At 67.6% G+C, this 230,686-nt stretch carries 219 protein-coding genes (1 of these 219 cut by a window edge); 103 read left to right on the top strand and 116 right to left on the bottom strand.

All coding sequences use genetic code 11. The features are described from left to right. Positions 1-1,058 carry the 5' portion of an acetyl-CoA C-acetyltransferase gene (locus tag AU072_RS11405; protein WP_064413880.1) on the bottom strand. It extends 241 nt beyond the left edge of the window, so 1,058 of the gene's 1,299 nt are visible here — the first part of the coding sequence; its start codon is at positions 1,056-1,058; the stop codon falls past the left edge of the window. A 46-nt stretch (positions 1,059-1,104) separates the two neighbouring features. Between AU072_RS11405 and AU072_RS11400 the strand changes: the two genes are divergently transcribed. The 7 genes from AU072_RS11400 to AU072_RS11375 all read left to right on the top strand — a co-directional run bounded on the left by AU072_RS11400 (position 1,105) and on the right by AU072_RS11375 (position 6,863). Beyond that, a complete protein-coding gene (locus AU072_RS11400; protein WP_064413879.1) occupies positions 1,105-2,457 on the top strand; it encodes a 3-oxoacyl-ACP reductase in 1,353 nt (450 codons plus the stop codon). Between the two features lie 22 nt (positions 2,458-2,479). Further along, entirely contained in the window at positions 2,480-3,301 is an 822-nt protein-coding gene (locus tag AU072_RS11395; RefSeq protein ID WP_064414031.1) for a MaoC/PaaZ C-terminal domain-containing protein, read from the top strand. 137 nt (positions 3,302-3,438) lie between these two features. Beyond that, on the top strand, positions 3,439-4,638 hold the full coding sequence (locus tag AU072_RS11390) for a recombinase family protein (protein ID WP_235629824.1): 1,200 nt from the start codon (positions 3,439-3,441) through the stop codon (positions 4,636-4,638). After that, complete coding sequence (locus tag AU072_RS28570) at positions 4,635-5,048, top strand: hypothetical protein (RefSeq protein ID WP_235629825.1); 414 nt, start codon at positions 4,635-4,637, stop codon at positions 5,046-5,048. Before AU072_RS11390 ends, AU072_RS28570 begins: the two co-directional genes overlap by 4 nt. A 58-nt stretch (positions 5,049-5,106) precedes the next feature. Further along, positions 5,107-5,346 carry a hypothetical protein gene (locus AU072_RS11385; protein WP_064413878.1) on the top strand — a complete coding sequence of 80 codons (240 nt, stop codon included), beginning with the start codon at positions 5,107-5,109 and terminating at the stop codon, positions 5,344-5,346. Between the two features lie 40 nt (positions 5,347-5,386). Continuing rightward, a complete protein-coding gene (locus AU072_RS11380; protein ID WP_133147281.1) occupies positions 5,387-5,644 on the top strand; it encodes a hypothetical protein in 258 nt (85 codons plus the stop codon). Positions 5,645-6,188: 544 nt separating this feature from the next. Continuing rightward, positions 6,189-6,863: a hypothetical protein gene (locus tag AU072_RS11375; protein ID WP_064413876.1), complete on the top strand. Its 675-nt coding sequence runs from the start codon at positions 6,189-6,191 to the stop codon at positions 6,861-6,863. Between the two features lie 684 nt (positions 6,864-7,547). On the opposite strand, the gene AU072_RS11370 is transcribed toward AU072_RS11375, so the two are convergent. The 3 genes from AU072_RS11370 to AU072_RS11360 form a co-directional block, all read right to left on the bottom strand. Continuing rightward, a complete protein-coding gene (locus AU072_RS11370; RefSeq protein WP_064413875.1) occupies positions 7,548-7,739 on the bottom strand; it encodes a hypothetical protein in 192 nt (63 codons plus the stop codon). Between the two features lie 1,200 nt (positions 7,740-8,939). Then, a complete protein-coding gene (locus AU072_RS11365) occupies positions 8,940-9,569 on the bottom strand; it encodes a TetR/AcrR family transcriptional regulator (protein WP_064413874.1) in 630 nt (209 codons plus the stop codon). Between the two features lie 57 nt (positions 9,570-9,626). After that, a complete protein-coding gene (locus AU072_RS11360) occupies positions 9,627-10,799 on the bottom strand; it encodes a glycoside hydrolase family 3 N-terminal domain-containing protein (RefSeq protein WP_165595644.1) in 1,173 nt (390 codons plus the stop codon). A gap of 108 nt (positions 10,800-10,907) precedes the next feature. Here AU072_RS11360 and AU072_RS27585 point away from each other — a divergent pair, with 108 nt between their 5' ends. Beyond that, positions 10,908-11,081 carry a DUF2613 domain-containing protein gene (locus AU072_RS27585; RefSeq protein WP_066810839.1) on the top strand — a complete coding sequence of 58 codons (174 nt, stop codon included), beginning with the start codon at positions 10,908-10,910 and terminating at the stop codon, positions 11,079-11,081. Positions 11,082-11,130: 49 nt separating this feature from the next. Further along, positions 11,131-15,276 (top strand): alpha-(1->3)-arabinofuranosyltransferase, encoded by a 4,146-nt coding sequence (locus AU072_RS11355; protein WP_064413872.1) that lies wholly within the window; start codon positions 11,131-11,133, stop codon positions 15,274-15,276. Here the strand turns inward: AU072_RS11355 and AU072_RS11350 are convergent. Beyond that, positions 15,269-16,864 (bottom strand): MFS transporter, encoded by a 1,596-nt coding sequence (locus AU072_RS11350; RefSeq protein WP_064413871.1) that lies wholly within the window; start codon positions 16,862-16,864, stop codon positions 15,269-15,271. The two genes, AU072_RS11355 and AU072_RS11350, sit on opposite strands and share 8 nt — an antisense overlap. A 75-nt stretch (positions 16,865-16,939) precedes the next feature. Between AU072_RS11350 and AU072_RS11345 the strand changes: the two genes are divergently transcribed. Both AU072_RS11345 and AU072_RS11340 read left to right on the top strand, forming a co-directional pair. Beyond that, positions 16,940-17,911, top strand: a complete 972-nt coding sequence (locus tag AU072_RS11345; RefSeq protein ID WP_064413870.1) for a phosphotriesterase family protein — start codon at positions 16,940-16,942, stop codon at positions 17,909-17,911. A gap of 1 nt (position 17,912) precedes the next feature. Next, positions 17,913-19,379 carry an AMP-binding protein gene (locus tag AU072_RS11340; protein ID WP_064413869.1) on the top strand — a complete coding sequence of 489 codons (1,467 nt, stop codon included), beginning with the start codon at positions 17,913-17,915 and terminating at the stop codon, positions 19,377-19,379. Here the strand turns inward: AU072_RS11340 and AU072_RS11335 are convergent. Further along, positions 19,348-20,460, bottom strand: a complete 1,113-nt coding sequence (locus tag AU072_RS11335) for an acyltransferase family protein (RefSeq protein WP_064414030.1) — start codon at positions 20,458-20,460, stop codon at positions 19,348-19,350. The genes AU072_RS11340 and AU072_RS11335 overlap by 32 nt on opposite strands. Before the next feature lie 214 nt (positions 20,461-20,674). Here AU072_RS11335 and AU072_RS11330 point away from each other — a divergent pair, with 214 nt between their 5' ends. After that, the gene (locus AU072_RS11330; protein ID WP_064413868.1) at positions 20,675-21,871 is read left to right on the top strand and encodes a cell envelope lipid trafficking protein PgfA; all 1,197 of its coding nucleotides are present in this window, start codon (positions 20,675-20,677) and stop codon (positions 21,869-21,871) included. 35 nt (positions 21,872-21,906) lie between these two features. After that, entirely contained in the window at positions 21,907-23,547 is a 1,641-nt protein-coding gene (locus tag AU072_RS11325) for an MmpA family trehalose lipid delivery protein (RefSeq protein WP_082680735.1), read from the top strand. On the opposite strand, the gene AU072_RS11320 is transcribed toward AU072_RS11325, so the two are convergent. Continuing rightward, positions 23,531-24,691 (bottom strand): glycosyltransferase family 4 protein, encoded by a 1,161-nt coding sequence (locus tag AU072_RS11320; RefSeq protein WP_064413867.1) that lies wholly within the window; start codon positions 24,689-24,691, stop codon positions 23,531-23,533. The genes AU072_RS11325 and AU072_RS11320 overlap by 17 nt on opposite strands. A gap of 46 nt (positions 24,692-24,737) precedes the next feature. On the opposite strand from AU072_RS11320, the gene AU072_RS11315 reads away from it, so the two are divergent. Both AU072_RS11315 and AU072_RS11310 read left to right on the top strand, forming a co-directional pair. After that, complete coding sequence (locus tag AU072_RS11315; protein ID WP_064413866.1) at positions 24,738-25,529, top strand: class I SAM-dependent methyltransferase; 792 nt, start codon at positions 24,738-24,740, stop codon at positions 25,527-25,529. Between the two features lie 14 nt (positions 25,530-25,543). Further along, positions 25,544-27,019: an aldehyde dehydrogenase gene (locus AU072_RS11310; protein ID WP_064413865.1), complete on the top strand. Its 1,476-nt coding sequence runs from the start codon at positions 25,544-25,546 to the stop codon at positions 27,017-27,019. On the opposite strand, the gene AU072_RS11305 is transcribed toward AU072_RS11310, so the two are convergent. Continuing rightward, on the bottom strand, positions 27,016-28,851 hold the full coding sequence (locus tag AU072_RS11305; protein ID WP_064413864.1) for an acyl-CoA dehydrogenase: 1,836 nt from the start codon (positions 28,849-28,851) through the stop codon (positions 27,016-27,018). The genes AU072_RS11310 and AU072_RS11305 overlap by 4 nt on opposite strands. A 461-nt stretch (positions 28,852-29,312) precedes the next feature. Between AU072_RS11305 and AU072_RS11300 the strand changes: the two genes are divergently transcribed. Beyond that, the gene (locus AU072_RS11300) at positions 29,313-29,885 is read left to right on the top strand and encodes a TetR/AcrR family transcriptional regulator (protein ID WP_064414028.1); all 573 of its coding nucleotides are present in this window, start codon (positions 29,313-29,315) and stop codon (positions 29,883-29,885) included. Here the strand turns inward: AU072_RS11300 and AU072_RS11295 are convergent. The 8 genes from AU072_RS11295 to AU072_RS11260 all read right to left on the bottom strand — a co-directional run bounded on the left by AU072_RS11295 (position 29,861) and on the right by AU072_RS11260 (position 36,491). Further along, positions 29,861-30,403: a dihydrofolate reductase family protein gene (locus AU072_RS11295; protein WP_064413863.1), complete on the bottom strand. Its 543-nt coding sequence runs from the start codon at positions 30,401-30,403 to the stop codon at positions 29,861-29,863. The genes AU072_RS11300 and AU072_RS11295 overlap by 25 nt on opposite strands. A 1-nt stretch (position 30,404) precedes the next feature. Further along, the gene (locus AU072_RS11290; protein WP_235629826.1) at positions 30,405-31,328 is read right to left on the bottom strand and encodes a helix-turn-helix domain-containing protein; all 924 of its coding nucleotides are present in this window, start codon (positions 31,326-31,328) and stop codon (positions 30,405-30,407) included. 49 nt (positions 31,329-31,377) lie between these two features. Continuing rightward, on the bottom strand, positions 31,378-32,223 hold the full coding sequence (locus AU072_RS11285; RefSeq protein ID WP_064413862.1) for an arylamine N-acetyltransferase family protein: 846 nt from the start codon (positions 32,221-32,223) through the stop codon (positions 31,378-31,380). Positions 32,224-32,301: 78 nt separating this feature from the next. Further along, positions 32,302-32,637 (bottom strand): DUF8129 domain-containing protein, encoded by a 336-nt coding sequence (locus AU072_RS11280; protein WP_064413861.1) that lies wholly within the window; start codon positions 32,635-32,637, stop codon positions 32,302-32,304. Between the two features lie 11 nt (positions 32,638-32,648). Beyond that, positions 32,649-32,846, bottom strand: a complete 198-nt coding sequence (locus AU072_RS11275) for a hypothetical protein (protein WP_133147280.1) — start codon at positions 32,844-32,846, stop codon at positions 32,649-32,651. A 46-nt stretch (positions 32,847-32,892) separates the two neighbouring features. Further along, complete coding sequence (locus AU072_RS11270) at positions 32,893-33,675, bottom strand: crotonase/enoyl-CoA hydratase family protein (RefSeq protein WP_064413859.1); 783 nt, start codon at positions 33,673-33,675, stop codon at positions 32,893-32,895. Positions 33,676-33,696: 21 nt separating this feature from the next. After that, complete coding sequence (locus tag AU072_RS11265; protein ID WP_133147279.1) at positions 33,697-35,175, bottom strand: protein kinase family protein; 1,479 nt, start codon at positions 35,173-35,175, stop codon at positions 33,697-33,699. A gap of 113 nt (positions 35,176-35,288) precedes the next feature. Further along, positions 35,289-36,491 carry a serine/threonine-protein kinase gene (locus AU072_RS11260; protein ID WP_064413857.1) on the bottom strand — a complete coding sequence of 401 codons (1,203 nt, stop codon included), beginning with the start codon at positions 36,489-36,491 and terminating at the stop codon, positions 35,289-35,291. 109 nt (positions 36,492-36,600) lie between these two features. Between AU072_RS11260 and AU072_RS11255 the strand changes: the two genes are divergently transcribed. After that, the gene (locus AU072_RS11255; protein ID WP_064413856.1) at positions 36,601-37,410 is read left to right on the top strand and encodes a lysophospholipid acyltransferase family protein; all 810 of its coding nucleotides are present in this window, start codon (positions 36,601-36,603) and stop codon (positions 37,408-37,410) included. 42 nt (positions 37,411-37,452) lie between these two features. Continuing rightward, a complete protein-coding gene (locus AU072_RS11250; protein WP_064413855.1) occupies positions 37,453-38,733 on the top strand; it encodes an alpha/beta hydrolase in 1,281 nt (426 codons plus the stop codon). A 20-nt stretch (positions 38,734-38,753) separates the two neighbouring features. On the opposite strand, the gene AU072_RS11245 is transcribed toward AU072_RS11250, so the two are convergent. Together AU072_RS11245 and AU072_RS11240 are read right to left on the bottom strand one after the other, a co-directional pair. Next, on the bottom strand, positions 38,754-40,172 hold the full coding sequence (locus tag AU072_RS11245; protein ID WP_064413854.1) for a WS/DGAT/MGAT family O-acyltransferase: 1,419 nt from the start codon (positions 40,170-40,172) through the stop codon (positions 38,754-38,756). Between the two features lie 26 nt (positions 40,173-40,198). Then, positions 40,199-41,422: an alpha/beta hydrolase gene (locus tag AU072_RS11240; protein ID WP_064413853.1), complete on the bottom strand. Its 1,224-nt coding sequence runs from the start codon at positions 41,420-41,422 to the stop codon at positions 40,199-40,201. Between the two features lie 151 nt (positions 41,423-41,573). Between AU072_RS11240 and AU072_RS11235 the strand changes: the two genes are divergently transcribed. After that, a complete protein-coding gene (locus tag AU072_RS11235; RefSeq protein WP_064413852.1) occupies positions 41,574-43,742 on the top strand; it encodes an acyl-CoA dehydrogenase family protein in 2,169 nt (722 codons plus the stop codon). Here the strand turns inward: AU072_RS11235 and AU072_RS11230 are convergent, their stop codons facing one another. Genes AU072_RS11230 through AU072_RS11215 form a run of 4 tightly spaced genes read right to left on the bottom strand, consistent with a single transcriptional unit; the run spans position 43,743 to position 45,579 of the window. Continuing rightward, positions 43,743-44,177, bottom strand: coding sequence for a hypothetical protein (locus AU072_RS11230; RefSeq protein WP_064413851.1), 435 nt, complete (start codon positions 44,175-44,177; stop codon positions 43,743-43,745). It abuts the gene before it with no gap. Next, positions 44,174-44,812 (bottom strand): helix-turn-helix transcriptional regulator, encoded by a 639-nt coding sequence (locus tag AU072_RS11225; protein WP_064413850.1) that lies wholly within the window; start codon positions 44,810-44,812, stop codon positions 44,174-44,176. Before AU072_RS11225 ends, AU072_RS11230 begins: the two co-directional genes overlap by 4 nt. 44 nt (positions 44,813-44,856) lie before the next feature. Continuing rightward, the gene (locus AU072_RS11220) at positions 44,857-45,048 is read right to left on the bottom strand and encodes a ferredoxin (protein ID WP_064413849.1); all 192 of its coding nucleotides are present in this window, start codon (positions 45,046-45,048) and stop codon (positions 44,857-44,859) included. A 42-nt stretch (positions 45,049-45,090) separates the two neighbouring features. Further along, complete coding sequence (locus AU072_RS11215) at positions 45,091-45,579, bottom strand: hemerythrin domain-containing protein (RefSeq protein WP_064414026.1); 489 nt, start codon at positions 45,577-45,579, stop codon at positions 45,091-45,093. 99 nt (positions 45,580-45,678) lie between these two features. On the opposite strand from AU072_RS11215, the gene AU072_RS11210 reads away from it, so the two are divergent. Then, a complete protein-coding gene (locus AU072_RS11210) occupies positions 45,679-46,581 on the top strand; it encodes an alpha/beta hydrolase (RefSeq protein WP_064413848.1) in 903 nt (300 codons plus the stop codon). Between the two features lies 1 nt (position 46,582). Here the strand turns inward: AU072_RS11210 and AU072_RS11205 are convergent, their stop codons facing one another. The 3 genes from AU072_RS11205 to AU072_RS11195 all read right to left on the bottom strand — a co-directional run bounded on the left by AU072_RS11205 (position 46,583) and on the right by AU072_RS11195 (position 50,045). Beyond that, the gene (locus AU072_RS11205; protein ID WP_064413847.1) at positions 46,583-47,887 is read right to left on the bottom strand and encodes an amidohydrolase family protein; all 1,305 of its coding nucleotides are present in this window, start codon (positions 47,885-47,887) and stop codon (positions 46,583-46,585) included. Continuing rightward, positions 47,881-48,987, bottom strand: a complete 1,107-nt coding sequence (locus AU072_RS11200; protein WP_064413846.1) for a CoA transferase — start codon at positions 48,985-48,987, stop codon at positions 47,881-47,883. Before AU072_RS11200 ends, AU072_RS11205 begins: the two co-directional genes overlap by 7 nt. A gap of 65 nt (positions 48,988-49,052) precedes the next feature. Beyond that, complete coding sequence (locus AU072_RS11195) at positions 49,053-50,045, bottom strand: MaoC family dehydratase (protein ID WP_174523721.1); 993 nt, start codon at positions 50,043-50,045, stop codon at positions 49,053-49,055. Between the two features lie 31 nt (positions 50,046-50,076). Here AU072_RS11195 and AU072_RS11190 point away from each other — a divergent pair, with 31 nt between their 5' ends. Then, a complete protein-coding gene (locus AU072_RS11190; RefSeq protein ID WP_064413844.1) occupies positions 50,077-51,225 on the top strand; it encodes an acyl-CoA dehydrogenase family protein in 1,149 nt (382 codons plus the stop codon). A 3-nt stretch (positions 51,226-51,228) separates the two neighbouring features. Next, entirely contained in the window at positions 51,229-51,966 is a 738-nt protein-coding gene (locus tag AU072_RS11185; protein WP_064413843.1) for a GntR family transcriptional regulator, read from the top strand. A gap of 50 nt (positions 51,967-52,016) precedes the next feature. Here the strand turns inward: AU072_RS11185 and AU072_RS11180 are convergent, their stop codons facing one another. From AU072_RS11180 to AU072_RS11160, 5 genes are all read right to left on the bottom strand, one after another. Next, entirely contained in the window at positions 52,017-52,901 is an 885-nt protein-coding gene (locus AU072_RS11180; RefSeq protein ID WP_064413842.1) for an enoyl-CoA hydratase/isomerase family protein, read from the bottom strand. Beyond that, positions 52,898-54,424 (bottom strand): fatty-acid--CoA ligase FadD4, encoded by a 1,527-nt coding sequence (fadD4, locus tag AU072_RS11175; RefSeq protein ID WP_064413841.1) that lies wholly within the window; start codon positions 54,422-54,424, stop codon positions 52,898-52,900. Before fadD4 ends, AU072_RS11180 begins: the two co-directional genes overlap by 4 nt. 214 nt (positions 54,425-54,638) lie before the next feature. Next, positions 54,639-56,462 carry a phosphoenolpyruvate carboxykinase (GTP) gene (locus AU072_RS11170; RefSeq protein ID WP_064413840.1) on the bottom strand — a complete coding sequence of 608 codons (1,824 nt, stop codon included), beginning with the start codon at positions 56,460-56,462 and terminating at the stop codon, positions 54,639-54,641. Between the two features lie 209 nt (positions 56,463-56,671). After that, positions 56,672-58,177: a hypothetical protein gene (locus tag AU072_RS11165; RefSeq protein ID WP_064413839.1), complete on the bottom strand. Its 1,506-nt coding sequence runs from the start codon at positions 58,175-58,177 to the stop codon at positions 56,672-56,674. Continuing rightward, positions 58,174-59,121 (bottom strand): hypothetical protein, encoded by a 948-nt coding sequence (locus AU072_RS11160; RefSeq protein ID WP_407937600.1) that lies wholly within the window; start codon positions 59,119-59,121, stop codon positions 58,174-58,176. The genes AU072_RS11165 and AU072_RS11160 overlap by 4 nt, the downstream gene beginning before the upstream one ends. A 201-nt stretch (positions 59,122-59,322) precedes the next feature. Here AU072_RS11160 and trmB point away from each other — a divergent pair, with 201 nt between their 5' ends. The 3 genes from trmB to AU072_RS11145 are packed head-to-tail and all read left to right on the top strand — an operon-like array spanning position 59,323 to position 64,255. After that, positions 59,323-60,105: a tRNA (guanosine(46)-N7)-methyltransferase TrmB gene (trmB, locus tag AU072_RS11155; RefSeq protein WP_064414024.1), complete on the top strand. Its 783-nt coding sequence runs from the start codon at positions 59,323-59,325 to the stop codon at positions 60,103-60,105. Next, a complete protein-coding gene (locus AU072_RS11150; RefSeq protein ID WP_064413838.1) occupies positions 60,102-60,812 on the top strand; it encodes an NYN domain-containing protein in 711 nt (236 codons plus the stop codon). Before trmB ends, AU072_RS11150 begins: the two co-directional genes overlap by 4 nt. 50 nt (positions 60,813-60,862) lie before the next feature. Further along, complete coding sequence (locus tag AU072_RS11145; RefSeq protein WP_064413837.1) at positions 60,863-64,255, top strand: MMPL family transporter; 3,393 nt, start codon at positions 60,863-60,865, stop codon at positions 64,253-64,255. 18 nt (positions 64,256-64,273) lie between these two features. Here AU072_RS11145 and AU072_RS11140 read toward each other — a convergent pair whose 3' ends face one another. Further along, positions 64,274-65,407, bottom strand: coding sequence for an AI-2E family transporter (locus tag AU072_RS11140; protein WP_064413836.1), 1,134 nt, complete (start codon positions 65,405-65,407; stop codon positions 64,274-64,276). A 75-nt stretch (positions 65,408-65,482) separates the two neighbouring features. On the opposite strand from AU072_RS11140, the gene AU072_RS11135 reads away from it, so the two are divergent. The 3 genes from AU072_RS11135 to AU072_RS11125 are packed head-to-tail and all read left to right on the top strand — an operon-like array spanning position 65,483 to position 68,143. Beyond that, positions 65,483-66,544, top strand: a complete 1,062-nt coding sequence (locus AU072_RS11135; RefSeq protein ID WP_064413835.1) for a lysylphosphatidylglycerol synthase transmembrane domain-containing protein — start codon at positions 65,483-65,485, stop codon at positions 66,542-66,544. Further along, positions 66,529-67,779: a M23 family metallopeptidase gene (locus AU072_RS11130; protein ID WP_064413834.1), complete on the top strand. Its 1,251-nt coding sequence runs from the start codon at positions 66,529-66,531 to the stop codon at positions 67,777-67,779. Before AU072_RS11135 ends, AU072_RS11130 begins: the two co-directional genes overlap by 16 nt. Further along, positions 67,766-68,143 carry a DUF3054 domain-containing protein gene (locus AU072_RS11125; protein ID WP_064413833.1) on the top strand — a complete coding sequence of 126 codons (378 nt, stop codon included), beginning with the start codon at positions 67,766-67,768 and terminating at the stop codon, positions 68,141-68,143. The genes AU072_RS11130 and AU072_RS11125 overlap by 14 nt, the downstream gene beginning before the upstream one ends. Here AU072_RS11125 and AU072_RS11120 read toward each other — a convergent pair. The 4 genes from AU072_RS11120 to AU072_RS11105 all read right to left on the bottom strand — a co-directional run bounded on the left by AU072_RS11120 (position 68,099) and on the right by AU072_RS11105 (position 71,409). Next, a complete protein-coding gene (locus tag AU072_RS11120; RefSeq protein WP_064414023.1) occupies positions 68,099-69,451 on the bottom strand; it encodes a sensor histidine kinase in 1,353 nt (450 codons plus the stop codon). The two genes, AU072_RS11125 and AU072_RS11120, sit on opposite strands and share 45 nt — an antisense overlap. Before the next feature lie 84 nt (positions 69,452-69,535). Then, positions 69,536-70,204: a response regulator transcription factor gene (locus AU072_RS11115; RefSeq protein ID WP_174523724.1), complete on the bottom strand. Its 669-nt coding sequence runs from the start codon at positions 70,202-70,204 to the stop codon at positions 69,536-69,538. Positions 70,205-70,267: 63 nt separating this feature from the next. Further along, positions 70,268-70,642 carry a heme-binding protein gene (locus AU072_RS11110; protein WP_064413831.1) on the bottom strand — a complete coding sequence of 125 codons (375 nt, stop codon included), beginning with the start codon at positions 70,640-70,642 and terminating at the stop codon, positions 70,268-70,270. A 191-nt stretch (positions 70,643-70,833) separates the two neighbouring features. Then, entirely contained in the window at positions 70,834-71,409 is a 576-nt protein-coding gene (locus AU072_RS11105; protein ID WP_064413830.1) for a hemophore, read from the bottom strand. 348 nt (positions 71,410-71,757) lie between these two features. Here AU072_RS11105 and AU072_RS11100 point away from each other — a divergent pair, with 348 nt between their 5' ends. Genes AU072_RS11100 through AU072_RS11090 form a run of 3 tightly spaced genes read left to right on the top strand, consistent with a single transcriptional unit; the run spans position 71,758 to position 75,595 of the window. Next, positions 71,758-74,658, top strand: coding sequence for an MMPL family transporter (locus AU072_RS11100; protein WP_064413829.1), 2,901 nt, complete (start codon positions 71,758-71,760; stop codon positions 74,656-74,658). Then, complete coding sequence (locus AU072_RS11095) at positions 74,655-75,176, top strand: hypothetical protein (protein WP_064413828.1); 522 nt, start codon at positions 74,655-74,657, stop codon at positions 75,174-75,176. Before AU072_RS11100 ends, AU072_RS11095 begins: the two co-directional genes overlap by 4 nt. Positions 75,177-75,199: 23 nt before the next feature. Beyond that, positions 75,200-75,595, top strand: coding sequence for a CoA-binding protein (locus tag AU072_RS11090; protein ID WP_064413827.1), 396 nt, complete (start codon positions 75,200-75,202; stop codon positions 75,593-75,595). Positions 75,596-75,604: 9 nt separating this feature from the next. On the opposite strand, the gene AU072_RS11085 is transcribed toward AU072_RS11090, so the two are convergent. Both AU072_RS11085 and AU072_RS11080 read right to left on the bottom strand, forming a co-directional pair. Next, a complete protein-coding gene (locus AU072_RS11085) occupies positions 75,605-76,294 on the bottom strand; it encodes a hypothetical protein (protein ID WP_064413826.1) in 690 nt (229 codons plus the stop codon). After that, a complete protein-coding gene (locus AU072_RS11080) occupies positions 76,291-76,881 on the bottom strand; it encodes an Rv1363c family protein (protein ID WP_064413825.1) in 591 nt (196 codons plus the stop codon). Before AU072_RS11080 ends, AU072_RS11085 begins: the two co-directional genes overlap by 4 nt. Positions 76,882-77,002: 121 nt before the next feature. Here AU072_RS11080 and AU072_RS11075 point away from each other — a divergent pair, with 121 nt between their 5' ends. Together AU072_RS11075 and AU072_RS11070 are read left to right on the top strand one after the other, a co-directional pair. Continuing rightward, the gene (locus AU072_RS11075; RefSeq protein WP_064413824.1) at positions 77,003-78,316 is read left to right on the top strand and encodes a glycosyltransferase; all 1,314 of its coding nucleotides are present in this window, start codon (positions 77,003-77,005) and stop codon (positions 78,314-78,316) included. Next, positions 78,313-80,292: a M13 family metallopeptidase gene (locus AU072_RS11070; RefSeq protein WP_064413823.1), complete on the top strand. Its 1,980-nt coding sequence runs from the start codon at positions 78,313-78,315 to the stop codon at positions 80,290-80,292. The genes AU072_RS11075 and AU072_RS11070 overlap by 4 nt, the downstream gene beginning before the upstream one ends. Positions 80,293-80,376: 84 nt before the next feature. On the opposite strand, the gene AU072_RS11065 is transcribed toward AU072_RS11070, so the two are convergent. Continuing rightward, on the bottom strand, positions 80,377-81,441 hold the full coding sequence (locus AU072_RS11065) for a L,D-transpeptidase (RefSeq protein ID WP_064413822.1): 1,065 nt from the start codon (positions 81,439-81,441) through the stop codon (positions 80,377-80,379). Between the two features lie 188 nt (positions 81,442-81,629). Here AU072_RS11065 and AU072_RS11060 point away from each other — a divergent pair, with 188 nt between their 5' ends. Beyond that, entirely contained in the window at positions 81,630-81,923 is a 294-nt protein-coding gene (locus AU072_RS11060) for an MTH1187 family thiamine-binding protein (protein WP_064413821.1), read from the top strand. On the opposite strand, the gene ricR is transcribed toward AU072_RS11060, so the two are convergent. Together ricR and AU072_RS11050 are read right to left on the bottom strand one after the other, a co-directional pair. Next, complete coding sequence (gene ricR, locus AU072_RS11055; protein WP_064413820.1) at positions 81,920-82,210, bottom strand: copper-sensing transcriptional repressor RicR; 291 nt, start codon at positions 82,208-82,210, stop codon at positions 81,920-81,922. The two genes, AU072_RS11060 and ricR, sit on opposite strands and share 4 nt — an antisense overlap. Before the next feature lie 2 nt (positions 82,211-82,212). Further along, entirely contained in the window at positions 82,213-82,827 is a 615-nt protein-coding gene (locus AU072_RS11050) for a DUF305 domain-containing protein (protein ID WP_064413819.1), read from the bottom strand. 80 nt (positions 82,828-82,907) lie between these two features. Here AU072_RS11050 and ilvD point away from each other — a divergent pair, with 80 nt between their 5' ends. Beyond that, entirely contained in the window at positions 82,908-84,638 is a 1,731-nt protein-coding gene (ilvD, locus tag AU072_RS11045; protein ID WP_064413818.1) for a dihydroxy-acid dehydratase, read from the top strand. Between the two features lie 27 nt (positions 84,639-84,665). Here the strand turns inward: ilvD and AU072_RS11040 are convergent, their stop codons facing one another. The 5 genes from AU072_RS11040 to AU072_RS11020 form a co-directional block, all read right to left on the bottom strand. Beyond that, positions 84,666-85,187 carry an MBOE_33420 family protein gene (locus AU072_RS11040; protein WP_456237907.1) on the bottom strand — a complete coding sequence of 174 codons (522 nt, stop codon included), beginning with the start codon at positions 85,185-85,187 and terminating at the stop codon, positions 84,666-84,668. Between the two features lie 84 nt (positions 85,188-85,271). Then, on the bottom strand, positions 85,272-85,679 hold the full coding sequence (locus AU072_RS11035; RefSeq protein ID WP_064413817.1) for an SRPBCC family protein: 408 nt from the start codon (positions 85,677-85,679) through the stop codon (positions 85,272-85,274). A gap of 40 nt (positions 85,680-85,719) precedes the next feature. Next, complete coding sequence (locus AU072_RS11030; protein WP_064413816.1) at positions 85,720-86,235, bottom strand: MBOE_33420 family protein; 516 nt, start codon at positions 86,233-86,235, stop codon at positions 85,720-85,722. A gap of 25 nt (positions 86,236-86,260) precedes the next feature. Further along, positions 86,261-87,034, bottom strand: coding sequence for a DAPG hydrolase family protein (locus tag AU072_RS11025; protein WP_064413815.1), 774 nt, complete (start codon positions 87,032-87,034; stop codon positions 86,261-86,263). A 1-nt stretch (position 87,035) separates the two neighbouring features. Then, positions 87,036-88,373, bottom strand: a complete 1,338-nt coding sequence (locus tag AU072_RS11020) for an FAD-binding oxidoreductase (RefSeq protein WP_064413814.1) — start codon at positions 88,371-88,373, stop codon at positions 87,036-87,038. Positions 88,374-88,439: 66 nt separating this feature from the next. Between AU072_RS11020 and AU072_RS11015 the strand changes: the two genes are divergently transcribed. After that, positions 88,440-89,111, top strand: a complete 672-nt coding sequence (locus AU072_RS11015; RefSeq protein ID WP_064413813.1) for an IclR family transcriptional regulator — start codon at positions 88,440-88,442, stop codon at positions 89,109-89,111. On the opposite strand, the gene AU072_RS11010 is transcribed toward AU072_RS11015, so the two are convergent. After that, entirely contained in the window at positions 89,112-89,777 is a 666-nt protein-coding gene (locus tag AU072_RS11010; RefSeq protein ID WP_064413812.1) for an O-methyltransferase, read from the bottom strand. Positions 89,778-90,084: 307 nt separating this feature from the next. Here AU072_RS11010 and AU072_RS11005 point away from each other — a divergent pair, with 307 nt between their 5' ends. The 9 genes from AU072_RS11005 (at position 90,085) to AU072_RS10970 (ending at position 99,501) form a co-directional block, all read left to right on the top strand. Further along, positions 90,085-90,420: a type VII secretion target gene (locus tag AU072_RS11005; RefSeq protein ID WP_082680739.1), complete on the top strand. Its 336-nt coding sequence runs from the start codon at positions 90,085-90,087 to the stop codon at positions 90,418-90,420. A 185-nt stretch (positions 90,421-90,605) separates the two neighbouring features. Next, complete coding sequence (locus tag AU072_RS11000) at positions 90,606-91,526, top strand: ESX-1 system-associated protein (protein WP_235629827.1); 921 nt, start codon at positions 90,606-90,608, stop codon at positions 91,524-91,526. Positions 91,527-92,734: 1,208 nt separating this feature from the next. After that, positions 92,735-93,706, top strand: a complete 972-nt coding sequence (locus tag AU072_RS10995; RefSeq protein ID WP_235629828.1) for an EspK C-terminal domain-containing protein — start codon at positions 92,735-92,737, stop codon at positions 93,704-93,706. Between the two features lie 83 nt (positions 93,707-93,789). Then, positions 93,790-94,968, top strand: a complete 1,179-nt coding sequence (locus AU072_RS10990) for a zinc-dependent alcohol dehydrogenase (RefSeq protein ID WP_064414020.1) — start codon at positions 93,790-93,792, stop codon at positions 94,966-94,968. A gap of 205 nt (positions 94,969-95,173) precedes the next feature. After that, positions 95,174-97,024, top strand: coding sequence for a hypothetical protein (locus AU072_RS10985; RefSeq protein ID WP_064413809.1), 1,851 nt, complete (start codon positions 95,174-95,176; stop codon positions 97,022-97,024). Then, on the top strand, positions 97,021-97,188 hold the full coding sequence (locus tag AU072_RS28295) for a hypothetical protein (RefSeq protein ID WP_165595643.1): 168 nt from the start codon (positions 97,021-97,023) through the stop codon (positions 97,186-97,188). The genes AU072_RS10985 and AU072_RS28295 overlap by 4 nt, the downstream gene beginning before the upstream one ends. Continuing rightward, positions 97,185-97,610: a hypothetical protein gene (locus AU072_RS10980; RefSeq protein WP_064413808.1), complete on the top strand. Its 426-nt coding sequence runs from the start codon at positions 97,185-97,187 to the stop codon at positions 97,608-97,610. Before AU072_RS28295 ends, AU072_RS10980 begins: the two co-directional genes overlap by 4 nt. Continuing rightward, positions 97,610-98,938, top strand: coding sequence for a hypothetical protein (locus tag AU072_RS10975; RefSeq protein WP_064413807.1), 1,329 nt, complete (start codon positions 97,610-97,612; stop codon positions 98,936-98,938). Before AU072_RS10980 ends, AU072_RS10975 begins: the two co-directional genes overlap by 1 nt. An 11-nt stretch (positions 98,939-98,949) precedes the next feature. Beyond that, positions 98,950-99,501: a nicotinamidase gene (locus tag AU072_RS10970; RefSeq protein WP_064413806.1), complete on the top strand. Its 552-nt coding sequence runs from the start codon at positions 98,950-98,952 to the stop codon at positions 99,499-99,501. On the opposite strand, the gene AU072_RS10965 is transcribed toward AU072_RS10970, so the two are convergent. Beyond that, positions 99,498-100,319, bottom strand: a complete 822-nt coding sequence (locus AU072_RS10965) for an enoyl-CoA hydratase/isomerase family protein (RefSeq protein WP_082680733.1) — start codon at positions 100,317-100,319, stop codon at positions 99,498-99,500. The genes AU072_RS10970 and AU072_RS10965 overlap by 4 nt on opposite strands. A 109-nt stretch (positions 100,320-100,428) precedes the next feature. On the opposite strand from AU072_RS10965, the gene glgX reads away from it, so the two are divergent. Continuing rightward, complete coding sequence (gene glgX, locus AU072_RS10960) at positions 100,429-102,576, top strand: glycogen debranching protein GlgX (protein ID WP_064413805.1); 2,148 nt, start codon at positions 100,429-100,431, stop codon at positions 102,574-102,576. On the opposite strand, the gene AU072_RS10955 is transcribed toward glgX, so the two are convergent. After that, positions 102,577-102,957, bottom strand: a complete 381-nt coding sequence (locus tag AU072_RS10955; RefSeq protein WP_064413804.1) for a hypothetical protein — start codon at positions 102,955-102,957, stop codon at positions 102,577-102,579. A gap of 392 nt (positions 102,958-103,349) precedes the next feature. On the opposite strand from AU072_RS10955, the gene AU072_RS10950 reads away from it, so the two are divergent. Further along, positions 103,350-103,910 (top strand): TetR/AcrR family transcriptional regulator, encoded by a 561-nt coding sequence (locus AU072_RS10950; RefSeq protein WP_082680740.1) that lies wholly within the window; start codon positions 103,350-103,352, stop codon positions 103,908-103,910. A 6-nt stretch (positions 103,911-103,916) separates the two neighbouring features. On the opposite strand, the gene AU072_RS10945 is transcribed toward AU072_RS10950, so the two are convergent. Together AU072_RS10945 and treS are read right to left on the bottom strand one after the other, a co-directional pair. After that, positions 103,917-105,251: a maltokinase N-terminal cap-like domain-containing protein gene (locus AU072_RS10945; protein ID WP_064413802.1), complete on the bottom strand. Its 1,335-nt coding sequence runs from the start codon at positions 105,249-105,251 to the stop codon at positions 103,917-103,919. After that, positions 105,248-107,065 carry a maltose alpha-D-glucosyltransferase gene (gene treS / locus AU072_RS10940; protein WP_064413801.1) on the bottom strand — a complete coding sequence of 606 codons (1,818 nt, stop codon included), beginning with the start codon at positions 107,063-107,065 and terminating at the stop codon, positions 105,248-105,250. The genes AU072_RS10945 and treS overlap by 4 nt, the downstream gene beginning before the upstream one ends. Positions 107,066-107,144: 79 nt before the next feature. On the opposite strand from treS, the gene AU072_RS10935 reads away from it, so the two are divergent. Together AU072_RS10935 and pyrE are read left to right on the top strand one after the other, a co-directional pair. Then, entirely contained in the window at positions 107,145-107,945 is an 801-nt protein-coding gene (locus tag AU072_RS10935; protein ID WP_064413800.1) for a HugZ family pyridoxamine 5'-phosphate oxidase, read from the top strand. Between the two features lie 14 nt (positions 107,946-107,959). After that, complete coding sequence (gene pyrE / locus AU072_RS10930) at positions 107,960-108,544, top strand: orotate phosphoribosyltransferase (protein ID WP_064349141.1); 585 nt, start codon at positions 107,960-107,962, stop codon at positions 108,542-108,544. A 75-nt stretch (positions 108,545-108,619) separates the two neighbouring features. On the opposite strand, the gene AU072_RS10925 is transcribed toward pyrE, so the two are convergent. The 4 genes from AU072_RS10925 to AU072_RS10910 are packed head-to-tail and all read right to left on the bottom strand — an operon-like array spanning position 108,620 to position 112,443. After that, positions 108,620-109,660, bottom strand: a complete 1,041-nt coding sequence (locus AU072_RS10925) for an ABC transporter ATP-binding protein (protein WP_064413799.1) — start codon at positions 109,658-109,660, stop codon at positions 108,620-108,622. Further along, positions 109,657-110,439 carry an ABC transporter permease gene (locus AU072_RS10920; protein ID WP_064413798.1) on the bottom strand — a complete coding sequence of 261 codons (783 nt, stop codon included), beginning with the start codon at positions 110,437-110,439 and terminating at the stop codon, positions 109,657-109,659. The genes AU072_RS10925 and AU072_RS10920 overlap by 4 nt, the downstream gene beginning before the upstream one ends. Beyond that, positions 110,436-111,281: an ABC transporter permease gene (locus tag AU072_RS10915; protein ID WP_064413797.1), complete on the bottom strand. Its 846-nt coding sequence runs from the start codon at positions 111,279-111,281 to the stop codon at positions 110,436-110,438. The genes AU072_RS10920 and AU072_RS10915 overlap by 4 nt, the downstream gene beginning before the upstream one ends. Before the next feature lie 31 nt (positions 111,282-111,312). Beyond that, the gene (locus AU072_RS10910) at positions 111,313-112,443 is read right to left on the bottom strand and encodes an ABC transporter substrate-binding protein (RefSeq protein WP_064413796.1); all 1,131 of its coding nucleotides are present in this window, start codon (positions 112,441-112,443) and stop codon (positions 111,313-111,315) included. Between the two features lie 190 nt (positions 112,444-112,633). Here AU072_RS10910 and AU072_RS10905 point away from each other — a divergent pair, with 190 nt between their 5' ends. The 3 genes from AU072_RS10905 (at position 112,634) to AU072_RS10895 (ending at position 115,881) form a co-directional block, all read left to right on the top strand. Continuing rightward, complete coding sequence (locus AU072_RS10905; RefSeq protein ID WP_064413795.1) at positions 112,634-113,206, top strand: hypothetical protein; 573 nt, start codon at positions 112,634-112,636, stop codon at positions 113,204-113,206. After that, positions 113,206-113,613, top strand: coding sequence for a TIGR03668 family PPOX class F420-dependent oxidoreductase (locus AU072_RS10900; RefSeq protein WP_064413794.1), 408 nt, complete (start codon positions 113,206-113,208; stop codon positions 113,611-113,613). The genes AU072_RS10905 and AU072_RS10900 overlap by 1 nt, the downstream gene beginning before the upstream one ends. Before the next feature lie 99 nt (positions 113,614-113,712). After that, positions 113,713-115,881 (top strand): elongation factor G-like protein EF-G2, encoded by a 2,169-nt coding sequence (locus tag AU072_RS10895; protein WP_064413793.1) that lies wholly within the window; start codon positions 113,713-113,715, stop codon positions 115,879-115,881. 5 nt (positions 115,882-115,886) lie between these two features. Here the strand turns inward: AU072_RS10895 and AU072_RS10890 are convergent, their stop codons facing one another. From AU072_RS10890 to AU072_RS10870, 5 genes are all read right to left on the bottom strand, one after another. Beyond that, complete coding sequence (locus tag AU072_RS10890; protein WP_064413792.1) at positions 115,887-116,615, bottom strand: hypothetical protein; 729 nt, start codon at positions 116,613-116,615, stop codon at positions 115,887-115,889. Beyond that, positions 116,612-117,805: a hypothetical protein gene (locus AU072_RS10885; RefSeq protein ID WP_064413791.1), complete on the bottom strand. Its 1,194-nt coding sequence runs from the start codon at positions 117,803-117,805 to the stop codon at positions 116,612-116,614. The genes AU072_RS10890 and AU072_RS10885 overlap by 4 nt, the downstream gene beginning before the upstream one ends. Then, complete coding sequence (locus AU072_RS10880; protein WP_064413790.1) at positions 117,802-119,388, bottom strand: S53 family peptidase; 1,587 nt, start codon at positions 119,386-119,388, stop codon at positions 117,802-117,804. The genes AU072_RS10885 and AU072_RS10880 overlap by 4 nt, the downstream gene beginning before the upstream one ends. A gap of 24 nt (positions 119,389-119,412) precedes the next feature. Continuing rightward, the gene (locus AU072_RS10875; RefSeq protein ID WP_064413789.1) at positions 119,413-119,682 is read right to left on the bottom strand and encodes a hypothetical protein; all 270 of its coding nucleotides are present in this window, start codon (positions 119,680-119,682) and stop codon (positions 119,413-119,415) included. A gap of 125 nt (positions 119,683-119,807) precedes the next feature. After that, on the bottom strand, positions 119,808-120,167 hold the full coding sequence (locus tag AU072_RS10870; protein ID WP_165595642.1) for an STAS domain-containing protein: 360 nt from the start codon (positions 120,165-120,167) through the stop codon (positions 119,808-119,810). Between the two features lie 182 nt (positions 120,168-120,349). Between AU072_RS10870 and AU072_RS10865 the strand changes: the two genes are divergently transcribed. From AU072_RS10865 to AU072_RS10855, 3 genes are all read left to right on the top strand, one after another. Next, complete coding sequence (locus AU072_RS10865; protein ID WP_064413788.1) at positions 120,350-122,317, top strand: SpoIIE family protein phosphatase; 1,968 nt, start codon at positions 120,350-120,352, stop codon at positions 122,315-122,317. A gap of 194 nt (positions 122,318-122,511) precedes the next feature. Further along, the gene (locus tag AU072_RS10860) at positions 122,512-122,823 is read left to right on the top strand and encodes an STAS domain-containing protein (protein WP_064413787.1); all 312 of its coding nucleotides are present in this window, start codon (positions 122,512-122,514) and stop codon (positions 122,821-122,823) included. A gap of 10 nt (positions 122,824-122,833) precedes the next feature. Further along, positions 122,834-123,643, top strand: a complete 810-nt coding sequence (locus AU072_RS10855) for an ANTAR domain-containing protein (protein ID WP_064413786.1) — start codon at positions 122,834-122,836, stop codon at positions 123,641-123,643. Between the two features lie 8 nt (positions 123,644-123,651). On the opposite strand, the gene AU072_RS10850 is transcribed toward AU072_RS10855, so the two are convergent. Beyond that, on the bottom strand, positions 123,652-124,566 hold the full coding sequence (locus AU072_RS10850) for a DMT family transporter (protein ID WP_174523722.1): 915 nt from the start codon (positions 124,564-124,566) through the stop codon (positions 123,652-123,654). Positions 124,567-124,716: 150 nt separating this feature from the next. Between AU072_RS10850 and AU072_RS10845 the strand changes: the two genes are divergently transcribed. Further along, positions 124,717-125,067: a hypothetical protein gene (locus AU072_RS10845; RefSeq protein WP_064413785.1), complete on the top strand. Its 351-nt coding sequence runs from the start codon at positions 124,717-124,719 to the stop codon at positions 125,065-125,067. A gap of 19 nt (positions 125,068-125,086) precedes the next feature. Here the strand turns inward: AU072_RS10845 and AU072_RS10840 are convergent, their stop codons facing one another. The 8 genes from AU072_RS10840 to AU072_RS10805 form a co-directional block, all read right to left on the bottom strand. Then, entirely contained in the window at positions 125,087-125,362 is a 276-nt protein-coding gene (locus AU072_RS10840) for a hypothetical protein (protein ID WP_064413784.1), read from the bottom strand. After that, positions 125,359-126,663 (bottom strand): MFS transporter, encoded by a 1,305-nt coding sequence (locus tag AU072_RS10835; protein WP_064413783.1) that lies wholly within the window; start codon positions 126,661-126,663, stop codon positions 125,359-125,361. Before AU072_RS10835 ends, AU072_RS10840 begins: the two co-directional genes overlap by 4 nt. A 164-nt stretch (positions 126,664-126,827) precedes the next feature. Beyond that, the gene (locus tag AU072_RS10830; RefSeq protein ID WP_165595641.1) at positions 126,828-128,540 is read right to left on the bottom strand and encodes an HNH endonuclease signature motif containing protein; all 1,713 of its coding nucleotides are present in this window, start codon (positions 128,538-128,540) and stop codon (positions 126,828-126,830) included. Between the two features lie 188 nt (positions 128,541-128,728). Beyond that, positions 128,729-129,115, bottom strand: a complete 387-nt coding sequence (locus AU072_RS10825) for a hypothetical protein (RefSeq protein WP_064414017.1) — start codon at positions 129,113-129,115, stop codon at positions 128,729-128,731. 32 nt (positions 129,116-129,147) lie between these two features. Beyond that, a complete protein-coding gene (locus AU072_RS10820) occupies positions 129,148-130,398 on the bottom strand; it encodes a DUF58 domain-containing protein (protein ID WP_064413782.1) in 1,251 nt (416 codons plus the stop codon). Beyond that, a complete protein-coding gene (locus AU072_RS10815; RefSeq protein WP_064413781.1) occupies positions 130,395-131,360 on the bottom strand; it encodes an AAA family ATPase in 966 nt (321 codons plus the stop codon). The genes AU072_RS10820 and AU072_RS10815 overlap by 4 nt, the downstream gene beginning before the upstream one ends. After that, complete coding sequence (locus tag AU072_RS10810; RefSeq protein WP_064413780.1) at positions 131,357-131,842, bottom strand: hypothetical protein; 486 nt, start codon at positions 131,840-131,842, stop codon at positions 131,357-131,359. Before AU072_RS10810 ends, AU072_RS10815 begins: the two co-directional genes overlap by 4 nt. Further along, positions 131,839-132,804, bottom strand: a complete 966-nt coding sequence (locus tag AU072_RS10805; RefSeq protein WP_064413779.1) for a DUF4129 domain-containing protein — start codon at positions 132,802-132,804, stop codon at positions 131,839-131,841. The genes AU072_RS10810 and AU072_RS10805 overlap by 4 nt, the downstream gene beginning before the upstream one ends. A gap of 54 nt (positions 132,805-132,858) precedes the next feature. On the opposite strand from AU072_RS10805, the gene AU072_RS10800 reads away from it, so the two are divergent. Then, a complete protein-coding gene (locus AU072_RS10800; protein WP_064413778.1) occupies positions 132,859-133,518 on the top strand; it encodes an O-methyltransferase in 660 nt (219 codons plus the stop codon). Here AU072_RS10800 and AU072_RS10795 read toward each other — a convergent pair. Then, positions 133,511-134,341, bottom strand: coding sequence for a hypothetical protein (locus AU072_RS10795; RefSeq protein WP_064414016.1), 831 nt, complete (start codon positions 134,339-134,341; stop codon positions 133,511-133,513). The genes AU072_RS10800 and AU072_RS10795 overlap by 8 nt on opposite strands. Before the next feature lie 87 nt (positions 134,342-134,428). Between AU072_RS10795 and AU072_RS10790 the strand changes: the two genes are divergently transcribed. Next, on the top strand, positions 134,429-136,339 hold the full coding sequence (locus AU072_RS10790; RefSeq protein WP_064413777.1) for a potassium transporter Kup: 1,911 nt from the start codon (positions 134,429-134,431) through the stop codon (positions 136,337-136,339). A 5-nt stretch (positions 136,340-136,344) separates the two neighbouring features. Here the strand turns inward: AU072_RS10790 and AU072_RS10785 are convergent, their stop codons facing one another. Together AU072_RS10785 and AU072_RS10780 are read right to left on the bottom strand one after the other, a co-directional pair. Then, entirely contained in the window at positions 136,345-137,211 is an 867-nt protein-coding gene (locus AU072_RS10785; RefSeq protein ID WP_407937597.1) for a rhomboid family intramembrane serine protease, read from the bottom strand. Then, positions 137,208-137,627, bottom strand: coding sequence for a VOC family protein (locus AU072_RS10780; RefSeq protein WP_064413776.1), 420 nt, complete (start codon positions 137,625-137,627; stop codon positions 137,208-137,210). The genes AU072_RS10785 and AU072_RS10780 overlap by 4 nt, the downstream gene beginning before the upstream one ends. A 294-nt stretch (positions 137,628-137,921) precedes the next feature. Between AU072_RS10780 and AU072_RS10775 the strand changes: the two genes are divergently transcribed. From AU072_RS10775 to lipE, 4 genes are all read left to right on the top strand, one after another. Beyond that, positions 137,922-138,320 carry a heme-binding protein gene (locus AU072_RS10775; protein WP_064413775.1) on the top strand — a complete coding sequence of 133 codons (399 nt, stop codon included), beginning with the start codon at positions 137,922-137,924 and terminating at the stop codon, positions 138,318-138,320. 101 nt (positions 138,321-138,421) lie between these two features. After that, positions 138,422-138,910: an Rv1352/Rv1906c domain-containing protein gene (locus AU072_RS10770; protein WP_082680830.1), complete on the top strand. Its 489-nt coding sequence runs from the start codon at positions 138,422-138,424 to the stop codon at positions 138,908-138,910. Between the two features lie 9 nt (positions 138,911-138,919). Next, positions 138,920-139,402: a peroxynitrite isomerase gene (locus AU072_RS10765; RefSeq protein ID WP_064413774.1), complete on the top strand. Its 483-nt coding sequence runs from the start codon at positions 138,920-138,922 to the stop codon at positions 139,400-139,402. Then, positions 139,399-140,637, top strand: a complete 1,239-nt coding sequence (lipE, locus tag AU072_RS10760) for a lipase LipE (RefSeq protein WP_064413773.1) — start codon at positions 139,399-139,401, stop codon at positions 140,635-140,637. The genes AU072_RS10765 and lipE overlap by 4 nt, the downstream gene beginning before the upstream one ends. Positions 140,638-140,675: 38 nt before the next feature. On the opposite strand, the gene AU072_RS10755 is transcribed toward lipE, so the two are convergent. Genes AU072_RS10755 through AU072_RS10735 form a run of 5 tightly spaced genes read right to left on the bottom strand, consistent with a single transcriptional unit; the run spans position 140,676 to position 148,551 of the window. Further along, positions 140,676-141,803 (bottom strand): FAD-dependent oxidoreductase, encoded by a 1,128-nt coding sequence (locus tag AU072_RS10755; protein ID WP_064413772.1) that lies wholly within the window; start codon positions 141,801-141,803, stop codon positions 140,676-140,678. Between the two features lie 35 nt (positions 141,804-141,838). Continuing rightward, a complete protein-coding gene (locus AU072_RS10750; protein WP_064413771.1) occupies positions 141,839-142,840 on the bottom strand; it encodes a tocopherol cyclase family protein in 1,002 nt (333 codons plus the stop codon). Positions 142,841-142,877: 37 nt separating this feature from the next. Continuing rightward, positions 142,878-143,684, bottom strand: a complete 807-nt coding sequence (locus AU072_RS10745) for a glutaminyl-peptide cyclotransferase (RefSeq protein WP_064413770.1) — start codon at positions 143,682-143,684, stop codon at positions 142,878-142,880. A gap of 48 nt (positions 143,685-143,732) precedes the next feature. After that, entirely contained in the window at positions 143,733-147,647 is a 3,915-nt protein-coding gene (gene hrpA, locus AU072_RS10740; RefSeq protein ID WP_064413769.1) for an ATP-dependent RNA helicase HrpA, read from the bottom strand. A 22-nt stretch (positions 147,648-147,669) separates the two neighbouring features. Further along, entirely contained in the window at positions 147,670-148,551 is an 882-nt protein-coding gene (locus AU072_RS10735) for a helix-turn-helix transcriptional regulator (RefSeq protein WP_064413768.1), read from the bottom strand. A 177-nt stretch (positions 148,552-148,728) separates the two neighbouring features. Here AU072_RS10735 and AU072_RS10730 point away from each other — a divergent pair, with 177 nt between their 5' ends. Next, positions 148,729-149,502 (top strand): SDR family oxidoreductase, encoded by a 774-nt coding sequence (locus AU072_RS10730; protein ID WP_064414013.1) that lies wholly within the window; start codon positions 148,729-148,731, stop codon positions 149,500-149,502. A 23-nt stretch (positions 149,503-149,525) separates the two neighbouring features. On the opposite strand, the gene AU072_RS10725 is transcribed toward AU072_RS10730, so the two are convergent. After that, positions 149,526-150,683 (bottom strand): FUSC family protein, encoded by a 1,158-nt coding sequence (locus AU072_RS10725; RefSeq protein ID WP_064413767.1) that lies wholly within the window; start codon positions 150,681-150,683, stop codon positions 149,526-149,528. Positions 150,684-150,720: 37 nt separating this feature from the next. Next, positions 150,721-151,614 carry a mycobacterial-type methylenetetrahydrofolate reductase gene (locus AU072_RS10720; RefSeq protein WP_064413766.1) on the bottom strand — a complete coding sequence of 298 codons (894 nt, stop codon included), beginning with the start codon at positions 151,612-151,614 and terminating at the stop codon, positions 150,721-150,723. Positions 151,615-151,808: 194 nt separating this feature from the next. Here AU072_RS10720 and AU072_RS10715 point away from each other — a divergent pair, with 194 nt between their 5' ends. The 4 genes from AU072_RS10715 to AU072_RS10705 are packed head-to-tail and all read left to right on the top strand — an operon-like array spanning position 151,809 to position 154,930. Beyond that, the gene (locus tag AU072_RS10715; protein ID WP_064413765.1) at positions 151,809-152,063 is read left to right on the top strand and encodes an ANTAR domain-containing protein; all 255 of its coding nucleotides are present in this window, start codon (positions 151,809-151,811) and stop codon (positions 152,061-152,063) included. A gap of 30 nt (positions 152,064-152,093) precedes the next feature. After that, a complete protein-coding gene (locus tag AU072_RS10710) occupies positions 152,094-153,551 on the top strand; it encodes a protein adenylyltransferase SelO (protein WP_064413764.1) in 1,458 nt (485 codons plus the stop codon). Between the two features lie 22 nt (positions 153,552-153,573). Continuing rightward, positions 153,574-153,801, top strand: a complete 228-nt coding sequence (locus tag AU072_RS27580) for a hypothetical protein (RefSeq protein ID WP_082680829.1) — start codon at positions 153,574-153,576, stop codon at positions 153,799-153,801. A gap of 58 nt (positions 153,802-153,859) precedes the next feature. After that, a complete protein-coding gene (locus AU072_RS10705; protein ID WP_064413763.1) occupies positions 153,860-154,930 on the top strand; it encodes a M42 family metallopeptidase in 1,071 nt (356 codons plus the stop codon). Positions 154,931-154,943: 13 nt separating this feature from the next. Here the strand turns inward: AU072_RS10705 and AU072_RS10700 are convergent, their stop codons facing one another. The 4 genes from AU072_RS10700 to AU072_RS10685 form a co-directional block, all read right to left on the bottom strand. Beyond that, on the bottom strand, positions 154,944-155,600 hold the full coding sequence (locus tag AU072_RS10700; protein ID WP_064413762.1) for a hypothetical protein: 657 nt from the start codon (positions 155,598-155,600) through the stop codon (positions 154,944-154,946). 174 nt (positions 155,601-155,774) lie between these two features. Further along, positions 155,775-156,470: a DUF899 domain-containing protein gene (locus AU072_RS10695; protein WP_064413761.1), complete on the bottom strand. Its 696-nt coding sequence runs from the start codon at positions 156,468-156,470 to the stop codon at positions 155,775-155,777. A 68-nt stretch (positions 156,471-156,538) separates the two neighbouring features. Then, positions 156,539-156,694, bottom strand: coding sequence for a DUF7218 family protein (locus AU072_RS28290; protein ID WP_165595640.1), 156 nt, complete (start codon positions 156,692-156,694; stop codon positions 156,539-156,541). Positions 156,695-156,818: 124 nt separating this feature from the next. Beyond that, entirely contained in the window at positions 156,819-157,685 is an 867-nt protein-coding gene (locus AU072_RS10685; RefSeq protein ID WP_064413759.1) for an SDR family NAD(P)-dependent oxidoreductase, read from the bottom strand. A 92-nt stretch (positions 157,686-157,777) separates the two neighbouring features. On the opposite strand from AU072_RS10685, the gene AU072_RS10680 reads away from it, so the two are divergent. Beyond that, complete coding sequence (locus AU072_RS10680) at positions 157,778-159,379, top strand: GMC family oxidoreductase (protein WP_064413758.1); 1,602 nt, start codon at positions 157,778-157,780, stop codon at positions 159,377-159,379. On the opposite strand, the gene AU072_RS10675 is transcribed toward AU072_RS10680, so the two are convergent. Next, the gene (locus tag AU072_RS10675; protein WP_064413757.1) at positions 159,366-160,559 is read right to left on the bottom strand and encodes a cytochrome P450; all 1,194 of its coding nucleotides are present in this window, start codon (positions 160,557-160,559) and stop codon (positions 159,366-159,368) included. The two genes, AU072_RS10680 and AU072_RS10675, sit on opposite strands and share 14 nt — an antisense overlap. A gap of 79 nt (positions 160,560-160,638) precedes the next feature. Between AU072_RS10675 and AU072_RS10670 the strand changes: the two genes are divergently transcribed. From AU072_RS10670 to AU072_RS10655, 4 genes are read left to right on the top strand one after another with little or no spacing between them, the layout of a single operon-like run. Then, a complete protein-coding gene (locus AU072_RS10670; protein ID WP_064413756.1) occupies positions 160,639-162,009 on the top strand; it encodes an LLM class flavin-dependent oxidoreductase in 1,371 nt (456 codons plus the stop codon). A 55-nt stretch (positions 162,010-162,064) separates the two neighbouring features. Next, positions 162,065-162,697: a TetR/AcrR family transcriptional regulator gene (locus tag AU072_RS10665; protein ID WP_064413755.1), complete on the top strand. Its 633-nt coding sequence runs from the start codon at positions 162,065-162,067 to the stop codon at positions 162,695-162,697. Positions 162,698-162,757: 60 nt separating this feature from the next. Next, a complete protein-coding gene (locus tag AU072_RS10660; RefSeq protein WP_407937596.1) occupies positions 162,758-163,510 on the top strand; it encodes an SDR family NAD(P)-dependent oxidoreductase in 753 nt (250 codons plus the stop codon). After that, positions 163,507-164,859, top strand: a complete 1,353-nt coding sequence (locus AU072_RS10655) for a cytochrome P450 (protein WP_064413754.1) — start codon at positions 163,507-163,509, stop codon at positions 164,857-164,859. The genes AU072_RS10660 and AU072_RS10655 overlap by 4 nt, the downstream gene beginning before the upstream one ends. Positions 164,860-164,864: 5 nt before the next feature. Here AU072_RS10655 and AU072_RS10650 read toward each other — a convergent pair whose 3' ends face one another. From AU072_RS10650 to AU072_RS10640, 3 genes are read right to left on the bottom strand one after another with little or no spacing between them, the layout of a single operon-like run. Then, entirely contained in the window at positions 164,865-165,296 is a 432-nt protein-coding gene (locus AU072_RS10650; protein WP_064413753.1) for a VOC family protein, read from the bottom strand. 1 nt (position 165,297) lies between these two features. Next, a complete protein-coding gene (locus tag AU072_RS10645; RefSeq protein ID WP_064349071.1) occupies positions 165,298-166,068 on the bottom strand; it encodes an SDR family NAD(P)-dependent oxidoreductase in 771 nt (256 codons plus the stop codon). Between the two features lie 38 nt (positions 166,069-166,106). Then, entirely contained in the window at positions 166,107-166,958 is an 852-nt protein-coding gene (locus tag AU072_RS10640) for a TIGR03619 family F420-dependent LLM class oxidoreductase (protein WP_064414011.1), read from the bottom strand. Between the two features lie 97 nt (positions 166,959-167,055). On the opposite strand from AU072_RS10640, the gene AU072_RS10635 reads away from it, so the two are divergent. Then, complete coding sequence (locus tag AU072_RS10635; RefSeq protein WP_235629875.1) at positions 167,056-168,255, top strand: cytochrome P450; 1,200 nt, start codon at positions 167,056-167,058, stop codon at positions 168,253-168,255. Between the two features lie 81 nt (positions 168,256-168,336). Here AU072_RS10635 and AU072_RS10630 read toward each other — a convergent pair whose 3' ends face one another. Beyond that, positions 168,337-169,125 (bottom strand): SDR family oxidoreductase, encoded by a 789-nt coding sequence (locus AU072_RS10630; RefSeq protein WP_064413752.1) that lies wholly within the window; start codon positions 169,123-169,125, stop codon positions 168,337-168,339. Positions 169,126-169,132: 7 nt separating this feature from the next. Further along, entirely contained in the window at positions 169,133-169,690 is a 558-nt protein-coding gene (locus tag AU072_RS10625) for a nuclear transport factor 2 family protein (protein ID WP_064413751.1), read from the bottom strand. 128 nt (positions 169,691-169,818) lie between these two features. On the opposite strand from AU072_RS10625, the gene AU072_RS10620 reads away from it, so the two are divergent. Next, entirely contained in the window at positions 169,819-170,484 is a 666-nt protein-coding gene (locus AU072_RS10620; protein ID WP_064413750.1) for a nitroreductase family protein, read from the top strand. 87 nt (positions 170,485-170,571) lie between these two features. On the opposite strand, the gene AU072_RS10615 is transcribed toward AU072_RS10620, so the two are convergent. The 11 genes from AU072_RS10615 to AU072_RS10565 all read right to left on the bottom strand — a co-directional run bounded on the left by AU072_RS10615 (position 170,572) and on the right by AU072_RS10565 (position 182,765). After that, positions 170,572-171,438, bottom strand: a complete 867-nt coding sequence (locus tag AU072_RS10615; protein WP_064413749.1) for a hypothetical protein — start codon at positions 171,436-171,438, stop codon at positions 170,572-170,574. Positions 171,439-171,444: 6 nt separating this feature from the next. Further along, a complete protein-coding gene (locus AU072_RS10610; RefSeq protein WP_064413748.1) occupies positions 171,445-171,870 on the bottom strand; it encodes a cupin domain-containing protein in 426 nt (141 codons plus the stop codon). A gap of 30 nt (positions 171,871-171,900) precedes the next feature. Next, entirely contained in the window at positions 171,901-172,623 is a 723-nt protein-coding gene (locus AU072_RS10605; protein ID WP_064413747.1) for an SDR family NAD(P)-dependent oxidoreductase, read from the bottom strand. A gap of 13 nt (positions 172,624-172,636) precedes the next feature. Beyond that, positions 172,637-173,245, bottom strand: coding sequence for a sigma-70 family RNA polymerase sigma factor (locus AU072_RS10600; RefSeq protein WP_064413746.1), 609 nt, complete (start codon positions 173,243-173,245; stop codon positions 172,637-172,639). Between the two features lie 105 nt (positions 173,246-173,350). Beyond that, entirely contained in the window at positions 173,351-174,016 is a 666-nt protein-coding gene (locus tag AU072_RS10595) for a nitroreductase (protein WP_064413745.1), read from the bottom strand. Positions 174,017-174,266: 250 nt separating this feature from the next. After that, the gene (locus AU072_RS10590; protein WP_064413744.1) at positions 174,267-177,062 is read right to left on the bottom strand and encodes an ATP-binding protein; all 2,796 of its coding nucleotides are present in this window, start codon (positions 177,060-177,062) and stop codon (positions 174,267-174,269) included. A 165-nt stretch (positions 177,063-177,227) separates the two neighbouring features. Further along, a complete protein-coding gene (locus tag AU072_RS10585) occupies positions 177,228-177,983 on the bottom strand; it encodes an SDR family oxidoreductase (RefSeq protein ID WP_064413743.1) in 756 nt (251 codons plus the stop codon). Between the two features lie 230 nt (positions 177,984-178,213). Then, complete coding sequence (locus tag AU072_RS10580) at positions 178,214-179,317, bottom strand: spore photoproduct lyase family protein (RefSeq protein WP_064413742.1); 1,104 nt, start codon at positions 179,315-179,317, stop codon at positions 178,214-178,216. Between the two features lie 2 nt (positions 179,318-179,319). Further along, a complete protein-coding gene (locus AU072_RS10575) occupies positions 179,320-180,528 on the bottom strand; it encodes a flavin-containing monooxygenase (protein ID WP_082680828.1) in 1,209 nt (402 codons plus the stop codon). Then, on the bottom strand, positions 180,529-181,605 hold the full coding sequence (locus AU072_RS10570; protein WP_064413741.1) for an NAD-dependent epimerase/dehydratase family protein: 1,077 nt from the start codon (positions 181,603-181,605) through the stop codon (positions 180,529-180,531). It lies immediately after the preceding gene. 38 nt (positions 181,606-181,643) lie between these two features. Further along, the gene (locus AU072_RS10565) at positions 181,644-182,765 is read right to left on the bottom strand and encodes an alpha/beta hydrolase (protein WP_082680827.1); all 1,122 of its coding nucleotides are present in this window, start codon (positions 182,763-182,765) and stop codon (positions 181,644-181,646) included. Between the two features lie 228 nt (positions 182,766-182,993). Between AU072_RS10565 and AU072_RS10560 the strand changes: the two genes are divergently transcribed. Beyond that, entirely contained in the window at positions 182,994-183,965 is a 972-nt protein-coding gene (locus AU072_RS10560) for an aldo/keto reductase (RefSeq protein WP_064414008.1), read from the top strand. On the opposite strand, the gene AU072_RS10555 is transcribed toward AU072_RS10560, so the two are convergent. From AU072_RS10555 to AU072_RS10535, 5 genes are all read right to left on the bottom strand, one after another. Beyond that, entirely contained in the window at positions 183,962-185,767 is a 1,806-nt protein-coding gene (locus AU072_RS10555) for a fatty acyl-AMP ligase (RefSeq protein ID WP_064414007.1), read from the bottom strand. The two genes, AU072_RS10560 and AU072_RS10555, sit on opposite strands and share 4 nt — an antisense overlap. Positions 185,768-185,823: 56 nt before the next feature. Further along, on the bottom strand, positions 185,824-186,981 hold the full coding sequence (locus AU072_RS10550; protein WP_064413740.1) for a metallophosphoesterase: 1,158 nt from the start codon (positions 186,979-186,981) through the stop codon (positions 185,824-185,826). Positions 186,982-187,124: 143 nt separating this feature from the next. After that, complete coding sequence (locus AU072_RS10545; protein ID WP_064413739.1) at positions 187,125-188,216, bottom strand: acyl-CoA dehydrogenase family protein; 1,092 nt, start codon at positions 188,214-188,216, stop codon at positions 187,125-187,127. A 7-nt stretch (positions 188,217-188,223) separates the two neighbouring features. Next, the gene (locus tag AU072_RS10540; protein WP_064413738.1) at positions 188,224-189,396 is read right to left on the bottom strand and encodes an acyl-CoA dehydrogenase family protein; all 1,173 of its coding nucleotides are present in this window, start codon (positions 189,394-189,396) and stop codon (positions 188,224-188,226) included. A gap of 94 nt (positions 189,397-189,490) precedes the next feature. Then, a complete protein-coding gene (locus tag AU072_RS10535; protein ID WP_064413737.1) occupies positions 189,491-190,210 on the bottom strand; it encodes an NUDIX hydrolase in 720 nt (239 codons plus the stop codon). Positions 190,211-190,293: 83 nt separating this feature from the next. On the opposite strand from AU072_RS10535, the gene AU072_RS10530 reads away from it, so the two are divergent. The 4 genes from AU072_RS10530 to AU072_RS10515 are packed head-to-tail and all read left to right on the top strand — an operon-like array spanning position 190,294 to position 193,197. Further along, positions 190,294-190,542 carry a hypothetical protein gene (locus AU072_RS10530; RefSeq protein WP_064401961.1) on the top strand — a complete coding sequence of 83 codons (249 nt, stop codon included), beginning with the start codon at positions 190,294-190,296 and terminating at the stop codon, positions 190,540-190,542. A gap of 13 nt (positions 190,543-190,555) precedes the next feature. After that, positions 190,556-191,800: a cupin domain-containing protein gene (locus AU072_RS10525; protein WP_064414006.1), complete on the top strand. Its 1,245-nt coding sequence runs from the start codon at positions 190,556-190,558 to the stop codon at positions 191,798-191,800. Further along, positions 191,797-192,699, top strand: a complete 903-nt coding sequence (locus AU072_RS10520) for a ferredoxin family protein (RefSeq protein WP_064413736.1) — start codon at positions 191,797-191,799, stop codon at positions 192,697-192,699. The genes AU072_RS10525 and AU072_RS10520 overlap by 4 nt, the downstream gene beginning before the upstream one ends. Before the next feature lie 12 nt (positions 192,700-192,711). After that, positions 192,712-193,197, top strand: coding sequence for a DinB family protein (locus AU072_RS10515; RefSeq protein ID WP_064413735.1), 486 nt, complete (start codon positions 192,712-192,714; stop codon positions 193,195-193,197). Positions 193,198-193,200: 3 nt separating this feature from the next. Here the strand turns inward: AU072_RS10515 and AU072_RS10510 are convergent, their stop codons facing one another. Together AU072_RS10510 and AU072_RS10505 are read right to left on the bottom strand one after the other, a co-directional pair. Then, the gene (locus AU072_RS10510; RefSeq protein WP_064413734.1) at positions 193,201-194,058 is read right to left on the bottom strand and encodes an acyl-CoA thioesterase; all 858 of its coding nucleotides are present in this window, start codon (positions 194,056-194,058) and stop codon (positions 193,201-193,203) included. 28 nt (positions 194,059-194,086) lie between these two features. Further along, entirely contained in the window at positions 194,087-195,151 is a 1,065-nt protein-coding gene (locus AU072_RS10505; RefSeq protein ID WP_064413733.1) for a threonine aldolase family protein, read from the bottom strand. 95 nt (positions 195,152-195,246) lie between these two features. Here AU072_RS10505 and AU072_RS10500 point away from each other — a divergent pair, with 95 nt between their 5' ends. Next, a complete protein-coding gene (locus AU072_RS10500) occupies positions 195,247-195,729 on the top strand; it encodes a MarR family winged helix-turn-helix transcriptional regulator (RefSeq protein WP_064413732.1) in 483 nt (160 codons plus the stop codon). Then, on the top strand, positions 195,726-196,976 hold the full coding sequence (locus AU072_RS10495; RefSeq protein WP_064413731.1) for an MFS transporter: 1,251 nt from the start codon (positions 195,726-195,728) through the stop codon (positions 196,974-196,976). Before AU072_RS10500 ends, AU072_RS10495 begins: the two co-directional genes overlap by 4 nt. 12 nt (positions 196,977-196,988) lie before the next feature. Here AU072_RS10495 and AU072_RS10490 read toward each other — a convergent pair whose 3' ends face one another. The 3 genes from AU072_RS10490 to AU072_RS10480 all read right to left on the bottom strand — a co-directional run bounded on the left by AU072_RS10490 (position 196,989) and on the right by AU072_RS10480 (position 200,963). Beyond that, positions 196,989-197,828 carry an SDR family oxidoreductase gene (locus AU072_RS10490; RefSeq protein ID WP_064413730.1) on the bottom strand — a complete coding sequence of 280 codons (840 nt, stop codon included), beginning with the start codon at positions 197,826-197,828 and terminating at the stop codon, positions 196,989-196,991. 54 nt (positions 197,829-197,882) lie between these two features. Then, positions 197,883-199,241, bottom strand: a complete 1,359-nt coding sequence (locus AU072_RS10485) for a WS/DGAT/MGAT family O-acyltransferase (RefSeq protein WP_064413729.1) — start codon at positions 199,239-199,241, stop codon at positions 197,883-197,885. Between the two features lie 144 nt (positions 199,242-199,385). Beyond that, the gene (locus AU072_RS10480; protein WP_064413728.1) at positions 199,386-200,963 is read right to left on the bottom strand and encodes an FMN-binding glutamate synthase family protein; all 1,578 of its coding nucleotides are present in this window, start codon (positions 200,961-200,963) and stop codon (positions 199,386-199,388) included. A 104-nt stretch (positions 200,964-201,067) separates the two neighbouring features. Here AU072_RS10480 and AU072_RS10475 point away from each other — a divergent pair, with 104 nt between their 5' ends. Then, a complete protein-coding gene (locus AU072_RS10475) occupies positions 201,068-201,799 on the top strand; it encodes a ZIP family metal transporter (protein ID WP_064414005.1) in 732 nt (243 codons plus the stop codon). A gap of 9 nt (positions 201,800-201,808) precedes the next feature. On the opposite strand, the gene AU072_RS10470 is transcribed toward AU072_RS10475, so the two are convergent. Beyond that, positions 201,809-202,411: a TetR family transcriptional regulator gene (locus tag AU072_RS10470; protein ID WP_064413727.1), complete on the bottom strand. Its 603-nt coding sequence runs from the start codon at positions 202,409-202,411 to the stop codon at positions 201,809-201,811. Positions 202,412-202,640: 229 nt separating this feature from the next. Between AU072_RS10470 and AU072_RS10465 the strand changes: the two genes are divergently transcribed. The 7 genes from AU072_RS10465 to AU072_RS10435 all read left to right on the top strand — a co-directional run bounded on the left by AU072_RS10465 (position 202,641) and on the right by AU072_RS10435 (position 208,109). Further along, positions 202,641-203,384, top strand: coding sequence for a hypothetical protein (locus tag AU072_RS10465; protein ID WP_064414004.1), 744 nt, complete (start codon positions 202,641-202,643; stop codon positions 203,382-203,384). Then, positions 203,381-204,145, top strand: coding sequence for a hypothetical protein (locus tag AU072_RS10460; protein ID WP_064413726.1), 765 nt, complete (start codon positions 203,381-203,383; stop codon positions 204,143-204,145). The genes AU072_RS10465 and AU072_RS10460 overlap by 4 nt, the downstream gene beginning before the upstream one ends. Before the next feature lie 95 nt (positions 204,146-204,240). After that, a complete protein-coding gene (locus AU072_RS10455; RefSeq protein WP_082680833.1) occupies positions 204,241-204,759 on the top strand; it encodes a cytochrome c oxidase subunit 3 in 519 nt (172 codons plus the stop codon). Positions 204,760-204,809: 50 nt separating this feature from the next. After that, the gene (locus AU072_RS10450; RefSeq protein ID WP_064414002.1) at positions 204,810-205,061 is read left to right on the top strand and encodes a cytochrome C oxidase subunit IV family protein; all 252 of its coding nucleotides are present in this window, start codon (positions 204,810-204,812) and stop codon (positions 205,059-205,061) included. Between the two features lie 32 nt (positions 205,062-205,093). Then, positions 205,094-205,933, top strand: a complete 840-nt coding sequence (locus tag AU072_RS10445) for a class I SAM-dependent methyltransferase (protein WP_407937595.1) — start codon at positions 205,094-205,096, stop codon at positions 205,931-205,933. Positions 205,934-206,120: 187 nt separating this feature from the next. Beyond that, positions 206,121-206,585 (top strand): hypothetical protein, encoded by a 465-nt coding sequence (locus AU072_RS10440; protein ID WP_064413725.1) that lies wholly within the window; start codon positions 206,121-206,123, stop codon positions 206,583-206,585. Positions 206,586-206,639: 54 nt separating this feature from the next. Further along, positions 206,640-208,109 (top strand): amidase, encoded by a 1,470-nt coding sequence (locus tag AU072_RS10435; protein WP_064413724.1) that lies wholly within the window; start codon positions 206,640-206,642, stop codon positions 208,107-208,109. Here the strand turns inward: AU072_RS10435 and AU072_RS10430 are convergent. Together AU072_RS10430 and AU072_RS10425 are read right to left on the bottom strand one after the other, a co-directional pair. Beyond that, a complete protein-coding gene (locus tag AU072_RS10430; RefSeq protein WP_082680832.1) occupies positions 208,106-209,254 on the bottom strand; it encodes an RNA polymerase sigma factor in 1,149 nt (382 codons plus the stop codon). The genes AU072_RS10435 and AU072_RS10430 overlap by 4 nt on opposite strands. 11 nt (positions 209,255-209,265) lie before the next feature. Next, positions 209,266-209,673 (bottom strand): YciI family protein, encoded by a 408-nt coding sequence (locus AU072_RS10425; protein WP_064413722.1) that lies wholly within the window; start codon positions 209,671-209,673, stop codon positions 209,266-209,268. Positions 209,674-209,795: 122 nt separating this feature from the next. Here AU072_RS10425 and AU072_RS10420 point away from each other — a divergent pair, with 122 nt between their 5' ends. After that, complete coding sequence (locus AU072_RS10420; protein WP_064413721.1) at positions 209,796-210,569, top strand: enoyl-CoA hydratase/isomerase family protein; 774 nt, start codon at positions 209,796-209,798, stop codon at positions 210,567-210,569. 3 nt (positions 210,570-210,572) lie between these two features. Here AU072_RS10420 and AU072_RS10415 read toward each other — a convergent pair whose 3' ends face one another. Then, a complete protein-coding gene (locus tag AU072_RS10415; RefSeq protein WP_064413720.1) occupies positions 210,573-211,388 on the bottom strand; it encodes a formate/nitrite transporter family protein in 816 nt (271 codons plus the stop codon). 193 nt (positions 211,389-211,581) lie between these two features. On the opposite strand from AU072_RS10415, the gene AU072_RS10410 reads away from it, so the two are divergent. The 8 genes from AU072_RS10410 to AU072_RS10380 all read left to right on the top strand — a co-directional run bounded on the left by AU072_RS10410 (position 211,582) and on the right by AU072_RS10380 (position 221,700). Further along, positions 211,582-212,010, top strand: coding sequence for a hypothetical protein (locus tag AU072_RS10410; RefSeq protein ID WP_235629873.1), 429 nt, complete (start codon positions 211,582-211,584; stop codon positions 212,008-212,010). A gap of 116 nt (positions 212,011-212,126) precedes the next feature. Then, positions 212,127-213,221, top strand: coding sequence for an acyl-CoA dehydrogenase family protein (locus AU072_RS10405; protein WP_064413719.1), 1,095 nt, complete (start codon positions 212,127-212,129; stop codon positions 213,219-213,221). A 1-nt stretch (position 213,222) separates the two neighbouring features. Continuing rightward, positions 213,223-214,413: an acyl-CoA dehydrogenase family protein gene (locus AU072_RS10400; protein ID WP_064413718.1), complete on the top strand. Its 1,191-nt coding sequence runs from the start codon at positions 213,223-213,225 to the stop codon at positions 214,411-214,413. 42 nt (positions 214,414-214,455) lie between these two features. Further along, entirely contained in the window at positions 214,456-216,759 is a 2,304-nt protein-coding gene (locus AU072_RS10395; protein ID WP_064413717.1) for a CaiB/BaiF CoA-transferase family protein, read from the top strand. 64 nt (positions 216,760-216,823) lie between these two features. Further along, on the top strand, positions 216,824-217,756 hold the full coding sequence (locus tag AU072_RS10390) for a LysR family transcriptional regulator (RefSeq protein WP_064413716.1): 933 nt from the start codon (positions 216,824-216,826) through the stop codon (positions 217,754-217,756). After that, positions 217,749-220,280, top strand: a complete 2,532-nt coding sequence (locus AU072_RS10385) for a DEAD/DEAH box helicase (protein ID WP_174523756.1) — start codon at positions 217,749-217,751, stop codon at positions 220,278-220,280. The genes AU072_RS10390 and AU072_RS10385 overlap by 8 nt, the downstream gene beginning before the upstream one ends. Before the next feature lie 131 nt (positions 220,281-220,411). Beyond that, the gene (locus tag AU072_RS28780; RefSeq protein WP_263987676.1) at positions 220,412-220,543 is read left to right on the top strand and encodes a hypothetical protein; all 132 of its coding nucleotides are present in this window, start codon (positions 220,412-220,414) and stop codon (positions 220,541-220,543) included. Between the two features lie 62 nt (positions 220,544-220,605). Then, on the top strand, positions 220,606-221,700 hold the full coding sequence (locus tag AU072_RS10380; protein ID WP_064413714.1) for an NADH:flavin oxidoreductase: 1,095 nt from the start codon (positions 220,606-220,608) through the stop codon (positions 221,698-221,700). Positions 221,701-221,760: 60 nt separating this feature from the next. On the opposite strand, the gene AU072_RS10375 is transcribed toward AU072_RS10380, so the two are convergent. Next, positions 221,761-222,030 carry a metal-sensitive transcriptional regulator gene (locus tag AU072_RS10375; protein WP_064413713.1) on the bottom strand — a complete coding sequence of 90 codons (270 nt, stop codon included), beginning with the start codon at positions 222,028-222,030 and terminating at the stop codon, positions 221,761-221,763. A gap of 133 nt (positions 222,031-222,163) precedes the next feature. Here AU072_RS10375 and AU072_RS10370 point away from each other — a divergent pair, with 133 nt between their 5' ends. The 4 genes from AU072_RS10370 to AU072_RS10355 all read left to right on the top strand — a co-directional run bounded on the left by AU072_RS10370 (position 222,164) and on the right by AU072_RS10355 (position 226,753). After that, positions 222,164-223,543 carry a rhodanese-like domain-containing protein gene (locus AU072_RS10370; RefSeq protein WP_064413712.1) on the top strand — a complete coding sequence of 460 codons (1,380 nt, stop codon included), beginning with the start codon at positions 222,164-222,166 and terminating at the stop codon, positions 223,541-223,543. A gap of 210 nt (positions 223,544-223,753) precedes the next feature. Then, positions 223,754-224,527 carry a sulfite exporter TauE/SafE family protein gene (locus tag AU072_RS10365; RefSeq protein WP_064413711.1) on the top strand — a complete coding sequence of 258 codons (774 nt, stop codon included), beginning with the start codon at positions 223,754-223,756 and terminating at the stop codon, positions 224,525-224,527. Positions 224,528-224,544: 17 nt separating this feature from the next. Next, positions 224,545-225,897, top strand: coding sequence for an MBL fold metallo-hydrolase (locus AU072_RS10360; RefSeq protein ID WP_064413710.1), 1,353 nt, complete (start codon positions 224,545-224,547; stop codon positions 225,895-225,897). 61 nt (positions 225,898-225,958) lie between these two features. Beyond that, on the top strand, positions 225,959-226,753 hold the full coding sequence (locus AU072_RS10355) for a TspO-related membrane protein (RefSeq protein ID WP_064413709.1): 795 nt from the start codon (positions 225,959-225,961) through the stop codon (positions 226,751-226,753). A 72-nt stretch (positions 226,754-226,825) separates the two neighbouring features. On the opposite strand, the gene AU072_RS10350 is transcribed toward AU072_RS10355, so the two are convergent. Then, entirely contained in the window at positions 226,826-228,319 is a 1,494-nt protein-coding gene (locus AU072_RS10350; protein WP_064413999.1) for a flavin-containing monooxygenase, read from the bottom strand. Positions 228,320-228,471: 152 nt separating this feature from the next. Here AU072_RS10350 and AU072_RS10345 point away from each other — a divergent pair, with 152 nt between their 5' ends. Further along, positions 228,472-229,731, top strand: coding sequence for an oxygenase MpaB family protein (locus AU072_RS10345; protein ID WP_064413708.1), 1,260 nt, complete (start codon positions 228,472-228,474; stop codon positions 229,729-229,731). Here the strand turns inward: AU072_RS10345 and AU072_RS10340 are convergent, their stop codons facing one another. Beyond that, positions 229,732-230,403, bottom strand: a complete 672-nt coding sequence (locus AU072_RS10340; RefSeq protein WP_064413707.1) for a L,D-transpeptidase family protein — start codon at positions 230,401-230,403, stop codon at positions 229,732-229,734. Positions 230,404-230,686: the final 283 nt, after the last annotated feature.

Raw genomic sequence — 230,686 nt, 5'->3', positions numbered from 1 at the left:
TCCTCGGACTCCCATGCCTGCAGGTGCGCGAGCACCACCGACGCGAACGCCTCGTGGATTTCGTAGAAATCGAAGTCCTGCAGGCTCAGGCCGTTCCGGGCCAGCAACCGCGGCACCGCATACGTCGGCGCCATCAGCAACCCGTCCTTGCCGTTGACGTAGTCCACTGCGGCGGTCTCCGCGTCGACGAAGTAGGCGAGCGGTTCGATGCCATGCGCCGTGGCCCACTCCTCGGTCGCCAGCAGGGACACCGAGGCGCCGTCGGTCAGTGGCGTGGAGTTACCCGCGGTCATCGTCGCGTCGCCGTTGCGGACCCCGAACACCGGCTTGAGCTTGGCGAGTTTCTCCGCGGACGAATCGGCGCGCAGGTTGTTGTCGCGGTACACGCCCAGGAACGGCGTGACGAGATCGTCGAAGAAGCCGCGGTCGTAGGCGGCGGTCATGTTGCGGTGGCTCGCGGCGGCCAGCTCGTCCTGGTCGACGCGCTTGATGCCCATCTCCTTGGCGGTGACGGCGGCGTGCTCACCCATCGACATGCCGGTGCGGGGCTCGCTGTTGACCGGGATCTGGATGCCCAGGGATGCGGGCAGCTTGCCGACGAGCTTGAGCCGGTCGACGTTCGACTTCGCGCGACGCAGCCCCAGCAGCGTGCGGCGAAGATCGTCGCCGAGCGCGATCGGCGCATCCGACGCGGTATCGACGCCGCCGGCCGCCGCGACCTCGTAGCGGCCCGCGGCGATGCCGTCGGCGGCGCTGATGGTCGCCTGCAGGCCGGTGCCGCATGCCTGCTGGATGTCGAACGCCGGCGTGTACGACGACAGCGCGCTGCCGAGCACGCATTCGCGGATCAGGTTGAAGTCGCGGCTGTGCTTGAGCACGGCGCCGCCGATCACCGCGCCGAGCGTCTCCCCCTCGAGGTTGAAACGCTCGACCAGGCCGCCCAGCGCGGCGGTGAACATGTCCTGGTTCGACGCGCTGGCGTAGGCGCCATCGGAGCGGGCGAAAGGAATTCGGTTGCCACCGATGATGGCGACGCGTCGGCGGGTATCACTAGGCATGCACCCATAGTACCCACCCTTCTTACTCTGGAGTAAGTTCGTCCTCATGGCATCCGATCTGTACTCGCAAATCGTCCACTCGGCGCCCGGATCGTTCCTCGCCAAGCAACTCGGCATCCCCCAGCCCGAGACGCTGCGCCGCTACAAGCCCGGTGATCCGCCGCTGGCGGGCACGCTGCTGATCGGCGGTGAGGGCCGACTCGTCGAACCGCTGCGCACCGCACTGGCCGAGGATTACGACGTCGTCTCCGACAACCTCGGCGGGCGCTGGGCCGACTCCTTTGGCGGGCTGGTTTACGACGCCACTGGCATCACCGAACCGACCGGGCTGAAGGGCCTCTACGAGTTCTTCACCCCGCTGCTGCGCAACCTCGGGCCCTCCGGTCGCGTCGTCGTCATCGGCACCACCCCCGAGCAGGCCGGCAGCGAACACGAGCGCATCGCGCAGCGCGCGCTCGAGGGCTTCACCCGCTCGCTGGGCAAGGAGATGCGCCGCGGCGCGACGGTGAACCTGGTTTATGTGTCGCCTGACGCGAAGCCCGCCGCGACGGGTCTGGAGTCGACGATGCGGTTCCTGCTGTCGGGCAAGTCGGCCTACGTCGACGGTCAGGTGTTCCGGATCGGCCCCGACGACGCGGCGCCGCCCGCCGACTGGGACCGCCCGCTGGAGGGCAAGGTCGCGATCGTCACCGGGGCCGCCCGCGGTATCGGCGCGACGATCGCCGAGGTGTTCTCCCGCGACGGGGCGAAGGTGATCTGCATCGACGTCGAGGGGGCGCAGGAAGCGCTCGGCGTGACCGCCACGAAGGTCGGCGGGACCGCGCTGGCCCTCGACGTGACCGCCGCCGACGCCGTCGACCGCATCACCGAGCATGTGCGAGACCACTATGACGGTCGCGTCGACATCCTGGTCAACAACGCCGGCATCACCCGCGACAAGCTGCTCGCCAACATGGACGAGGGGCGTTGGGATTCGGTCGTCGCGGTGAATCTGGTTGCGCCGCTTGCCCTTGCCGAAGGTCTGGTGAACAACGGAGTGCTGGGCGAGGGCGGTCGGATCGTCGGCCTGTCCTCGATGGCCGGCATCGCGGGCAACCGCGGGCAGACCAACTACGCCGCGACCAAGGCGGGCATGATCGGGCTGACCGACAGCCTGTCGGAGGCCTACGCCGACAAGGGCGTCACCGTCAACGCGGTCGCGCCAGGATTCATCGAAACGAAAATGACCGAGGCGATTCCGCTGGCCACCCGCGAGGTGGGCCGACGGCTCAATTCGCTGTACCAGGGCGGCCAACCGGTCGACGTCGCCGAGACCATCGCCTACTTCGCGAGTCCGGCGTCCAACGCCGTCACAGGTAACACGGTGCGGGTGTGCGGCCAGGCGTGGTTGGGGGCGTGACGTGTCGCAACCGTCCGGCTTGATGAACCTGGCACGCGCGGCGGCGGGTGCCCTCCCGTTCGTGCCGCGCGGCGAGACGCTGCCCGACCGCACGCTGACCGTCGAGGACCTGAAGATCGATCCCGAGAACGTGGCGGCCTACGCGGCGGTCACCGGACTGCAGTTCGGGGACACGGTGCCGCTGACGTATCCGTTCGCGCTGACGTTTCCGACACTGATGTCGTTGGTCACCGGCTTTGACTTTCCCTTTGCGGCAATGGGTTCGGTGCATATCGAGAACCACATCACCCAGTACCGCCCGATCGCGGTGACCGACTCCGTCTCGGTGAAGGTGCACGCGGAGAACCTGCGCGAGCATCGGCGCGGCCTGCTGGTCGACATCGTGACCGACGTCAACGTCGGCAACGAGCAGGCGTGGCACCAGATCACGACGTTCCTGCACCAGCAGCGCACGAGCCTGTCCGACGAGCCGAAGCCGCCGCCGCAGAAGCCGCCGAAACTCGGTCCGCCGAACGCGATGCTGCGCATCACGCCAGGACAGATCCGGCATTACGCGTCGGTGGGCGGCGACCACAACCCGATCCACACCAACTCCATCGCGGCCAAGCTGTTCGGTTTCCCGACCGTCATCGCGCACGGAATGTTCAGCGCGGCAGCGGTTCTGGCGAACATCGAGGGTCAGCTGCCGGATGCGGTCAAGTATTCGGTGAAGTTCGCCAAGCCCGTGGTGCTGCCCGCGAGCGCGGGCCTGTACGTCGACCGGGTGTCCGACGGCTGGGATCTGACGTTGCGCGACATGAAGAAGCGCGAGCCGCACCTGTTCGGGACGGTCCGCTCGCTGTAGTCGCGTGCGCACCGATCACGGCGTTAGGAACGGAAGACGTTCGCTGCCTTTTTCAAAGCTGTGACCAAATAGTGGTATGTGCACGATCGACTATTCGATGAATGAACTTTACACCCCTGTTTGCGTAGCATTCCTGTGTGAGAGCGCTGATTGTTGTCCGCCTATCACGCGTCACCGATGCGACGACCAGTCCCGAGCGTCAGATCGCCGCGTGCGAGGAGTTGTGCCGCCAACGAGGATATGAAGTCGTCGGCATAGCGCAGGACCTCGACATTTCCGCTGGAAAGACGACGCCGTTCGACCGCCCGCAGTTGGGCAAGTGGCCATCCAATCCGAGCCAATACGACGTCATCGTCTTCTTTCGCGTGGACCGAATCGTGCGCCGGTTGTTCGACCTTGCGGACCTCATCAGATGGTCACGTCAGCACGGCGTGACCGTCGTCTCTGCGACGCAATCGCACTTCGACCTGTCGACCGACTTCGGCGACATCATCGCGCTGCTCGTCGCCAGGGTCGCGGAAATGGAACTGGAACCAATCAGCGAGCGCAACGCGTCGGCGTTCCGACACAACTACTCGCGTGGCAAGTACAGCGGCGGTATTCCTCCCTGGGGCTACCTACCCGAGCGCGACGACAACGGCGAGTGGCGACTCGTCCAGGACGCCGAACAAGTAGCCGTGATTCACGACGTAGTGGAGCACGTGTTGAAGGGCGAGCCGCTGCGTGCGATCGCGCACGACCTCACCAAACGAGGCGTACTCACACCGAAAGATCGCTTTGCTCAAGTGCGTGGTCGCGAAGTGTTGGGGTACGAGTGGCATTCCGGCCCTCTGAAGCGAGCGCTGACGTCGCCAACGTTGCTCGATCGCGTTGTCACACGCGAGCAATTGTTGGACGCGCAGGGACGACCTCAGCGCGATGCCAAGGGCCGCAAAGTGTTCGGTGACGACGTGCTCGTCGCCGGTGATGACGGTTCGCCTATCGCTCGTGCGGAACCGATCCTGTCGCGCGATATGTTCGACCGCGTCGGTGTCGAACTGTCGGGACGCGAGAACCGCAAGGAACCGACGAAGCGAAGCAGTGGCCTTCTACTGCGCATCATCTACTGCGGCGTGTGTGGTCGTCCCGGTTACCACCGGAAAGGTGGTGCTGGCCGAAAGCCTCGCTACCGTTGTGCAAGTGCGCAATACACCGAGCCATGCGCGAATCGTACGATCTCGCTCGAATGGGCCGAGGAAGAACTTGAGCGTCGAATCCTCGCGAACCTCGGACCGATGGAGCGCAGGCAAAGAGTGTGGTTCGCCGCAATGACCACACGACCGAACTCGACGAGGTGAACGAAGCACTTGCCGACCTCACCGAACAACTCGGCACACGCGTGTTCAAGCGCGGCACTCCGCAGCGCGCCAAACTCGATCAGCGCATCGCGGCACTGAGTGAGCGACAAGCCGAATTAGCCGCCATGCCAAACGAACCCGCTGGATGGCGTTTTGAGCCGACGGGCGAACTGTTCTCCGACTGGTGGGAAGCACCGGACACCGAGGCGCGCAACGTACGGCTGCGACAGATGGGCTTTCGCGTCGTGTGGACATCGCACACTGAGGGCAGCCGTACGGTGTTTGACGACTTCAGGCTCGACGGGGACCTGACGATGAACCTCGACGCCGACCAGCTGTTCGGCCCGCTCCGCGATGTCATCAAGATGCTCTCGCGGGACGACGAGAGTCTTACCGCTGGTAGGAGTTAGATTCGCGCACCAACCCTCTTACGATTAATCGTTAGTCCATCTAATCAAAGAGGATCCCATGACCGCACCCACCGACAACACGCTCACTACCAAGGCCGTCGCCGAGAAGTTGGGCACCGACCCGAAGACGCTGCGCGTGTTCCTGCGCGCCACCGAGCAAGGCGTCGGGCCGGGGTCGCGCTACGCGTTCACCGCCAAGGACGTCGCACCGCTCAAGGCGAAGTTCACGAAGTGGGCGGCTGATCGTGAGGCCGCCAGGAAGGACAAGAAGGCGAAGCCGGCCGTCGTCGAGGATTGACCCCGGTCAGCCCCTGCACCTTCGGGTGTGGGGTTTTCTGGTGGCGCAGGTGCTGTTCAATCTCGCTTGGGTCAAGCGCAAGCCGTTCGCGTGCGAGATTCACAAAATGGCTGCGTTGTCCAACGACTTTCAGCCAAGCCTGTTGCGCGGCCTCGACCGAGGGTCGGCGCCCACCTACAGCGACGCCAGACGCTTCCGCCATGGCGCTGTTGATGGCACTGATCTGCTTGTTCAATTCGTGAAGAGGCTGATCGAGGGAGGTGCCTTTCATGAGTGTCAGTGCTCTGAACAAGGGTAGTGCCGATTTCAGAACCCCACTGGTTCATGAAGTCAATGGATCTCAACTGGATTGCTCGACCTGATTTTTCATCGGTGATCATCCCGCCTTCCAGTTCATGGTCACTCAACGGAACCTCGGGGTCGAACGTGTGAGGGAGAAATTCAAGAAACCCTGAGTACATCAGTAGGGGCGCACTCATTCGGTCTATACCTGCCCACAGTTCAGATAGCGCGCTTATCGCCTCGCGTCGCCGCGATAACTCATGGTCGACCAATCTGGCTCGGTCCGCTCTAAAGGCCTCGCGCAACGCAACGACCACGGCGGCGAACGTGACCGCACTACCTACGGATTGTCCGTAACTGCCCCATTGCGCGGCACCCCAATGTTCAAGCAAGCCGTACACCAGAAACCCGAGAGACGTGACGACCGTGACCGACACCAAGAGGTGTAGCCAACGCTGCATCACTTTCTTAAACATGAGTCGAGTGAAGCACGGACATACGACAGCGCCGCCTCAGCGACGCGTGTGCCGCCCAGCGTTTTGAGTGTGAGGATGCTTCGTATGGAACGTATGGTGCTCAAATTGTTCGCGCGATGGACCGAGCTCCAGTCCTTGATGAAGGACTACACGCTATTGGCGCTCGAGGGCGAGGCTGCGCAGGAGTACGCGGACAAGGGCAAGTACGCCGACGATTACATCCTCAAGGAATACAAGAAAGTCGTTCGCCGGGTCTGGGGTGTCGCTTTCCCGCAAGTCTTCTCGGTGATTTACAAAGAGGCCAAAGCCGTCCGCGACAAGCTCGCGCACATGATCGACGTTCCCTCAATCGAGGGCCAGCAGCCGCATCGAGTCATGACCATCGTCCGCAGTAGAGGGTTCGAGAAGTACGAGGACGGAATCTGGCTGCAGCATCGGTACAAGGAAGAGATTCGCGAAGAGGATCTGGTTACGGCACTCCGCGATGTCGATCAGGCGCGCAAGATGCTGCACATCATCTTCAACCTTGGTGCGCGGTTCAAGGAACTTCAGCCCGCCGACGATGACATCTGGGACTTTCATTGGATTCCATGGTGGGACGGTCGATGGGGCCAACCTCCTACCCATCCGACGAAGGGATATCGCTTCCCGGTCGGACGTTATCGCCATCATGCCGATCCGAATGTCGAGCAATCGTACTGGGAACCGGACGAAAGCAAGTGGTATCGCTATCAGCCCGACGAAGATGACGACGACTAAGGAAGTTCGCCGGCTTATTCGCGGGCGTCAGCGCCCTCACTTTCCTTGACCAGTTGCTTGAGCACCGGATAGGGCACGTTCTTCAGGAAGGATGGCGAAAGAACATGCTGGGCCGATACCGAAAGTCGGGATCTTGCTTGCACTCCCACAAGATTCGACGTGCGCGTTTCATGCAATGCTCAGGCACAGGCCTTGTGTGGTAACGGACTTGTCCATCTGTGTCGATGGTGAACTTCGTGGGGCCTGCTACTTCGCACGGGCGGGGTAGGGAGTTGACGAACACGCGATGTCCCCAGTTTCCAAATTGGCCGAAGTCGATGACTCGCGGCTCAGCCCTCCTTGCCATGTCGTCTCTCCCATTCCTCGGCCTCGCGCCGCTCCTTCTGCGCAGCCCAGCGTTCACGTGATCGAGTCATGTATTCGGGATCGCTTCGGCGTTTGCGTCGTCTCGCGTTGTATGCGTCTTTATATGCCTGGTAATTCGGGTCATCCGCTGCAGGCCAAGCTATTTCGACTCCCCTTATCCGGTGCCGATTCATCATAAGACGGCAGAACTCCCCGCCAGTCATGATGCGGTGTGACGTGGTGGAATGCGAAATACGTTGGCAGTTCGAACAAAGAAAAGGACCCGCCCCACACCACGCAGATGGACAAGCATGGGGCCGGGCCTTGCCTTGTGCGGCGCTACATTGCGCGTGCGGGGTTGCCCAGCATCGGACGGGCGTACTCCAACCACAGCTCGAAGTGGACGTCACACATGTAGTCGAGCGTATCGCCGTTTTCGCAGACCTCGAAAGCAGCAGCGTCGCCGCACGTCTCGTCAGACATGAGGCCTTCGCAACGACGCAATGGCTTGAAGGTGTAGGTGTCGGTCATCGCATTCGTCCAGATATGAGAAAAGCCCCCACCGGATCATCCGGATGAGGCACAAAAGGCCACGAGGTATGCCTCGCAGCCAGAGCCAGCAGAGCACGCCCGACGTCACAGGAGTAACAAACCGCTGGTCGTCGGGGCTACACTAAATTGGCGAAACATTCCGTAGATTTTGACGATCGCGTTCATATACTCATGCGATGGCTATAGAGGGGGAAGCCACACAGGAGGATGGGGCCTCGACGGATACGCCAAAAGACGAGTCCTCAGCGTCGCAGGTTTCATCGACGGAGCAACTTGCGGGGGAAGAACCACTACCCGAGGCTTCGACCGAGCAGAATCCTGGCGCGCGCCCGCGTAAGGAAGCGCCGCGCGCCCCGGAGCCTGGAGATAACAAGAAGTCGGAGTACCCGGGGTCGATAATTGCTGCGTGTATTACTGCCGGAGCGACCCTCATAGCGGCGCTCATCGGTGGAGCTTTCCTCATGTATTCGCGAGACGACAACTCCCCACCGCCGTCTACGACAACGACCCCGCTGTCCACGACGATCACCGGAAGTAGCAGCACAACTGTTGGCGTCACATCGCCCTCTACGCCTCCTGCTGTAGTACCACCTCTGTCACCCGCGAGCACCGTGTCGGTGCCGCCACCAGAGCCAGCTGGCGTTTCCCCGGCGTGGGGACCTTCAGGACAGGAATCAGCAAGCAAGTCACCGTCGATTCAAGAACCTTCGGCCGCCGCTGATCCGTCGTACAAGGTTTCAACACTCGATGACGCTCGAGGTCTTTTAATTTCGGCGGGACACGCGCGCGTTGGCGCCAAATTCGTTTATGTGCTGGTAGGTCCGCGAAAGGACGCTCAAAGTCAGTTCTGGGCCGCAGGTGCACCTGTGGCACCCGACGGCTCTTGGAGTGTCACCGTACTTACACCGCCGGCGCTGTCTTTGCCGTTCACCGTGGATGCATACTTCCAGGACTTCGATTTTGAGCACATCCCAAATTTCGCAGACCCGTCGAGCGCCGCGGCAGCGGCGCCGTTCCCCCCCGTCGACAGCTTTGCAGGAGCCGTCTTATGCGGACAGGTCATCGGCCCGGCGTGTTACACGGGTCTTGGACCGCCGATCCGGTACACGAGCGACGGTCAGTAGGGAAGTAAAACTCAACAGCCGCGTACACGACGGTCGACATACCGCTGGCTTCGGTCTAGTTCGGTGACTTGACCGCAGTCTCGACGGGGTGGTCGGACGGGGTGCCCTTCAAGCCGCGCCAGAACAGGTTGATCATCAGCTCGGCGGCCTCATCGACGCCGGCATCGCCGGTGCTGACCCGCGATGCCACCGCCTCACCGGCGCCGACCAGGGCGACGGCCATCATGTCGAAGTCGGTGTCGGGCTCGGGGTTTCGGGTGCCCGAGCGCAGCAGCCTGCCCACCAGGTCGATGATGCGTTCGCGGCCCTCACGCACGGTGTGCGCGAACGCCTGCGAGCTGGTGGCCTGGCTGTAGAGCACCATCCACGAGGCCCGGTTCGCGTCGATGTAGTTCAGGAAGGCCAGAACCGCGGTGCGCAACAGGTCTTTCGGGCTCTGCTTGAAGTCGATCTGGCTGCGGACCTCGTCGACGAACCGCGCCAGCTCACGGTCCAGGCACGCAGCGAACAACTCTTCTTTCGAGCCGTAGTACAGGTACAGCATCGGCTTGGAGATCTGCGCCTCGGCGGCGATCGCATCCATCGACGTCTCGTGATAGCCGTTGACCGAGAAGATCTGCACGGCGGCGTCCAGCATCTGCTGTTCGCGCACCGCGCGCGGCAACCGCTTGGTACCTCCGGCCATCCCACCAGGGTAAGCAATGCGCGCCACCAGGGCGTCAGCAGCGGGCGTGGGCGGGAATCAGCAGCGCGGGTTGGGGCCCTTCATCCCAGCGATCCGCAGCACCGAGGCGTCGACGCTGGACATCGACAGCTCGCCGGCATCCAACGCCTTCTCCAGCCGGTCGAGCACGGCGGGCACCTCACCGGTACTCAGCCACAGCGCGACGTCGGCGCCCGCTTGCAGGCTCCGCAGCGCCGCCTCGGCGACCCCGAACCGGTCGGTGATGGCCCGCATACCGGACAGGTCATCGGTGAACACCGGGCCGTTGAACGGCTGGCCGCCGTAATTGCCCGACCGCAGCAGCGCGTAGGCCGCCGGGCTCAGGCTCGCCGGATCGCTGCCGGTCAGCCCGGGCACCTGTAGGTGCCCGACCATCACTCCGACCGGCGCCTGACTGGTCAGTGTCCGGTACGGCACCAGATCGGTGGTCTGCAGATCGCTGAGCGGTGGCGTCGTGACACCGCCCGTGTGCGAGTCGCCCGAGGCGCGCCCATGGCCGGGGAAGTGTTTGAGCACCGGCATCACACCGCCGTCGCGCAGGCCACGGGCATACGCGCCGGCGAAATCGGTGACGACGGCCGGATCGGAGCCGAACGACCGGTCACCGATCGCGCCGCCCCCGTCGACGTCGACGACCGGCGCGAAGTCGATCGTGATGCCGAGCCCGCGCATGGCCTGGCCCCGCTTCAGCGCGATGTTGTACACCTCGTCGGGCGTGCTGCTGGCCGCCAGCGAGGCGGGCGACGGTTGGCTACCGATCAGCCCGGCCAACCGCGACACCTGGCCGCCCTCCTCGTCGACGCTGACCGCGAGTGGTAGCGGGGCCGCCGATGCAGCGATGCCTGCCAGTGAGCCGTCGGACAGCATCGACAGGTCGGTCCAGCTGCCGACGAAGATGCCGCCGACGTGGTGGGTGTCCACGACCGCGCGCGCGTCACCCGCGTTCGAGACCCCGACCATCAACAGCTGGGCGAGCTTGTCGCGGGTCGACATGGCCGACAGCAGCGACTCGCCGGCGCCACACGCAGGCGCGGCGGGGGCACCCGGCGCGGGAGCCGCGGGCACGGCGGTCGCCGCCTTGGTGATGGGCGCGGACGTCGGTGAGGGTGCGGCTTCCTGCGCGGCAGGCGAGCACGCCATCAGCAATACGGGAGCGGCGGCGAGGGCACACAATGCGCGGGGCAAGGCCATGGGCCTCGACACTAACGGCTGTAGTGGCTCAGTTCTATCTCGTGGTCGGCGTGTGCGGCGAGAACATGCCTTCAGCTGCGCACATGGACCGCATGCTACTTTTGCCGCATGGATCGGTTCCTCGTGCCCGCCGCCGCCAGCATCGTGGTCGGTCTGCTGTTGGGTGCGGCAGCCGTGTTCGGTGTGACGCTGATGGTGCAGCAGGACAACAAGCCTCCTCTGCAAGCGGGCGATCCGGCGTCTTCGGTGCTCAACAGGGTCGAGTACGGCGACCGCAGCTGACTCCCGGGCCGCCTCCGAGACGGCCCCGCTCTCCCGGCGCTGGTTGTGGGTGGCCGCTGCGGCGGCGCTGGTCCTGACGTTCGCCCAGTCACCCGGACAGATCTCGCCCGACACCAAGCTCGACCTGACCGCCAATCCGCTGCGGTTCCTCTCGCGCGCGTTCAACCTGTGGAACAGCGAACTGCCCTTCGGGCAGGCCCAGAACCAGGCCTACGGGTATCTGTTCCCGCACGGCACCTTCTTCCTGATCGGCGACATCGTCGGACTGCCCGGCTGGGTCACCCAGCGGCTGTGGTGGGCGCTGCTGCTGGTGGTCGGCTTCTGGGGTGTACTGCGGGTGGCCGAGGCGCTCGGCATCGGCAGCCCGACGTCACGGGTGATCGCCGCGGTCGCCTACGCACTGTCGCCGCGCGCGCTGACCACCCTCGGTGCGATCTCGTCGGAGACGCTCCCGATGATGCTGGCCCCGTGGGTGCTGCTGCCGGTGATACTCGTGTTGAAGGGGGATCCCCGCGTCCGGGTGCTGGCGATGCGCTCCGCGGTGGCGATCGCGTTGATGGGTGCGGTCAACGCGGTGGCCACGCTCACCGGCTGCCTGTGCGCGGCCATCTGGCTGGCGTGCCATCGGCCCACCAAGCTGTGGTGGCGGTTCACGGCGTGGTGGGCGCTCGGCATCACGCTGGCGGTGCTGTGGTGGGCGGTCGCGCTGGTGATGCTGGGCCGGGTCAGCCCACCGTTTCTCGACTTCATCGAGTCCTCCGGCGTCACCACGCGGTGGATGTCGCTGACCGAGATGCTGCGCGGCACCGACGCCTGGACACCGTTCGTCGCGCCCAACGCGACCGCCGGAGCGTCCCTGGTGACCGGTTCGGTCGCGGTGCTGGCCACCACCCTGGTCGCCGCCGCAGGCCTGGCGGGGCTGGCCTTGAAGTCGATGCCCGCCCGCGGTCGCCTGATCGTCATCCTGCTGACCGGTGTCACGCTGCTCGCCGTCGGCTACTCCGGCGGGCTGGGCTCGCCGATCGCGCTGCAGGTTCAGGCGTTTCTCGACGCGTCGGGGACGCCGCTGCGCAACCTGCACAAGCTCGAACCCCTGTTGCGGCTGCCCCTGGCGTTGGGGTTGGCGCATCTGCTCGGCCGCATTCCGCTGCCGGGTAGCGCGCCGCGGGCGCAGTGGACGAGCGCGTGGGCGCACCCCGAGCGGGACAAACGCGTCGCGGTGGGGATGGTGGTGCTGGTCGCACTGGCAGCGGGCACGTCGCTGGCATGGACCGGGCGGCTCACTCCGCCAGGCGCTTTCGACGCGATCCCGCAGTACTGGCACGACACCGCCGACTGGCTCGACGAGCACAACACCGGCGGCCGCGTCCTGGTGGCGCCCGGCGCTCCGTTCGCCACCCAGGTGTGGGGCAACAGCCACGACGAACCGCTGCAGGTACTCGGCGAAAGCGCCTGGGGTGTACGCGATTCGATCCCGCTGACCCCGCCGCAGACCATCCGCGCGCTGGACTCCGTGCAGCGGCTGTTCGCCGCCGGCCGCCCATCTGCGGGTCTCGCGGACACCCTTGCTCGCCAGGGCATTTCGTATGTGGTGGTGCGCAACGACCTGGATCCGGAGTCGTCGCGGTCGGCGCGACCGCTGCTGGTGCACCGCGCGATCGACGGCTCGCCGGGCCTGGAGAAGGTCGCCGAGTTCGGCGATCCGGTCGGCGCGGGCACCCTGGCCGGGTTCGTCTCCGACAGCGGTCTGCGGCCGCGCTACCCCGCCGTCGAGATCTACCGGGTACACGCCGAAACCCCGGTGACGCCGTACCTCGTCGACACTGACCGCATGGCGCGCGTCGACGGCGCACCCGAGGCGCTGCTGCGGCTCGACGAGCGGCGCCGACTCCTCGAACACCCGCCGCTGGGCCCCATGCTCCTGACCGCCGACGCCGAACGCGCGGGCGTGCCGGCACCGCTGGTCACCGTCACCGACACCCCACTCGCGCGCGAAACCGATTACGGCCGCGTCGACGACCACTCGTCGGCGATCCGCACCCCCGACGATCCACGGCACACCCACAACCGGGTCATCGACTATCCCTCTCCCGGAACCGATCTCGTCTACGGGCAGTGGAATGGCGGCCGGGTGTCGGTGTCGAGTTCGGCGGCCGATTCCACCGCGCTTCCCAACGTCGCGCCCGCGGCCGGCCCGGCCGCGGCGGTCGACGCCGACCCGTCGACCAGTTGGGTGTCCAACTCGCTGCAGTCGGCGATCGGCCAGTGGATGCAGGTGGACTTCGATCACCCCGTCACCAACGCGACCATCACGGTCACGCCCAGCGCCACCGCGGTCGGCGCACAGATCCGCCGCATCGAGATCTCGACGGTCAACGGCACCAGCACCCTTCGGTTCGACGAGGCAGGCAAGCCGCTCACCGCCGCACTGCCCTACGGTGAGTCACCGTGGGTGCGGCTCACCGCGGTGGCCACCGACGACGGCTCCCCCGGCGTGCAGTTCGGGATCACCGACCTCGCGGTCACCCAGTACGACGCGAACGGCTTCGCCCACCCCGTCAGCCTGCGCCACACCGTGGCCGTTCCCGGTCCTCCGCCGGATTCGGTTGTGGCGCAATGGGACCTGGGCTCGGAGTTGCTGGGACGATCCGGTTGCGCGCAGAGCCCGACGGGCTACCGGTGCGCGGCGTTGATGGCGCTCTCGGCCGAGGAGCCGGTGAACCTCAGCCGGACACTGACGGTTCCGGCACCGATCGCGGTGACGCCGACCGTGTGGGTGCGTGCCCGCCAGGGCCCGCAGCTGGCCGACCTGATCAGCGCGCCCGGCACCACTCGCGCAGTGGGCGAGGCCGATCCGATCGACGTGCTCGGCTCGGCCTACGCCGCCGCAGATGGTGACCCGGACACCGCGTGGACCGCCCCGCAGCGGGTCGTGCAGCAGGGGACACCGCCGACCCTGACACTGAAACTGCCGAGGCGGAGCGAGGTCGCCGGGCTGCGGGTGACGCCGAGTTCGTCTGAGCTGCCGGCACGCCCGACGCTGCTGGCCGTCGACCTCGGTGACGGTCCGCAGATTCGGCCCGTGGCCGGCGATGCGGGTGCGCAGACGCTGGATCTCAAACCCAGGGTCACCGACACGGTGACGGTCTCGATTCTCGACTGGGACGACATCATCGACCGCACGGCGCTCGGCTTCGACCAACTCAAACCGCCCGGACTGGCCGAGGTGACGGCTCTCGACACCCGCGGCGAACCGATCGCGGCCGCCGACGCCGCGGTCAACCGGAACCGCACCATCGAGATGCCCTGCGGGAAGGGACCGGTCATCGGTGTTGCCGGCGAGTTCGTGCAGACCTCGCTCACCACCACCGTCGGCGCACTGCTCGACGGCGAGCCCGTGGCCGCACGTCCATGCCGGGCCGAGCCGATCCTGCTGCCCGAGGGCCAACAGGAGTTGGTGATCAGCCCCGGCGCCGCATTCATTGTCGACGGAGCTCAACTCGCCGGGCCGCGGGCCGGTGAAATACGCCCGGCGCCAACCGTTCCCGTGCAGATCGGACAGTGGAGCGCAGACCGTCGCGAGGTGACGGTCGCACCGTCGTTGGCGTCCCGGGTGCTCGTTGTACCCGAAAGCGTCAACCCCGGCTGGGTCGCCCACGACAGCGCCGGGTCACGGCTGACGCCGATCACCGTGAACGGATGGCAGCAGGGCTGGGTGCTGCCGCCTGGCACTGCGGGCCCGGTCACGCTGAGCTTCCCGACGAACATGCCCTACCGTGTCGGCCTGATCGTCGGGTTGGCCCTGCTGCCGGTGCTCGCGATCCTCGCTTTTCTGCCGATGCGCAGGCGCCCGGCACCGGCCGATCCGGTACCGGTGTGGCAACCGCACCCCGTCGCCGTCGGCGCCGCGACGCTGGCTGTCGGTGCGGCGATCTCGGGAGTCGCGGGCGTCGCGGTGGTCGGGCTGGCGGTCGGTGTCCGTTGGCTGCTGCGTAATCGCGAAAAGCTCTGCGAGGCAGTCACCGTCGGTGCCGCGGCCGGCGGGTTGATCCCGGCCGGTGCGGTGCTGAGCCAAAACCCGTGGCGCTCGGTCGACGGCTACGTCGGGCATTCGTGGGGTGTGCAGCTGCTGGCGTTGATCTCGGTGGCCGCGGTCGCGGCATCGACCGTGCGGCCGGAGAAACGTCTCAGCTGACCGCGATCAGATGCTCGAGCTTGGGTTCGCCGATGACGTACTTGTCGACCTCCCGCTCGGCGATCAGGTCCTGGTTCGTCTGCCGGACGACGTGCTGGTGCAGATGCTCGTACCACGACCGCACGACGAACGCCTCGACGAACGTGTTGGGGAATTCGCCGCTGCGGAACAACCGCCACTGCACGGCCCCGGTGCGCTGGCGTGACCGCTTCACCCGATCCATCGCCGCGACGAACGCCGCCTCGTTCTCCGATGCGACCCGGTAGGTCTTGAGCACGACGACCGGGCCGTCGGGCGGAGCGGGTTCGAACACCAGCGCCGGCTCCGGCCAGTGCCCCGACGGTTCGACGTCGAGGTTGCCGGTGCCCGGGTGCAGCGGCCACCACAGCAGCGACACCGCACAGGCGGCGAGCAGCCCGGCCGCGATCAGCAGCGCCGTCACGCTGTTGGTCGCGCCGGCCACCAGACCCCAGACCAGCGAGCCGATGGCCTGCCCGCCCATGAACACCAGCTGGTAGACCGACAGGCCGCGCGCCCGCACCCAGGCCGGAAGGCTCAGCTGCATGGACGCATTCAGCGTCGACAAGGTGAGCAACCACGACAGTCCGCCGACGATCATCGCGACGATGACCACCGTGAGCACCGGGACGAGGGCCAACACCGCGGTGGCGACCGCGAAACCGACCGCGCCCACGGTCAACAGTGCGTTGCGCCCGAACCGGATCTGCAGCCGGGACAGCACGGCCGCGCCGCACACCGCGCCGACACCGAGCGCACCCAGCAGCACGCCGTAGCCCGCGGACGACAGGTGTAGTTGTCGATCGGCGATGACCGCGAGCAACCCCCACAGCGCGCTGCCGGGAGCGATGAACAGCAGCGCCCGCAGCAGGATGCGCCGCACCACCGGTGAGCTGCGGATGTAGCGCCCGCCCGCGGTCAACGCCGACAACGGCCGTTCGGTCGGCAGCAGCCGTTCCTCCGTCGGCCGGCGCCAGGTGAACAGCACCACCACGATGCCGACGAACGAGACTGCGTTCAGCGCGAACACCATCGTCGGCCCCGACAGGGACACCAGCACACCCGCGATCGCGGGCCCGATCGCCCGCGCGGTGTTCATGGCCAGGCTGGTCAGCGCTGCTGCAGCGGGAATCTGGTCGCGCGGAACGAGTTCGGGCTGGATGGCCTGCCATGCCGGGGCCGTCAACGCCTGCCCGCAGCCGATCAGGAACAGCAGGATCAGCAGCACCGCCGGCGTCGTCAATCCGACCCCGGTCAAGATCGCCAGGACCGAAACACCGGCCGCCATCGCCGACTGTGTGGCGATCAGCAGGCGCCGCCGGTCGATCAGATCGGCGACCACGCCGGAGGGTAGCGCCAACAGCATCACCGGCAGCGTCGTCGCGGTCTGCACCAAGGGCACCAGCACCGCGGCGCCGGGATCGGCGACCAGCATCCACTGCGCGCCGACCGTCTGCATCCAGGTCCCGAGGTTCGACACGAGCTGCGCGATCCACAACGCCCGGTACATCGGCGACCGCAGCGGCGCCCACGCAGACGGCGCGGCGCGGACGCTGGATGATGCCGCCATACGGTTCTGGCCTTTCGCTATGAATCGAGTTTCAAGTACCCGATTGATCGGCCGCTATCTCGTAGCATCGGCCGCGTGCCGGAACTGAACACCGCCCGCGGACCGATCGACACCGCAGACCTGGGTGTCACGCTCATGCACGAACACGTCTTCATCCAGTCCCTCGACATCACCACCAACTATCCGGAGGTCTGGGGCGACGAGGCCCAACGAGAGGCCGACGCCGTCGTCCGCCTCAACGAGCTCAAATCGCGCGGAGTCGACAGCATCGTCGATCTCACGGTGATCGGCATGGGGCGCTACGTTCCGCGCATCGAGCGTATCGCCGCGCAGACCGGCATCAACATCATCGTGGCGACCGGCGTCTACACCTACAACGACGTCCCGATGTTCTTCCACTTCAGCGGGCCGGAAACCCCGCTCGGCGAGCCGATGGTCGACATGTTCGTCCGCGACATCACCACCGGTATCGCCGGCACCGGCGTCAAGGCGGCGATCCTGAAATGCGCGACCGACGAGCCCGGCCTGACACCGGGCGTCGAACGGGTTTTGCGCGCGGTGGCCCAGGCGCACCGGGAAACCGGCGTTCCGATCTCGACGCACACCCACGCCGCGACCAAGCGAGGCCTGGATCAGCAGCGGGTGTTCAGCGAGGAGGGGGTGAACCTCTCGCGCGTCGTCATCGGACATTCCGGTGACAGCACCGATCTGGACTACCTGGAACAGCTGATCGACGCCGGGTCCTACATCGGGATGGACCGGTTCGGCGTGGACGTGTTCCTCGGCTTCGAGGAACGGGTGGACACGGTGGCGCGGATGTGCGAGCGCGGCCACGCCGACAAGATGGTGCTGTCGCACGACGCGTCCTGCCACATGGACTGGTTGCCGGAAGGGCTGGCCGAGCAGACCATGCCCAACTGGCACTACCTGCACATCCACAACGACGTGATCCCGGCCCTCAAGCAGCGGGGGGTCACCGACGAGCAGCTCACGACGATGCTCGTCGACAACCCGCGCCGGATCTTCGAGACGCGCGGCGGTTACTGACATGCCGGAGCCGACCCCGCCGATCAGCACGCAGGTGTCGCGGCCGGCAGCGGCTGAACCGGACGCGCCCGCGGTCACCTGCGACGGACTCACCCTCACCCGTGGTGAGCTCGATGCGGCGACCAATCGGCTGGCCCGCGCCTACGCCGAACTCGGTGTGGGAGAAGGTGATTACGTCTCGGTGGTATTACCGAACTCCATCGAGTGGGTGCAGGCGGTGCTGGCGATCTGGAAGCTGGGTGCGGTCCCGCAGCCGCTCTCACCGCGACTGCCCGACGCCGAACTGAGCGGGCTGCTCGAACTGCGGCCCCGCGCCCTGGTGGTCGGCCGCGCCGACCCCACCGGCCGAATAGCAAGTGTGCCAGCGGGTTTCAGTCCGGATCGGGGATTGTCGGACGCACCGCTGCCCGAAAAAGTATCGCCGGTGTTCAAGGCGATGGCATCCGGCGGCAGCACCGGCAGGCCCAAACTGATCGAGGCCGGCAACGACAGCCGCTTCCCCCCGCTGGTGGGTTATCCGCTTGGGGCGCAGGAGGGTGACGTCAACCTGATCTCGGTGCCGACGAGCCACAACACCGGCTTCACCACGTTCGCGATCGGACTCGTGCAGGGCCATCACCTGGTGTTGATGCCGCGATTCGAACCGCACGAGTTCCTGCGCCTGGTGACCGAGCACCGGGTGACGTGGCTGACGACGGTGCCCACGATCATGCAGCGCCTGCTGCCCGTGTACCGGGCCGACCCCGATGCCTACGACCTGTCGTCGATCCGGCGGTTCTGGCATGTCGGCGCACCGTGTCCACCCGCGGTCAAGCGAGCCTGGATCGAGATACTGCAGCCGGACACCTTGTGGGAACTCTACGGCGGCACCGAATTACAGGCATTGACGTTCATCTCGGGTAGCCAGTGGTTGGCCCACCCGGGCTCGGTGGGTGTCGTGGTCACCGGGGAGATGAAGGTGCTCGACGACGACGGCAACGAGTGCCCGCCCGGGGTGGTCGGCGAGATCTACATGCGGCCGTCGCCGGGCAGCGCCCCCACCTACCGCTACGTCGGCGCGACGGCGAAGTCCCGCGACGGCTGGGACTCGCTGGGCGATCTCGGCTACTTCGATGACGACGGCTTCCTCTACCTCAACGACCGCCGGGTGGACATGTTCACCGTCGGCGGCAAAAACGTCTATCCCGCCGAGATCGAGTCCGCGCTGTCCGAGCATCCCGCGGTGCTCTCGTGTCTGGTGGTCGGCGTCCCCGACGACGACCTCGGCCAGGTGCCGTATGCGCTCGTGCAGGCCGACGGTCTCGACGAGGCGGGCGTCGTCGCGTTCCTGTCCGAGCGGCTCGAGCGCCACAAGGTGCCGCGCACGGTCGAATTCACCGAGGCGCCGTTGCGCGACGACGCCGGCAAAGCGCGCCGTTCGGCGCTGCGCGACGAGGTCATCTCGCGACGGGCTCAGGCACGCTGCTGACCGACGAGTCCAATGGCGGCACCGGCCGGGTGTGGCGATACTCCCAGCGCCGCAACGCCGTTCGGCACGGCGACTCCACCAGCGCGTAGCTGACCGCGGCGATCGCAAATCCGAACACGACCGTCAGAACCAGCACCACCGGCATGTGCCCGTTGAACGCGAACTCGCCGATGACCGGAAACACCATCGCCAGCGCGGCGAGGTGCCAGATGAACAGTCCGTAGGACCATCGTCCCAACGTCACCATCGTCGTGCTGCCCAGCAGCCGATGCGGGGTGTCGGGGCGGTCGAGAACCAGCGGGGCGAGCAGTGCACCCGCGACCACGGCGCCCATCGCGATCTTGACGACGAACTGGCTGACGGTGCCCGGCGTGAGGCCCTCGGGGCCGGCGACCGGCGAGGCGGCGACCAAAAAGGCCGCGACCGCGATGACCGCCATCAGGACCCGCCGCCGGGCCAGTCGGTGCGGCCATCCGACGGGTGTGACGGTCAACTCGGCGAGCAGCATGCCCGCGGCGAACCAGGAGAAGAAGGCGGGCGGCCAGTTCAGGTGGTTGACGCCGGCCGATGTGGCGATCGGCAGCACCGCCCACCCGAGGCTGGCCAGTCCCGCGGCGGCGATGACGGGAATGCGGGCCCGCACCGGGACGCGTCGCACCAGCAACGCCAGCAGCGGCAGCGCCATGTAGAACGCGACCTCGACCGACAGGCTCCACATCTGGGTCAGGCCCGCGGTGAGCGTCAGCGGCACATAGATCTGGGTCAGGGTGAGATTGGCCAACCACACGGTCAGGTCCGCTTTGGCCTCGGGCAGCAGCGACAGGATCACCACGACCGCGACGAGGTATCCGGGCATGATGCGCACGATCCGTGAGCGCAGGTAGTGGCCGGTCGGCGGGATCGGCCGCAGCCCGCGCGCCGCCGAGGCGTGCCCACGCCACAACAGGAAACCCGAGAGAGCGAAGAACAGGGCCACCGCGAGATCGAACCTGCCGAACAGCCGTCCGCTGACCCCGCCGGTGTGGCCGGTCTGGAACGCGACGTGGGTGACGACGACGCCGACCGCGGCGCAGGCGCGCATGCCCTCCACCGCAGGCAGGAATCCGCGGGTTCCGCCCACCTGCTCGTCGCGAGTCTCGCCGGCCACCAAAACTGCCACTGAATCAGTGTGCCCGGTGGAGCCGACCACGGTGACCACGGGTCGGCGGATGCCTCTGGACCGACGACGACCTTAAATTGTGCTGTTAGGGTCAAACGGGTTTCTGCGGGCATACCGCAGTTGAAGGAGGCACGGTTTGAACCGCGCAGTGGCGCTGCGGATTGCGGCTTGCGGGATCTTGGGGCTGGGTGCTGCCCTGTTGATCGCCGCGCTGTTGCTGTCCACCTACACCCACAGCAAGATCGCCAAGATCCCGCTGGACCTCGATGCCACGCTGATCAGCGACGGCAGCGGTACGGCCTTCGACCCCGCGTCGCTGAACGCCGAGCGGTTCGTCGTCGACCGGGACGTGCCGATGGTCCAACAGGAGCAGCTCACGGTGGAGTCGCCGTCGAACGCCGACGTGGTGACGATGCAGGTGGGCTCCACGCTGCGCCGCACCGACAAACAGCAGGACGCGGGCCTGCTGTTGGCGCTGGTCGACACCGTGACCGTCAACCGCAGCACCGCCGAAGCGGTGTCCAGCGAGAGCAATCCGGGCGGCGCGGTGCAAAAACCGCGCGCCATGGAGGACGACAAGCCGCCGACCAACATCGCGCTGCCACACGAGGGCCTGGCCTTCCGGTTCCCCTTCGACACCGAGAAGAAGACCTACTCCGTCTTCGATCCGATCGCGCAGAAGGCGTTCGACGCCAACTACGACGGCGAAGAAGACGTCAACGGGTTGACCACCTACCGGTTCACCCAGAACGTCGGCTACGACTCCGACGGCAAGCTCGTGGAGCCGGTGAAGTACGCGTCGCTCTACGAGGACGACGCCGACAGCGAGGTCACCGCCCGCGCGGCGATGTGGGGTGTGCCCGGTGAGCCCGACGAGCCGATCACGATGTCGCGGTACTACGCCGCGCAGCGCACCTTCTGGGTCGACCCGGTATCGGGGACGATCGTCAAGAAGGACGAGCACGGCTACCACTACTACGCCCGCGAGCCGCTCAAGCCCGAGGTCACGTTCGTCGACTTCAAGGTGACGTTCAACGAGGAGACCGTCGAGTCCCAGGTCGCCAGCGCCGGCGACGAGCGGGACCGGGTGGCGCTGTGGGGCCGCATCCTGCCGATCACCTTCACCGCGATGGGGCTGGTGCTGCTGGTCGGCGGCGCGCTGCTCGGCTCGTTCAGCCTGCGCGCGGAGTCCGCGCTGATCGACCCCGGTCTCGACGAGGCCGACCACGGATTCTTCGACACCCAGGGGATCAAGGTCCCGGGCGCCGAAGCCAAGACCGAGAAGATCCCGACATCTCGACCGACCGACCTGCCCCCGGACAGACCGGTCTGATCGGGCGGTCGGTCGTCGGACCGGCCTACGCGTTGGTGCTCGCCCTGGTGGTGACGGCGCCGCTGCTCGCACCCGGGTATCTGCTGTTGCGTGACGCGGTGTCCACACCGCGCTCGTATCTGTCCGACGCCGCGCTCGGACTGTCCGAGGCCGCACCGCGGGCCCTTCCGCAGGACTTCTTCATGGCCGTCGTGTCGTCGGTGGTCGACGGCGGGGTGGTGGCCAAGGCGCTGCTGGTCGCGGGCCTGTGGCTGGCCGGCTGGGGTGCGGCGCGGTTGGCCGCCGCGCTGGTGCCCGAGTCGGGGCTCGCCGGTCAATGCGTGGCGACGACGGTTGCGGTGTGGAACCCGTATGTCGCCGAGCGGCTACTGCAGGGGCACTGGAGCCTGCTCGTCGGCTACGGGTGCCTGCCGTGGGTCGCGACGGCCGTGCTGCAGATGCGGGAGTCGGCGCGGTGGGCTCCGGTGTGGGCGTTGGCGTTCTGGATGGCGCTGGCCGGGCTGACGCCCACGGGGCTGATGCTGGCGGCGACCGTCGCGCTCGTGTGTGTTTTCGCGCCCGGCGACGGGTGGGCGCGGTGGCGGTGTGCGGGCCTGGCGACGGCGATGACGGTCGTGGCGGCGCTGCCGTGGCTGGTCGCGGCGACGGTGTCGCAGTCGTTGGAGTCGTCGCAGGCCGACGGCGTCGTCGCGTTCGCCGCGCGCGCCGAACCGGGCCTGGCAACGCTGTTCAGCCTGGCCGGGTTGGGCGGCATCTGGAACGCCGACGCGGTACCACCCTCGCGCACAACGCTTTTCGCGATCGTTGGCACCGCGGTGTTGCTCGGTGTGGTCGCCCTCGGCTTACCGGTTGTGCTGCGTCGACCGGCGGCCGTTCCGCTGATGGTCCTGGCCGGGGCCGCGGTCGTGGTGCCCGCGCTGATGGCCACCGGGCCCGGGCTCATCCTGGTCGAGGCGGCGGTTCGCGCCCTGCCCGGCCTAGGGGTGGTCCGCGACGGGCAGAAGTGGGTGGCGTTGGCGATGCCCGGCTATGCGGTGGCCGGGGCGGCGGCGGTGGTCTTCGCGCGACGCTGGTTGCCGGCGGCGGCGACCGCGGCGCTGTGCTGCGTCGTGCTGATCGCGACGCTGCCGGACCTGGCGTGGGGGGTCGGCGGCCGGGTCGCGGCCGTGCAGTACCCGCCGGGATGGGCGAAGGTGGCCGCTCTGATCAACGAAGACCCGCGAACGGTCGCGGTGATGCCGATGGGCAGCATGCGCCGATTCGAGTGGGCGGGCGAGGCTCCGGTGCTCGATCCGCTGCCCCGCTGGGTGCGCGCCGACGTGTTGACCACCGGCGATCTGCAGATCGGCGAGCGGACCGTGTACGGGGAAGGTCAGCGGGCGCGCGATGTGCAGGAGATTCTCGTCGAGAGCGCCGACCGCCAACTGCTCGCCGACGCGGGCGTCGGATGGGTCGTGGTTGAATCCAGCGGCGTCGAATCCGGCGGTCCGACAGTGCGTTTGCCCTTGCCCGTGGCCTACACCGATGAGGACCTCACGCTGTATCGCGTCGGTGGATCATCGCCGCCGGCCGACGGCCGGGCCGTCGTGATGGCCGCACACGGGGCGTGGCTGGCGATGCTTCTCGCCGGCGCGGGCCTGTCGCTGTTCGCGGCGATGGCTAGACGACGCCGCTGACGTACTGGCCGCGGTGCACCGATTCCAGCACGGTGCGCATCGCCTCGGCGCTCTGCTGCCAGGAGAACTCACCGCAGCGGACGTGTGCCTTGGCTCCGAGTTGCTCGCGCAACACGTGATCGGACAGCAGTTCAGCCAAACCGCCGACCAGGCCGTCGAAGTCGTCGACCAACACGCCGGTCACACCGTCGACGATGGAATCGGTCAGCCCACCGGACGACCGGTAGCCGATCGTGGGCACCGAATGCTGACCGGCCTCGATGACCGCCAGCGCCCAGCCCTCTTTGCGCGACGGCAGCACGTGCACCCAAGCCTCTTGCAGCACACGGTGTTTCGCCAGGTCGTCGATGTGGCCGTGAAACGTCACCGCATCGGAGATGCCGAGCAGTGCGGCATGTTCGACAAGGCGCTGCTCCCACCAGCCGCCACCCACGACGTCGAGCGTCAGCCCCGGGAAGCGCGCCCGCAGCGCGGCGACAGCCTCGAGCGCGTCCTCGATCTGCTTGTGCGGCACCAGACGTGACAGCACCACGACCCGCGGGGCCGGCGCGCGCCGCGCGGACAACGTCGCGGCCGGGGCCTCGTCGAGCCCGTTGCGCACCACCGCGATCTGTCCATGCCGCACCCCCAGCGCGGCCAGATCGCGCGACGACGGCAGCGACACCGTGACGTACTGGTTGCGCCGGTGCGCGCGCGGCGAGAGCCTCGATTCGACGAACCAGCCGATTCGGCCCTTCACCGGCCCGGCCACCGGCCACTGCTCGCGGTGGCAGTGGTGCACGAGTACGGCGACGCGCCGACCGTAGGCCAGTCGCGCCATGAACGGGATGCCGTTCTGGGTGTCGATCACCACGTCGGGCCGCACACGGCGCAGCGGTCCGAGCCCGATGCGCGCCAACACCATCGCCAGCCCCGCCCAGATGTAGACCGTGTGGCGCCCACCGCCGCGACTGATCCGGACCCCGTCGACCATCTCGCGACGCGCGGCGCCCGGGTAGCGCGCGGTGCGCAGCGTGACCTCGACACCTGAAGCGGCCAATTGCGCGCCGATGCGCTGCAGGTAGGCCTCGCTGCCGCCACCCTGAGGGTGGCCGGTGTCGCGCCAGCACAGCAGCAGCACCGATCGAAGCGGACGGTCAGACATCGCCAACAGCGTAGTCCGGTCGCGTCGCTGCGTAGTCTTCGGTTCCATGCCAGTTCCGGACCGCTTCGCCGAGCGGGCGACGCTGTCCCGGTCGCTGCGCCTGCTCGCGGAGTTTCGCTTCGAGCAACCCGACCCCGCACGGTTCTACGGCGCGCTCGGCGAGGACACCGCCGAGATGGTCGCCGATCTGTGGCTCGATGCGGACGGATCGACGCCGGCCGGCCGGATCGTGCTCGACGTCGGCGGTGGCCCGGGCTATTTCGCGGAAGCCTTTTCCGACAGGGGTTTTCGCTATATCGGCGTCGAGCCGGATCCGGCCGAGATGCATGCCGCGCCCGGAACGGCGACCGCGGCCACCTCTGTGCGGGCCTCGGGGATGGCATTGCCGTTCGCCGACGACAGCGTCGACATCTGCCTGTCGTCGAACGTCGCCGAGCATGTGCGGCACCCGTGGCGGATGGGCGCCGAGATGCTGCGGGTGACCAGGCCCGGCGGGTTGGTGGTGCTGTCCTACACGGTGTGGCTGGGCCCGTTCGGCGGGCACGAGACCGGGCTGTGGCATTACCTCGGCGGCGCCCGCGCCGCGCGACGGTACACCCGCAGGCACGGCCATCGGCCGAAGAACAACTACGGCTCGTCACTGTTCGCGGTGTCGGCCGCCGACGGGCTCGACTGGGCGGAAAGCACGGGCGCGCTCGTCGCCGCTTTTCCCCGCTACCACCCGCGATGGGCCTGGCCGCTGACCCGGGTACCGGTGCTGCGGGAGTTCCTGGTCAGCAATCTGGTGCTGGTCCTGAGCCCCCCGACTGCAACAGGTTCTCGTTTTGACCCGAGGTAGGTAATGTGACGGCCATGACACAGAGCACCGCGTTCAAGACCGAATGGGACAAGCTGTTCATCGGCGGTAAGTGGGTCGAACCGGCCACCTCCGATGTGATCGAGGTGCACTCCCCGGCGACCGGTGAACTGGTCGGCAAGGTGCCGCTGGCGTCGGCCGCCGACGTCGACGCGGCCTGCGCCGCCGCCCGCAAGGCGTTCGACGAGGGTCCCTGGCCGCACAAGTCGCCGCAGGAGCGTGCCGCGGTGCTGGCGGCGGCGGTGAAGCTGATGGAGGAGCGCGGCGACGAGCTGAAGTTCCTGCTGGCCGCCGAGACCGGCCAGCCGCAGACCATCGTCGACATGATGCAGTACGGCGCGGCGATGTCGTCGTTCCAGTACTACGCGGGTGCGGCCGACAAGTTCTCCTGGAAGGAGATTCGCGACGGCATCTACGGCCAGACGATGGTCGTGCGGGAACCGATCGGCGTGGTCGGTGCCGTCACCGCGTGGAACGTGCCGTTCTTCCTGGCCGCCAACAAGCTCGGTCCGGCGCTGCTGGCCGGCTGCACCGTGGTGCTCAAGCCCGCCGCCGAGACACCGCTGTCGGTGTTCGCGATGGCCGAGATGTTCGCCGAGGCCGGCCTGCCCGAAGGGGTGCTGTCGATCGTCCCGGGCGGCCCCGAGACCGGTCGCGCGCTGACCGCCAGCGACCAGATCGACAAGTACACGTTCACCGGCAGCTCCGCGGTCGGCAAGGAGATCGCCAAGATCGCCGCCGAGAAGCTCAAGCCGTGCACGCTCGAGCTGGGCGGTAAGTCCGCCGCGATCATCCTCGAGGACGCCGATCTGGACTCGACCCTGCCGATGCTCGGGTTCTCGGGTGTGATGAACAGCGGGCAGGCCTGCGTCGCGCAGACGCGCATCCTCGCGCCCCGGTCCCGCTACGAGGAGGTCGTCGAGAAGGTCGCCAACTTCATCGGCGCCATGCCGGTCGGCCTGCCCGACGATCCCAACGCGGCGATCGGCCCGCTGATCTCCGAGAAACAGCGCGACCGCGTCGAGTCCTACATCAAGAAGGGTGTGGAAGAGGGCGCCCGCCTCGTCACCGGCGGCGGACGGCCCGAGGGTCTGGACAACGGCTGGTTCGTTGAGCCGACCGTCTTCGCCGACGTCGACAACTCGATGACGATCGCCCAGGAGGAGATCTTCGGACCCGTGCTGGCGGTCATTCCGTATGAGACCGAAGAGGACGCGATCCGTATCGCCAACGATTCGGTGTACGGGCTGGCGGGCTCGGTGTGGACCACCGACAACAAGAAGGCGCTCGAGGTCGCATCGAAGATCCGCACCGGCACGTACGCGGTCAACATGTACGCGTTCGATCCCGGTGCTCCGTTCGGCGGTTACAAGAACTCCGGCATCGGCCGCGAGAACGGCCCCGAGGGCATCGAGGCCTACGTCGAGCACAAGAGCGTGCTGCTCCCGTTCGGCTACACCCCCGAGGACTAGAACGCGTCTTCCGGCACATCCATGGCGTCCAGACCGATGGTCTCGATGATCCCTCGCGCAGCGGTCAACAGCGGCAACATGTGCTCGGCGAAGAAGTTCGCCGCCGCGACCTTGCCGGTGTAGAACGCCCGGTCGCTGTCGGAGACGTCGCCGTCGAGGGCCGCGAGCGCGATCTCTGCCTGGTGCAACAACAGCCAGCCGATCACCAGGTCGCCGACGGCGAGCAGGAACGGCACCGACCCCAGGCCGATGCGGTACAGCTCGCGGGGGTTCTCCTGCGCCGACACCAGGTATCCGGTCAGGGCCGCGACCATCGCCTGCACATCCTGCAGCGCGGTGGCCAACCGGGCGCGGCCGCCGGCGAGTTCTGCACGCGCGATGTCACTGCGGACGAACTCCTGGATCTGACCGGCCAGGTGCGCCAGCGCGGCACCCTGGTCGCGGGCGATCTTGCGGAAGAAGAAGTCCTGCGCCTGGATCGCGGTGGTGCCCTCGTAGAGGGAGTCGATCTTGGCGTCGCGGATGTACTGCTCGATGGGATAGTCCTGCAGGAAGCCCGAACCGCCGAACGTCTGTAGGGATTCGGTCAGGCACTGGTATGCCCGTTCCGACCCCACACCCTTGACGATCGGCAGCAGCAGATCGTTGACGCGCCCGGCCATCTCGGCGTCGGCCCCGGAGACGATCTGCGCGACGGCGGGGTCCTGGTGGGCGGCGGTGTACAGGTAGAGCGCCCGCAGGCCCTCGGCATAGGACTTCTGTGTCAGCAGCGCGCGGCGCACATCCGGGTGGTGCAGGATGGTCACCCGCGGCGCGGTCTTGTCGGTCATCTGGGTCATGTCCGCGCCCTGCACGCGGGTCTTGGCGTAGTCCAGCGCGTTGAGATAACCCGTCGACAACGTGGCAATCGCCTTGGTGCCCACCATCATCCGGGCGTACTCGATGACCTTGAACATCTGGGCGATGCCGTTGTGGGAGTCGTTGACCAGCCATCCGACGGCGGGCACACCGTGTTGACCGAAGGTCAGCTCGCACGTCGCCGACACCTTCAGCCCCATCTTGTGCTCGACGTTGGTGACGAAGACGCCGTTGCGCTCACCCAGCTCGCCGGTCTCGGGGTCGAAGTGGAACTTCGGCACGATGAACAGGCTCAGGCCCTTGGTGCCCGGTCCCGCGCCCTCGGGGCGGGCCAGCACGAGATGCACGATGTTCTCGAACAGGTCGCCGGCGTCGCCGTTGGTGATGAACCTCTTCACCCCGTCGAGATGCCATGTGCCGTCGGGCTGTTGGACGGCCTTGGTGCGGCCGGCTCCCACGTCGGAACCGGCGTCGGGTTCGGTCAGGACCATCGTCGCGCACCAGTCGCGTTCCACCATCAGCGCGGCCCAGTGTCGCTGTAGTTCGTTGCCGATGCCGTAAAGGATGTCGGCCATCTTCGATCCGGCCTGATAGATGAAGACCGCCGGATTGCCGCCGAGGACGAACTCGTTGATCGCCCACTCCACGGCGGCCGGCGCCGCCACGCCGCCGATGTCCTCGGCCATCCCGACGCGGAACCACTCCCCTTGCTGCCAGGCCCGAAATGACTTCTTGAACGGCTCGGGCAGGGGCACCTCATGGGTGGCGGTATCGAACGTGGGCGGGTGTCGGTCGGATTCGGCGAACGACTCGGCGAGCGGCCCCTCGGCCTGCCGGGCCGCTTCGTCGAGCATCTGCCGCACCGAATCGCCGTCGAGTTCGCCGAACTCGCCGGTCGCGAGCGCTTTGTCGAGACCCAGTACCTCGAAGAGATTGAATACGAGATCCCGCACATTGCTTCTGTAGTGGCCCATGACGAGCGCCTTTCGTTCGCGTGGGGCCGAGCGTAGCCGTCCGATCCAGCCGCGACCTGCACTTCAGCTCAGGTCACCGTGCCAGTCCAAATTATGGTCCTCTACATAATCGACGGTCGCGGCGACGTGCGGGCGGCCGACGCCGGTACCGGCATCTAGCTGGGCCTATCAAGGTGCGTGTTGTGATGTGGAATACATTTGTTGCTCCTGTGTGTTGCGGGTTTTATGCTCGACGTCATAGCAGGGAGGCACCCGATGTGGGTCATTGAAGTCAACGTCGCCGGATACCGGTTCACCCATCGCGTGCACGATCGTCGGATCTTTCGACTCAGCCCCCGTACGCTCGGTTGGCGCCCGGCGCACCTGCGTCGCACGCCCGCAGCTTGACCGCGCCATTGGAGGTTGACCTGTCTTCCGTCGTGACCAAAACCGTGAACAAACGCGGTTCGACGCGCACCAAGATGTTGGTCGCCGCCGCCGAAGTGCTGCGGGAGCGCGGCGCGGCAGGCGTCACGATCGACGAAGTACTCGCCCGCAGCGGCGCGCCACGCGGGTCGGTGTACTACCACTTCCCCGGGGGCCGCAACCAGATCCTGCGCGAGGCGCTGTGCTATGCCGGTGACGCGATCACCAAGGAGATCGACGACGCGGCAGCCAAGGGCGGGATGCATCTGGTCCGCAACTTCGTGACGTTCTGGGAAGAACTGCTCGTCGAAAGCGACTTCGCGGCCGGCTGCCCGGTGGTGGCGGCGGCGATCGGGTCAACCGCCGAGGAACCGCAGCTGACCACCGTGGCGGGCAGCATCTTCGGCCACTGGCGCGACGCGCTCACCCGCGCGTTCGTCTCCGACGGTTTCGACGAATCCGACGCGGCCTCCCTTGCGATCACCTGCATCGCGGCACTCGAGGGGGCGGTGGTGCTGTGCCGCTCGACGCGCTCGGTCGACCCGCTCCACGACGTCGCCGCGCAGGTCGAATTCCTGATCAGGTCAAGGGATTTCATTTGCCGCTACGGTGTGCCCGACCGCAACTGAGCGCAGCGCCACCGCGCGCAGACGAAGTCCCGGTTCACCGCCGCCTCGACGAGCCGCCACTCCGAGCGGACCGGTAGCACCGGTGAACCCGCACCGAGCGAGCACGGCGCGTAGCTGACGATCATCTCGTCGATGAGTCCCGCCTCGACGAACTGTCGGGCGGCATCGCCTCCACCGACCACCCACACGTTCTTGTCCGCCGCGGCGGCGAGCAACTCCGGATGGAGGTCGGCGACGTCGCCGGCGAACGTATGCACGTCGTGTCCGCGCTCGACGATGTGCGGACGCCGCGTCAGCACCCACGACGGCTGCTCGTACATCCAGTCACCGGGCTCGTTGCGCACGATCCATTCGTAGGTCGCCGAACCCATCACCACGGCGCCGACCGTGGCGATGAACTCGTCGTAATGGAACGGTCCGTTCCGGTCGATGTCGCGTGATGTCAGCCAGTCCAGGCTGTCGTGCTCGTCGACGATGAAACCGTCCAGGCTGGACGCCGTGTAGTAGACCGTCGCCAAATCAGTTGCCCCTCATCCATTCCAACGGATCTCCGCGGTGAGTGTCGAATCCGTGGCGGGCCAGCATCGTTCGGGCCAGCCCGCGCCGGTGCGCCGCGTACTGCAGAACATGGGCGACGATGCCGTACAACTGAAACGACTCGGGCGGATCACACAGCGCGTCGATGACGGTGTCCCCCATCCGACCGTCGGCGGTGTACTCGGAAACCGTTGCCGTCCAGCGCTTTGCGATGTCGTCGTGATGCCGGGCCAACTGCGCGGCCGTGGTGGTCTCGGGTCGGGTGGCCGAGCGGTCCGGGAAATCGCGGCCTTCGATCGTGGCCAACCACACCTGCTTGGTCCACACGACCGCACCGAGCACAGCTCCGACGCTGGGTTCGGGACCGTCCCAGTCGAGAACCACCTGTCCGGGCGAGAGTTCTTCTCGCCATTGGTCTTCGGTCAAGGCGCTCGCGCGGTCCAGGAGATACGCGGTGTCGGCGACGTCGTGCGCCACCATCAGCACAGAGATGTCGGGCTCCTTGGCGTCCCCCGCGTTGTCGAGCCACAGCGAATGCGGCGGGTGGAAGTGAAGACCGTTGGGTGCGGTGACCCTGAACTCGACGTCGGTGGCCCTCGACGGCGGCACACCGAAGGTGCGCCGGAAGGCGCGCGAGAACACCTCGACCGACGACCATCCCTCGTCGGCCGCGACGGCAGACACGCGCTCACCCTGTTGCAACCGCCATGCCGCACGTTCGAGCATGATGCGGCGGCGCATGGCCGCGGGCGACTCGCCGGTCAGGCGGCGCACTTCCCGCGAGAAGTGGAATTCGGAGGCGTGGGTGCTGCGGGCCATGCTGTCCACCCCGCTGTTGGGTGTGGCGACGACCGCGTCGAGCAGTTCCCGTAGGCGGTCGCGGCGCGGTCCGGTGGTCACGAACACCGAGTATGGTCGCGCCGCCAGCGAAAGAACATGACGATTCCTGCTGCGTTCAGCTGTCGAGCACCTCGTGAACCCGGGCCTCGATATCACGGTGATCGCCCAGATCGGTCAGGTCGATACCGAAGCGGCCGGTCAGTTCGGCGAGGACGTCGGCGGCCGTGTCGAGGCGCACTCGTTCGGTCCCTCCCCCGCTGTGCACGGCCAGGTTGCGGCCGCGCAGATTCCACCTGGCGTCGTCGGTGACCAGCGCCACCGACAGGCCGGTGACAAAGCCCGACTCGGGAAACGTTGACACGTACCAACTTCCGACCTGCAGATCGATCTGTGGCCGCGGTCGGGTCTCGAACGTGTACAGCGGCTGCCACTCCCCGCGGATCTCGGCCTCCAACAGAAAACCGTCGTCGTGCTCGCGCAACCGGTAGGGCTCGTGACGCGTCGCCTGCACGGGACCGGCTTCGAGCCGGATCGGCGACGTCAGCGTCTGTCCGCCGAACCCGACGTCGACCAACCATGGTCCGTCCTCTGCCGGGACGCGCACCGACAGCACCTGATGCGTCTGCGCGGGCAGCGCACCCGACTGGTTCATCCACACCACCCGGCCCGCGAGCCGCTGCACGCTGTAGCCCAAGGCCTCGAGCACGTACCCCATCAAGCCGTTCTGCTCGTAGCAGTATCCGCCGCGGCGACGGCGCACCAGTTTGCGGGACAGCGCGCCCGCGCTCAGATCGACGACCGGGATACCCAGGAGCGGATCGAGGTTCTCGAACGGAATCGACCGGTTGTGCGCCGCCACCAGGGCTCGCAGGGTGGACAGCGTCGGCTCCGTCGAGCCGGTGTAGCCGACCCGGTCCAGGTAGGCCGCCACGTCGAGCGCAGCCGTCACGTCGGTTGCCATGCCCACATCTTGCGGCCTCAACCGCCGTTCAGGTCAATGGTTGCCGCGAGATGGCGCGCCGAGCGCGCGCAAGGGGGCTTATGGCTTGCCGCGGGCCGGCGTCTGGTTCGCGACGCCGTGCCGAAGCGGCGTGTTGGCCTGCGCGGCCGTCGACTCCTGCACGGGCGAACCGCCCGCCGTACCGCTCACCTCGGGCGCATTGGCCGGGTCACCGGACGACGGCTCGGCGCCATGCGTCAGCTCCTTGAGCCGCGCATGCAGCACCTCGAGAACCGGGATGCGGTTACCGTGCTCGGTCTCGTGGTCGAACACCGCCCGCAACTGGGGTTCGTCGAGCGCACGGATGCGGTGCCGCAACTCGGTCAGCGGCAGCTGGTCGTAGTCGGTGATCGGCAGGTCGTCGCTCGGCGCCATGCGCTGTCTCCTTAGAGGTGAGGTAGGCCGTCGGTCGGCGAGGGGATCGCTGTCCCCGGCCCGTCGGCGCGTCCGCGATACCGGACGATCACCGCGGCGACCGCTCCGATTCCTGCGAGCGCCAGCGTCGGCCACATCACGGCCTGCATCAACCACAACCGTCGCTGCACCTTGAAGATGCGCTTCTGCGCGGACCGCGCTCGGGACAACGTTTCCACGTCTAACGGTTGCCCCGGGCGGCGGTTATGAAACCCGTTAGGTTCCCGTCCACTTCGGCGCCCGCTTCTCGGCGAACGCGATCGCACCTTCCTTGGCGTCGTTGGACATGAAGACGGGCCCGAAGATCTCGACCTGCTTCTTCCACATCTCCTGGGAGTTCCAGTCGCGCGACTCGACGATGATCCGCTTGGTCGCCGCCACCGCGAGCGGACCGTTGGCGGTGATCTTCTCGGCGAAGGCGACGGCCGCCTCCAACGCCTGACCCGGTTCGGCGAGCACGTTGACCATCCCGAGGTCGTGGGCGCGCTGTGCGGACAGGCTCTCACCGGTCAGCGCCAGTTCCATCGCGAGGCCGTAGGGAAGACGCTGCGGCAACCGCAGCAGCCCGCCGCCGCCGGCGACCAGCCCGCGCTTGACCTCGGGAATGCCGAAGGCGGATTCCTTCGACGCCACGATCAGGTCGGTGGCCAGCGCCAGCTCGCAGCCACCCGCGAGGCAGTAGCCCTCCACCGCCGCGATGAGCGGCTTGGCGGGCGGGCGCTCGGTGAAGCCCAGGCCGCGGCCCTCGATCGCCACGTTCTCGCCGCGCGCGAACGCCTTGAGGTCCATGCCCGCGCTGAACGAGCCGCCGGCTCCGGTCAGGATGCCCACCGACAGGCCGGCATCGCCGTCGAGTCGGTCCATGGCGTCGGCGAGGCCGCGGCTGACGTCGGCGTTCACCGCGTTCTTGGCCTGCGGACGGTTGATGGTGATGATCAGGATGCGGTCGCGCTGTTCGACAAGCACGACTGGTTCGGTGTTGTCACTCACGCGGCTGATCGTAACGGCCCGCGGACCCGGTCATGCGGGCGCAGCGGCCGCGTGCACGCCGATCTCGGCGATGGCGGCCCGGTTCTGCCCGTCGGCGGTGCCCAACTTGGTAATCCACACCACCACGCGTGAGGCCGGCCGCGGGTCCGTCACGGGGATCCTCGTCACGCCCGGCTGCACGGGTGTGGCGGGTGTGAGCTCGAAGGTGTCGGCCAGCGCCTTGGGTTCTCCGGGGACGTCGGTGCCGCGCACCTGAATCATCGAGCCGGCGCTGTTCTGGTCGACGGTGACCGCGGTGATCGGCGTCGGCTCACGCAATGAGATGAGCAGACCCACGCCGGGTTTGAACTTCGGGAACGGGTCAGCGTCGTAGTAGCGGTCGGTCGACCAGGCCGTGTCGGGTTTGGCGTCGATCGCCAAACCGGCATCGTCGGGACTGTCCGGAGATCCGTCGGGGGCGAAGACCGTCGCCGCCTCCAACGGGATGCGATCCCCGGGAGCCAGCCCGCGCACGGTCTCGGTCCGTTCGGGAGGTTGGGGCGCCGCGGTCGTCGGTACCAGCCCGAGTTTGTCCGCGTCCATCGCGACGTCGTCGTCGTTGGTTTCCAGCAGACCGTTGAGTGACGAGGCCAGCGCCAGGATCGCCACCGCAACGATGGCGGCGGCGGCACCGAGTCCCGTGCGGAGGATGGTGCGACGGGCCACCTCCTTTTGTTCCTCGGGTCCGAAGTTACGGAATTCGGCGTATCGTCCGGGCTTCGGCGTCGGCAGGGGCGGCATCACTCGGTGAGTCGACTCGACGTCGGGTGCCGCGGCCTGCTCCAGCAAGGTGAGCAGCGTTGCGGCGCTTCCGATTCCGCCGTTGTCCCGCAGGAGCGCCGAGGTCGTTGTGGAGATCAGGAAGGGGATTCGCGGGTCGACTTCGGCCGGCTCCTCGGGTTGGGCTTCGGTCGGCCAGTGGCCGACGAGCAGCGCGTAGAGGGCGCAGCCGATTCCACGCAGATCCGTCTGCGGGGTGGTGTCGGGCAGGACGGCCGGAAATGCCAGCGCCACGTGCCCGTCGGCGCCCACCCGCAACCGTGCGGGATCGTCGACCGACAACACGAGACCCGCGCGGTGCGCCGCCTCGGCGGCCGCGGCCAGCGCTCGTGTCATGGCGGCCACGGAGTCGGGCGCCTGCCCCTCGTCGGCGACCTCGCGGAGGCTCGCTCCGGGAAGCCAGTCGGACACCACGACCCCGAAGGCGCCCGTGTGCAGCACATCGAGCACCGGCGCGATGCCTGCTGTGTCGAGACCTCGGAGCCGGATGGTGCGCGCGAGGATCTCGTGGACGAACTCGTCGGGCAATTCGTTCGCAACGTCGACGACGGTCAGCGCGACGTGCTGGCCGGACGCAGTGTCGAGCGCCTGCCAGAATTCCAGCAGCGCGCGGCCGCCGTGCGGGGCGATCAGCCGGTATCGGCCCCCGATCGCCATGCCCGGGATCAGTCGTTGGTGACGTGTCGCCATCGCTCCGAACTTGCTCGACGGTCGCGGTCCACCCGTCCGCTGCGGTGCGGAGGGGACGCGAGCCGGCCCGATTGTCGACGGTGGATAGCCGCGGGGTGCGGCGCCTAAACGCCTCAGTCGCCCTTCTTGCCGTTGCCGTTGCCGCGCCCGTTGCCGTTGCCCTTCTTGGGCGGCTTGGGCGGTTTGGGTTGCTCGACGATCGGGGCCGCGCTCGGCGGTGGCGGCGCGGCGGTGGTCGGCGGCGGAGGTGGCGGCTGTGCCGGCGTGCTGGTGGACACCTGTTGCGGCGGCGGTGTGCTCGACGACGGGTCGAGCGCCAACGCGAGGCCGGCCACGACGACCGCGACAAGCCCCGCGGCGGCCAACAGCAGCTTGCGCTCGCGGCTCATCGGCCGCCGCCGCGGCGCCGGAGCGACGAAGTAGTTGGCCGAGGGCGCGAGCGGTTCGGCGAGGATCTTGGTTGCGGGTCGTGGCGCCGCTGCGGGTGCCGATGTCGGCAGCGCGGAGGGCGCGCCCATCAGCGCTGCGCGCATGTGCTCGGCGCTGGTGAACCGCTGGTTCGCGTCCCGGGCCATGGCCCCGTCAATCGTCGCTGCCAACGCCGGGTCGACGTCGGGTCGCACCGCGCTGATCGGAGGAGGCGGTGCATCGAGGATGGCGTGCAGCAGGGCGGCGGGATTCTCCTGCGGGAACGGCCGCTGTCCCGTCAACGCCTCATAGCCCATCACGCCGACGGCGTAGAGGTCGTCGACCACCGAGGCCGGTGCGCCCGCGACGCGCTCCGGGCTCATGTAGGCCATCGTGCCGACGATCTGGCCGGTGGCGGTGAGCGCGGAACCCGCGGTCTTGGCGATGCCGAAGTCGGCGACTTTCATCGCACCGCTGTTCGGGTTGATCAGCACATTGCCCGGTTTGATGTCGCGGTGGACGATGCCCGCCGCATGCGCGCAGGCCAGCGCGCCGAGCACGTCGTCAAGCACCTTGCGAACACGCGGTGGCGGCATCGGCCCCATCGCGATCTCGTCCTGAAGCGTCTGTCCCGGCAGGCGCTCCATGACGATGAAGGGGCTGCCGGCATGCTCACCGGAGTCGTGCACCGCCACGATGTTGGGGTGGTTCAGTGCCGCGGCGGCACGGGCCTCCTCCTCGAACCGTCGCGTCATGCCCGGGTCGGTGGCGAAGGCGGGATACAGCAGCTTGATCGCCACCGGCCGATGCAGACGGGTGTCCCATCCGTCGTGGACCTCGGCCATCCCGCCGCGACCGAGTACACCTCGCAATTCGTAGCGGTCCGCAAGTAGGGCGCGGCCGTCCATGCCGTTAAGGTAGCCGAAGCCAGTTGTGGGCAAACGCCCGCTGTTTGTGCTGGACAGGGCCGCTCCGCTAAACTAGAACACGTTTCAGTTTTCGATCAGAGGGGGTCCGGTGGCCACCGCCGACACCGAGCCGTCGCAGCTCACCAAGTGGGACCCGGGTCTGACCGAACGGTTCTTCGCCGTCACCCGTCCTTTCCTCAAGCGCTACTTCCGTTCTGAGGTGCGGGGGCTCGAGAACATTCCGGCGGGCGGCGCCCTGCTGGTGTCCAACCACTCCGGGGGCATGCTTCCGATGGACGTGCCGATCCTGGCCGCGGACTTCTACGAGCATCACGGTTACGACCGGCCCATCTACACGCTGAGCCACGACATGCTGATGGTCGGGCCGACCGGCGAGTTCTTCCGCAAGATCGGCTACATCAGCGCCAACCACGAGAATGCCGACCGTGCGCTGCGCTCCGGCGGTCTGGTCGTGGTGTTCCCCGGCGGCGACTACGACGTGTACCGGCCCACGTTCACGGAGAACGTCATCGACTTCGGCGGGCGGACCGGCTATGTGAAGGCCGCGCTCAACGCCGGTGTGCCGATCGTTCCGACGGTCGGTATCGGCGGCCAGGAGACCCAGATCTTCCTGTCGCGTGGCACCTGGCTGGCAGAGCGCCTCGGGCCGATCGCGCGCCTGGCCCGCACGAAGATCCTGCCGGTCTCCTTCGGGTTCCCGTTCGGCCTGTCGCTGGTCGTGCCGCCCAACATCCCGTTGCCGTCCAAGATCGTCATGCAGGTGCTGCCGCCGATCGACATCGTGGCTGAGTTCGGCGAGGACCCCGACATCGACGAGGTCGACGCTCATGTGCGCCGGGTGATGCAACGGGCACTCGACGAGCTGGCCACCGAGCGCCGCCTCCCGATCCTGGGCTGAGACTTGTTTCGGACAGGCATCAGAGGGCTATGACGGACCTCGATGACTAGACGCCGTTTTCCGCTGCTGCGCGCGGCGGCCGAACTCGCCAATGCCGCCAACGGTGTGCAACCGCTCGGTCGCGAGGGCTACATCACCCTGCCGGTGTTCGCGTTCGGCTGGCCGACGTCGGAGGCGGCGCCGCTGTATCTGGCCGGGTCGGTGCTCGACGCCGGTCGACGCGGCCTGCGGGGCGACTTCCGCGGCGCGAAGGGCCGTATCGCGTTGGCGCTCACCGCGATCGCATGGGCGTTGCTCGGTCTGATCATGTACCGCAACGTGACGTCGAAGCGGTATTTCGAGGAACCGCTGCGCGAGGCGCTCGGCGACGACTACGAGCAGGTGGCCTCGTCGTCGCAGCCCGCACGGCGGAGCCGACTCGCCGGCGTCGGCATCCCGCCGAATGAATTGGTGCGCCGCCGCTACGTCGAGCGAGCCAACACCGTCCAGTACGGGCCCCACGGCCGGGTCAACCGCGCCGACATCTGGCGGCGCGCCGACCTGCCGCGCGACGGCAAGGCGCCGGTGCTGCTGCAGGTGCCCGGCGGTGCGTGGGCCATCGGTATGCGCAGACCTCAGGCCTATCCCCTGCTCAGCTACATGGCCGAGCGGGGCTGGGTGTGCGTGTCGATCGACTACCGGGTGAGCCCGCGGAACACCTGGCCCGCACACATCATCGATGTCAAACGCGCCCTGGCGTGGATCAAGGAGAACATCGCCGACTACGGCGGGGACCCCGACTTCGTCGCGATCACGGGTGGCTCGGCGGGCGGCCACCTGTCCTCGCTGGCCGCGCTCACGCCGGATGATCCGCAGTGGCAGCCGGGATTCGAGGACGCCGACACATCCGTGGCGGCCGCGGTGCCGATCTACGGCCGCTACGACTGGGTGTCGGCGCGGGGTTCGGGCCGCAAGGAGTTCATCGCCTTCCTGCAGAAGTTCGTCGTGAAGAAGCCCATCACCGAGCACAAGCAGACGTACGTCGACGCCTCGTCGATCATGCGCGTACGTCCCGACGCCCCACCGTTTTTCGTGCTCCACGGCCAGGACGACTCGATCATTCCGGTGCAGGAGGGCCGCGAGTTCGTCGAGGCGCTGCGCAAGGTGTCGACGTCTACCGTCGCTTATGCCGAAATCCCGCACGCTCAGCACGCGTTCGACTTCTACGGCTCACCGCGTGCGCACTACACCGCTGCCGCGGTCGAGCGGTTTCTGTCGTGGGTGCACGCGCAGCGGCAACGATCGAGCGGCCAGTTGCCGCAGGCGAAATCGGCCGGCGCGTAGCCGTCTGAGCGCAAGCCGTCCTATTGCGCCATCGCGGACTCGACCACCGTCAGCTCATCGGAAAGCCCTGCCGCCCGGCGAATTTCGATGAACGCGGCGACCATCGCGCCGGTCAGCTCGTGCGGGTCGTCGAGTGTCGCGCCGTCGGACAGCACCGAGATGTTGAGCTGGTCGACGTAGCTCCACACCGTGATGTTGAGGCCGCTGCCGGTGGTGAGCGGGCCGACGGAGTAGATCTCGGTGACCAACGCCCCGCCGACCCGGCCCGGTTGGCGGGGGCCGGGCACGTTGGAGATCGGTAGGTTCAACACCTTGTTCTGGCCGTCCTTTTCGGCCAGCCAGTGGAACAGCCGCTCGGCCGGCCGCGGCGGGAAGTACGCCGACCACCGGCTCACCAGTTCCGGACCCATCAGGTGATGGGTCTCCTTGGCCTCCACCGCGGCGTCGTGCGCCGCCTGCACCCGCTGCAGCGGATCCTCGAGCTGGATGGGCACGGTCATCATGACCCCGGAAAAGTAGTTGCCGGAGATCCGGTCGGGTGAAAAGTCGAAACTGACTGGGACGGAAGCCAACAGAGGATGATCGGCGTGCCCGTCATACTTCAGAGACAGCTCGCGCAACGCGCCCGCCGATATCGCGAGGACCATGTCGTTGACGGTGACGCCCAAATGCTTGGCCGTCTCCTTGATGTCGGCGAGCGACAGGGTGGCCGTGGCGAACTTGCGTTGCGCGTCGACGCGGTGGTTCATGAACGACGGTGGCGGGGTGAACGGCCGGGTGAGTTCGGGGGAGAGCTTCTTGGCGCTCTTGCGCACCCGTTGGATGCCCTGCGCCGTATAGCGCATGACACCCGGCAGCCGGCCGATCTGACGCAGGTGGTCGGTGAACGCGGTCCGCACCAACTCCGCCCTCCCCGGCGGCGGATCCGTTGCGTACGAGTCGCGCTCGGCCTGCGGTCCTTGCTGTAGATCCATACCGCGGGCCAACAGATTCGCCGAGGCGACGCCGTCGGCCAGGGCGTGGTGGATTTTGCCGAGCACCGCGATCCGCCCGTTGGCCAGGCCCTCGATGAAATACATCTCCCACAGCGGCCGGCTCCGGTCCAGCGGTGTGCTGGCGATCTGGCCAATCGCTTCGTCGAGCTGGCGGCGCCCGCCGGGGCTGTCCACCCGCCAGGGCCGCACGTGGTACTCGAGGTCGACCTCGCAGTTCTCCCGCCACATCGGGTGGTGGAACTTGAACGGGATGTCGACGAGCTCGTAGCGGAATGGGTCGAGTTTGTAGAGCCGCCGGTGGATGACGCGGCGGAACTCGTCGACGCCGAAGGGGCGATCACCCAGCTCGGAAAGGTCGATCACCGCCAGCTTGAGGGTGTGCATGTGCACCGCGGGGGTCTCGGAATACAGCAGGATCGCGTCCCAGCCGCTGAGCCTCTTCACGTCGCCACCCCTCCCTCCGGAGGAGCCTATATAACCTCTTTGGCCCCGACCAGCGCCCGATTTCGATGAATCTGGTTCAGGAACAATCCTATTGCCGTGGCGGCAGATCCGGTCCTGGCGCCGTCGGTCATATCGAACGCATGCCCGGCGCCGGGCAGTTCGATGTAACTCACCACGGACCGCGACACCGCCCGCAGCCGTTCGACGAACGCACGGGCCTGCGCCACCGGAATGACACTGTCGCCGGTGCCGTGCACGATCAGGAACGGCGGTGCGTCGGGATGCGCCTGCGCGATCGGGGACGCCTTGCGATAGACACCGGGATCTCGGGCCACCTTGTGTCCGACGACGACGCGTTCCAGGAAGTCGATGAACCGCACGCGTTCGACGGTCGAGCGATCCTCCCAGCAGTAGCGTCCGTAGATCGGGACCACCGCGTCGACGGACGTGTCCGAATCGTCGGGCAGATCGGCCTGCAGCTCGGGATCGTTGGGTGTCAGGCCCGCGAGCGCCGCCAGGTGCCCGCCCGCCGAGGTGCCCGCGATCGCCACGAAGTCGCGGTCGCCGCCGAACTTGTCGACGTTGGCGCGCGCCCACGCGATCGCGGTCTTCACGTCGTGGATATGCGCCGGCCACCGGTGGTGTGGCGCCACGCGGTAGTCGATGGACAGGCAGACCCAGCCCTTCTCGGCGAGGTGGGACATCAACGCGTAACCCTGCAGGATGCGCTTGCCGTGGACCCATGCGCCGCCCGGTACGAAGATCAGCACCGGAGCGGGCTCGGCGGGTAACTCCTTGGGCCGCCACACGTCGAGCAATTGCGAAGGCCGCGGCCCGTACTGCACCGACGTGCGATAGACGTTGCGCCGGTGCTCGCGCAGCTTCCACAACGGCGGCACCGACTCGGGCGCGGGCCACTCGATCGCGAGGTCCTTGGCGTTGACGACGCCGCGCAGCGCGGCTTGGGTGACGGCGTTGGTGCTGTTGCGCTCGGCCTCTTTTTGCTCGGCGTCGCCCGGGCTAAACCACGACTTCACCGTCGATCCCAGAAAGTCCGGCGCGTGGCGGGAGCCCCAGGCGGTCACCGCGGCCAGGGTGCCCAACGGCTCCAGGTGCTTTCCGATGACGGGCAGCGAAGCCGAGGCCACGCTCATCGCCAGCATGTAGTCGGAGGGGCCGGCGTTCAGCAACCACCGCGCGCGTGTCCAGAAGGTCGGACCTGGGTACCGGGCATCCGGTCGCACCGTCATTGCGCGACTGTACCTCGGCGGTCCGTACGGACAAGACAACTTCTTGAAGTGTCTACCGTTCACATTTCGGGATGTCGGAGGCCTATACCGTGACCTGCGCAGATGGTTTAGCGTGACTTGCCGACCGTCAAATTCGAAGAGGGACTCCCACGTGAGTAAGTCAGCGCTTGCCATCACCGAAGAGCACGTCGACCTCGCCGATGCGGCGTTCGGCCAGCTCAACCGTATCAACAGCCGGGCGGCAGCCCGCTCGACGCTGGAGGGCGGCTCGTCGCACCCCGCCGAGATCTGGTCGGCCGCGGCGGGCCTGGGATGGACCGGCCTTGCGGTCGCCGAGGAATACGGCGGGTCCGGTTTCGGGCTCGCGGAGCTGGCGGTGGTGCTCGAAGCACAGGGACGCGAACTGTGCCCCGGGCCGTTTCTGCCCACCGTGGCGGCTGCCGTCGTGATCGACCGGTGTGCATCCGATTCACTTCGCGCGCAACTGCTTCCAGGTCTGGCCGGCGGCAGCACCATCGGTGCGCTCGCGGTCTCGGGCAGCGTGACAATCGGATCCGATCTGGTCGTGACCGGTGAGAGCCCCGCGGTGCTGGGCGCTCCCGACGCGAACCTGCTGGTCGTGGTCGCGGGTGACGACGTCGTCGTCATCGATTCCGCGGCCGAGGGCGTCACGATCACCCCGCTCGAGTCGATGGACACCTCGCGCAGCCTCGGCAAGGTCACGCTGAGCGGTGTGACGGTCGCCGAGGAGCGTCTTCTTCGCGGCGCAGCCCGTAAGGCGCACACGGTCTTTCGTATCCTCGCGTCGGCCGAGGCCGTCGGCGTGAGCTGGGCCAGCATGGAGATGGCCGTCGAATACGCCAAGGTCCGTGAGCAGTTCGGCCGGACGATCGGGACATTTCAGGCCGTCAAGCACCACGCGGCCAACATGCTCGTCAACGCCGAGGTGACGACGGCCGCGACATGGGATGCCGCCCGCGCCGACGATCTGGACAGTGCGTCGTTCGCCGCCGCTGTCGCAGCGGCGCACGCCATCCGGACACAGATCTTCAACGCGCAGACCAACATTCAGTTACACGGCGGGATCGGCTTCACCTGGGAACATGACTCCCACCTGTATCTGCGACGCGCGAGAACGCTCGCGGCGCTGATGGCCGAGGCCGGCGATCCGCTGCTCGATGTCGTCGAAGCGCAGCGCAGTGGCCAGGCGCGTGGTGCGACGTTCACCCTGCCGCCGGAAGCCGAGCAGTTTCGCGAGCAGGCGCGCGAAGCGGTCGCGAAGCTGCGTTCCCTGCCCGCCGACCAACAACGCGACTTCCTCGTCGACTCCGGCTATCTGGTGCCGCACTGGCCCACACCGTGGGGGCGCGCCGCGGAGGTGCTCGAGCAGCTGGTCATCGAAGAGGAGTTCGCCGACGTCGAGCGGCCCGACCTGGGCATCACCGGCTGGGTCACGCTGACCATCGCCCAGGCGGGCACCGACGACCAGCGGGAGCGTTGGGTCGAACCCGTGCTGCGCGGCGAGGTGATGTGGTGTCAGCTGTTCTCCGAACCCGGCGCGGGTTCCGATGCCGCGGCCGTGCGCACATCGGCGAAGAAGGTCGACGGCGGCTGGCGCGTGACCGGCCAGAAGGTGTGGACCAGTCTGGCCCACCAGTGCCAGTGGGGTCTTGCCACCGTGCGCACCGACCCGGACGCACCCAAGCACGCGGGCGTGACGATGATGGCCATCGACATGAAAGCCCCTGGTGTGACGGTGAATCCGCTTCGCGGGCTGACCGGCCATGCGCACTTCAACGAGGTGTTCTTCGACGACGTCTTCGTCCCGGACGCCGATGTCGTCGGGGATGTGAACAAGGGTTGGCTGGTGGCCCGCGCGACGCTGGGCAATGAGCGCATCTCGATCGGCGGCGGTTCGGGTGGCACGACCGGGTTCACCGCGGCCGATCTGGTCAAGTTGCTCGACAACGCCTCGGCCGAGACCCGGGCGACGTACCTGCGGCGGGCCGGCGAGGTGATCGCCGAGACGCACACGTTGCGGTTGTTGAACCTGCGGCGGGTGACCCGCGCGATCGCGGGTTCGGAACCCGGGCCCGAGGGTAATGTCACCAAACTCCTGGTCGCCGAATCCGGGCAGCGGATGACCGAACTGGCGATGGAGTTGGCCGGTTCCGCGGCCGTCGTCGGACAGACCCCAACGTTGACGCTGGCCTATCTCGGTAACCGGGCGATGACGATCGCCGGCGGCACCTCCGAGATCACCCGCAACACGATCGCCGAGCGCATCCTCGGGCTGCCGCGCGACCCGTTGCTGAAATAGTCAGGCCAACAACGCGATTCCGCCGACGATCAGCGCGACCACCTTGACGAGCTCGAGCGCGACGTAACCGTAGTGGGCGCGTGACCGGCCCGTCGGTGCCTGTCCCGGCGGGGTGGCCAGCACGACGTCCGAGCGGCGGTTCAGCGCCGGACGGACCGCGACCAGTTGAGCGGCCAACGCCACGACGACGACACCGACCGCGATGACGGCAACCCCTGACGGCCGCGCAATCGCCACGGCGATGACCAGGACCACAGCCAGCGCGGCCTCGATGCTGTTGAGTGCGCGAAACACCAACCGGCCGATGCCGAGCCCGATCTGCAGGGACACCCCCGGGGCCCGAAACTTCAGCGGGGCCTCGATGAACGAGATGGCGAGCACCATGCCCAACCAGACAAAGGTGACCGCGATCGAGACGGCCTGTGCGACTGTCATTGAACTCGCCTCCTCGGCGCCATATGTGCGATACAGAGCCCTGGCTCTGCGAAGGGGGTCAACGCGTCCACGGTGATCGGCGCGTCCCAAGCGGTCAACGCGCCCTGCATGAGACCGAGATGCACGGGACAGATGATGTCGCGGCGGGTGTCCGCCAGCTCGAGAAACGGGCAATTGTGCAACCCGATCTCATCGAGATCATCGTTGCGCGAGCGCTCTTGCGGGGCGAATCCCATTGCGTCGAGGAGGTTCGTGAGGCGCTCGAAGGCCTGATCCCGGTCAATCGGCTGTTCGGCGCCGTCGGCCTCTTTCTTCGCCCAAGCGCGGCCGGCAGCGACCGCACGTCGTTGCGGGTCGCGCTGGCGCGCCAAGGCATCGGCGAGCACCCCGGCAAGCACCCGGTAGTCGCGGGGGCCGTCCGGGTCCATACCCGTTGTCGCACGGAACATCAGCGGGGGCCGACCCGGTTTCGTGCGGCTGGGCTTGATCATCTCGACCCGCCCGCGCTCGAGCAACGCCTCCAGATGAAAGCGCGCGGTGTTGGGATGGATCGACAACCGCTCGGCCACGTCGAGGACGCTCAAGGGCGTCCCCGCAGCCCTTAGCGCCGTCAGTACCTCATCGCGTCGTGTCATCGACCCTCCGAGTTCTCACAGACGTCCGAACATCGGCGCGAAGCCTAGTCCTGGCGGGTGATCGCCGCGCGCGGGCATTCGTCGACGGCCCTGGCCGCGTGCGCCTCGAACTCGGGCGGCACCGGGTCCGCGATCACCACCGCGTAGTCGTCGTCATCGAGTTCGAAAACCTCGGGCGCATACTTCACGCAGAACGCATTGCCCTCACACCGATCGCGGTCCACTACAACGCGCATGACGCCTCCTTGATTTGATCAGCGGTTCAGTTCTCATCGGCCTTACCGGGGAATCGCGCCCACACCACGGGCGTGCCTGCAGACCCATCCCTCCGGAACGAGGCCCGTCTCGGATAACCGAGACAATTCCGCGCGCGTATGCGCACTGAGATCAGTGTCGATGTGCGGGTAGACAATTGGTTCCTCTTTGGAATTGTGCTCGTGCAACTGATCGAGCAGCATGCAGCAGGCCGCCTCGATCCTGTCGGTGTCAGACGCTGCGAGCAGATCGTCCAATGTGTCCATGGCTCGCCAAATTTGGCCGTGTTCACGCATCATCACGAAGATCGGCATCACCATCCCGGCCTCACGGATCGGCGGGAACACGATGACCTCTTCGAGGTAGATGTGGCGGCGCAGCTTTTCGAGTGCCGGGGTGAGCGCTTCGGGTTCGAGGATGCCGGCGCGGAGCTTTTCCAGAAAGCCTTCCATTGCGCGGTCGATCTCGTGGTGTTCATGCTCCAGTGCGACATAGGCGGCTGATCTGTGCATCACGGGTTCTCCTACCACGAGCTGCCGTTAGTTTATACAAACCCGTTTGTATAAACAATATGGCACGCCGCTTGGCGCCGGTGACGTAATACTGGTCGGGTGCCGTTCACCGACTTCCATCCCGACCTGCGCCGCGCTGCCCGCCTCGCCCCCAAGCAGGTGATCACGCCCGCGACTCTGCCGATCGTGCGCATGGTCACCCGGCGCATGTGGCGCCGAGTCCCACGCGATGTCGATGCGCTGACCCTGCCGTCGGGAGTCGACGTCTGGCGGTACCGGCCGCCCGGAGGTACGGGAATTGGGCCCGCGCTGCTGTGGATTCACGGCGGGGGCTATCTCATCGGCCATCCCGGCCAGGACAACGAACTGTGCCGCCGGTTCGCGAGGCGCCTGGGCGTCACGGTGGCCTCCGTCGACTACCGGTTGGCGCCCGAACACGCGTACCCGGCCGCGCTGGAGGACTGCTATGCGGCGCTGAAGTGGTTGATGGCGTTGCCGTCCGTGGACTCAGGCCGTGTCGCAATCGGAGGCGCCAGCGCCGGAGGCGGATTGGCCGCCCAACTGGCGCTGCTGGCGCGCGACCGCGGCGAGGTCACGCCCTCAGCCCAACTGCTGGTCTACCCGATGCTCGACGACCGCACCGTCGATCGCCGCGAACTGGACAACCCCGGGCTTCGCCTGTGGAACAAGTCGAGTAACAAGTTCGGTTGGTCGGCCTATCTCGGCGACGCCGATCCCGCCGTGGCCGTGCCGGCTCGCCGCAACGACCTGGCGGGGTTGCCACCGGCCTGGATCGGGGTCGGAACGCTGGACCTCTTCCACGACGAGGATCTCGAGTACGCCGAACGGCTCAAGGCCGCAGGTGTGCCGTGCGACGTCGAGATCGTCGAGGGCGCGTTCCACGGCTTCGACGGCATCGTCCCGAAAGCCTCTGTTTCACAACGGTTCTTCGACAGCCAGTGCGCGATGCTGCAGCGAGCGTTGGCGCCGGCGGCCGCCTGAGTCACCCGCGCTCGAACACCACCTCGCCCGCGATCACGGTGGCGGCGACCATATCCGACGCCAGCGTCCCGAACACATCGCCGGGGGACGGCTCGAGCACCACCAGATCGCCCGGCTCCCCGGGCGCGACGGTCCGGCGCCGCACCGGATCATCCCCGGCACCGAAGAACATGCTCAGCGCTTCGGGCGCGGTGATGCGTTCGTCCGCACCGAGCACCGCGCCGCTGCCGGTCACCCGTCGCACCGCGGCACGCATCGTCGCCCACGGGTCACCCTCGCCGAACGGCATGTCGGTCGACAGCGCGACCGGCACGCCGGCGCGCAACAGCGAAGCGACGCGCCACAATTCATGGTGTTGGCCAGCGGGCACGTCATCGAGGTACTGATCGCCGCGCTCGACGACGAAGTTCGGCTGCGTCACCACGGTGACACCGCTCGCGGCGAGGGACGCGATGCCGTCGTCGGGAACGACGGAGGCATGCTCGATGCGGTCCCCCGGATGCGTTCCGGACGCCTGCAGCGCGGCGAGAGTGACGATGAGCTGCGCTGCGGTCACACAGTGCACGGCGACCGGTGCGCCCTCGTCGTGCCGTCCGGCGATCCACGAGGTGAGACCGTCGAGGTCGAGGTCGGTGTCGTGCAGGATTCGCTTACCGGGAGCTAGGACGAGCACGCGCTGCCGCAGCTCGCCGCGGCGATGGGTATCCAAAAGCCGGACCATGTCGTCGATTTCGAGGTCCGGGGTGGCGTCGGTGACGCCGGTGACGCCCAGACCGCTGAGCCGTTCGCTGACCTCACCCAGACCGGTTTCGTTGCGCTGCAGGGCATCCGACCACGAGGTGTCGGCGCTGAGCAAGCGCCCGTCGGGGTGCTCCGCCAGTCCCACGTGTGCCAGTCCCGCCGAGTTCAGTGTCCACAGCACACCGCTGCGGTGTTGCACTCGGACCGGAAGTGCGGGCGCCACCTCGTCGAGCACGGTGCGGTCGAGGTGGCCGGCCACCGCCTCGTGATAACCCACGGCCCGTACCCAGCCGTCGGGGCCGGGGTCCGCGTTCGCCAGCGCGCGGGCCAGCTGCGCCCGGTTGCGCACCTCGGCCGGGCCGACCCGCACCGACCGCAAAGCCGCTGCGGCGGAGCGCAGATGGACATGGTGATCGTGAAGTCCCGGTATGACGGTCCGACCGGCGGCGTCGTAGACCGGCTCGCCGTGAAGAGGCGTCAGCGTCGGCTCGACGGCGGTGATGTGTTCCGCGACCCGGATGTCGACGGCGGTGCCGTCGAGCAGGGTGGCCCGCTGGATCAGCAAGACGCGAGCCGTCGCTGCTCGATCAGCCGCTCCACTTCCTCGTTGTCCGCCCCCAGCGGCGACGCGGCGGCCGACAGATGCGGTGCAGCGGCACAGGGGGATTGGTCATCCCGCGGTAACTCCGCGTAGGTGGCGGCGACGGCGGCCATCGACATCTCGATCAGTTCGCCTCCCCCGCTGCGCAACGACTGCGCGACGGCCAGCGCCGCCTCGAGACCGGTCAGCGGGTCGGCGATCGCATCGCCGCAGAACTCCGGCTCGTCGGGCTCGCCCCCGACCAGGCCGCCCGACACGGCGGCGTCGTCGCCGAACGCAACCCAGTTCTCGCGGCCGCCGTCCGTACCGTGACCGGTGACCCGTAGCCACACCCGGCCGTCTCGCGGCGTCACGTCGGTCGGGGCGAGACCGCGGCGAACCAACGCCGCCGGCCGCGACGACTCGATCACGACGTCCGCGGCGGCCAGCAGCGCACGCAGACCGGAGGGCTCATCGAAATCGACGCTGTAGGACAGCTTTCCGGCATTCATCCAGTCGAAGAACGATTGCGGGCCGTGGCGGGCGCCGTCGGGCCGTGCGGCGCTCTCGACCTTGACGACGGTCGCGCCCGCCGACGCGAGCAACCGTCCACACAGCGGTCCTGCCCACAACGCCGACAGGTCCGCGACCAGGAGGCTCTCTGGACCCCGCGTCGCGGTGGCGGCGCCGAACGGGTACACCCGCGGGGCCTCAGCAGGGGTCTCGCCGAGGCCCGCGGCCGGCAGGCCGAGCAGCCGGGCGCGCTCCGTCATGTCGGCACAGTCGTTTTCGGCGACCCAGCCCTGCACGGCCGGCCACGGATCGTCGACCTCATCGGCCGAGATCAGCGCCGGAACCGCGGCGATGTCGTCGGGTCTCGCCAACGTGAGGGCACACCAGCCGTCACGGCTGCGCATCAGGCGTGTTGCGCCGCCCGCCGACACCTGACCGGCCGGCGAGCGGCCCAGCAGCGCGGCACGCCCGCCGATCAACTCGGCGGCGTCGACCCGCACGCCGGTGAAGGTTTCGAAGGCGTCAGCGACCCGCCCGGCCCGGTCGAGCACGGCGGTGGGGACAGTCAACATCGTCGACGTCACGCCCCCATTGTCGGCTTACTTCGCACGCGTGCGCCGCCCGGGGTGGGGGCGGCTCAGAATTGCAGCGCGGTGAAGCGCCAATCAAGCACGCTGCGGTCCTGCGCATCGACCGCGTACACCAGCGAGCGCACCGTCAGAACGCCGCCGCGACCGTCCGCAAGCGGCTCGGCCTTCTCGATGTGCACCTCGCTGTAGAGCGTGTCCCCTTCGTACACCGGCCCGGTGTGGTCGCAGGACTGCCAACCGAGGACGGTCACCAAGTTGGGCAACACCCGCGTCACCTGGGCCAGCGCCAGCCCGATGGTGTGGCCGCCGTAGACCAGCCGCCGGTTGTTGACCCGCCAGTCGTGGTGTGTCGCAGCGATGTTCAACGTCAACCGGGCCAGCTCGGGTGCGCTGCTCACCACGTCGGCGGTGCTGTGCAGCACCGTTCCCGCGAGTTCCGGGTCGAAGTGGGCCCCCGGCACCTTCGCGCGGTACGCCTCGGCGTCCCAGTCCGCGGTCGGATCGGGTACGGGCGGGGTCTCGGCGCCGATCGTCGACAGGTCGTCGGCGTGCCCGGTGTCACCGGCGCCGTCGCGCAGCGGCAGCATCGCGCAGCGGTGAAAGTCGAGCACCAGGCGGCCGAGGTCGTCGACGGTGGTCATCCGCAGTGCGGCCAATCCGGTCCGCGCCCTGCCGGGCTTGGTGGAGTTCTCCTTGAGCCCGACCACTTCGGTGCGGGTGAACAGGGTGTCGCCGATGACGGGGAACCGGTGAAACCCCAGGCCGCGGTAGAACAGGTTGGCCTTCACCCGCTGGGTGGCCAGGGTGGTCTGACCGATCGCCACGTCGCAGACCAGGGCCGGATGCGCCAACGGACCGGTCGCACCGGTGACCGCGGTCGCCAGCTCGCCGTCGAGTGCCAGCCGAAGACGATCGCCGACGATCGACTGGTGCACGGCGGCCGCACCCGAGGTCAACGTCATCGGCGGCGCGGTGTCGAAAACCTGCCCGACGCGCAGATCGTCGAAGTACGGGCCGCTCACGGGTGCCCACTCTGGCATTGGGCCGCACAAAGTGTCAATATAGCCGTACATGAACGAGGAAGAGACGATGCTGGTCGCCACCGTGCGGGCCTTCATCGACCGCGAGGTCAAACCGCGAGTACGCGACGTCGAACACGCCAACGAATATCCCGAGGCGTGGATCGAGCAGATGAAGCAGATCGGCATCTACGGTCTGGCGATCCCCGAGGAATACGGCGGTTCGCCGGTGTCGATGCCCTGCTACGTCGAGGTGACCCAGGAGCTGTCCCGAGGCTGGATGAGCCTGGCCGGGGCGATGGGCGGGCACACCGTCGTCGCCAAGCTCCTGGTGCTGTTCGGCACCGAGGAGCAGAAGCGCCGCTATCTGCCTGCGATGGCGACGGGCGAGATCCGCGCGACGATGGCGTTGACCGAACCCGGCGGTGGTTCGGATCTGCAGAACATGTCGACGACGGCGCTGCCGTCCGAAGGCGACGGCCTGACCATCAACGGGGCGAAGACCTGGATCTCGAATGCGCGGCGATCCGGACTGATCGCGCTGTTGTGCAAGACCGATCCGGCCGCGACTCCGCGCCACAAGGGAATCTCGGTGGTGCTCGTCGAACAGGGCATGACGGGGCTGTCGGTGTCGCGTGATCTGCCCAAGCTCGGGTACAAGGGCGTCGAATCGTGTGAGCTGATCTTCGAGGACTGCCGCGTGCCCGCGTCGGCGATCCTCGGCGGAGAACCGGGTAAGGGCTTCGCCCAGATGATGAAAGGCCTTGAGACGGGCCGTATCCAGGTCGCGTCGCGGGCGCTCGGCGTGGCGACGGCCGCGTTGGAGGATTCGCTTCGGTACGCGCAGGAGCGCGAGAGCTTCGGGCAGCCGATCTGGAAGCACCAGTCGATCGGCAACTACCTGGCCGACATGGCCACCAAGCTCACCGCCGCCCGCCAGTTGACGCGCTACGCCGCCGAGCGCTACGACAGCGGCGAGCGCTGCGACATGGAGGCCGGGATGGCGAAGTTGTTCGCCTCCGAGGTCGCGATGGAGATCGCGCTCAACGCGGTCCGCATTCACGGCGGGTACGGCTATTCCACGGAGTACGACGTCGAAAGATATTTCCGCGACGCGCCGTTGATGATCGTCGGCGAGGGCACCAACGAGATCCAGCGCAACGTGATCGCCTCGCAGTTGGTGTCACGAGGTGGCCTGTAGGCGATGAGGTCCGCGCCGGCGTACCAGACCCTGCGCGACCAGTTGCGCGAGCAGATCGCGGCCGGTTGCTACCGCGACGGGACCCGGCTGCCGACGGAATCGGAACTCGTTGCCGCGCATGGTCTGTCGCGCCAGACCGTGCGCCGGGCGTTTCAGGACCTGGTGGCCGAGGGTGTGGTGTACCGGGTGCCGGGCCGCGGTACGTACGCCAGCGGTTCGGGGCGACGCTATCTGCGCCAGTTCGGCTCGATCGACGACCTGATGAGCCTGTCCGACGACACCACGATGGAGGTGCTGCGCGGACTGCGGCGCCGGGTCGACGTCGAAGCCGCCAGCAGGCTGCGACTCGACGACGACATCGTGTACACGGTGGTGTTCCGGCGGTTGCACGGCACCGACCCCGGGGTGCCGTTCGTGCTGACCACGGTGCATCTGGCGCCGACGGTGGCAGCGGCGGTGGCGGACTCACCGGAGTTGACCGACGGGGCGGTCGGCACCCAGACCGTCATCGGACTGCTCGAGCCGCATCTGAGTGAACCGATTGTCGAGGCCGCACAATCGATCACGGTCGCTCCCGCCGACGGTGAGGTCGCGGACGCGGTGCGGTGCGAACCCGGTCATCCGATGCTGCGTGTCGACCGGTTGTACTCGGATGCAGAACGCCGGCCGGTCGAACTGTCGGTCAGCCATTTCCTGCCCGAGCAGTACACCTACCGGGTGACGTTGCGCCGCTCGGGTTGACGTGACTTCGGTGTCCTAACAGTCGCGCAGCGATCGTTTCAGCACCCAAATCACACGATGGCGTCGATCAGCCCCCACCGCAGCGCCGTCGGCGGATCGATGGTGCGGCCCGACAACACCAGATAGGCCGTGCGCCAGCGGCCGATCCGACGGGTGATGCTCACCGTGCCGCCGGCACCGGGGATCAGCCCGAGAGTCAGTTCCGGCAGCCCGAAGACGGCGTTCGGGCTCGACTCGATGTGCCCGCAGAACGCCGCCATCTCCAATCCGCTGCCGAGTACTTGACCGTGGACCCGCGCACGGCAGCGCTTGCCGAGGCGGTCAGTCAACTCGGCCAGCACCAGCGCGGGGCTGTAGCGGGTGCGGGCAAAATGTGCGCTTGCGGGATCGACGAAGCTACCGAACTCGGCGAGATCACCGCCGCTGCAGAACGACGGCCCGTTGCCGGACAGGATCACCTCGGTGACCGACGGGTCGACCCGCGCGACCTCCAGCGCCTCCAGAAGTGCGCCGCGGGCGTCGGTGGAGAACGCGTTGTGCCGCCGCACCCGGTTGAACCGCACATGGACGGTGTCGTCGATACGTTCGGCCACAACGGGATCGGGGATCTCGGGAACCTGCGAGGGTCCGCGCTCCTCGAGCCAGCGTGCGAACTCCGGCCCCGACTGCAGCGTGGAATACGCCAGCGATTCGGTGATGACGCCGGCGACGGTGGGGGCGGTGGGGTCGACGGCGCGAAGGACGTCGTCGCAGATGCCCGCGGCATGCGGCCACTGGGTGCACCGCTGCGTCACTTCGGCGAGGGCATCGGCCACAGACGCGACCGTGATGACCCGACGGTCGTCGGAGTCATGTTCGGACAGGGTGAATGTGGCTTCATCGGTGGGCGATTCGATCGCCACGATGATGCCCGAGGGCAATTCGACGTGGGTCACGAGTACTTCTTGACCAGCTCCTGCTTGAGCATCTTACCGGTCTCCGTACGGGGCAGTTGTGCCTCGAACGAGATCGACCGCGGACACTTGTAGTGGGCCAGGCGTTCCCGCAGCCACTCGAGCAGTTCCTCGGCGAACTCGTCGGTCGCGTCTGCGGGGTCGACGGTCTGCACCACACCCTTCACGCGCTGGCCCATCTCGTCGTCGTCCACTCCGAACACCGCCGCGTCCAACACCTTCGGATGGGTGATCAACAGGTTCTCGGCTTCCTGCGGATAGATGTTCACCCCACCGGAAATGATCATGTGGTGTTTGCGGTCCGTGAGGAACATGTAGCCGTCCTCGTCGAGATAGCCCACGTCGCCGACCGTTACCCACCCGTGCCTCTCACGCGACTCGGCCGTCTTCACCGGATCGTTGTGGTAGACGAAACTCATTGGGCCCATGTCGAAGTAGATCTGCCCGGGCTGTCCCGGCGGCAGTTCCTCGCCGTCCTCACCGAGCACATGCGCCTCACCCAGCAGCGGCTTGCCCACCGAGCCCGGGTGGTTGAGCCAGTCCTCGGCGGTGATGAAGGTGATGCCCGCACCCTCGGAGGACGAGTAGTACTCGTCGATGACCGGACCCCACCAGTCGATCATCTGCTTCTTGATGTCGACCGGACAGGGCGCGGCGGCATGCACGACTCGGCGGATCGACGAGAGGTCATACGATTCGCGGATATCAGCCGGGAGTTTGAGCATTCGGACGAACATCGCGGGCACGAACTGCCCGCTGGTGACCCCGTACTTCTGGATGGCTATCAGCGCCTCCTCGGGCTCGAACTTCCCCATGATCACCGTGGTGGCCCCCATGGCCTGCGCGGACATCGTCCACATACACGGCGCGGTGTGGTACAGCGGCGCCGGGCTGAGATACACCGAATCACTGTCCATTTGGATGGCCATCAGCAGGGCGGACAGCATGTTGCCGGCCTGCGCGGGGGAAACATGGGGCAACTCGCGGCGAATCCCTTTGGGGCGTCCGGTGGTTCCGGACGAGTACTGCAGTAGGTCACCCTCGATCTCGTCGGGGATGGGGGTTTCCGGATGATCCGCAACGCACTGCGGGTAACGCTGCCAGCCATCGAGGTCGTCGTCGGCGAGAAGCAGCAGATCGGGCAGTCCGTTGGGCAGGTGCTCCGCCAGCTCCTCGCAAACCTTACGCATCGCCTGTGATCCGATGATCGCCTTGGCGCCGCTGTTGTCGACGATGTAGGCCGCTTCGGCTGCGGTCAGGTGCGTGTTGATCACCGCGTAGTACAGGCCGCTGCGCCGGGCCGCCCACATCACGACGTGCAGGTGTTCGTTGTTCTCCATCAGGACGGCGACGGTGTCCCCTTCGACCAGTCCCGCCTGCCGGAAGTGGTGGGCCAACCGGTTGGCGCGCGCCTCGAGCTCGGCGAACGTCACCGTGATGCCACTGGGATGCATGATGACGGCGGGCTTGTCGGGCGTGGCCTCGGCATGTTCGCGGATCTGCATGGGGTGACTCTACGATGCGCCGAGTTGACAGGTGTCAAGTGGTGTCGGTTTCCGATGCCGGCGTGCTCGCGAGGTCCCGCATCACGGCGAGTGAACCGGGTTCCAACGGTCCGAGAGCCCCCGACGACACTTGAGCACGCTCACAGTGCGGTGAGCGTGCTCAAAGTGTCGTATTTGCGCGGCGTGTTGTGTGCAAACACGCACGCTCGCGGGGTTATTCGGCGTCGAGGCGGTGCTTGAGCGCGTCGAACTCGTCCTTGATACCGGTCGGCAGCTTCTCGCCGACGAACTCGAACCACTCCTCGATGAGCGGCAGCTCCTGGCGCCACTCGTCGACGTTCACCTCGAGCGCGGCGTTCACGTCGGCGGCATCGACATCCAACCCGTTCAGGTCGAGATCCTCGGCCGTGGGCACGGTGCCGATCGGTGTGGTGCGGCCGCCGGCCTTCTGCTCGATGCGGTCGATGATCCACTTCATCACGCGGCTGTTCTCACCGAAGCCCGGCCACAGGAAGCGGCCGTCGTCGCCGCGGCGGAACCAGTTAACAAAGAAGATCTTCGGCATCTTCGACTCGTCGGACTGCTTGCCGATGTCGATCCAGTGCGCGAAGTAGTCACCGACGTTGTAACCCAGGAACGGCAGCATGGCCATCGGGTCGCGGCGGACGGTGCCGACCTTGCCCTCGGCGGCCGCGGTCTGCTCGGAGCCCATCGTGGCACCGATGAACACGCCGTGCTGCCAATCGCGGGCCTGTGTCACCAGCGGCACCGTCGTCTTGCGGCGGGCGCCGAACAGGATCGCCGAAATCGGCACACCCTGCGGGTCGTCCCACTCGGGCGCGAGCGTGGGGCACTGCGACATCGGGGTGCAGTAGCGCGAGTTGGGATGCGCGGCCTTCTCCTCCGAGTCCGGTGTCCACTCGCGGCCCTTCCAGTCGGTGAGGTTCTGCGGCTCGCCCTCGAGGCCCTCCCACCACACGTCGTTGTCACTGGTCAGCGCGACGTTGGTGAACACCGTGTTGCCGGCCTCGATGGTCTTCATCGCGTTCGGGTTCGACGACCAGTTGGTGCCCGGCGCGACGCCGAAGAAGCCGAACTCGGGGTTGACGGCGTACAGGCGGCCGTCCTTGCCGAAGCGCATCCAGGCGATGTCGTCGCCGATGGTCTCGGCGCGCCAGCCCGGGATCGTGGGCTGCAGCATCGCGAGGTTGGTCTTACCGCACGCCGACGGGAACGCCGCGGCGACGAAGTAGGCCTTGTTCTCCGGGGAGATCAGCTTGAGGATCAGCATGTGCTCTGCGAGCCAGCCCTCGTCGTGAGCCATCGCCGAGGCGATGCGCAGCGAGTAGCACTTCTTGCCCAGCAGCGCGTTGCCGCCGTAACCGGAGCCGAAGCTCCAGATCTCGCGGGTCTCCGGGAAGTGGGTGATGTACTTCGTGTCGTTGCACGGCCAGGGCACGTCCTTCTGGCCGGGCTCCAGGGGCGCGCCGATCGAGTGCAGCGCCTTGACGAAGAAACCGTCGGTGCCCATCTTGTCGAGCGCGGCCTTGCCCATGCGGGTCATCGTCCGCATCGACACGACGACGTACTCGGAGTCGGTGATCTCGACGCCCAGCTTCGGGTCCTCGGCGCCCAGCGGGCCCATGCAGAAGGGAACGACGTACATGGTGCGGCCGCGCATACACCCGCGGTAGAGGTCCGTCATGATGCCGCGCATCTCCGACGGATCCATCCAGTTGTTGGTCGGGCCGGCGTCGATCTCTTTCTCGGTGCAGATGAAGGTGCGTGACTCCACACGGGCCACGTCGGACGGGTCGGACAGCGCGAGGTACGAGTTCGGCTTCTTCTTCTCGTCGAGCTTGGTGAAGGTGCCCGCCGCCACCAGCTGCTCGCACAGCCGGGCGTTCTCTTCGTCAGATCCGTCGGTGAAAACCACGCGGTCGGGCTGCGTCAGCTCGGCGACCTCTTGAACCCAAGCGAGCAGACCCTTGTGCTTCGTCGGTGCGGTGTCCAAACCCGGGATGGTCGCTGCGGTCATGAAAAATCTCCTGTGTCTGTTGCTGCCAGGACCCAAGGCTCCGTGTGCGCCACCCAGACAGGGACAGGCAGCGCTGCGGTCTCCTATACCGAGGTTATCGCGGGTGAGAAGCCCGCGGTGAATCGGGAGTGTGTCCGATCACTCACAGGAACGATTCAGATAGCTGTTTCACAGGTATTTTCCGATCGAACGCCGCGACTTGACGCGTGTCAACCCGGAAAGCGATCACCCTCGGTCGGCTGAGGGTCGTCAGCGGAGACCCTCGGCGAGTTCACCCGCCCGTACAACTCCGCGCGTACGGCGTCCAGCGCCCGCTGCAGCGACGGCAGCCTGCGGTCGCGTTCGGCGGCGGCTCGTGCGGTCTCGAGCGCGTGCTGGCGCAGTTCGGCATCGATCGCGGTGATCCGTTCCGCGGCGCTGGCGGCGTCCCGTTCATCCCGGGCGGCCAACTCCGACGCCAGCGCACTCTCGGCGGCCAGCACCCGCGTCGCCACACGTTCGTCGAGCGCGGCCTTGACCGCGGCGGTGACGTCGGTGAGCCAGCGGTCCAGCATCGCCCGGTCCTGCAGCACCCCACGAATGCCGACCACCCACACGGTCAACACCAGCCCCACCAGACCCCCGGCCACCAGACCGGCGACGGTCAGACCGGGCGCCAGTCCGGTGAACAAACGGGTGACGGCCAGCGCCACGCCCAGACCGAAGCCGGCGCCGAGGATCATCGTCAGCTGCCTCTCCAGCCGCCGCGACTTCAACCGCGGCGGGACGATCTCGGGGACCGTGGGCGCGTCGGACACTGTCGGAGCGGTCAATCCGACGTGAGCGGCCACCTCGGCCAAATGCGCGGTGACACCCTGGTCGACCTCCTCGACGACCTCGCCGAGTCGCCGGCGCACGCGCGACTCGAAGTCACCGAGGGCCCTGCGGCCCAGCGCCGACGCGTCCTCGGCGAGTTCGGCCCGCACCGCGGTGCAGCGGTTGCGCGCGAGATACCCCAACTGGACGCGGGCCTGTTGAATCTGGGTGCGCAGGGCGATGCTGCGTTCGGACTTCGACACCCGGCGAGTCCGCACGATGTCGTCACGACTCTCGTGCAACGCCGCCACGCGGGCGCGTCGATGGGCGCCGTCACCGTCGGCGCGGTACTGGCGTGCCATCGATTCGAGCCGAGTCTCCCACGCCCGCAGGCGGTTTCGTCGTTCCAGCTCAGGGTCGGCCAGCCGCTGCCGCAGCAGGCCCACGAGTTCGTCGACCCGCGGCTCCCCCAGATCCGGCGCGGCGGCCGCGCCCACCCACGGCACGCTGGCGTACCGGGGCGACCGGTCGGCCAGTGCGGCACGATCGGCGGCCAGCACCTCGCGCCAGTTGCGGTGGGTGTCGATTTTCGACACCACACCGACCACGAGGTCGGTATGTCGCGAGACCAAATCGACCAGCTCACAGTCGGATTCGGCCAGTGGTGACACCGCCGACACGACGAACACCACAGCTGCGGGGGCTTCGGCCTGCCCGAGATCCTCCGCCTCGACGAAGGTGTGCTCGGGCATCCGCTCCCGCAGCGCCGCCGCCACACTCGTCGTACCCGCCAGCCAGGGCCCCGTCACCAGCACGACATCCCGGGGGCACACCGCCGGCGGGGCCAACCCCGGTTCGACGGCCGCGACCACCGCATCGGCCGACGCGAGTTGATCGGCGCTCGTCACGTCGGCCGTCATCGGGACCGTCCCAACAGGCGAAGCGAACCCCGGCTGATGTCCGCGGCGCAGGCGCGGTGCAGCGCGTTGACCGGGCCGTTGCCGTATCGCCGCCACTGCACGGCCCGGCGCAGATGCGAATCCGCGTCGTCGCCCCGGTCGACGCTCGCCCCCGCGGCCTCGACGACATCGACTGCCGCCGTCATCACCGCGAGGACGGCATCATCGGTCACCAACAGGTCGGCCAGCCGCGAATCGTCGGATTGCGTTGCGAGCACGCGTAACTGGGTCACCGCGGTGCGCAGCCTCCGGTACCGCAGCGGCGCCCCCGCCGCATCGACGTACTCCACGACCCGGTCGACCTGGCTGAGCTTGCGCAGGTGGTTCGGCAACGATTCGAGGCTCGCGCCGCGGCCCAGCGCGAGCACCGCGTGCGCGATGCCGAACCGGTCCAGCGCAGCGAGCAACCGCTCGCGCACCTCCCGCGGCAGCCGGTGCGGCGCCTCCACGAACGCGTCGGTCGACGACAGGTCGGCGGGTTCGGTGAGCAGAGTCGCCAGCGCATCGAGCAGCTCGCCGGTCAGGTTCACGTCGGCGAGCAGCGCGACCATCGGCACCGTCGGCAGCCCGGTCAGGGCCCGACACCGGGCGGCTCGGTGATAGGCGTGCGCCATCGGCCCTGCCGCGCCGAAGCCAGCGAGGTCGGCCTTGTTCATGACGACGACGGCGAGTCCCCCTGGCTCCTCGAGAAGTGCCCGGTCCTCGGGTTTGAGCGCCTCGGCGATCACCAGCACGCCGACATCGGCGCCGTCGGATGACACGACCACGCCCGCGGCCGTCAACGCGGCGGCCACGGTCGCGCGGCCGACGCCCTCGCGGCCCCGCACCGCGACCCGCGTCGGCGCGCAGAGGCGCCTGGCGATCGCCGTCAGCCGCGGATCGCGGCGGTCTTCACAGATTTGCAGCAACGTGTCGACGAAAATCTGGTGACCTTCCCCTGTCGTGGGCGCGGGTGAACAGCACCCCCGGCCCGCCTTCGACGATCGTGACACCTCGGACGGCGTCGTGGGAGCGGCCGTGCTTGCACCTGGGGATAAGCCGCCGATACCAGTCGAAGGCAACTGTTGGGTATCAATCTGTACCACGATGCGGGTACTCCACTGTCGATGAGCGACCATGGACGAATGCATCTGCCCGGGCCCGACGTCGCCGAGGGGTCGACTTCGGGACCCGAGGCTTCCCGTCCACCGGCCGGCCCACAGCACCGCTATCCCCGCGTCACCAGCTTCCGCACGCGGCGTACCACGCTGTCGGCCGCACAGCAGGCGACATGGAATCGGCTGTGGCCCGAGATCGGCATGCAGGCGCGCGACGGTGATGTGCCCGCTCCGCTGGTCGACACCGACGCGTGGTTCGGGCGGTCGGCACCCGTGGTGGTGGAGATCGGCTGCGGGGCCGGCACCTCGACGCTCGCGATGGCCAAGGCCGAGCCGGATCTCGACGTCGTCGCGGTCGAGGTGTACCGCCGGGGGCTGGCCCAGCTGCTGTCCGGCATCGAACGCGAAGGGGTGCCCAACATCCGGCTGGTCCGCGGCGACGGCGTCGACGTGCTGCAGCACATGTTCGGACCCGGCTCGCTGACCGGTGTGCGGGTGTTCTTCCCCGACCCGTGGCCCAAGGCCCGCCACCACAAGCGCCGTCTGCTGCAGCCGGCCACCGTCGGGTTGATCGCCGACCGGCTGCGTCCCGGCGGTGTCTTCCACGCAGCGACCGACCACGCGGGGTACGCCGAGCAGATCGCCGAGGTCGGCGATGCGGAGCCGCGGCTGCGGCGGGTGAGCCCGTCGGACGCGCTTCCGATCTCCGTCGAACGGCCGGTCACCAAATACGAAGGCAAGGCGCAGCACGCCGGCAGCGCCGTCACCGAGTTGCTGTGGGAGAGGCTATGAGCCTCACCGAGGACATCGGGCACATGGAAGATGTGGCGCCTCCCGAGTCGCCGGCCCCGGCCGATGCGACGGCCCGGGTGCTGCTGGTCTGGGACGCGCCGAACCTCGACATGGGGCTCGGCTCGATCCTCGGCGGCAGGCCGACTGCCGCGCACCGGCCACGCTTCGACGCGTTGGGCCGCTGGCTGCTGACGCGCACGGCCGAGTTGTCTTCCCAACCCGAGGGAACTGCCTGTCCCGTCTCGCTCGAGCCGGAGGCCACCGTCTTCACCAACATCGCACCCGGCAGCGCCGACGTCGTCCGACCTTGGGTTGAGGCGCTGCGTAACGTGGGGTTCGCGGTCTTCGCCAAGCCGAAGATCGACGAGGACAGCGACGTCGACAGCGACATGCTGGACCACATCGCGCTGCGCCGCGGCGAGGGTCTGGCCGGGCTGGTGGTGGCTTCGGCCGACGGGCAGGCCTTCAAACAACCGTTGGAAGAGATCGCCCGCGACGGCATCCCCGTCCAGGTGCTCGGATTTCGCGAACATGCGAGCTGGGCGCTAGCGTCGGATACCTTGGAGTTCGTCGACCTGGAGGACATCCCCAATGTCTTCCGGGAGCCGTTACCGCGAATCGGCCTCGATTCGCTGCCCGAGCAGGGGGCATGGTTGCAGCCGTTCCGGCCGCTGTCCTCGCTATTGACCTCGCGGGTCAACAACTGAACCGCTCAGAGGTCGCCATCGACTTCGAGAGAATCGAGTAAGGAGCTTACGTGTTCGCCTGGTGGGGTCGAACGGTGTACCGGTATCGATACATCGTCATCGGCGTCATGGTCGCGCTCTGCCTCGGTGGCGGCATCTTCGGGATCAGCCTCGGCAACCACGTCACCCAGAGCGGCTTCTACGACGAAGGCAGCCAGTCGGTCCACGCATCGGTGGTGGCCGACGAGGCCTTCGGCCGCGACCGAACCAGCCATGTGGTGGCCATCCTCACTCCGCCCGACGGGCAGAAGGTCGACAACCCGCAATGGCAGAGCGACGTCGTCGGCGAGCTCGACAACTTCGTCAAGGATCATCCCGACCAGGTGGTGAGCTGGGTCGGCTGGCTGCGGGCGCCGGACGCCGCAAACGCGACCGTCCAGCAGATGAAGACCAGCGATCTGTCGAAGACGTTCGTGAGCATCCCCCTGCAGGGCAACACCGACGACGAGATCCTGAAGAACTACCAGGCCGTCGAATCGGACCTGCAACAGCTCAACGGCGGTCGCATCGAGTTGGCCGGCCTGAACCCGCTGGCCAGTGAACTGACCGGCAGCATCGGCGAGGACCAGCGGCGCGCCGAGGTCGCCGCCATCCCGCTGGTGTGTGTGGTGCTGTTCTTCGTCTTCGGTGGTGTCGTCGCCGCGGCGCTCCCCGGCCTCATCGGCGGTCTGACGATCGCCGGCGCGCTGGGCATCATGCGGCTGCTCGCGGAGTTCATGCCGGTGCACTTCTTCGCCCAGCCGGTGGTGACGCTGATGGGCTTGGGTATCGCGGTGGACTACGGCCTGTTCATGGTGAGCCGGTTCCGCGAGGAGATCGCCGAGGGTTACGACACCGAGGCGGCGGTCCGCCGCACCGTGATGACCTCGGGCCGCACGATCATGTTCTCCGCGGTCATCCTGGTGGCGTCGTCGGTGCCGCTGCTGCTGTTCCCGCAGGGCTTCCTGAAGTCCATCACCTACGCGATCATCGCCTCGGTCATGCTGGCCGCGATCCTGTCGGTGACGGTGCTAGCCGCGGCCCTGGCCCTGCTCGGCCCCCGCGTGGACGCGCTCGGTGTGCGCACCCTGCTGCGGTTCACCAAGCCCTATCCGGCCCCGTCACCCGCGGAGACCACCGACCGCACCAATCCGCTGGCGATCGCGTCGATCCCGCTCGGTGTGCTGGTGCCGTTCGCTGCGATCCCCGTCGGACACATCGCCAGAGCGCAGATCCGCCGGACCTACGACAAGGGCGCCAACTACGCCCTGCTGGGCCTGGTGCTCGGCTATATCGGCTCGTTCGCCTGGATCTTCGTCGGCCTGTTCGCCGCGAAGGACACCCTCGGAACGGGAATCTTCTATCTGCTGCTGGCCATCGCGATCTTCGTGGCGGGCACCATCCTGGTGCTCGCTGCCGCGAGCATGAGCCCGCTGGTTCGCAAGCCGACGGTGTGGTGGCTGAACTGGCTGGCCGAGAAGACCCAGAAGACCAAGACCCGCGCCGAGGTCGAGAAGGGCTTCTGGGGCAAGCTGGTCAACCGGGTGATGAAGCGGCCGATCGCTTTCGCCGCACCCATCGTCATCGTGATGATCCTCATGATCATCCCCCTCGGGCAGCTCTCGCTCGGCGGCATCAGCGAGAAGTACCTACCGCCGGACAACGCCGTGCGCCAGGCGCAGGAGGCCTTCGACAGGTCGTTCCCCGGTTTCCGCACCGAGCCCCTGACGCTGGTGATCGAGAACGACAACGGCGAACCCGTCACCGATCAGCAGGTCGCGGAGATCCGCAGCAAGGCGTTGACGATCCCCGGCTTCATCCAGCCCGAGGACGATCCGACCAAGATGTGGCAGCCCCGCCCCTACCAGGACGGCGGCTCGCAAGACCCCTCGGTTCGGGTGATCCAGAACGGCCTCGTGAACCGTAACGACGCGGCGAAGAAGGTCGAGGAGCTTCGCGACATCGTGCCGCCGCGCGGGTTGACGATCTCGGTCGGTGGAACCCCGGCGTTGGAGCAGGACAGCATTCACAGCCTGTTCGACAAGCTGCCGCTGATGGTGACCATCCTCATCGTCACGACGACGATCCTGATGTTCCTGGCGTTCGGATCGGTGGTGTTGCCGATCAAGGCCGCGGTGATGAGCGCGCTCACGTTGGGTTCGACGATGGGCGTGTTGACGTGGATGTTCGTCGTGGGGCACGGCTCCGGGCTGATGAACTACACACCGCAGCCGCTGATGGCGCCGATGATCGGGTTGATCATCGCGGTCATCTGGGGCCTGTCGACCGACTACGAGGTGTTCCTGGTGTCCCGCATGGTGGAGGCCCGCGAGCGCGGTCTGTCCACCGCCGAAGCCATCCGTGTCGGCACCGCGACCACGGGCCGGTTGATCACCGGTGCGGCGCTGGTTCTCGCGGTGGTTGCGGGCGCGTTCGTGTTCTCCGACCTGGTGATGATGAAGTATCTGGCGTTCGGGTTGCTGATCGCGCTGCTGCTCGACGCCACCATCGTCCGGATGTTCCTCGTGCCCGCCGTGATGAAGCTCCTCGGCGATGACTGCTGGTGGGCGCCGCGGTGGATGAAGCGCATCCAGGAGCGCATGGGCCTCGGTGAGACCGAGCTGCCCGACGAGCGCAAACGCCCCGCGGTGCGCGAGACCGTCGAGGACCCCGAGGCGCTGGTCGGTGCGGGCGCACCGGTACCGCCTCGGCCCCGCCCGCCGCACGATCCGACGCATCCGGTCTCGGGGTCGCGCCCCGGCGCCACCCGCGCCGCGGCGCCGCAGCGGGTCCCCTCGGCCTCCGGCACGACGCGCATCCCCAGCACGACCCCGCCACCCGCGGCACCGGCCGACGAACCGCAGACCACCCGGTTGTCGATCGCGAAGAACGCGGTGCGCAACGCGGTGAGCAATGCCGCGGCGACGGCACGCCAGGCCACCCGGCCACCGGCGCCGCCCGCCCCGCCCGCGTCGGCTCCGGCCCGTCCGGGCGGGGGTCGCCCGCCGCGGGAGGAGCGCGAGATCGAGTCGTGGCTGGGCGAACTGCGCGGCACCGGCACACCGCCCGCGCCACCGGCGCCCACCCCGCAACGGCCGTCGGCCGAACCCACCAGGGCGATGCCGACCGCGCCCGAAGGCAGGGAACGCCCGCGCGTTGCGCCTCCCGCGCCCGGCAACGAGCCGACCACCGCGATCCCGACACCGCGGTCGCGGCCGCCCGAGCCCGTGCGGGACCCCGCCGCGGCGCAGAATCCCGACGCGGCCGGAGATTCTGACAAGACCCAAGCCATCCCCACCCCGGGCAAGCAGGCCGACGACGCCGAGGCGGCGACCGAGAAGCTCAACACCCGCGAGGATGAGGAGCGTCAGCGCCGCGGCGGCGTCAGCGCACAGGACCTGCTGCGGCGCGAAGGCCGGCTGTAGCCGCTTTCGTCGCGAAGTTCAGTCGACGTCGTCGCTTTCGGCCTTGACCAGAGGACCCTCGTCGGCTTCGAGGGCTTCCTTCTCCGCGTCGGGATCCCGCGCCGTCAGCACGCGCACGGCGCTGTTGAGGAATGCCAACACCGGTACCGCCAGCAGCGCACCCACGATTCCCGCGAGGACCCCGCCGCCGGCGATCACCAACACGATCGCGAGCGGATGAATGGACACGGCGCGGCCCATCACCAACGGTTGCAGCACGTGGCCTTCCAGCTGCTGTACCGCGATGACCAATCCGAGCGTGATCAACGCGTAGATGAAACCTTTCGCGATCAACGCGACGACCACCGCGAGCGCGCCTGCCACCACGGCGCCGACCAGCGGAATGAATGCACCGAGGAACACCAGCGAGGCCAGCGGCAACGCCAGCGGAACCCCCATGATCGCCAGGCCGGTGCCGATGCCGACGGCGTCGACGAGCGCGACCAGGAAGGTGGCCCGCACGTATCCGATCAGCGAGTGAAAGCCCGCCCGGCCCGCCTCGCGCACCCGGTCACGGACGTGGACGGGAAAGATCTGGGTGACGAACGCGAAGATGTTGCGCCCGCCCTGCAGCAGGAAGATCAGCGTGAACAACACCAGCACGGCGCCGGTCACGATCTCGGTCACCGTGCCCGCCGTCGACAGCGCGCCGGTTGTCACCCTTTCCTGGTTGTTCTGGAGGGCCTCGATCGCGGCGTTACCCGCGTTGTCGATCTGATCCCGGCTCAGGTGTAGCGGGCCCTCGATCAGCCAGTTGCGCATGCCGTCGATGCTGCGGCTGACCTGCTGGGTCAGCTCCGGTGCACCCTCGATGAACTGGGTGACGACGAAGGACAGGATCCCGCCGACCACGGCGAATCCGCTGAGCAACATCAGCGCCACCGCCCCGGCCCGGGGCGCTCCCCGCCGGTCGAGGAAGTCGACCGCAGGCATCAGCAGGGCCGCCAGGATCGTCGCCAGCGCGACCGGTACGACGATGATCTCCAGTTGTTTGAACACCCACAGCAGGGCGACGAGGGCGGCGAGGATGACGAGTAGACGCCACGACCAGGCTGCCCCCTTGCGGACGAGAGGTGAGACGGACTCGTCATCAACAGATGGGCCCCCAGGCATCCCGATAGCGTAACGGCCTGGCAGTCGCCGCGACGGATCTCTTAAAAGCGCAGCACCACGCCTTACCCTTACTCCGTGGCACACGACGCGCCTGCGAGTGCGGCCCACAGCCAAGGGCGCTCTCTGCGCGGCAAGTACTGGTGGCTGCGGTGGGCCGTCCTCGCCGTCGCCGCCGTCGTGCTGAGCGTCGAACTCGGACTGGTGTGGGATCAGCTCGCCAAGGCGTGGCACAGCCTCTACACCGCGAAGTGGTGGTGGGTGCTGGCGGCGGTGGGCACCGCGCTGGCGTCGATGCACTTCTTCGGCGACATCCAACGCAAGCTGTTGCGGTCCGCGGGAGTTCCTGTGCGGCAATGGCGTTCGCAGGCCGCGTTCTACGCGGGCAATTCCCTGAGCACGACGCTTCCGGGCGGACCGGTGCTGTCGGCGACGTTCATCTACCGCCAGCAGCGGCTCTGGGGCGCCACCCCGGTCATCGCCTCCTGGCAGCTGGTGATGTCGGGTGCGCTGCAGGTGATCAGCCTGGCGTTGCTGGGTTTGGGCAGCGCGTTCTTCCTCGGCGCCAAGCACAACCCGTTCTCGCTGATATTCACGCTGGCCGGGTTCATCATGCTGATCGTGCTGGCGCAGGCGGTGGCCTCGCGACCGGATCTGCTCGACGGCATCGGGGTGCGGGTGCTGTCGTGGGTGAACTACGTCCGCGCGAAACCCGCCAACAACGGGCTGACCAAATGGCGTGAGACGCTGGCTCAGCTGGAGTCGGTGAAGCTGAGCAGGCGTCAGCTCGCGGTCGCGTCCACTTGGTCGATGTTCACGTTGGTGACCGGCGTGGGCACGCTGTTGTTCGCCTGTTACGCGGCCGGCGGGCGACCGTCGCTGCTCGGGGTCGTCGTGGCCTACGTCGCCGCCCGCGCGGTCGGCTCGATCCCCCTCATGCCCGGCGGGTTGCTGGTGGTGGAGGCGGTGCTGGTGCCCGGCCTGGTGTCAAGCGGAATGACGCTGGCCTCGGCGATCTCGGCGATGCTGATCTTCCGGTTGATCAGCTGGATTTTCATCGCCGCGATCGGATGGGTGGTGTTCTTCTTCATGTTCCGCACCGACACCGACGTCGACCCCGACGCATGCGACCGGCAGTAGCCGCTCTCGGCGCCGTCGCGCTGATCGCCGCGTGTTCACAGGGCGCCGACCGCCCCGCCGCGACATCGCCTGCCCCACCCTCGCCCGAGACCACGACGGCATCGGCGGCGCAGGGACCGAGGAGAGGCCCCGCCCCGTCGGTGGCCACGCCGATCATCGGAGAAGCCATCAGCCAGCCCGTGCCGGTGCGCGCCACCGACGGCAAGAAGCATCTGGTGTACGAGATCAGCCTGACCAACACGCTGCCGCACCCGTTGACCATGAAGTCGATCACCGTGCTGGACCGCGACGTCGCCCTGCTCGACCTCCAGGGTGACCAGTTGGCGCATTGGTCGCGGATCATCGGAATGCCCAGCCCCACAACGACACTCGGTCCTGCGCAAACGGCGATCGTGTTGTTCGATGTCAGCCTCGACGACGACGTGCAGACGCCGAGTCGGCTCACGCACGCCGTCGCACTGACCAATCCCGACCCCCAAGATCCACTCTTTCCCGCCGATCAGACCGTCGACATCGCCCCGGTCGAAGTGCAGCCCCGCGAACCCGTTGTCATCCGGCCCCCGTTGCGGGGGCCGAACTGGGTCGACGGCGGCGGATGCTGCGGCACCAGCGCCCACCGCACGGCGCTCAACCCGGTCAACGGCCGGCTGTGGGCCGCGGAACGATTCGCGATCGACTACGTCCAGCTCGACCCCGACGGTTGCCTGGTCACCGGCGACCCGTCGAAGCCCGAGAGTTTCGCCTACTTCGGCGCCGACATCCACGCCGCCGGTGACGGGCGGGTGATCTCCGTGCTCGACGGCCTGCCCGAGCAGGTGCCCGGCCGCGACCCGACCGGCTTACCGCTGAACCAGTACGCAGGCAACCACGTCGTCCAGGACCTCGGCGACGGGAACTACGCGCTGTATGCACATATCAAAACCGGCACCGTGGCCGTCAAACCCGGTGACCGACTGACCGCGGGGCAGGTGATCGGCAACGTCGGCAACACCGGCAATTCCACCGCACCACACCTGCACTTCCAGGTCATGAGCTCACCGGACCCGCTGGGCTCCAACGGGTTGCCGTTCGTATTCAACGACTTCCGGCTCGACGCGAGGCTCGCCGACGGCGATGACGCCATCGCCGCCCTCTTCGAGGGTGCCTCCGCACAGTTTCAGCCCGGAGTCGCCTCTCGTGACGAAAAGATCGCCATGCCACTGGAACTGGATGTGATGACCTATGCCGATCGATAGCTCAGGACAGGCCCGGCCCGCCCTGACCGCACTGGCCACCGACGTGGCCTGCCTGATCGTGTTCGCCACCGTCGGGCGGCGCAGCCACGACGAGGGCCTGGACCTGACCGGTATCGCCGAGACCGCGTGGCCGTTCGTGTCGGGCGCCCTTGCCGGCTGGGTGCTCTCACTCGGGTGGCGGCGCCCCTATTCCCTGATCCCGACCGGCCTCGCGGTGTGGGTGTGCACGGTCGTGCTGGGGATGCTGCTGCGCAAGCTGACGTCAGCCGGGGTGGCGCCGAGTTTCGTTGTGGTCGCCTCGGTTTCGACGGCGGTGCTGCTACTCGGCTGGCGCGTGGGGATCCACGTCATGACTCGCCGCTGACACCGTAAGGGTCGCGCGCAGGCCGCCCAGCGGTCCGTCGGAGAGCTCGATGCGACCCCCGTGCAGCGCCGCCTGCTGCGCCACGAGGGCAAGCCCCAGACCCGAGCCACCCGGCGCGGCGGTGCTGCCTCGGGAGAAGCGCCCGAGAACGGCCTTGTGCTCGTCGGCGGGAAGGCCACACCCGTTGTCGTCGACGACGATCGTCATCGTGCCGTTCATCCGGTGCGCGGAAAGAACGATGCGGCTCGCCCTGCCGTGGGTGATCGCGTTGCGCACCAGGTTGTCGACCGCCAGGCGCAGCCCGCCGGGCCAGCCCCAGATCGTGCCCAGATCGTCGTCGGCCTCGACCTCGATGTCGACGGCGCCGGCTGCGCGGGCGTTCTCGCGGGCCACCCGGTCCAACAGCTCTGCGACATCGATGGTTTCGCGGTCCTCGGCGCGTGCGAGCTGCCCCGAGGCCAACTGGCCGAGCGCGGTGATGATCGCCTCCACCCTGCGCTGGGCCCGGGAAAGGTCCTGCACCACCTCGGCGCGCTCGTCGGCGGGTAGGTCGTGGATGCGCAACGTGTCGAGGTCCGCGCGCATCGCGGTCAACGGGGTACGCAGTTCGTGTGCGGCGTTGGCGGCGAAATCCTGCGCCGCCTGGAGGGAGTTCGTGGTGGCCTGCCGCGCGGCCGCCAGCCGGCTGAGCATTTCGGCCATCGCCTCCGAGAGGTCCTCGGCCTCGCGCACTCCGCGCACCTGGAGCATACCGGCGGTGTCCTTGCCCAGCTTCTTGGTGTGCTCGGTGAGCCTGCGCAGCGGACGCACCGCCGGGCCCGCCAGTAACCAGCCCATCCCGGCGGCCACCAGAACCGCCAGGGCGCCGACGCCGGTGTAGAGCGGAATCCTGTTGGGGTTCAGCAGGATACTGTCGGCACGGATACCGATCGACATCAACACCCTGCCGTCCTGGTCCACCGGAATGGTGCGCACGCGGTATTCGAGACCGTTGACCTCGACGGTGTCGGTGCCCGGCGGCAGCGGCGGCAACTGGAAACCGCGCTGGAACACCACCTCTCCCGTCGATCGCGAGCGGCCGGTCGTCAAGACGCCGCGGCGCGGGTCTCCCCTGCCGTCTGGCGAAGTCCCCTGCTGCTGTTCGGACAATACGCTGGCGTCGATGATCGCGTCGAGCCGCCGATCGAGTTGTGCCTCATCGTTGCTCGCCAACACCACCGACGTGAGCACGAGGAACGCGGCGACGACCGCGGACGCCGCCGCTCCCGCGGCGACCGCCACCCGGGTGCGCAGCGACGCCGAACGCATGACCCGCGGCGCCTTCACGCGGCCGTGTTCGATCGTTCGGCTCGCAAGCTCGCCGCTTGATCGTTGTTCGCTCGCAAGCTCGCCTCAGGACTCTTCCCGTAACACGTAGCCGATGCCGCGCACGGTGTGGATCACCCGCGGCAGCCCCTCGCGTTCGAGCTTGCGCCGCAGGTAGGAGATGAACACATCGGCGACATTGGTCTCGACGTCGAAGTCGTAGCCCCACACCATCTCCAGGAGCCGCTGCCGGCTCAGCACCACACCGGCGTTTTCGACGAGCACCGCCAGCAGGTCGAACTCCCGCTTCGTCAGATCGACCCGTTCTCCCGCGACGAACACCAGGCGTCGCGCGGTGTCGATGGTCAACGGCCCGACCGTCATCGTGTCGGACTGGTGATCGGAGTGGCTGGCCCGGCGCAGCAACGCGTGCAGCCGGGCCACCAACTCGCCGAGGTCGAAGGGTTTGGTCAGGTAGTCGTCGGCGCCGGCTTCCATCCCGGCGATCCGGTCGTTGACCGTGTCGCGCGCCGAGAGCACACAGATCGGGATGTCGTTACCCAACGCCCGCAGCGCGGTGACCACCGCGACGCCGTCGAGTTCGGGCATCTGCACGTCGAGGACCAACGCGTCGTGCGACTCGTTGGACAGCAGACGCAGCGCTTCCTTACCGGTCGCGGCGACCCGCACGTCGAACCCCGAGTGGCGCAACCCGCGCGCAACCGAGGTCCTGACGTCCGGGTCGTCGTCGACCATCAGCACGGTGGGACCCGCACCCTCCTGCCGAGCGGACGGCCCAGGTGTCAAGCGAACGCAGGCCTAGCTGTCGGCGAGGCCGTCGCCGTCAGTGTCACCGCAGCGGTTCTTGATGTCGACCAGCGGCTGACGGATCCCCGTCAGGTCGGCCTTGACCGCAGGATTGGCGTTCAGGTAGTCCTGCACCTTGCCCCGGACCTCGTCACGCGGCAGGCCCTCGAGGCTGGTGAAGAACCAGTTGACGTCCGGATGTGTGAACAGGTACGCCGACGTCGACGCCGAGACGCCGGAGGCCACACCGGCGAGATCGGCCGCGGTGCAGTTCGGTGGCTCCGCGGCCGCGAGCGGCGTCGCGCCGAAGAACATCGCACCGGCGATCGCGCCGGTGCCGACCGCGCCAGCAACCGCACGACGCGCAGAACGGGCCGAGAGAAACATGGGTGAGCTCCTTCATCGGAAGTGGGGTGGCCGTAACCAGGGTGGTTAGCGACGTCTACCAACTGGGACCAACGAAGAAAAGCTAAGCAGAATGTCCGCAGACTTTCTTGCCTTGCGATCAACGAATCGCCGAAAACACGAAATCCGCAGCTGAAACCCGCCCGCGACGGATCGCTGTGCGTCGTTTCGGGTCAGGGCAGGCCGGCGATGGCCGACGACGGCGAATGCGAGTTGCCCTGCGAAACCGGTGACGCCCCATGCGGTTGGGCCGTCGCGCCCGGCGCGGTCAGCGCGGGGGTGCTCGCGGTCGGCGCCTGCGCCGGCAAATCCGCGGGAAGACCTGCGCCCTGCTGCTGAGCGGCCTGAATCAGCCCCATCACCTGGGGCAGCGTGAGCGGAAGTTTGCACCTGCCCGACAGGCTCGCCAGCGGCTGCTGCAGCTGCTGCAAGTCCTCGGCGACTTCCGGGTTGGCGTCGAAGTACGCCTTCAGCGCACCCAGCGACTGCGGCCCGGCCTGCTGTTTGGAGATCGTCGTCAACGCCTGGTTCGTCTGCGGGTGCGCGTCGAGATAGTCACCGGTCGAGGTGGCGACCTCTCCGATCGTCCTGGCAACTTCGCTGGCCGCGCACGGATCCTTTGCAGCGGTCGCCGACGGAGCAGACGAGAGGGACGGCAACACCAGCGCGGCCGCCACGGCCCCGCCCGCGGCAGAGGCAGCGACGACGCCGACGACGCTGCGACGTATCAGCCCGGCGGTCGTTTTCATGACAACTCCTAACGATTTGCGGACGATCTCCAACGGCCCGCAAATGCTCTCGCGATGGACGGCAATCAGTCCCCGACGCCGAAAACGGCCAAGCCACATCCTGCCACCGGTCGCGTCACCCCCGCCAATTCAGTGGGATGTGGGCCCGATGTGCGCCGGTGGGCGACGGTCGGCGGTAACGCCGTTCGGCTTGGTTGCGAGAACGAATCGGGACATCGTGAGGCGTTGCTGGCCGATCGTTCAGGCACCATGAGAGCAGACCGAAGGGACCGGCACCTTACCGCAGGTTGTTGTACGCTTCGGCTACGAAACGCCGGGGAGAAAGCGGGGGATCCAATCCAGCAATTCATGTTGCGCTTGAGTAGCAAACTGCGCAGATATCGCTGGGCGGTTTTCGCCGTTTGGGTGCTCCTGCTCGTCCCGTCGATCTGGCTGGCGCTCAACCAGTCGAGCCACCTCACCGGTGGCGGTTTCGAGGTCGACGGCTCCCAGTCGCTGCGCGTGCAGCACGAACTCGAAGAGCACTTCCCCGACCAGGGCGCCTCGCCGCTGGCGTTGGTCGCCGCACCGCGCGCCGATGCCTCGTATCAGGACATGAACGTCGCCGTGGCGCACCTCGAACGCCTGGCCGCCGAGGTGCCCAGCGTCAAGATCGTCCCGAACCCGCAACAGCCCCCGCCGCAGCCGGACCGGCCCTACGTGATCACGCTGCAGCTGGACTTCGACAACACCGGCGCCACGGACGTGGCCAAGAAGCTGCGCGAAAAGGTCGGCATCGACGGCGAGGATCCGGGGGAGATCGAGAACGGCAGGGTCAAGCTGTACGTCATCGGCCAGGGCGCGCTGGGCGCCGCGGCGTCCGGGGCCATCAAGACCGACATCGCCCAGGCAGAGCGGTGGAACCTGCCCATCGTCCTGATCGTTCTGCTCGCCGTGTTCGGGTCGCTGGCCGCGGCGGCCGTGCCGCTGGTGCTCGGCGTCTGCACCGTCGCGGTGACGATGGGGCTGGTCTACCTGCTCTCGATGTTCACCACGATGTCGGTGTTCGTGACCTCGACGGTGTCCATGTTCGGCATCGCGCTGGCGATCGACTACTCGCTGTTCATCCTCATGCGCTTCCGCGAGGAGCTGCGCGCCGGACGGGACCCCGACCAGGCCGCCGACGCCGCGATGGCCACTTCGGGTCTGGCCGTGGTGCTGTCCGGGCTGACCGTGATCGCCTCGGTGACCGGGATCTACCTCATTCAGACCCCGGTGCTGGAGTCGATGGCCACCGGCGCCATCCTCGCGGTCGCGGTCGCGGTGCTCACCTCCACGACGCTGACGCCGGCCGTGCTGGCGACGTTCGGGCGGGCGGCGGCGCGACGCTCGTCGTACCTGCACTGGTCGAGACGCCCCGAAGCCACCCAGTCCCGGTTCTGGACGCGTTGGACCGGTTGGGTGATGCGCAGGCCGTGGCTGTCGGCGACGGCCGCCGCCGCGCTGCTGATCGCGCTGGCCGCGCCCGCGTTCTCGATGATGCTCGGCAACAGCATGCAGCGTCAGTTCGAGCCGACACACGAGATTCGCGGCGGCGTCAACGCCGCGGCCGAGGCACTGGGCGCCGGTGCGCTCGGCCCGGTGCGGGTCCTGGTGACCTTCCCGGACGGAAACGCCGCTTCCGCTCCGGCGAAGGAGCCGCTGCTCGACGCGATTCGCCAACGAATGGCGCAGGGCCCGAACGTGGTGTCTGTCAGCCCGCCCTCGTTCGGTGAGGACTACCGGCACGCCCTGCTGTCGGCGGTGCTGTCGGTCGACCCCGAGGACATGGGGGCGCGCGAGACGGTCGACTGGATGCGCGCGGAGCTGCCCTCGACGCCCGGCACCGAGAACGTGCAGATCGACGTCGGCGGTCCGACCGCGCTGATCAAGGATTTCGACGACCGGGTCTCTGCCACTCAGCCCCTGGTGTTCCTGTTCGTGGCGTTGATCGCGTTCCTCATGCTGCTCGTCGCGATCCGCTCGGTGGTCCTGGCGCTCAAGGGCGTCCTGATGACCGTGCTGTCGGTGGCCGCTGCGTACGGCAGCCTGGTGGCGGTGTTCCAGTGGGGTTGGCTGGAAGACCTGGGCTTCGACCGGCTCTCGTCGCTGGACAGCACGATCCCGCCGCTGGTTCTGGCGATGACGTTCGGCCTGTCCATGGACTACGAGATCTTCCTGCTGACCCGCATCCGTGAGCGCTTCCTGCTGACCCGCAACACGCGCGACGCGGTGGCCTACGGCGTGAGCACCAGCGCGCGGACCATCACCAGCGCCGCGCTCATCATGATCGCGGTCTTCATCGGGTTCGCGTTCGCGGGCATGCCGCTGGTCGCTCAACTGGGTGTGGCCTGTGCGGTGGCGATCGCCGTGGACGCGACCGTCGTCCGGCTGGTCCTGGTGCCGGCCCTGATGGCGATGTTCGACGAGTGGAACTGGTGGCTACCGCACTGGCTGGCCCGCATCCTGCCGTCGGTGGACTTCGAGAAGCCCCTGCCCAAGGTGGACACCCCCAATCTGATCATCATCCCCGACGACCTCTCGTCGCTGGGACCGACCGGCTCCGAGCTGCGCACCGTCGTCAAATCGGCGGCTAAGTTGAAAACCCTTGTACCCCAGGCTGTCACGGTCGCCGATCCGCTGGCCTTCAGCGGCTGCAGTCCCGACGCGCCCACCACGAAGATGCGCAGCGTCGGGCGGCTCAACGCCGGGCACCGCGGCGGCGGTACCGCGTTGGCCACCGCCCCGCCGCCGGTCCATCCGGTGACGATGTGGCGGGGCCGGCTCGCGGTCGCCCTCGACGCGCTCGATACCGCTTCGGACTGCGAGCACGCCACGATGGAGCGGCGCCGTCCGATGGAAACCACCAACGTGCAACTGCCGACCGGCGACCGGCTGCAGATCCCGACGGGCGCGGAGACGCTGCGGCTCAAGGGCTACCTGATCATGTGCCGCAACACCACGCGCGACTACGCCGAGTTCGCCGACCTGGTCGAGTGCATGGACACGCGCACGGCGGCAGAAGTACTGAGCACAATGGACCGGTACTACTCTGGTTCACAGTCAAGAAAGCAGTGGGTGGCGACTCAGCTGGTGCGCCGACTGGCCGACCCTGCGCCTTCGGACGAGCACGACACCCGGATGTCCGGTCCGGAGGCGGAGGCGGAGTGGGCGAAAGTTCGAGAGCGCTGCCTTTCGGTGGCGGTCGCGATGCTGGAGGAGGCGAGGTGACGGTGACTCCCGACATTCGGGATACCCGCCGCCGCGAGGGTGTCTCCGCAGAGCAGAGCCCGAGAGCGCCCGCGACGCAGGGGGCTGACGAGCGCCCGGTCGAGTTCTGGGCGACCGCGGCCATCCGCGCGGCCCTGGAGACCGATGACCTCGCGGTCTGGCAGCGCATCGTCGCGGCGATCAAGCGGGACCCGTTCGGCCGTACCGCGCGTCAGGTCGAGGAGGTCCTCGAGACCGCGCGACCGTACGGCGTGTCCAAAGCGCTGGCCGAGGTGCTCACCCGGACCCGCGAACATCTGGAGGCCAACGAGCGCGAGGAGGTGGCCCGACACATCCGCGTGCTGTTGGAGCACTCCGGGCTGGGACACCAGGAGTTCGCATCGCGGATCGGCGTGCCCCCCGACGCGTTCGCATCGTTCCTCGACGGCCAGACCAGTCCGTCGGCGGCGTTGATGGTGCGGATGAAGCGGCTCTCGGAGCGGTTCGCGCGGATGCGTTCGAACCGGCCCAACGGCTGACGGCCACTGGGTATACGCCGGGAATGGACCTCGAACAGATTCTGCGGGAGACCCGCACGGTGGCGATCGTCGGTGCGTCGCCGAACCCCGACCGCGCCAGCCACGAGATCTGGACCTACCTCAAGGCGGCCGCCGACTACGACCTGTACCTGGTCAACCCGACCGTCAGCGACATCGAGGGCACCCCGGTCTACCCGTCGCTGGCCGATCTGCCGGTGGTGCCGGACCTCGTGGACGTGTTCCGCAGGCGCGAGCACCTGCCCGGGGTCCTGCAGGACAGCATCGCCATCGGAGCCAAGGTGCTGTGGCTGCAACTCGGCCTGTGGGACGAGCAGGTCGCCCGCGACGGCGAGGCGGCCGGACTCCAGGTCGTGATGGACCGCTGCATCAAGGTCGACCACGCCCGGCTGCTCCGCTAGCCGATCCCGTCACCGAGCGTGGATCGGCGACACGTTGTCGACCAACCACCGACCGTCGGTCTTGGACAACGTGACCCGCAACGCCAGCACCGCGGTGTCCGGCGGTTTCCCCGGCGAATTCTGCGTTGCGTGCAGGATCACCGCGACGCTCGCGGCGTCCGGGCCGATCGCCTCGACGCCCGCTGAGACGGTGCTCGCCTGGGCCGAAACGTTGCGGTTCGCCAAATCCTTTGCCACCGAGGCGAACTCGTTCTTGAACACGTCGGCGCGTTCCGGGGACATCATCGCCGCCGCACGGTCGATCGACGCGGTCGGACTCTGCGGGGTGAACGTGGCCGACGCTTCGGCCACACTGCTGGCGATGCCGACGACCTCGGTGCTGTCGTTGCGCAGCGCGCGGTCGGGCATCGTCCACTGCAGGTAGCCGACGAGCACTGCGGCCCCCACCGCCGCCGTCGCGACCGCGACCACTCCCAGCCGCAGGCCGGGGCCGTCGTCGTCGGTGCCGACCGTCACCGCATCGCGGCGCGCCAGCACCACGTTGACCACCACGCCCTGAACGATCAACAGGCACAGCACCGAACAGACGGACACCCACCACAGCGGCCACGCCAGCGCGATGCCGATGTACACCAGCGCCGCGATCGCGGCCACCGGAGGCGCCACGTCGAACGCCGCGACCCGCAGGACGTTCCTCATCGGATCGGCTCCAACCCCGAGATCATCAGCTTGCCGTCCACGTCGGACACGTCGAGCCGCAGATTCCAGCGCACCGTCCTGGGCTCATCCCCGCCCACGTTCTCACTGACCGAGGTCGCCACCACCATGACGGTGTCGGTGCGCGACGCGAACTCGGCGAGCTCGGGCTGAGGTCGCCGCGGCGGCGCCCCGCCCGGGCCCGGCGGCGGGTGATGGATCGACTCGACCGCGACCGAGTCGATCTGCCCGGTGGTCTGCGACTGCAGGGTCTGCACAAGCCTGCGGTAGGGCTCGACAGCCGCCTCGAAGTCCGCGTTGAGCTGGCCGACGGTGCCTTCGTGCAGCCGGATCATGTCGGCTTGCACGGTGTCCTTGTTCATGTTGATCAGCACGTTGGTCCAGTCGACCGCGGTCTGCATGACGCGGGCGCGGTAGCGCAACTCGTCGGTGTGGTCGTGGTGCTGAATCCAGATCAGGGCGGCCAGTGCCACCGCCACGACCGAGATCAGCCCCAGTACCGCCGATGCGACGCCGTACTTGGTGAAGACGGGACCGTCCTCGACTGCGGTGGGCGCGTCCTCGGGCATGCGCGTGAGGGTACCGGGCTGCGGGCCGAACGCCCGTGAGCGGTCAAAGTCACATCCACCCGGCACTGGAGAAACGACAAGACGGGTATGCAGGCTTGCGACCGGCGAAGGAAAGGGATGCGTGGCCAACTACCTGATTGCCGCCAGCCCGATCCCCGGGCATGTCATGCCGCTGCTGCACGTCGGCGCGGACCTGGTGCAGCGCGGTCACCGCGTCACCGTGCTGACGGACGCCGACCACAAAGACGCGGTGTCCGTACGGGGCCTCGCGGCCCTGGAGCTGCCCGACGCGGCTCGCCCCAAACGAGACGACAGCGGTCTGCGTGGCCTACCGTCGCTGCTCGACCGCTGGCATCGAGGGCGCACCGAGATGCGCTCGGTGTTCATCGAGCCAATGGCGGCGCAGTACTGGGCGTTGCGTAAGGCGCTTAGCCATGACCACTTCGACGCGGTGCTGTGCGATGTCGCCTTCACCGGCGCCCTGCCGCTGTTGACCGGTCACCGGCCCCGGCCGTGGATTCTGGTGTGCGGGGTGGGCCCGCTGACGTTGTCGAGCGCCGACGCACCGCCGTTCGGAACGGCGTGGGCCCCGCGGTCAGACGTCAACTACGAACCGATGACCTGGGTGACGCACCGGGTGCTGTTCGGCGACGTCCGCGCCGATCTGAACGCCGCGCTCGACGCCGTCGGCGCCCCACCGTCGCCGGTGTTCCTGACGGACTGGCCCGTGCTCGCCGACCGGCTTCTGCAGTTCACCGTGCCGTCGCTGGAGTATCCGCGCGGCGATCTGCCGGCGAACGTCGTTTACACCGGCCCGGTGATACCGAGGCCCGCCGCTCAGACGCGGGGACTGCCGTGGGATCCGGCCGGCGATCCGCGCACCGTGGTCCATGTCACCCAGGGCACGTGGGACAACGACGACCTCGGCGCGCTCGTCGTCCCCACGGTCGAGGCGCTCGCCGGCCGCGAAGACCTCCTGGTGGTCGCGACGACGGGACGCGAGGGCCGCACGACGATTCCGGGCCGGGTGCCCGCCAACGCCTACGTCACCGACTTTCTGCCCTATGCCGAACTGCTGCCGCATGTCGACGTGATGATCACCAACGGCGGATACGGCGGTGTGCACCAGGCGCTCTCGCACGGCATCCCTCTGATCGTCGCCGGCGGTTCGGCCGACAAACCGGAGGTCGCCGCCCGGGTCGCTTACGCGCGGGCAGGGATCAACCTGGGCACGTCCCGGCCCGGCCGCGCCCACATCGTCGGCGCGCTCGACGCGATCCTCGGCACCGGCGCCCACCGCGCCGCGGCCCGCCGATTGAGCCGCGAGATCCGCGCCGTGAACGCCTTCGACCGTATCGCCGAGACGCTGGCGGGTCTGGCGGTACCGCAGCGGCCAGGGAAGCCGGCCGTGCGTTCTGGCACCCTGGTGGGGTGACGGTAGAAGCAATCAGATCAGGCATCGACCTCAGCTACGTCGACGCCGACGCCCGCCCGCAGGACGACCTGTTCGGCCACGTGAACGGCCGCTGGCTGACCGAGTACCAGATGCCCGGCGACCGGGCGACCGACGGTGCGTTCCGATCGCTGTACGACCGCGCCGAGGAACACGTGCGCGACCTGATCACCGAGGCGGCGGCGGCCAACGCGGCAACGGGCACCGACGAACAGCGCATCGGCGATCTGTACGCCAGCTTCATGGACGAGCAGGCCGTCGCCGCGCGGGGTGTGGACCCACTGCTCGATGAGTTGGCGGCGATCGACGCAGCCGACTCGCCCGAGGCGCTGGCGCGGGTGCTCGGTGCGTTGCAGCGCACCGGAATCGGCGGCGGAACCGGCGTCTACGTCGACACCGACTCCAAGGACTCGACCCGCTACCTGTTGCACCTGACCCAGTCCGGCCTCGGCCTGCCCGACGAGTCCTACTACCGCGACGAGCAGCACGCCGAGATCCTCGCCGCCTATCCGCAACACATCGCGGCGATGTTCGAGTTGGTGTACGGCGCAGGCGATCACACCGAAACCGCCGCCCGCATCGTGGCGTTGGAAACCAAGCTGGCCGCTGCGCACTGGGACGTCGTCAAGCGGCGCGACGCCGACCTCACCTACAACCTGCGCGCCTTCGCCGACCTGCCGGCCGAAGCGCCGGGTTTCGACTGGTCCGGCTGGGTGTCCGAGCTGGGCGCCACGCCGGAAAATGCCGCAGAAGTCGTTGTGCGCCAGCCCGATTACCTCACCGCATTCGCCGCCGAGTGGTCCGGCGGGGATCTGCAGGACTGGAAGAGTTGGCTGCGCTGGCGCGTCATCCACGCGCGCGCCTTCCTGCTGACCGACGACCTGGTCGCCGAGGACTTCGCGTTCTACGGCCGAAGGCTCTCGGGCACCGAACAGATTCGCGACCGCTGGAAGCGTGCGGTGTCGGTGGTGGAGAGCCTGCTGGGCGACGCGGTCGGAAAGCTGTACGTGGAGCGGCATTTCCCGCCGCACGCCAAGGAACGGATGGACGAACTCGTCGCCAACATCCGCGAGGCCTACCGGGTGAGCATCAACTCGCTGGACTGGATGACGCCGCAGACGCGGGAAAAGGCGCTGGCCAAGCTCGACAAGTTCACACCCAAGATCGGGTATCCGCGCAAGTGGCGCGACTATTCGGGCTTGGTGATCGAGCGCGACGACCTCTACGGCAACTACCGCCGCGGTTATGCGTTCGAATACGAGCGCGAGCTGCGCAAGCTTGGCGGGCCCGTCGACCGCGACGAGTGGTTCATGACGCCGCAGACCGTCAACGCCTACTACAACCCGGGGATGAACGAGATCGTCTTCCCGGCGGCAATTCTGCAGCCGCCCTTCTTCGACGCCGACGCCGACGACGCCGCCAACTACGGCGGCATCGGCGCGGTCATCGGCCACGAGATCGGGCACGGCTTCGACGATCAAGGCGCCAAGTACGACGGCGACGGCAACCTGGTCGACTGGTGGACCGACGAGGACCGCACCGAGTTCGGCGCGCGGACAAAGAAGTTGATCGAGCAGTACGACGAGTACGTGCCCCGGCAGCTGAGCAACGGGCACCACGTGAACGGCGCCTTCACCGTCGGTGAGAACATCGGCGACCTCGGTGGGCTGTCGATCGCGCTGCTGGCCTACCGGCTGTCGCTGAAGGGCGAGCCCGCGCCGGTGATCGACGGGCTGACCGGTGAGCAGCGGGTCTTCTTCGGCTGGGCTCAGGTGTGGCGGACCAAATCGCGTGACGCCGAAGCCATCCGACGTCTGGCGATCGACCCGCACTCACCGCCGGAGTTTCGGTGCAACGGCGTCATCCGCAACATGGATGCGTTCTACGAGGCGTTCGACGTCACCGAGGACGACGCGCTCTACCTCGAACCCGAACGCCGCGTCCACATCTGGAACTAGCGGCCCCAGAACGCCGCGAGACTACGGTTTTTGACGGGGTCACTCGCGATTCCCATCAGAAACCGTAGTCTCGGCGAAACCGCCTCAGAACATCTGCCAATCGGATGCGCCGTCGGGCTGGTTGTAGATCCCGGTCGAGTTCTTGATGACCACGGCGTCACCGCTGCCGAAGTTGTCGAAGAACCACTTCGCGTTGGCCGGGCTCAGGTTGATACAGCCGTGGCTGACGTTGCTCTCGCCTTGGGACCCGACCGACCACGGGGCGCTGTGCACGAAGACACCACTGTTGTCGATGCGCACGGCGTCTTTCACCTTGAGCTTGTAGCCCTCGGGCGAGTCCACGGGCACGCCGTACGTCGACGAGTCCATCACGATGTCGGCGAACTTCTCCAACACGTAGTAGGTGCCGTTCTTGGTGTCGTGGCCCTTCTTGCCCATCGACACCGGGAACGTCTTCTCGAGCTCGCCGTTGCGGTGGACATACATCTGCAAGGAGTCATTGTCGATGGTGGCGACGAGCTGCTCGGGCACGGTGAAGCTGGACTTGGTGCCGGAGGCGTCGATGTTGACCACCGTGCCCGCGGGCCAGAAGTCCTGCGGACGCCACCGCACCTGGGTGTCACTGGTCCAGTAGAACCGGCCGGGAACGGGCGGGTTCGACGAGATGTGGATCGCGCTCTCGGCCATTTGACGGTTGGCGATCGGCCGCTGGAAGTTGATGTAGATCGGTTTGGCGGCGCCGACGATCGAACCGTTGGTCGGGTTGAAGGACGGCGGCGCGAACACCGGTGCGCCGACGTACGGCGTGGGGTTCTGCCCGGCCGGCGTGCCCTCCGGAATCGGCTGCTGCTGAGCCAGCGGATCTGGCGGCGCGAAGAACGGGTTCGACGGCGGCGGGGGCGGCGGAGCCTCGGCGGCCGGGGCCGGCGGAGCCGGCGGTGCTGGTGCGGCGAACGGATCCGCCGGTGGGGGCGGCGGGAGAACCGGAGCGGGTGGCGGCGCCGCGGCGACGGCCGGATCGACCGGCGCCGGCGGTGGCGGTGGCGGGACACCCGGCTGAGCGAGCGCTGACGGGCTCGCCAGCATCCCCCCGACGACGCTCGCCGCCGCCATCGCAGTGAGCAGCCGACTGCGCTTTACCCTGCGCATACACAACCTCCCAGTCGCAGAACTCCAACCAGTGTGGCATAACGCCCCGGGCCTCCCCGCCCGTCGGCGCGCCCCTCCAGCACGGCAAACGCTCGATCCACACTCGTGACCTGCACTGTTCATCGGTCACGGGCGCGAAGTGTTAGCAGCGCAGCTACCAAGCCGCCCGCCGGTGGCAGGCTTGTCGCATGATTGTGGCCTTCAGCGTGAGCCCGACGGGTGGCGACGACAGCGTGGGTGACGCGGTCGCCGAAGCGGTCAAAGTGGTCCGCGAGTCGGGGCTTCCGAACGAGACCAACGCGATGTTCACCAACATCGAGGGCGACTGGGACGAGGTGATGGACGTCGTCAAGCGGGCCGTCGACGCGGTGGCCGCAGCGTCTCCGCGGGTGAGCCTGGTGCTCAAGGCCGACATCCGACCCGACCACACCGACCAGCTGACGGCGAAGGTCAGGCGGATCGACGAGGCCCTGGGCGGCTAGGAGCGCACCAGCCGCGCGATGGCGGCCGAGGCCTCGGCCAGCTTCGTGTCGGCCCCCTCACCGCCTTCGACGACCGCCTGGGCCACGCAATGGCCCAGATGCTCGTCGAGCAGACCGAGCGCGACCGACTGCAGCGCGCTGTTGACGGCGCTGATCTGGGTGAGCACATCGATGCAGTACTTGTCGTCCTCGATCATCTTCGCGATGCCGCGAACCTGGCCCTCGATCCGACGCAACCTCTTGGCGTAGTTGTCCTTCTGCTGCGAATAGCCATGCACCGCAGTCATGTTCAGCCCCTCAACATCTGATTCATCTGGTCGATCTCGGCCTGCTGCGTGTCGACGATCGTCTGAGCCAACCGCTTGGCGTCGACGTTCTCGCCGTTGGCCAGTTCCGCGCGGGCCATCTCGATCGCACCCTGGTGGTGGGCGATCATCGACTGCAGCCACAGGGTGTCGAACTCGGGGCCCGACAGGGTCTGAAGCTTGGCCATGGTGGCGTCGTCGACCATGCCCTGCATCGCACCGCCGTGTCCCTCGTGCCCGCCGTGCCCGGTGTCAGCGTCGGGGTTCTCCTGCCACTGCACGAGCAGCACCTGCATGGTGCGGATCTCGGGCTCCTGGGCCTTCGAGATCTGTTCGGCGAGCGCCTGCAACTCCGGATTCGCGGAGCGGTCCGGAACCAGCGCCGACAGTTCGACGGCCTGCTCGTGATGCGGGATCATGTTCGTCGCGAACGCCACATCGTCGGCGTTGTAGCCAGCCGGTTGGCCGCTGATCACCGGTTGGTCGGGATGCTCGTGGTCGGTGTGTCCGTCAGAGGCGGGGCTGCTGCACGATGCGAGCAAAAGGGCGGTGGCGAGGGCGATCAGGACAGCGGCGAGGCGGGCGATCAGCGACGTCATGAACCCGATGGTACCGGATACCCCACCGGGGTATAGATAACGGTTTGGCCGGGGGAAAACACCGAAGGCATACTTATTTGATGCCCTCAGAAACTCCCGGCACCGAAGCCCGCCGTCGGACGGAACCCGACATCAAGCCCCGCAGCCGCGACGTCACCGACGGCCTGGAGAAGGCCGCCGCCCGCGGGATGCTGCGCGCGGTGGGTATGGAGGACGACGACTTCGCCAAACCGCAGATCGGCGTCGGTTCGTCGTGGAACGAGATCACCCCGTGCAACCTCTCGCTGGATCGGTTGGCCAAGGCCGTCAAAGACGGGGTGCACGCCGCGGGCGGATTCCCGATGGAGTTCGGCACCATCTCGGTGTCCGACGGCATCTCGATGGGCCACGAGGGCATGCACTTCTCGCTGGTCTCGCGTGAGGTGATCGCCGACAGCGTCGAGACGGTCATGCAGGCCGAACGCCTGGACGGTTCGGTGCTTCTGGCCGGATGCGACAAGTCGCTGCCCGGCATGTTGATGGCGGCCGCGCGCCTAGACCTGGCGAGCGTGTTCCTCTACGCCGGGTCGATTCTGCCCGGTAAGGCCAAGCTGTCGGACGGCACCGAACGCGAGGTGACGATCATCGACGCGTTCGAGGCGGTCGGCGCGTGTGCGCGCGGGCTGATGCCCCGCGAGGACGTCGACGCGATCGAGCGTGCGATCTGTCCCGGCGAAGGCGCCTGCGGCGGCATGTACACCGCGAACACGATGGCTTCGGCCGCCGAGGCGCTGGGCATGTCCCTGCCCGGCAGCGCGGCACCGCCGGCCACCGACCGCCGCCGGGACGGATTCGCCCGGCGCAGCGGTCAGGCCGTCGTCGATCTTCTGCGGCGCGGCATCACCGCCCGCGACATCCTCACCAAGGAGGCGTTCGAGAACGCGATCGCCGTGGTGATGGCGTTCGGCGGGTCCACCAACGCTGTGCTGCACCTGCTGGCGATCGCCCACGAGGCCAACGTCAAACTGACGCTCGAGGACTTCACCCGGGTGGGCGCCAAGGTGCCCCACCTCGCCGACGTCAAACCGTTCGGCAAGCACGTGATGTTCGACGTCGACCACATCGGCGGCGTACCCGTCGTCATGAAGGCGTTGCTGGATGCCGGTCTGCTGCATGGCGATTGCCTGACGGTCACCGGTCACACCATGGCCGAGAACCTCGCCCACATCGCACCACCGGATCCCGACGGCAAGGTGCTGCGCGCGCTCAGCGACCCGATCCATCCGACCGGCGGCATCACGATCCTGCACGGCTCGCTGGCCCCGGAGGGCGCGGTGGTCAAGTCGGCGGGCTTCGACTCGGACGTCTTCGAAGGCACCGCAAGGGTTTTCGAGCGCGAGCGCGCCGCATTGGACGCTCTCGAGGACGGCACCATCCAGGCCGGTGACGTCGTGGTCATCCGCTACGAGGGGCCCAAGGGTGGACCCGGGATGCGCGAGATGCTGGCGATCACCGGCGCCATCAAGGGTGCGGGCCTGGGTAAGGACGTGCTGTTGATGACCGACGGCCGGTTCTCCGGCGGGACCACCGGCCTGTGTGTCGGCCACGTCGCGCCCGAAGCCGTCGACGGCGGTCCGATCGCGTTCTTGCAGGACGGAGACCGCATCCGCCTCGACGTGGCCAACGGCACGCTCGATGTTCTCGTCGATCCCGCGGAGTTCGAGTCCCGCAAGGCCGGTTTCGAGCCGCTGCCACCGCGATACACCACCGGCGTGCTGGCCAAGTACACCAAGCTGGTCGGGTCGGCGGCGGTCGGCGCGGTCTGCGGATAGCGCAGGGCGCCGGCCACTCGACGACGGCTATCGAGGCGGCGGCGGATCGGTCGGCGTCAGCGCGATGGGCAACCAGTACGTGCCCGGCCCCTGGCCCGGGCATCCCGGTGCGGGCACCGTGAACATGCGCTCACCGGAGAAGCTGCCGTCGCCGTTGGGCTTGAGCCAGTCCGAACGCTGCGTCGTCACGGTGCCGCCGCTGCCGTCGGGATTGCAGTAGAAGGGGTACTCGCCGGCGGACTCCCAACGATCGCCGTTCCAGCGGTACTCGAATTGCGCTGGCGCGTTGGGGTCTTGGGAGATCTCCGTCTCCCTCAACCAGCGGGCGACGCAGCCGTTGACATCGCAGTGAGTGGTGAAGAGTCCGAGCTGGGTGGCCGGATGCGCGGACACCGGCGCACCGTTGAACGTCTGTTTCGCGTGATCGAGTAAAGCGTTGTAATAGCCGTAGATCGGCACGGGCTCGGGACGCTCGGCGGTGGCTATGGGTGCCAGCGCCACCACGGTGCAGCCGATGCCCACGGCCACGGACAGTGCTTGAGACCTCACCGGAGCTCCTTTTCGTCGGAGCCCTCCGCGGTCTGAGAACTCTGCGGCTCTGAATAACACAGCGCCACGTCGGATGTCGCCGAATCAGCGAGTTGTGCGCGCGGACGCCAGCCGGGCTATGCGCGGCAGCGCGATCGCACACACAGGCAGGTAGGCGGTCGCCCACCACGGCACGCCGAACACGATTCGGGATCCGCCGTTTTCAGCGATCACCTCATGGCGCGTGGCGCCGACGCCTGCGACCTTCCATGCCCAGCAGCGGCGGGGACGAAATTCTGTGATGGTGAACGGCAGCGCGACACCGACCGGCGTGAACACCCTGCCTTGCGATCCGAGGTGCAGCGTCCCGGCCTCGTCCAGCTCGGCACCCGACACGGTCGGCCCCCACTGAGGCCACGTGTCGAGGTCGGTGATGACGTCCCACACCGCTTCGGGAGCAGCGTCGCTGCCTAACTCAACCGTCGGCATCCCGCGCCGGAATCCGAAGTCCATCTCTGGCAGATGCCCCGGCAAGTGGCGCGTTAAACGACGACTAGGGAGGCGGGGGATCGATGGGAGTCAGAGAGAAGGGCAGCCAGTGGGTACCCGGTCCTTCTCCCGGACACCCCGCCCCGTCGATGACGAGGGTCCGCTCCCCGAAGAAGCTGCCGTCCGGGTTGGGAATCAGATAGTCCGAGCGGGTGGCCTGCACCGCGCTGCTCGGGTCGTGGCGATCGCACAAGTAGGGATACTGGCCGCTTGTCGCCCAACGGTCGCCGTTCCACCTGTACTCGTAGACCATCGGAGCGCCCGGATTGCGGGCATGGTCGTCCTCGTTGTTCCAGTGTGCGACACATCCGTTGACGTCACATTGAGTGGTCAACTCGACGGGCACGGTGATCGCGTTCATCGGCGTCGGACGGCCGTTGAACGTCTGCTTCGAGAAGTCGATGAAGACGTTGTAAAACCCGTACAGTGGCGGCGGTTCGGCGCGGTCCGCGTGCGCGGCGGGAGCCACGACCGCGGCTGCGGCGACGGCAAAGACAGCCACTGGCAACGATTTCGACATAGGCCTGGGTAACACACCGAGGCGATCAGTGCCCGGAGAATCGGTTGAAAAGTTCGGGCAGGAATCGGGCGAGATGGTTCATTTCCTGCGCACAGTGCACCATCAAATCCCGCGGATCCGGAAGCTGACGCGCCGCGACCGGACGAATGACCCTGTCAGTCAACCGATTTCCGTGTCGTACGGCGACATGGCTTCCTCCCATCCAGAACCGTGAACGCATCTCGGCGCCGTCAGCCGTCTCGCGGACCTGATGCACCAGCCAGCCGACATCGACCGGGATGTCGCTGGATCCGAGTCGCGCGCAGATCGCCACACCGTCCCCTAGGTCGCCGAGTCCCAACTCGGACGGCTGCACGAACCGGATCGCAGGTCGGGTGAACGCCGAACCGAGGTACTCCTGCACCAGAGACGTCCGGCCGACGTACCCGCCTTCGCCGCCGCCGTCGGCCCAACGGACGGACACGTGCGCGCGGGGATGCCACAGTTTGTAGCGGCGCGAGTCGCTGCCGTGCCACCCGAACCACCAGTCCCACATGGCCGGTGTGACGCCGGGCATGTCGGTGCGTACCGACACCTGAATACCGCCGTCGCGCAGGACCCCGTACCCGTTCTCGGTCTGCTGATATCCCTCGGCGCGCATCGCGGTGAGGTCGTCAAACGACGGAAGAGTCGGCTCGGCCTGGGGTCCGTGCTCCAACGCCTCGACGACATGGCCTGGAAGAGCCGCCATCTCGGGGGTGTAGAACTCCGCGAACTCGACGGAGAGGTCGTCGTCGCGGTAGCCGAGGTAGGACTTCATGTCACACCCTGCCCATCCAGCTGTAGAACCGCCCGTCGGGGTCGTACTGGGCACGCACGCGGTCGAGGCGGGTCATCGCGTCGTCGGTGGCGAACCGGGCCGGCCGCTGCCCGAGGTTCTCGTCGGCGAGTTGGATGCCCGTGGCCAGATGCGCCATCGCCGCCATGTTCGAGCAGGCCCAATCCGCATAGCGATCGTCGTCGGCGGCATCGTGCCAAACCGTGTACAACGCAAGATAAATGTCGTCCTCGAGGCTGTACGCCATGTCTTGGCGAGCCGGCGAGGGGCCCCAGTTCAACCACAGGAAGTGTGACGGGTGCGGGGGCAGAGTCTCGATGATGCGGCGAATCCCGGGTAGCAGTTCGTCTGCGGATGCCGACGTCCACATGTTGTCGGCGGCGTAGCGGTATCCGGTCGGATAGTTGCTCATGACCCCGTCGTACCAAGTCGCGAGATCCGCCGGTGCGTATGGGACCGCGACGACGGCCCGGTCGCGCACCGGACAGGTATCCAGAAGCGCCAACGCTTGTTTCGCGTCGTCCTCCGAATCCGCGAACACCGGCGACGCCATGACGATCCCCGGCTGCTCGACCCCCGCGCCGGGCACGCTCCTGGACGCGACGATCTGCAACTCGACCCGTCGGTCGACGTCGGCGCTGATCGCCCTGGCCCAGGTGAAGATCTCGTCGGCCAACTCGATGGGATACACGTAGAGGCTGCTGCCGCAGATGGCGGGGCGCCGATACAGCTTGAGATGGAACGCGGTCACCACACCGAAGAAGCCAGGTCCGGAACCTCTTGCCGCCCAGTACATATCGGGATGGCTGTCGGGGCTGCAGTGGATCCTCTCACCGTCGGCGGTCACCACATCGAGTCCGACCACACTTTCGCAGGCCGGCCCGAGAATGCGGCTGTTCCAGCCGTATCCGCCCTGGAGCAGATATCCGCCGATGCACACGCCCTTGCAATGTCCGGCCGGAAAGAACAGATTCTGCGCCTCCAGGTCCGCGGCCAGCAGGCTGCCGCCTTTTCCGGGCCCGACGACCGCGGTCATGCGCTCGGCATCGATCGTGCAGTCGTTCAGGCGGCTGACGTCCAGCAGCATGCCGCCGTCGCGTACGTGGTTACCCGCCCAGCTGTGACCGCCCGAGCGGACACCGACCTGGAGGCCGTGTGCGGCCGCATAGCGCAGCGCAGCGACGACGTCGTCGACGTCAGCGGCTTGCACTACCACTTCGGGATAGCGGTCAGGCGTGCGCGCGTTCCAGACGGTCGCGCGGCGAGCTGCCTCGTATCCGTCGTCGGAGCGGGTGAAGGAACGACCAGATGGGAGCGACATCCGGGACCTCCTTGGTCCGTATACCGAATCTTTGTGAACCGGTATGCGGATCAATATAGTGAGGGCGTGACTCGTCCGGACGGAAATGAACGAACTGATGCGGGGCGGGAAGACGGCATACAGGTGCTGCGCCGCGCCGCAGCGGCACTGGACGAGATCGCCGCGGCACCCGGTCGGCTGCGGCTGGTGGATCTGGGCGCTCAGCTCGGTCTGGCGAAGTCGACCGCGCGCCGCCTGCTGGTCGGATTGGTCGAGGTCGGCTTCGCGGCGGTCGACGACCAAGGCAGATTCTCGCTTGGGGATCGGCTGCTCGGCCTCGGAAGTGCCGATGTCGCAGGGTTGGCCGCGTTGTTCCGGCCGACGCTCGAGGAACTCGCGGCGACCACCGGGGAGACGGTCGATCTGTCGGTGTTGCGGGGCGGCGAGATGTTGTTCATCGAACAGTTGGAATCGGCGCATCGACTGCGCGCGGTATCGGCGGTCGGCATGCGCTTTCCGCTGGAGTCGACTGCCAACGGCAAGGCGGCGAGCGCGCTATTGAACGGGTCGACCGAGGTGGCGTTCGATCGGGACGAACACACGGTCGGGATTTCGGCCGCCGGGGTGGCGGGACGTACGACCGGCGGTCATGTCGTCGCTATCTCGGTGCCCGCGCCGACCGAACGGTTCGTGGCACATGAGGAGCGGATCGTCGCGGCATTGACGGCCGCGGCCGCGACGGCGCCCTGGTCGAGATGACTACTCGACGATGCGGGCGACGGCGAAGCCGTCCCAGCCTTTGAGCCCGACGGTCTGTATCGCGGCGGTTTCCAATTGCGGATGGTCGCCCATCATCTCGAGCATCTCGCGCACGGCGCGGGCCTGGGCATCGTCGGCCGCCGGCTCGAGTACGCGACCGAAACGAGCGATGTTGTCCACCACGATGATTGAGCCCGGCCTGCCCAGCTTGATAGCCCACTCGACGTAGGCGACGTTGTTCTCCTTGTCGGCGTCGATGAAGGCTAGATCGAACACGTCGCCGCGGTCGGCGAGCATCGGAAGTGTGTCGAGTGCCGCGCCGACGATGATCTCGATGCGGTCCTGCACGCCGGCGCGGGCGAAGTTCTCCTTGGCGATCTCGGCGTGCGTGGGGTCGTACTCCAAGGTGACGACGTGGCCGGCCGACCCGACGCCGCGCGCGAGGTTGATGGTGCTGTAACCGGCGAGGGTGCCGATCTCCAGGACGCGGGTGGCCGAGGACAACGACGCCAACAAGTAGAGAAGCTTGCCGTGCTGGCCGGACACCTCGATAGGTGGCATGCCTGCGGCGTTGCCGGACTCACGCGCGGCGCGCAGTGCGTCGTCTTCGGTGTGCAGGATGCGGTTGAAAAGCTCGTCGAGCGTCTTCGAGTCGGGGTCGGACATCTGCGGAACGATAGCGGAAGCGGTTCCCGGCGGCGACGCCCGCCAGCTGGCCCGACAGAGGTTTGCTGGCGTCAGTGGCTGTGGCCGGTTGTCCGGTGACGGTTCGGTCCAGACGCCGCGATGCTGAGTAACTCGTCGTCCGTGGCAGGGAGGTGTCGGACACGGGGATCTGCGTTGAATGTGGCGAGCCGCAGGGATGAAAATTAGCGCGTCGGCCGGTGTTGCGGGTCGGGTAGCATTTGCCGGGTGATGCGGGAGGGGGCATGCCAACCGATCGGTGCGACGCTGGTCGCTGCGCGGATTGACGATGACTGAGACGCTGCGAATCGATACCGACCTGGTGCTCGAGGCCGGCGGGCGGTTGCGTGCGGTCGCGGACGCCATCCCTGAGCCGCCAGCTTCGTTCAAACCGGCTGGTGGTGACGCTTTGTCGACGGCGATCGCTGCCAAAGTCGCTGAAGTGGTCGACCCGGCGATCGCTCAGCTGCCGGTCGTCAAGGCGGAGTTGGCGAAGTACGCGCAGAACGTGGTCAACGCCGCCAACACCTACGACGCGGTTGACCGTCAGATCGCCGAGGAGATACGGAAGCGGCTCGAAACGCTCAGCGATGTTGCCGGGGAGGGGCCGGGGGCCGCGCTGTGAGTTATCCGCCACCGCCTGGGGGTCCGCCGCCGGGCAATCCCGGCCCGCCACAGGGATATTCGGGACCCTACGGTCCGCCGCCGTGGCAGCAGCAGTGGCCGCCGGGCCCGCCGCCGAAGAAGCGCGGCAATGTCTGGAAGTGGCTGCTCGGCGGTGTGGCTCTGCTGGTTGTCATTGGAGTCACTGTGGCAGTGACGGTTTCGGTGACATCGGACAGCGGAGACGGTGACGATCCGGCGCCTTCAGGAGACACTTTCGGCCTAGCAAGCGCCGACGATAAGGGCCCGGCGAACATCATCACCGAAGACCCGAGTTGCGCGGCCTGGGGACCGATCAATGACACCTTCATCGATATTCAGCGCCGTGGTTGGAACGAGCGGGAACCAAGCATTCCCGCTGCAGATTGGACACCAGACGAGCGCCAGAAGTATGAAGAGGTCGGCCGAGCAGCCAGGGAGGCCGCCGGGCAAACCGTGGCGGTTGCTAAGGTCACTCCACATCGCGTAATGCGCGAGCTTTACGCACAGTTCATCGCATACGCGCGGGCTTACAGCGATGCGGTTCCAACCTATGAGCCCACCCACGAGCACCTTGCTGGTGTCTTCACAAACACAGCTTCTACGATCACGTGGGCGTGCTACGCCATCGCGTATGGATCGGCAGAATCGCGGGCACCCCTGATAACCCAACCGCCGCAACCGTCTCAAGTTGCGCCAGTGACAAATCCGGCATCAGCTGAGCGCTTCTTGGAGTCGACCGATCCGATTTGCTCGCGTTGGTATCGACTTGTAGATCGCGTCGATTCAGATACCAAACAGTGGCAGGAGATTGACCCGGCGGTGCCTGCGAGCGAGTGGTCTTCTGAGCAACGTGCGATAGCAGAGAATGCAATCCCAGTGATGCAGCGATTCGCTGATGACATCCAAGAGCTTGGTCTCGAGAGCGAGAATCCGCTGATCCAGGATCTAGCGACCTTTGTGGCTCAGTATCGACGGGCTTACGCCGCTGCACTCCCGACGTATACCAAGGCCGATTCGTACCTGTCGAGCACTTCCGCCCGAGCCGCTGCGATCGTCTATCAAGCCTGCAAGGCAGCCGAGAGCTGACTGTGGGCATTGACAAGCCATTAGATCCACACGGAATGGCGGCACCACCAGCTTGGCCGGAGGCCGATGAGGACGTGCTCGCGAGGTCCGCAATTGCATTCGACGATGCGTCTAGAAAGATCAGCAGCCAGGTTGATAGCTTGCACCGGGAGCGGTCCAAGCTTTTCGAGGGCGCCGACCTTTGGTCCGGCGGCGCAGCGGGAGCGGCCCTAGGGGCACTGAATGTCCGTATCTCCCAGCTTGAGTCGGTAAACAATCAACTCATCGCTTCTAAGCGGTTATTTGAGGGCAGCCGGGACGAAGTAAGGAACACGAAAGAAGCTATAACCACCCTCGTCGTGCGAGCGAACGACCTCATTGACCGCATAATCGGCAGCGCTGAAGGCTCACCTCAGGACAGGCAGGGCGCCATAGATCAGGTCATCCAAACAGTCCGCGGGCATAACCTAGGTCTCGTAACCATGGCTGGCGCTCGTATCTCCGGGGAAATCCCGTTTGAGCCCTCGAAGCCGGAGGCCGCTGAGGATCAGCTCCAATTGCTCAGCCAGCAGCCTGAGAAAGGGCGACCTGCGCTGCCCACCAGTTTCATGGGAGGAGGCTCCGAAGACGGCCCGACGGGTCCACCAATGCTATCGGAACCCTCTATTGCTGGCTCGCCTCCACAATCGTTGGTTCCAGCTTCGGTCGATGGACCGAAAAGCCCATCCGCCACTGCAGCGGATAGCCCGTCCGTGTCTGCTGGACCGAAGGATCTTGGCCCCGATTTGTCCGAATCTGCCAAAGGACCTGGGGTTCCCGTTGATAAGTCCAGTCCTGAACCCGTCATCCCCGGAATCCCCAGTGCGCCAAGCAGTCCCGCAGCTCCTGCGTCTCCACGCATCACCGCTCCGGCCAGTCCCTTATCGAGCGGCGGATCGTCTGCGCCGTCAGCCCCGTCGGCGCCGTCCACGCCGAGCGCACCAAGCACCGTGAACCCCGCAACTGCCACACCGGCTCAGGCGCAGATGGCCGACTTCCAACGGACGATGGCCGAGTCGGCATCCAAAACTGTTTCCCAGTCTCCGATTCCGCCGCCGCAGTCCGCTCCGATTGCCGCGTCGAGTATGCATCCGTCCGATCTTCCCCCGATCGCTGACGCGCCATCGCCCCTACCATCCAGCCAGACCACATCCCCGCCCGCGACAGTCCCAGCGACCGGCCAAGCCCCCGTGGCACCGCTTCCCACGCCCGGCGCTGCTCCCGCTTCACCCATACCCCTGGGTCCACCACCCACTCCGCCCCCGGCCGTTCCTGTCGCACCGGGCGCCAACGTCGGCCCCAGCGTTCTACCCGGCACGGCAGCACCCGGCGCCAACACAGTCGGAGCCCCTGCGCCCGTTCCGGTTTCGGCCGCACGCGCCCAGCGCGAGGCCATCGCGGCCGCCACCCTTCGGCGGCCCGGCAGCGATCCCGCTCAACTCGCACAGCGGATCGCGGCAGCCCTGAACGTCGGCATCACCGATATGGGTTTCTACTGGGTCACCGGCCTCGCGAAGGACGGAACCATCGTCGTCGCCAACAACTATGGCCTCGGCTACGTCCCCGATGATGTGAAACTGCCCGACCGCGTCAAGATGGCCACCGCCGACGAAGGTATCCCCGCTCATGTCCGCGGATCTTGGGCAACGTATCCCATTCTCGCACTTCATGGTTGGGCACAGCACCACAACACCGAGCTTCGCGCCGTAATCGCCACCGAGGATCAGTTCAAGGGCTTCGACCCCGGCGCACCCCGGATCATCCTGCATCCCGACGACATTCCCGATAGCGGCCAGATGGATGGTCGCCATCGCCTTCAGGTGATATCCCCCGACGCGGCAAGTAAATTGGCCGCCATCACCCCGACCGGGCTATCCGAGGTGCTGCCTCCACCACCCACTGACGCCACTCCCCCGGAGGACCGCCGCGCGCTGCTGTGGTTCGAAGTCTTCCGTCCATTGCTCAGCAACTCTCCCGACCGTGCCCCGGTCCAGTTGCAGTGCTTCATCACCTACGCCGACCACGCCCAGGAGCTTGCGCTGCACCGAGCGCACACCGCGACCGACGCCGCCGACCAGCGCGCCGCCATCGCCGACTGGATCTACTGGCAGCACCTGAGCGTGCTCATGCAGGACGCGATCGCGACCGACGCCACCGTCTGACCGCCGCATCACGTTCGAGCACCAGCCGAAGTTTGACGCTCAGCCGAATGGGCACGCCATCCTCAGACCACGAGGAGGCGCGCATGCGAGCAGTCACCTGGCAGGGTCGTCGGAAAGTGTCCGTCGACAACGTGCCCGATCCCGCGATCAAGGAACCCACCGACGCGATCATCCGGGTCACCAGCACCAACATCTGCGGTTCGGACCTCCACCTCTACGAGGTGCTCGGCGCGTTCATGAACCCCGGCGACATCTTGGGCCACGAAGCGATGGGAATCGTCGAAGAGATCGGCAGCCAGGTCGAAGGTCTGCAGCCAGGGGACCGCGTGGTGATCCCCTTCAACATCTCCTGCGGCCACTGCTTCATGTGTGATCACGGCCTTCAGAGCCAGTGCGAAACCACCCAGAACCGCGACCAAGGGACGGGCGCCGCCCTGTTCGGCTACTCGAAGCTCTACGGCGAAGTCGCCGGCGGGCAGGCTGAGTACCTGCGCGTCCCGCAGGCGCAGTACACCCACATCAAGGTTCCCAACGATGGACCCGACGACCGTTACGTCTATCTCTCCGACGTCCTGCCCACCGCATGGCAAGCCGTGGAGTATGCCGCGGTACCCGACGGCGGCACCCTGGCCGTCCTCGGTCTTGGTCCGATCGGCTCGATGGCCTGCCGTATCGCCGCGCACCGCAAGGGCTGCAAGGTCATCGGCATCGATCTTGTCGACGAGCGGCTCTCGCGCGCCCGCGCCTACTGCGATGAGGTCATCGACCTACGCACCGACGACGCCGACGAGGTCGTCAAAAGCCACACCGAGGGTCGGGGCGCCGATTCGGTCATCGACGCCGTCGGCATGGAGGCGCACGGCTCGCCCGTCGCCGAAACCATGCAGACCGCCAGCGGCTTCCTGCCCTCCGCCATCGGCCGCGTCTTGATGAAGAACGCCGGCGTCGACCGACTCGCCGCTTTGAACTCCGCGATCGCCCTCGTCCGCCGCGGCGGCACCATCTCCCTGTCCGGCGTCTACGGCGGCGCCGCCGACCCGATCAACATGATGACGTTGTTCGACAAGCAGATCCAGCTGCGGATGGGCCAGGCCAACGTCAAGAAGTGGGTGCCCGACATCATGCCGTTGTTGACCGCCGAGGACCCGCTGGGCGTCGAGCAGTTCGCCACCCACCGGCTACCGCTCGACGACGCTCCGGGCGCCTATGAAACCTTCCAGAAGAAGGAAGACGGCATGGTCAAGACCATTCTGAAGCCCTGATGCCGATGGATCAGTCTGAGGCTCCGCTACTCGACGCTCTCGTCGACTGCCGCCAACCAACCGCTACGGCCACCCGGCCGCGGCCGACACAACCCTTGAGACAATTCGTGTTGTCGCTACCCGATACCCCTGGTTTCGCAATCGGAAGTTCTGGCAACATTACCGACGAGTAAGGAGTTTCCTCCGACTTCCGGCAGGTGGGCATATGACGAGTACTTGGAAAGCCTCAGAGATTTCGGTAGTGGCCCAGAGCGAGGGCGGCGGCGCCGCCATCCACGAAATCATCGGTCTGTCGATCGCCGCCGCTGTGATCGCCGTGGTGCTGTTGTGGATCGGCTGGATGCACCGCACGCACAAGATCGAGTGGTTGGCCCGCCTCGGCGACTGGTCCGGACGCCGCTTCAAACGGCCGTCGTGGGTCGCCTTGCCCATTGCGCTTTTCATCGCGTCGATCATCTGCGCGCTGTTCGGATTCATCTGGGACGTCAGCCTGCACATCGGCAACGGACGCGACGACGGCGCACTCGCGAACCCCGCTCACTACTTCATCCTCATCGGCCTGTTCGGCATCTTCGTCGCCGGCTGCACCGCAATGGTGCTGCCCCGCGGCGAGGAAGAGCGTCCCGGTCCTGCCGCGGTGCGCATCACCGACCACTGGTATGCCCCCGTGGGCGGCATCGTCATGGCCGGGTGCGGTTTGTACGCGCTGCTCGGTTTCCCCCTCGACGACATGTGGCACCGCATTTTCGGCCAGGACGTCACGCTGTGGGGCCCCACCCACCTGATGATGATCGGTGGCGCGGGCTTTTCCACCCTGGCCGCTGCCTACCTCGAACTCGAAGGCAAACGGGTCCGGACGCCCGACACGCCGCCTGACGGTATCGGTCTGAAGTTCATCCAGTACCTGGCATTCGCCGGGGTGCTGATCGGCATGTCCGTCTACCAGATCGAGTTCGACTTCGGCGTCCCGCAGTTCCGCCAGGTCTTCCAGCCCATGTTGATCGCCGCGGCGGCCGCGCTCGCCCTGGTGGCCGCGCGCATCTTCCTCGGCCGTGGCGCGGCGATCATCGCGGCCGTCATCGCCATCGGCCTGCGCGGGATCGTGGCGTTCCTCGTCACCCCCGTGCTCGACGCACCGGTCAACTGGTTCCCCCTCTATCTCGGCGCCGCCGTCGTAGTCGAGCTCATCGCCCTGACGCCACTGATCAAGCGTCCGGTGCTCTTCGGCGCCGTGGCCGGCCTGGGCGTCGGCACCGTCGGCCTGTGGCTGGAGTCGCTGTGGATCAACGCCGTCTACCACCTGCCGTGGCCTAACAGCATCTGGCCCGAGGCGCTCGCGATGTCCGTACCGGTCGCCATCTTGGCCGGCGCGTGCGGCGCCATGATCGGCATGGTGTTGACCGAACAGCGACTTCCGCGCCGGGCGCTGAGCGTCGGCCTCGTCGTGTTGACGGTGCTTGCGATCGGCGGCGCCGCCGCCAACGGCCTGCGCTACAACGTTCCCGAGAACGCCAACGCCACCATCGTCTTGACCGAAGTCCCCGGTGATGACGACGCGCGGTTCGTCACTGCCGACGTGCAGATCACGCCCGCTAACCTGCTCAGCGAGGATCCGAACTGGGTGTCGGTGCTCGGCTGGCAGGGCGGCCTGCCCAACCAGCGAGGCATGTTCGTCGACAACCTCGAGCAGGTCGGGCCCGGCCACTACCGCTCCACCGAGCCGATGCCGGTCTCCGGCACGTGGAAGACGCTGCTGCGTGTCCACGACGGCCGGATGCTGACGGCGGTGCCGATCTACCTGGCCGGTGATCCCGGCATCGGCGCGGAGGAAGTGCCCGCCGAGCCGAACATGACGCGTCCGTTCGTTTCGGAGATCACGATCCTCCAGCGCGAACGCAGCCCGGATATCCCAGAGTCGTTGTGGCTCATCGGATGCCTGGTGGTGCTCCTGTGCTCGCTCGCCATGGTTGCCGGTGTCACCTGGGGCGGCGGCCGGATCAACCGCAGCGAGCCCAGCGGTAGTGAGGCCGAGCTACAACCCAGTGCGCAATCATGACGGGCGCGCCGAACAGCGCCGACGTCGTGGTCCTCGCCGACCATCCGATTTGGATAGCGGTGCCCGCCTTCGCCCCGGCGATCGTCGTCGCCGGGGTGGTGGTCTACATAGCAATGAAGAACCGTCGTAAACGAGAAGAATCCAACGGGGAAAGCACAACGTGAAACCGACACTCATCCGCTCCGGCGCGATCTGCTTCGCGGCGACACTTCTCGTCGCCGGCTGCGGAGGCTCGCGCGATACCGAACCGGAAGCGAGTAGTCCCGCGCAGTCGACTGTTGGCGCAGCGGACATGCCGGACCAGCAGCGTCCGCCCGATCGCTTGACCATCGACGTCACGATCGAGGGCGGCAACGTCGAACCGACGAACGCGCAGATACAGGGCAAGGTCGGCGAGCCCATCGTGCTGCGGGTCAACAGCGACGCGGCCGATGAACTGCATGTGCACTCGGTGCCCGAGCACACCTTCAAGGTGGACCCGACGCCTGGCCAGCAATTCCAGTTCACCGTCGATGTGCCCGGCAACGTCGAGATCGAACTGCATGACCTGAATCGCGTGATCGCCACCGTTCAAGTTCAGCAGTGATGTCGGGGCCGTCGGTCTCCGTACTGGCCCACGGCCTCGGCGGTTCGACGGATCTGCCGATTCCGTTCACCTACGCCGTGGTCGGGGCCGCATGGGCGTTGACGTTCACCTTCGCGGTGGTGGCGTTCGCGTGGAAGAAGCCGCGGTTCGATCCGGACAATTCGGTTCGCCCCCTTCCTCATTGGGTGACGGCGGTGATCGATGCGCCGGTGACCCGTTGGGTCCTCGCGCTTGCCGGGTTGGGTTTCGCGGTGTGGGTCGGTGTGGCTGCCGTCCTCGGTCCCCAAGACGCGAGGAACCCGCTCCCCGGTGTGTTCTACGTCCTGTTGTGGGTGGGCCTGGTGGCACTCTCGCTGATCATCGGGCCGGTGTGGCGGGCGATATCACCGGTGCGGGCGGTCCTTCGGCTGCTGGGCGGACGGTCGCTGCGCCTGACCTACCCCGGGTGGCTCGGATACTGGCCCGCGGCCTTCGGGCTGTTCGCGTTCGTCTGGTTGGAGCTGGCCAGCCCCGACCCGGGTTCCCTCGGCGCCATCCGTATTTGGCTGCTGATCTATCTTGTCGTCACACTGGCCGGGGCGCTGGTGTGTGGTGAGCGTTGGTGCACCCGGGCCGACCCTTTCGAGATGTACAGCGTGGTGGCCTCGCGGCTGTCGCCGTTTCGCCGAGACCCCGGCACGGGCCGCATCGCGATCGGCAACCCGTTCGACCATCTGCCGTCGTTACCGGTACGCCCGGGCCTCGTCGCCGTCATGGCCGTGCTTCTGGGATCGACCGCGTTCGACAGCTTTTCGGCCATGCCCGAATGGCGGAACTTCGTCGACGACCACTCCTCGTCGACGCTGAGCGCGACCCTCATCAAGACCGCCGGCTTGGCCACCTTTGCGGCCGTCGTCGCCGCCACGTTCTGGCTCGCCTCCATCGCCACCGGCGGTGTGGACCGCGACCGGCGCCGCCAACTGCCGGGGCTGATGGCGCACTCGCTCATCCCGATCGTCATCGGCTACGTGTTCGCCCACTACCTGACCTATCTGGTCGAGCGCGGTCAGCAGACGGTCATCCTGCTGGCCGACCCGCTGGCTCGCGGGTGGAACCTGTTCTGGCTGCAAGACGCGGAGGTCAGCTACTTCCTGTCTCAGCACCCCGCGGTGCTGGCGACGCTCAAGGTCGGCTTCGTTCTGGCCGGGCACGTCGCCGGTGTGGTCGCAGCGCACGACCGGGCCTTGCGCCTGCTGCCGTCGGCCCATCAGCTGACCGGGCAACTGGCGATGATGCTGGTGATGGTCGGCTACACCTTCACCGGTCTGTACCTGCTGTTCGGCGGGTAGCGTCGAAGGGTATGAAGGCGCTCATCATCGTCGACGTGCAGAACGACTTCTGCGAGGGCGGCTCGCTGGCCGTCAGCGGCGGCACCGACGTCGCCCGCAATATCAGCCAGTTGCTCGCCGACCAGACCGAGTACGCACATGTGGTGGCCACCAAGGACTTTCACATCGACCCCGGTGACCACTTCTCCGATGACCCCGACTTCGTGACGTCGTGGCCACGGCACTGCGTCGTCGGTACCCCCGGCGCCGACTTTCATCCGCAGTTGCGGCCCGACGCGGTCGAGGCCGTGTTCACCAAGGGCGAGTACTCGGCCGCCTACAGCGGCTTCGAGGGCAGTGACGAGACCGAAACGTCACTGGCCGACTGGTTGCGTCAACGCGGGGTCGACGAAGTCGACGTGGTCGGAATCGCCACGGACCACTGCGTGCGCGCGACGGCGGCCGACGCCGTAGCCCACGGGTTCACGACGCGCGTCCTGCTCGACCTGACCGCCGGGGTCGGCGTCGAGTCGACGGCCAAGGCCGTCGAAGACCTGCGCGCGGTCGGCGTCCAGATCGTCTAGTCCGCGGCCGTCGGGTCGACGGGCTTACCGGTCCACGACGGCGCTCGCCCCTCAAGGAACGCGCGCACGCCCGCCTTGGCATCGTCGTGTCCCATCAGACGCAGGTGAATCTCGGTCTCGCGGGCGCCGACCGCCGACCGGTCCAGATCGTAGGAGTCCCACAGCAGCCGCTTGCTGGCCGCCACCGACATCGGCGCGGTGTTGACGGCGATGTCGCGGGCAAGGTCCAGCGCGGTGGGCAGCACCTGCGGCGCGGGCAACACCCGGCTGCCGAGGCCGAGCTCGACCGCCCGCGCACCATCGAAAGTCGCCCCGGTCAACAGGATTTCGGCCGCGTTGGCCACGCCGACCAGGCGCGGAAGGATCCAGTGCGAGTAGGCGTCGCCGACCACTCCGCGTCGCACCTGCACGACGCCGTAGCGCCCCTCGGCTGCGAACAACCGGATGTCGCACTGCAGCGCGAGCGTCAGCCCCAACCCGATCGCATGCCCGTTGACCGCCGCGATGACCGGCTTGGGCAGCGTCCAGGCGGGCACATCGATACCGGCCGCGCTGAACCCTGCCCCCGGCGCGGCGAAGGTGTCCTCGCCGGCGGCCAGATCGGCTCCTGCGCAGAACGCGGGCGGGGTTCCGGTCAGCACAATGACCCGCACCTCGTCGTCGCGGCCCAGTCGCCGGTAGGCGTCCGCGAGTTCGGTGCGCATACCGTCGCCGATGGCGTTGCGCTGCCGCGGCCGGTTCAACGTGATGGTCGCGACCCCGTCGTCGAAACCGGTCAGCAGTGTGCGGTAACCGGGCAGGTCGGGGCGGGCAGGCACGCGTTTCTCCTGGCTAGTGTGATTTCGTGCGGAGTTGGTTGTGATGCTGCCGCATCGGGCACACCCGTATCGTCGCGTTGTCCATGTGTGTCGTCGTCTGGAGTGAGAATTGACCCAAGCCCCCGCCTCCCAAGCCGCGTCCCACGAGGTCTGGCCGGGTAAGGCCTATCCGCTCGGCGCGACCTATGACGGGACGGGCACCAATTTCGCGGTGTTCAGTGAGGCCGCCGAGAAGGTCGAGCTGTGCCTGTTCGACGCGGATGGCACCGAGACCCGCATCACGCTGCCTGAGAACGACGCGTTCGTGTGGCACGGCTTCATCCCGAACATCGAACCCGGCCAGCGGTATGGCTACCGCGTGCACGGCACGTACGACCCACCGTCGGGACAGCGCTGCAACGCCAACAAGCTGCTGCTCGACCCGTACTCGAAGGCCATCGACGGCAACTTCGACTGGAACCAGTCGCTGTTCAGCTACAACTTCGGCGATCCCGACAGCCGCAACGACGACGACTCCGCTGCGAGCATGCCCAAGTCGGTGGTCATCAACCCCTACTTCGACTGGGGCAACGACCGGCCGCCGGATTACGAGTACGCCGATTCGGTCATCTACGAGGCGCACGTCAAGGGCCTGACGCAGACGCACCCCGACATCCCGGAGAACATCCGCGGCACCTACTCGGCCGTGGCGCATCCGGTGATCATCGAGCACCTGCAGTCGCTCGGTGTGACGGCGATCGAGTTGCTGCCCGTGCACCACTTCGCCAACGACTCCACGCTGATCGACAAGGGCCTGTCCAACTACTGGGGCTACAACACGATCGGCTTTTTGGCACCCGACTCCAAATACAGCTCCAGCCCCAATCCCGGCGGGCAGGTGCAGGAGTTCAAGGCGATGGTCCGCGCGCTGCACGAGGCAGGCATCGAGGTCATCCTCGACGTGGTCTACAACCACACCGCCGAAGGCAACCACCTGGGCCCGACCCTGTCGATGCGGGGCATCGACAACGGCGCGTACTACCGGCTCGTCGAGGACGACAAGCGTTACTACATGGACTACACCGGTACCGGCAACAGCCTCAACGTCGGTCATCCGCATTCGCTTCAGCTGATCATGGATTCGTTGCGATACTGGGTGACCGAGATGCACGTCGACGGGTTCCGTTTTGATCTCGCTTCCACATTGGCCCGCGAGTTCTACGACGTCGACCGGCTGTCGACGTTCTTCGAACTCGTACAACAGGATCCGACGGTCAGCCAGGTCAAGTTGATCGCCGAACCGTGGGACGTCGGCCCCGGTGGTTACCAGGTGGGCAACTTCCCGCCCCAGTGGACGGAGTGGAACGGAAAGTACCGCGACACAGTCCGCGACTACTGGCGCGGTGAACCCGCCACGCTCGACGAATTGGCCTATCGCTTAACGGGTTCGGCCGACCTGTACGAGCAGACCGGTCGCCGGCCCGTCGCCTCCATCAACTTCGTCATCGCCCACGACGGCTTCACGCTGCGGGACTTGGTGTCCTACAACGAGAAACACAACGAGGCCAACGGCGAGGACAACAACGACGGCGAGAGCCACAACCGGTCCTGGAACTGCGGCGTGGAGGGACCGACCGACGATCCCGAGATCAATGCGCTGCGAGCGCGCCAGCAGCGCAATTTCCTTACCACACTGCTGCTTTCGCAGGGCGTCCCGATGATCGCCCACGGCGACGAGCTCGGCCGCACCCAGCAGGGCAACAACAACGTGTACTGCCAGGACAACGAACTGTCGTGGATCGACTGGTCCACCCCCGACACCGAGCTGATGGAGTTCACCCGCAAGGTGTCGGCGCTGCGCGCGGCGCACCCGGTGTTCCGTCGGCGCCGGTTCTTCTCCGGACGCCCGGTGCGCCAGCGCGGCGGCGACGGGCTGCCCGACATCGCCTGGTTCGCACCCGATGGGTCCGAGATGAGCGACGAGGACTGGGAAACGGGTTACGCCAAGTCAATCGCGGTGTATCTCAACGGTAACGGCATTCCCGACCGCGACGTGCGCGGGCAGCGCATCGTCGACGACTCGTTCGTGCTGTGCTTCAACGCCCACTACGAACCGATCGACTTCGTGGTGCCGGAGCGCAAGTTCGGCGACTCCTGGATCCCGGTGATCGACACGTCGGCCGACGATGAAGACGAGCCGACCCCGGTCGACGCCGGGCAGAAGGTCGAGGTCGCAGCGCGCTCAGTGATTGTGCTGCAGGCGGCCCCGGCAGAGTAGCTACTCGACCACCGGGAAGAACGAGTCGCCGTCCTCGGGGGTGCCGTCGATCTGGCCTTCGTCGCGGCCGTGCTGGTCTGGGTCGATGCGGTCGACCTCGTCGTCGGGGCGCAGCTCGGTGTCGCCGCTCGGCTCACCCACCGGCTGGTTCAGCTCGGGCTGCTCGGGCTCTTCGGCGGCCAGTTTCTCGTCGAGGCTCTCGTCGACCTCGCCGTCGGCGTTGATCTTGTCGGCTTCACGCCATCCCTCTGGCGGGTCGACGGTCTCGTCGCCGTCGGCGTTGCGCACGTCGTCGGAGTCCAACGCCTCCGTCGGGCGCAGCGTGTCGCCGACGCCACCGCCGTCGTTGGGTGAATAACCTGGGTCCGGGTTTGCGCTCACGGGTATTCGATTGCCCACCTGCCGGGTGGCTAAACGCCGCGTCGCCCGGCGGGCGGACCCATGCTGTTCGCCGGCTGGGCCGCGGAGCCCGCATCCGACTGGGTCGCGCCCGAAAACGACTGTGCGACAGGCTTCTTGACCGTCGAAATTCGGGACGGGGACCTGCTTTTGTGCTACGGTTTGCCTCACAGCAACCGTGGCCGTCGCGAATGACAGTCTGAGTTGTCACACGCCGGGCGGGGCGAGTAGGAGCCGATGAGCGGCGGCGCCTACCGGCGGCCACGGTTGCCGTCCTCCTTCTTCCACACGGCACGCACTCGGCCGTGACTCGCGCCGGCCAAAATTTTCGTGAGTGTCAGTATTGGTGGTGCGGCCACCGTATGCTGCCCTCCATGACCGCCCCCACCAGCGCCGGGCGTCGGGTCACCGCTCAAGACTGGATCCAGACCGGTTTCGCTGTGCTCGCCGAAGGTGGCCCTGGCGCGCTGCGGATCGGCCGCCTGTGTGAACGCCTCGACGTCACCAAGGGCAGCTTCTACTGGCACTTCACCGACATGCCGGCCTACCGCGACGCGCTGGCCCGGGCGTGGGCCAACCACCACGACGAGCAGCGGCGCCGGTTCGAGGACATGCGCGGCGTCGAACCCCGCGCGCGGCTGATAGCGATGATCCAGACACTGATGTGTCCCGACCAGTGGGCATTGGAGCGGGCGATGCGCGTGTGGTCGTTGACCGACCAGACGGTGCTGGCCAGCGTCCAGCAGAGCGATGTGCGCGTGCTGCGCGCGGTGCGCGACGCGCTGGTCGACTACGGCTTCGACGATGGCGAGGCGGATCTGCGTTCGGCTCTGTTGTTCGCCACCGGCATCGGCTTGCTGCACGAGGTCCGATCGGCGCCGCGCGAGCCCGCGGTATTGAGCGAGCGCGTGCTCGACCTCATGCTCCACCGATAGGTCAGCTCAGCCGATGATGCGCGCGATCGACTTCATCGGGATCGGCAACCAGCTCGGCCGGAAGCGCGCCTCGTACGCGGCCTCGTAAATCGCCTTGTCCAGTTCGTAGGCCGCCAACAGCTGGCCGTTGTCCCGAGGATCGGTACCCGAGATCTCGGCGTAGCCCTCACAGAACGATGCGGCGTTGCGGTCCACCCACTCGCGGGCCCGCGCCCCGAGCTGACGGTCGCGGTCCTCATCGGACGACTGTTCCATCAACCGTTGGTAGGCCGCATATTCGAACGAGCGCAACACTCCGGCCACGTCGCGCAGCGGGGAATCCGGCCGGCGCCGTTCCTCGAGCGGCTGACCGGGCTCACCCTCGAAGTCGATCAGCAGCCAGCCCTCGGGTATGCGCAACACCTGGCCGAGATGCAGATCGCCGTGGATGCGCTGAACGGTGATCGTCTCCTCCGACAGCTTGCGGTACCGCTCCTCGATCAGCGGTCCGTACTTCTCGAGATCGGGCACGGACTTGGTCGCCGCGGCCAGCCGCTCCAACGCGGTGTCGGCCGGGAACACGGTGGTCTCGGTGCCCAGTTCGTCGGCCAGCGTCGCGTGCACCGACGCGACCGCCTCACCGAGCCGATACGACTCGCCGGCGAAGTCACCGCCGACCTCGTCGGCGTACAGGTCCCCCTCGGCGAACAGGTCACGGGTGCTGGCGGTCGCCATATCCCAACCCTCGGCAGAGGTCGCCGCGAACTCGGCGACCATGCCGAGCGCGCACGGCTCACCGTCCTGGTGCCCGTCCCACGTCGTCTCAAAGGAGCCGAGCAGCTTCGCCACATGCGGGTTGCCGGCGCGCGCCAGCACGCGGTTCAACTCGATGTCCGGGTTCGTTCCCGGCGTGATGCGACGGAAGAGCTTGAGGATCGCCTCCTCCTCGAACACCACGCTGGTGTTGCTCTGTTCTGCTGCCGAGACCCGCGGCGCCGCATCCAGCGGCAACTCGACGTCGGGTTCCTTCACGAACCGCACGTCCCCGACCGTCGCCGAGGAATCGATGAGCGACAGCAGGAACTGCGCGGCTGCGGGGTCGTAGAGCGCGTCGTAGGCGGTGCGGTCACCGTCGGTGCCGATGGTGGCGACCTCCGCGTACTCCTCGATCGGTCCGGAGTTCCAGCGCAACAGCACTTGATAGCGCTCACTCGAGCCGTCGGTATAGGACACGTCGAGCAGCACGAGGTCCAGATCGTCGCGCAGCGCGGTGCAGGCCGCCTGGTGCACCGCGGCCAATTCGCGGCTGCGCCCGGCGTACCACCGTTGGTGTGGCAGCCACTCTTCGAACGGCAGCGTCATGACAGTTCTCCATGCTCCGGGCCGGGTGCCTTCAGCGAGAACCAGTAGAACCCGTGGCCGGGCAGGGTCAGGAGGTACGGCAACTGGCCGATGCGGGGGAACTCCACGTATCCGGTCATCTCGACCGGCGTGTATCCGTTGTAGGCCTGCAGATTCAGCTCGATCGGCTGCGGGAACCGGGAGAGGTTGTTGACGCAGAGCACGGTGTCCTTGTGCCCGTCGGCCTTTTCGACCTCGCGGACGTAGGTGAGCACCGACGGGTTCGAACCGCCCAACTCGTGGAAGCTGCCGATGGCGAACGCGTCGTGGCGGCCGCGCACCGCGAGCATCGTGCGGGTCCAGTTCAGCAGCGAGTTCGAGATGTCCCGCTGCGCTTCCACGTTGACGGCCTGAAAGCCGTAGATCGCATCCTGGTTCGGCGGCAGATACACCCGCCCGGGCGTCGCGGTCGAGAAGCCCGCGTTGCGGTCCGGTGTCCACTGCATCGGGGTACGCACCGCGTCGCGATCACCGAGCCAGATGATGTCGCCCATCCCGATCTCGTCGCCGTAGTACAGCACCGGCGACCCCGGCAGCGAGAGCAGCAGCGCGGTGAACAGTTCCATCTGGTTGCGGTCGTTGTCCAGCAGCGGCGCCAGCCGTCGGCGGATGCCGACGTTCGCCTTCATCCGCGGATCCTTGGCGTACTCGGCGTACATGTAGTCGCGCTCTTCGTCGGTGACCATCTCCAGCGTCAACTCGTCGTGGTTGCGAAGGAAGATGCCCCACTGCGCCATCTCGGGGATGTCGGGCGTCTGCGCCAGGATCTCCGAGATCGGGAAACGCGACTCCCGTCGGACGGCCATGAAGATCCGCGGCATCAGCGGGAAGTGGAACGCCATGTGGCATTCGTCGCCGCCGGTGTCGGGATCACCGAAGTACTCGACGACGTCGGCCGGCCACTGGTTCGCCTCGGCCAGAAGCACACGGCCCGGGTACTCGTCGTCGATCACCTTGCGGCAGTGCTTGAGGAACGCGTGCGTCTCGGGCAGGTTCTCGCAGTTGGTGCCCTCCCGCTCGAAGAGGTAGGGCACCGCGTCCAGCCGGAAACCGTCGATGCCGATGTCGAGCCAGAACCGCAGGACGTCGAGCATCGCCTCCTGGACGGCCGGGTTGTCGTAGTTGAGGTCGGGCTGGTGGCTGAAGAAGCGGTGCCAGTAGAACTGCCGTCGCACCGGATCGAACGTCCAGTTCGACTCCTCGGTGTCGACGAAGATGATCCGGGCGTCGGAGTACTTGTCGCTGGTGTCGCTCCACACGTAGAAGTCGCCGTACGGTCCGTCGGGATCCCTGCGCGATTCCTGGAACCACGCGTGCTGATCGGACGTGTGGTTCATCACGAGGTCGGTGATGACGCGGATCCCGCGGCGGTGCGCGGCATCGAGGAGTTCGACGAAGTCGTCGACGGTGCCGAACTCGGGCAGCACCCGGTAGAAGTCGCGGATGTCGTAACCACCGTCGCGCAGCGGCGAATCGTAGAACGGCGGGAGCCAAAGACAGTCCACGCCAAGCCACTTCACGTAGTCGAGTTGCTCTGTCAGTCCGCGCAGATCCCCGATGCCGTCGGAGTTCGAGTCGTAGAAGGCGCGCACCAGCACCTCGTAGAAGACGGCGCGTTTGAACCAGGTGCGGTCCTCGGGCAGGACCCGGGCGTGGCCGAAGTCTTCTGCGGTGGGGTGCTCGACGACACCGTCCTCGACGTGACTGCCCTCCGCCGGGTCGTGGTCGTCGGATGCGCGGGCACCGCTGTGCTGGTCCAACCGGTGTAGTTCCATACCGTGTTCAACCTACCCACGTCGCGAAGAATCGAATCGGTGGAATTCCTGCGGGCGCTCACTTCGGTATCGTTCCGGCGTGGCCACACGTGATCACGGCGACCCGGGTGACGCACCGTCGATTCCTCCGCCGCTGACGGAGGTCGTCAACTCCGTCCGACCCACGGCTGCCGAGGAAGCTCTGACCATCGCCGCATCCACCAATACCGCAACCCTGGCGACGCTGACGGCCGACGGCGACCCGTGGGCGTCGTTCGTGACGTACGGGTTGCTCGACGGCGCCCCGGTGCTGTGCGTGTCCAACCTCGCCGAGCACGGGCGCAACCTGTTGGCCGACCCGCGGGCGAGCATCGCGATCGTCGCGCCGACGTCGGAGACCGACCCGCTCGCCAGCGGGCGGGTCACGCTGGCCGGGGTGGTGGAACGGCCCGCCGACGACGAGCTCGCCGCCGCGCGCGAAGCGCACCTGTCGGCCGTCGCGGCCGCCAAGTACTACATCGACTACAGCGACTTCACGCTGTGGGTGCTGCGGGTGCAGCGGGTGCGCTGGGTCGGCGGCTACGGGCGGATGGAGTCGACGAGCGGTGCGGCGTATTCGGCCGCGCAGCCAGATCCGGTGCAACCGCTGGCGGCCGGGGCCGTCGCGCACCTCAACGCCGACCATGCCGACACGCTGGTCGCGATGGCCAAGGCGCTGGGCGGCTACCCGGACACCACTGCGGCGACGTGCACGGGCGCCGACCGGTACGGCCTGGACCTGCGGCTCACCACCGACCGCGGGCTGGCATACACCCGGATCGGCTATCCGAAGAAGATCGATTCGATCGACGAATTGCGTTCGGCCGCCGTCGAGCTGACCCGTCTGGCGCGGCGCGGCTGAAATACGATCACCTCATGACTGCTGCGGCTCCCTCCGGGCGACCGGCCACCTGGCAAGCGGCGTTCGATCTGATCGCCACCCGCGGCCACGAGCGACGCGACGAGCCGTTCAAGTTGGCCAGCGGGCAGCTCAGCCACGACTACATCGACGGTAAGTACGCGATCGACACCGGTGAGCGGTTGACGATCGTCAGTCGCGCGGTCGCCGAGCTGGCCGAGAGCCGCGGCATCGAGTTCGACGCGGTGGGTGGGCTGACCATGGGCGCCGACCCGTTGGCGCACGGCGTAGCGATGGTCACCGGCAAGGCGTGGTTCTCGGTGCGCAAGGAGCAGAAGGCGCGCGGACGCGAGCAGTGGATCGAGGGCACCCGCTTGGCGCCGGGTACGCGGGTGTTGCTGGTCGACGACGTGATCAGCACCGGCGGCTCGACCGAGATCGCGTTCGACCGGGTGACCGCGGCGGGTGCGGTGGTTACCGGCGTGATCCCGATGGTCGACCGTGGGGACATCGCCGCCAAACGCTTTGCCGCGCGGGGTGTGCCGTTCGCCGCGCTGGTCACCTACCGCGACCTCGGCATCGAACCGGTCAAGGACGTCTGACCCCTCTTCCGCGAACGTGGGTTACCCGCACATTTTTCGCGCGCGGAGCGTGCTGGTAACCCACGTTCGGCGGGGTTAGGCCGGCACGACGAGCACGCCGTCGGATTCCACGCCGATGCTGACGCTGTCGCCGGGTGTGAAGACCCGCGCCGCCGGGCTTCCCATCTGTGCGCAGATCACCGTGCCGTCACCCATGGCGGCGTAGACCCGCGAGATCGCGCCGAGGAACGCCACCGAGCTGATGGTCGAGGTGCCTGCCGCGTCAGCGGTCACCGTCACAGATTCCGGACGGACCATCGCCAGCCCGGGCCCGGAAGCCACCGAACCCGGCAGCGTCGGCAACGACGTCCCGAGCAGTTGGGCGGTGCCATTCGAAACCGTCGCGCGCACTTTGTTGTTCAGGCCGACGAACTCCGCGACGAACGGTGTCGCCGGGTTGGCGTAGAGGTCGGCTGGCGCGGCCACTTGTTCGAGTCTGCCCTGGTTCATCACCCCGACACGGTCGGCCACCGCGAGCGCTTCCTCCTGGTCGTGGGTGACGAACAACATCGTCGTACCGACCTCCAACTGCACACGGCGGATCTCGTCGCGCAACTGGGACCGGACTATCGCGTCCAACGCCGACAGCGGTTCATCGAGCAGTAGCACTCGCGGCGCAATCGCCAGGGCGCGGGCCAGTGCGACGCGTTGCTGCTGCCCGCCCGACAATTCGCTGGCGTACTTGTCGGTGTGGGCCGACAGCCCGACCAGGTCCAGCATCTCGGCAGCCCGGGACAGGCGTTCGCGTTTGGAGGCACCGCGCATCTTCAGACCGAACGCGACGTTGTCGAGCACGGTGAGGTGGGGGAACAGGCTGTAGGCCTGGAACACCATGCCCATGTCGCGCTTGTTCGCGGGTACCCGGCTGACGTCTCGCCCGTCGACGGACACCGTGCCCGACGTCGCCGTGTCCAGCCCGGCGACGATGCGCAGCGCGGTGGTCTTACCGCAGCCCGACGGACCCAGCAGCGCGACGAGCTCGCCGGGTTCGACACGCAGCGTCAGCCCGTCGAGTGCCCTTCTCGACCCGTACACCCGCGTCAGGTCGTTGAGTTCGACGGCGACTCCGGTGGTCATGCGGCGACTCCCCGGACTCGGCGGCGCCCGCGGGTGGCGAGCGAAAGGCCCGTCAGCAGAACGAAACCCAGCAGCAGCACGGCCAACGATGCGGCCACCGACGTGGGGCCGTCGGCCTTGCCGATCGCCACGATCTGCACCTGCAAAGTCTCATAACCGCTCAGCGATGCGATGGTGTACTCCCCGAGAACGACGGCAACCGAGATGAAGGCCGCGGACAGAATCCCCGACCAGATGTTCGGCACGACCACCCGCAGAATCGTTGTCGCCCAACCGGCGCCGAGCGATCGCGCGGCCTCGGTGAGAGTCCGCAGGTCAATCGACGACAGCGCCGCGTCCAGCGCACGGTACGCGAACGGCAACACCAACACGATGTAGACGAACGTCAGCGTCAACGCGGATTCTCCGAGGAAGTACGTCACCCACAGATAGACATTGCGCAGGCCGACCACGATGACCAACGCCGGAATCGTCAACGGCAACAGGCACAGGAACTCGACGGCGCCCTTCGCCCATGGTGCCCGCAGCCTTACCCAGATCATGGTCGGCAACAGGATCGCCAACATCGCGACCACCGTGTACACCGCGAGCAGCAGGGATACGACGATAGCCGCATACAGCGCGTCATCGGCGATCAGGTTGCCCCACGCCCGCAGAGTGCGCCCACCTGCGAGCAGGTTGCGCGTCGAGAAGTCGGCCATCGCGTAGAGGGGAAACAGGAAGAACGCGCCGAAAAGCACCCAGAGCGCCCCGCGAATCACCTTGGTGGCCCGGGTCATCGAAGCCACCTCGCCGAACGTCGCACCAACCTGTTGTAGGCCACCATCACCACTGCCACGACGACGATCATCTCGAGCGCCAACGCATACGCGAAGCCTGTTTGACCCAGCACCACCTCGCTGGTGAGCGCGGCCCGGATCAGCAGCGGCACGATCGGGCTGCCCTGGCTGACCAACGCGGCGGCCGTCGCGTACGCCGCGAATGCGTTGGCGAACAACAACAGTGCCGACCCCAGGAATGCCGGCGTCAACAACGGCACAACCACTTCGCGGAAGTACTGCAGCCGTGACGCGCCCAGGGTGAGCGCCGCTTCGCGCCACTGCGCCCGCAGACCCTCGAGGGCGGGCATGAACACGATCACCATCAGCGGTATCTGAAAGTACGTGTAGACCAGAATCAGGCCCGGCAACCCGTACAACCACCCCGACGCCGCGAGGTTCCATCCGAGCAGGTGCTCCAGCCACAACGTCAACACGCCGTTGAGCCCGACCGTCGCCAGAAACGCGAAAGCCAGTGCGACACCGCCGAACTGCGCGAGCACGCTGCACAGCGCCAGCACGGCGCGCCGCACCGTCGACGTCGGCGGGCCGGACACGATCAACCAGGAGAGCACCGCCCCGAGTACCGCGCCGATCAGCGCGGTGCTGCCCGAGAGCACCACGCTCTTGCTCAGGGCCGACAACGCCGGACCGGAGAACAACGCGTTGATGCGCTCCAGGGAGAACACGCCGTCGACGACGAACGCGTTGACGATCACCGTCGCGGTGGGGATGAGCAGAAAGACCACCACCACCGCCAGGAACGGCAGCAGCGGCAGGATGTCTCGCGCGGTGTCCCGCAGCCTGGTCAGACTCGCTCCCTCCCGTGCACGGTCAGCCGATCGCGGCGGCCCAGTGCTCCGACAGATACTTGGTGGCCGCCTCGGTCTGCTGGGGCGAGGGAACCGTCACCGGTCCGTCGATGACGGGCAGGGTCTGCGCGGCCTCCTTGTCCAATGTGCCGTCGGTGGCCATGTTGTCGGCGCGGACCGGCCGAACACCGCCGAGCGCGAACAAGTTCTGGCCCTCGTCGCTGTAGAGGAATTCCTGCCACAGGCGCGCGGCGGCCGGGTGCGGCGCGTCCTTGTTGATCGCCTGGTAGTAGTAGCCCGCGACGGCGTACTCCGGCGGTACCAGAACCTGCCACGAGGGCAGTTTCTTGCTTTGCGCCGCGTTGGTGTAGTTCCAATCGATCACCACCGGCGTCTGACCGGATCCGATGGTGGCCGGCGTCGGGTCCACTGGCAGGAAGTTGCCCGCGTCGGCCAGCTTTCGGAAGAACTCGACGCCCGGAGCGATGTCGTCGACCGAACCGCCCTGGGAGAGCGCGACCATCAGCACCCCGGAGAACGCGGCGCCCGCCTGCGTGGGGTCGCCGTTGAGAGCCACCTTGCCCCGATACTCCGGCTTGAGCAGGTCGTCGATGCGGGTCACCGGCGGCACCTTGGCCGAGTCGAAGCCGATCGACATGTATCCGCCGTAATCGTTGACCCAGGTTCCCTCCGCGTCTTTGAACGCCGCCGGGATGTCGTCGAAATTGACCACCTTGTAAGGCGCGAACATCTCGGTGTTGGCCAACGCGACGGACTGGCCGAGGTCGAACACGTCGGGCGCGGTGCTCCTGCCCCTCTGCTGATTGGCCGCGTTGATCTCGTCCTGGCTGGATGCGTCGGGCTGCGCCGAATTGACCTTGATGCCGTACTTGTCGCTGAACGCTTTGATGATCGCGCCGTAGTTGGCCCAATCCGGAGGTAGCGCAATGACATTGAGCTCACCCTCGTTCTTGGCCGCCTCAACGAGCCCGTCGATCCCCCCGAAATCCTCGGCCGAAGTGGCTTCGGCGGCCTTGACACCGGACTGCGTCTGCTGCCCGTCACCGCTCTTGTCCGGCGGCGCGCAGGCAACCGAACCGGCCAGCAGCAGAACGGATGCGGCCAACGCGGCCGCCAGGCTGGTGATCTTCATTGCCGAACCTTCCGATGGTCAGGAGTCGGCGCGGTGACGCAGCGGTCACCGCACCGGATCGCCGCGGTGAACGACTCCGCGCGAGGGCGTCCGAAACCCTATCGCGGCGGTTATGACGACGCGCAAGTTCCACCGGACTTCCACCGGACTTTGCCAGGCCGCCACCTTTGCCCGGCGTTAGCATTCTCGTGTGGCGCGACGCGAAGTTTCGGGGGACTTCGACTACCTCATAGACGACCCGGTCGATGTCGCCGATGCCGCCGATTCAGGGGCGGATGCGGACGCGGAGGTCTTCGACCCCGCCAAGGTGCCGGGCCGGGACATGCTGTTCGACGCCTTCGACGAGAACTCCTGGTATTTCGCGCCCGCCCCGCCGCCCTGGTACCGCACGAAACGAAATCTCAGCCTTCTTCTCGCCGCCGCGATCGCGGCCGTCGCGCTCGTCGTGTCCGCTGTCCTGCTGGTCTTCGGCGCGCCCGGCGAGCCCACCGACCGGGAGCCCGAACCGGTCCGCCCGACCGTTCAGACCACGGCACCGGCGCGCACGTCACCGCAATCACCGAGCACCCCGCCGCCGCCGCGGCCGGCACCACCGCCGCGCGTCGAGACCTCGGCGGCGCCGGTCGCCCCTCCGCCGCCCGCGACCTACCGGCCGCGCACCCCTCCGACCAGGACCGGCCGCGACCCGGAGATCGGGGTGACGCGCACACCGGTGACCCGGTCACCGATCAGCGTCGCGCCGCAGCGGCCCAGCCAGCGGTGATGGACGCATTCGATCCGGAGGCCATGTTCGCCGCGGCGCCCGTCGCGACGCTCGCCACCGTGGGACCCGCAGGAGCACCACACCTGGTGCCCGTCGTGTTCGCCGTGCACGCCGGAACCGTCTACACCGCCGTCGACGCCAAACGGAAGTCGACGCGCAATCTGCGGCGGTTGAGCAACATCGAGGGCAACCCGCAAGTGAGTGTGCTCGCCGACCACTACGACGACGACTGGACGCAGCTGTGGTGGGTGCGTGTCGACGGCAGCGCCGAAATCCACTACAGCGGCGAAGAATTGGCTACCGGGTACGCGCTGCTGCGCAACAAGTATCCGCAGTATGAGCGGATCGCCCTCGACGGCCCGGTGGTCAGCGTGACCATCACCAAGTGGGCTTCGTGGCAGGCCTGAGCGCGATTTCGGTCAAGCCCTTGTGCTGGCTGTCGGTTAGGGGAATTGTGGTCTAACACACACTTTGGCGGCAGCGCAGCCGTCGTGGAAGGGAACGTCATGGCTGACAAGACGACACATTCCCAGGGCGCCGGAGCCGCCCCGACCGCGGACAGTCCGGCCGCCATCCGCAATGTGGTGCTGGTGGGCCCATCGGGTGGCGGCAAAACAACACTCGTCGAGGCACTTTTGGTGGCCGCGGGAGTCCTGACCAGACAGGGTTCCGTGCAGGACGGCACCACGGTCTGCGACAGCGACGAAGCCGAGATCTCCCAACAGCGTTCGGTGGGCCTTGCACTCGCGTCGCTGCGACACGACGGCATCAAGGTCAATCTCATCGACACTCCCGGTTACGCCGATTTCGTCGGGGAACTGCGGGCGGGGTTACGAGCCGCGGACTGTGCGCTGTTCGTCATCGCCGCCAACGAAGGAGTCGACGAACCCACCAAGGCGCTGTGGCTCGAATGCAGCCAGGTGGGCATGCCGCGCGCCGTGGTCATCACCAAACTCGACCATGCCCGCGCGAACTACCCCAACGCGTTGGCCGCCGCGCAGCGGGCCTTCGGTGACAAGGTGCTTCCGCTGTACCTGCCCGCCGATTCGCCCTGCACCGGGTTGATCGGCCTGCTGTCGCAGACGCACTACGAATACGCCGACGGCAAGCGCACCGCTGCCCATGAACCCGACGGCTCGTACGCCGACGCGATCGCCGAACACCGCGGCACCCTGATCGAGGGCATCATCGAGGAATCCGAGGACGAGACGCTGATGGAGCGTTACCTCGGTGGCGAACAGATCGACCAGTCGGTGCTCATCGACGATCTGGAGAAGGCCGTCGCCAGGGCGACGTTCTTCCCCGCGCTTCCGGTGTGCAGCGGCACGGGCGTCGGCACGCTCGAACTGCTCGAAATCATCACCGCCGGCTTCCCCTCACCGCCCGAGCACCGGTTGCCCGAGGTCTTCACGCCGCAGGGCAAACCGCGTGCCGAGCTTCCGTGTGACCCGAACGGCCCGCTGCTGGCCGAGGTGGTCAAGACGACGTCCGACCCCTACGTGGGACGGGTCAGCCTGGTCCGGGTGTTCTCGGGAACCATCACGCCCGACTCGACAGTGCATGTGTCCGGCCACTTCTCGTCGTTCTTCGGCGGTAGCGGCTCGTTGACCGGTTCGCTCGCCACTCACGAGGACCACGACGAAGACGAGCGCATCGGGTCGCTGTCCTTTCCGCTGGGCAAGCAACAGCGTCCCGCCCCCTCGGTGACCGCCGGCGACATCTGTGCGATCGGGCGACTCAGCCGGGCCGAGACCGGCGACACGCTGTCCGACAAGTCCGATCCGCTCGTGCTGCGGCCATGGAGCATGCCCGAACCGCTACTGCCCATCGCGGTGCAGCCCAGAGCCAAGACCGACGAGGACAAACTGTCGGGCGGTCTGCAACGGTTGGCCGCCGAAGATCCGACCCTGCGCATCGAGCAGAACCCCGAGACACACCAGATCGTGCTCTGGACGATGGGCGAAGCGCACGCCAACGTCGTCCTGGACGCGCTCTCCCGGCGCTACGGTGTCGCCGTCGACACCGTCGAGTTACGCATCCCGTTACGAGAGACGTTCGGCGGCAAGGCCAAAGGACATGGCCGCCACGTCAAGCAGTCCGGCGGGCACGGCCAGTACGCGGTCTGCGACATCCAGGTCGAGCCGCTGCCCGAAGGTTCCGGTTTCGAGTTCGTCGACAAAGTCGTCGGCGGCGCGGTACCCCGCCAGTTCATCCCGAGCGTCGAAAAGGGCATTCGGGCGCAGATGGAGAAGGGTGTCGGACCCGGCTACCCGGTCGTCGACATCCGCGTCACGCTGTTCGACGGCAAATCCCACAGTGTCGACTCGTCGGACTTCGCCTTCCAGATGGCGGGCGGGCTGGCGCTGCGGGAAGCGGCCGCGGCGACCAAGGTGAACCTGCTGGAGCCTGTCGACGAAGTGACGGTGCTGATTCCCGACGACTTCGTCGGCGCGATCATGGGCGATCTGGCCGGGCGACGAGGCCGCGTGCTGGGCACCGAAAAGGTCGGCGACGACCGCACATTGGTCAAGGCCGAGATCCCCGAGGTCGAGCTCACCCGCTACGCCATCGATCTGCGTTCGCTGGCCCACGGAGCCGGCACGTTCAGCAGGACCTTCGCCCGCTACGACCCGATGCCCGACCACGCTGCCGCCAAAGTTGCATCAGCGGTCTGAGCACATCAGCGGGGCCGGTCCCCACGCCAACTGAAGCTGTTGACGTATTTGCCCATATCCAGGGCGATCTGGAGATTGGCTCCGGACGGTTTGCCGAACCCGAAGTCGGGGCTGAACTGGTGGTACGGCCCCACGGCCGCCGCCACCAACGCCAGATCGTTCTTCACCGCGGCCACCACGAGGACCCGCATGCGCAGATAGCTGCTGTTGGCGCCCTGTGGCCAACAGTCGGCAACTTCGCCGTATCCCGGATGGAAGCCGACCATGGCGTTGGGAATCGCATATGCGGTCCGGGTGTCGGGAAAAGTGGCTTTCACCAACGACTTTGCGATCTCCTGTGCAGATCGGCCCGCCGCGGGTTCGCTGAACAACTGCAGAGTCCCGCCGTCCCCGGCGAGCAGTTCGGCGGTGACACCGTTGGGTTTGGTGCTCACCCGGTAGGCCGACTCGGGCGCGGGATAGGACACCGAGAACGCACCGTCCGGCGATGTGAAGCGAGGGTTGATCGACACCGGCGTGCCGGTCGGTGGACGCCCGCAGTCGGGCGGGCACACGTAGCGCACCGGCGGCTTGGCCATCATCGCCGACACCCCGACCAGCGCGGCGGCGATCAGCACGATCGCGACCAACCACGTCAGCACCAGCCGACTGCGCGAGGTGCGCCGCGGCGCGGCGGCCGCGTACGCGCCGGCCGGAACCGCGTAGCCGGGAAAGAAATCGGTGGACCCGCTCATTCCGGGTCACCGCGAACCGGCCGCGATTCGCGCCGCGCCCTGCGTGATGAGCGTGAGGACGCGCGGGTCGCCACCCCGCATGCCGGGCAGAACGCCATATCCGGCACGACGTGTCCGCAGTGCGGGCACAACAGCGGTTCCTCTGCGCGGATCTCGTCGTGCGCCTCGTGTAGCAACGCCAGGTGTAGACCCAGCCGCAGCAGCAGCAGCGCCACCCCCGCCAGCGCGAGGTACAGCACCAGCATCAGCACCTGCGGGAAACGGGCCACGTCGATCAGGCCGAGAGACACATACACGATGAGCACCGCGGCGGCGAAGCCGATCAGCATCGCGCGCACGACACCGGGGCGTTGATCGCGTTTGCTCGGTGGCCGGGTGAACCACAGTGCGGCACCGATCAATCCACCGGCCGCCGCAGCGATCAACGGCGCCGCCAGCCCCCGGATGCCCGCCTCGACCAGCAGGCTCTCCATGGGCCGTTTACTCACCACACCCGTGCCGAACTGCGGGGCCAACCGCGTGAGCGTTGCCGCCGCGGAGAAGCTCAACGCCGCCAACGCTCCGATCATGAAGCCGTCCAATGCTTCTCGTGACGATGGCCCGGTCACGCGAATGATCGCCGCGGGCAACAACATCAGAACGACCCCGCCGAGTGGAACCACGATGCCCATGCTCAGCATGCGCATGCCGACGATCGCCGAACCCAACGCGACACCATAGGATTTGGCGAACATCGCACCGGTCAACAGCGCCCAGCCGACCGCGAGCCCCACTGCCAGGACGACCGTGAGAAGCAGTGTGCCAACGGGAAAGTCGCGGAACGCATCCGACTCGCGCAGATACAGCACGAACAGCAGCGGCAGACCCAACGCAGCAACGGTCACCACGGCGGCGGGCAACCGCAGCAGGGTGAAAGCGATGAGCGCCGCCACCAACACCAGCAGGCCAATCCGGAACGCGCTGCGAGACCGCTGCGGCAGGTGCGGGAACAGCGAGCTCGCGACCGAGACCTGCAGAAGGTGTTCGTTGGGCGCGGCGCTGAAATCGAGTGGGCGCAACCAATCCGGGCCCTCCCGCGGCCGCGGTGTCAGGTGACAACCGCACAACCCGCAGTACTCGCCGGCCGGCACGTCGGTCTTGCAGACCCGGCACTCCGCGGTCGGGACGGTGTCGTCGTCGCCGGTGCTCACGTTGCCGCCTTCTGCAAGATGAGCACGTTGCGCACGAGGTTGTCGACATCCGGGGTGCCCAGGCCGGTCACCAGGTCGTAGCCGGGAAGGGCGTCCGCGACCGCGTTACCTCCGAGGGTGACGTCGCGGAAGGCCGGCAGCGGGGCCCCCCGTGCGATGCGATACAGCAGCGGGTTCAGGTCGCCGAGCAGGCGGCCCCCGTTGGCGAGCAGGTACTGGTTCATCACAGCGGCCAGACCGGCCCAGATCGGTGCCGACTGCGACGTGCCGCCACCGACCAACGGCGTCTGCGCAAAGACGATGCGCACGCCGGTGAACGGGTCCGCGACGGCGGCGACGTCCGGAGTCAGCCGGCGGTCGGTGTCGCGGTCGGGCCACACCTGGCGCTGCCAGTCCGGACGGTCGAACACCGCCGAGACGCCACCGCCCGTGCCCACCGACAGCGGCACGTCGAACCACGCCTGCTCGGACAGCCACCGACCCTCGCCGTCCGTGGACAGGGTGGTGCCGCCCACGTCGGTCATCTCCGGCAGCGAGGCGATCGAGTCCAGGCCGATGTCGGACTCACCCGGCGGCGAGGACCAGTCGTCGCCGCCTTTGCACTCCAGCCCCGCGAGATCACCGCTGGCGTTGAACGCCGCCGTGCCGTGTGACTGCGCGGTGGCCAGCGCCGACCGCACGGGGGCGAGGTCGGCGGCGGTGATCAGCTTGTCGCAGCCCCATCCGATGGAGAAGCTCCACACGGCGCCCGGATACCGACGGTCGGTCTCCTCGAGCATCTGGCCGATGCGTTCGAAGGCGCCGTCGGCGGTGACGGTCGGAAGGGCACTGACCACGACCTTGCGGGCATCGGGAGCGACCGCGTGCGCCACCTGAAGGTCCATCGTGGCTTCACCGCGCGGTTCGTCGAGTTCACCGACCACCTCGGGGGTGAACCGCGGCAGGTCGTAGGTGTCGGCGAAGCTGTCGAGATCGGCCTGGTCGAACCCGTCGAAGGCGAAGAACACGATCGTGGTGCCCTTGCCGGTGTAGCCGGCCGCGGCCAGCGGCGCGGCGTTGTAGGTGTTGCGCAGCGCCTCGGGCGTCAGGCCCTTGTCCGGAACATCGAGCGGCAGCGTCCAGATGTGCGACGTGTGATGCGGCACGTAACCGAGGATCCGGCCGACCTCGAAGACCTCGTCGCGCAACACATCCGGCACGTCCGGCTGCTGCGGGGATGCGTAGAACACCTGGCCTCGGCGCCCGCGGTAGTCACGCACCTCGACGTCGAACGCATCGGCGACCGATACCGCCGGACCCTCCACCACGGCCCACTGATGTCCGGGGCGCCACCGCACGGAAAGCCCGCGACCGTCCGCCCATGCGAACACCCCCGCGGGGCGGCGCCCGTCGCGCAACGCCATCGTCAGCTGCACCCCGCTGTCACGCGAGGCTCCCAGATCTGTCGAGCTCGCCAACAGGTAGGAGTACGGGCCGGCGATCACCTCGCCGCCGGGGCGCACGGAGGCGGGGCGCAGATCGGAGACGAGAACGAATACTCCCGCCGTGATCAGCACCAGCACGCCGAGTAGCCGCGCACTCACCGTCCGGCCCGGATCGGTGGACTGCTAGTTGTCGCCCGGGATGGCCGTCGGCGCCGGCGTTGCAGTCACCGTCGGCGAGAAGGGGTTGGGCCCGGGTGAGATGCGTGGCGCCTTGTCGGTGGTCTCGACCGGCGGCGGCGGGGCCTCAGTGGTGGTTGTCGTGGTCGTCGTCGTGGTGGTCTCTTCCGGCGCCTTCTCCTCGGTGGAGCACGACGCGCTGAACATGACCATCGCGACCGCAGCGGCACCACCCGCGACGGCGGCGATGCGACGACCGGTCCGAGCTGACCTCATGATTGCAGTCCTAACTGTCGCGACCGGTGCCAGAAAGGCTTCAAGATCAAAGCCGGCGTGTGAACTCTAACCGAAGATCGGCACCGGCGCTCAGTTCGAAATCGCAGCTAGCGGCGCCGCGGAGACTAGGAACCGGACTTCAGCGCGCCGAGCGCCTCGGCCAGCGTCGGATACAGCGAGAACACCTGGTCGAGTCCGGTCAGCTGGATCGGTCTGCTGGTCGCCGGCCCGTCGGCCACCACCGCGAAGCGCGCTGACTTGCTCACGGTTTCGTGTGTCGCGACCAGCGCCTGCAATCCCGCCGATGCGAGGAAGTCCACCGCAAGCAGGTCGACGACGAGGGCAGTGGGCTCCTGCGTGAGCGCCTCGGTGATCGCCGCCTGAAACGTCGGGACCGTGGCGAGGTCGACGTCACCGCCGACCGTCAACACAGCGATGCCGTCATCGTGGGAGATCGAAGTGCTTATCGGCTCATTACGTGACAACGGTGGTCCTCCGGTAGGCGCCGCCACCACGACGGCAATGGGGCGAGCTTAACGCGTCGCGCCCTGGCACAGATCAGTGCTACAGCGGTTGGTGCTGCGATACGCAGGCTAATGTCGGGGAGAGACTTGTGCGCTGGGTGATTCCGGTGTGAGCGCGAGCTTGGAGGGCGACTGCCGCGAACATGACCGACACCTCAGACTTCTACCAGCGCTACGAACGCGAACGGGCGAGAGCCGACGATCTCGCCGATCGCGACGTGTTCCGCGGCGCGTTGGTCAACTCGCTGCAAGAGGGCTTCTTCGTCACCGACGCCACCGGCTGCGTCGTCGAGATCAACGACGCCTTCGCGGACATCACCGGATACGGTCAGGACGGCTTGCCCTATCCCATGCCTCATCCCTGGGCGGTCGACGGGGCCGCGGCCGATGATCGCAGGGCCACCCTGGTCCGCGAGGGCCGCCTGACGGCCGAAACGAAGATCAGGCACCGCGACGGACGAACGCGGTGGGTCGCGATCAGCATCAACGCCGTCCCGGACCACCACTCGCGGCGCCGTCTCTACGTCGGCACCATCCGCGATATCACTGCGCCCCGGGCAGCGGCGGAGCGCGACCGGGCGATGGCGCGGTTGGCGACGGCCGTGAGCGTCGCCAAGGACGTCGACGAGGTGCTGGCGATAACGCTCGCCCAGTGCCGCGTACCGCTGGATGCACAGCGTCTGATCACGGTGACGTGGCCGCAGGCCGAGGGTGAGGAGCCGACCGTTCGGGTGGCCGGCGAACCCGCCGTGACCTCGTGGCGGGGCCTCGGCGAGGACTGGCGTCGCACGTTCGAGGACGCCCGAACGTGGATCCCGCTGACCGTGACGCCGGTCGGCGCGGTACCCAGCGCGGGCACCACCAGGGGCTTCGTGGCGGTGCTCTCGGGTGCCCGGGACATGGTGCTGTGCCTCGAGCACAACGTTCCGCGGATGGTCAGCGCCGAGGACCGGCGACTGGTCTCGGCGCTCGTCGGCCACCTCAGCTCGGCCTTGCAGCACGTCCGGCAGTTCGAGAGCGCCAGGGAGACGTCGCTGACGCTGCAGCGCTCCCTGCTGTCCCCGATCGATCTGCCGCCCGGGTTCGCCGTGCGCTACGAGCCTGCCGTCCATCCGCTGGAGATCGGCGGTGACTTCTACGACGTCCTTCCCGTCGGTGACGGCCGGATCGGGATCGTGGTCGGCGACTGCGTCGGCCGCGGCCTCGCTGCCGCAGCCGTGATGGGGCAGTTGCGTGCTTCGACGCGCGCCCTGCTGCTCACCGGGGCGCGGCCGTCGACGGTGCTCGAACACCTCGACTCGGTCGCGGAGTTCATCCCCGACGCCTACTGCACCACCGTGTTCGTCGCGATCGTCGACACCGTGTCGGCAACGGTGGAGTACAGCAGCGCCGGTCACGTCCCACCGGTGCTGGTGTCGGGAACCGCACCCCCGCAACTGCTCGATCAGGCGAACACGGTCCCCCTCGCCGTGACCCATTCCCGCCCCCGCCCACAGACGACGCATCCCTTACCCGCGGACTCGACGCTGATGCTCTACACCGACGGCCTGGTCGAACGCCGTGATCGGTCGATCGACTCCCAGATCGACCGGATGTCCGCGGTGCTGGCCGATACCGCAAGACTGCCGATCGAGGGCGTCGCCGACGCGGTGCTGAGCGCGCTGGTGCCCGACGGCGGTTTCGATGACGACGTGGCGATCGTGATCTACCGGTCGCCGAAGGCCTCCCTCGTCATCGACGACACCGCGACCGCGGCGAAGCTGACCGAGATCCGGCACAGGTTGGCGGCGTGGCTGGCGGCCAACGGCGCCTCGGACGAATCGACGTCGGATCTCATCCTCGTCGTCAACGAGGCCTGCTCCAACAGCGTCGAACACGCCTACCGCGGCCATGACCCAGGGCGCATGCGGGTCGAGGCCGACATCCACGACGCGGCGATCCACGTGCGGGTCACCGACTTCGGGTCGTGGAAGCCGCCGCCTCCCGATCCGGGTACCCGAGGTCGCGGCCTGTCTCTGATGCGCGCCGTCAGCGATCGCGTAGATCTCGACGGCACAGCGGCCGGCACCACCGTGGATATGACGTTTCACTTACCGGAGATTCGAGTTTGACTCAGCTCTGCCCGCCTGGACACCGCTGTCGTGGTATTAAAACTATTGGCAAGGAATGTCTGTCGGGAAGAGGCAGCGATGCGGACTGTTTGGCGTGCGCAGGGGCGGTGGGGCCGCTAGGACATCGGGAGGTTCTGTGATCGGATTCGCTCCGTCCATCGGTGTGACCCGTTGACGGTGGGGGACTGAAAGTAGTGACCCGCAACCAGTTCCGGCTCGAGCCCGGGGGCGCTGAGGCACCCCCGGTCGTCACCGCGGTCGGTGAGATCGACTTGGCGAATGTCGATGAATTCAGCAGCGTGTTGTCGCGCGCGGCCGCAGACAATTCCTCGGTCACGGTCGACCTCACAGGTGTCACGTACTGTGACAGCGCCGCCCTGCGGGAGCTGTTCTCTGTCGCGGCGAACGCCAAACTGGAACTGGTGGTGCCCACGGACGGGCCGATCACCACGCTGCTCGGGATCTCCGGCCTCGACAAGGTCGCAACGGTCACCGTCGTCGATTGAGCGGATCGGCATGCCAGCGCCCAGTTTTCAGCCTCGTCAGCACCCCGAACTGATCACGCTGTTGCATCGGATCCTCGAACGATTGCAGGCCGACCTGGCCAACACCCTGGGCGTGGCTGTCACCGTCCACGACAAGCGGTTCAACGAAGGCGTGTCGACGCTCGCGACGCTCGGTGTCGAAGGCGAGATGATCGCTGCGCAGCTGTCTGGACTGGGCGGCCCGGTCGCCGACGCGCTAACTCATCAGGTGCCGGTGCTGAGCCTCGATCTGTGGACCGATGACCGTTGGCCCGCACTGACCTTCGATGCTGCGTCCGAGCAAGCCAGTGGGATCACCGCCGAGTTGAAAACCGCACACGGAGCGGCGGCGGTGCCCGGCTTCTGGCGCGAGGACGCGGCAATCGTCTTGTCGTGCACATTGACCGAGCCGGCCTCGGCGCTCACCGTCACGACGCTGATCGCTTACGAGCAACTCGTCTCCGCGGCACTGGTCACCACCGCCGCCCAGAACGAGGCCGCGTTCGAGGACCTGTTGGCCGCGCTGCAGTCGCGCGGCGCCATCGAGCAGGCTAAGGGCGCATTGATGGGGTTGGTCGGCTGCGACGCCGAGCAGGCGTGGAGCATGCTGCGTCGCGCGAGCCAGGAGTTCAACGTCAAGCTGCGCGAATTGGCAGTGGCGTTGTTGGAACACATCAGCGGTCGTCCGGCCCAGCAGCCAGGTGTCGCTGAGCCGATCGCCCCTCAGCAGTCGGCGCGTGACGCTGCGCGGCTGTTGTGGACGGCAATGGCCAACGAGCAACGTCGATCCGACGGTCCGTAGCTTCGCCGTCAGGGGCCGCGCTTCGACGCCGCGGCGGCCTCTGCGGCCGCCTCCGCCTCGAGCTCCTCTTCGAGCGCGCCCTCCTCGCGACCGAGGGCGATCGTGGCAGCCGCCATCGCGACGACGGCAGCTGAGATCGCGACCGCCTTCACGCCGCCGACGGTCATGTGCTCGCCGAGAACGACCGCCCCCAGCACCACGGCGACCACCGGTTCGAACACCAGCATCGTCGGCACCGAGGTCTGCAGAGATCCGGCATGAAATGCGGACTGCTGCAGAAACACCGCGAGGACGCCCAGCACGAGGAGCAGGTAGAGCGCCGGGGTGGTGATCACCTTGCCCACCCCACCGTTGGCGAGCAGGAACATCACGATCTTCGTGAGCAGCGCGACCACTCCGAACAGCAACCCGACGGCGACCGCGAGCAGCACCGCACGTTTCCACCCGGCGGTGCGGACGGCCAAGATCACACACGCCGTCACCGCACCGGTGCACACGACCGCCACGAGCGCGGACAAGGGGACGGACGCCTCATAGTCGCCGGGTTGGGTCTTGGCCAGCACCACGAACACCGCCAGCGCCGCGGTGAGCACCACCGCCCACATCCACTCGCCGCGGGTGACCCGACGGTTGGCGAGCCGGGCGCTCAGCGGCAGAGCGAACAGGAGAGCCGACACCAGGATCGGCTGTACCAGTAGCAACGATCCGTTGATCAGGGCGAGGGCTTGAAAGCCATAGCCCGCCAGTGCGGCGGCCGTGCCGGCCCACCACAGTGGTCTGCGCAGCAGCGTCATCACCATCACGGTGCTGACGCCGTGCTCCTCCGGGACGTCCATGGTGGCGCGCTGCCGAACCACGATGCCGATCGCCAAGAAGACCGCGGCGAGCAGGGCGAGCAGGACTACGACACCCTGCTCTACCACGAGTGGCCTACCAAAGCGTTGGCTCCTTCCCGGCCAGGCTGCGGATCGGACAAGCACAACATTACGGACCGCGGACCCGCGCGCCTGGCTCGGCGGCAGCGACCGTTTTGCGAGGTTTGGTGACCCACCTATCGGGGCATCAAACCGATCATGAACCTGCGACGTTTGCTTGTACTGGTCGGTGCGGTGGTCCTCCTGGTTGGAGTCATCGCCTTGCTGGTCCCTGTGTCGATCTCCGGACCGGACAATCAGAAGATCTCGTGTGGCAACGCCATCGCCGCGGACGACACCGAAGCCAGCCAGGCCAACAGCAACGATCCGAACCAGCTGAAGAACCTGCCGATCATTGATGAGCTGACGGAGGATCCGCCGGACTACGTCGCGCAGTGCCACTCGGCGGTGTCCGACCGACGCATGTGGTCGATCCCCGTGGCGATCATCGGTTTGGTCGTACTCGCCGCCGGCTTCCTGGTCGGCGGTCGCACCACTCGGGCCGGCTGACCCGTCCGACCTCGCGGCGCTAGCTGGCCTCGCGGCCGCCGGCGACCACGCGCAGCGACGGCGCGTCGTGTTCGGGGGCGATCCGCTCGCTGACGGTGGCGACGACCGTGTCGACACGGTCGACCGCCCGGTCACACAGACCGCGGACCTTGCCGCTGGCCGTGTCGACGTCGTCGGCGGCGCTCAACAGGTAGGCGCGCACATTGACGCGCAGTCGCTCCCCGGCGGATCGCACACGGCGACGCAATTGCTCGTCGATCTCGACCGTGACGTAGGGCATCACGCGAAGCTTCATGGAGCCACCCTAGCCGCGGCTTGGCGATCCGCGGTCTGTGCGAGTGGCCGACCCGCGGATTCCCGCAGCGTGATGATGGTCGCGAGCGAGACGACAGCGGCGACGATCAGGTACCACGCGGGTGCCAGGTCGTTGCCGGTCTCGGCGGTCAGCCAGGTGACGACGTACGGGGTGGTACCGCCGAACCCGGCGACGCAGATGTTGTAGCCGATCGAGAATCCGCTGTAGCGCACGGTGGTGGCGAACAGTTCGACGCCCGCCGACACCGCGGTGGAGACGTAGATCGACTCGATGACCGCCAGTCCACAGTGGGCAGCGATCGCGGCGACCAGCGACCCGGAGTTCAGCAGCAGGAAGAGCGGATAGCCGAGCACCGCGAAAGCCACCGATCCGGCGATCAGCATTGGACGGCGGCCGATCCGGTCCGACAATGCGGCCAGCGGAAGGATGAGGATGAGCGCGACGAGGCTGGCCAGCGTGACCGACAGGAACGCGTCTGTCTTGGAGAACTGGAGCGTCTTGATGAAGTAGGTCGGCAGGAACGTGAAGACGACGTAGTAGCCGACGTTGAAGACGATGAACATTCCGATGACTTGCAGGATCGGCCGCCATGACGTCGTGAACGCCTCGCGCAGCGGTGACTCGGCGACGCGGTCGGTCTTGCTGAGTTCGGCGAAGTGTGGTGTGTCGTCGAGGCGCAGCCGGATGTAGAGGCCGACGAGACCCAGCGGCCCGGCGATCAAGAATGGAATGCGCCAGCCGTAGCTCTCCATCGCCGCGGTGGGCAACAGCGCCTGGAGCAGGGTCACGGTGATGGAGCCGAGCAGGAAGCCCAGCACGCCGGACCACACCATGAAGGTGATGGTCAGTCCGCGGCGGCGCTGAGATGCGAACTCGGCGAGATAGACGGCGCCCCCGCCGTATTCACCTCCTGCCGAGAAACCCTGCAGGCAACGCAGGAGCAGAAGCAGCAGCGGCGCGGCGACACCGATCGACTGGTAGGTGGGCAGCACGCCGATGAGGACGGTCGCGCCCGACATCAGCAGGATCACCAATGCCAAGACCCGCTGCCTGCCGAGCTTGTCGCCCAGCGGGCCGAAGACGAATCCGCCGAGTGGACGCATGAAGAAGGCGGCCGCGAATATCGCGAACGTGTTCAGCAGCGCCGCCGTCTCGTTGCCCGCCGGGAAGAAGTTGGCCGCGATGAACGTCGCCAGGAAGCCGTAGATCGCGAAGTCGAACCACTCGACGGCGTTTCCGATCGACGCGCCCGTGACCGCCTTGCGCACATCGCTTGGCATCCGACCTCCCGAAAGTAAGCGCTGCGCTGAGCATTTCGCTTACCCGGCCATAAGCGATGCCAAGAAGATATCGGGCTGGGTCCCCCGTCCGCGAGTGACCGGCTTGTCCATCCCATCATCGTCGTCAGCTTTGGCCGAGTCGGAATTCTCAGGAGTCGGAATTCTCAGAACGGTGGGGGTTCGGTGTCGGTGGTGTTGATGTCGGCATCGCTGGTGGTGTTCCACGTGTCGTCGTGGGTGGGTGGTGGTCTGCTGGGTGCGGTGGTGGCTGGTGCGGTTGTCTTGGCGCGGTCAAGGGCGTTGAGGGCGCGTTCGCGGGTGATGCGGTGGAGGCGGTCTTGGGCGCGGGTGCGTCGTCGACGCGGCATCATCGCGGCTTTGTCGCCGCGCGCTGCCGGTGGGCTGTTGGTGGGCACGGTGGCGGTGGTGGTGTCCCAGTCGGGGTAGAACAATCGGCTCCCGGGGTGGGTCAGATAGGTTCGCCCCGTCGGGGCGGTCCATTGCACGGTGCCATCGGGGTGTTGTTGATCGCTCCACCCGCCGAAGGTTTTGAGTAGGTGATGGATTCGGCACAGGCATTTGATGTTGGAGGGGTGGGTGGCCCCGGCCGGATAGGGCGTGGTGTGGTCAAAATCGCAGAACTCGGCTGGGCGGTCACAGCCGGGGAACCGGCACGTCATATCGCGCATCCGGACGAACCGCGCGGTGGTGGGTGAGGGCCGATACCCGGCCCCCGGTGCCGCCGGGGGCGGGTGCACCGGCTGAACTTTGGCCCCCTGACCGATCAGCTCGGCCAACAACGGTGTCGGGATCACCCCACCACCGATGATCAACGCCGCCGGCGACTGCGCGGCGGTCTTCGGCTCTGGGCCAGTCGCGGCCGGCTCAGTTGCCGGGGTGGGCTGTGCCGCGGTCGCGTCCGGCGGCCTTTCCGCGGCTTCGGCCGGTGCTGACGCGGGTTCGGATTGTGCTGGCGCGGGTTGGGTTTGTGCTGGCGGTGGTTGGGTTTGTGCTTGGGCGGTTTGGGCGTGTGCGGCGGCCGCGGTGGCGGCCTCGGCGATGATGTTGATCAGGAAGTGGGCTGCGCGCGCGTCGTCGTGTCCGGCCGAGGGGCATTGCGGGCTGCCGCACCGGCACGGCAGTCCTTGGGCACCCGCGGCGATGGCTCCCAGCGCTTCAGAGCGGCGCTGCCCGAGGGTGCGCGGATCATCGGGGCACACCTGGCTGATCATCTGCGCCAACCGACGCTCCAGCAGCACCCCATCCGTGGTGCTCAACCGGCCCCACAACGACATCGTGCCGGTCACGTCATCGCGCTTGCCCACCCGCACATCACGGTTCTGGGCGGCCTGGCGCAAGCGCCGCCGCGCGTCGGGATCGTACTGATCGACCACCGCATCAATGGCGGCTTCCAACCGCGCCACCGACAACACCCCCCACTGCCCGGCACGCTCGGCGATCGCGGCATCCACGCGCGCAGCGACCGCCGAATCCACGATCAGCTGGGTGCGCCAGGTGATCGTGGACACCAGCCCCGCACTCAACTGCCCCCGCACAAACAGCGCCGCGACCTTGGGCAGCCGCTCACGCAAGGCCATCGCGATACACATCTGACCCGAAGCGGCCCGATCCCCCACCCCCATCGCCGCCGAGATCTCCGCTGAGGCCATCCGCCACCCATCAACGGCGAAATGATCACGGTCCTCATCGGGTTCGGTGTAGCGCGCGGTCAACTCCGCCACCGCGGCCAACCGCCGCGCCGCCCACACCGCCTCGGTGCGCGCACACTCCTCGATCGCAGCCACCACCGACCGATCGTCAGCACCGGCGAACTCCGAACCGAACATGTGTTCGAGTATGCCACCGGGGTCTGACACGTTGGCGGACTCTACGGAAAATGCGTGCCAGCACCGCAGTCGAAAAGGAAGTGCTTGAGGCTTCATTGACAGCCACCACTTGAACTCAGAGGCAGAACTGTCACCGATGTCCTGATACACCCGAATCTGACACGTCGACTCATTGAAATGCGCGCGTAGGCACGCATCTGCGTCGAGTGGCGCGGGGTTCACCGCCCCGATGCGCTCAGCCAGAACGGCCGCGTCGCGAGCACGACAACCGCCAACACCGCGAGCGGCGCCGTCAACGGCAACCACGGCAACTCCGGTGAGAGCAGTACCGCCGTTAAGGCGATACCTGTAAACCCCAGTGCCCCCACGACAGTCGGCACGGTGACATCGGCGGTATGCCGCAACACCAGATACGCCGCACCCGACAAACCGCACAGTGCCGCCAACACCGGACTCGCCGATGCCACCACGATCGCCGCAGCGGTCAACAGCACCGCCAACGTGGCAGCTACCCGAAACACGTTGCCCAGCAGCACCATAACCACGGCAACGCCACACACCCCCAGCGCAATATCGTCAGCGGATAGCGCGGCCGCAGCCACCATGACGAAACCGAACCCCGTCGACAGAGCGCGATTCACCGTCGCCTCCGGACCGGTCGGCGGTGCTGGGGCACCAGCTGCATGGCCTGGTCGAGCGTGTCACCCTCGCGCCACGCCACGATGTCGACGCCGACGGTACCCATGTCTCGATACATGAATGAGCGCTGCAGCGCCCACATCCGCGCCACCAACGCGTCACACCCCTCCTCGAACGGCGCACCCTGCAGGACGTCCACCGCCACGACGGTGTGGCCACGCTTGCACAGGTCGATCAGCGCCAGCGCGAACTCGGTGTCGAGCATCGTGGAGAAAGCGACGACGATCGCACCCGGCGGCACCGCCGCGCGCGGCGCCAGAGTCCCCGACGTGGTGTCGTAACCACCGCTTACACCGAGCATCGCGTCGAGCACCCGGTAGAACTGCCGTCGGCCGATGTCCGCGCTCAGCCACCGCGGGTGCCGGTCGCCGAGCGCGACGATCCCGGCCCGGTCGCCGCTGCGCAAAGCGCTCTGTACCACCTGCACCACACCGCGCGCCGTGCGTTCGGCGGCCTCGGTCGCCGGCCCCGCCGGCTGGGGGTAGTTGTCGATCAGCACGACCACGTCAACGGCGCGGTCGGTCAACCGTTCGGTGACGTGCAGGCTTCCCCTACGCGCGCTGACAGCCCAGTTCACCGTTCGCAGTTGATCTCCCGGCACGTATCGGCGAACGTCGGCGTACTCGACACCGGGGCCGATGTGGCGGGTCAGGTGGGTGCCGAGCCGGTCGAGCAGTTCGGTGCGCGGGACCGCCGTCGACTGTGGCGGCGCCATCGGGAACACGAAGACGTCGGCGACGTCGACCTTCCCGATCCCCTCGACCAGACCGCCGCGCGCAGCGACCGTCAAGTGTGCCTGCAGCGGATAGCGGCCCCAGCGTTGCGCTGTCGCCACCACCGTTTGTCTCGCCCTTCCCGCCTCGGCGACCTCGAGTGTCATCCCAGAGACGGTGCCGCTCAGCAGTTTCGCCGTCTCGCCATCTGCCTCCACCCAGATCGTGACGCGCGCCGGCTCGCCTTCGAAGCAGCGGTGGATGCCGGGCTCGGCGCACACGCGCACCGTGGGAACCTCTCGCTGCCACGCGACCGAGCACAGCACTCCGATCAGTGGTGCGGCGAACGCGATGAGCTCCCAACGTGACCCGAGAACCGCCACAGCCATGGCGACCGCCGCACAGGTCAGCAGCGCCTGGGCCAGAGGTGAAGCGCGCCAGCGTAACTCGGCCTCGGTGCAGCGGTTTTCGGTCACGGGTCAGTCCGCGGCACCGGTAGCCGCCGCAGTAGCTCGTCGACCACATCGCTGCCCCGGACTCGTCGCACCCACATTTCCGGCCGCAACGTGATCCGGTGCGCAACTGCCGGAACGGCAAGCGATTTCACATCCTCGGGCACGACGTAGTCACGTCCCTGCAGCAGTGCGCGGGCGCGGGCCAGCTGGACGAGATCGAGTTCGGCGCGGGGACTGGCGCCGACGGCGATCTGCGGGTGGTTCCGGGTGGCGGCGGCCAACGACACCACATAGCGCAGCACGTCGTCGTGCACGGTGACCTGTTCGACCGACTCCCGCATCGCGACGAGATCGTGCGCGTCCACCACCCGGGCGACCGTCGGTTCGGCCGAGCCGCGGTCGAGGCGGCGGCGCAACATCGACACCTCTTCCTGTTCGGAGAGATACCGCAGTTCGAGCCGGATCGTGAAGCGGTCGAGCTGAGCCTCGGGCAGCGGATAGGTGCCCTCGTATTCGATCGGATTGTCGGTCGCCAGCACGATGAACGGGGCGGGCAGCGGGTGCGTCGCGCCGTCGATGCTCACCTGGCTCTCCGCCATCGCTTCGAGCAGCGCGGCCTGTGTTTTGGGTGGTGTGCGGTTGATCTCGTCGGCGAGCAGCAGATTGGTGAAGATTGGGCCGCGGCGGAATTCGAAACGGCCCGACTGCATGTCGTACACCGTCGAGCCGAGCAGATCGGCGGGCAGCAGGTCGGGGGTGAACTGCACGCGCTTGAACTCCAGCCCGAGCGCCGCGGCGAAGGACCTCGCAATGAGCGTCTTGCCCAGGCCCGGTAGGTCCTCGATCAGAACGTGTCCGCCTGCCAGCACGGTGGTCAGGATCAGCGACAGCGCACCGCGTTTACCGACCACCACCCGCCCGATCTCATCGAGCACCGCTTCGCAGTTGGCGGTGGTGGCCGCCGCAGGCAGTCCCGTGGTCATACCCGCTCCAACCGTTGCAGGATCTCATCGAGCGTCACCCGGCCGGGTCCGGGTTCATCCGCGCCGCGTTTGGCGACGTTCTCGGGGTTGACCCAACCCCACAGTTCCGGGCCGAACAGCATCTCACCGGTGGCGTGGTAGGCGGTGCGGTTACGGGTGCGACGTTGACCGGTCGCCAGCTCGAACTGCCGCGCGAGCATGGGCCGCAGGTGCCGGTCCCAGTCGGTGCGGGTGGCCTCCGCACGGCTGATCAGCGTCTCGGTACGTGAGCGCCAGCGGCGCAGCGACTCGGCGGCATCGTCGGAAGGTGTTTGGACCTCACTGGTTTCAGCTTCGCGGGCCAGCTGCCACCGCAGACCCAGTAACGCCAGCGCCAGCGCGACGCCGGAAACGACCAGGATCAGCTCACGGTCACGGCTGGCGACCGCGATCAGTTCCGCGCCTGCCACAAACAGAAACGCCGCGGCCGCAATCCTTCTCACGTTGACACACCAGACATGCGTTGGGGTAGTTCGGTCAGCACCCGGTTGAGCACCCGCACCGCGGCGTCGCGGTGTTGCTCGCTCATCACGTGCGGCGAGAACCGCGCCTCCTCGAACAACTCGACCAGTTCGGTGGCGCTGTCGGAACGCAACGCCCCGCTGGCGACCGCACGCGCGAGTACCTCAGTTGGGGTGTCGTATGCCTGCGGCGCCGCCCCGGGAACCCGCGTCAGTTCGCGTTCCATCGCGGCGTAGCAGGCGATGATCGCCTCCCGCGGTTCGCGGCTCAGGTCGCCGATCTCGGCGAGCCCGACCTCGGCGGCCCTGGCGAGCGATGCCGCGCCCGCCGGTGTCGCTGGGTCGTCGACCGCCTCGATGAAGGGGGCTGAGGTCGGGGGGCGCGCCTGTCGCCGCGATGCGACCGCCGTTCCGACGACGATCAGCGCCATCAGCAGGAGCATCGGGGGGATCAGGTAGTTCACGACGTTACCGTCGGCGGCATCGTCCTCGACGGGACGCGGCGGGACGGGATCGCCGGGATCGCCGGAAACAGGAGCGTCGGGTGTGACTGCCGGCGGCGCCTCTTCGGTTGGCACCGGTAGCGAAAGCCGCGCCAACAGCGCGACCAGAAGCACCAACCCGATGAGCACCGCCAGCGCGACAAGCGTGAACCGCCACGACGGCCGGTCGCCGGGCCGTCGATCCCGAGGCAGACTCCCGGCCGGCGCTGGGAGCGGCCGCTTGTCCCGCATCCGCACGATGACCGCGAATCCGATGATCGCCACCGCCGCGCACAGCAGCACTATGACCGCCGCCAGCGCCAGCGGATTGCTCTGGCGTTGCTCCACCTGTTCGGCGGTTCGCTCGACGCCGGGAACGTAGCCGCGCAGTGCCCAGGCGGCAAGCACAATGAGCGCGATCACCGCGATCACGCGTCGCGTCGACGTGCCGGTTGTGCCCATGGCTCTGTGGTCATCCTGACACGAATGGCCGTCGGCCCGATACGTTCGAGAACTATGACCATCACACTGCACGAGTCCCGCGTTGCCGGGGCGATCGACCGGATGTACGCCGAAGCGCGGTATCAGATGGAAGCACTCCGGCGCGCCGACTTCGCCCGCCTGTCGGAGGCCACCCCGCAGGAGCGCGCCGACGCTCTCAGTGAGTTCTACCTACCGGTGACGCCGGAAGCCGGCCGATTGCTGTACGCGCTGGTTCGGGCGAGTAGACCCGCCACCGTCGTCGAGTTCGGCATGTCCCTCGGCCTCTCCGCGATCCACCTGGCCGCGGCGGTGCGGGACAACGGCAGAGGCCGCGTCGTAACCACCGAGCTGAGTGCTGCCAAGGTCGCCGCCGCGACCAAGACGTTCGTCGACATCGGTCTCGACGACGTGATCACGGTGCTCGCCGGCGATGCGCTGCATACCCTGCAAACCCTGGCCGGCACAGTCGATTTCGTCCTTCTGGACGGATGGAAGGAATTGTACGTCCCGGTGCTCGAGCTTCTGGAACCGCGCCTGACGCCGGGTGCGTTGGTCGTCGCGGACAACACGTCGATGGACGAACTGGTCCCCTACCTCGACTATGTCCGTGACCCGGCCAACGGCTACGTCAGTGTCCCGATTCCGGCGCGGGAGAGCGACAGTATGGAGATCAGTTGCCGCGCAATCACTTAACGCGACTCAGGCGCGTCTTGGCCTCCTTCACCGCGGCGGCGGCGTCCCGGCCGGCTTGCTTGGCCTTGTCGTAAGCGTCCTCGGCCGCGGCCAGTCCTTGCTCGGCTTCCTGCAATCGGCGTTGGGCGTCCTGATGCCGAAGACGCGCGGCGGCCAGGTCGGACTGCAGTTCGGACAGCGCGTCGTCGGCTTCAGCCTTCGTGCGCTCGGCGGCGGTCAGTTCGGCGCGGGCCTGCTGCCGTTGTCTGCGCGCCTCCGCGTCCTTGCCGTCGCGGCCATCGTCGCTCGGCTCTGCGGGTTCGGGCTTGGGTTCGTGCTTCGGTTTGCGTTTCGTGGTCGCGCTGAAAACGATTGCGGTGTCTCCGAAATCGCCGAATCCGGACCACTCCTCGGCCTTGGTCAACCGGCCGAGCCGATCCGCCACATCGGGGTCGGCGACAGCGGCCTGCAGCGTGCCGGTGACGTCGTCGCGCAGCGCTCCCGTCGGGCTTTTGAGCTCAGCCTCCTCGAACGCGGTACGGGTCAGATCGTTGACCAGCCGGCGCTGTTCGGTGGACAGCTCCCGGATCCGCTCACCGTCCATCGCCGCGTGTGCGTCGCGCAACCGTTCACCGAGACTCTTCAGGCGTTGCTTGACATCGTCGTCGCCGAGCGCGAGCCGGTTGACCACCCACGCAGCGGTCGTGGGTTTGCGCGCGGCCGAGATCCGCTTGGCCGCCTCCGCGTCGCCACGTTTTTTCGCCTCACCCGCGAGCCTGGTGCGCAGCGCGGTGAAGTCCTCGAGCTTGGCGGCATACAGTTCGTCGAGCGCGTCGTCGGCCACGACCTCATCCTCCCAAAACCACGCGGTTGCGTGCCCATCCGTGAAGAAGGGCCGCGAACAGGTCCCCAGTCGGGCCATGATCATCGGATGCGGGCAGGGCCGGATACCACGTCGCTGCGCCCTGCCGTGGTGATCGCCGCGCTCGGGATCGTGTTCGGCGATATCGGCACCAGCCCGATCTACACCATCCAGACCGTGTTCAATCCGCACGATCCGCATCCGGTACCCGTCGCGCACAACCACGTCTACGGCGTCGTCTCGCTGATCTTCTGGTCGGTGATGATCATCGTGACGCTCACCTACGTGACGCTGGTGATGCGGGCCGACAACCACGGCGAGGGCGGGATCATGGCGCTGATCACGCTGTTGCGCCGGTGGACCGGCCGGCGCGGACGACGGGTGACGGCGACGCTGGCCGCGTTGGGTCTGTTCGGCGCCGCGCTGTTCTTCGGCGACAGCATGATCACGCCCGCGATCTCGGTGCTGTCCGCGGTCGAGGGCCTCAAGGTGATCGACCCGCAGCTGGCGGACTTCGTCGTTCCGGTCACCGCGGTGATCATCGTCGCACTGTTCTCGGTGCAGCGCCGCGGCACCGCGACCATCGGGCGGTTCTTCGGCCCGGTGATGATCGTGTGGTTCGTCTCGATCGGGTTGTGCGGGGTACGCGGCATCGCTGGGCATCCGGAGATCCTCAAGGCGTTGTCGCCGACGTACGCCCTGACTTTCATCACCGAACACTTCCACATCGGGTTCTTCGCGCTGGCGGCGATCGTGCTGGCGGTGACGGGAGCCGAGGCGCTCTACGCCGATATGGGCCACTTCGGCAGGCGGGCAATCACTTTCGGTTGGCTCGGCCTTGTCCTGCCCGCGTGCACACTGAGCTACTTCGGTCAGGGCGCGCTGGTGCTGGGCGACGAGTCGACGGTGGCCGCCCCGTTCTTCCTGCTGGCACCGGAGTGGGCGCGTATTCCGTTGGTGCTGTTGGCCACCGCCGCGACGGTGATCGCCTCGCAAGCCGTCATCACGGGCGCGTTCTCGGTGACCTCACAGGCCGCCCGCCTCGGTTACCTGCCGCGGCTGCGCATCGAGCACACCTCCGCGTCCACCATCGGGCAGATCTACGTCCCGTGGATCAACGGCGCCCTACTGCTGGGAGTGCTGATCCTGGTGTTCGCCTTCCGTAGTTCGGCGTCGCTGGCCTACGCGTTCGGAATGGCGGTGACGGGCACCATCACGATCACCACGACGCTGTTCTTCTACTACGCGCGCACGCGGTGGCGGTGGCCGCTGTGGACGGTGCTGCCCGGCGCGGGCGCGCTGCTGGTGGTCGACCTGATGTTCTTCGGCGCCAACCTCACCAAGCTGGTGCACGGCGCGTGGTTGCCGCTGACCATCGCCGTGGCGGCCTTCACGGTGATGACCACCTGGCAGCGCGGCCGGGCGATCATCACCGCCGCACGGGAGCGCGCCGAAGGTCCGTTGCGCGAATTCGTCGCCGGCCTGCCGAACCGCGAACCGCCGCTGATCCGCATACCGGTCACCGCCGTGTTCTTGAACCGCAGCATGCACACCGCACCCCTGGCCATGCGGACCAACGTCGAACACAACCGCGTTCTCGCCGAGCACGTGCTGATCGTCTCCGTCGAGACCGAGACCGTGCCGCGGGTGCCCGACGCCGAGAGGATGACGCACGACGACCTCGGTTACACCCGGGACGGGATCGTCCACGTCGTCGCGCGGTTCGGTTACATGGAACGGCCCAACGTGCCGCGGGCCCTGGCCCTGCTCGACCCCGCGGACACCGAGGGACCGGTCGACCTGGCCACCGCGTCCTACTTCCTGTCCAAGCTCGAGATTTCTCCCGGCGACGCCCCGACCATGGCGCCGTGGCGCAAACGACTGTTCATCGCGACATCGCACATCACCGCCGACGCCGCGGCGCACTTCGGCCTGCCGCTCGACCGCACCGTGATCGTCGGCTCCCGCATCCAGCTGTAGCGGGTTCAGGCCAGGCCGAGGGACGCCAGCAGATCGGCGGTACGCCACCAGATCAGGGCCGCGAAGATCACCAGAGCCGCCGCACTGGCCCCGGCCTGCACCATATTGCGCGAGCCACGCGGCGCGTACACGTAGGCCGTCGCGATCGCGGCGCCCGTGACGAGTCCCCCGATGTGGCCCTGCCAGCTGATGTTCTGCGAGCTCACCAGCGGGATGATGAACGTGAACGCCAGGTTGATCGCGATGATCGCGCCCACCCACCGCACGTCCATGTTCAACCGCTTGCCCACCACGAATATGGCCCCGAAGAGCCCGAACACCGCGCCCGACGCCCCCGCGGTCTGCGCGACCGGCGAGGACAGCAGATAGACGAGCACGGATCCGCCGAGCGCGCTCAACAGGTACAGGGCCGAGAACCGCAACCGGCCCAGCGCCGCCTCCAGCGGGGGGCCGACGACGTAGAGGGCCCACATGTTGAGCAGGATGTGGGCGGGCCCGTAGTGCAGGAACGCCGACGTCAGCAGGCGGTACAGCTCTCCATCAGCGACGGCGAAGGACTGCAGCACGAGTTCGCGCTGCAGACCGGGAACCGCCATCTGCAGCGCGAACATCACCACGTTCGCGGCAATCAACACGTAGGTGACCATCGGCTTGTCCGTTGGCACCCCGCCGAACTGCGTCCGCACCGGGCGCACTTGTTGAGCGCCGGCGTTCACGCACTCCACGCACTGATGTCCGACCGCCGCGTCACGCATGCATTCGGCGCAGATGTAGCGGTTGCACCGCGCGCAGCGGACATAGGTCACCCTGTCGGGGTGCCGGTAGCACGTCGGCGCCACGGGCGGGGTCGGCACGGGTTGGAAGCCGGTCACAGCGTTCCGAACATTTCGATCCAGTTGCCGTCCGGGTCGGCGACGAACATCCAGCCCATACCCGGCACCGGCGCGAACTCGGTCAGCGGTTCGACGACGTCGTACCCGGAGGCGGCGAATTCCTCGGCGATGCCGCGCAGGTTCTTCACCCCCACCGTGAAATACCGGATCCCGGCCTGCGCCCTGCCCCCTCCGGAAGCAACCGGTTGCGGCGGCGGTGTCTCGTAAGTCACCAGCTTGACCACGCTGTCCCCCAGTGAGTACCGCCGCTGCGAACCGCCGGGGAACTCGATCTCGCCTTGGGGTTCGAGTTCGAGGAACCCTTCGTAGAAGGCGACCATCTCGTCTCGGTTCGTGGTGACGAGGCCGACTTCGACACCGGGGCTCAGCAGGTCCAACTTCACGAGGACCACCATATGTTCAGGCACATGTTCGGCGCCTGCGCCCATAGGCGTGGATAACAATTCGGTCACCATGCAGATCACGATCAATTAAAGATCGCCAGCTAATTCTCAGAGTTCTCGAAATTTCTGGTTGCACGCTTATCGAATTCGGCCGAAATTGCGGTACAGATCACGCCGCTGCCGTGTAACGCCTGCGTGTGGTTCGATTCCGCGTCTCGCTGCGGCGTTTGTCCGCATTTGCCATGGGTACCTTGGTTTTCAGGGACGGGGGAAACAGCGACAAACGCAATGAAGGAAAGAAACGATATGAAAATCCGTGGTATCGCCGCGCGCCGGCAGATCGCCGGCGCCTGTGCCGCCAGCCTGCTCGGCGGCCTGGCCGCAGCAACCATCGCCGCGCCGTCGGCGATGGCCGCACCGGACTGCAGCGCAAGCGCCGTGTCCGGCACCGTCAGCAATGTGACGGGTGCGGCCCGCACGTACCTGGACAGCCATCCGGGTGCCAACCAGGCCGTGACCACCGCGTTCGGTCAGCCTCGCAACGAAGCGTCGGCCACCCTGCGCGGGTACTTCAACGCCAACCCGCAGGAGTACTACGACCTGCGTGGCATCCTCGCGCCGATCGGCGACGTGCAGCGCACCTGCAACATCTCGGCGCTGCCGCCGGAGTTGGCGTCGGCCTACGACGAGTTCATGGCCGGCTGAGTCCGGTCGACTCCGTTGAACAGAGCCCGTCGCCGCAGCTCCCCGCTGCGGCGACGGGTTTTTTTCTTTCCCAGGCCCGCTGTCCGTTTAGACTGGCTCGCATGACTTTGCCGCGACTGGCCGCCGTTGCCGCGACGGCGCTCCTCGCCCTCGGCGGGCTGGGTGTCGCGCAGGCCCAACCGGACGAGCCGCACCATCCCGATCCGGGGGCCCCGGGACCGTCGGCTGCGCCGGGCCCGTCCACTGAGCCGGGACCGCCCCCCGCCGGACCGCTGACCTCCATCGACAAGGACGGCACCTACAAGGTCGGCACCGAAATTCTGCCGGGTACGTACTCGTCGGCGGGTCCCGTCGACGGCGGCGCCTGCTACTGGAAGCGGGACAACAACGACCGGGTCCCCGACAATGCGCTCACCAAGAAGCCCCAGGTGGTGCGCATCGAGGCGACCGACACCGCGTTCACCACGCGAGATTGCCAGCCGTGGCAGCAGACGAACGCCGCGCCGCCGCCGCAGGCCTCCCCCACCGACCTGCTGAGCCAACTCGGGTCGTTCATCGGCAAGGGAATCCTGAGCGGCGGCCCCCGCTAGCCTGGCGGTGTGGTCGAACTCCACCCCGACATCGCCGTGCTGCGCCCACTGCTGGGCGTCTGGTCCGGCCGCGGCGCGGGCGAATATCCGACGATCGAACCGTTCAATTACACCGAGCAGATCGCGTTCGACCACGTCGGCAAACCGTTCCTGACATACCGCCAGGCGACCGCCGCCGACGATGGCCGGCCCCTGCACGCCGAGACGGGCTTTCTGCGGATGCCGTCGCACGGCCGCGCGGAATGGGTGTTGGCCCATCCGAACGGGATCACCGAGATCGAGGAGGGCACCCTCGTGGTCGAGCGCGCGGTCATCGAGCTCGAACTGACCGCGACCTCGATCGGCCTCACTTCTACCGCGAAAAACGTTGCCGCGCTCGGCCGTTCGATCCGGGTCGACGGCGACGAACTGGTCTACTCGTTGCGGATGGCGGCGATGGGCCTGCCCCTGCAACATCATCTCGGCGCGACCCTGCACAGGACGGCCGAATGACGGCAGCCGACGGCAGGATACGGGTGCCCGACGATCTCGACGCCGTGACCGCGGTCGGCGAGGAGGACCACTCCGACGTCGACCCTGCGGCGATCGAGCGCATCTGGCAGGCCGCCCGCCACTGGTATGCGGCGGGGATGCACCCCGCGATCCAGGTGTGCCTGCGCCACAACGGCACGGTCGTGCTGAACCGCGCGATCGGGCACGGATGGGGCAACGGTCCCTCCGACCCCCTCGATGCGGAGAAGGTCCCCGTCACCACCGAAACACCGTTCTGCGCGTACTCGGCGGCCAAGGCGATCACGACGACGGTCGTGCACATGCTCGTCGAGCGGGGCGTCTTCTCTCTCGACGACCGCGTCTGCGAGTACCTGCCCGGCTACACCAGCCATGGCAAGCACCGCACCACGATCCGGCACGTGATGACCCACAGTGCGGGCATCCCGATCCACACCGGCCCGCGACCGGATCTGCGCCGCATGGACGACAGCGAGTACACCCGGGAGAAGCTCGGCGAACTCAAACCGCTGTATCGGCCGGGCCTCGTGCACATCTACCACGGGCTGACCTGGGGTCCGTTGATCCGCGAGATCGTCGGTGCGGCGGCCGGACGCAATATCCGCGACATCCTGGCCACCGAGATCCTCGAACCACTGGGCTTTCGGTGGACGAATTACGGCGTTGTGCCGCAGGATGTTCCGTTGGTCGCACCGAGCCATGCGACCGGCAAGGAACTGCCCCAGCCCGCCGCCACGGTGTTCCGTTTGGCGGTCGGCGGTTCGCTGTACAAGATCATCCCGTTCTCGAACAGCCCGCAGTACCTCACCAGCGTGCTGCCGTCATCGAACACGGTCTCCACGGCCTTCGAGCTGTCGCGATTCGCCGAAATGCTGCGCCGCGGCGGCGAACTCGACGGTGTGCGCATCGTTGCATCCGAGACGCTGCGCAACGCGACCGCGGAGGCCCGGCGGCTGCGCCCCGACGTCGCGGTCGGGCTGGCCCCGCTGCGCTGGGGCACCGGCTTCATGCTCGGGTCGAAACGGTTCGGGCCGTTCGGTCGCGGTGCCCCTGCCGCATTCGGGCACACGGGTCTGACCAACATCGCCGTGTGGGCGGATCCGCAGCGTCGGCTCGCCGCGGGGGTGATCAGCAGCGGCAAGCCGGGCCCGCACCGCGAGGCCAACCGCTACGGTGCCCTGCTGGACACGATCGGGGCGGAACTGCCGCGAGACTGAGCTTCTGCTCGACGGCTCGCCGAAAATGATGCATATCTTCAGTTTCGCGGCGCAGACTCCGGCCGCACCCCGCGGTAGAAACCGCGCCACACGATCCACGGCATCAGCACGCGATCGATCGACCACCCGGGGAAGCGGAACGCCTGACCCTTCGGCGTGAACACCTCGAGGCCGTCGGCCTGCGGGCCGAGCACCGAACCCCACCGCCGGCTCGCGGGCCGATAGGCGCGCAGCGGTTTGCCTGCGAAGTGGGCGCGGATGTTGTGGGCGAGTAGCCCGTCGGCGCGGTTGCGGGCCGAGCTTCGCAGCGGGTCGGTCGCCGCGACGTCGCCGACCGCGAATACCCCGGGGGCCCCGGGCACGCGGAGTTCGGGGGTGACGCGCACGAAACCCTGCTCGTCGAGAAACTCGGGCGGCAGCCACTGGGTATTGGGCGAGACCCGGCCGATGGCCCACAGCACCGCGTCGGCCGACGACGCCGGCTGCCCGGTGCTCCACTGCACGGGTGCGTCGGTGATCTCGTCGCACCCGAACCCGTCCGGGAGCACCGCGCGGTGGCCCGCATGCAGGCCCACGCCGAGCCCGGCCAGTTGACGGCTGATCCGCTGCCACACCCGCGGGTGGTGGTGCACGAGCGCGCGCTCGGAAGGGAAGTAGAGGTCGACGCGCTTGTCGGGCCACGCCTTGGCCAGGTTGGCCGCGCTGCTGACGGCGGCCGCGCCCCCGCCGATGACGATCACCGACCGCGCGGACGCCAGCCGCTGGTGTGCCGTACCGAGTTCGGTGGTGATCTCGTCGGCCGTCTGCAGGTGCGGTCGCCGCCAGAAGCCGTTGCTGACGCCCGTCGAAATCACCAGCGCGTCATAGGATTCGGCGACCGCACCGCCGTCGGCGGTCTCGACGAGCACTTTCTGCGCCGACGGGTCGAGCCCGGTCAGTGTGCCGTGCACGGTGCGAACGTGGTCGAGTCCGCGGAACCGGTGGAACCCAATCCAGTTGTAGCGAGCCCAGTCCTGCGGCCTGCTGATGCGCATGCCGAGTTCCTGGCCGCTGAGCAGCCCCGGTTTGGCGGAGACACCGACGACGTCGGCGTGCCGCGCAAGCTTGATCGCGGTCAGCACACCGCTGTCGCCGAGGCCCGCGACGACCACCCGCGGGCGGGTCACCGCCCGCCGATCCTGCCGAGTCGCATTCGGTCACCCTAGCCACCGGGCAGGCTGCCGACCTCCAGACCCGCGATCTCGGATTCGCCGTCGAAGATCACCCGACCGAAATCCTTGACCACACAGCGCAACCTGCCGGCGAGGTGTTCGAAGTCGGTGTCGACGTTGCGCCGCTCGGCGGGCAGTGGCACCGGAAGCACGTGCGGCTCGAGATGCGTTCCGTCGCCGTGCAATTCGATCTGGTACCGAAGCGACGTCGCCCGCAGGGTCCACGTACCCTCGCCGATGTCCGAGCGCACCCAGGCCGTCGGCGGGGTCAACCGCAGCACCTTGTTTCCGAGCCGTACCACGACGCCTGCCACGTCCTGTTTGAGCGGTCCGAGCGCGAGCAGCCCTCCCGAGAACGCCACCGAGACGTCGGCGTCGCCGAAGTCGTGTGCCTGCCCCCACCACCACCGCTGCGGGAACCCAGCACCCCAGTTGCGTTCGGTGTAGAGCTTGGCGCGGTCGAACTCCCAGCGCTCACCGCCGAATTCCACGGTGCCGCTGGCGGATCCGCCGAGCCGGTACGGATGCCAGTACTGGTTGAGGAAGGGGACGACCGAGGCGAGCCCGCCGCCGGCCAGCGCCTTGGGCCAGCGGACCGGGTCGTCGAACCTCATGTCGACGCGCACGCCGGGGAGGTCGGCGCGCAGCCGGTCGTAGGTCGCGTGAAACCGTCCGTCGTCCGCGTCGAGCCGAAACGGCTCCGCCCCGGCACGGGCACCGTCCAGCGCCGCGCTGTACACCCGCTCGCCCGGGTGCAAAGCCACCGCGGTGGTCGCCCAGTCGCCGTCGGGATGCTTGTTCACGCTGAACAACGCCACCACGACGCGTCCCGACGCGGCGTCGGTCAGGCGCCAGAACCAGCCCTCCATCTCGGTGCCGTGCGAGGTCAGCGGGTCGCTGAAGGGCAGATCGGCGCCGGTGCGTCGATAAGCGCCGGCGATGGGCCCCGCGACAAGCCTCGTCGCGTCCCTGGTGGTGTCGAGAGCGGTCATGACCGCTACGTTGACGGTTCAGCCGTGGCGCAAACCCTCAGCTCGGCGGGTCGAGCCGAACCCGGTACATGGACGGCCAGAACTTGCCGGTCAGCAGGTATTCGTCGCCGTCGACGTGCGCGATGCCGTTGAGCACCTTCTCGGAGTCCTCGCCCTGACCGGGCCACAATCCGGCGGCGTCGACGACGGCGTCGACCCGCCCCGTCGCCGGGTCGATGCGCACGATTTCGTCGGAGTGCCACACGTTGGCCCACACCTGGCCGTCGACGCACTCCAGCTCGTTGAGGTTGCGCAGCGGCTCGTCGTCGCGAGTGACGGCCACCGAGCCTGTCTCGGCGAAGGTCGCCGGGTCGTGGAAGCGCAGCCGGTCGGTGCCGTCGCTGCGGACCAGCCGGTCACCGTCGTGGCACAGACCCCAGCCCTCCCCGTCGACCGCCGCCTCCCGCACCGGGGTCAGGGTGGCCCTGTCCCATTCGACGGCCACCCCGTCGCGCCACGTCAGCTCCCAGATGCGGTCGCCGACGACGGTGATGCCCTCGCCGTAGTAGTTGTTCGGGGCGGGTGCGGCGCGCCGCACGGCGCCGGTGGCGGGGTCGAGCTCGCGCAGCTGCGACCTTCCCGCGATGCCCGTGCCCTCGTACAGGGAGCCCCCGTCGAGCTCGAGTCCCTGCGTCCACGCCGTGACATCGTGTGGAATCTCCTCGAGTACAACAGGTTTGATGACCGGCGCAGGACCCGACGGCGTGGGTGTGTCGCTCTGGGCGGTCGGTGACGGGCCACCACACGACACCGTCGCGACCGCGAGCAGGACGGCCGCCGCGCTCCGGACCAGCGAGGCATACATAGGGTTAATGCCTACCGGATGGGCGGGCGTCGCGTGCGGCTATAGGGCTCAGCGGATCAGCGCCGCGTCGATCGCGCGGTAGATGCGCTGCTCGCTGACCGGGCGCGGAGTGCCCAGCTGCTGCGCCCACAGGCTGACGCGGAGCTCCTCGATCTGCCGACCGATGTCGCGGATGTCGGCACCGACGGCGCGCGCGGGCGACAACGCGCGGACCAGCTCGTCGTAGGCGTCCTCCACGGCATGCACGCGGTCCATCCGCTCGCGGTCGGCGGCAGGTCCGTGCGGCAGCCGTTCCAAGCGCTTGCTCATGGCCAGGAGATAGCGGTTCAGATCGGCCAGGTGAGCGGCTCCGGTGGCGGCGACGAAGCCGCGTGGCAACAACCGGTCCAGTTGTGCGCGGATATCGGCGATCGCGTCGGCCTGCGCGGCGGACGGCGCCGTCGGTAGGGCCACCTCGACGTCATGCGCCGCCGCGAGCGCCTTCTCCACGCGGGTGACGATTCCCGCGGTCGTCGGCACCAGGTCGGCGGCGACGCGGTTGCGCAGCTCGGTGAACTCCTCGCGTGTCCACGCCGGGGCGGGCGCGAGCAGATCGGTCGCGGCGTCGGCGCAGTCCTCGAGCAGCGCCTGCAGAGATCCGTCAGGGTTGGCGCCGAGCACGAGCTTGGTTCGCGGCTGCAATTGCCGCTCAACGGCTTTCACCGGTGAGGGCACCGCGAGGCGCAACAACCTGCGGGTGCCGGGCCCCATCGACGCCTGTTGTTCGGCGGCGGTCGGGAACACATGCAGGTCGACGGCGTCTCCCGTGTCGACCAGCGCCGGATATCCACGCACGGTGTGGCCGCCGACGGTGCGCTCGACGCTCCGCGGCACCTCGTCGAGATCCTCGGGCCACGTCCGCAATCCGGTGCGGTCCAGGCCGCCTGCCACCGCATCGGCGACCGCGCGCCGCACCGGCGCGGCGAGTTCGTGCTGCAACGCATCGAGGTCCTTACCGCGCGCCAGCTCGGTACCGTCGGCGCTTTCGACGGCGAAGGTGACCCGCAGATGCGACGGCAGCTTGTCGAGGTCGAACGCGTCGATCGGCACCAGCACACCGGTGCGGCGGTTCAGTTCGCGCTGCACGGCCTCGAGCAGTGGTTCGGCACCCGGAGTGATCGCGGCCAGCACCGCGCGCGCCGTGTCCGGTGCGGGAACGAAGTTGCGCCGCAGCGCTTTCGGCAGGGAGCGGATCAGCGCGGTGATCAGCTCCTCGCGCAGCGCTGGTACCTGCCAGGCGAACTCGTCACCGCCGAGCCGGGCCAGCACCTCCACGGGTACGTGCACCGTCACACCGTCGTCCTCGGCGCCCGGCTCGAAGCGGTAACTCAGCGGCAGCGCCAGATCGCCGGCCCGCCACGCGTCCGGCTGGCCATCGGCCGCGTCTTCGGTACGCAGCAGATCGTCGCGGGTGAACGTGAGCAGCTCAGGCGTGACGTGGCGCTGCTTCTTCCACCACGCGTCGAAATGCCTCGCGGACAACACATCCGACGGGATACGGGCGTTGTAGAACGCGAAGATCTCCTCATCGCCGACCAGCAGGTCGCGGCGGCGGGCCTTCTCCTCCAGTTCCTCGAGCTCCTCGCGCAGCCGGGCGTTGTCGCGGAAGAAGTGATGCCGCGTCTGCCAGTCGCCCTCGACCAACGCGTGCCGGATGAACAACTCGCGCGCCAGGTCCGGTTCGACCTGTGAATAGCCGACCCGTCGACGGGGAACCAGCGGCAGCCCATACAGGGTCACCCGCTCGTAGGCCATCACCGCACCGCGCCGCGCGTCCCAGTGCGGTTCGCTGTAGGTGCGCGCCACGAGATCGCCCGCGATGCGCTCGACCACTTCGGGTTGGATGCGGGCCCCGATGCGGCCGAACAGCCTGCTGGTTTCGACGAGGTCGGCGACGACGATCCATCGCGGCGGGCGTTTCGTCAGCGCCGAACCGGGCGCCAGGACGAACTTCGAGTTGCGCGCGCCCTGATATTCGCGGCCGTCGCCGTCGCGCAGCCCGATATGCGACAGCAGCCCGGCCAACAGCGCGGCGTGCACGCTTGCCGGGTCCGCGGGTTCGTCGGACTCCCTGATTCCGAGGTCGCGCGCGATGCTGCGCAGCTGCCCGGTGAGATCCTGCCACTCCCGGATCCGCAGATAGTGCAGGAACTCGTCGCGGCACATCCGGCGAAAAGCGTTGCCCGACAGTTCTTTGCGCTGCTCGCCGAGGTATCTCCAGAGGTTGAGGTAGGACACGAAATCCGAATGCTCGTCGGCGAACCTGGCGTGCTTCTGCCGCGCGGCGTCCTCGCGGTCGGCGGGGCGCTCCCGAGGGTCGGGGATCGACAGCGCCGCGGCCAGCACCAGGATCTCCCGCACGCAACCCTCGGTGTCGGCCTGCAGGATCATGCGGCCCAGACGCGGGTCGACCGGAAGCTGCGCGAGCCTGCGCCCGACATCGGTGATCGCGCCGTCGGCGTCGAACGCGCCGAGTTCCTGCAACAGCTGCACGCCGTCGCGGATGCTGCGCCGGTCCGGCGGGTCCAGAAAAGGAAAGGTCTCGATCTCACCCAACCCGAGCGCCGCCATCTGCAGAATCACCGACGCCAGGTTGGTCCGCAGGATCTCGGGCTCGGTGTAGCGCGGTCGCGCCGCGAAGTCCTCCTCGGAGTACAGCCGGATGCACACCCCCGGTGCGGTGCGCCCGGACCGCCCGGCCCGCTGCGCCGCCGATGCTTGGGAGATCGGCTCGATCGGCAGCCGCTGCACCTTGGTTCGGCGGCTGTAGCGGGAGATGCGGGCGGTGCCCGGGTCGACGACGTAGCGGATACCGGGCACCGTGAGCGACGTCTCGGCGACGTTGGTCGCGAGCACGATGCGGCGCCCGGTGTGGCGGGGCGCGAACACCCGCTGCTGGTCGGCTGTCGGCAACCGCGCGTACAGGGGCAGCACTTCAGTGCGCTCATCGACAACGCCGGCCAATACTTCACGGAGGTCACGGATTTCGCGTTCGCCGGACAGGAACACCAGCACGTCGCCGGGCGGCTCGGCCTCCAACTCGGCGATGGCGTCGACGATCGCCTCGGTCTGGTCGCGCATCTGCGTGCGGACCACCTCGTGGTCGGGATCGTCGGGGTCATCGGCGTCGTCGGCGGGAACCGCGACTTCCAAAGGGCGGTAACGGATCTCGACCGGATAGGTGCGCCCGGACACCTCGACGATGGGTGCCGGGCCGCCGACGGTGCCGAAATGCTCAGCGAAGCGCTCCGGTTCGATCGTCGCGGAGGTGACGATGACCTTGAGATCGGGTCGGCGGGGCAGCAACTCGCGCAGGTAGCCGAGCAGGAAGTCGATGTTGAGGCTGCGCTCGTGCGCCTCGTCGAGGATCAGGGTGTCGTAGCGCAGCAGCCGGCGGTCCCGCTGGATATCGGCGAGCAGGATGCCGTCGGTCATCAGCTTGACCAGGGTGCGGTCGCCGGCCTGGTCGGTGAAGCGCACCGTGTAGCCGATCGTGTCGCCGAGCGGGCTGCCCACCTCGTCGGCGATGCGCTGGGCAACGGTGCGGGCGGCCAGGCGTCGCGGTTGGGTGTGCCCGATCGTGCCGCGTACGCCGCGGCCGATGTCGAGGCAGATCTTGGGCAGCTGGGTCGTCTTCCCGGAACCGGTTTCACCGGCGACGATCACCACCTGGTGCTCGTTGATCGCCCTGGCGATCTCGTCGCGGCGCTCACTGACCGGCAAGTCGGGATAGGTGATCGTCGGCACCGCGGCGAGGCGGGTCGCGACAACCGCTTCCGCCGCGGCGATCTGCTCGGCGAGTTTGGCGAGTTTCTCTACCGGGGCGCCGCGCATTTGGCGAAGTCGCCTGCCGAACCGGGCCGCATCGCGAATCGTCAGCCCGTCGAGGCGATTGCGAAGCTCAGCGACAGAGGGGCCCGACACTCCGGCCAGGATAGGCGTCCGGTCAGGAGGTCGGCAGGTCGGCGTCGCGGTCTGCCGTCGACGGCGTGCCCGTCCAGTTGGCCAACAGGCGAAGCGCGTTCTCCGACGGCGACCCGGGCTCGGCGGTGTAGAGGCACAACGTCTGGTCCGGGTCGCCGAGCACGGCGACGCTCTCGTAGTTGATCGTCAGATCGCCGACCAACGGGTGGTGGTAGCGCTTGATCCCGTGCGTGCGTTCGCGGACGTTGTGGTCGGCCCACCACCGGCGGAACTCGTCGCTCTTGACGGCCAGCTCCCCGACCAGTTCGGTCAGCAGCGGATCGTCGGGATGCCTCCCGGCGTCCAGGCGCAGGATCGCGACGTTGTCGCGTGCCACCTCTTCCCAGTCGGTGTAGAGCTCGCGGGCGGATTCGTCGAGGAAGGTGAACCGCAACAGGTTTCGCTCGCGCGGGGGGAGGGCCTCGAAGTCGCCGATCAACGCCCGCGCCAACCGGTTGGCTGCCAACATGTCCATCCGGCGGCCGAACACGAATGCCGGTGTCACATCGTCGAGCGTCTCCAGTAACCGGCGGATGCCCGGCCGGACCCGCTGAACGGGCGCGGGGCGCCGCCGAGCGCGGCGAGTGTTCACCCGCGCGATCTGGAAGAGATAGGCCCGCTCGACGTCGTCGAGCCGCAACGCGCGTGAGACGGCGTCGAGTACCTCGTCGGAGACGTTGAGGTGGCGGCCCTGCTCGAGGCGGCTGTAGTAGTCCACGCTCACGCCGGCCAACTGCGCGACCTCCTCACGGCGCAGGCCGGGCACCCGTCGCACCCTGCTGGTTCCACCGACCTCTACATCCTCGACGCGCAGGCGCGCGCGTCGAGTCCGCAGGAACTCCTTGAGTTCGGCGTTGTGATCCATGCACCCAGTGTGGCGGCAGCGGTGGGGCCGGGCCGCGCCAAACGTAGGTCTGTCAAACCCAGGTACGCCGAACCGGGGTAGAGCGAGGCGCGTTTTCGCCGCTCAGGGGGCCGTCGGCGGTTGTTGTCTCGAGTGTGCGGCACCACCGCCGCCACGAACGCAAGAAAGGTTCCCGATATGACAAACCACACCACCGCCCCGCTGGCCGGACGCGTCGCCGTCGTCACCGGCGCATCGAGCGGCATCGGTGAGGCCACCGCAAGGCGGCTCGCCGCGTCCGGCGCCAAGGTGGCGCTGCTGGCCCGCCGGGCCGACCGCCTCGAGAAGCTTGCCGCCGAGATCGCCGAGGCCGGCGGCACCGCGCTCGCACTGCCGCTGGACGTCACCGACGCCGACGCGGTGCGTGCCGCCGCCGAGCGGGTGTCCGACGAACTCGGCACGGTCGATGTGCTGTTCAACAACGCCGGAGTCATGCTGCCATCGCCGATCGACGAACGGCGCTTCGACCAGTGGCAGCAGCAGATCGATCTCAATGTCGCCGGGTTGATGAACACGATCGGCGCGTTCGTTCCCCAACTGGTGAAGGCGGCCGAAGACAACGGCGTCGCCGACCTGATCAACACCTCGTCGATCGGCGCGCAGAACATCTTCCCGAACTTCGCGGTGTATTCGGGCACGAAGGCGTTCGTGACGCACATGTCGCGCACGCTGCGGGCCGAACTCGGCGCCAGGAACGTGCGGGTCTCGGCCATCGAGCCCGGCATCGTCGAAACCGAGCTGCAGGGCCACGTCACCGACGCCGGGGCCACGGAGTGGTTGGACGGCACCCGTGACCACATCGAGTGGCTGGACCCCGCCGACGTCGCCGCGGCGATCGATTTCCTGGTCGCCCAACCGGCGCGGGTCAACGTGCAGCAGCTGACGATCATGCCGACGCGTCAGGCGTCGTGACGCAACGGGGGCGCGGTGCGGTCCTACGCGGGCCGCACCGTGCCGCCGCGTCCGGAGGTCGCGTAAGCCGCACGGGCGGAGTCGATCTCGTCGCACAAGCGCTCGGCGTCGGTGTACAGCCCGCCGAAGATCGCCCACTGGGTCGGGCGGTCGAGTTCACGGCTCGCGACATGCGCGGTCAGTTCGTCGAACGCGGCGCGGCACCGGCGGGCCTCGTCACCCAGCGGCTGCCTGCCGACGTCGGCGACGGTGCCCATGGCCGCGACGGCGTCCCGCACGGCCGTCAGCAGCGTGCCGTAGCGACGAAGGAACTCGTCGTGCTGAGCCTCCGACTCCTCCCGCGCGACCGCACGGGCGATCCCCGTGGCCACCCATCGCAACTCTTCGCCGATCCGCTCGAGCGCGTTGATCGTCACGCGCTGCTCCGCGATCGCGGTGCCCGGGTGGACCACCAGCCGGCGCACGTTGAGCTTCGTGGTGCGCACGGCGTGGTCGAGGGTGTGACGGGCCTGCGCCGCCTTGTTCGGCAAAACGTCAGCGCGCCACCGCCAGTCCCGCACGACCTCCTGGCTGATGTCGCCGCCCGCCAGCCCGTCGGCCATGTCCGTCAGCAGGTCGACCAACGAACCGCTGACCGATTCGACGGCGTACCGCGCGCTGCGATAGCGCAACGGCGGCGCGATGACCAGCGTCACCACGAGCGCCACCGAGGCGCCCAGCAGCACCATGCCCGCGATCGACGGGAGCGGGCTGCCGGCCGACGCATCACCGGAAGGCAGTGCGAAGGCGCCGTAGGCGAAGATCGCCGCCACCGCGACGTTGATCCCCTGGCTGCCCAGCCGATGCCACCGCCCGATCACCAGCGCCACGACGAGCATGGCCGGGAACAGCCACACCACCACACCCCACACCCACACCGCCGCCCCCGCCAGACCGATGCCGGCAAGCATCGCGGCCGTGTACCGAACGGCCTTCGCGATCGAGTCGGCGATCGTGATCTCGACCAGCATCAGGGCGGAGAATGCGGCGAAGGTGGCGTGCGAGGAACCGAACACCCTGGTCGCCAGGAGCCACGCGACCGTGCATGCGATGACGGCTTTCAGCAGCGCCAGAGCGGTCTCGCGATCAAGCCGCACGTGATGGAACGCGTGCAGGGCGCGGGATAACAGACTGCCCACCACGTGGTCAGGCCTTCCCGCTGTCCGGAGGCCCTAACCGTCAGGGCTTGTCGGGCGCCCAGTAGTCGAGCATCTCGGCGAACGTCTCGAACGCCGGAACCGACACGCCGTAGGTGGCCTCGAGGTGGATGCTGAGCGGGAAACCAAGGTCGCCGACTCCGTCGATGACCCGCTTGTACAGGTCGACCATCAGCTTGCGCTTCTCCCCCGGCTCGGTGGCGGCGAGCTTCTTGACGAACTCCTGCTCGGCGGCGACGGCCGGGTTGCCCGGATCCTGGATCAGCCAGTTGATCAGGCCGACCTTGCTCTCCATCTTCGGCACGAATCCGAAGGACAGCAGGATCTCCGGGCGGTGGTCGGTCTCCTCGGCGAAGTCACGCAAGAACCCGACGATCGCGTCGGAGTAGAGCAACTGGGTCATCCCGTAGGTGGCGCCCTGATCGCACTTGAACCGGAACCGGCCCTGCTCACCGTCGCGGGTGGGGATGAGGATCGCGCCCCGGTTGGGCACCACGTCGGAGTAGATCGACAGTGCGTCGGTCGGGGCGACTCCGGTGCCCTCGCCGTCGCTCATCGTGCGCGGAACCCCGACGAACGCGATGCCGTCGAACCCGGCGCCGGACAGGTCGGTCAGCCGCCGGCGCAACGTCGGTTCGTCCATGAACGCGGTGACCTGGGTGCACAGCCCGTTCATCCCGGACAGCTCGGGGGTGATGATCGCCCAGAAGTCCAGCACGTCCATCTTGGGCTTCATCTCGATGGGACGGTCGTCGTCCTCCTCGATCATGCCGGGGATCATCACGTGGCGGATGCGGCCGTCGAGACCCGTTTCCGCGGAGCATCGCAGCACCTTATGCGCATCTTCCAACGCCTGCTCGTGCCCACGCTCGACGTTCGGCGGCACGAGCTCGAGCGCGATGGTGTTCAGCGTCACCGGGCTGCTCCTCATCAGACGGTTACTCCCCGCGCGCGGCAGGTCCTCTCTGACCACTATCCGCGCTCGCCAGGAAGCCTCACCATACAGACAGCGCCGTCCAGACCCGTTCCGGCTCCGCCGCTCGATGGCTCGCAGCTGTTTCCCAGCGTTTGACCACCTGATTACCGGCCGGCATCGGTATCAACGGAGCCATGACACCCGGACGACAATGCCTGGACACCGCGGAAGGTGTTCTCATCGCGCTTCGCCACTGCACGGTCGACGAGGCGTTCCGCGAGATCGTCCGCGCGGCGCAGCAGCATCGGGTGCCGCTGTTCACCCTCGCCGACGCGCTCGTCACGGCCGCGGGCGGTAAAGCGGACTCCCTGAATGCGGCGGCACGGGCCGCGGTGCTCGCCGAGTGGGGTTCCCTGTTGGCAACTCCGGAGCGTTTCGCCGTCGGCTGAGGCGCCGGTGCCGCTCGTACTGTGGAAAGGGTGAGCACCGCACCGACCGCCGTCACCTTCGCCGACCGCTACGCGCGCGACCTACCCGAGCTGGCGGTCCGCTGGCAGGCCGAATCGGCGCCCGACCCGCGGCTGCTCGTCCTCAACGAACCGCTGGCGGCCGAACTCGGCATCGACGCCGAGTGGCTGCGCAGCGCCGACGGCCTGCGGCTGCTGGTCGGCACGCAGATTCCCGACGGTGCGACCCCGGTCGCGCAGGCCTATGCCGGTCACCAGTTCGGCGGATATGTCCCCCGGCTGGGCGACGGCCGCGCGCTCCTGGTCGGCGAACTCACGACGACCACCGGAGAGCTTCGCGACCTACATCTGAAGGGGTCCGGCGCGACGCCGTTCGCCCGCGGCGGCGACGGGTTGGCCGCCGTCGGCCCGATGTTGCGCGAGTACATCGTCAGCGAGGCGATGCACGCGATGGGGATTCCGACCACCCGCTCGCTGGCCGTGGTCGCGACCGGCCGCCAGGTGCAACGCGAGACGCCGCTACCCGGTGCGGTGCTGTCGCGGGTGGCCAGCAGCCATCTGCGTGTCGGCACCTTCCAGTACGCCGCGAACACCGGCGACGTCGATATGCTGCGGCGCCTGGCCGACCACGCGATCCAACGGCACCACCCCGAAGCCGCCGGTGCGGGCAATCCTTATGTCGCACTGTTGGAGTCGGTGATCGCGGTGCAGGCGACGCTGATCGCCAAGTGGATGCTGGTCGGCTTCGTCCACGGCGTGATGAACACCGACAACATGACGATCTCCGGAGAGACCATCGACTACGGGCCCTGCGCGTTCATGGAGGCCTACGACCCCGAGACGGTGTTCAGCTCGATCGACTCGTGGGGCCGCTACGCCTACGGCAACCAGCCGGCGATCGCGGTGTGGAACCTGGCCCGGTTGGCCGAGGCGCTGCTGCCGTTGTTCGCCGACGACCAACAGCAGGCGATCGCGATCGCCGAGGGCAGCCTGGGTGGTTTCGCGCCCAAGTTCCAGGACGCGTTGTCTGCGGGCATGTGCGCCAAACTCGGGCTGACGGACACCCCGGAGGAGATCGCGGTGCCGTTGATGAACGACCTGATCACACAGTTGCATCAGAGCCACGTCGACTTCACGTCGTTCTTCCGCCACCTCGGGCAGGCGGCCCGCAGCGACGACGAACCCGCGCGTGGCCTGTTCCTCGATCTCGCCGCGTTCGACGAGTGGCTGTCGCGGTGGCACGCGTTGCGGCCCGACGCGACGGTGATGGATCGTGCCAACCCGATCTACATCCCTCGCAACCATCTGGTCGAGGAGGCGCTGACCGCCGCGACCGCAGGGGATCTCGACCCGCTGTACCAGTTGCTGGACGCCGTGACCGCGCCGTATGACGAGCGTCCCGGTCTGCAGCGGTACGCCGAGCCCGCGCCCGAGGAGTTCGGGAAGTACCGAACCTTCTGTGGGACCTGAGCCACGCACTTAGACTGCCCTCATGACTTTGCGACGGTCACTGATCGCGGGGCTCTTCGCGGCCGCACTGGCCGTACCGGTGTCCCCCGTCGTCGCCTCCGCCCAGCCGGGCAACTGTTGCTGCCCACCCGGGCAGACGGGCGTCATCTACGGTTGCGCATCGTTCTGCGTCGACGGAAAGGCCTTGGACACCAGCACGGGGTTGTGCGTGCCGGTCCCGCCGCCGTATCCGCATCCGCCGGTGGCCTGACGCACTTCGACCGGTCTGCCGAAGGTTAGGCCGACGCGGTGTCGGCAATTCAAGATCTATGCCCGACGAAACCCTGCGCCGTGACCTGCTGCAAGAACTGCTCCACGCGTACGGCCCCTGCGGTCAGGAAGATGACGTGCGCGAGGTGTGCCGCCGCGAGTTGGAGCCGCACGTCGACGAGATGTGGGTCGACGAGGCAGGCAATCTGATCGGCCTGCTCCGCGGTGAGGACCGCGAGGCCCAGCCGGCTCGGGTGATGGCCCACCTGGACGAGCTGTCGATGCTCGTCAAGCGGATCGAGTCCGACGGCACCCTGCACTTGACACCGCTGGGCACGATGTATCCGGGCAACTTCGGTCTCGGGCCGGTCGCGTTGCTCGGTGACCAGCGGACGGTGTGCGGCGTGCTCACCCTCGGCTCCGAGCACACCACCAAAGAGAGTCAGCAGATCTGGGAGACCAAACCGGACCAGGGTGATCAGGCGCTCGACTGGCTTCACGTCTACGTCTTCACCGGCCACACTCCCGAGGAGCTGGCCGAGGCGGGCATCAGAGCGGGTACGCGCGCATGCGTCCACCGAAGCAAGCGCACGCTCATCGACGTCGGCCCCGACTACCTCGGGTGCTACTTCATGGACGACCGCGCCGCGGTGACCGCACTGCTCGATGTGGCCGGTCGGCTGGCTCCCAGCGACGGGCGCCCGGCGCGCGACACCTACCTGGTGTTCACGACCGCCGAGGAGGTCGGCGGTGTCGGGGGCTCCTACGCCAGCCGCACGCTGCCCGGTGACCTGACGCTGGCGTTGGAGGTCGGTCCGACCGAAGCGGAGTACGGGACCTCCTGCAGCGGCGGCCCGATCGTGGCGTACAGCGACGCCGAGACCATCTACGACAAGTCGGTGGCCGATGCGCTCCTCGAGGCCGCTACCGACCTCGGCTTGTCACCTCAGCCCGCAGTGCTCGGCGCGTTCGAATCCGACGCTTCGCACGCGAAGGCCAGCGGGCTCACCCCGCGGGCCGGTCTGCTGTGCCTGCCGACACTCAGCACGCACGGCTACGAAGTCATTGCGCGGCGAGCGATTCCGGATATGGCCGCGGTGCTCGCCGAATTCCTGCGACGCGGCGTGTGAACGGTTGGGTGCGTCAGCCGCCGAGTTCGCCGGCGATACCGCGCTCGATCGCGACGCGGGCCCGCTCGGGCAGCACCACCAGGCCCTCGAGTTCGCGGCGGGCGAGCTCATAGCCGCGTTCGCGTTCCTGCGGAGTGGCCGCGGTGTCGGTCGCGACGCGCAGCATGCTCTGGGCGCGGGCGATGCGCTGCTGGTCCTGTGTGGAGAAATCGCTGCGCCGACGACGGAGCGCCTCGATCTCGGCGGCCTCGAACGCGGTGACGTAGTCGGTGACGGCGTCGACGTACTCGCGCGCCGCTTCGACGTCGTCGACGAGATCCTCGGCCTTGCCCGGACGCAACAAGTCCGCGCGCAACTTGGTCCGATGGAACCGCTCGGTCAGCGGATCGCGCATGTCGGTCATCAGCGGATAGTCGAGCAGCTTCGCGACGTCGAGCTCGTATTCGAGCCAACGGGTGTCGGTGCGGTCGTGCGCCTTCACCGCACGCGCGATCGCCTGCCACTGCATCGCCGTTCCGCTCGCGGGCTGCGGGGCCGTGTCGGCGGATTGCTCGCGGCCGGCGTCCTGCCGTGCACGCGCCGCCGTCAGCGCCCGCCACCCCCCGTAGAGCACGCCGGCGAGCGGAACGAGCACGATCAGCAGCTCGAGCAGGCGGATGATCAGGCCCATACCAACCCCATGAAGCCAGGATGCCACCGTCGCGCCGACCATGAACGCGGGCGGTCGCGACAACAGCCGGTCGGGAGACCGTTGGGCTAGTGCCCGCCTATCAGCGAAACTTTCGTTGTCAGCGAATTATTCGCTGAGAGGTGGGCAGGCGCGCATCAGCAATGCCTCGAGGATTCAGCCCGGGCCGTACGCTCGCGCGACGTCGGGCGAATCCAGCCAGCCCGAATACGTCGGCCGCTGCGGCCAACCCTCCGGCGAATCCTGCCACTCCTCCTGGCGGCCCCACGGCAGGAGGTCGATGAGCGCGAACGAGTGGCTGAGTTGTTCTGTGCCGCGACCGTTGGTGTGCCAGGTCCGGTAAACGGTGTCACCGTCTCGCAGGAACACGTTCACCGCGAAGCCTTCACCGGGCGCGGCGTCGACGTCGGCCCCGAACGAACTCTCCGACGACGAGTACCAGTCCATCCGGTTGCCGACCTTGGTGCGGTAGGCCAGCACCTCTTCGATCGGGCCGTTGGTGACGACGACGAAGCGGGCGTCGTAGTTGTCGAGGAACTCCAGCCGAGTGAACTGCGAGGTGAACCCGGTGCAGCCGCCGCACTGCCACTGCGCGCCGTCGGTCCACATGTGGTTGTAGACGATCAGCTGGGAGCGCCCCTCGAACACGTCGGCGAGCCGGACCGGCCCGTTCTCCCCGATCAACGTGTAATCCGGCATGCGGACCATGGGCAGCCGTCTGCGCTGGGCGGCTATGGCGTCCAGTTCGCGTGTCGCCGCCTTCTCGCGGCGGCGCAGGTCGTCGAGGGCGGCGCGCCAGGTCGCCTGGTCGACGACGGGCGGTAGGGCGGCCGGTTGAGTCGGGACGGACATCCGATGTTCCTCCTGCGGTGGTGGTGGCACTCGCAGGTTATGACCGACTCAGCGGCCGAAAGTCATCGTCAGCTCTTCTTGGATCCGCCGGATTTCTTGCCGCCCTTCTTCGACGCATCGGGCGTGTTCGCGATGGCCGCCGCACGCGACTTGCTCATGCCCTTTTTGCGCAGGCCTTCGTACTGTTTGTCGTTCTTGACGCTGGAACCGTGATCCTTTGCCATCGTGGCCTCCTCGCGGGTGGTTGCACGTTTGTACCGAATACCCGCGAGCGTGCATGTCTGCACACGACGCGCCGCGAAATTTCGGCGCTTCGCGCACGCTCACACCTCCGCCAGCGTGCGCAAATCACCGCATGACGTGCGGATACTGCTTGGCCGGGTGAACGTCGAACATGTCGCGGTATGACGGTGGCTGACGATCGCCGTCGTCTTTGATGCCGTACTTGACCGCCAACTCCGCCCCGATGAGCGTTTGGCCGCTCACCTCCGATAGATCCGGATCGCGATACAGCGCCCAGATGACATGCCCGGTCAGCTCGGGTGTTTCGGCGGTATCGGTGATGTGCCCGAACTTCTCGGGGTTGCTCGCGATGATCCCGCGGACCCGCTCGGTCAGCAGCGAACCCATCCAAATGGACACCGCGGCAATCCCGAATTCCCGGAAGTCGAAAGCCATGTCAGCGGCCATCTTGTCGGTACCGGCCTTCGGCACTCCGTACGCCGGCCCGAACGCGTAATGCACGGCGCCCGACGACGACGTGAACGCGACCAGGCCGCTGCGCTGGGGAAGCATCAGCGGCGCGGCATAGACGGTTGCGACATAGCTACTGCGCAGCCCGACGTCGAGGGTGTCGATGACGTTCAGCGGTTCTTCCCAGAACTTCGTGCGGCCCATCATCTCGTCGCGGATCAGCGCCGCGTTGTTCACCAGGATGTCGACGCGCCCCTGCTCGCGGGCGATCCGATCGAACAGCGCCTTGACCTGATCGTCGTCGCCGTGGTCGACGCGCACGGCAATACCCTTGCCGCCCGCGTCGGTGACCGCCTGCGCGGTCTCGTCGATCGTGCCCGACAACCGCGAACCCTCTGCGTTGCCGCCGTTCTGGGTTCGCCCCGTGACGTAGACGGTGCACCCGTGGCTACCCAGTGCGCGTGCGATACCCGCGCCTGCACCGCGGCTGGCCCCTGTCACCACCGCGACGGTCTCGCTCACCTGATCACTCTCCTCGAACGTCGGATCGACTTCGAGGCTGTACTGTACGCTCGTACAGCGGATCAGTTCGACCCGGGCTCGGAAGGACCAGAATGACCACGTACGACTACATCGTCGCCGGGGCCGGATCGGCCGGATGCGTTCTCGCCAACCGATTGTCAGCCGATCCCCGAGTCTCGGTGCTACTCGTCGAGGCCGGCGGTCCGGACCGCCATCCGTTGCTTCGGATTCCCAAGGGTTCCGGGATGCTGTTCGAGAACGAGAAGTACATGTGGCACTACACCACCACCCCCTTCGGCCCGGACCGCCACAGTGAACAGTGGATGCGCGGCAAGGTGCTCGGCGGCTCCAGTTCCATCAACGGGATGATCTACAACCGGGGCAACCGCGCCGATTACGATCACCTCGAACGGCTCGGCAACAAGGGCTGGGGTTGGGACGACATGTTGCCGATCTTCAAAGCCCTCGAGCACAACGAGTTCGGCGCCTCCCCCACCCGCGGCACCGGTGGCCCACTGTACATCTCGGTGCCCAAGGACCCCGATCCGTTGTGCGAAGAGATGATCACGGCGACCACCCGTGCAGGTTTCGGCAGGGTCCAGGACATCAACGAGTCCGACGCCGAGCGGGTCGGGTACGCCACCTCCACCATCCGCGACGGGCGGCGGGTGAGTGCGGCCCGTGCATTCCTGAAACCGGCTCTGCGGCGGTCGAATCTGACCGTCGCAACCAACACCGTCGCCCGCCGTATCCTGATCGAGAACGGCAGGGCGGTCGGATTGGTGATCCACGGTCCGCGCGGCGCCGCCGAGGTCCAGGCCCGCCGAGAAGTCATCCTTTCGCTCGGCAGCCTCAACAGCCCACGACTGCTTCAGCTGTCCGGGATCGGCCCGCGGGAGGTCTTGAAGGCCGCGGGCGTGCCCGTCGTCCTCGACCGGGACAACGTCGGCCGCCGGATGCGCGAACACCGCTGTGCGGCATTGCGCTTCAGGCTGAAAGAGGACCTCGGGTACAACAAGTTGCTCTCGAGCAACGTCGGCCAGGCCATCTCCGGCATGAAATACCTGGCGAGCCGGAAGGGCCCTCTGGCCGCACCGTCGTTCGACATCGTGGCGTTCGCCAAGTCACATGAGGACGCCGACCGCGTCGACGGCCAGATCATGATGGGCCCATGGACGCTTCCGCCCTACAACACCAGCGGCGAACCGGTGAGCATCGAACGTGAGCCCGGCATCTCCTGCCTCGGCATGGTGCTGCGCCCGACGTCACAAGGAAGCGTGGAGATCACATCGAACCGGCCCGACAGTGCGCTGCGGATCGACCCCAATTACCTGTCCAGCCCCGGGGACCGGGACACGACGGTGCGTCTGCTGCGCCGGATGCGCACCATCTTCGAACAGTCGCCGATCGCCGAGCGGATCAGCCACGAGACGTACCCCGGTCCCCAGGTGTGCAGCGACGATGAACTCGTCGATGCCGCCCTCGAGGGTGGATACTGCGGCTACCACGCCATCGGTACGTGCGCGATGGGCCCCGGCGACGACGACGTGGTCGACAGCGAGTTGCGCGTCCGCGGAGTCGACGATTTGCGGGTCGTCGACTGCTCCGTGTTGCCGACCATGGTGGCGGGCAACCTCAACGGGCCGATCATGGCAATGGCTTGGCGGGCCGCCGACCGGATCATCGACGGCTGACGACCGCCGGCATGGTGTCCCACCCGCGCACGGTGGACGACCTTGAGCGGCGGGCGTTCTCAAGGTCGATGTCCCATTCGGGCCAACGCTTGAGCACTTCCTCCAACGCGATCCGGCCCTCCAACCGGGCCAACGGTGCGCCGACGCAGAAGTGCGCCCCACGGCCGAAGGTCAAATGCCCGCCGGGCTTGCGGTGGATGTCGAAGCGGTCGGGGTCGGCGAAGTGGCGCTCGTCGCGATTGGCCGACGCCAGCATCATCAACAGCGCGCTGCCCGCGGGCACGGTTCGTCCCTGGAACTGCACGTCCTCGGTGGCGACGTAGCGCGCGACGTGCGGACCCGGCGGCTCGTAGCGCAACAGTTCTTCGATGGCGCCCGGCACCAGGGACAGATCGGCGGCCAGCTCCTTGCGCTGATCCGGATGTTCGGCGAGCACCTTGCCCATCCAGCCGAACAGCCGGCCGGTCGTCTCGACACCCGCACCGGCCACGACGGCCAGAAAAACGACGATCTCCTCTTTGGTGAGCCCGCGGATGGCGCCCGTTTCATCGGTGAACTCCACGTTGAGCAGTTCGGTGATCAGGTCGTCGGACGGGTTGTCCTCGCGCCACGCAACGTAATCGGCGAACATGTCTCCGTCGAAGTAGTGGTCCTTGTCCACCGGCAACGGCTTGCCCGGCTCGTTGCGCAGCGTCTCGTGGGCGTGGGCCCGGACCGCCGGCTGTTCGGCGTCGGGGATACCGACCAGCATGCCGATGGTCTTCATGGGCAGTTCGGCGCCGAGGTCGACCACGAAGTCGAAGCGGTCGCCATCGATCAACGGGTCCAGACACGCGACGCAGAAGGCCCGGACCTTCTCCTCGACCGCCCTGATCCGCTTGGGTGTGAAGGCCCGGGACACGATCGCGCGGTGGATGGTGTGCAGCGGCGGGTCCTCGTTGATGAACACTCCCGGCGGCATCACCGGGTCGACCATGACGACCTCGAGAATGTCGCCTTTGGCCGAGCTGAGCCGCGCCGTGTCCCGCAACGCGGCGTCTACGTCGTCGTAGCGGCTGACGGCCCAGAAGCCGTGACGCTCATTGTGATACAGCGGAGCCTCGTCGCGCAGCCTGCGGTACGTCGGATAGGGGTCGAGATCGATTGCGACGTCCCAGGGGTCGTAGTAAAGGTCGCTCACACCGTTTCTCCTCGGAAAGTTTGTACGAGCATATAGCATCGGCTGTACGGTCGTATAGGGACGAAGAAGGAGCGAGTCGATGGCCAAGCGCATGATCTTCACCCTGCTCGTGATGAACTCGGTCGGTCACAACTTCCACGGCGGCTGGCGGCATCCGCGCGCCCGCAACCGGGATTTCAAGACCTTCGACCTGTGGACGGACCTGGCGCGCAAGGCCGAGGCCGCCAAGATTGACGCGTTCTTCTTCACCGACACGCTCGGCGTGCAGGGCGAGTACAACGGGTCGGGCGACGTGGTCTTCGAACAGGCCATGAACGTGCCGATCGGCGACTGCACGATGCTGATCCCCGCGCTCGCACGCGAGACCGAGCACATCGGGTTCCTCTACACGAGTTCGGTGATCCAGCAGCACCCGTTCGTGTTCGCCAGACAGGTTTCCACGCTCGACCATCTCAGCGGCGGCCGGGTCGGCTGGAACATCGTCACCTCGGCCAACGAACGCGCTTTCGCCAATCTCGGCGTGCCCGGCGGGATGTCACACGACGACCGTTACGAGTGGGCGAAGGAGTACGTCGACGTCGCCTACAAACTGTGGGAAGGGTCCTGGGACGTCGGCGCGGTGGTCGACGACCCGGCACGCGGTGTCTACACCGATCCGGCGAAGGTGCACGAGATCAATCACGTCGGACAGCGCTACAGTGTTCGCGGTTACAACCTGATGGAGCCGTCGCCGCAACGGGTCCCCCTGCTGGCACAGGCCGGCGGCTCGCCCGCGGGCCTCGAATTCGCAGCCCGTCACGCCGAACTGATGTTCCTGTCGGCGTTCACCCCTGAGACCATCGCCCAGCAGGTCGCCACCGTGCGGGGATTGGCACGCCAGCACGGGCGCTCCGAAGCGGACATCTTGTTCCTGCAGGGGCTGATGTTCGTCGTCGGTTCCACCGACGAGGAGGCCAACCGCAAATGGATGGAGCTGGAACAGTGGCGCAGCGCCGAGGCGCAGACCGCGTACTTCGCCAGCCTGAGCGGCATGGACCTGGGCCAGTACGACCCGGCGACACCGCTGGTCGATCTCATCGACGAGATGCCGGGGATCCGCGGAGCGTTTCTCTCGTTGATCAACGCGTGGCCCGACGGCGGAACGCCGACCATCAACGACTTCCTGTCGACGATGTCGATGCCGCAGATGGTGGTCGGATCGCCGGAGACCATCGCGACCCGGTTGCTCGAGTTCCAGGCCGCCGGGTCGGACGGCGTGCAGATCATGAACATGCTGATGCCGGAGAGCTACGACGAGTTCTTCGACCACGTCGTACCGGTGCTCCAGGACAAGGGCCTGATGCAGGCCGAGTACCGTACCGGCACTCTGCGGGAGAAGATCTTCGGCGCCGACGACCCCCACATCAGCCCACGACATCCGGCGTTCGGATATCGAGGCATGTTCAGCTGAGGGCCCGCGGCGCGACGGGTGCGAGAATGTTCGTCAGCCAATCTGAGAGGTGACGATGGCAGCAGCGCCCCGCCGCGTCGGCGCGGAGACGTCCAAGACGCGTGACATCCTGCTCGACTCCGTCGAGAAGATGATGCTCGAAGAGGGATATGCCAGCGTGAGCTACCGCGCGCTGGCGGCCCGAGCGGGCGTCACCGCGAGCCTGGTGCAGTACTACTTCCCCTCGCTCGACGACATTTTCCTCGCCGCGATCCGCCGCTACTCCGAGCGCAACCTCGCGGTGCTGAGCAAGGCGCTCGAGACGCGGTCCGAGGACCCGTTGCACGCCCTGTGGGAGTACAGCTGGGACGAGGCGACCGGCGCACTGATCACCGAGTTCATGGCCCTGGGCAACCATCGGAAGTCCATCGCCTCGGAGATCGCCGAGGTCACCAACCGGGTCCGCAAGATCCAGATCGACGCGCTGGCACAGCGGTACGGCGCTCGCACCCGGTTGGATGGCGACCTGTCGCTGGGCGCCGCCGTCCTGCTGATCACCGGAATCCCTAAATTCCTCAACCTCGAAGAGGGTGTCGGCGTCGACGCCGCCCACACCGAGGTCGTCAAGGCGGTCGAGAAATACCTCGACGCGATCGAACCGCGGCCCGCGCGTCGCAAGCCGCGGAAGGGCTCGACCGCTCGCCGCTGACCTTGCTATACGACTGCATAGGTTGTACGTTCGTACAGCAGGCAGTGCTATGGCGAGGGGATGGACGACGTGAACCGCGTGGCAGTGGTCACCGGCGGCGGCTCGGGGCTGGGCCGCTCGATTGCCGAACATCTCGCCCGGGCAGGGCATTCCGTCGCGGTGCTGGATGTCAACGGTGACTCCGCATTCCAGGTCGCCGACGATCTGCAGGCTGCGGGAGCCCACGCGGTCGGTATCTGTGCCGACGTGTCCGATCAGGCAGCGGTGCATCGGGCGTTCGAGATGGCACGGAAGTCGTTGGGCCCGACCGAAATTCTCGTGACCAGTGCCGCGTTGGCCGGGTTCACCAAGTTCGAGGAGATCACCCTCGACGAGTGGAACCGCTACCTCGCGGTCAATCTGACGGGCACCTTCCTGTGCATACAGGCCGCGCTGCCCGACATGGTCGCGTCGCAGTGGGGGCGGATCGTGACGATCTCGTCGGCCGCGGGTCAGAACGGCGCCGTCCGTCAGGGTCACTACTCGGCGACCAAGGGTGGGGTCATCGCGATGACCAAGACGGTCGCCGCGGAGTATGCGGCGAGGGGAATCACCGCCAACACCGTCCCGCCGTTCGTCATCGACACCCCGATGTTGCGCGAACAACAGCGCGCCAACAAGCTGCCGCCGGCCGAGATGCTGGTGCGCGCCATTCCCGCCGGACGCCTCGGCACCGGCGACGACGTGGCGGCCACCTGTGCGTTCTTGTGCTCGGAGGGTGCGGGTTACGTCACCGGTCAGGTCATCGGAGTCAACGGAGGAGCGGTGCTGTGAGTACAACCGACGAGATCGCACGGCGCGAGTACCACTTCGACCGCCACCGACCGGAGTACCGCAACCAGTTTCTGAACATCACCCACGAGATGCATCGCAAATGCCCGCTCGCGTGGACCGGCACCTACGGCGGGCACTGGGTCGCCGCGGGCGGTCACGAGGTCTTCGAACTCGCCCGGTGCCCGCACGTGTCCAACGACCACGATGTGCACAACGAGCGGCGCGGCTACAAGGGCATCTCGATTCCGACCATGCTCGATGCGGGCAATTTCCGCGGCGGCATGCTGGAGATGGACGACCCCGAGCACCGCTACTACCGCGACGCGTTGAACCCCTACCTGTCTCCGGCCGCGGTCAAGCGGTGGCAGCCGTTCGTCGACGAGGTGGTACGTGCCTGCCTGGACGACCACATCGAGTCGGGCCGAATCGATTTCGTCGACGATCTCGCGAACGTCGTGCCCGCGGTGTTGACCCTGGCCATGCTGGGAGTCCCACTGGCCAAGTGGCGGATGTACAACGAACCGGCACACGCGTCGGTCTACACCCCGCCGGACTCACCCGATGCAGAACGCGTTCGGGAGCTGTACATGGCGATGGGCGTCGACCTGTTCACCAATCTCGCCGAGATCCGCGACAACCCGCGTCCGGGGATCATCGACGCGCTGGCCCGGTTACGGATCGACGGTGAGGCGCCACCTGATATCGAGCTCATCGGCATGCTCAACCTGCTCATCGGTGGAGGCTTCGACACCACGACGGCTCTGACCGCACACGCACTCGAGTGGCTCGGTGAGCACACCCACCAACGCGAGCGGCTCAGCACGCAACGTGCGGCGTTGCTCAACCCGGCCACCGAGGAGTTCTTGCGCTACTTCACCCCCGCGCCGGGTGATGCCCGGACGATCTCGGCGGACATGGATCTTGACGGCGTCGCGCTGAAAGAGGGTGAGCGCCTGTGGCTGTCGTGGGCGATGGCGAACCGTGACCCATCTCTGTTCGACGATCCCGATGACCTCGTTCTCGACCGGAAGGCGAACCGTCACTTCAGTTTCGGGCTCGGGGTTCACCGATGCATCGGTTCCAACGTCGCGCGGACGGTGTTCAAATCCATGCTGTGCGCGGTGCTCGACCGTATGCCCGACTACCGGTGTGATCCGGACGGCACCGTCCACTACGACACCATCGGCGTCATCCAGGGCATGCGTCACCTGCCCGCGACCTTCACGCCCGGTCGGGCGCTCGGACCGGGCCTGGACGAAACGGTCGACCGGTTGCAGCGGATCTGTGACGAACAGGGCCTGGCCCGCCCGATCACCGAACGCAAAGAGGCTGCGGTGATCGATTTCTAGCGGGTTCAGGCGGGGGGCACCGGTCGCACCTTGTTATGCACCAACTCGATCAGCTGACCCTCGGGATCGCGGGCCATGCAGGCGAATCCGCCGCCGGGGTCGGCGACGATCGTGCCGCCTGCGGAGGTGACCGCGGTCTGTGCCGCGGCAATGTCGTCGACGGCGATCGACAGGTGCGTCAGGCCCGCACCGACCATGCCGCGTTCGGGCTCATCGGGTGCGGGGTGCCCCGAGAACGTCAGCAGTTGCAGGACGAAGCCGTCATCCTGCTGCAGATAGGCGGCTTCGAACCCGATCGGCGGTGAGAGCGGAAGAAGTCCGGCGGCCATCTCGTCGGGGATGGTCATCCTTTTCACCTCGATGAAGCCGAGTGCTTCGTAGAACCGCTTCGAGGCGTCGATGTCGCGCACGCGCAGACCGACATGACTGACACCCATGTCACACCCCCGCCGGGCCGGGGCCGCCGTGCATGTACAGCGTCTGGCCCGAGCAGAAGCTAGAGGCATCGGAGGCGAAGAACAGCACGCCGTGGCCGATCTCGTCGGGTTCGCCGACACGCCCGGCCCCGTTGGTCTGGCCGATCATGTCGATGTCGAAACCCTGGCGCGCAGCGTCGGATTCGAGGCCCGGCGTACGAATGGCTCCGCAGGCGATCGCGTTGACCCGCACGCCTTTGCGGGTCCAGGCGGCCGCCATCGATCCGGTCAGGTTGTTCAGTCCGGCCTTGGCCGCGGCGTAGGCGACCGCCTGGGGCATGGCCAGCAGGCTGGCGCCCGACGAGATGTTGACGATCGCCCCCTTGCCCTGCTTGATCATCGGCTCGACCGCGGCGCGGGACAGATACCAGGCACTGGACAGGTTCAGGTCGAGGACGTGCTGCCATTCATCGTCGGTCCACTTCATGATCGACTTCGTCTCACCGCCGCCGGCGTTGTTCACCAGCACGTCGAGGCGGCCGAACTCGGCCAGTGTCGTGGCGACCAGCTCGCGGCATGCGTCGGCCTGGGTCACGTCCGTCGGCACGGCGAGCGCGCGGCGCCCGAGCGCCTCGATCTCGGTGACGGTGGATTTCAGCGGTTCGGTTCGGCGTCCGGCGAGCACGATGTCGGCGCCGCGCTCGGCCAGTGTCAGTGCCGAACCGCGGCCGATGCCGGTTCCGCCGCCGGTGATGACGGCGACCCGTCCCTCCATCGAGAATCTGTCGTTCACATGCACGTCCTTTCTGGTGTGGTCTATCAGGTTGGCGGTCAACGGAGTTCGTCGACGACACGCGCGTAACGGTCCAGGTAGTCCAGCGTCGTCGACGGGTCGTTGCCGTCGCGGCGGCCGCCGCCCAGCACGGCCCGGTTGAAGCCGAGATCCCGGTACCGCTTGAGCCGCTCGGGTTTCGGGTCGCCCCAGGCCATGACCGTCAGGTCCAGCGTCGCCGGGTCGCGGCCCGCGTCCTCGGCTGCATGCCGGTAGTCGGCCAGCGCCGCCGCGAGATCGGCGAACGCCGCGTCTCCGGGCAGCCAGCCGTCGGCCCAGGCCAGACACTCGCGTGTCGCCTTCGGGCCGGTGGTGGCGGCCAACAGCGGTGGGTTCGGTCGCTGGAACGGCTTGGGCTGGGACCAGACCGGCTCGAATTCGTAGAATTCTCCGTGGTGTTCGGCTTCGTCGTCGGTCCACAGCTTCTTCAGCGCGGCGACCATGTCGGCCAACGCCCGGTACCGGTCCCGCCACGCGATCGGACTGCTCGTCTCCAGCTCCGCGCGCATTCCGACCCCCACGCCGAGCACGAGGCGCCCCTGGCTCAGCTGGTCCAGGGTCGCGACCTGCTTTGCAAACGTGAACAATTCGCGCTCCAGCGGCAACACCACCGAGGTGCCGACCCGTAACGTCGTCGTCGCCCGCACAGCGACCAGCAGCGACAAGAATGGATCCCACATCTGTTTCTGCGCGTCGAGCAGGCCGGCGGGGAGCTGACCGCGTGCGGCCACGGGAATCTGCGGGTGTTCGCCGACCCACAGCGACTCGAATCCACGGGCTTCGAGCTCGACGGCAAGAACGTCGGATTGGAGGTCGTGCGGTGTGTTGAGCGAGACGAAACCCAGGTCCACCGTCACGCTCCTTTACGCCGCCGCCGGTTGTGCCATACGATCGTACAATGCCATACGTTCGTACAACAAGCGCGGCTCCGGCTCGAAGGCTTGCATCGTGACCGCGCCCATCACCGACGAGCTGTATTACGACCCGTACGACGTGGCGATCGACGTCGACCCGTATCCGGTGTACCGACGGCTTCGCGACGAGGCACCGGTGTATTACAACGACAAGTTCGGGTTCTGGGGCCTGAGCCGGTTCGCTGATGTGGAGGCGGCGCTGCGCGACGCCGAGAACCTCAGCTCGGCCAAGGGCGACATCCTCGAGGTGGTCAAGGCCGAACCGGTTATGCCGCTGGGGGTGTTCATCAACGAGGACCCGCCCCTGCACACCGTGCACCGCCTGTTGGTCTCCCGCGCATTCACCCCGCGCAAGATGGCGGCCATCGAGGACCAGGTGCGGAACTTCTGCAGGGCATGCCTGGATCCGTTGCGCGACGGTGATCGCTTCGACTTCACCACGGACCTCGGCGCCGAGATGCCGATGCGCGTCATCGGGATGCTGGTCGGCATGCCGGACTCGCTGCAGCGATCGGTACGCAGTGTCGCCGGTCGCCGGCTCCGCAACAAGCCGGGTGAGCCGTTGCCCGTCAGCAAGGACAACTACTTCAACGGCAACATGTTTGCCGACTACGTCGCCTGGCGCGAGCAGAACCCGTCAGACGATCTGGTCACCGAACTGCTCAACGTCGAGTTCACCGACATCGACGGCACGGTGCGGCGGTTGAGCACCGAGGAGCTTCTGGTCTTCCTCGGCGTGATCGCCAACGCGGGGACCGAGACCGTTGGCCGGCTGTTCGGCTGGCTGGGCAAGCTGCTCGGCGAACACCCGGATCAGCGGCGCGAGTTGAGCCGCGACCCGCGCCTGATCGCGAACGCCGTCGAGGAGGTGCTGCGTTACGAGCCGCCGGTACACCACATCGCGCGTTATGTCGCCAATGACGTTGTGTACCACGGGCAGACGATCCCGGCCGGCAGCGCGTTGCTGTTGATGAGCGGATCGGCGAACCGCGACGAGGCCAAGTTCGACGATCCGGACACCTTCGACATCCACCGCGTCGCCAACAACCACCTGTCATTCGGGCGGGGCACGCATTTCTGCCTCGGCGCATCGCTGGCCCGGGTCGAAGGCAGGGTGGCCCTGGAGGAGATCCTCAAGCGCTGGCCCGACTGGACCATCGACACGGACAACGCCGTGCGGGCGCCGACGGCGACGGTACGTGGTTGGGATTCGATGCCCGCGGTGCTCGGCTGAGGCCTTCAGTGCGCCGACTGTGCGTTCAGCTACGCGACACGCCGGAAACCCGTCGCAGGACGCACAATCGGCGCGCGGTGATCAGCGTCGGGAGCGCCTCGCCGGCACGTTGAGCCGGTTGTCGGGCGTGTCGAGCTCGGCGAATTGCATTGGCCACGGGTCGGTTCCGTGCTGGACGACCCAGCATGACCCGCTGGCGTCAAGTGGCGCCGTCGCCGCCGCGACGACGGCGTCCGCGCTGGCTTCCGGCTCCATCACCGGCACTCCGATGCCCTCGACCAGCGCCCGCCGGTCCCCGAGGGCGCCGGTTTCTGTGATGCCCGGGCAGATGGTGTGCACCGCGATGTGCTCGGCGGCGAGGCCCGGAGCGACCGAGCGCATCAACCCGACGACGGCGTGCTTGCCGAGCGAGTACACCGGGTCGGGATGCCACGGCATGAGTCCGGCGAGCGACGCGGTGGCCAGGATCGCACGGTCGCCCTCGCCCAGGGTCCGCATCGTGCGCACCGCGTTGACCACCCCGTACACCACACCGTCGAGGTTCACGCCCAACGATTTCCGGTACTCGGCCAGATCGAGTGTGCCGATGTCACCCGACCACCGCACGGTGATCCCGGCGTTCAGCAACGCGAGGTCGAGCCCGCCGAGCTCCTCGAGGCACTGTGCGAACGCCGTCGCCACCTGGTCGGCGTCGGCGACGTCGCACGTCAGCGACATCCCCCCGAGCGGCTCGGCCACCGCACGCGCGGCGTCGCCGTCGATGTCGAGCACGCAGACGCGCATGCCTTCGGCCGAAAGGCGTTGAGCTGCAGCCCGTCCGATACCTGACCCGCCGCCGGTGATCAGCGCGACCCGCCCGGCCAGGTGCATCACCGCCTCACCACCGGTCGACGGGTTCGCTGTCCATTTGCAGCGGCCGGGCGTAGGACAGGTCGGTCCGATCCCACCTGCCCTTGATGAAGCCCTTCACCGCACCGGACGCCAGCACCGACGAGTCGCCCTGCATCATCCATTCGATCGTGCAGCGCCGCAGCGCGATCTTCCACTCACCGTCACGGCGTTCGAGGCGGTCGAGGTAGCGCCCGCCCATCAGCGCGACCACCTTGCCCCCCTTGGCCCGCATCGAGCCCATCACGTAACTCTCGGCATGGGCGACGTCACCGTCGATTTCACAGGTGTGGGTGGTGATGTTGTGCAGGTGATCCTCGAACACCGCGCTGTGTGCGGTGTTGGCGTATTCGGCGTACTCGGCTCCGACCTTCACCACGGGACCGTGTTCGTCGACGCCGTCGGAGAAGTAGACGCTCGACATCAGTTCGGCGTCGTGACGGTCGTGGCCGCGGGCCTGATTCATCACGCAGTCCAGGATCGCGATCCTGTCCTCGACGTACTGCAGCCGGCTGCGCAGCTGGTCGAGATCGTCGGCTGTGGTCATGGCGGTCCCCTTCCGTGGCGTCTTATACGGGCGTACAGCACGTTATACGATCGTATAGCATTCCCTCAACGCGCCGGTCCTTCCCGCTAAGGTCGACGGGCAGGAGCAGGACCGCCGAACGGAGGAGCATGCCGCAGCCCACCAATGATGTCTGGGAGACGCTGGCCACCGCGCGGGCGATTCGCCGCTTCACCGACGAGCCGGTCGACGCGGCCACGCTTGACCGCTGCCTGGAGGCCGCGACCTGGGCTCCCAACGGCGCCAACGCCCAGCTGTGGCGGTTCGTCGTGCTGGACTCGCCCGAACAGCGGGCCGTCGTCGCGCAGGCGGCTCAGGCGGCGCTGCGGTCGATCGAGTCGATCTACGGCATGAGCCGGCCCGCCGATAACGACCACAGCCGGGCCGCCCGCAACAACCGCGCCACTTACGAACTCCACGACCGCGCAGGCGAACTCATTTCGGTGCTCTTCACCGCATTCCGCAACGAGTTCTCGTCCGAGTTCCTGCAGGGCGGCTCGATCTTTCCCGCGATGCAGAACTTCTACCTGGCCGCCCGCGCGCAGGGTCTCGGCGCGTGCTTCACCAGCTGGGCGTCCTACGACGGGGAGACGTTGATTCGCGACGCCGTCGGGGTGCCCGACGAGTGGGCGTTGGCCGGGCACATCGTCGTGGGCTGGCCGCGCGGCAGGCACGGCCCGGTGCGCCGACGGCCCATCTCCGACGTCGTCTTCCGCAACCATTGGGACGCCGACCGCAGCGACATCATCTACGGCGCAGGCGCCCGCAAGCGCTGACCACCCCTGGGGCGAGCGACCGTGTTTGCGCCCGGACACGCCGCGCTCTGGCGACATTCCGCGGTCGCTCGCGGCGCCTGAGGGACCTCAGACGGCCACCGCCAACCGCGCGGCGGGATGTAACCACGCAGCGACGTTGCGGACATAGTCCTTGAACGCATCCAGCCGCGACGGATCCTCCTTGATCTGCGAGCCGGGCCGCTCAGTCACGAACGATGGTGCGCCGCAGTCGATATCCCAGTTGTAGTCGGCGAAGTGATGAAACGTCGACTCGGCGACGGCCCGGCCCATCGGCCTGCCATCCGGCGCGCGCTCCCCGTCGAGCAGAACCGCGAGGTTGAACACCCGGCCGGTTGTCGCACTCCTGCCTTGCGCGAGCACGGTGGCGTTCGGCACGCCGTCCGCCGAGACCAGCCCTTCGTGCGGATGCGCGGGGAACCACTCGATCCGCCCGCTGTCGGTGCACCCGGTGCGAAGCAGCTCGTGAGCCGGCTCGGACGTCAACACCCGCTGGTAGTCCCCGTTGGCCCCGGAGTGGTAGTTGGGCCACGAGATGGCAGGCGTGTCTCGGTCGTCGCACATCGTCTCCGGATCGATTGTGGCGTCGTGAAACTCGTTGACAAGGCCGAGCGAGCCAAGCCGATTGAGGCAACAGCCGAGGTCCTGGTGGTCCCGCGCGGTGAGCACACCACCGCCGGCGTAGCGGAACCGCAAGATCGCCGCGGCTTCGGCTGCGGTCAACCCGTTTCCGACATCGACGGCCATCAGCCACAGCTGGTCGTAGCCGAGCCGGTCGAGGTGGCTGAGCACCGGATCGTCGTCTCCGTCGACCCGGTTGCGTGTGAGGACCTCGTGGCCTGCGGCGCGCAATTCGTCGGCCAACAGCGAAAACCTCGAGACGTCCCAATCTTCGGGGTGAGCACAGATCGTCGTCTGCAACAGGATTCTTGACATCGGAGTTCACTCCTGCACAGCGGACTCGGCGGGCACCCGAAGATGCTTGCGCGCTGCGAGTTCTGCTTCGTCGACCAGTACCAGCATCGGCTGATCCGGAGCGCAGAGCATCGTCACGGTGAACCGGCAGCGCGTGTCGTCGCGGTTGTTGGCGTCGGAGTAGTGGATGACGTCACCGCCGGGTTCCCAGAACGCCTCGCCGGCCCGGATCACCCGCGGCGGTTGGCCTTCCAGCTCGAACAACATCTCGCCTTCGAGCACATATCCGAACGCGGGACCACCGGGGTGCCGGTGTGGCGGGGCGCCGGGACTCCCCGGCGGGTAATCGATCACGACGGTCATGGCGTGTGCGTCCGCGGGGATGAACGGCGGTTGCGCCTCCTGCACAACGGTCAGGGCGTTCTCCCACGAGGTGTCCTGATTTTCGGTCATTGTCGTTCTCCTCCGGTCGTTTTGGATGGGTCAGGTGGCCGAGCCGCCACCGTCGACGTGCAATACCGAGCCGGTGATGAAGCTCGCGCGCGGTGAGGCCAGAAACAGCACCGCCTCGGCGATCTCCCGGGGCTTCGCCGTCCGTCCCAGGGGCAGCGCGCGGCCGAGCTCTTCATTGGTCTCACCCCATTCAGCCTCGACCCCTTCGGTTTTCGTTGGGCCGGGGGCGACGCTGTTGACACGGACGCCGCCAGGGCCGAACTCAGCGGCCCACGTACGGGTCAGCGACTCGATGGCGGCCTTCGATGCGCTGTAGACCCCGGCTCCCGGCACGCCTTTGGACGCGACCATCGTCGTGACGTTGACGATCGAACCGTGTCCTCGCTGCAGCATTCCCGGGACCAGACCCGCCGCCAGAAAGTACGAACCACGCACGTTGGTGTCGAAGGTCAGCTCGAACGCGCCGACCTGCTGATCGACGGTGGTCGCCGCGGGAAAAGCGGCGGCGTTGTTGACCAGGATGTCGACGTCGCCGGCCTGCTCGAGCAGCGATGCGACCGAATCCATGTCCGAGAGGTCGGTCCGGACGAAGCGCACGTTGCCGTCGATACCGGATGCGGCCCGCTCCCCTCGTTTGCCGTCTCGACCGGTGATGATCACCGCGGCTCCCTCGCGCGCGAACAGCCGCGCACAGGCGAGCCCGATCCCGGCTGTGCCACCGGTGATCAATGCGTTCTTGTAGGCCAACTCCATTGGTGTTCTCCAGTCAGGCGATGCAGTGTTCGAGGGTTTCTGCGGGGTCGTGGGCGAGGTGGGCCAGCGCGACGCGCAGTCGCTGCCTGGCGCGCGAGATCCGCGACATCACGGTGCCCATCGGGATGTCGAGGATCTTCGCCGTCTCGGCGTAGGTGTATCCCTCGACGTCGGCGTAGTAGAGAACCTCGCGGAAGCCGTCCGGCATTGCGGCCATCGCGGCTTTGACGTCGCCGTGGGGCAGGGTGTCGAGCACCTCGGCTTCCGCCGACCGCAGTGCGCCGGGTTGGTGTGCGGCGCAATCGAACAATTCAGCTTCGGTCATGTTGTCCGCCGGGACCTCGGTCACGCGACGTTGTTTGCAGCGGTGCGCGCTGACCCAGCGGTTGTGGAGGATGCGGAACAGCCACGCCTTGAGGTTGCTGCCCTCCCGGAAGGACTCGAATCCGCTGTAGGCGTGCAGGAGCGCATCCTGGAGAAGGTCCTCGGCATCCGCGTCGTTGCGGGCCAGCCGACGCGCTCCCCGCGCCAGTACCTCGAACAGGGGTTGAACGTCGCGCGTGAACCGCGCGGCGAGTTCTGGGTCCGGGGCGGTCCTGGTGGGCAGGGACGTGATGGTCATGATCCGGTCTCCTCGAGTCGCGGGTGTCACACCTCACGCTCGTCGCCGCTCAGGCAAAAGGAACCCTTGAGAACCCGTAGTCCACGGTCCGTAGTCCGTAGTGGGTCAGTCGCCGACGAAGCTGACGGTCTCCTCGAGCGGGGCCCGCCCCGTGCGGATATAGCTCTCGTCGGGGTCCTGGTAGCCGATCGACATACCGCAGAACAGCATGAGCTCGTCGGGCGGTTGTACGGCGTCCGCGACGGTCTCGCGGACCTGGGACCAGGCCATCTGCGGACAGCTGTCCAGGCCCTCGGCTCGCAGGAGCAGCATCACGGTCTGCAGGTACATCCCTAGATCCGCCCACTGCGGCCGGCCGAGATCGCGGTCGATGTAGCAGAACAGGGCCGCGGGGGCGCCGAAGCAGTCCCAGTTCGCGATCGCGGCCCGCTGCCGGGCCTCCCAGTCCTCGCGCTCGATGCCCAGTGCGCTGTAGCGCTCCCTGCCGAACGCCGATCGGCGTTCACCGTAGGGGGATTTCAGCTCTGGCGGGTACAGCTGGTACTCGCGCTCATCCCACGGGTCTCCCGCGGCCACCCGCTCCGTGGCGAGCTTCTTGAGCCGCTCCAGCGGTTCGCCGGTCACGACGTAGATCCGCCACGGCTGCAGGTTGGACCCCGACGGTGACCACCTGGCGGCGTCGAGCACACGCTCGAGCACCTCCAAGGGGACGGGTTCGTCGGTGAAGCCCCGCACCGCCCGTCTGCTCTTGACTGCGTCGTAGACGTCCATGGCTCCTCCACTTTCTGAAGATCACGCCTTTCGGCTGTGCTTCAAGCCTCGCCCGATCCACGATCTGGCGAACCCTTGAACGCCAGTGGTCGCCGGGGTTTACGAACTCCGCGGATGATTCGGTCGCAAGCCATTCGTTCTTGTCGACATGACCGGAGCGCAGCGGCAGATCGCGACCTCAGTCCTGGTGATAGGAACCGGCGGCGCGGGTCTGCGTGCCGCGAAGCTCGTCGGCAAGCTCGTCGAGTGACTAGCTCGCCCACGACACGCCGCGAAGCTGTCTGCGCGAGGTGATTCCGAGCTTGACGAACACCTTGCGCAGATGCCACTCGACGGTGTGTGTGCTGATGAAGAGCTGGGCGCCGATCTCCTGGTTGGTCAGGCCGTCGGCGGCGAGCCGGGCGATCTGTGCTTCCTGGGCGGTCAGCTCGCCGCCCGGGCTCTGCTGCTGTTTGCGCACCTTCTCCCCGGTGGCCACCAGTTCGCGGCGCGCGCGTTCGGCGAAGGCCCGCGCGCCGATCCGCGTGAACGTCTCGTGGGCCTCGGTGAGTTCGCGGCGCGCGTCGATCCGCCGGTTGGCCCGGCGCAGCCATTCACCGTAGAGGAGCCGAGTCCGCGCGACGTGTACGACGATGCCGGCGCGCGCCAGGCGTTCGATGGCCTCGGTGAACAGCCGATCCGCGTCGCCGCCGTCGGCCACCAGGGCCTGCGCATTGGCCAGCGCGCCGAGTCCCCAGTCGGTGCCGCTGGCGCCTGCCCGCTCCTCGAGACGGCCAACGGCCCACCTAGCCGCGTCGTCGGCCCCGGCGCGCGTCGCCGCCTCGATGAGCTCGAAAAGACACCACCCGTGGATTCCGAAGTCGTCGTAGTCACATGCCTCGCGCGCTGCGGCGAGCGCCTCCTCGTAGCGGCCGAGCCCGTTGTACAACAACGCGGTCGCATAGCCGGTGAGCCCCAACAGGCGTCCCTCACCCCTGGCGATTCCGTCGGCCGCGGCACTCTCGAGCAGCGGAACGGCCTCCGCCGCGTCGCCGCGCCACGCGCTCAGCAGCACCCAGTGGTACCGCACCGGGGAGTTGTGGTCGGTGGCGGCGGTGATCGAGGCGGCCTCTTCGAGAAGCTCCGCGGCCGTGGCGAATTCACCGGCCAAAGTGTGGACGCCGGCCCGGTAGATGAGGGCTCGCGGCAAGCCCGCGAGCGCTCCGGTTGAACGGGCATAGCGCACCGCGGCGGTCGACAACTTTCGCAATGTCCGCTCGTCCCACAGTTCGTGGGCCGAGGACTCCTGCAATATCGGGAATCCGGGTACCTTCAACCATCGGCCGACCGCGGTCTCGTCGGACTCCGCCTGCTCACACATCGCCTCCAGCCCCGCCCGCAACGCCGCCCAACCCTGTCCGACCCCGCCGGTGATCCGTTCGGCCACCCCTTTGAGCAGATGGTCAATGGCGCGCGGCAGTTCCGAGACATCCTGCAGCGCAACGCGTGCATCCTCGGCGGCTCGCACGAGCGCACCAGACTCCCCCAGGCGGCCCGCGTACATCAAAGCCGCGATTCCCTCGAGGTAGCTCTCCCTGGACGAATAACCGTCGACACCGTGGAGGCGGCCGGCGGCGTCCAGCAGCGGTGGCGCGGTCTGTGACAGTCGCGGCGCACCGGCTTCACCTGCCCGGCTCCGGACGAAGTCCATCTGTGCCCGCAGCCGCGCTATCTGTGCCCGCTGCAGGTCGGTCAGGGGGCTGAGTTCGGCGATCGCCAGGAGTTCGTGCGCAGCTCCCGGTGCCGCGGCGTCCCGTTTGGCGTAAGCGGCCGCCAGCGCCCTCGCCCCACGCAGCAACGGGTCGGAGGTCAACGCGGTGGCGCGCTCCAAAAATGTTGCCGCCGCGGCCATTCCGCCCCTGCTCTGGGCCCGGGCGGCGGAGTTCTCCAGCTCGGCGGCGATCCCCTCGTCGGGGCCCGCCGCGGCGTTGGCCGCGTGCCACGCGCGACGGTCCGGGTCGACGGAAGGATCGGTGACGTCGGCGAGGGCGCGGTGGACGGCACGGCGGTCCGGCAGCTCTGCTGCACGGTAGGCGGCCGAGCGGATCAGCGGATGATGGAACCGCATCCGTGGGCCGAACTCGATGAGTCCGTCGGCTTCCGCGGGGGCGAGCTCGTCGACCGGGATGCCCAATTGCGCTGCAGCGCCGAGGAACAACGCCGCATCGCCGATGGGTTCAGCGGCGGCGATGAGCAGCAGTTGCCGGGTGGGTTGCGGTAACGACTGGATGCGGCGGATGAAGCCCTGTTCGACGGCTGCGGCCGACGAGCGTTTACCCGATATCCAGAAACCACCCGAGAGTTCGGTCGCCGACACGCTGCGCGGCACCTCGAGGATGGCCAGCGGAATGCCGCGCGTCTCGGCGACGATGCGGTCACGCACCCGAGTGTCGATACCGCCGAACATCACCGATTCCAACAGTTCTCGCGCATCGATGTCGGACAGCCCGTGGATCGGCAGCTCGGGCAGACCCGCCAGCAGTTCGGGTCGGTCCCGGACGGCGAACACCAACGCGACGGGTTCGGCGAGCAACCGGCGCGCGATGAAACCGAGTGTCTGCACCGAAACCTGGTCGAGCCATTGCGCATCGTCGACGACACAGAGCACCGGTTGTTCGTCGGCCGCGGCGGCCAGCACGCTCAGCACGGCGAGGCCGACGAGGAACCGGTCCGGCGTCTCCCCGACGCCGCGGCCGAACGCGACGTTGAGCGCTTCGCGCTGCGGTTCGGGAATCGCGTCGAGATGCGTCATCAGCGGAGCGCACAGTTGCTGCAGGCCCGCGAAGGCGAGTTCCATGTCGGACTCCACCCCGGCGACGTGCACGACCTGAAATCCGGACGCGGTTTCACAGACGTAATCGAGCAGGGCCGTCTTACCGACGCCCGCCTCGCCGCGCAGGACCAGCACCTGACAACTACCCGATCGCACCGTCGCGACCAGGTTCTTCAGCGCCTCGCATTCGCGGGTGCGGCCACGGAGGGCTTGTGCTCCACCCTGGCCAGACATAGACACCACCGCGCTCTGGGGTGGACCCGCGACGGTCGCCGGCTTACCCGATCTGATCTTGGATCGTACGAGGCCCGCGACGACGGGTCCACACCGCGATTTTGTGAGTGATTCCGCTCGCTGGGCAAACGTTTTCACTCACAAATCGCCCCCCCCGGGGCCGGGTCAAGCCGTCGCGGCGGCCTCCAGGATCCAGTCCTCGAACCGAGTGCCGAACAGCGTCGCGCCCTCACCGGGCACCAGCGTGCGTTCGGCCAGGTCGATGCCCCAGTATTTGGCCGACGGGTCGGCGACGACCTGACGGGTATCGCCGCGGGCGGTCAACGCTGTCCGGATCAGGTCGGGAAGCAGGAACTCGACCGGTCCGCCGATCTCGACGATGCGATTCACCGGCTCGTTCACCGCGGCGATCGCGAGCCCTTCGGCGACGTCGGCGGCGGCCATCGGCTGGAAGTACACCGGCGGCATCCGCACCGTGTCACCCTCGGTCGCCGAGTCGGCGAGTGTCTGGAGGAACTCGAAGAATTGGGTGGCGTGCACGATCGTGAACGGGATCGGCCCGTCGCTGATCAGCCGTTCCTGATCGAGCTTGGCCTGGAAGTAGCCGCTCTGCGGGGCCATCTCATCGGTGCCCACCACCGAGAGCGCGACGTGGTGGCCGACGCCTGCGGCCTGTTCGGCGTCGAGCAGGTTCGTCGTCGCGGTCTGGAAGAACTTTCGGGCCGAGTCGTCGAGCTGCGGCGAGTTCGATACGTCGACCACCACCGCCGCCCCTTCGAGCGCGTCCCGCAAGCCCTCGCCGGTGAACGTGTTGACGCCGGTCGACGGCGCCGCAGCGACCGTGTCGTGGCCCTGCCGGTCCAGGATCTGCACCAGTTTCGAACCGATGAGGCCGGTTCCGCCGATGACGACGATCTTCATGATGAGCCTTCCGTTTGGTCGACAGCTTCCTGCCCACCAGAACGGATAGCGGCTCGCGAACTCATCCCGGCCGCCCGGAAACCCCCTCCCGCGAGCGACCGGGTCTGCACGCGACACGCCGCGCGCAGCTGGCGTTGCGGGGTCGCTCGCGGCACTTGAGGGACCCGCTCGCGGCACTTGAGGGACCCGCTGGCAACAGTTGAGGGACCCGCTCGCGGCAGCTGAAACCGTCAGAACGCGTAGCGCACCCGGCACGTCGGCAGCTTGGCGGCGATCAGGTCGGTCAGCTCGCCCACCCAGCGGCCCTTCCACGGTGTCTTGTAGCGCACGTTCCACTGCCCGCTCTGGCTGCGCTTGGCCTGCTGAAGATCCGGCCGCCACAGCAGATCCTCACCTTTGGGATGCCAGCCGAGGTTGACGTCGTGCAGGCCCTCGTTGTGGGTCAGGAAGATGATCTCGGCGGCCAGCTGCTGCTTGGTGCGGTCCGAGGTGCCGTCGGCGACCTGCTCGAGCAGCTCCGCCCAGTCGGACAACCAATTCTCGTGGACGACAACGGGACTGAAGTTCAGGTGCACTTCGTATCCGGCGTCGACGAAGTCGTCGATCGCGGCGATCCGCTCGGCGATCTTCGACGTGCGCACGTCGAGCACCCGCGACGCCTCGGCCGGCATCAAGCTGAACCGCACGCGGGTTCCGCCCCGCGGGTCGTAGGAGAGCAGGTCGCGGTTGACGAGCTTGGTCGCGAAGCTGGCCTTGGCGTTGGGAATTCGACCGAACAGCGCGACCAGATCGCGCACGTTGTCGGAGACCATCGCGTCCACTGAACAGTCGCTGTTCTCGCCGATGTCGTAGACCCAGTCGACGGGGTCGCACTGGTTCGGTTGCGGCTTCACACCTTGGCGAGCGGCATGACGCTCGAGGTATCCGGTGATCTTCTCGATGTTGGTGAACACCGTGATCGGGTTGGCGTAACCCTTGCGGCGCGGAACGTAGCAGTATGAGCACGCCATCGCGCAGCCATTCGCGGTCGACGGTGCGATCCAGTCGCTGGAGCGCTCGTTGCGCCGCGCGCTCAGGCTCTTCTTCTCGCCCAGCACCAGGACTTCCCGCTTGTTGCGGACCCAGTCCTCGACGTTGCCCTCGTTTCCGTACAGGCCCGGTATCGCCTGGTGCGAGGGCACTTCGATGCGCTCGGCGTCGGGGAAGCGCTCGAGCACCTGACGTGCGCGAGCGAACCGTTCGATGTCGGGCTCGTGGTAGATCCGCTTGATGTCGAGCAGCCGGTCGGCCAGCGCGATCGGGGTGCGTCGCGTCACGGAGTCTGGGTCGGCCATCGTCACGCCTCGTTCAACGAACGCCGGCCGCGCTCCGATGCAGTTGATCTTGGTGAGCTCAAATGATGTTCGTCACGTCCGCCGAGATGGCTTGCGATGTCGCGCGCGATCGGCGAGGCCTGCAGCCGGAAGGACCGCAGTGGACCGATCAGCGGCTCGTCGTAACCGGCGAACCACAGCCCCGGCGCGGCGCACGGAAGCCCGTTGACCTCAGGCCGGCCCGCCTCGTCCAGCACGCCGTGGTGGCCGACGAGCGGTTCGAGTCCCCGCCGATAGCCGGTCGCGGCGATCACCACGTCGGGCGCCAGCGAGCTGCCGTCGGCGAGCACCACCCTCTCACCGTCGAACGACTCCACGGCGGCGACGATCTCGATGCGTCCCGCTTTGACGTGTGCGACGAGCTGGTCACCGATCGTCGGGATCTGTTCGTCGGTCAGCAGCGCCGAATAGATCCCCCGCCGCGGCACCGGCAGGCCCTCGCGACGAAGATCTCCGAGCCACACCCTGCGCATCAGGGCCGCCGCCTGATCGAGCACCGGCACCGGAAGACGCTCGAATGCGGGACTGAACGCGTCAACCGGAATTCCGGCGGCCGACCGCGGTACGAGATGCGGGGGCGTGCGCACCGCCATCCACACCCGGCGGGCCACCCCGTCGCTGAGCTGCAACGCGATGTCGGTCGCCGAGTTCCCCGCGCCCGCCACCAAAACGTCCCGGCCGGCGAAAGGCGCGGCGTTGCGGTAGTGCTCGGAATGCAGGACCTCGCCGGTGAATTCCTCGATTCCAGCCCACTCGGGTAGCACCGGCGTGTGATAGTTGCCGGTCGCGATGACGACGGCCGCCGCGGTGAAAGGCGCGCCGTCGGTCCGCAGCCGCCAGCCGCCCCGCCCCCGGTCTACCCGAACCACGTTGCACCCCAGTGCTATTCGTAGATGCTGTCGGCGCACGTAATCGTCGAAGTAGTCGACCATGTCGTCGCGGGTCGGCCAGCGTCCGTAGCGCAGTGGTATCCGCTGCCCGGGCAGATGTGACCACCACCCACAGGTGTTGAGCCGGAACCCGTCGTAGCGGTTCCGCCACGCCGATGCCACCGCATCCGCGCGATCGACGACGAGCGCGTCGACACCGCACTCGTGGCGCAGCTGTCGTGCGATCGCCAGCCCGCAGGGACCGGCGCCGACGATGACGACGGACTCGTCGTGCTCGGCCATCTACGGCAGGCGTCGTGTCGTCAGCAGGCCCTCGGTGAGGTCGCGTTGGAACTGCTCGATCAGCGACCGGCGTCGCAGGGGCGGACTCTCGGTGTGCGCTTGTCGGGCCACCCCGCCGATGACGTCGGCGAGCGCGTCGACCGCATTCCACCGGGGGCTCCAGCCGAGTTCGGCCTCGGCGCGCCCGCAGTCCAGCAACGGAACGCTGAACGCCATGTCGAGCCAGCCCCGGTCGATCGGTTGCAGCCGCGCCCGCCAGCTGACATCGACCAGAGCCCCGAGCACTCCCGAGGCCACGTGGACCGGTTTCGCACCCAACACCTCGGCGACCTGCTCGCGGCCCACCGGCGGTTCGGCCGCCACGTTGAACGGCCCGCTCGCACCACGCTCGACCACCCTGGCCAATGCGTCGGCGACATCGTCGGCATGCACGAGCGGGATGCACAAGCGCCGGTCGAGCGGCAACACCGGCAACAGGGGAATCGCGAGCATCGGCACGTAACCGGGCAGCGCGTATCGCATCAGGCCGCTGGCCGCGGCGCGCTGCACGATGAAGCCGGGCCGCATCCGCGCGATGGGAACGCCCGCCTCCCCGTTCTCGCGTTCGTAGGCGTCCAGCAGCGCTTCGGCGTCCGATTTGTCGCGGCTGTAGGGGGAGGTCCGGATGCCGGTGGTCGGCCACGACTCGTCGACGTACTGCCCGTAGCGGCCCGGCGCGTACGCGCCCACCGACGACTGGTGCACAAGCCGGCCGACCCGCGCGTCATGGGCCGCCTCGAGGACGGCCGTTGTGCCGCCGACGCCGACGCGGTTCAGGTATTCGGTGTTGCGGGTCGGCTGAAACCCCCATGCGAGGTGGACGACGGCATCCGCGCCGTCGAAGACCCCGCGCAGCTGGGTCCCCGCGTCCGGATCGGCGAGGTCGAGTCGGTGCCAGTGGACCCGACCGTAGACACCGGTCGGCTCCGGCGGCCTTCGTACCACCCCGACGATGTCGTGTCCGGTGTCGCTTTCGGTGAGCCGCCGCAGCAGCGCGGTCCCGACGTTGCCGGAAGCCCCGGTGATGACGATGCGCATGCGACAAGACTTCCCGCATCGCGCCCGATCAACGCGGGCTAGACGGCCGCGGCGGTTTCACCCTGCAGTTGGCGGGCCCGGACGTCGTTGAGGAACCTGCCGACCTCGACCGCCAGCCGACGCGCATGCGACGAGTCGACCAGGTCGAACGCGTGTCCCGCACGCCGGATTTCGCTGTATTCCACGACATTTCGTGACACCGCGCTGAGCTCTTCGGCGAAGACCCTGGCCTCGTCGACGGGGATGATGGTGTCCTGGTCCCCGTGGATGAGGAAGAACGGCGGCGCATCGGAGTGGATGCGAGCCCGCGGTGACGCGGCAGCAAAGATGTCGGGGTGCCGGGACTGCTTGCGTCCCACGACAACTCGCTCCAGGAAGTTCTGGAAGTTCTTGCGGGCAGGGGTCGACCGGTCCTGCCAGTCGTAACGCCCGTAGATTCCGACCACTGCGTCCACCGTGGTGTCGGCGTCCTCGGTGAGCTCGCCGCGGAACGCCGGGTCGCCGGGAGTGAGGGCCGCCAGGGAGGCCAGGTGCCCGCCCGCCGAGCAGCCCGCCACCGCGACGAAGTTCCGATCGCCGCCGAACTTGTCGACGTTGGCCCGCGCCCATGCGATCGCCGCGTTGACATCGGCGATATGGCGGGGCCACCGGTTCACCGGGGACACCCGGTAGTCCATCGTCAGACAGACCCAGCCCTGCTTGACCAGGTGGTGCAGCATCGTGTGGCCCTGCATGACGCGGGAGCCCTGCACCCAGGCGCCGCCAGGAACGAACAGCAGCACCGGGGCGTCGGGCGGCAGGTCCGGCAGCCGCCACACGTCGAGCAACTGCGCGGGGTGGTCGCCGTAGCGCACCGAGCTGCGATAGAGGCACCGCTGACGCTGGGCGCGGAAGCGCAGGTAGGGCGGCATCCGGTTCCCGCGCCCAGGCGTGATGGCCTCATCGGAGACGTCGGCGGGCGCGGCGGCCGCGGGATCGGCGCTGAGACGACGCGACACCATGCCACGCAGCGCTGCCGGTGCGTAGTGGTGGCCGTACATCATCATCGCGGTCAGGCCGGCGAACGGCTCGAGGTGCCTGCCGACCACGGGAAGTGACGCGTACATCCGCGTCGAGGCCATGACCAGGTCGAACGGATGCAATGAGCGGTATACAGACATGGTCAGCCGGCCATCGCCAGGTCGGTGTCGCCGGCCCGGCCGCTGCAGGACTCGCAAACGGCCTCTTCGAGGTTGAAAAACCCGCACGTGGGGCAGATGAACTCGAGCATGCGTTACGCCTTTCGAGACTTGTGTCATGCCGACTTTCTGCAGCCCGCCTCACATACCCCGGCCTCGGGGCGCCAAAACCCGCCGTTATCGAACTGCCGCGTCAGTACTGTGGCCAACGTGAAGTACTTAGACGTCGAGGGTGTGGGGCGGGTCAGCCGTATCGGGCTCGGGACCTGGCAGTTCGGGTCTCGGGAGTGGGGGTACGGCGACAGCTACGCCGTCGGTCCCGCTCGAGAAATCGTGCAGCGTTCGCTGGCGCTGGGCGTCACGTTGTTCGACACGGCCGAGATCTACGGTTTCGGCAAGAGCGAGAGGATCCTCGGCGAGGCGCTGGGCGATCAGCGCGCCGACGTGGCCGTGGCCAGCAAGGTCTTCCCGGTGGCCCCGTTCCCGGCGGTGGTCAAGCAACGCGCGCACGCCAGCGCGCAGCGGCTCGGGCTGCAGAAGATCCCGCTGTACCAGATCCACCAGTCCAACCCGGTGGTGCCCGATTCGGTGATCATGCCGGGGATGCGCGACCTGATCGATGACGGTGTGATCGGTGCGGCGGGTGTGTCCAACTACTCGCTGTCGCGCTGGCAGCGGGCCGACACCGCGCTCGGACGACCGGTGATCAGCAATCAGGTGCACTTCTCGCTGGCCCATCCCAAGGCGCTCGATCGTCTGGTGCCGTTCGCCGAACGGGAGAACCGCATCGTGATCGCCTACAGCCCGCTGGCGCAGGGACTGCTCGGCGGCAAGTACGGTCCCGACAACCGGCCCGGCGGCGTGCGCGCGACGAACCCGCTGTTCGGCACCGAGAACCTGCGGCGCGCCGAACCGCTGCTGCAGACGCTGCGCGATGTCGCCGCCGACGTCGGTGCCAAACCCGCGCAGGTCGCGTTGGCGTGGCTGATCCACCTGCCCAACGTCGTCGCGATCCCCGGCGCATCCAGCGTCGAACAGCTCGAGTTCAACGTTGCAGCCGCCGACATCGAGCTCAGCGCCGAGGCGCAGGAGGCGCTCACCGCCGCTGCCCGCGCGTTCCGCCCGGTGTCTGCAGCCCGCTTCCTCGCCGACATGGTGCGTGAGAAGCTCGGTGTTGGTTAACCTTTCAGCTTCCCACTGAGGTACTCGCTGCGGCAGGCTCCGCGAGCCAGCTTGCCGCTGGTCGTGCGCGGAATGACACCTGCGGCGACAAAGCGGATGTCAGCGACCGGGATCCCGTGCCGCGCAAGCACATCGGCGCGGATCGCGTCGATCTCGGGCGCCGGATCGTTGCGCGCGGTTCCGGTGGCGCGTTCGGCGACGATCACGAGCGCATCGCCGTGGGGGGCGGGCACCGTGAACGCGGTGACGTGGCCTGGGCGCACCATCGCCGAGGCGCCTTGGGCGGTGGCCTCGATATCCTGCGGATAGTGGTGCCTGCCGTCGATGATGATCAGATCGGCACGCCGTCCGGTGACGAACAGCCCGCCGTCGAGGTAGACGCCGAGATCACCGGTGCGCAGCCAGTTCGCCTGCTCGTCAACGCCTTCCGCATGGCTCGCGGGTAGGCGGGACGTGAGCCGGGCCTCGAAGGCGTGCCGCGACTCGTCGGGCCGACCCCAGTAGCCGCGCCCGAGATTGTCGCCGTGCAGCCAGATCTCACCGACGGTTCCGTCGGGCAGTTCGGCGCCGGTGTCGGGATCGACGATGACGGCCCACTGGCTGCGCGCCACCCGTCCGCAGGACACGTGGGCCACCGCATCGGGTGAATCGGCGGCGACGGGTACCGCGCGGCCCGCGCTGAGATGCGTGCGGTCGAGGTACACCGCGGCGGCGTGGGCGTCGGGTTCGATGGTGGCGACGAACAGCGTGGCTTCGGCGATTCCGTACGACGGCCGAAACGCGTTCGGCGGCAGCCCGTGTGGTGCGAACGCGTCGTTGAAGGCGGTGATCGCGTCGATGCTGACCGGCTCCGAGCCGATGATCAGCACCGCCTTGCTCAGGTCGAGGTCTTCACCGTCGGCGGGCCGGCCGCGTTGCGCCGCGTATTCATAGGCGAAGTTCGGCGCGGCCGTGACCACCCGGCCCTCACGCGACCCGTCCGAGAGCGCCCGAAGCCAGCGTTGCGGGCGGCGGATGAACGCGGTCGGGGACATCAGCGTCGAATGTCCGCCGTACACGGCGGGAAATCCGATCATCGACAGGCCCATGTCGTGGAACAGCGGTAACCAGCTGACGCCGTGCACTTTCCGGTCGAGCAGATCGATGGACAGGATCATCTGGATCAGGTTCGTGCCGACCGCGCGGTGCGTGATCTCGACGCCGGCGGGAGGCCGCGTCGCACCGGAGGTGTACTGCAGATGGGATACGGCGTCGAGCGCCAGCTCGACCGGCTCGAAATCGCCTGTCGCGCCTATATTGTCGATCACGACGACCCGAGGCGCCGGTACGCCGTCGAGGTCAGACAGGAAGCTGCGCACGTTCGAGGCCGCGGCCGCTGTGGTCACCACGACGGACGGTTCGCAGTCGCGCAGCGCGGTGTCCAGTCGTTGCGCGTGCCCCTGCAACTCGGGTGCGAACAGCGGGACCGCGATCGCGCCCGCCTTGATCGCACCGAAGAACGCGACGACGTAGTCGAGTCCCTGCGGCGCCAGGATCGCGACCCGGTCGCCTCGCCGGGTCACGCGCTGCAGGGTCGCGGCGACCGCCCGCAGGCGTACCCCGAGCTGTCTCCAGGTGAGTTCGTCGATCCGTCCGTCACCGGTGTGATCGAGGTAGCGGTAGGCCGGCGCGTCGCCGACGTTGGCGATGTTGCGGTCGATCAGGGAGATCAGGTTCACCCCGGCGGGCACCGCCACCCGGCCGTCGGCGTCCAGGCAGTCCTCGATCCGCAGCAGGCCGTCGTGCGGTACGGAACGGGCCATCATGGGAGCAGTCTAAGGAGCGCCCGCGTCGTTCCTGGTACGGCCGTACCAGGCAACTATGGCTCCAGCGCGAGCACCGTGATATCCGGCGGAGCCCCGATGCGCACCGGCGGACCCCAGAACCCCGCGCCGCGGGTCACGTACAGCTGGGTGTCGTCGACTGTCGAAAGGCCCGCGAGCGAGGGCTGCACGGCGCGCACGAGGTAGTGGAACGGCCACATCTGCCCGCCGTGGGTGTGCCCGGACAGCTGCAGGTCCACTCCGCGCGCGGCGGCCTCCTCGACGAGCACCGGTTGGTGCGCGAGCAGCACCGTCGGGCCGGCCGAGGAGACACCCGTCAGGGCGCGGTCGAAATCCGGCCCGTCCGAGACTCTTTCACCGGCGATGTCGTTGACCCCCGCCAGGTTGAACACGGCACCGCCGCGGCGGATCACGGTGTTCTCGTTACGCAACGGTTGGATGCCCAACCGCTCCATCTCGCGTAGCCACTCGAGTGTGTCGTCGACGAAGTACTCGTGGTTTCCGGTGACGAAGAAGGCGCCCTCTCGTGCGGTGATATCACCCAATGGCGCTGCGGCCGGGCCGAGTTCGGCGACCGAGCCGTCGACGACGTCACCGACGATCGCGACGAGGTCGGGGTCGGTCTCGTTGATCATGTCGACGATCCGCTCGGTGTGCGCCCTGTCTGCCAGCGGTCCGAGGTGGATGTCGGACACCACCGCGACGCGAAACCCGCGAAACGCCGGGTCGAGATTGCGCAGCCGCACCGGTACCCGCAGCACATCGGGCGGACTCAGCGCGGTGGCCGTCCCGACACCGACCAGACCCACCGACGCTGCGCCTGCGGCGACGGCACTCGCGCGGGCCAAAAACAACCGGCGGCTGAGCACGTTCGCGTCCTTGGGTTCTGCAGCCGCATCCCCGCGGACCCACCGCCGCAGCGCCAGTCGCACGGGTTCGAGTACCAGCAGCGCCAACAGCAGGTACGCGGCCAGGCCGAACCACACGTAGCCCGGCCACGCGTACCAGCCCGCGTCGGCCGGACCTGTCAGGCGGGGCAGGAAGAGCGCGGCGAGCAACAGTCCTGCCAGCCCGGCGAAGGCGGCGCTCAGTATCCATCGCACTCGACCGGGCCGGGTGGTGTCCTTGATCAGCCGCTTCCACAGATAGGCGTGCATCAGCACCAGCACCGTGCCGAGGATGACGATGAACATGCACACCCTTCGCTGCCGAGCATCCGCGGCGATGCGCGGGCCCACCCATCATGCCCTCAGCCCGACAAGCCGCCGGGCCGAGCACTCAGCTTTGTACAGCTACGCGGCCGGAAACCGGACAAGGGTGCGCGCTCACGCAGGACCTACAGCGACACCGTTCCGTAGTCGCCGACGTGTCCGATGAGCGTGCGGAGTTGGTCGTCGGTGGTGCCGAACGTGTTGTCAATGGCGGTGAGCCGCGCCGCGTAGTGGCCGACGGGATACTCCGCGGTCATCCCGATGCCGCCGTGCAATTGAATCGCCTCCTGCGCGATGTGCCGTCCGGACCGTCCGATCTGGAACTTGGCTCGCGCGGCGATCAGCGGGTCGAACCTGCCGTCGGCGATCGACATCGCGGCGTAGAAGTTCATGCTGCGCGCGAGTTCGAGCGAGACGTACATGTCGGCCGCGCGCTGCGTCAGGGTCTGGAACTTGCTCAGCGGGACCCCGAATTGCTTTCGGCTGGTGAGGTATTCGGTAGTGAGCCGCAGCGCCTCCTCCATCGCTCCGACCGCCTCCGCGCACAGCGCCGACTGAGAACGGATGACCGTGCGGGTGACGTGTTCGGTCGCATCTCCGCCGCCGCCGAGGGGTTCGGCCGGTGTGGAGTCGAGGTCGATTTGGGCACCACCGCGGCCGTCGAACGTCCGATACGGCGCCCGGTTCACCGCCGCACCGTCGACGACGAACAGCCCCACCCCACCGCCGGGCAGCGCCGCGGTGACGACGATGGTGTCGGCGGTGTCACCGGCCAGCACGGGATTCTTGCGACCGGTGAGCGTCCAGGCATCGCCGCTTCGTTCGGCGCGCGTGGTCGGTTCGGCGGCCGGAAGCCGCGACCCGGGCTCCGCGTGGGCGAAGGCCAGCAGGGTCTCACCGGCCGCCACGGCGTCGAGGATCTCCTTCTGCTGGTCGCTGCCCACCTCGGCGATCAGGACGCCGGGGATCAACGCGGCCTGGGCGACCGGTTCGGGCGCGAGCCGTCTGCCGATCTCGGTCAACACCACCATTGCCTCGATCTGGCCGGCCTCGTCGGGATCGAATCCGAGCCCGAGGATGCCGACTTCGGCCAATTGGCCCCAGACCTCACGGCTCCAGCTGGGGTCCCCTTCGGTCCGGACGCTCTCGCGGCCCGCCAGCACGTCGCGGGTGACGTCACGCAGTAGTTGCTGTTCCTCGGTCAGGTCGAAGTCCACGGCAGGCTCACAATCCCAGGATGGTCGAAGCGATGATGGTGCGTTGAACCTCGTTGGTACCGCCGTAGATCGACGTCTTCCGATAGTTCAGGTAGCGGGGCGCGGCGTCCTGCGCCCAGGTCGGCACGTCGAGGTCGCCGGCGTCGAACGGTAACGCCTCCGGCCCGGCCACCTCGACGAACAACTCGGTTGCGGCCTGCTGCAGCTGGCTGCCGCGCAGTTTGAGGATCGACGACGCGGGGTTCGGCTTGCCGTCGGCCTCCGATCCGCTGACCCGCATCTGCGTGAGCTCCAGCGCGAGCAGTCCGGTCTCGATCTCGGCGACCCGCGCGGCGAACAACGGGTCCTCGAGCAGCGGTGTGCCGTTGACCTCGAGCTTGGCGGCGTGTTCCTTCACCTGTGACATCCACAGTTTCGTCAGCCCGATGCGGGCGATGCCGGTGCGCTCGTTGCCGAGCAGGAACTTGGCGTAGGTCCAGCCCTGGTTCTCCTCGCCGACGAGTTGATCGGCGGGAATTCTCACGTCCTCGAAGAAGACCTCGTTGACCTCGTAGCTGCCGTCGATCAGCTCGATCGGACGCAGCGTGATGCCCGGGGTCGACATCTCGGCCAACAGGAAGGAGATACCGGCCTGCCGCTTGGGCGCGTTGGGGTCCGTGCGCGCCAGCAGGAAGATCCAGTCGGCGTACTGACCGAGCGTCGTCCACGTCTTCTGGCCGTTGACGACGTAGGTGTCCCCGTCGCGGACGGCCGTGGTCCGCAGCGACGCGAGGTCCGAGCCGGCCTCCGGTTCGGAGAAGCCCTGACACCACCAGATGTCGATGTTGGCCGTCGGCGGCAGGAAGCGTTCCTTCATGGCCTGCGAGCCGAATTGGGCGATCACCGGGCCGACCATCTTGGTGTTGAATGCCAGCGGTTCGGGCACGCCGGCCAGCTGCATCTCGTCCAGCCAGATCTGGCGCTGCAGCGGCGTCCATTCCTTGCCGCCCCACTCGACCGGCCAGTTCGGCACGGCCAGCCCGTTGGCGTGAAGAATCCGCTGGCTGGTGACCATGTCCTCGGGAAACTTCGAGTGCCCGGTCTTGCCCCGCTCGCGGATGTCCTCGGGGATCTCGGAGGTGTAGAACCGTCGCAGCTCCTCGCGGAATGCCGCGTCCTCGTCACTCAACGCCAGTTTCACGGTCTACCCCGTTCCTTTCGTGCGGTTGCCGGCCGGATACCCGCCTTCGGCCCCGCTTGCCCATCAATGTCGCTTCATCCGCATTGTGCTCGTTCTACTTCCAGGCGAAGACCGGTTGCTCGAGTTCGTCGACCGGATCGTGCCGGCCCTCCAATCCCAGCCAGCGCAGCTGCAGGAGCACCGCTCCGGTCGGAGCGTGGATCAGGTCGTTGCCCAGCGGGACCTGCACCACCGGCCGTGGGCTCTCGGGGATCTCGATGAACCGCGGGGAGTCGGGGCGCTGCAGCTGATGCAGCCCGACCCGGTACACCGCGACGACCTCGTCGGGCGCCGGGCGCGGCGCGAGCCGTCCCCCGCCCCAGATCACCACCGGGGTGATGACGTATCCCGACCGCGTCGGGTAGTCGTCGAGCAGACCCAGCACCGTCGAATCCGGCAGCCTGACGCCGACCTCCTCGTCCAGCTCGCGCAACGCCGCGTCGACCACCGTCTCGCCCGGGTCCAGCCGGCCACCGGGCAGCGCCCACTGCGCGGCGTGTGAGGTCAGCCGGGATGCCCTGCGACACAGGAAGAAAGCAGCGCCCCCGGAGACGTCGACCATGCGGCCGTCCAGACCGGCGTCGGGCATCCCTCGCCCGTCGTTCCAGCCGTCGACGTCGACCGGGTCGACCCTGTCCTCGCCGACCTCGGAATCGACGAGCACGACGGCGACCGCGGCGTGCCTTTTCGTCGGGTCGCTCACGGCGCGACGTTCGTGTCCCGACAGGTTCGCTTGGATCCGCTCGCGCAGCGACTCGTCGTAGGAGATCGTCACCGCTCGACCATAGTTTCGCGGTGTTTCGTCGGCACAGTCCGGGGCAACTCCCTGGGGACCACAGCCCAACGGAAGGGATCGACATGGCACTCGACGATGACGACATCACCACCTCGGGCGCAGGCGGCGAGGGTACCGCCGACGGCGGCTCCAACCCCGAAGGCCACGACGGCGGCGCCGACGGCACAGCCGGTGGTGAAGGCCCCGCTGACGGCGGCTCCAACCCCGAAGGCCACGACGGCGGCGCCGACGGGACCGCCGGTGGTGAAGGCCCGGCCGACGGCGGCTCCAATCCCGAAGGCCACGACGGGGGCGCCGACGGGACCGCGTGATCCTCACCCAATGATGCTTGGGCGCTGCGCTGCGGTTGACGCCCGGCGGTTCGCCGACGAGTACTGGGGCCGTCAACCGTTGCTCACCCGGGCCGAGGCGTTACCCCGCGACTTCAGCGATCTGCTGTCGCCCGAGGCGGTCGACGAACTGATCGCCGAGCGCGGGGTGCGCGCACCGTTCATCCGGCTGGCCAAAGAGGGCGACGTCCTGCCCAAGGACTGCTATCTCGGGCCCGCCGGCTTCGGCGCGGAGATCGGCGACCAGATCGACTCGGCCAAGCTGCTGAGCCAGTTCGCCTCGGGCGCAACGATAGTGCTGCAGGGCCTGCACCGGCTGTGGCCTCCGCTGATCGATTTCGTCCGGCAGGCGGTCGACGATCTCGGTCATCCGGTGCAGGCCAACGCGTACATCACCCCGCCGGTCAACCGAGGTTTCGATCCGCATTACGACGTGCACGACGTCTTTGTTCTGCAGGTCTCGGGTCAGAAGCGCTGGATCGTGCACGAGCCGGTGTTCGAGCACCCGCTGCCGTCGCAGCCGTGGACGGGCCACCGCGCTGCCATCGAGAGACGAGTCGCCGAGGACGCACCGATCATCGACACGGTGCTCGAGGAGGGCGACGCCCTCTATCTGCCGCGCGGCTGGGTGCATTCGGCTCAGGCGATGGAGATGACGTCGATCCATCTCACCATCGGGACCTCCCCGGTGACGGCGGTCGACGTGGCGCGCGCCGTCGTCGACCAGTTGGCCGCCGACGCGACCTTCCGTGAGTCACTGCCCATGGGTGTCGCCGATGCCGATGAGACGATGGCGACGGTGTCGAAGGTCATGGCGGAAATGGTCGGCTCGGTGCGCGACGATGCGGCGACTCTGGGCGCGGGCGCTGCCGCGCACTTGTCACGGCGTCACGCCGACCGGACCCGTCCGGTGGCCGTGCGGCCGCTGGCCTCTCTCGCGGCGGCCGATCGGGCCGGGGAGACGATGGTGCGGTGGCGACATGGGCTGAGCGCGACCGTCGACCGGTCCGGTGACCGGATCGTGTTGCGCCTGCCCGATCGGACCATCACGTTTCCGAAGATGTGCGCCGAGGCCGTTCGGGCCGTGCATCAGGGCAACACCGTGGATGCCGCGAACATGCCCGGCCTGGACGCCGCCGATGCGGCGGTCCTCATCCGGCGGTTGCTGCGGGAGGGCGTCCTCGTTCCGGTGAACAGCGCCGTTCCCGTGCAACGGAACTCTCCGGCAGATGCCGGATGACCGCCGCCAAGAGAATCCCGTGCAGCGACCAATCGCTGGCCCGCGACGACCCGATGTACGGCACCGCATCGGCGGGTTCGTCGTGGTTGCTGCTGGAGTTGAACGGCGCCTGGGGACCGTCGGCGTTTCTGCAGTCGCCCAACTGCATTGACCCGCAACTCGGCCGTGCGATCGTGCGGCGGGTGGAGAAGGCGGGAATGCGCATCACCGCGATTCGCAAGCACGGTCGCCGACCCGATACGCCGCGATGGCGCTGGTATGTGGCGCACTGCGGGGTCGGGGACGAGGCGCTTCACCACGGTGAGGTCGACGACCCCCGAGATTTTCTCGAGCTCTCGTTGGACGGCAGTGACGGCAGCGTGACGACCGATCCGGTGATCGCGATCTGCTCGCACGGCAAACACGACCAATGTTGCGCGGTGCGCGGCCGCAGCGCGTGCCGCGCGATCGCCGCCGAGTATCCGGAATTCACCTGGGAGTGTTCGCATCTCGGTGGTGACCGGTTCGCGGCCACCATGCTCATCCTGCCTGAAGGCCTGTGCTACGGCCGGGTCGACTCCGCCGACGCCGCGGGGCTGGTACGCCTGTACCTCGAGGGGCGGTTGGACAACCGGTTCCTGCGCGGACGCACATCGCTACCGCACGCCGTGCAGGCCGCCCAGTATTTTGCCCGCGAGCGCTACGGCGACGATCGTATCGATGCGCTGCACCCTCTGCACGTCGAACGCGGTGAACACCGGATCCAGGTCCTGCTCGACGGTGAAGCCGGGCCCATCGAGGTGATCCTGCACGAGGAGTTGTCCGAACCCCTTCTGTCGCAATGTCATGCGAAGGTCGCCGGCCAGGTTCGCGTCTTCACGCTCGGTTCGCTGGGCGAGACCGCACACCAGCCGGGATGAGATAGTTCGACGGTGTCGCAACGACGTCGAGATCATCGGCCACCCTCCACCGGTTCGACCGAGAAGGAGGTACTGGTCGGGTTTCTCGATTATCTGCGGACCTGTGTCGTAGACAAGGTGCGAGGTGCACCCGAACCCGCGGCGCGCGCCGCGGGTGTGCCCTCCGGCACCAACCTGCTCGGGTTGCTCAAACACCTTGCGTACGTGGAGCGCTACACGTTCCTCGGTGAGGATGTCGATGACTGGTCGGCGACCTTTCACGCCGGACCGGCCGAAACCGTCGACGGTCTGGTCGACGCATACCGGACTGCCGTCACCCGGGCCAACGCCGTCATCGCCGCTTGTGAGGACCTGGAGTCGCGCGCACCACGACCGGCCAAGGGCGGCTCCGGGCCCTCGATGCGGTGGGCGCTGGTGCACATGATCGAGGAGACCGGTCGGCACGCGGGCCACATGGACATCCTGCGTGAACAGATCGACGGGGCGACCGGGCGCTGACGTTCAGGCGGCCGCCCGGCCGAAATACAGTTCCTGGGTGGCCAGGCAGACGAGCTGTCCCGCCCGGTTGTACATCGTCGAGGTGCTCAGCCCGCGCCCGGCGATACCGCTCGGCGAAAACTGGTCCGACAGCACCCAATCCGACATGTCGACCGGCCGGTGAAACCAGAGCGCGTGGTCGATCAGCGCGTTGAACGTCCCGATCGGGGTGGCGCCGCGCATGGCCAGCGCCGTTTCGACCATGGTGGTGCCTGACAGATAGGCCAGCAGGCAGCTGTGCAGCACCTCGTCGTCGGCTACCGGCTCACCGGGCCGCCACCACATCCGCATCCGCGGCGACGGCTCGCCGAGCTCGAGCGCCAGGCGCGGCGGCGCGTCGACGTAGCGCAGGTCGAAGGGCTGTGGCCGCACCCAGAAGCCGTTGTGTTCGTCGGCGAAGTCCGCCAGTTGCTCCTGCACCGGCGGGAGCGAATCCGGTTGTGGCACATCGGGTATCGGCTGTTGGTAGTCGAGTGAATCGACGGGCGCGCTCAGCGACACCAGCGCCTCGAGCAGGATCTGGTCGTCCTGGCGGGCGGTGACCTGGCGGGTCGACAGCGTTCCGCCGTCGCGGGCGACGTCCACGTGGAGGTCGACCGGATAGCGGGCATCGCCTGCGCGGACGTAGTAGACGTGAGCACTGTGTGGGGTGCGGCCGGGGGCCGTCCTGCTGGCCGCCATCAGGGCTTGGCCGGCGATGTGTCCGCCCACGATGTGGTGTGCCGGGTTGTCGAGTTGCGTCGCGACGAAGTGGCGGTCGCCCCGTCGGTCCACCTCGAGCGTGGCGACGATCTCGGCGAGGGTCGGAACGCGATAAGTCACCCCGGCATCATGCCAGTGCGGTTCGGCGTCACAGCTCGGCGACGATCACCGCCACGAACTCGTCGACGTCGGCCTCGGTGGTGTCCCACGCCGTCATCCAGCGCACCTCGCCGCGCGACCGGTCCCAGTCGTAGAACCGCACCCGCCGGCGGATGCGGTCGGCCGCGTCGGTCGGCAGCGTCGCGAAGATCGCGTTCGCCGGACTGTCCTGGGTGAACGCGAGCCCATTCAGCCGTCCCTCGGCCATGTTGGCCTCGAGCGCCGAGCGCAGCCGCGCCGTCATCGCATTGGCGTGCGCGGCGCTGCGCAGGCCGAGGTCGTTCTCGAAAAGCGTCAGCAGCTGGACCGAGGCGAAGCGCATCTTGCTCGCCAGCTGCATCGTCAGCTTCCGCAGATACCGCAGGCCATTCGCGCGGGCCGCGTCGAGCACGACGACGGCCTCGGCGCCGAGCAACCCGTTCTTCGTCCCGCCCAAGCTGAGGATGTCGACACCCGCGTCCGCGGTGAACGCCCGAAACGGCACGCCCAGCGCGGCCGCCGCGTTCCACAGCCGCGCGCCGTCCATGTGCACCGCCATTCCGTTGGCATGGGCGAAGTCGGCCACCGCTCGCACCTCGGCCGGGGTGTACACGGTGCCCATCTCGGTCGTCTGGGTGATGCTCACGGCGAGCGGCTGGGCCCGGTGCTCGTCACCGAATCCCCACGCTTCGCGGGCGACGAGTTCCGGGGTCAGCTTGCCGTCCGGTGTGGGCACGGTCAGCAGCTTGATCCCGGTCATGCGCTCGGGCGCGCCGGCTTCGTCGGTGTGGATGTGGGCGGTCGACGCGGTGACGACGGCACCCCAGCGCGGCAGAACGCTGGTCAGCGCAACCACATTCGCGCCGGTGCCGTTGAAGACCGGATAGACCTCGGCGCCGGCGCCGAAGTGTTCGCCGATCACCTCCTGCAACCGCGCGGTATAGGCGTCCTGCCCATATGCGGGTTGGTGACCGCCGTTGGCGGCGGCGAGCGCGGCGAGCACCTCTGGAAGGACGCCGGCATTGTTGTCGCTGGCGAAACCCCGCCGGTCGGGATCGTGCAGACGAAACGTCACGCCTCATCCTTTCACCGTCCCGGTGCGGCTCCGACACGCGAGGAGCGGCCCCACTCGGTCTGACGCCCATCGACGATTTCCCGCCGAATATATGTATGTGCTATGCATACTTAGTGCCACCGTCCCGATACGACCAACTCGACGAACTGCTGACCCGCATCGCGGTCGCGCGGCAGCGGCCGGGCTGGCGGGATCGCCTTCTCGTCGGCGCAGGCCCCGTGACCAGCGCCTCGACCCTGCGGGTGCTGCGCGCGGTCGAGCAGTGCCAGCAGCTTTCCGGCGGCGCCTCCATTCGCGACGTCGCCGATTTCCTTGCCGTCGACCACTCGACCGCGAGCCGGTCGGTGGCCGCGGTCGTTTCCGCCGGCCTGGTGACGAAGACCTTCGCCGCCGACGATCAGCGCCGCTGCATGCTCGTGCTGACCGAATCCGGTCACCAGGCGTCGCAGACGGTGACCGATCGACGGCGCGAGTTGGTCGCCGAGATGATCGAGGACTGGCCCGACACCAGCGTCGACACCCTGGTCGATCTTCTCGACCGGTTGGCCGAACGGTTCGAACGGGCGTCGGCCCGATGACCGCCGAAGCCACCGCCCCACCGCAGGCCCGCGGTGCGTTCGGGTTGATCTTCGACCCGGTGTTCGGCGCTCTGTTCTGGGGCAAGATCTTCTCGGTCGTGGCCGTGTGGACGCACGGCATCGTCGCCGCGATCGTGATGTACGACGCGACGCGATCGGCCCTCATGGTGGGTTTGGTCGGCGTGGTCCAGTTCGCACCGCAGTTGATCCTGAGTCCCATCAGCGGCAAATGGGCCGACACCGGGGACCCGGCGCGACAGATCCTGCTCGGCCGCGTGTTGTGTGTGGCGGGCTCCGGCTTCACCGCGGTGTGGTTGCTGGCCGATCCCGCCGGACACGACATCTCCGATGCCATTCCCGTGCTCCTGGGCACCTTGCTGGTCGGCTTCGGATTCGTGGTGGGGGGACCGGCGATGCAGTCGATCGTGCCGAACCTCATCCGCGACGGTGAACTGTCGACGGCGATGGCGCTCAACAGCTTTCCGATGACCGTCGGACGCATCGTCGGGCCCGCCGCGGGCGCGTACATCGCCGCGCACCTCGGTGCCGGTGCGGCGTTCGGAGTCAGTGCCGGACTGCATCTCGTGTTCGCGCTGTCCCTTCTCGCGGTGCGATTCCCCGCACCGCCGACCCGGCACGCCGACACCGACTACCGCGTGCGCGTGGCGCTCCGATACGTCTGGCGGGATCGCCCGCTGTTCCTGGCGCTGCTCGCAGTGACCACCGTCGGGCTGGCATCCGACTCGTCGATCACCCTGACCCCGTCGATGGCCGACGAACTGGGTGGCGGCGCCAGTTTGGTCGGGACGCTGTCCGCCGTGTTCGGTGTCGGCGCGGCGGTCGGGATGGCGACGCTGGCGCTCATGCGGGGCCGGATGGCGTCACAGAACGTGTCTGCATTCGGTATGGCCGGGCTCGGCGCGGGTTGCGCATCGCTGGCCGTGGCGCCGACCCCCGCGCTCGCGCTGGCCGGGTTCGCGCTCGCCGGGCTGGGGTTCGGCTGGGCCATGACCGGGCTCAGCACCCTCGTTCAGGAACGGGCACCCGAGGTACTGCGCGGCCGGATCATGGCGCTGTGGCTCGTCGGCTTCCTGGGTTCACGGCCTATCGCCGCGGCGCTGCTCGGCGGCGCGGCCGACCTGTTCAACGTGCAGGTCGCTTTCGGGGTGGCGGCGGTGTTCTGCCTGACCGCCGCGCTGTGGAGTCGTCCCGCCAAACTGGTGGGCCCGCTACCGTCGCACATCTGAACCAACTGCGCCTCAGGCGCTTTCGGCCGCCTTACGCGCCCGCTCCGTCATCGAGGCGACCACTCCGCCGTCGTTCAGGATGTCGGTGCCGGTGAGGTAGCTCGCCTTGGAACTGACGCAGAACGCGAACAGCTCGGCCATCTCCTGCGGTGTGCCCCATCGCGGGACGGCGGCGTCCGCGACCATCGCGCCGGCACCTGCCTGCTCCTCCAGCCTGCCCATCTCGGTGTCGACGGATCCCGGTGAGACCGAGACGATGCGCAGGCCCTTGCCGTTGAACCGTTCGGCCTGAGACGAGCTGTACCACCGGACGAAGCTCTTGCTGATCGCATACGCGATGCCCGAGCGCGCCTCCGGCCCGGCGATGTCGCATGCGGCCAGCATGTCCTCCATGAACGCGTCCTGAGCGACCATCGCTTGCGCGAACTTGCCTTTGGGGATCATCTCGTCGGGCAGCATGTGCGCGGCCATCGACGCGACGTTCACGATCGCCGCGCCCTCGGAGGCCGCCTCGAAGAACGCCTCATTGACGTTGACCGTGCCGATCGCGTTGGTGCGCATCACATATTCGGCGTCACCCATGCTGGGGCTCACGCCGGCGGTGTGGACCACCGAGGCGATGGTTCCGAGCCCGGTCGCCGTCTCGAACAGCCGGTCGACCGCCGCCCGGTCGGTGACATCACAGTGCACGGCGGTGGCCGCGATCCCCGCGTCGGCCAACTCCGCGGCCGCGGTGTCGAGCCGGTCCTTCCTGACGTCGCACAGGACCAGGGCATGGTCTTGTCCGAGGATGCGGGCGGTCGCCTGACCCATCCCACCGGCACCGCCCGTGATGATCGACACTCGACTCATAGCGGGAACGGTATACCGAAAGCGCGACGGGATGCCCGACGGGTGGCGCGCTCGCTAGACGCCGACCGCGCGCTCCAGATCCTTCAGCGACGTCTCGAGGTGGCCGAGCAGCCGCTGAAGCGACGGCACGCTTCGCCGGTCGCCGACCAATCCGAAGTCGAGGTTGTCGGCATTGTTGGCCAATGTGATGTTGAGCGCCTGCCCGTCGAGCGGAATCGAGAACGGGTAGTTGCCGTCGAGTCGCGCGCCGTTGAAGTACATCGGCTGCCTCGCGCCCGGAACGTTGGAGATCACGATGTTGAACGGCGGTGGCGAGGTGGAGACGAAGCCCGGCAGCAAGCCGAGCGCCAGCCCGCCCACCAACACCGCCGACACCGCCAGCTGCTGAACCCGCGGCAGCTCGGAGAAGACCCTCTTGTTGTCGCGCATCGACGTGGCGATCACGTCGAGCCGTTGCACGGGATCCCCGAGATCGGTGGCGAGATTGCACAGGACCGCACCCACCAGGTTCCCGCCGCCCTCGGCGTCCTTCTCGGTGCGCAGGTTCACCGGGACCATCGCAACCAGCGGCGCGTCCGGCAACGCGTTCTCCTCCGCCAGATACTCCCGCAATGCCCCCGCGCACATGGCCAACACGACGTCATTGACGGTCACGCCCGCAGCGCTTTTGACCTTCTGGATGCGCTCCAACGCCCACGACTGGGCCGCGACCCGTCGCGCCCCGCCGATGCGCACATTGAACATGGTCTTCGGCGCGCGAAACGGAAGGGTGAGCTCTTGCTCGATGAGGGCGGCCCGCGCCAGCGACAACGTGGTCGGTGCGAGACCGGCGACAGAGCTCGCGGCCTCGCTCACCGTCCGCAGCAGTGACGGACCGGATTTCGAGCCCGACCGGCGGCGCGGCGGCAGGCTCCACAGCGCCTGAACGGATGTGTCGGTGGGGTCGGTCGTCAGCGACCGCTGCATCAGCTTCATCGCCGATACGCCGTCGATCAGCGAATGGTGGAACTTCGTGTAGATCGCGAAACGTCCGTCGGCCAGTCCCTCGATCAGGTGGGCCTCCCACAACGGGCGATGGCGGTCGAGCAGCGTGCCGTGCAGTCTCGAGACCAGCTCCAGTAGCTCACGCACCCGGCCGGGCGCCGGGAGCGCCGATCGGCGCAGATGGTATTCGAGATCGATGTCCTTGTCGGAGGACCACACCAGGTTGGTGAGCCCGCCGAAGAACGCCGGATGTTTGCGGAAGGTCGGCTGCACGTCGGTCTGCTGCACCAGGGTGTCGTAGAGCTCGTGCAGGAAGTCGGGTCCGGCCCCCTCCGGTGGCACGTACAGCGTCAGACCGCCGACATGCATTGGGTGTTCCCGGGATTCGCCGAGCAGAAAGATCAGGTCCGTCGGTGATATCGGTTGCATGCGGGCCTCCGGCTTCGATGCTCGAGAACGCTCGAGACTTGTCTGTACATCCCCCGCGCGCTCGTAGCACAAACGTGCGTTGCGGCCGCGCAACGCCGAGGGGCACCGCTCCCAGCCTTGCACTCACGGTGCGACCGCGCGAGGTCATCCGACGGCGGACGACGAAGGCGGCGCGGAGTGCCCCTGCGGCTCGACGTCCGTCATCAACCGGACGATCTCCTTGCGGTCGGCCTCCGACGGCAGACCCATGTCCGGCGTGTAGCCGTACACCTCGTGCAGCGGTGTGGAATCGGTGCGGGTGTCGAGGATGTCGACATCTTCGGTGCTGATCAGTCCGGGATGTTCGACGCCGCACGCCTCGGCCACCTTGACCAGGTCGCGGCGCAGCGTCTTGACGTAGTTGGCGACCCGCTCGGCCTTGACGTCAGGCACCAGGCCGCGCGCCAACCATGCGTTCTGGGTGGCGACTCCCGTCGGACAGGTGTCGGTGTGGCACTTCAGCGCCTGGATGCACCCGATGGCGAGCATCGCCTCGCGCGCGACATAGACCAGGTCGCAGCCGAGCGCGAAGCCGACGATGGCGTTGTCCGGCAGTCCGAGCTTGCCTGCGCCGATGAAGACGACATCGTCGTGCAGACCCCGCTCGGCGAAGATCCGGTACGTGCGCGCGAAGCCGAGTTGAAAGGGCAGCGACACGGTGTCGGTGAAGATCAGCGGCGCCGCGCCGGTGCCACCCTCGCCGCCGTCGATGGAGATGAAGTCGACGCCGCGGCCCGTGTCGCGCATGAGATCGGCCAGATCGCACCAGAACTCGAGATCACCGACGGCCGACTTGATGCCCACCGGCAGGCCCGTCTCGGCGGCAAGCAACTCCACCCAGTCCAGAAGGCTGTCGACGTCGGAGAATTCGGCGTGCCGCGACGGGCTCACGCAGTCGCGGCCCTCGGGGATCCCGCGCGCGGCCGCGATCTCGGCGGAGACCTTCGGTGCCGGCAGCAGCCCTCCCAGCGTCGGCTTGGCGCCCTGGCTGAGCTTGATCTCCAGTGCCCGCACCGGCGCGCCCGCCACGACGTCCTTGAGCTTGGCCAGATCGAAGCGACCGTCGGCGTCCCGGCACCCGAAATAGGCGGTGCCGATCTGGAAGATCAACTCCCCGCCGTGGCGGTGGTAGCGCGAGATGCCGCCCTCACCGGTGTTGTGCAGACAGTCGGCCAGTGCCGCCCCCCTGTTGAGCGCCTCGATCGCGTTGGCCGACAGCGATCCGAAACTCATCGCGGAGATGTTGACCACCGAGTTCGGCCGGAACGCGCCCGGCCGGCCACGCGCCGCCCCGATCACCTTGGCGCACGGCACCTGTATCTCGCGGCTGGTTCCCGGCGACGACGGCGGGACGGCCCTGGCGAACGTGCGATGTTTGATCACCGGATAGCCGGCCGTGTACTCCAGGTCGTTGTCCGTGCCGAAGCCGAAATAGTTGTTCTGTTTCTTGGCCGACGCGTACACCCACCGTCGCTGGTCCCGGGTGAAGGGCCGTTCCTCGTCGTTGGCCGCGATGATGTACTGCCGCAACTCCGGTCCGATGGCTTCGAGTAAGTACCTCGCATGCCCGACGACGGGAAAGTTTCGCAGGAGTGCGTGCCTGCGCTGGAACAGATCACGCGCGGCCACGGCACCCAATGTCGAGGCGGCCGCGGCGGCGAGACCACGTACGGTCCGGCCCATGGCGTCAGGGTTTCCGCCCAGCCGCGGGCCGAAACCCGGCCCGTCGTTACGCGCCGCCAGGTCGCGCTGGTTTGAAGATCGGCATGCCGGGGCATCAAGGCGCCGTGCTGACCGCAGTGTGGTTCGGCCTGGCCGCATCCAGCGCCCTCGTCATCGGCTCGCTGGTGGGAGCGAAATGGAACCCGCCGAAGCGGGTGACCGGTGTTCTGCTCGCCTTCGCGAGCGGGGCGCTGATCTCGGCGCTGGCTTTCGAGCTGTTCGAGGACGCGTATCACATGGGCGGTGCGGTGCGCTCAGGTCTCGGCCTGCTCGCCGGCGCCGCCACGTTCGTCGCCGTCGACACCGCGTTGGACAAATACATCAGCGGGAAGTCCGGGCCCGACACCCGGGAGGTCGCCACCTCCGGAGCGAGCGGAGGGGTCGGTTTCGCCTTGTTGGCCGCGGTGACGCTGGACGGTGTGCCCGAGAACCTCGCGCTCGGTGTCTCGCTCGTGGGCGGTGTCTCACTGTCGCTGCTGGTGGCGATCTTCTTCTCGAACCTGCCCGAGTCCCTGGTCGGCGCGGTCGCGATGCGCGAGTCGGGAACCAGCGCCCGCGCCGTCATTCTGACGTGGTCGCTGTGCGCGTTGTTGCTGGCCGTCGCCGTCGTGCTGGGCCGGTCGGTCGCTTCCGGGCTCGACGACACCCTGCTGGCGGTCGCGTTGTCCTTCGCCGGCGGCGCGGTGCTGGCCTCCCTCGCCGACACGCTCATGCCCGAGGCCTTCGAACACGGCCGGCCACTCAACGCGTTCGCCACCGCCGGTGGGTTCTTCCTGTCGTTCGTGCTCGCCGGCTGATGGCGCCCCTCACTGGGCGCGCAACCCGTACATGTACGTGGTGAGGTATTCGTCGATGACCGGACGGCGGATCTTCGGAGCCTCGGGCATCGTGATGAGCAGCGCGTAGAGGCCGACCAGGAACGAGATCCCGTTCAGCGTCACATCGACGTCGCCGGGAATCTCGCCGCGTTCCTGCGCCCGGCGCAGCTCCTCGACGACGGCGACGATGACCGGGTGTACGGTCCACTCTTCGGAGGGGGCTCGAGTCGTGGAGAAGTGCAGGGCGAGAAAGTCTTTGAACAAGCGTGGCCCGAGCCTGCGTTCGAGCGCCTCGAGGGCGGTGACCGCCTTCGCCAGCGTAGCCCGCACATCGTGAGGCCGTCGGTAGTACCGCGTCAGCTCCGCGGCCATGCGCTCCTGTTCGCGTAGTTCCAGCTCGAGTAGGACGTGTTCCTTGGTCGGGAAGTGGAAGAAAAAGGTGCCGTGCGCGACGCCGGCGGCCGAGACGATGGCACCGATGTCGGCCGCCGCGATACCCCCGCGCTTGAACTCGGCGATCGCCGCGCCGAGCAGGCGCTCACGCGTCTGCAGCCCCTTCCTACCGCGCTCGGTCTTCTCGATTTTGGGCAATGATGTCCGTTCCGTCCTCGGGGGCTCCGCTTGCGGAGACTCTACGCGTCCCCCACATATAACTGACTCAAATCAGGTTTGGGGTTCCCATTCGGGTCGCGAACCGATACGGTCCTGCAGGAACACTGGCTGAATGCCAATGCTTTTGGTGGTCAGCTCGAGGTGGGAAGCGGTTCACTCCGCTCCATCCGAGCTACACAGAATTGACTCTCGTCAAATGGAGGGTGCGGTGCAGATCCTGGAAGAGGTGCAGGACCTGCCGAAGGCGGGCAACATCAGGGCACAGTGGGTGAGCCTGTGGACCGGGCCGGCGGTCGGGGTGGTGCTGTTGGCCGCACTGCTGGCGTTCCCCGGTTTCTGGCCGCCACTGTCACCGTTGCTGTCGGCCGACCAGGTGGCGGCGTTCTACGCCGACAACACGGCGTGGATCCGATTCAGTCAGGTGACGTTCAACCTGTGCGGGATCATGATCCTGCCGTTCTTCATGGTGATCGTCGTCCAGATGAAACGGATGAAGACGCAGAGCCACGTCTTCGCCTACTGCTATCTCACCGCGATCGTCAGCGGCGCAACGATTTTCGCGTTGTCGAACATCTTCTTCCTGGTCGCGGCGTTCCGGCCCGACCGTAACCCCGACGTCGTGCTGGTGCTCAACGATCTGGCGTGGATCGTGTTCATCGCCCCGGTCGGCATGGTCGTCACGCAGTTCGTGCTGCTGGCCGTGGCGGTCTACTTCGACGACGGGCCCGACCCGGTCTTCCCGCGCTGGGTCGGGCATTACTCGCTGGCGACCGGCGTGGCGATGGTGCCCGCGGCCGGTGCGGCCGTCTTCCACACGGGCCCGCTGGCCTGGGACGGGCTGCTGTCCTTCTGGGTGCGCAACGGGGCGTTCGCGTTGTTCGTCGTCGTGATGTTCTTCGTGCTGCGGCGTGCGGTGCTCAAACAGGCGCACGACGAAGGCGTCACGCGGTGACCACGCTGCTCACGCGCCGGTTCACCCGGGAATCCGACGAGCCACCCGGCGGGAAACCCGATGTGCGACTGGTCTGCTGGTTCTTCCCCGCCTGGTATGCGGTTTTCGGCGTCATCATCTGCGTACTGGCCAGGGTGACGCCGCCGCCGCGTCCTGACGTCACCGCCGCCGACAAGGTCGCGTTCTTCGCCGAGAACGGGCTGACGATTCGCGTCGGCTTCTGCGTGTTGCTGATCCTGCTCGGCGGGGCAGCCGTCACCAACGGTTTGGTGGCGTACTTCATCCTGCGCATGTCGGTCGGCTCCGTGTTCGCCTACGGCTACATCGGCGGCATGGGGGTCGGGGCACTGCCGGGGTTCCTTCTCGTCGCGGTCTGCTTTCTGACCGCCACCTTCCGGGTCGACCGCGACCCCGAACTCGTCAGCATGCTCTACGACCTCGGGATGCTGTCCTACAACGGCTCGCTGGGGTGTTTCTCGGCGGCCTATCTGGTGTTCGCGCTGGCGATCCTCTACGACAAACACGACATCTTCCCGAAATGGTTTGCCTACGTGACGATCTGGCAGATCGTCACCGAGGTCATCGCCACCCAGATGTTCGTGGCCTATTCGGGTCCGTTCGCCTGGAACGGTTCACTCGCGTTCTGGTGGTCGGTCGTGGTGTTCAGTCTCTGGCTGGGCGCGCTGATCGTCCTGCTCAAACGGGCCACCAACCGCGAGCCGATCGATGCTCCGGCCCTGGACCCAAGGATTGCGCTGTGACACAGTCTGATTCACGGGAACTACCGACTCACGCCGGTGCCGCGCCGGTGTCCACCACGAACCCATCGGCCGGTCATCTCCCCGGCGACATCCACATGTGGGTGATGGTGCTCGGTGACCTGATCATCTTCGCGGGATACTTCGTCATCTTCATGGTCTACCGGGCCATGAACCCCGCCGAGTTCCTCGCCGCCCAGCAGCACCTCGACATCAACATCGGGGTTCTCAACACCGTGATCCTGTTGACCAGTTCGTGGTTCATCGCCCGGAGCGTGCTGGCCGCCCGGGGCGGCTCCCACGTCCGAGCGATCAGGTTCGTCTACGCGGGCGGCTTCTGCGGACTGCTGTTCATCGGGTTCAAGGGCTACGAATGGGCCAGCAAGATCTCGGCGGGCCACACCAACTCCGAGATGTTCTACTCCTTCTACTACGTGCTGACCGGGGTGCACCTGGTGCACGTGCTGATCGGCCTGATCGTGCTCGGGGTCATCGTGCGCGAACTGAACAACCCCGGCAGGCGCAGGACATCGATGGTCGAGTCGGGCGCCGTCTACTGGCACATGGTCGACCTCCTCTGGGTGATCATCTTCGGACTGCTCTACGTGATGAGGTGACAGTGACCAGCACATCGCAGACTCGACGGCAGGGCACCGCGACCCGGACCATGGCGTGGACCTGGGTCGTCCTCACCGCGATCACGGTCGGCGCATGGTGGCTGGCGCCGGCCCACTTCACCGACACCGTCCATGCGAGCACGTCGATCACCGCGCTGGTTCTGGCACTGACCTTCGTCAAGGCGCGGTTGATCATTCGCAACTTCATGGAGGTGAACACCGGCCCACGCTGGCTCAAACGGTCCACCGACGCCTGGCTGGGCGTGCTACTGGTGACGGTGTTCGTGATCTACCTGGTCTGACATCGAGCTCGTCGGCACCGGGTACGTTCGGTGTGGTGGATGACGCAGACGACCGGAAAGCCGGCGACATCGCTCTCACCGGGGTGTCGGAGACCGCGCTGCTGACGCTGAACGGCAGGGCGCATCAGGCCCGTCACCCGAATGCGATCATCGATGACCCGATGGCGATCCGCCTGGTCGACGCGATCGACTTCGACTTCGACAAGTTCGGCCGCAAAGGCCAGGAGATGGGCTTGCGCTCGCTGGCGTTCGACCGGGCGGCCGGCCGCTACCTGTCCGAGCATCCGCGCGCCACCGTCGTCGCGCTGGCCGAGGGGCTGCAAACCAGCTTCTGGCGCCTGAACACCCTCCTGCCTCATGCCGAATTCCGTTGGCTGACGGTCGATTTACCGCCGGTCATCGACCTGCGCGAGCGACTGCTGCCCGCATCGCCGCGGATCACCACTCTGGCCCAGTCGGCGCTGGACTATTCGTGGATGGAGAAGGTCGACGACAGCAACGGCGTCTTCATCACCGCGGAGGGGCTGCTGATGTATCTGCAGCCCGACGAGGCCATGGGGCTGATCGCCGCGTGCGCGGCTCGCTTCCCCGGCGGCCAGATGGTCTTCGACCTTCCGCCGGTCCTGGTCAAGAAGCTCGCACCCAAGGGGATGCGGTCGTCGCGCCGATACCGCGTGCCGCCGATGCCTTTCAGCCTGTCCGCGGCGCAGTTGGCCGCACTCCCCGACACCATCCCCGGGATCCGCGCCGTGCACGACCTCCCCATGCCGTCGGGGCGGGGCTGGTTCTTCGAGAAGGCCTTTCCCGCGTTCTGGCGGTTCAAGCCGACGCGCAACTTGCGCGGTGCATACACCTTGCTCGAGTTCGGCTGACCCCGATCGCACCCCGGCCAACGCGCTCTTGACCTGGAAAACCGGCTCTGAGCTGCGGTTACGCACACCTCCGACGTGATTGAATCGTTACCGAGGTTTGTCACTTTCGTCACTCGGGTAACTTTGATAACAGACCGGTCACACGGCCGGCGCCCACACCGAAGAAAGAGACGAATGGGAATTCGCCATGAACACCGTCCTGTACTTCAGCACCAACGGCCCCGTTTATGAAACCCGCGCGTACACCACCGCGGATATCGACCAGCTCGTAGAGGATCAGGGCCTGCAGTGCCTGACCAGCGCCGACCGGCAGTTCGACTTCTGGTTCAGCCCGTCGACGCAGCGCTGCCAGCGGCGCCCCAACCGAAAGGCCACCGAGCTGCTGCTGGCGACCAGCACGTTCACTGCCAAGACGGTTCCCCTGCTGCGGGGATGCGTCGTCGTCGCCACCCATGACGAGGACGGCGAGCTCGACGGGCTCAGCTGGCAGCAACTCGATCTCCTGGTCAGCCGCAGGCGCGCGCTGACCAAGCGCGAGGAGCGAGCGCTGCACAGGCGAATCGCGCGCGATGAGCGTAAGCAGCAACCGATGGTCCCGAGTCTGGCGCCTGTCGCCGTCGGCTGCGCCAGGCCGCGCTCGGCCGTGCACTGACCCGTCGGCCGAGCAGGCGCCCACCGTCGCGGCGGCGCCACGTACGGTCGAACGGTGAACTTCGAGGAATACCGCCATCACGACGCCACCGGGTTGGCACAGCTCGTCGCCGACAAAGAGGTGACCGCCGCCGAATTGCTGGACCTGGCGAGAAACCGTGCCGCCGCGGTCAACCCGCGGATCAACGCGATCGTCCGTGACGTCCCGGCCTCGCCGACGGATGCGGCGGAGGGCCCGTTCTCGGGCGTTCCGTTCCTGATCAAGGACCTCGCCCAGGACTACGCGGGGTTGCCGACGTCGCGGGGATCGCGCGCCCTGATGTCGACTCCGGTGGCCGAACACTCGGAGATCGTCCGGCGGTGGCAAGACGCCGGCTTGGTCATTTTCGGTAAGACCAACACCCCCGAGTTCGGGGCCAAGGGGATCACCGAACCCGACGCGTGGGGCCCGGCGCGCAATCCGTGGGACCTGACCCGGACGCCGGGCGGCTCGTCGGGTGGGTCGGCCGCCGCGGTCGCGGCCGGGATCGTGCCGTGCGCGGGGGCGAACGACGGCGGCGGTTCGATCCGCATACCCGCGGCATGCTGTGGACTCGTCGGGCTCAAACCGGGCCGCGGGCTGACCCCGTCGGGACCCGCGACCGGTGAATCCATGCACGGTGCGGCCGTGCAGGGCGTGGTGTCACGCACCGTCCGGGACACGGCGGCGATGCTCGACGTCGTTCGCGGTGGCGAACCATGGGGTCCGTACGTGCCCGGCATGCCGTCCTCGACATTCGCGTCCTGTGTGGGGGCCGATCCCGGCGCCCTACGTATCGGTGTGCGAGTGCCGTCGGCGATCAATCCGTCACCGCATCCCGAGGCCGCGGCCGCCGTCGAGGCGACCGTACGGACGCTGACCGAACTCGGCCACCACGTCGACGAACTTCCGCGTGCCCCCTTCGACGACGCGGCCCTGGCGCGCGACTTTTTGCTCACGTGGTTCGTCTACACCGCGTGGGAACTCGATGAAGCCAAACGCATCTCGGGCGCCGGGGACGACGCGTTCGAACGCGACACGCTCATCCTTGCCGCGCTCGGCCGGGCCACGAGTGGCGTCGACTACGTGGACGCCGTGCAGCGGCGCCACGAGCACACGCGCAGGCTCACCACGTTCTTCGAGTCGTACGACCTGCTGTTGACGCCCGCGCTGGCGACACCGCCGCCGACCATCGGCGAGTTCGACCTGCCGGTCGTGCTGCAGCGCGCCGCGGATGTGCTGATCAAGACGCGCACGGTAAAAGTGTTGCGCTACACCAAAATCGTCGACGACATGGTGGACAAGAACCTCGGTTGGGTGCCCTACACCCAGCTCGCCAATCTGACCGGACGCCCGGCGATTTCGTTGCCGCTGCACTGGACCGCGGGCGGGCTGCCGCTGGGCGTTCAGTTCGTCGCACCGCTGGCGGGCGAGTCGCTGCTGATCCGACTGGCCGCCCAGTTGGAGCAGGCGATGCCCTGGTCCGATCGCGTGGCCCCGGTCTAGAGACCCGACATCCGCTGACGCAGCTTCGCGGCCTGCAAGGTCAGATGGTTGCGCTCGGCCAGGTTTTGCGCTTTGTCCGCAGCCTCCACGTAAAGCGCTGCGGCCGTGGCGAGGTCCCCGGCTCGCTCGGTGAGGTAAGCGGTCGCGGCGGTGTAGCGCGGCAGGGCCGGATCGAGTTCGGACAGTGCCGCCAATCCCGCTTGCGCCCCGTCGGCCTCGCCGACCGCGACGGCGCGATTGAGTCGCACCACCGGGCTGTCGGTCAGGCGGACCAACTCGTCGTACCACTCCACGATCTGCACCCAGTCGGTCTCGCCGGCGCTCTGCGCGTCGGCGTGCAGTGCGGCGATCGCGGCCTGCGCCTGGTACTCCCCCAACCGGTCCCTGGCCAACGCGGTCTGCAGGACGGTGACGCCCTCGGTGATCAGGTCGCGCCGCCACAGCCGCCGGTCCTGTTCGGCGAGCGGTACGAGGCTGCCGTCGGCGCGGGTGCGCGCCGGGCGCCGCGCATGGTGCAGCAGGAACAGGGCGAGCAGGCCCGCAACCTCGGGATCGTCGGTGGCCGAGGCGAGTTGGCGGGCGAGCCGGATCGCCTCGGCGGCCAGGTCGACCTCGCCGGTGTAGCCCTCGTTGAACACCAGGTACAGCACGCGAAGGACGGTGTGAAGATCGCCGGGACGGTCTAAGCGGACGTCGCTCACGGTGCGTTTGGCCCGGCTGATCCGTTGCGCCATCGTCGATTCCGGTACGAGGTAGGCGGCGGCGATCTGGCGGGTCGTGAGGCCGCCCACGGCCCGCAGCGTCAGCGCGACGGCCGACGCCGAGGTGAGGCTGGGATGCGCGCACAGGAAATACAGCTGCAGCGTGTCGTCGACGGGCGCGGCCGGGCCCGGGGCCGGTTCGTCGGCGGCCTGCTGCTCGCGCCGGTGCCGGGCGACGTCGGAGCGGGTGAGGTCGAGGAACCGGCGCCAAGCGGTGGTGATCAGCCAACCTTTCGGGTCCTCCGGGTGCCGGTCATCCCAGGTGTCGAGCGCGCGCAGCAGGGCCTCCTGGACCGCGTCCTCTGCGGTCGCGAAGTCCGCACCGCGGCGGACGAGGGTCGCCAGGACCGCGGGAATCAGGTCCCGCAGCGCCGCCTCGTCCACCGCGCCGGACTTCACTCGGTGACCGTCGGCGGGGTGGTCAGGAACGGCCGGACCTCGAGCCATTCGTGGATCGGCCGCCCGCCCGCACCCGGGGCCGCCGACAGTTCTCCGGCCAACTCGACGGCGCGTTCGTAGGAATCGACGTCGATCACCATCCAGCCGGCGACCAGATCCTTGGTTTCGGGGAAGGGGCCGTCGACCACGGGCGGCTTACCTTCTCCGTCGGAGCGCACCCAGGCGCCCTCCGGCGCCAGGGCCGCATGGGTGACGAATTCGCCGGTGGTCTGAAGGCGCGCCGCGAAGTCGTTCATGTACTTGATGTGCGCCTCGATCTCCTCGGGTGTCCACCGGTCCATCGGCACGTCGTTGACGCTGGCCGGCGCGCCTCGGTAGTGCTTGAGCAGCAGATACTTGGCCATGGTTGTTCCTTTTGTCGTTCGGGTCGCGACCCTAGTTGGTCGCTCACCCCTAGGACGGAGCCATCGCGGAATTCTCGACATCGTCAGACATCGGCGCGATGTCACCTGGCTAGGGTGCAGCCATGAGCCTCGTCACCTACGAGTTGGACGATCACATCGCCACCATCACCCTCAACCGGCCCGAAGCGCGCAACGCGATCAACGGCGCGGTGCGCCGCGACCTGAACGCGGCCTGGGAGCGGTTCCGCGATGACGAGGACGCGTGGGTGGGGATCCTCACCGCCAACGGCGACGTCTTCTGCGCCGGCGGCGACCTCAAGGACGGCGAGGGCTCGGTCGGCACCTTCGGGGGCACGTTCTGGGAGAAGCCGACGATCAACTCGTTCGAGAGCGGCATGGAACTGTTCAAGCCGACGATCGCGGCGGTCAACGGCCCGTGCATCGGCTACGGTTTGACCGGCGTCCTGTTCTGCGACTTCGTGATCGCCTCCACCGCAGCCACTTTCGCGTTCCCGGAGGTCACCATCGGCGTGCCCACGATCGTCGGCGCGATCCGGTTGCCCGAACGCGTCCGGTGGGCCGATGCGATGGAACTGCTGTTGACCGGCAAACCGATCGACGCCGAACGCGCCAAGGAGATCGGCTTGGTGTGGCGTCTGGTCGAACCCGGTGACCTGCGAGCCGAGGCGCGGTCCTGGGCGCGCACCCTCACCGAGGCGGCGCCGCTGGCGCAGCGCGCCACCAAGGAGGTGGCCTGGCGCACGGCCAACATGGGCTGGATCGAATCGGTGCGGTTCGGCGAGACGATGCGCAAGGTGGCCGCCGCGACCGACGACGTGCGCGAGGGCATCACAGCGTGGCAGGAGAAGCGCGCACCGCGATGGCGCGGCCGCTGAGGTTCACGACTCCTCCGCCTCCTGTCGCTCATCTTGGAGACGGTCCTTGCTGCGCAGCAGACGTAGCAGGGTCACGAGCAGCAGACCGCCCACCACGTTGCCGACGACCGTGTAGCCGAACCACGTCGCCCAATCGCCGTACCCGAACGGCGCACCGGCGATGAGCGCACCGAAGATCAGCAGCGAGTCCAGAATCGAATGGAACATCTGCAGGCCGGCAAGCAGGAAACCGCCGGCGACCGCGGCGGCGATCTTGCCGAACGTCGACTCGGTCCCGTGCTGCATGCGCGTCATCAACGTGATGACCATGCCGCCGAGCAGCGACAGCGTCACCGTCTCCGCCGACAGCGGGGCGGTGGCGAAGTGGGTGGCCGACTCGATGGTCTGCGCATGCAATTTCGGGTAGGCCGTCATGATCAGCCACATGATCGCCCAGCCCCCAACGAGATTGGCGATAAGCGTCCCGCTCCAGAGCTTCAGCAGCTGCCCGACGCTGGCGCGTTTGGCCACGACCGTGGTGACCGGCACCAGGAACCCCTCGGTGAACAGCTCGCTGCGGCCGAGCAGCAGCGCGAGGAACCCGATCGAGAACGCGATACCGGCGAGCAGGTGGTTGTGCGTGGCGGCCAACACCGACAGGTAGGCGAGTACGCCGACCGCGACCTCGGTGCCGCCGAAGAAGCCGGTGACCAGAACTTCGCGCCAGGTCCGGTGCAGACGCTGGGTGCCCTCGTCGACCATCCGCGCGAAGGCGCCCTCCAACTCGTCCTCGATGGGGCTGTCGGTATCGCCCAGTTGACGCTTACGCGTATCGCTCATGTGCGGCCCTTCCCGATTCGATGACGGTCAGGGGTACCCGCCCACCGCCGCGCCGAAGCACCCCGGCCCGTGCTCACGGCGTTGTGGGACGGCGACAACCGGCTGCGTCGGGGTTGTCGGGCACCGGCAAGCCCAAGGCGGCGATCAGGCTCACCATGGGATGAAAGAGGCAAAAGCGCGAGAGGAGAGCACGGTGTACCGCCCGGGTGGCAACGATCAACCCCAGACCACCGCTCGGTCGGGTGACGACCAGGGATGGGCCACCTTCACCCTCCGCGTGCCCCGGTGGCCGGCGCTGATGCGTCTGCGGGGGCGCGAACCCCTGGTCCGCTCCGTGGATCGGATCGAGGCCCTGATCATGACCGTGGTCGTCGCCTTGTCACTGTTCGCCGTGCCTATCGCCGGCGCCGTCGGCACCGCACTGTTCGACTCCAAGCGCGGGGCTCCCCACGCGGCGATGGAAGCCGTCACGGCCGGCGCACTCGTCCTGCTCGCCGCCCTCGGGACGGCGGCGGCCGTCGTCCTGATCACCCGCGCGGTATGTAACCGCGTCCGCTCCGCCCGGTGGCAGCGGGGCCTCGACAGCCTGATCGACGGCCGGGGCCAGGCTCATATGCAGTAGCGACCCGGCCGCCTCTCGGATGTCCCAATCGGAAACCCCCCGGTGTCGCGATTCGTGATTTACACCCCGCCGCCGGGGCCCAACCATGGTTCCAACTGGCTGGAGAGGCGGTTGGGATGACGATCAGCGTGACCGAGCGCGCACAACTGCGGTCGGCGGTCCGCGAGTTGCTGGGTGACAGGTGCACCGAGGACGACGTGCGCAGGGTGATGACCTCGGACGACGGCTTCGACCGCGACCTGTGGCGCCGGCTCGCCGAGCAGGGCCTGCTCGGCATGCTCGTCGACGACGAGCTCGGCGGTCTGGGCTTCGGCGCACTCGAGCTCGAGGCCGTCGCGGAGGAGACGGGTGCGGCCCTTCTGCCCGCACCGTTCATCTCCAGCGCGGTGTTGACGGTGACGCTCGTCTCAGCGGCGGGCTCCGACGAGGACAAGCGCCGACTCCTGCCGGGGCTGGCCGACGGCACGGCCATCGGCACCGTCGCGATCACCGGACCGTCCGGCTCCTGGACGGCGCAGGGCGTCGACGTCGAGGCCGCCGCCGACGGCTCCCTCACCGGCGCCGCACACTACGTCACCTGGGGTCAGGTGGCCGATGTCGTGCTCGTGGTCGCGCGCACCACCGACGGTGTCGGTGTCTTCGAGGTGGCGCCGGACGCCGAGGGTCTCACCCGCACCGCGGTGACCGTTTTCGACCCGACCGTGCGGTTGTCGACATTCACCTTCGCGGGCACACCCGCGCGGCGGCTCGGCACCGCCGGATGGGACGCCGTACAGGAGGCCCTGGACCACGCCGTGATCGCCTCGGCCGGTGAGCAGGTGGGCGGTTCGCGCCGGCTCTTCGATATGACCGTCGACTACCTCAAGACCCGCGTCCAGTTCGGTCGCCAGATCGGCAGCTTCCAGGCGCTCAAACACATGGCCGCCGACCTGCTGATCGAGGTCGAGAACGCGACATCGGCCGCCCAGCACGCGGCCGCCGAGAAGGCCGCACGCAGTGAAAGTGCCGACGGGGCGGTCGCATTGGCCGGTTTCGCCTGCGCCGAGGCCTACGAGACGATCGCCATGAACGCGATCCAGATGCACGGCGGTATCGGTTTCACCTGGGAGCACCCCGCCCACCTGTTTCTGCGCAGAGCGCGCACCGGCCTGCAGTTGTTCGGCGGCCCGCGCCTGCATCGCGAGCGCTACCTCGTCTCGAAAGGTGCCTGACATGACCAGCCCGCTGCCCACCGCCGACGAGCTCCGCGCCGAGGTCCGGGAATGGTTGCGCGACAACTGGACTCCACTTCCCTCCTCCGACGACCCGTGGGTGTCGTCACCCGAGAGGATCGCCTGGCTGGAGAAGGTGCTCGACGCCGGTTACGCCGTGCCGACCTATCCCACCGAGTGGTTCGGACGCGGATACCCCAGTGACCTCGCGGCCGTCATCGGCCAGGAGTTCTCGGCGATCAAGGCGCCGGGGTCGCGGCAGGACAAGTACAACATCCCGGCCAACACCACCCTCAAGCTCGGCGCCGAGAGAATCAAAGGCGATCTGCTGCGCGATTTCCTGGTCGAGCGGTCCCGCACCTGCCTGCTCTACAGCGAACCGGGCGCCGGTTCCGACCTGGCCAGCGTGCGCACCACCGCCGTCCGCGACGGCGACCAGTGGGTCGTCAACGGGCAGAAGGTGTGGACGTCGGGCGCGCTCACGGCCGATTACACGCTGCTGCTGGCCCGCACCGATTGGGATGTGCCCAAACACAAGGGCCTGAGCCTGTTCATCATGCCGATGAAGCAGCCGGGCATCGAGGTGCGCCCGCTGGTGCAGATCACCGGTGAATCGCACTTCAACGAGGTGTTCATCAACGATGCGACCGTCTCCGACGACTACCTGCTGGGCGGCGAGGGCAACGGATGGCGCGCGCTTCAGACCGCGCTGGCCTACGAACGGTCCATCATGGGTGACAGTGGTCGCGGCTCGCGTAACCGCAAGGCGGACAGCCTGATCGAACTCGCCCGCGAGTACGGCGTCCTCGACGATCCCGCGGTGCGCTACCCGCTGGCGAAAGTGCTGGCGATGCGGGAGCTGAACCGGCTCAACAACGCGCGCGCGAAAGCCAGTACGTCACAGGGCACGTCGAGCTCGATCATGTCGCTGGGCAAGCTTGCGATGTCGAAGATCCTGCACACCGAGGCGGCGATGAAGACACAGATCATCGGCGCGCAGGCCTTGTTGGCCGGCCCCGAGAACCCGGTGGCCGACGATGTCAACTTCCTGACTCTCAACGCGTTCTTCACCTCGATTGGCGGCGGCACCGACCAAATCCAGCGCAACATCATCGGCGAGCGTGTGCTGGGGCTGCCCAAGGAGCCCGAGGCCGACCGCGACATCCCGTTCCGTCAGGCCCGCAGGAGCTGACCCGTGTCCCACGCTGCCGCATACGATCCGCCGCTGTCGGGGATGCGGATCCTCGACCTGAGCTCGGGCCCGATGAGCGCAATCGGCCGGCTGCTCGCCGACCTCGGGGCGCGGGTGACGGTGCTGCGCCTGCTCGGTGTCACCGACGACGACGTGGTGGGACCGCACCTGGCAGGGGTAGGTGTGCAGACCGCCATCGACCGGCACGGCATGGAGACCGTCGAGCTGGCTCCGTCGACCGCGGCGGGCCGCGACGGGTTCTCCGAAATGCTTGGCGGCACCGACATCCTGATCGAGAGCACCCGGCCCGGATCGCTCGCCGAGGCGACGCTGGCGGTGCGTGAGATCCGTAGGCAGCATCCGGCGCTGGTGATCCTGTCGCTCAGCGACTTCGGCCGCGACAACGACTACCGCACCTGGCAGGGCACCGGTCCGGTGTTCCACGCCTTGACCAGCGAGCTGTCGCGGTCCGGCATCCCGGGCCGCGAGCCGTTGGTACCGCCGGGCGAACTGCCCTACCACGTGGCCGCCGCGCAGGCCGCGGTGATGGCCGTCGCGGTCTACCTCGACCGCTTGCGCACCGGTGAGGGCGACCTGATCGACTTCTCGATCCTCGAAGGGGCGATGCAAACGCTCGACCCGCCGTTCGGCTCGGCGGGCAGCGCGTCGGCGGGCGTAGCGGTGAAGCTGCAGCAGCGCGACTGGGACGCCGAACGTCAGCGCTACCCGATCATCCCCTGCAAGGACGGCCACGTCCGCATCTGCATCCTGGCCAAACGGCAGTGGCGCGGCATGTTCACCTGGATGGGCAACCCCGAGGAGTTCGCCGACCCCTCATACGACAAACTCGGAAAGCGGTTCCGCTCACCGCATCTGCTCGATGCGATCGCCGCTTTCTGCGCCGACAAGACCCGCGCGGAGCTGGAGTCCCAGGGTCAGGCCCACGGCGTTCCGACGGCGGCGGTGCTGACCCTGTCGGAGGCGATGACCGCCGAACACTTCAGTGCGCGTGGCTTTTTCCGCGATGTGGAGCTGGTGCCCGGCGTCGTGGCCCCGGTCCCGGTCGGTGTCAGCGAAATCGACGGCCATCGCGCCAGCGCACTCGACATGGACTCGCATCGATCCGAACCCCTCACCGCCGCACCACTGTTGGCGAGTCGGCAGCGCCGAGCCGAGGGGCGGCCGCTGGAAGGGATCCGCGTCCTCGATCTCGGGGTCATCGTCGTCGGAGCCGACACCGGCCGGCTCTTCGGCGATCTGGGCGCCGACGTCGTCAAGATCGAACACTCCGCCCATCCCGACGGCCTGCGCGTCGGCAAGCTCACCACAATGACCCAGCCGTTCGCCGCGGGTCACCGCAACAAGCGCTCGATCGGGCTCGACCTGCGCACGGAGGAAGGTCTCGAACTCGCGCACCGCCTGGTGCGGGCCTCCGATGTGGTGCTGACGAACTTCAAACCCGGCGTCGCCGAAGCGCTGGGCATGGATTATGCGACGCTGCGACGGATCAACCCGGGCATCGTCGTGGTGGACAGTTCCGCTTTCGGTCCCAGCGGTCCGTGGGCCAACCGCCTGGGCTACGGGCCGCTGGTGCGCGCCGCCGTCGGGTTCACCAGTCAGTGGGTGTACCCGGGCGAGCCCGAGACATTCTGCGACACCGTCACCGTCTACCCCGACCACGTCGCGGCCAGGATCGGCGCCCTGTCTGCGATTGCGCTGCTCCTGCGCCGGGAACGCACCGGCGAGGGCGGGTCGGCGAGCATCGCCCAGGCCGAGGTGATGCTCAGTCATGTCGCCGCCGACATCGCCGCCGACGCTCTCGAGCGTGCCGGGCACCCCCGCTCCGGCACGGGAGGCAGGACACCGTGGGGACTGTTCCCGGCCGCGGGCGACAACGAGTGGATCGCGATCACCGTGCGTGACGACGCCGAGCTGCAGGCGCTGCGCTGGGTCATCGGCCTGCCGGGCGACGGTGAGGTCGACCCCGACGCCGTGCGCGCCTGGACCACGCGGCATTCGCGGATCGAGGCGATGGAAAGGCTGCAGGCCGCGGGCGTGCCCGCGGGTGCCGTCATGCACGCCGACGAGCTCCCGTCGTGGGGGTACTACCAGCAGCGGCGATCGTTCCGCGAGGAGCTTCACCCGCACGCAGACGTCCCGTTCACGATGGAGAACGTGCAGATCCACTGCGATCACGTCGCCGATCCCCCGTTGCTGCAGGCCCCGCTCATCGGCGAGCAGACCGCCGAGATCGCCACCGAACTCCTCGGCCTGAACCCGACGGAGATCGATGCGCTGCATCGGCGAAGGGTGCTCGAGACCACCACAGGCGACGTGCACGTCTGACCCGGGTGCACCGGTGATCTCGTAGCATTCGGGTGGCACGGCACCCGTACGAGACACCGCAGGAATGGACATCGACTTCACCAGGCTCAGGTACTTCGTCGCCGTGGCCGACGAACTGCACTTCAAGCGGGCTGCCGACAAGCTGATGATCACGCCGCCCCCGCTGAGCAAGCAGATCAAACTCCTCGAGAAGGAACTCGGCGGACCCTTGTTCGAACGCGGCTACCACGACGTGCGGCTGAGCCCGCTCGGCGAACGGTTGATCGGCCCGGCCCGCGAAATCCTGCGACAGGTCGAAGAGTTCAAAGCCACCGCGAAGCACGGTGTGCAGGGTCCGGCGCCGCTTCGGCTGAGCGCCACCGCCTATGCGCCGTCCGACCTGCTCGCGCAACTGGAGACGGTGCTGACCGACCTGCCCGTCCCGACGGAGTTCGGAGTTCCCGGGTCGGGTACGGAGGTCGCCGCCAAGCTGATCGCCGGACAGGCCGAGCTGGGCCTGATCCACCTGCCCGCCGGTGACAAACGCCTGCGTCACAAGGTGGTGGCCAGCTATCAGGGTGCGGTCGCGGTGCGCTTCGACGATCCCCTGGCCGCCAAAGACCTTGTGGCGATCGACGAACTGCGCGACCGGGAGGTCGTGATCGACTTCGCCCGGCCCAATCCGGTGGTGCTGGCCGGGTTGACCCGACAACTCAACAGCCGCGGTGTGCACCGCATCGTCCGCACCACCAACCAGCGCGGCGGCGAACTCGAGATGGCCACCGCCGTGTTCAACCGGCATCTCGTCGCGCTGGTGAGTTACGCACCCGACTCGTTCATCGGCAAGATGTTCTCCCCGCCGGAGTTCAAGTTGGTGCCGATCGACGAAAGCAACTGGCCCCCAGCGCGAATCGCACTCGCTTGGGCGCCCGAGCGGCTGCGGAGCAGGCTCACCGAGGTCGAGCAGGCCGCCGAGCAGATCGCCAACCGGCTGGGGCCGGTGCATCGAGGTGCCTGAGACTTCACTCACCGACATCGCACACGGGCTGGGCGCCGATCCCGACGCGCTGTTCACGGCCTTCGCCGCCTGGGCCGAGGCCAACGGCACCGTGCTGTATCCGGCGCAGGAGGAAGCGCTGATCGAGTTGGTCAGCGGCGCCAACGTCATCCTGGCGACCCCGACCGGTTCGGGGAAGTCGCTGGTGGCCACGGGCGCGCTGTTCGCGACGCTGGCCCGATCCGGTGCACGGCATGGCCGCAGCTTCTACACCGCGCCGATCAAGGCGCTGGTTAGCGAGAAGTTCTTCGCGCTGTGCAAGGTGTTCGGCGCGGACAACGTCGGCATGCTGACCGGTGACGCCGCGGTCAACGCCGAGGCGCCGATCATCACCTGCACCGCCGAGGTGCTGGCCAACATCGCGCTGCGCGAAGGGGCCGACGCCGACATCGCGTTGGTGGTGATGGATGAGTTCCATTTCTACGGCGATCCGGACCGCGGATGGGCGTGGCAGGTTCCGCTGCTGGAACTGCCGAAGGCGCAGTTCCTGCTGATGTCGGCGACGCTGGGTGACGTTTCGTTCCTGCGCGACGACCTCACCCGGCGCACCGGCCGCCCGACGGCGCTGGTGTCCAACGCCGAACGCCCAGTGCCGCTGTTCTTTTCGTATGCGAACACTCCGATGCACGAGACGATCGGCGATCTGCTCGAGACCGCGCAGGCCCCGATCTACGTCGTGCACTTCACCCAGGCCTCGGCGTTGGAGCGCGCGCAGGCGTTGATGAGCGTCAACGTCAGCACCAAAGAGCAGAAGGCCGAGATCCGGGAGATGATCGGCGCGTTCCAGTTCTCCACGGCCTTCGGCGCGACGCTGTCCCGGTTGGTGCGACACGGTATCGGAGTGCACCACGCCGGGATGCTGCCGAAGTACCGGCGGCTGGTCGAACAGTTGGCGCAGGCCGGTCTGCTCAAGGTGATCTGCGGCACCGACACGCTGGGTGTCGGCATCAATGTGCCGATCCGCACGGTGGTGTTCTCGGCGCTGTCGAAGTACGACGGGGTGCGCACCCGGCTGCTCAATGCGCGCGAGTTCCACCAGATCGCAGGTCGGGCCGGGCGGGCCGGCTACGACACCGCGGGCACCGTCGTCGTGCAGGCGCCCGACCACGAGGTGGAGAACCTCAAACAGTTCGCCAAGGTCGCCGACGACCCCAGGAAGCGCCGGAAGCTGGTGCGCCGCAAGGCTCCCGAGGGCATGGTGCCGTGGAGCGAGTCGACGATGAACCGGTTGATCGAGGCCACGCCCGAACCGCTGACCAGCAACATGCGGGTGTCGACGGCGATGATGCTCGACGTCGTCGACCGTCCCGGCGACCCCTTCGAGGCGATGCGGCGGCTGTTGACCGACAACCACGAGCCACGCAATCGGCAATTGCAGCACATCCGCGAAGCCGTCGGTATCGCGCGCTCACTGCTACAGGCCGGTGTGGTGGAGCGCCTCGACCAGCCCGGTCCCGACGGCAGCAGATACCGGCTGACCGTCGACCTGCCGCCGAACTTCGCGTTGTATCAACCGTTGTCGACATTCGCTCTGGCCGCCGTCGATGTGCTCGATCCGACATCGGAAACCTTTGCGCTGGATGTGGTTTCGGTGACCGAGGCGACGCTGGAGGATCCGCGTCAGATCTTGGCGGCGCAGCTGAACAAGGCCCGAGGCGAGGCCGTCGCTGCGATGAAGGCCGAAGGCATCGAGTACGACGAGCGCATCGAACTGCTCGACGACATCACCTACCCCAGGCCGCTCGAGGAGCTGCTCGAGCACACCTTCGAGGTCTACCTGCAGAGCAACCCGTGGGCCGCCGACTCCGCGCTGTCCCCGAAGTCGGTGGTGCGCGAGATGTGGGAACGCGCCATGACTTTCCGCGAATACGTCAGCGAGTACGGCCTGACCCGCGCCGAGGGGGCGGTGCTGCGCTACCTGTCCGATGCGTACAAGGCGCTGCGGTCCGGAGTTCCCGCCGCGGCCAGAACCGAGGAACTCACCGATATCGTCGAGTGGCTCGGCGAGCTTGTCCGCCAGGTGGATTCGAGCCTGCTCGACGAGTGGGAGCAGCTGACCGACCCCGACCAGCCACATGACGCGCCGGCGGCGGTGCCGGCCCCGCCGCGCCCGCTGTCCGGCAACCAGCGTGCGTTCACGGCGATGGTGCGCAACGCGTTGTTCCGGCGGGTGCAGTTGTTCGCCCGGCAGCGCTGGGACGAACTCGGCGCGCTGGACAGCGGTTCGGGATGGACGGCGGCGCGCTGGGAGCAGGTCGGGCAGGACTACTTCGACGAGCACGACGACGTCGGCACCGGCGCCGACGCGCGCGGCCCGGCGCTGCTGGTCATCGACCGTGCGCCCGAAGTGTGGCGGGTGCGGCAGATTTTCGACGATCCCGCGGGCGACCACGACTGGGGCTTCACCGTGGAGGTCGACCTTGTCGCCTCCGACGAGGCCGGCGCGGTCGTATTGCGGGTCGTCGACGCCGGCCGGTTCGACTGAGCGACGCGCGACGCCTTCTTGCCGAGTGTGGCCTTGCCTCACACTTGTCGCGGATTCGCGTGACACAACCCCACTCTCGGCGGAACGCTTTGTGTGATTACCGGTGAGCGCCTACGGGTACGGAGTCGGACATGACATCTCCAGACGAGAACGTAACGCCAGAGCCCGCCACCAAGGACGCCGACGTGATGGCGCCCGCCACTCCCGGAGCCGAGGCGCTGCCGCTGCCCGAGGACCAGGTCGACAAGCCCTCCGAAGGTTAGGTAAATCCCGCGCCGCGTGGCCCGATGGAATCGGCCCGCGCGGTCTCGCGTTGGATCGGTTCATGGCGATTGACGATCTCTTTCGACCGTTCACGGTCCGCTCCCTGACGGTGCCCAACCGGTTCGCGATGGCCCCGATGACCCGTCAGGCCTCACCCGGCGGGATTCCGGGCGCCGACGTGGCGGAGTACTACCGTCGGCGGGCCGCGGGCGGGGTCGGGCTGATCATCACCGAGGGCATCCGGCTACCGGATGCGGCCGCCGGATACCCGGCCAGCATCCCGACGATCGCGGGCGACGAGGTGCTCGCCGGCTGGCGGCGTGTCGTCGGCTCGGTTCATCGCGAGGGCGGCATGATCGCCGCGCAACTGTGGCATCAGGGCGTGCAGCGTGACGACGCCGACGGTGTGGTGCCCGTCGGCCCCTCGGGTGTCGACGGCCGCGGTCGGCCTCGGGGCCGGGCGCTCGAGGTCCGCGAACTACACCGACTCGCCGATCAGTACGCCGAAAGCGCCGCCACCGCTCGGGAGGTCGGCTTCGACGCGGTCGAACTGCACGGTGCCCACGGCTATCTGCTCGACGAGTTCTTCTGGGACCGAACCAATCTGCGCACGGACGAATACGGCGGGTCGCTGACCGCCCGAACCCGCTTCCCTGCCGAGGTGGTGGCCGCCGTCCGCGCCGCCGTCGGCCCGGACTACCCGATCATCTTCCGGTTCTCTCAATGGAAGGGCACCGACTACACCGCGTCCGTCGCCGCGGATCCGACCGAACTGCAGGAACTGCTTGCGCCACTGGTGGATGCAGGGATCGACGTTCTGCACCCGTCGACCCGCAGGCACTACGCACCGGCGTTCCCCGACCACGACGGCGAGTTGAGCCTGGCCGGCTGGACGAAGAAGGTAACCGGCGTGCCCGTCATCGCGGTCGGCTCGGTCGGGCTGGAGACGCAGTTCCGCAGCGAGAAGCAGGGCCAGGTGATCCAGCCTGCCCCCGTCGACCGTCTGGTCGAGCAGTTCGACGCCGACGAGTTCGACATCGTCGCCATCGGTCGGGCCCTGCTCGCCGATCCGGCGTGGGTCAACCGCCTGCGCGACGGCCGCCTCGACGGGTTCGCCGGATACGACCCCGAGGCCGCGCTCGCGAAGCTCGCCTGAGCGTTTCCGACGACACCTCGCTGCCCCCGATCGCTCCGACCTCCTCCTCGAGCGAATCTGTCAGGCCAACGCCAGGAAGAGCTTCTCGAGTTCTTCCTCGGTCATGGGCCGTTCATTACCCTCGTGGTCCCCGGTCATGCACTCGCGTAGGCCCGTCGCGACGATCTTGAAGCCCGCGCGGTCGAGCGCCCGCGACACCGCCGCGAGCTGAGTGACGACGTCCTTGCACTCACGGCCCTGCTCGATCATCCCGATCACACCGGCGAGTTGTCCCTGCGCACGCCGTAGCCGGTTGAGTACGGCTGCGATGGCCTCCTGGTCACCAACCATGGCTTTTCCTTTCCACTTCGCTGTCCAGATTACCCGCGGGGGTATTTGCGGAATAGATACCCCCGGGTGTATTGTCGACTATACCCGGAGGGGTATCGAGCCGACACCCCGACGATGAGAAGGGACAACGAAGATGATCCTTGAGCAGTACTACATCGAATGCCTGTCACACGCGTCTTACCTGATCGGTGACGAGTCGACCGGACGCGCGATTGTCGTGGACCCGCGCCGCGACATCACCGAATACCTGGCCGATGCGCGTAGACACGGGCTCATGATCGAGGGCGTCATCAACACCCACTTCCATGCCGACTTCGTCTCCGGGCACCTCGAACTCGTCCATGCCACCGGCGCTTGGATTGGCTTCGGAGAGGCCGCCGAGACCGACTATCCGATCCGCCGCCTGGCTGACCGGGAACACGTGTCGCTGGGGGACGTCGACCTGGAGATCCTCTCGACACCGGGCCACACCTGGGAATCGATCAGCGTGCTGGTTCGCGAGCGTGCCGACGTCGAGCCGACGGCCGTCCTGACGGGCGACTCGCTGTTCATCGGTGACGTCGGCAGACCGGATCTGGTCAATATCGGGGACGGCTCGGCCAGCGACCTGGCTCGTGCGATGTTCCACACGATCCACGACACGTTGATGAAACTGCCCGACCACGTGAAGGTGCTGCCCGCGCACGGCGCCGGCTCGTCGTGCGGCAAGAACCTGTCGACCGAACTCACGTCGACAATCGGCGAACAGCGGGTGAGCAACCCCTCGGTTCAACCGATGAGCGAAGACGACTTCGTCTCGATGCTCATCCACGGCCAGCCCGCCGCACCGGCATATTTCGCCGTCGACGCCGCGATGAACAAGCGGGTTCACCCGCTGCTGCAAGAGCAGCGCATGGTCGCCAGGATGACCCCGGAGCAGATGCGGGCTGCACTCGCGGACGGCGTGCGCGTGGTGGACGCGCGCAGCGTCGACGATTTCGCCGCGGGCCACCTGCGCGGCTCGGTGAACGTCGGTTTCGACGGGCGGTTCGCCGAGACCGCCGGGATGGTGGCCGAGGTCGGGGAACCGATCGCCCTGATCACCTATCCGGGAGAAGAACAGCAGGCCGCGCTGAGGCTGGCCCGCATCGGCTCGGACAATGTGGTCGGCTATCTCAACGTCGACCGCGATGAACGGTTGCCCGCCGAGCTTCGGGATCTGGTGCAGATTGCGCCTCGGACAAAGGTTTCCGAGCTCGACGAGATGCTGGCCGCCGAAGCCGTGACGTTGATCGATATCCGCAACCCCGGTGAGCGAGAAGCCGGTGCCATCCCCGGATCGATCCACATCCCGCTGGCGCAGTTGCGGAGCCGCATGAGTGAAGTGCCGACCGACGAGCCGATCCTGCTGCACTGTGCGGGCGGCTGGCGATCCAGTGTCGCGGCTTCGTTACTGCGCGCGAACGGTTTTCGGCACGTGTCCGACCTGGCGGGTGGATACAACGCGTGGATCGATGCCCACGCAACAGTTTGAGGAACCGGATCAGAAGGAGACAGCTGCATGTGTTACGCAATCCGATGCCCATCGTGCGGCAAGACCACATGGGACGGCTGCGGCCAGCACGTCGACGACGTGATGCGGTCGGTGCCGGCCGAACAGCGTTGCCGCTGTCAATCGGCGACCGCACCGCCGCGCCGTCCCGGCCGTCGGTTGTGGCGCCGATAGGCGGGTCGAGGGCAACTCATGGCGTTGGCGATCGGACTGACGCTCGGCGCGGTGATCGGTGTGCTGCTGGGACTGCTCGGCGGCGGGGGTTCGATCCTCGCCGTTCCGGCACTGGTCTACGGCGTGGGTCTCGGCATCGAGGAGGCCATTCCGATCTCTCTGGTCGTCGTGGCCGTGGCATCGGCCGTCGGTGTGCTGCCGAAAATCCGTGCCGGGCAGGTTCGGTGGCGCATGGCGGGTATCTTCGCGGCGGCCGGTATCCCCGCGACCATTCTCGGCAGCGCCATCAGCAGACATCTGCCCGAGTCAGCGCTGCTGATCGGGTTTGCGGCCGTGATGGTGGTCGCGGGCATCCGCATGCTGGCCGATCAGGACAACACCGGGACCGCCTGCGAGGTCCGCGCCGGACAGGTCAACTGGCGTCGGTGTGTACCGCGGTCGATCGGGGCCGGTCTTGTCGTCGGCTTGCTGACCGGGCTGTTCGGCGTCGGCGGCGGCTTCCTCATCATCCCGGCACTCGTGGTAGTTCTCGGCATCGAAATGTCCACGGCCATAGGCACTTCGCTGCTGATCATCGTCGCCAACTCGCTCGCCGGCATCTTCTCGCATCTCCAGGGCATCAGCGTCGACTGGTCACTCACCGCGGCGTTCGTCGCCGCCGCAACGGCCGCCTCGCTGGTCGCGGGATACTTCGGCACCAAGGTCGACACCGATCGCCTGCAGCGCTGGTTCGCCTACCTCGTCTTCGCCGTCGCGGCATACGTTCTCGTCGACACCGTCTTCCTCCGTTGACCGCAGAAGGGAAATCCATGGACGTCTCGATCATCGAAACCTCCGGGCTCGGTGACCGCAGCTATCTGATCAGTCACGGCGACGTCGCCGTTGCGATCGATCCGCAGCGAGACATCGACCGAGTGCTCGCGGTTGCCGGCCGCCGCAAGGCGCGCATCACCCATGTGCTGGAAACGCACCTACACAACGACTATCTGACCGGTGGACTGGAACTGTCACGCACCGTCGGTGCCGAATACGTGGTGCCCGCCGGTGACGACGTGAGTTACGCGCGTCGTGCCGTCAGTGACGGTGACGTCATCGACGCCGGGCGGATCCGGTTGGAGGCGGTGCACACACCCGGTCACACCCACCACCACATCAGCTATGTGCTTCGCGACGACAACGACGACGTTCACGGTGTTTTCACCGGAGGATCGATGTTGTTCGGCACCACCGGGCGCACCGACCTGATCAGCGCGGACGCCACCGAAGAACTCGCCCGCGCGCAGTACCACTCCGTCCACAAGCTCGCCGATCGCCTGCCCGCCGACACACCGGTCTACCCGACGCATGGATTCGGTAGCTTCTGTTCGGCCACACCGGCTTCCGGTGACGAGTCGACCATCGGTGAACAGCGGCGCACCAACCCTGCACTGACACAGGACGAACAGGCCTACGTCGACGAACTGCTGGCCGGACTGTCGGCATACCCCGCGTACTACGCGCACATGGGCGTCATCAACAGCCGGGGACCCGCGCCCGTCGACCTGACACCCCCTGAGCCGATCAATCCCGCCGAATTGCGGCGCCGCCTCGGGGCCGGCGAGTGGGTGGTCGATCTGCGCAGTCGGACCGCGTTCGCCGCCGGACATCTGCAGGGCTCGTTGGGTTTCGAGCTGTCGGGCTCGTTTGTCAGTTACTTCGGCTGGCTGTACGACTGGGGCGCCCCGGTCACGCTCATCGGAGAGTCACCGGAGCAGATCGCCGACGCGAAACGCGAACTGGTGCGCATCGGAGTGGACCTGCTGACGGGGGCCGCCACCGGAGACATTGACGAGCTACGCGACGGATTCCCACTCGGCTCATATTCCGTCGCCGACTTCGGTCGGCTGGCTCAACGACGCCGAACGGAGGCGGTGGCGGTGCTCGATGTGCGGCAGACCCACGAGTACGAATCCGAGCGCATACCGTCCGCGGTGAACATACCGCTGCACGAACTGCCCAAGCGGCTCAACGAGGTTCCGCCCTCAACGGTCTGGGTGCACTGTGCCTCCGGGTATCGGGCGTCGATCGCGGCGTCGTTCCTCGACCGCGCCGGCCGCGACGTCGTCCTCATCGACGACGACTTCGACAACGCCACAGCCCAGGGCCTCACCGCGCGAACCTAGGGTTCGGAATCCTCGCAAACGGGCATGCAGCGCACATCCGCGCGAACGTGAGGAGCCCGACATGGTGAGCCGGACGGCCGACAAGAGATCGACCTCGACGGTGCTGTTGGCACTTGTCGTCGGTGTGGCCACCGCGGCCACGCTCGTCGTCAACTACCTCGCCAACAGCCTGCCGATCAACGGCCAGACCACCGGTGACGTCACCCGTCGCGTCGAGGTGTACTTCGTGCCCGCCGGTTACGTCTTCTCCATCTGGAGCGTCATCTACCTCGGGCTGATCGCCTACACCGTGTACCTGGGTCTGGCACTCGCGCAGCGCCGCGCCGACAGCGGCGCCGCACGCGCGATCGCGCCCTGGTACGTGCTGACCGCCGCTGCCAACTGTTGCTGGCTGTTCGCGTGGCACCACAACCAGTTTCCGCTGAGCATGCTGGTGATGGTTGTGCTGCTGGTCGCCCTCATCGTCATCTACCGCCTGCAAGCCTCGCGCCCACCCACGTCGACGCTCGAGCGGTGGACGGTGCACATCCCGTTCCGGGTGTACCTGGGCTGGATTTCGGTCGCGACCATCGCCAACGCGACCATCACCCTCGATGACGCCGGCTGGTCGGGTTTCGGTCTCTCGGAACCGACCTGGGGCGTCATCATGGTCGCGGTGGCGGCCGCACTCGGACTGGTGATGAATCTGCGCCACCGCGACATCGCCTACGGCCTGGTGATCGTCTGGGCAGTGATCGGCATCGCGGTACGCCTCAGCGACACCACGTCGGTCCTGATCGCCTCGTTGGCCGGTGCGGCGGTGGTCGGCATCTCCGTGCTGATCTCCGCGCAACGGCTGCGCAGCCGAACCGCTTGATGGAGGTGCACGGACGGATTTCGTTGCGCGATAAGCCCTATGGAAGACGCTGACCCTCCCCGCAGCGCCGGCTCAGACTTCTTGCGCTGCCACGGTTTCGTAGGCGTCCAGATCGAATCGTTTCGTCTGTCTGCGGAAGCGGAACGTGAAGTCAGGCCACAGGGTGGTGTTGTTGCCGTGGGCGTCCAGATACCAGCTGGCGCAACCGCCGGTCATCCACACCGAGCCGGCGAGTTTGTCCTGTAATTCGTCGTTGTAGGCGTCCAGGGCGTCCTGGCGCACGTCAACACGGCTCAGGCCGCGGCTCGTCATGGTGGCGATGGCGTCGACAACGTAGTTGAGCTGCGACTCGATCATGTACACCATCGATGTGTGCCCGAGTCCGATGTTCGGTCCGACGAGGATGAACATGTTCGGGTAGCCGGCGATCGTCGTGCCCTTGTACGCACGCATGCCCTTGTCGGCGAAGGTCTGGCTCAGGCTCCGTCCGTCGGTACCGCAGATGGTGTCGAACATCGGCGAATCGGTGACGTGGAATCCGGTCGCCACGATGATCGCGTCGACCTCACGAGCGGTGCCGTCCTCCGTGATGATGCGGCGCCCGTCGATCTCGCGGATGCCGTCGGTGACGAGATCGACGTCGTCGCGGTCCAGCGCCGGATACCAGTCATTGGCGATGAGCATGCGTTTGCAGCCGATCCGGAAGTTCGGCGTCACCTTGCGGCGCAACTCCGGATCGCGGATCTCTGCGCGGATCTTGGCGCGCGAGATCAATTCGAACAGCTTCATCAGGCGAGGGTTCTTCGCCAGTCCGACCACTTGGGTCTCACGGGCCGCGTAGATCCCCGCCCGGGCGAGCCGCAGGACTCCGGGGATGTTGCGGAAGGCCCAGCGCTCGACGCGGGTGAAGGGCCGGTCGAAGCGGGGCAGCAGCCAGGGCGCCGTGCGCTGGTAGACATCGATGTGGGCGACTGAATCAGCGATCGCCGGAACGATCTGGATCGCCGAGGCCCCGGTTCCGATGACGGCCACCCGTTTACCGGCCAGCTCCGCGTCGTGGTTCCACTGCGCCGAGTGGAAGAGCTCACCGTCGAAGTCGTCGATGCCCTCGATGGCGGGCAGTGACGGTTCGGCCAGGGCGCCGAACGCGCCGATGAGCACGTCTGCCGTCAGGGTTCCGCGGGTCGTCGAAAGCTCCCAGCAATGGCGGTCGTCTTGCCAGGCGGCTCTTCTGACCTGACATCCGAAGACGTGCCGATCGAGGACGCCGGCCCGGGTCGCGACGCCGCGGATGTATTCCTCGATCTCCGGCTGCGTCGAGAACGACCGGGTCCAGTTCGGATTCAGCGCGAACGAATACGAGTACAGATGCGAGGGCACGTCGCACGCTGCGCCGGGATAGGTGTTGTCGCGCCACGTCCCGCCGACGTCGTTTCCGCGTTCCAGGACGACGAAGTCGCGGTGTCCGGCCTCGTTCAGCCTCACCGCCGCACCGAGACCGGAGAATCCGCTTCCGACGATGGCGATTCGCGTGTGGCCGGGGAGGTCCTGCGACTGCGATCCGATCGGTGGTTCGTCAGGCACGATGCCCCCTCGCGCGACGCTTCCCTGCTTACGGTGTAGGCAAGAAGTAACCACTTGCGGCGGTCCTTACACACGGGACCGGACAGCGGTGGGTTCTGCGTACAGGCGCGATGCGTATGAGATATGACAAAGCCATGCCGGAATCGACAGTTCGCCCGCCCGGGGCTCCGTCCGCTTTCCGGTACCCGGGGCTCACCGGCCGCCGCGGGCTCCTGCGGAATGCAGCGAAGCGACTTGCCCGTATCGATCTGCTTCCCTCCGATACCACCGCGCGGGCATTCATCGCCGGCCTGAACGAGGGCGACCCCGTCGCCGAACGCTTCGTCGCCGAGACCTATCACGGTGAGCTCGGTGCGAGGAAGGCCCGCGAGCTGGTCGAGAAGGCCCAGCGGGAGGGCATCGACAATGTGCCCGAGGCGCCCGAGTCGATGCGTGCATTGTTCGAGGAATTCGAACAACTCCCCGAGTGGGTCGATCCGGGCCTCGTCGAGAAGGGAGCGGCGGTCTGGCGCCGGTGGGCCTACGCACTGGGCGCGCTCGGCAACGCCGGTACCAACGACACCTATACCGAGGGCTGGCTGGCGGTGCCCCTGTCGCTCTCCGGCGGTTACGCCGGCCAACGCGCCCTGCACCGGTATCTGGAGACATCGCGGTGGTGGATCGAGGTCTGCCGACCGGGCGCCATCCTGACGCCAGGGTCGTTGGGGCGCAACATTTCCCTGCACGTGCGGATCATGCATGTCAGTGTCCGCGATCGTGTCAGAGCGCACCCGGAGTGGGACGCCGAGCGCTGGGGTCTGCCGATCAGCCAGTCCGCCATGCTGCTGACGCTCTTGGGCGGCAGCGTCGCACCGGCATTCGGACTGTTCCTCCTCGGCCACCTCACCTCACCGCGAGAGATGCGCGCCGTCCTGCATTTCAACCGCTACTGCGGCTACCTCGTCGGGGTCCGATGCGACGGCTACTTCCCCGAGACCGTCGCCGATGCATGGCGCATCCTGTTCATGTGCGACGCGGCGCGCAGCTATGACAGCGCGGACAGCGGCACCGAACTCGTTCAGTCCTTCGTTCCGGCTTTCGAACCCACGACGTCGCACCGCGGCCTGGAGCGCCTTCGCGCCGAGTACCACTACCGCCTGCAAGCCGGGTATCTCGGGCTGTACATGCTCCCGTGGAATCGTCGTCGCTACCGGCTACCGTCGGCCCTGCCAGGAATCATGTTGCTTCTCAGCCGCTTTCCGATGATCCTCACCCTCGAGATCGCGCGGCGGTTGTCGCCGAGGTTCGACCGCTGGTGGCAGGCATCGAACCTCAAGCGGTGGGAAAACTGGCTGCAGTGGCAATCCGACGGCAAGGCAGCGGCTTTCGAGGCCGCGGTGCCGTTGCGCCGCTGATCACGCCCGCGACAGCACCAGCGACGGGCTGCCGACCCCGATGGTGATCTGCGGCGCCGCGGCGGGATCGAGCCACGTCAGCAGTGTGCGCATCTCCTCGCGCCCGATTGCCACACAACCCCACGTCGGATTCCCGTCGGTCACATGCAGGAAGATTCCCGACACCCGTCCCGGAATCCGCTGCGGGTTCACCGTGATGTTGACCGCGTAGTCGTAGACGGGACCGGAGTCATACAGGTTCTCGGCGATCGACGACGGTTTACGGGGCCCACGCACGTGGGTGTTGTACGTGGGTGAGGAGGCGTTCTCGTCCCACCAGTCCTGATTCGTGGTCTGGAAGTACGGCATCTTGGTGCCCGGGTTGGGTTGACGGCCGAAGGCCTGATCGAACGTGAAGGTTCCCACCGGCGTGCGGTGCACACCGTCAGCGGGTGCGCCCACGCCAAGGGCACCCACTTTGGCCGGCGTCGGCCCCAGGACGGGCTTCCATTGCTGTCCGGTCCGCTGAAAGGCGGTCAGGGTGCCCGAGGTGGCGTCGGCGGTGGGTACGCCGACGACGATCCACTGCGTCGTCCGTGCGGTTGCGGCGGCGGGCTGCGCCGCCGCCGGTGCGGCGAGCGGTAGCGCCAGGAGCGCAACACCGAGGTACGCCAGTGTCTTTCGCAGTCTCACGGGCTACCTCGCGAAGGTAATCGGGCACTCGAATGCAGAATCGAGACATCGTATCCGCGGTATATGGTCTGGGCCGTCCGTCGAAACCTGTTCGCGGCCAATACGAGACCGTGTCGCTACGTGGCTCAGTCGGTTCGGCTGATCGGGCGTACCGGATTTGAGTTCCTAACGAAGGTCAAGCCACTTGTGGGTTTGTCGTAGGGTTGCGTTTAGCGGGCTGGGATGTTGGAGCGCTTGGCGACTTCTGTGACTCCTGGCCCGCCTTCTTGCGTCGCTCGCGCAT

The organism is Mycolicibacterium novocastrense, assembly GCF_001499835.1.
Lineage (GTDB): Bacteria > Actinomycetota > Actinomycetes > Mycobacteriales > Mycobacteriaceae > Mycobacterium > Mycobacterium novocastrense.
This window is presented reverse-complemented; position numbering and strand designations above follow the sequence as displayed.

What these genes read in the sequence shown, in the direction of transcription:
- AU072_RS11400 (WP_064413879.1), top strand. Translation starts at nt 1,105, where the DNA reads ATGGCATCCGATCTGTACTCGCAAATCGTCCACTCGGCGCCCGGATCG.
- AU072_RS11395 (WP_064414031.1), top strand. Translation starts at nt 2,480, where the DNA reads ATGAACCTGGCACGCGCGGCGGCGGGTGCCCTCCCGTTCGTGCCGCGC.
- AU072_RS11385 (WP_064413878.1), top strand. Translation starts at nt 5,107, where the DNA reads ATGACCGCACCCACCGACAACACGCTCACTACCAAGGCCGTCGCCGAG.
- AU072_RS11375 (WP_064413876.1), top strand. Translation starts at nt 6,189, where the DNA reads ATGGAACGTATGGTGCTCAAATTGTTCGCGCGATGGACCGAGCTCCAG.
- AU072_RS11370 (WP_064413875.1), bottom strand. Translation starts at nt 7,739, where the DNA reads ATGACCGACACCTACACCTTCAAGCCATTGCGTCGTTGCGAAGGCCTC.
- AU072_RS11365 (WP_064413874.1), bottom strand. Translation starts at nt 9,569, where the DNA reads ATGGCCGGAGGTACCAAGCGGTTGCCGCGCGCGGTGCGCGAACAGCAG.
- AU072_RS11360 (WP_165595644.1), bottom strand. Translation starts at nt 10,799, where the DNA reads ATGGCCTTGCCCCGCGCATTGTGTGCCCTCGCCGCCGCTCCCGTATTG.
- AU072_RS27585 (WP_066810839.1), top strand. Translation starts at nt 10,908, where the DNA reads ATGGATCGGTTCCTCGTGCCCGCCGCCGCCAGCATCGTGGTCGGTCTG.
- AU072_RS11350 (WP_064413871.1), bottom strand. Translation starts at nt 16,864, where the DNA reads ATGGCGGCATCATCCAGCGTCCGCGCCGCGCCGTCTGCGTGGGCGCCG.
- AU072_RS11340 (WP_064413869.1), top strand. Translation starts at nt 17,913, where the DNA reads ATGCCGGAGCCGACCCCGCCGATCAGCACGCAGGTGTCGCGGCCGGCA.
- AU072_RS11335 (WP_064414030.1), bottom strand. Translation starts at nt 20,460, where the DNA reads ATGCGCGCCTGCGCCGCGGTCGGCGTCGTCGTCACCCACGTCGCGTTC.
- AU072_RS11320 (WP_064413867.1), bottom strand. Translation starts at nt 24,691, where the DNA reads ATGTCTGACCGTCCGCTTCGATCGGTGCTGCTGCTGTGCTGGCGCGAC.
- AU072_RS11315 (WP_064413866.1), top strand. Translation starts at nt 24,738, where the DNA reads ATGCCAGTTCCGGACCGCTTCGCCGAGCGGGCGACGCTGTCCCGGTCG.
- AU072_RS11310 (WP_064413865.1), top strand. Translation starts at nt 25,544, where the DNA reads ATGACACAGAGCACCGCGTTCAAGACCGAATGGGACAAGCTGTTCATC.
- AU072_RS11305 (WP_064413864.1), bottom strand. Translation starts at nt 28,851, where the DNA reads ATGGGCCACTACAGAAGCAATGTGCGGGATCTCGTATTCAATCTCTTC.
- AU072_RS11300 (WP_064414028.1), top strand. Translation starts at nt 29,313, where the DNA reads ATGTTGGTCGCCGCCGCCGAAGTGCTGCGGGAGCGCGGCGCGGCAGGC.
- AU072_RS11285 (WP_064413862.1), bottom strand. Translation starts at nt 32,223, where the DNA reads ATGGCAACCGACGTGACGGCTGCGCTCGACGTGGCGGCCTACCTGGAC.
- AU072_RS11280 (WP_064413861.1), bottom strand. Translation starts at nt 32,637, where the DNA reads ATGGCGCCGAGCGACGACCTGCCGATCACCGACTACGACCAGCTGCCG.
- AU072_RS11265 (WP_133147279.1), bottom strand. Translation starts at nt 35,175, where the DNA reads ATGGCGACACGTCACCAACGACTGATCCCGGGCATGGCGATCGGGGGC.
- AU072_RS11260 (WP_064413857.1), bottom strand. Translation starts at nt 36,491, where the DNA reads ATGGACGGCCGCGCCCTACTTGCGGACCGCTACGAATTGCGAGGTGTA.
- AU072_RS11250 (WP_064413855.1), top strand. Translation starts at nt 37,453, where the DNA reads ATGACTAGACGCCGTTTTCCGCTGCTGCGCGCGGCGGCCGAACTCGCC.
- AU072_RS11240 (WP_064413853.1), bottom strand. Translation starts at nt 41,422, where the DNA reads ATGACGGTGCGACCGGATGCCCGGTACCCAGGTCCGACCTTCTGGACA.
- AU072_RS11230 (WP_064413851.1), bottom strand. Translation starts at nt 44,177, where the DNA reads ATGACAGTCGCACAGGCCGTCTCGATCGCGGTCACCTTTGTCTGGTTG.
- AU072_RS11225 (WP_064413850.1), bottom strand. Translation starts at nt 44,812, where the DNA reads ATGACACGACGCGATGAGGTACTGACGGCGCTAAGGGCTGCGGGGACG.
- AU072_RS11220 (WP_064413849.1), bottom strand. Translation starts at nt 45,048, where the DNA reads ATGCGCGTTGTAGTGGACCGCGATCGGTGTGAGGGCAATGCGTTCTGC.
- AU072_RS11215 (WP_064414026.1), bottom strand. Translation starts at nt 45,579, where the DNA reads ATGCACAGATCAGCCGCCTATGTCGCACTGGAGCATGAACACCACGAG.
- AU072_RS11200 (WP_064413846.1), bottom strand. Translation starts at nt 48,987, where the DNA reads ATGTTGACTGTCCCCACCGCCGTGCTCGACCGGGCCGGGCGGGTCGCT.
- AU072_RS11195 (WP_174523721.1), bottom strand. Translation starts at nt 50,045, where the DNA reads ATGCCAGAGTGGGCACCCGTGAGCGGCCCGTACTTCGACGATCTGCGC.
- AU072_RS11190 (WP_064413844.1), top strand. Translation starts at nt 50,077, where the DNA reads ATGAACGAGGAAGAGACGATGCTGGTCGCCACCGTGCGGGCCTTCATC.
- AU072_RS11185 (WP_064413843.1), top strand. Translation starts at nt 51,229, where the DNA reads ATGAGGTCCGCGCCGGCGTACCAGACCCTGCGCGACCAGTTGCGCGAG.
- fadD4 (WP_064413841.1), bottom strand. Translation starts at nt 54,424, where the DNA reads ATGCAGATCCGCGAACATGCCGAGGCCACGCCCGACAAGCCCGCCGTC.
- AU072_RS11170 (WP_064413840.1), bottom strand. Translation starts at nt 56,462, where the DNA reads ATGACCGCAGCGACCATCCCGGGTTTGGACACCGCACCGACGAAGCAC.
- AU072_RS11165 (WP_064413839.1), bottom strand. Translation starts at nt 58,177, where the DNA reads ATGACGGCCGACGTGACGAGCGCCGATCAACTCGCGTCGGCCGATGCG.
- trmB (WP_064414024.1), top strand. Translation starts at nt 59,323, where the DNA reads ATGAGCGACCATGGACGAATGCATCTGCCCGGGCCCGACGTCGCCGAG.
- AU072_RS11150 (WP_064413838.1), top strand. Translation starts at nt 60,102, where the DNA reads ATGAGCCTCACCGAGGACATCGGGCACATGGAAGATGTGGCGCCTCCC.
- AU072_RS11140 (WP_064413836.1), bottom strand. Translation starts at nt 65,407, where the DNA reads ATGCCTGGGGGCCCATCTGTTGATGACGAGTCCGTCTCACCTCTCGTC.
- AU072_RS11130 (WP_064413834.1), top strand. Translation starts at nt 66,529, where the DNA reads ATGCGACCGGCAGTAGCCGCTCTCGGCGCCGTCGCGCTGATCGCCGCG.
- AU072_RS11125 (WP_064413833.1), top strand. Translation starts at nt 67,766, where the DNA reads ATGCCGATCGATAGCTCAGGACAGGCCCGGCCCGCCCTGACCGCACTG.
- AU072_RS11120 (WP_064414023.1), bottom strand. Translation starts at nt 69,451, where the DNA reads ATGCGTTCGGCGTCGCTGCGCACCCGGGTGGCGGTCGCCGCGGGAGCG.
- AU072_RS11115 (WP_174523724.1), bottom strand. Translation starts at nt 70,204, where the DNA reads ATGGTCGACGACGACCCGGACGTCAGGACCTCGGTTGCGCGCGGGTTG.
- AU072_RS11110 (WP_064413831.1), bottom strand. Translation starts at nt 70,642, where the DNA reads ATGTTTCTCTCGGCCCGTTCTGCGCGTCGTGCGGTTGCTGGCGCGGTC.
- AU072_RS11105 (WP_064413830.1), bottom strand. Translation starts at nt 71,409, where the DNA reads ATGAAAACGACCGCCGGGCTGATACGTCGCAGCGTCGTCGGCGTCGTC.
- AU072_RS11100 (WP_064413829.1), top strand. Translation starts at nt 71,758, where the DNA reads ATGTTGCGCTTGAGTAGCAAACTGCGCAGATATCGCTGGGCGGTTTTC.
- AU072_RS11090 (WP_064413827.1), top strand. Translation starts at nt 75,200, where the DNA reads ATGGACCTCGAACAGATTCTGCGGGAGACCCGCACGGTGGCGATCGTC.
- AU072_RS11085 (WP_064413826.1), bottom strand. Translation starts at nt 76,294, where the DNA reads ATGAGGAACGTCCTGCGGGTCGCGGCGTTCGACGTGGCGCCTCCGGTG.
- AU072_RS11080 (WP_064413825.1), bottom strand. Translation starts at nt 76,881, where the DNA reads ATGCCCGAGGACGCGCCCACCGCAGTCGAGGACGGTCCCGTCTTCACC.
- AU072_RS11065 (WP_064413822.1), bottom strand. Translation starts at nt 81,441, where the DNA reads ATGCGCAGGGTAAAGCGCAGTCGGCTGCTCACTGCGATGGCGGCGGCG.
- AU072_RS11060 (WP_064413821.1), top strand. Translation starts at nt 81,630, where the DNA reads ATGATTGTGGCCTTCAGCGTGAGCCCGACGGGTGGCGACGACAGCGTG.
- ricR (WP_064413820.1), bottom strand. Translation starts at nt 82,210, where the DNA reads ATGACTGCGGTGCATGGCTATTCGCAGCAGAAGGACAACTACGCCAAG.
- AU072_RS11050 (WP_064413819.1), bottom strand. Translation starts at nt 82,827, where the DNA reads ATGACGTCGCTGATCGCCCGCCTCGCCGCTGTCCTGATCGCCCTCGCC.
- ilvD (WP_064413818.1), top strand. Translation starts at nt 82,908, where the DNA reads ATGCCCTCAGAAACTCCCGGCACCGAAGCCCGCCGTCGGACGGAACCC.
- AU072_RS11035 (WP_064413817.1), bottom strand. Translation starts at nt 85,679, where the DNA reads ATGGACTTCGGATTCCGGCGCGGGATGCCGACGGTTGAGTTAGGCAGC.
- AU072_RS11030 (WP_064413816.1), bottom strand. Translation starts at nt 86,235, where the DNA reads ATGTCGAAATCGTTGCCAGTGGCTGTCTTTGCCGTCGCCGCAGCCGCG.
- AU072_RS11025 (WP_064413815.1), bottom strand. Translation starts at nt 87,034, where the DNA reads ATGAAGTCCTACCTCGGCTACCGCGACGACGACCTCTCCGTCGAGTTC.
- AU072_RS11020 (WP_064413814.1), bottom strand. Translation starts at nt 88,373, where the DNA reads ATGTCGCTCCCATCTGGTCGTTCCTTCACCCGCTCCGACGACGGATAC.
- AU072_RS11010 (WP_064413812.1), bottom strand. Translation starts at nt 89,777, where the DNA reads ATGTCCGACCCCGACTCGAAGACGCTCGACGAGCTTTTCAACCGCATC.
- AU072_RS11005 (WP_082680739.1), top strand. Translation starts at nt 90,085, where the DNA reads ATGACTGAGACGCTGCGAATCGATACCGACCTGGTGCTCGAGGCCGGC.
- AU072_RS10990 (WP_064414020.1), top strand. Translation starts at nt 93,790, where the DNA reads ATGCGAGCAGTCACCTGGCAGGGTCGTCGGAAAGTGTCCGTCGACAAC.
- AU072_RS10985 (WP_064413809.1), top strand. Translation starts at nt 95,174, where the DNA reads ATGACGAGTACTTGGAAAGCCTCAGAGATTTCGGTAGTGGCCCAGAGC.
- AU072_RS28295 (WP_165595643.1), top strand. Translation starts at nt 97,021, where the DNA reads ATGACGGGCGCGCCGAACAGCGCCGACGTCGTGGTCCTCGCCGACCAT.
- AU072_RS10975 (WP_064413807.1), top strand. Translation starts at nt 97,610, where the DNA reads ATGTCGGGGCCGTCGGTCTCCGTACTGGCCCACGGCCTCGGCGGTTCG.
- AU072_RS10970 (WP_064413806.1), top strand. Translation starts at nt 98,950, where the DNA reads ATGAAGGCGCTCATCATCGTCGACGTGCAGAACGACTTCTGCGAGGGC.
- AU072_RS10950 (WP_082680740.1), top strand. Translation starts at nt 103,350, where the DNA reads ATGACCGCCCCCACCAGCGCCGGGCGTCGGGTCACCGCTCAAGACTGG.
- AU072_RS10945 (WP_064413802.1), bottom strand. Translation starts at nt 105,251, where the DNA reads ATGACGCTGCCGTTCGAAGAGTGGCTGCCACACCAACGGTGGTACGCC.
- treS (WP_064413801.1), bottom strand. Translation starts at nt 107,065, where the DNA reads ATGGAACTACACCGGTTGGACCAGCACAGCGGTGCCCGCGCATCCGAC.
- pyrE (WP_064349141.1), top strand. Translation starts at nt 107,960, where the DNA reads ATGACTGCTGCGGCTCCCTCCGGGCGACCGGCCACCTGGCAAGCGGCG.
- AU072_RS10925 (WP_064413799.1), bottom strand. Translation starts at nt 109,660, where the DNA reads ATGACCACCGGAGTCGCCGTCGAACTCAACGACCTGACGCGGGTGTAC.
- AU072_RS10920 (WP_064413798.1), bottom strand. Translation starts at nt 110,439, where the DNA reads ATGACCCGGGCCACCAAGGTGATTCGCGGGGCGCTCTGGGTGCTTTTC.
- AU072_RS10910 (WP_064413796.1), bottom strand. Translation starts at nt 112,443, where the DNA reads ATGAAGATCACCAGCCTGGCGGCCGCGTTGGCCGCATCCGTTCTGCTG.
- AU072_RS10900 (WP_064413794.1), top strand. Translation starts at nt 113,206, where the DNA reads ATGGACGCATTCGATCCGGAGGCCATGTTCGCCGCGGCGCCCGTCGCG.
- AU072_RS10895 (WP_064413793.1), top strand. Translation starts at nt 113,713, where the DNA reads ATGGCTGACAAGACGACACATTCCCAGGGCGCCGGAGCCGCCCCGACC.
- AU072_RS10890 (WP_064413792.1), bottom strand. Translation starts at nt 116,615, where the DNA reads ATGAGCGGGTCCACCGATTTCTTTCCCGGCTACGCGGTTCCGGCCGGC.
- AU072_RS10875 (WP_064413789.1), bottom strand. Translation starts at nt 119,682, where the DNA reads ATGAGGTCAGCTCGGACCGGTCGTCGCATCGCCGCCGTCGCGGGTGGT.
- AU072_RS10865 (WP_064413788.1), top strand. Translation starts at nt 120,350, where the DNA reads ATGACCGACACCTCAGACTTCTACCAGCGCTACGAACGCGAACGGGCG.
- AU072_RS10855 (WP_064413786.1), top strand. Translation starts at nt 122,834, where the DNA reads ATGCCAGCGCCCAGTTTTCAGCCTCGTCAGCACCCCGAACTGATCACG.
- AU072_RS10845 (WP_064413785.1), top strand. Translation starts at nt 124,717, where the DNA reads ATGAACCTGCGACGTTTGCTTGTACTGGTCGGTGCGGTGGTCCTCCTG.
- AU072_RS10840 (WP_064413784.1), bottom strand. Translation starts at nt 125,362, where the DNA reads ATGAAGCTTCGCGTGATGCCCTACGTCACGGTCGAGATCGACGAGCAA.
- AU072_RS10835 (WP_064413783.1), bottom strand. Translation starts at nt 126,663, where the DNA reads ATGCCAAGCGATGTGCGCAAGGCGGTCACGGGCGCGTCGATCGGAAAC.
- AU072_RS10825 (WP_064414017.1), bottom strand. Translation starts at nt 129,115, where the DNA reads ATGGTGGCTGCGGCCGCGCTATCCGCTGACGATATTGCGCTGGGGGTG.
- AU072_RS10815 (WP_064413781.1), bottom strand. Translation starts at nt 131,360, where the DNA reads ATGACCACGGGACTGCCTGCGGCGGCCACCACCGCCAACTGCGAAGCG.
- AU072_RS10805 (WP_064413779.1), bottom strand. Translation starts at nt 132,804, where the DNA reads ATGGGCACAACCGGCACGTCGACGCGACGCGTGATCGCGGTGATCGCG.
- AU072_RS10800 (WP_064413778.1), top strand. Translation starts at nt 132,859, where the DNA reads ATGACCATCACACTGCACGAGTCCCGCGTTGCCGGGGCGATCGACCGG.
- AU072_RS10790 (WP_064413777.1), top strand. Translation starts at nt 134,429, where the DNA reads ATGCGGGCAGGGCCGGATACCACGTCGCTGCGCCCTGCCGTGGTGATC.
- AU072_RS10780 (WP_064413776.1), bottom strand. Translation starts at nt 137,627, where the DNA reads ATGGTGGTCCTCGTGAAGTTGGACCTGCTGAGCCCCGGTGTCGAAGTC.
- AU072_RS10775 (WP_064413775.1), top strand. Translation starts at nt 137,922, where the DNA reads ATGAAAATCCGTGGTATCGCCGCGCGCCGGCAGATCGCCGGCGCCTGT.
- AU072_RS10770 (WP_082680830.1), top strand. Translation starts at nt 138,422, where the DNA reads ATGACTTTGCCGCGACTGGCCGCCGTTGCCGCGACGGCGCTCCTCGCC.
- lipE (WP_064413773.1), top strand. Translation starts at nt 139,399, where the DNA reads ATGACGGCAGCCGACGGCAGGATACGGGTGCCCGACGATCTCGACGCC.
- AU072_RS10750 (WP_064413771.1), bottom strand. Translation starts at nt 142,840, where the DNA reads ATGACCGCTCTCGACACCACCAGGGACGCGACGAGGCTTGTCGCGGGG.
- AU072_RS10745 (WP_064413770.1), bottom strand. Translation starts at nt 143,684, where the DNA reads ATGTATGCCTCGCTGGTCCGGAGCGCGGCGGCCGTCCTGCTCGCGGTC.
- AU072_RS10735 (WP_064413768.1), bottom strand. Translation starts at nt 148,551, where the DNA reads ATGGATCACAACGCCGAACTCAAGGAGTTCCTGCGGACTCGACGCGCG.
- AU072_RS10730 (WP_064414013.1), top strand. Translation starts at nt 148,729, where the DNA reads ATGACAAACCACACCACCGCCCCGCTGGCCGGACGCGTCGCCGTCGTC.
- AU072_RS10715 (WP_064413765.1), top strand. Translation starts at nt 151,809, where the DNA reads ATGACACCCGGACGACAATGCCTGGACACCGCGGAAGGTGTTCTCATC.
- AU072_RS27580 (WP_082680829.1), top strand. Translation starts at nt 153,574, where the DNA reads ATGACTTTGCGACGGTCACTGATCGCGGGGCTCTTCGCGGCCGCACTG.
- AU072_RS10705 (WP_064413763.1), top strand. Translation starts at nt 153,860, where the DNA reads ATGCCCGACGAAACCCTGCGCCGTGACCTGCTGCAAGAACTGCTCCAC.
- AU072_RS10700 (WP_064413762.1), bottom strand. Translation starts at nt 155,600, where the DNA reads ATGGGCCTGATCATCCGCCTGCTCGAGCTGCTGATCGTGCTCGTTCCG.
- AU072_RS10695 (WP_064413761.1), bottom strand. Translation starts at nt 156,470, where the DNA reads ATGTCCGTCCCGACTCAACCGGCCGCCCTACCGCCCGTCGTCGACCAG.
- AU072_RS28290 (WP_165595640.1), bottom strand. Translation starts at nt 156,694, where the DNA reads ATGGCAAAGGATCACGGTTCCAGCGTCAAGAACGACAAACAGTACGAA.
- AU072_RS10680 (WP_064413758.1), top strand. Translation starts at nt 157,778, where the DNA reads ATGACCACGTACGACTACATCGTCGCCGGGGCCGGATCGGCCGGATGC.
- AU072_RS10670 (WP_064413756.1), top strand. Translation starts at nt 160,639, where the DNA reads ATGGCCAAGCGCATGATCTTCACCCTGCTCGTGATGAACTCGGTCGGT.
- AU072_RS10665 (WP_064413755.1), top strand. Translation starts at nt 162,065, where the DNA reads ATGGCAGCAGCGCCCCGCCGCGTCGGCGCGGAGACGTCCAAGACGCGT.
- AU072_RS10660 (WP_407937596.1), top strand. Translation starts at nt 162,758, where the DNA reads ATGGACGACGTGAACCGCGTGGCAGTGGTCACCGGCGGCGGCTCGGGG.
- AU072_RS10650 (WP_064413753.1), bottom strand. Translation starts at nt 165,296, where the DNA reads ATGGGTGTCAGTCATGTCGGTCTGCGCGTGCGCGACATCGACGCCTCG.
- AU072_RS10630 (WP_064413752.1), bottom strand. Translation starts at nt 169,125, where the DNA reads ATGCACCTGGCCGGGCGGGTCGCGCTGATCACCGGCGGCGGGTCAGGT.
- AU072_RS10625 (WP_064413751.1), bottom strand. Translation starts at nt 169,690, where the DNA reads ATGACCACAGCCGACGATCTCGACCAGCTGCGCAGCCGGCTGCAGTAC.
- AU072_RS10620 (WP_064413750.1), top strand. Translation starts at nt 169,819, where the DNA reads ATGCCGCAGCCCACCAATGATGTCTGGGAGACGCTGGCCACCGCGCGG.
- AU072_RS10615 (WP_064413749.1), bottom strand. Translation starts at nt 171,438, where the DNA reads ATGTCAAGAATCCTGTTGCAGACGACGATCTGTGCTCACCCCGAAGAT.
- AU072_RS10610 (WP_064413748.1), bottom strand. Translation starts at nt 171,870, where the DNA reads ATGACCGAAAATCAGGACACCTCGTGGGAGAACGCCCTGACCGTTGTG.
- AU072_RS10605 (WP_064413747.1), bottom strand. Translation starts at nt 172,623, where the DNA reads ATGGAGTTGGCCTACAAGAACGCATTGATCACCGGTGGCACAGCCGGG.
- AU072_RS10600 (WP_064413746.1), bottom strand. Translation starts at nt 173,245, where the DNA reads ATGACCATCACGTCCCTGCCCACCAGGACCGCCCCGGACCCAGAACTC.
- AU072_RS10595 (WP_064413745.1), bottom strand. Translation starts at nt 174,016, where the DNA reads ATGGACGTCTACGACGCAGTCAAGAGCAGACGGGCGGTGCGGGGCTTC.
- AU072_RS10590 (WP_064413744.1), bottom strand. Translation starts at nt 177,062, where the DNA reads ATGTCTGGCCAGGGTGGAGCACAAGCCCTCCGTGGCCGCACCCGCGAA.
- AU072_RS10585 (WP_064413743.1), bottom strand. Translation starts at nt 177,983, where the DNA reads ATGAAGATCGTCGTCATCGGCGGAACCGGCCTCATCGGTTCGAAACTG.
- AU072_RS10580 (WP_064413742.1), bottom strand. Translation starts at nt 179,317, where the DNA reads ATGGCCGACCCAGACTCCGTGACGCGACGCACCCCGATCGCGCTGGCC.
- AU072_RS10575 (WP_082680828.1), bottom strand. Translation starts at nt 180,528, where the DNA reads ATGGCCGAGCACGACGAGTCCGTCGTCATCGTCGGCGCCGGTCCCTGC.
- AU072_RS10570 (WP_064413741.1), bottom strand. Translation starts at nt 181,605, where the DNA reads ATGCGCATCGTCATCACCGGGGCTTCCGGCAACGTCGGGACCGCGCTG.
- AU072_RS10565 (WP_082680827.1), bottom strand. Translation starts at nt 182,765, where the DNA reads ATGTCTGTATACCGCTCATTGCATCCGTTCGACCTGGTCATGGCCTCG.
- AU072_RS10555 (WP_064414007.1), bottom strand. Translation starts at nt 185,767, where the DNA reads ATGGCCCGTTCCGTACCGCACGACGGCCTGCTGCGGATCGAGGACTGC.
- AU072_RS10550 (WP_064413740.1), bottom strand. Translation starts at nt 186,981, where the DNA reads ATGTTCATCGTCATCCTCGGCACGGTGCTGGTGCTGATGCACGCCTAT.
- AU072_RS10530 (WP_064401961.1), top strand. Translation starts at nt 190,294, where the DNA reads ATGGCACTCGACGATGACGACATCACCACCTCGGGCGCAGGCGGCGAG.
- AU072_RS10525 (WP_064414006.1), top strand. Translation starts at nt 190,556, where the DNA reads ATGCTTGGGCGCTGCGCTGCGGTTGACGCCCGGCGGTTCGCCGACGAG.
- AU072_RS10520 (WP_064413736.1), top strand. Translation starts at nt 191,797, where the DNA reads ATGACCGCCGCCAAGAGAATCCCGTGCAGCGACCAATCGCTGGCCCGC.
- AU072_RS10500 (WP_064413732.1), top strand. Translation starts at nt 195,247, where the DNA reads ATGTGCTATGCATACTTAGTGCCACCGTCCCGATACGACCAACTCGAC.
- AU072_RS10495 (WP_064413731.1), top strand. Translation starts at nt 195,726, where the DNA reads ATGACCGCCGAAGCCACCGCCCCACCGCAGGCCCGCGGTGCGTTCGGG.
- AU072_RS10490 (WP_064413730.1), bottom strand. Translation starts at nt 197,828, where the DNA reads ATGAGTCGAGTGTCGATCATCACGGGCGGTGCCGGTGGGATGGGTCAG.
- AU072_RS10485 (WP_064413729.1), bottom strand. Translation starts at nt 199,241, where the DNA reads ATGCAACCGATATCACCGACGGACCTGATCTTTCTGCTCGGCGAATCC.
- AU072_RS10480 (WP_064413728.1), bottom strand. Translation starts at nt 200,963, where the DNA reads ATGGGCCGGACCGTACGTGGTCTCGCCGCCGCGGCCGCCTCGACATTG.
- AU072_RS10455 (WP_082680833.1), top strand. Translation starts at nt 204,241, where the DNA reads ATGTGGGTGATGGTGCTCGGTGACCTGATCATCTTCGCGGGATACTTC.
- AU072_RS10450 (WP_064414002.1), top strand. Translation starts at nt 204,810, where the DNA reads ATGGCGTGGACCTGGGTCGTCCTCACCGCGATCACGGTCGGCGCATGG.
- AU072_RS10440 (WP_064413725.1), top strand. Translation starts at nt 206,121, where the DNA reads ATGAACACCGTCCTGTACTTCAGCACCAACGGCCCCGTTTATGAAACC.
- AU072_RS10425 (WP_064413722.1), bottom strand. Translation starts at nt 209,673, where the DNA reads ATGGCCAAGTATCTGCTGCTCAAGCACTACCGAGGCGCGCCGGCCAGC.
- AU072_RS10420 (WP_064413721.1), top strand. Translation starts at nt 209,796, where the DNA reads ATGAGCCTCGTCACCTACGAGTTGGACGATCACATCGCCACCATCACC.
- AU072_RS10415 (WP_064413720.1), bottom strand. Translation starts at nt 211,388, where the DNA reads ATGAGCGATACGCGTAAGCGTCAACTGGGCGATACCGACAGCCCCATC.
- AU072_RS10405 (WP_064413719.1), top strand. Translation starts at nt 212,127, where the DNA reads ATGACGATCAGCGTGACCGAGCGCGCACAACTGCGGTCGGCGGTCCGC.
- AU072_RS10400 (WP_064413718.1), top strand. Translation starts at nt 213,223, where the DNA reads ATGACCAGCCCGCTGCCCACCGCCGACGAGCTCCGCGCCGAGGTCCGG.
- AU072_RS10395 (WP_064413717.1), top strand. Translation starts at nt 214,456, where the DNA reads ATGCGGATCCTCGACCTGAGCTCGGGCCCGATGAGCGCAATCGGCCGG.
- AU072_RS10390 (WP_064413716.1), top strand. Translation starts at nt 216,824, where the DNA reads ATGGACATCGACTTCACCAGGCTCAGGTACTTCGTCGCCGTGGCCGAC.
- AU072_RS28780 (WP_263987676.1), top strand. Translation starts at nt 220,412, where the DNA reads ATGACATCTCCAGACGAGAACGTAACGCCAGAGCCCGCCACCAAGGAC.
- AU072_RS10380 (WP_064413714.1), top strand. Translation starts at nt 220,606, where the DNA reads ATGGCGATTGACGATCTCTTTCGACCGTTCACGGTCCGCTCCCTGACG.
- AU072_RS10375 (WP_064413713.1), bottom strand. Translation starts at nt 222,030, where the DNA reads ATGGTTGGTGACCAGGAGGCCATCGCAGCCGTACTCAACCGGCTACGG.
- AU072_RS10370 (WP_064413712.1), top strand. Translation starts at nt 222,164, where the DNA reads ATGATCCTTGAGCAGTACTACATCGAATGCCTGTCACACGCGTCTTAC.
- AU072_RS10365 (WP_064413711.1), top strand. Translation starts at nt 223,754, where the DNA reads ATGGCGTTGGCGATCGGACTGACGCTCGGCGCGGTGATCGGTGTGCTG.
- AU072_RS10360 (WP_064413710.1), top strand. Translation starts at nt 224,545, where the DNA reads ATGGACGTCTCGATCATCGAAACCTCCGGGCTCGGTGACCGCAGCTAT.
- AU072_RS10355 (WP_064413709.1), top strand. Translation starts at nt 225,959, where the DNA reads ATGGTGAGCCGGACGGCCGACAAGAGATCGACCTCGACGGTGCTGTTG.
- AU072_RS10345 (WP_064413708.1), top strand. Translation starts at nt 228,472, where the DNA reads ATGCCGGAATCGACAGTTCGCCCGCCCGGGGCTCCGTCCGCTTTCCGG.